The sequence below is a fragment of the Alteromonas sp. ABH4_453 genome, assembly GCF_056160665.1.
The window spans coordinates 115,343-311,090 of sequence record NZ_JBSWXP010000007.1; the positions used below are offsets into that span (position 1 = coordinate 115,343).

A 195,748-nucleotide genomic window follows, 5' to 3' on the forward strand; every position below is an offset into this window, starting at 1 on the left:
CGATTGATTAAACGCATCAGCCATGTCTTTCATGCCTTTTTCTTTCTCGAACTCTTGGGTTTCAGCTTGTTTAGCGACATCACGTACCTCTTGAGAAATTTTCATGCTACAGAATTTTGGTCCGCACATAGAGCAAAAGTGCGCAACTTTGCCAGAGGCCTGCGGCAAGGTTTCATCGTGATAAGCGCGCGCAGTGTGGGGGTCTAATGCAAGGTTAAACTGATCTTCCCATCTAAACTCGAAGCGTGCTTTCGACATAGCATTGTCGCGTATTTGCGCGCCGGGGTGGCCCTTCGCTAAGTCGGCAGCGTGAGCCGCTATTTTGTACGTGATAAGCCCCTGTTTAACGTCTTCTTTGTTAGGTAAACCCAAATGCTCTTTCGGTGTTACGTAGCACAGCATTGCGCAGCCGTACCAACCAATCATGGCGGCACCAATGCCGGATGTGAAGTGGTCGTAGCCCGGTGCGATATCGGTAGTTAAGGGGCCAAGGGTATAGAAAGGCGCTTCATGGCAGTGCTTTAATTGCTCTTCCATGTTCTTTTTAATCATGTGCATGGGTACGTGGCCCGGGCCTTCAATCATTACTTGAACATCGTATTCCCACGCAATTTTGGTTAGTTCACCAAGGGTACGTAATTCAGAGAACTGCGCATCATCGTTAGCGTCAGCCACGCTACCTGGGCGCAAACCGTCACCTAGCGATAGCGCGACATCGTATTTCGCGCAAATTTCGCAAATATCGTGGAAGTGCTCGTACAAAAAACTTTGCTGGTGGTGACTTAAACACCACTTCGCCATGATGGAGCCGCCGCGAGATACAATACCTGTAACTCGCTTTGCGGTAAGGTGAACGTATTCAAGCAGCACGCCGGCGTGAATGGTGAAGTAGTCTACCCCTTGCTCGGCCTGCTCAATCAGCGTGTCTTTAAACATTTCCCAGGTTAAGTCTTCAGCCACACCATTTACTTTTTCTAGTGCTTGGTAAATAGGTACAGTGCCAAGAGGTACCGGGCTATTACGCAGCAGCCACTCGCGGGTTTCGTGAATATTTCTGCCGGTAGATAAGTCCATGATGGTATCGGCGCCCCAGCGCGTTGACCACACCAGCTTTTCTACCTCTTCTTCAATAGATGAGGTGACTGCCGAATTGCCAATGTTGGCGTTAATTTTCACCAAGAAGTTGCGGCCGATAATCATTGGCTCTAATTCGGGGTGATTGATGTTACACGGAATGATGGCGCGGCCTGCGGCTACTTCTTGGCGTACAAATTCAGGCGTGATGGTATCGGGCAAACTCGCGCCGAAGTGCTCACCTTTGTGTTGCTGCGTTAGTTCGGCATCTTTAATGGCTTGGCGGCCCATGTTTTCGCGAATGGCAATGTATTCCATTTCAGGGGTAACAATGCCCTTTCTGGCGTAGTGCAGTTGCGTTACGTTTTTACCCGCTTTCGCTTTTAGTGGTTTGCGGCTGCGAATAAAGCGAAAATCTTCAGTAAAAATGTCGTTTTCACGTTCTTTTGCAAAGCTTGATGATACGCCTTGTAGTTCGAACGTATCGCTGCGCTCTTCAATCCACTTTTGACGAAGTGGGCTTAAGCCTTTGTGAACATCTATGTTCTCTTGTGGGTCGCCGTAGGGACCCGAGGTGTCATACACCGGAATAGGTGGGTTCGGCTCTAAGATAGGGTTTTCTTCGGTGCCACCGACTAGGCTGTCGTGCTGGTGGATAAGGCGCATGGCCACACGGATATCGTTGCGGCTGCCACACTCGTAGTGGCGTGTGGAATTGGGGTAAGCTTCGCCCGCTAGTTCATATATGAATTGCTGAGCTTGTTGGCGTTGTTCGCGTCTGTTCGACATAGCATTTTACCTTGTAAATTTAGGTTCTAAAAATGCTTGTCAGGAGTGAAGGAGAATACAGTGTGTAAGTGTTTGAAGGGGATAAGCCCGTTACTTTAGCGAGATTGTTGGTGAAGGTACTGGTGATTTCAGCACTTTACACCGTTGATATTCACTAGATGATAAACTTGAGCAGTTTACCTTGAGTAACTAGCAACACCGTAATGGGTTTGCCTGTACATCAACAGCAAAACAACTTCGCTTCACAATGTAAAACTACGGCTTAACATTGTGCACATTGTATTTTCTTGTTCCCTTCGCAGGTATTAGCCTGATCAGGTTCTACGGATCCCACTTTCGCGGTCTCAGCTTACTGGGTTACCAGTGAAGCACTCCGACAAGTTGTTTGAGTCAATTCGGGTTGTTGTTGAAACAACCCGAATTGAGAATTCCTTTTTACTATATCTTCAACTTTAGTTGAAATACAAGTACTACCAGAAAGCTAAACGAATATTCATTTAGCTAGCTAGTTGCTGTCCTTCCTTGTAAAGCTGAAGGGCGGTAGCTGTGTCATGCTTGCGTTCACTAATGGCAGATAGCAGCAATAAGTCTTCTTTGCGCGACTGCATTTTTGTGGCTTTAAGCAGCGCTTTTTCCGCCAACACATCATCGCCCGAGTTGAACGCCACTTGGCCTAGCGTGGAATATAGCGACACGTTTTCTTCGTCTTGCTTTATCCAGCTTTCAAGCAAACGTAGTGATGGCGATGCATCAGGAATATTAAGCTGCGTGAACAGTGGAAACAGAGCGCTGTTCGGCCCACGTTTTTGCCATTCAACTAGTAAATTTTGTGCGTCGGCATGCATGCCTTGGTCAAGCAATTGCTGAATATAAGCGGCGCGATAAGCGTCGTCGTGACGTAATTTGCGAGGCAAAGTGTCCCAATACGATTTAAGCTCAACGGCACCTTGCTTACTGGCAATTTCTGCAAACTTACCTTTAGCAATACGCTGGCTCCACGTGGTGTAATCAGCTTTAGGCAAAGCTTTACGCCAGCCTGATAAATTCTCTTGAAGCACTTGCCATTTACCTAGCTTGGCAAGAATTTGTGCTTTTAACTGCACAACTTGCTTGTTTTCGCGCTCTTGCTCGTCAAGTTCGTTAAGTTTTTCTAGTGCTGCATCAAACTTTTCTTCAGCAACATCAATGCGAGCATGCATTACTGTTGCGGCTATTTTGGCATTTGGAAAGTCGGTTGCCTGAACAAGGAAATAGCGGGCTTTGGCTAAATCGCCGTTGGCAAGTGCAATTTGCGCTGAGGCCAAGTAATTAACACCTTCGAAATCACCGTTGGTGGTTTTGCCTAACGCTTTTTGCGCCGAATCAAAATCACCAGCGGCCATAGCGTGTAAACCATCGTAAAAAGCGCGTTTACGCTTGCGCTCACCTAAAGTACCAAACCACTTGTGGGAGCCCGTTATCAGGCTTAACGCCCACACAACAAGTCTCGATAGTACATACCAAGCGATAACGGCACCAGTCACCAATATACAAAAACTGATCACGGTCATTTCAATGGCTGTACTGCCAAGAGAAATAAGCACGTAACCTTTATCGCCAAGTAGCATTGGTCCAACAATGAGTGCAACAACGAATGCGGCTAATACCGCAAGGGCAATAGCTAACCATTTCATAGTGCGCTTGCTCCTTGTCCGAACACTTGCTTAACGCGGTTGTCCAGTAAACGCTCTAGCGGTTTTTGTGACGCTAGCTCTGTTGGAATAGGGCGCGATATATCTGTGGCAATCAGGTTTTGTAATGCGTCGACAAAGCCAGTTACTTGGCTTTTTTCAGTATCGTATTTTTCAATAAGCAGCGTTTGTGCGTACTGAAGCGATTGGCTGTAAAGCCCTGCATCGCCCTGAAGCGCGGCCGTTTGTGCGTGCATAAGCTGCAGGCGAAGCTGCTCTTTCGCTAAGAACTGTGCTTCTAGTGAAAGTACCGGCTCAACAGGACCTTCAATGGATTTAACGGTAAGAAAATCGTTAACCAATGAGCGCCATACTTTTGCTAAGTTGTCCTGCCAATCGTCAGCCGACTCAGACAAGGTGGTGTCTTCTGCGTTAGCATCTTCAGGTTGTTCGAAGGTATCCAATGGCAGTTTATCGATTTGCGCGATCATGCCAGTCAGGGCGAGCGCCACTGAGCTTTGCGACACAGGGTTTAGCTGCTGTAGCGTTTGAATGTCTTCAGCTAGGCTAGCGCGAACGGGTAGTACCGACGGGTCAGCCAATGATTTTAAACGCTTATCTGCATTAACCAATAGCAAAATTGCTGTGCGAACATCGTTTTCCAGCCAAAGCTTTCTGCCCGCCATACGAACTAAATAGTCAGCTTCTGCAATTAGCCAGTCGGCTGGGCGGCGACCTTCCATATTGTTTAGCTGTTGAAGGGTAGACTCGGCCTGTAGGCTAAGCTTTTCATTTTGTGCTTTAAGCTCAGTTACCGTGCCTTGCAGTGCTTCATTCGTTCGCGACACGGCTTCTAAAGACGCTAAAATGTCACTACGCTCGCGCTCAATACTGTTTAATTTCGCGGTATTGCTTTGCTGTGCGTTGGCGGAATCTGCGCTGGCCGATTGCTGCTGCATATAATACCAGTAACCTGCGCCAGCCATACCTAACACGGCCAACAATAAGATGATAACGACGAACCACAACAGACCATTGCCTGACGATTTCTTTTGCTTAGCGCTAGATTCAGTCGATTCGCTCTGCGTGGCAGAAGACTCAATTACTTCTTTTTCAGCTTCCACTTTTACGAGTTCCTCTTTTTGTGGGCTATTTTCATTATTGTTGGCCATTCAATACTCCCAGTTATCCTTTACCCAAGCAATGAGTGCCTGATCGGTGGCTCGCTGACAAACCGCTACTTCCTTAATGCCTTTGCTGTTAAGGGTCAGGGCGATGCGATCACTCACTGTTAACCATTTAAAAGTTAATAGCGCATGACCAAATTGTTCTATCAGTTGCAGTGCCATTGCTTCGCTTGTAGCGATAATGCCGCTAACTTCGCCCATTTTCCACCGTTTTGTGTAAACTGGGCGTGCAAGTTGCTCTCTTTTATAAACGCAAAAGCTATTTACTAAAATACCTTTTTCGTCTAATCCTTTTGCTATGGCTTCTCGCCCACCTTCACCTTTAATAATAACGACATGCTGACAGTTTGCCTCATTAAGCTGATGCATTGCCAGTATACCTTCGGATGTATGGACCTTTGGAGTAACAACATTCGCCGAAGAAAACGTTTCAAGGCCAGCCTGCAGTTTGCGCGCAGTGGCATCACCAACGGCAATAATCAAAGGGAGTGGGGTGGCTGTGTCACGCAGCCCCGAAATAACACTATTCACAGCGTATACGCTGGTAACAATAATTGCGTTTACTGTATTTAAGGCTAAATACTCTGCAGCGGCTTTTTGTTCAGAAGAGATTTTAATAATGTCAGAAGTGGCTACCCCTACCGCATTGATGCCTGCTTGCTCGAAAGCCGAAGCACTCGCTTTCAGTTTTGGCAGTGGACGCGTGAAAAGAAGCATTTTATCTAACTCTCATCCTTTTAAGTTTGTTGCGCATTTCTACGTGCATAGGAATGCGCGCTTCTACTAAATATAACTTAGTTATAAAGTGCTTTAAGGATTTCCCCAGCACCTTGCGCTAAAAGCGCTTCAGCCACTTCAATGCCTATATCCGTCGCTTTTTCGCGCGACGCTGTAGCTGACGCAAACAACAGTTCAGAGCCATCTGGTTTGCCAACCATACCCGTTAAGGTTAGTACGTCGCCGTCTAGGGTAGCAAAGCTACCGATAGGTACTTGGCAGCCTCCTTCCAGTCTTTCGTTCATAGCGCGTTCTGCGGTAACCCGGCTGTTGGTGTCTGCATGATTCAGAGCCTGTAGCAACTTAATTAGCTCTTCGTCGTCGTTACGGCATTCAATACCTACTGCACCTTGGCCTACAGCCGGCAGCGAAATGTCGGCAGGAAGCGGCATACGAATACGAGATTCCATTTCAAGGCGAATAAGACCCGCTGAGGCCAGGATAATGGCGTCATACTCACCGGCGTCGAGCTTGGCTAGGCGGGTGTTTACGTTACCGCGCAGGTCTTTAATGACAAGATCCGGTCGATATTTGCGAATTTGACACTGTCTGCGAAGGCTTGATGTGCCTACTATTGCGCCATGTGGTAACGCATCAAGGCTATCGTGGTCGTTAGATACAAAGGCGTCAAACGGGTTTTCGCGTTCACAAATAGCGTGCAGACCAAAACCTTCAGGAAACTCTACCGGTACGTCTTTCATTGAATGCACTGCAATATCAGCACGGCCTTCTAGCATGGCAATTTCTAATTCTTTAATGAACAGTCCTTTTCCGCCGATTTTAGCTAAGGGTGTGTCTAGAATTTTATCGCCCTGCGTACTCATAGGAACAAGCTCAACGGTCATTGATGGATAGTGCTCTATCAATTTTGCCTTCACATACTCTGCTTGCCAAAGCGCTAAAGCACTTTTTCTAGTAGCAATTCGAACGGTGCGGGTAGTGTTGAGATGACTCATGGCTATTCCAAACTCTGTAAAAAAAGAAACTTAAACGATGTAACACACAACGTCATACGAAGTACCCCGTAGTATACGCATTTTCTGTATTAATGTTTGAAATTAGACGCAGTTTTCTACTTTGCGATTAAGGAGGTATGCGTCTATGCTGTACGTGGACAAAATGTCCACTTAAGCATTCGAGGAGTAAAGTTGTAAGCATGGACAACACGCCGATAGGACAATTATTAAGAAACGCACAGCAAGACGAGGCTGAAGAAAAAAGGCGCAGATTGACGCTGTACTTCATTTCCTACGTCGGGGCTACCATTATGGCGTTCATGGCATGGCTTAATTGGGGTACGGACAACCCATTATTAGTAGGCGCTTTAGCTACCTCTGCTTCGGTGATTTATCTCAATGTTGCACTGTCACATATTTTTCCTAAAAGTGACGCTTTTTACTATGTCGCAGGGATTATCGTTTTATTTACTATTAATGCTCTGGTTTACACTGGAGGGTTGAATAGTACAGGGCTATATTTCATTTTCCCTCTGATATTTATTCAAATAATAGTCGTGCGATTCAAGCCAGCCATGGTCTATGTTGCGGTCACCATGGTGCTTGCCATTTATATGCTCTATAACCAAGACGTTATTGTTGCTAAATACTCTGATGAGCATGTTTCACGGTTCTTGATCGCTACATTTTGTTTTATTTGTGTTGCCTTTATTGGCGAAAATTTCTGGCACAAAAGCCGTAAAGAAATGCTACGTGAAAACTTAGAGCGGATGAGACAGGCAAACACTGACCCTCTCACCAAGTTGCCAAATAGACGATTTTTAGAAACCGTCTTTTTTGAACGGGCCATGAAAGATCCAGGTGCTTACTTCCCGTTAACCGCAGTGGTTGTAGATATAGACCACTTTAAGAAGATTAACGATACCTATGGGCATGATATCGGTGATGAGGTTCTAATCCACTTCACTAACATTATTAAAGGCGCTGTTAGAGCATCTGATATTGTTGCGCGCACCGGCGGAGAAGAGTTTTTAGTTCTCTTTCCTCTAGCGCCCTTGAGCCAAGGCGTAAAACTTGCGGAAAAAATGAGAAAAGTGGTTGAAGAAAGTCCATTTATAGAAGGGGATATCAATCACAAGATTACCGCCAGTTTTGGCGTGGCTACCGCACTTACCGATGACAAACTGCACGCTAGCTTAAAACAAGCCGACGACAAACTGTACAAAGCCAAAAATGGAGGCAGAAACCGCGTTGCTGAATAGCGCTACGTCTAACACCTTCTTCTTTTCGCCTTAATGCCAAGGCATGAGTGAGAAGGGTAAATGCAATCATAGTAGTCAGAAACTGCTTGATGCAGTCTGATAGCAAGCTTTGAAGCTAGCTACCACACTGATTAATGCATCGTAAAACTTAGTTTAAAACTTTCTGAAGCCAAGCGCTGATATCGTTTAGTTCTTGCATGCAGACATTATGCTGCATTGTATATGTCTGCCAAGTAGCGTTAAAACCGCTCTCATTTATCGTTTTAAATGCCGCGTTGCCCATAAATACGGGTACTACTTCATCTTGGTCACCGTGGGCCATCATAATAGGCGTTTCACGGTTGGTGTCTTTTGCTTCGCTTCCAAGTAGCGATGGCTCGCACATATAGGTTGATAGTGCAATGACGCCAGCAAACTTGCGGGTATATCGGGGGGCTAGGTGAAGTGCAATCACCCCGCCTTGAGAGAACCCTGCAAGTACTATGCGTTCACTAGGAATACCACTTTCAATTTGCGCTTCAATAAGTGCTTCTACCTGCGCAGCTGACTCTTTTACACCTTCTAGATCGGCACGACTTTCAAAATCTAATGATTTGATGTCGTACCAGGCGCGCATACGCATTCCACCGTTAATGGTAACGGGGCGCTCAGGTGCATGGGGAAAGAGAAATTTAACCGCCATTGATTCGGGAAGTTTGAGTTCAGGCACGATAGGCGCAAAACCATGGCCAGAATCGCCTAAACCGTGTAGCCAGATAACGCAGGCATCAGGCGTAGTGGAAGGGTTTATCTCTACGCACGGCAGAAGTTGCTGAGTCATTCTTTATTTCCTAGTTTTGTTGTTGCTTTATCACCAATGGTTATCCTTTCTCACAGGCAATCTCTGTCTTTTCCAAAAAAATGGGGTCAGAGTACTTTTTCTACCACCATCATCTTAAGAAAATTATTATTGTTATTTATTTTGCTAACACCGGTCTGCGACTAAAGAGTATGCACCATCAATGGATAAACCAGATAATCGCAGTTACGGCGCAATGGCTTCATATGCTATCATTGCCACTTGAAATCACCACATTTTGATAGAATTTTAATATCCTATGGCTTCACTACTCGGTAATTTATTCATTCTTGCTGCTCCTTCAGGAGCAGGAAAATCAAGCCTTATCAAGGCACTAATGGAAAAGTATGAAGGCAATGCAGCCACGCCTATGCAGGTGTCTGTGTCTCATACCACACGTCAACCGCGTCCGGGTGAAGTAGACGGTGTCCATTACCATTTTGTAAGCCGAGAGCAGTTTGAAGCACTTATCGAACAAGGCGTATTTTTTGAGTACGCAGAAGTGTTTGGCAATTATTATGGCACATCCCGAGTGACTATCGAGCAGACGCTACATCGCGGTATTGATGTATTTTTAGATATTGACTGGCAGGGCGCTCGCCAAGTCAAAAAGCTTATGCCAGACACATGTGGTATTTTCATTCTTCCTCCGTCACTCAATGTATTAGAGCAGCGCTTAAACAACCGCGGCCAAGACAGTGAAGAAGTGATTGCAGGGCGCATGGCACAAGCAGTAGCAGAGATGTCTCACTTTAGTGAGTTCGATAGCGTGATCATTAACGATGATTTTGCGACGGCATTGAGTGACTTAGAAGCCATTGTGACAGCACAGCGTTTACGAACAGTAAAACAGCAGATGCGTCATCAAGTGCTATTGGACGAACTGCTCGGTAGCGCGTAAGCTTAACCCTATTATGGGTGTTTTGTTTTAACATCAGGCGATCGCTGCCCTATCTGCGCGATCTGACTGCTTCAAATTCAAACAAAATGCTAGGATCGCGCTACGTATCTGTGTATACTACGCGGCCGTTTTTTGAATAACTTGCTCAACCTAATTTTCGGAGAAATACATGGCTCGCGTAACTGTAGAAGATGCCGTAGATAAAATTGGTAACCGCTTTGACCTAGTGCTTGTTGCTGCACGCCGTGCACGTCAAATTGCCACTGAAGGCAAAGATCCTATGGTTGACGTTCAAAACGACAAGCCAACTGTTACAGCACTTCGTGAAATTGAAGAAGGTTTTGTAACTGCTGCAACGCTTGAACAAGCAGAACTTCAAGCTCAAGAACAGCAAGAACATGCTGAATTTGCATCAGTAGCAAACATCCTATCTGATCAGTAAGACCTCTTTTTAACGGTTTTATCGGTATTTTGGCGCCAGTGCTTTGAAAAAAGCACTGGCGCTTTGCTTTTGGTGTATTGGCTTATTGCGCATTTAAACGTATTCTTAGGGTTGTAACGTTAGATAAGGGTCACGCTCCACTGTGTATTTGTTTGAAGGTTTAAAGCAGAAAGTTTTAGAGTATTTGCCAGCTGAACGCGTACAGCAGGTTCAGGAATCTTTTGTGCTAGCCCAAGAAGCGCACGATGGACAAATGCGCTCAAGTGGCGACCCGTATATTACTCACCCTGTAGCTGTTGCCGGCATACTGGCCGACATGCACCTTGATCACGAAACGATCATGGCGGCACTTCTTCACGACGTGATTGAAGATACCCATTACAGCAAAGAAGATTTAGCTGAAGCGTTTGGTGATACAGTTGCCGAACTGGTTGAAGGTGTTAGTAAGTTAGATAAACTTGCTTTTAGTACCAAGCAGGAAGCGCAGGCGGAAAACTTCCGCAAAATGATGATGGCCATGGTGCAAGACATCAGGGTTATTCTTATCAAGCTTGCCGACCGCACGCACAATATGCGCACGCTGGGCTCTCTACGTCCAGATAAGCGCCGCCGTATAGCTTTAGAAACACTCGAAATCTATGCGCCAATTGCCCACCGTTTGGGTATTCACGATATTAAAAATGAGCTTGAAGATTTAGGTTTTCAGGCCATGTACCCCATGCGCCATCGCGCATTGAAATCTGCCGTGCGTCAGGCTCGAGGCAACCGTAAAGAAATTATCGAAAACATTCGCGAAGAGCTTAACACGCGCCTTGATGCCTACGAGATTGAATCTGACGTATTAGGCCGCGAGAAGCACCTGTATTCCATTTACCGAAAAATGAAAAACAAAGAACTGATGTTCAACGAGGTAATGGATATTTATGCGTTTCGCATCGTGGTTAAATCAGTAGATAACTGCTATCGCGCTCTTGGCGCTATGCACGGTTTATACAAGCCAATTGAAAACCGTTTTAAAGACTATATCGCTATTCCGCGCACCAACGGCTATCAGTCGTTGCATACGTCATTAATTGGCCCGCACGGCATTCCTGTGGAAATTCAAATTCGTACCCAGGAAATGGATCAAATGGCGGATAAAGGGGTAGCGGCCCACTGGCTTTACAAAGAGCCAGGTGATAATGGCACCACCGCTCAGCTTCGCGCACGCAAGTGGATGCAAAGCCTGCTCGAACTTCAGCAGTCAGCCAGTTCATCGTTTGAATTCATCGAATCGGTAAAAACCGATCTGTTCCCTGATGAAATTTACGTGTTTACACCAGACGGACGAATTATCGAACTGCCAATGGGCGCAACCGCTGTTGACTTTGCCTATGCAGTGCACTCTGATGTAGGCAATACCTGCGTGGGCGTGCGCGTAGAGCGCAGAAACTTCAGCTTAAGTAAGCCTCTTGAAAACGGCCAAACCGTAGAAATTATTACCTCGCCAAAAGCGAAGCCTAATGCGAATTGGCTGAACTTTGTGGTGAGCGCCCGCGCGCGTACCCGTATTCGCCAGTATCTGCGTAAGCAGCATTCTCAAGAAGCAGTGAACATGGGTAACCGTCTACTTCGTCATGCATTAGGTGCAGTAAAGTTAGATGATATTCCTAATGCAGATATTGAGCGTGTGGTGGCAGAAACCAAGCACGCTAATTTTGACGACCTATTGGTAGATATCGGCTTAGGTAACGAACTAAGTGCTATCGTGGCTCGCCGTTTATTAGGCGAGAGCACAACGGATCTGTCTGACAAAAAAGGCAATGTGGCCATTCGTGGTACAGAAGGCCTGCTTGTTCACTATTCTCGATGCTGCCACCCTATACCTGATGATGAGATTGTTGCGGTGTTAAGCCCAGGTCGAGGTATGACCATTCACCAAACTGGCTGTAACAATATTCGCAAGCTTACTCGTGAAGAGCCACAGCGCGTGCTGCCTATGCAATGGGATGACAATCCGCAGGGTGAATTTAAAGCATCACTGCGTATAGAGTTGTTTAACCATCAGGGCACACTGGCAACTTTAACGAACACCATTTCAGGGTGCGATTCCAATATCATTGGTCTGCAAACTGAAGAGAAAGAGAGTAATATCTACTTTATTGATCTTGAACTTACCACGCACAACCGTGTGCACTTGGCTCGCGTAATGAAGAAAATACGCACCATGCCAGAAGTTCAGAAAGTGTCTCGTCATAGTCAATCACGACACTAATTACTACACTATTTAGGAACTACTATGTCTAAGTCTATTATTCAGACCGATAAGGCACCTGCTGCTATTGGTACTTACAGCCAAGCGGTTAAAGCAGGTACTACCGTTTATCTTTCAGGTCAAATTCCTCTTGTTGCTGAAACCATGGAAATGGTTTCTGACGACTTTGAAGCGCAAGCTGTACAAGTTTTTGAGAACATTAAAGCGGTGTGTGACGCTGCGGGCGGCACTACAAATGACTTAGTGAAGGTGAACATCTTCCTTATCGACCTAGGTCACTTTGCAACGGTTAATGAAATTATGAGCCGTTACTTCACCAAGCCTTACCCAGCACGTGCAGCCGTTCAGGTGTCTGCATTGCCTAAAGGTGCACAAATTGAAATTGATGGTGTAATGGAACTGCCGGAGTAAGCCATGTCACCTGAGCGTTACCAGCGCATAAGACAAGTGCTGGAAAGAAGGCAAACTGATCTTACGGTTTGCCTTGAAAATGTACACAAGCCGCATAACGTATCTGCAGTAGTGAGAACCTGTGATGCAGTGGGTATTCATCGCGTTCACACCGTGTGGGAAAAGAAATATCAGTTTCGTCGCGGTACGGCTATGGGCAGCCAGCAGTGGGTGCGTCAAACCAATCACGATAATATCAACGACGCGATGGCTGAATTAAAAGGTCAAGGTATGCAGGTGCTAGTAACCCACTTATCTGATACCGCTGTCGATTTTCGCGATATTGATTACACCAAGCCTACGGCTATTTTGTTTGGTCAGGAGAAATACGGTGCCTCTGATGAGGCGAAAGCCATTGCCGACCACGACATTGTTATTCCTATGATGGGCATGGTGCAGTCGTTGAACGTATCGGTAGCAGCAGCGCTAGTGCTATACGAAGCTCAGCGCCAACGTACCATAGCGGGCATGTATAACACTCAGCAGTTATCAGAAGAAGAGTGCCAAGCATTGGCCTTTCAAAATGGTTACCCGCGTTTGTATAAACTTTGCCAACGTAAAGGTTTGCCTTTACCTGCTATTAACGCCATTGGTGAAGTGGATGCCGACGATAGCTGGTGGAAAGAAATGCAGATCACAAAAGCAGAAGCCAACGCGCTTGAAGCCGACTAGGGCTTAACGTCTTGGTTTCGCTTTTAGTTTTGCTCTCATGTGTATATGCAGGCCAGCGTAAAAAACTGGCCTAAAGCGTACTCGCCAACCCCTCAACAATCCTTTACACTTCTTTTCCTATAACACGTTGAATAACACCAGCTTGTGCCAATTCAAAGGTTAAATAGTTAATGTTCCAAAAGAAGGATATCGCTTGATGCAAGCACTGGCCACTACACCCATTACTGCGCTTAAAGGCGTAGGCGCAAAGGTGGCAGAAAAGCTTAACAAAATAGGTTTGTTTACCCTTCAAGATATTCTGTTTCATCTTCCTCATCGCTACGAAGACCGAACCCGTATTTACAGCGTGGCTGAGTGTCGCCCGTTTACCCACGTAAGCGTGCAGGGCGAGGTAATGAGCGCCGACATTCAGTACGGAAAGAAACGCATGCTGGTGGTTAAGCTTAGCGACGGCACGGGTACTATAACCTTACGTTTTTTCCACTTTGGCGCAGTGCAGCGGTCTATTATGACGCCGGGAAACACGGTGCGCTGTTTCGGTGAAGTGCGTACTGGCAAGTGGGGCATTGAAATGATGCACCCCGAATTTAAATTAGTGGATGAAGACGCGCCACCCACTGAAGAATCACTAACGCCAGTTTACCCCACCACAGACGGTGTTAAGCAGTTAACCCTTCGCAATTTAACTGATCAGGCGTTAAAACTTCTAGATAAAGGCGCGCTGGCCGACCTACTGCCCGACGGCATTTACGATGACCAAATTAGCCTTAATGAGGCGCTTCATTTGGTGCATCGCCCACCACCCGATGTAGATGTACACGAAATGGAAGAAGGGCTGCACCCTGCTCAGTATCGGTTAATTCTGGAAGAGCTTCTGTCACACCACCTAAGTGTGTTGAAAGTACGCAAGCTATCTGATGCGCAGCCTGGTATTCCTATTAAGGTGAATAAGCCGCTTATCGATAAAATGCTCGCTCAACTGCCGTTCTCACCAACGGGTGCGCAGGCTCGGGTAGTGGAAGATATTCAAAAAGATATGCAGCATGCACGGCCTATGATGCGCTTAGTACAGGGGGACGTGGGCTCGGGTAAAACCTTAGTGGCAGCACTGGCAGCATTGTCAGCCATTGGAGCTGGTCACCAGGTAGCGCTGATGGCGCCAACAGAGCTATTGGCTGAACAACACGCGAATAACTTTCGTGGCTGGCTAGAACCTTTAGGTATTGAAGTAGGCTGGCTTGCCGGAAAGCTAAAAGGCAAAGCCCGCAATGAAGTATTAGCGCGCTTAGAAGCAGGTGACATTCAAATGCTGGTGGGTACGCACGCTATTTTTCAGGAAAGCGTGAACTACCAGCAGCTAGCGCTGGTTATTGTAGATGAGCAGCACCGCTTTGGTGTACATCAGCGTTTGGCCCTGCGAGATAAAGGCGAACAGCAAGGTCGCTACCCTCATCAGCTAATTATGACGGCGACGCCTATTCCAAGAACGCTGGCCATGACAGCCTATGCCGATTTAGACACCTCGGTTATTGACGAACTGCCCCCAGGCAGAACACCGGTGCAAACCGTGGTGCTGCCGGATACACGCCGCGCTGATGTAATTGAGCGCGTACGTCAGGCCTGTAAAGAAAACGGCCGCCAAGCCTATTGGGTTTGTACGCTTATTGATGAATCGGAAGTGTTGGAATGTCAGGCAGCAGAAGACGCTGCGGTTACCCTCCGTACCGCGCTGCCAGACTTACACGTTGGTTTGGTACACGGGCGTTTAAAGCCTGCAGAAAAAGCGCAGGTTATGGCTGATTTTAAAGACGGAAAGCTGGATTTATTGGTAGCGACTACCGTTATTGAAGTAGGCGTAGACGTACCTAATGCCAGCATTATGATTATTGAAAACCCTGAACGATTGGGTTTAGCGCAGCTTCACCAGTTACGTGGCCGAGTGGGGCGTGGTGCGGTAGAAAGTCAGTGTGTACTTATGTACCAGAGCCCACTATCGAAAACCGCTACTCAGCGCCTTGGCGTATTGCGCGAATCTAACGACGGTTTTTATATTGCCCAGCGCGATTTGGAAATTCGTGGCCCGGGTGAATTTATGGGTACTAAGCAAACGGGAATGGCCGAGCTTAAAATAGCAGATTTGGTGCGCGACGCCGCTCTTATTCCAAAAGTACAGGAAATAGCCTATACCCTGTGGGACAAATATCCCTCTCACGCTCAAGCCATCATAAATAGATGGATAGGGCATAAGGAGCAGTACGGTCATGCTTAAGAGTGTGCCTTTGGTTGTATGTGATAACGACAACAGCGCTAACGCCAATAGCGATGACGCTGCATTAATTAGTGCAATTAGCGAGAAGTGGGGCTTTCCTGTTGTTAGCAGCAGTGAAAAACCTAGCGAAGGCCTGTATCTGCAGGTACAAAACGGCGTGCTGGGTCTTGCTGACGCTGGCGAGAAAAAAGTAAACCCGGTTGAGGTTGATTTTGCCTCGCCAGCTAGTTTGTATCGTAAGCAACATGGCGGTGGTCGCAAAGAGCCTATAGTTAAAGCTATAGGCCTAAAGGGTAATGAAGCGTGGCACGTGGTAGATGCAACGCCTGGGCTAGGGCGTGATGCTTTTGTGCTGGTTAGCGTGGGCTGCAAGGTTACTATGATTGAACGATCGCCTGTGGTTGCCGCTTTACTTGAAGACGGCATTCGCAGATTAGCACTTAGTTTTCCAGAACTTGCAGCTAAAATGTCGCTTCAACATGGAAATAGCGCTGAGGTAATGCAATACTTCACTGGTGAGAACGTGAACGCTATTTATCTAGACCCCATGTTCCCACATAAAAAGAAGTCAGCCTTGGTGAAAAAGGAAATGCGGCTGTTTCAGCAACTGCTTGGTCATGACCCAGACGCAGATGCGCTGTTACCGCCAGCACTAAAGCTAGCTACGCACCGGGTAGTAGTTAAACGCCCAAACAGTGCAGATGTGCTGGCAGGAATAAAAGCATCAATGGCTATTGAAAGCAAAAAACACAGATTTGATGTGTATTTGTGTCAAAAAAATCTAGGAGAGTAGCATGATACAAGTTGGGGGCACTTTGCCTGAAGTAGATTTTAGCCTTTTAGTAAATGGCGAAATAACTAACCCAGGAACGAACGAACTGTTTTCAGAAAAGCGCGTTGTACTATTCGCTGTACCCGGCGCTTTTACACCTACTTGCTCACAAGCACATTTGCCAGGCTATGTAGCGTTTGCGGATAAGCTTAAGGCAAAAGGTGTTGATAGTATTATTTGCCTAAGTGTGAACGATGCATTCGTTATGGATGCGTGGGGTAAAGCAAACAATGCAGAAGAAATTACCATGCTGGCCGACGGCAATGGTTTCTTTACCAAGCAAATTGGCTTAGACATGAGTACAGGTAACTTCGGTGGCTTGCGTTCGCTACGCTATTCTATGCTTGTAGAAGATGGCGAAGTGAAAAAGCTAAACGTTGAAGACCCTGGTCGTTTCGACGTGAGCGATGCCCAAACCATGTTAGATAGCCTTTAATTTTTTAAAAGGCGTTAAATACTTAAAGCCCGCAACAATTGTTGCGGGCTTTTTTCATTCCACATTTTATGAGTATTCGTTAATGCGTATACTTGGCCGCTATTTTCATTAAAATGTCACTCAACTATGATCTAGCAGTTTGCTAATTGCGTTGAATATCAATGTGTTCAGCGAAGGTTAATGAACTAACCTGCATTATTGTGGGTTAAAAACGTAGAGAAACTAAAGGCTCGCGTAAGCCTCATGCACTGCGTTACGTAGCATGTAGCCTCGTTTAGTTACCTTTACTTGATTAATGATAATAAGTATCATTTGCGAGAAAAGACAAACGGTTTAGGAAAAAATATGACAACAACACTGAAAAAAATAAGTGCCTTAGTTTTGGCTTCGGCTGTTACTTTCTCGATGTTTTCTTCACAAGCGCTTGCTAACGGTGCCATTGGTGATCATGTAAACAACTTACATGCACATATTGGTGAGTACACCGAAGAAGTTCATTGGTTAGAAAGTAAGTTTGGCAGTGTTGTTGATACGTATGAAGCAAAAGATGAATCGCTGAAAACCGATGCGCTAATTGAGTATTGGGAAGAAGTAGACTTTCACTCAGCTATCGAAACTCAATATGTACCTATTTATGCTTCTATCTGGCAAGGAATTTATGGCGTAAAAGTAGCCATTGATGAAGGTAAGCCAGTTTCTGACGTGCGCGTAGAGCAAGAGAAGCTAAATCATGCCTTGTGGCAGGCGTTAGGCGCAGTTAAACTTGCGTCCCAGTATCAGAAGAAAGGTCTGGTAGGCAAAGTTCAAACCACTGAAAAAGAACCGACTACTGGCCCTGAAGTTATCGACGATATCAAAACACGTCTTGATCGCGTTGTTGCTAAATATGCAGAGCAGCTTCACGAGGTTGCAACAACACTAGTGCACGACACCTACCTTCAACGTTTTGAAGGTGTAGAAGGTGACTTGATTGCAAAAGACGCAGCCTTGGTTGAAGACCTAGAAAAAGATTTTAACGTAACGCTTCCACAAGCCATTTCAAAAGATACTGGCGTAGATGCAGTACGCAAAGTAGTAGAGTCTATGCAGGCTAAACTTGATCGCGCTCGTACACTGTTAGTTGAAGTAGAAAAAAGTCGTAAAGACGTATTTTAAGGAAGGGGTATGCAACGTAGAACATTCTTACAAGGCTTAGCTGCAGCCGGTGCATTAACTGGCTTGCCGTTTAGTTTTGCCCACGCTATGACCCAAACTGGCAGTGTGTCAGTTGAGTCTTTGCCTAAACTAGAAGGTGATCTCACCCTTTATTTGGGGCGTGGCGAAGGCGGTTTGTACGAGAATGTTCTAAAAGCCATCGAAAAACGCAACCCCAAGTTGAACCTAAAAGTTAGACGCGGCGGCTCAGCAGCACTGGCAAATACCATTGTTGCTGAAACAAAAGCTGGCGTTAAACGCGCTGACCTGTTTTGGGCTGTAGACACCGGCTCTATTGGGGTTGTTACTGACACTGGCGCTGCAAAAGCATTGCCTGATGATTTGCGTTCGCAGCTTCGCGAAGACTTTCAGTACCCTAGCTGGTCACCGGTAACTGGGCGTGTGCGTACACTGCCTTATAACACTGAGCGCGTTACGCCCGAACAAATTCCAGAAAGCGTAATGGCGTTAGCCGATAGCGATTTGAAAATTGGCTGGGCGCCGGCTTATTCGTCGTTCCAGTCTTTTGTTACCGCTATGCGTATTTTGGAAGGCGAAAAAGCTACTAAATCATGGCTTAAAGGCATTAATAAGCACTCGAAAAAGTACGCTGGCGAACTAGGCGTGGTTATGGGCGTTGAACGCGGTGAAGTAGACATTGGTTTTGCCAATCACTATTACACGCTTCGCCTTAAATCAGGCAAGCCAAACGCCAATGTGGCTCTTGCTTACAGCAAAGGTGATGCAGGTTGCTTGGTTAATGCGTCTGGCATTGTGGCATTAAGCGACGGTGACTTACCGGTTAACTTTATTCGTTATCTGCTGTCGTACGAAGTGCAGTCTTACCTTGCTCGTGAGGCATATGAAATACCCTTGGTTCAAGGAGTTGAACCACCACAAGGCTTAGCGGATTTAAGCACGCTTTCGCCACCTGAAATGGACCTTCGCAAACTGGCCGATTTACGCCCAACACTTAATCTTATGAGGGAAGTTGGCGTACTGTGACAAACTGGCCAAAGTCGTATCCACTGGCACTATTTATTGCGCTGATGGCTTTACTGCCCGTCGGCGTTTTGTTTTCTTTAGCTCAAGATAGTGCGCAGCTTTTCGATACCCATAATCTTCGTGTACTTGGTAACACAATTTCGCTTGTTGTACTGACTATAATTGGTTCGGTGCTTATAGGTGTGCCGCTTGCCTTTTTAACCGCTTACGTGCAAATGCCGTTCAAGCGCTTCTGGCTAATTCTACTTGCTGCGCCATTAGCACTGCCAAGCTATATTGGCGCATTCGCCATGTACTTCTCATTTGGTATTGGCGGAGAGATAGAGAACGTTTTAGGTATTAGCACGCCGCCAATTAGCGGTCTATGGGGCTCGGCGTTGGTAATGAGCCTATACACCTATCCTTTTGTAATGATGACAACCCGTTCAAGCCTGTTGAGTTTAGATGCAAGCTTAGTTAACGCCGCACGTACACTTGGGCTGTCGCTAGGCGCAAGCTTATGGCGTGTGGTGCTACCGCGCGTAGTAAACAGCGTTGCCGCAGGGGCACTCCTCGCTGCGCTTTACGCCTTATCTGATTTTGGTACGCCTGCAATAATGGGCTTCGACACCTTTACTCGCGTTATCTTTGTTGAATATAACGCTTTTGGTTTGAGCCAGGCAGCCATGCTTAGCCTGCAGCTTATGGTGATTGTTGGGCTTATTCTGTTTATAGAAAGCCGAATAGGTGGGGCGCAAGAACGCCCAGGAAAGCACTTATCCTTATTTCCAGCGCCTTGGCAGCGTAACTTAATGTTACTAGCGACTATGCCTGTTGTATTTATGGCTATTGTACTTCCCCTTGCTATCTTTACGCTGTGGTTAATTAGAGAAGGGACAGGCGGTTTTGAATTAAGCTATGCGTGGAATTCAGCCCATGCGTCATTTATCGCCGCGATTGTGGCCGTGCTACTTGCCATTCCCGTTGCTCACGCGGCTATTGCGGGTAAAGCTGGGCGATTTATGGAGCGCATTACCTATTTCGGCTTTGGTGTACCAGGCATTGTTATGGGTACAGCGCTGGTGTACGTGGGCCTCAAGTACTTGCCCGTGCTTTATCAAACCTTAAGTTTATTGGTTATGGCCTATGTACTGCGTTTTATCCCTCTTGCAGTAGGCAGCGTAAGAAGTACCGCCGAGAATATAGATTCGGGCTTAGTCAAAGCTGCCCGCGTACTTGGTGCTAGCCCGAGAGAAGCTTTTATACGCGTTACACTGCCCTTAACCCTTCGTGGTATGATTGCAGGGGCTGCTTTAGTATTTTTAGAGGCCATGCGCGAGTTGCCTGCCACCCTTATGCTAGGGCCTACAGGTTTTGAAACTTTGGCTACCTACATGTGGCGTGTGTACGAGGCGGGTTACTTTGGACGTGCTGCAGTACCTGGGCTTCTGCTTGTTTTATTATCTGGTGTGGGGCTGGTTCTCATGCTGTCGGGCGAAAGAAAAGCCCAGTTTACCGTTACCGAGGATGAACGTTCGTAATGCTTAGTGTAAGTAATTTGTCAGTGAATTATGGGTCTACCCGCGTTGTCGACAAGTTAAATCTTGAGCTGGGGCAAGACGAAATCCTGATGCTGGTAGGGCCAACAGGCTGCGGTAAAACGACTATTTTACAAGCATTGGCAGGGCTTATTCCTATTTCAGAAGGGGCAATGAGCCTTGGTAATTGGGAAAGTACAGCAAGCAAACACGTGCCGCCTGAAAAGCGTAACGTTGGCATGGTGTTCCAAGACTTCGCGCTGTTTCCCCATCTTACCGTTCAGCAAAACGTATGCTTTCGATTAAAAGACACCAAGCTTGCGGATCATTGGCTTAAACTGTTAGGTCTAGATAATTTCCGCGATGCTAAACCTGCACGTCTTTCGGGTGGTCAAAAGCAGCGTGTTGCGCTGGCAAGAACCCTTGCGCACGAACCTTCTTTCGTACTGCTCGATGAGCCCCTGTCAAATTTAGATGCTGCGCTAAAAGACAGCTTGCGATGGGAAATTCGCGATGCGCTCAAAAAGGCAGGCGTGCCAGCAATTTGGGTAACTCATGACCAAGAAGAAGCACTAAGTGTTGGTGATAGAGTAGGCATATTAAATAAAGGTGTGCTAGAGCAATTAGACACCCCTGAAGCCTGTTACTCATCGCCAGCCAGCCGCTTTGTGGCGCGTTTTATGGGTGAGGCAAGCTTCTTAAGTGCGACGTTCGATAGCAGCGCAGCAAATACAGACAAAACAGTGGTTACCGATATTGGTAATGTGCCAGGCACACCGCTTCAAGGTGCAAGCGGCAACGTAGACTTGTTGGTACGCCCTGACGATTTAAGCTTAGATGCCACACTTAGTGAAACGAACTGTACCGTTGAGTGGGTACGCTATGAAGGCGAAAGCCGCCTTTATGCTGTCTTACTAGATAGCGGTGACGAACTAAAAGTGCGAGTCAGTCATGAAAACGCTATTAAGCCAAATACTCGTGCGTTCGTTCAGTTAATTACTACTCATCCCTTAGCCGTATTTCCAAGAGGTTAATAGTGATTGAGCGCGATGTTATAGTAATTGGCGCAGGTGCTGCAGGACTTTTTTGTGCGGCGCAGGCAGGCGCGCGCGGACGCAGCGTAGAAGTGCTCGATCATGCCAAAAAAGTAGGCCGCAAGATTCTCATGTCAGGCGGTGGCCGCTGTAACTTCACCAATATGTATGCAGAACCCGCCAATTTCCTTTCGCAAAACCCGCACTTCTGTAAGTCGGCACTAAGCCGCTATACCCAGTGGGACTTTATTGGTTTAGTTGCCGAGCATGGTATTGCCTATCATGAAAAAACCTTGGGCCAATTGTTTTGTGACGAGAGTGCAAAAGACATCGTCGATTTGTTGCTTAACGAATGCAATAAAGCAGGCGTTACTATTACTACTCGCTGTGAAATCACAAGTGTAGAAAAAACTGAAGGTAGGTACTTACTAACTACCTCGAATGGCGAATATAGCTGTGAGTCTTTAGTTATCGCGACTGGCGGCTTAAGTATGCCAAAGCTGGGGGCGACGCCATTCGGTTATAAAATTGCGCAGCAATTCGGCCTAAACGTATTACCCACACGGGCCGCGCTTGTGCCTTTTACCTTGCACGATAAAGACAAAGAGACACTGGCAGAGCTTAGCGGTATAGCCGTTGACGTGTACGCCAGCTGTAACGACACCACGTTTAAAGAGGCAATGCTCTTTACCCACCGTGGTTTGAGCGGCCCTGCTATGCTCCAAATTTCAAGTTATTGGGAGGCGGGGGACAGCTTAAGCATTAATACGCTGCCCAATGACGATGCCACTGTACTTATACAAACTGCTCGCACCGAAACGCCAGATGCACTACTTGCTACCTGCTTAAATAAAGTATTCCCCAAACGCATGGTGCAAAGCTTTATTGAATATCATAACTGGCGCAATGTTCCGGTAAAACAGCTCACCCACGGCGAATGCGATGCTATTGCTGACACGTTAGAAAATTGGCAAATAAAGCCAAATGGCACTGAAGGCTATCGAACAGCGGAAGTCACCATTGGCGGCGTAGACACCAACGAACTTTCGTCAAAAACCATGATGGCAAAAAACGTCGAAGGCTTGTACTTCATAGGCGAGGTAGTTGACGTTACTGGTTGGCTCGGTGGCTTTAATTTCCAATGGGCGTGGAGTAGCGGCTGGGCAGCGGGGCAGGAGGTTTAAAACGACATTCCAATTGCTAACCCAGCAACAACCGCGCTTTTGTGGTTTCGATGGTAATCGTAATGAAGTTGCGGAGAAATGGTAAAGCCAGACATTTCAAACTCATACAAAAAGCCTAATCGGGCCACCTCCATTTTATGGCTTCCGTGAAACTCAACGCCAGGGCCTATCTGGGCAATAAAGTTGTTAGTAATGTGCAGGTCGGCAACAAGCAAGTAGGTATAAGCGTCTAAGTCTTCAAACGCGTATTCGGCAACAAACCCCACACCGAGAAAGTCATTAAGTCGATACTCGTAATCGATGCCCAAGGTAAATGCATTGCCACACTCTTTTGTGTAGGTAGTGCCCACAAGAGCAGACAAGTGGTGAGGGGACGTTTGCCAATGATGAGCATTTCCATGTGCTGCCTCTTTAGCTTCAGCAGCGGGGGTAAATACCAAGAAAGTGGCCATACCTAAAAGTGTTGGTATTCGCATAAAGGAGCTCGCTTTTTTTACTTGTGACTTCCTAGAAGATTAAACCTCTAGCACTTAGCTAAGCGTAGGAGGTATACCTCATTTTCACCAATGAACTTTAGTTGTAGCAATTGTTAGGGCATAGGAATGAACGCAAGGCCCCTTTTCTTGGCTACTATCTATATTTGTGATTTACCGCTAAGGTATACGAGCAAATAAAAGGGATGCGAAAATGCAAAACGAGAGTGAAAAACAACTATTTTTAGACGCCTGTAAAGTGCAATTGGTAAGCCTTTACAAGGCAAGTAAAGATGGGAAAAAAGTAGAGGCAGAAAAGTATCGAGTGCAAGGGTTCATGCACGCCGGTGAAGTCATAGGCTTAATCAGCAAAGAAGAAGGTAAGGCCCTTATAGCCGATTTGCACATGGAAGTATTTGGAGAAACCGTTAACGAAAGAGCGCAGAGAAAGCGCAAACTCGACGCATTAAAAGAGTCAGACTTAGATGCCTACTTTGCAATCCCCGCCATTGAACGACGTTAAATAAAAGTAAAATATCTTAGCGAACTAAAATTTATAAACTAATATTAATGTGTGTTGGTTTTTATACCTAAATATAACCAAGCATACATATCTTAGTGTAATAGCCGTACAGGGATATTTTTGCTACATGGATTTGGCTGCGGTACCAGTAGGAAGCAAATCTATGACATGGCGTGTGTCACGTAATTTTATTCGCTTATTTATCGGGCTTTTTTTATGTGCAGCAAGTGCCCACTCGCTTGCTAAATGCAACTTCGAAAACGAAATTGATGCACCTACTTCAACAACTTTTCTTCTTAAAGCGGGTGATCAGCGACTTGTGCTAAGCTGTAATGTCGATGCGCAGCATGTTCTGTATTTTCCGCGTAATTATATTAATTACAACCAGCTATACGATAGCAAAATGCGCAAAGTTGAAAGATTACCTAGTGCCTTTGAAGCATACATAATCAACAGTTCAAACAACCGCTTTTATCTAGATATCAACGGACAGGTGGAACGGCGCGTATCGTTTAAAGTGACGCCGCTTGGTGATTTTCATAAATTTGCTTCTATTCACACCCTCACAATGAGCTTATTTATTGGCTTTTGTTTGGCACTTACTTTATACGTAGGCATGCTGGGAACTAGCATGCAAAGCTTAGGTTTTTATTCTTACAGCTTTTACGTTTTCAGTGCTTGCGTATTTTTTTTGCTTCAAGAAGGGTTGCTGAATATTGTATTTCCGCAAGTCGCTTTGCTTGCGAATTTCCAACTGCACTTACTATTTGCTGGAATTACCCTTTTTGCAGGCGTGAAATTCTTAGATCAGCTGCTTGATTTTAAAGCGCTACTGAAAGGTTGGCAGCGCCAGTTTATGCTTGGGATGGCATGTGCAGCACTAGCGTTTGCTGTAGTTCAGCTTATTCTTCCAGTCTCAGGTGCCATGAAAATTAACAGCATGTTAAGTCTAATTACACTTATTACTATGACGTGCACGCTATCAAGTTGTGTTTATGCAGCCTATCGCAATGTGCATTGTGCAAATTTAGTAATGCTTGGGATTGCAGTTATGGTTTTGTCTATGCTTTTCCGTTTGGTTTTTACAGAAGTATCGCCATTTTTATATCGATATTCCCTTGTATTAGGGATAACTATCGAAGCCTTTATTTTCGCCATCGCTACGTCAAGAAAAGTGAAGAAGCTTAATGACGACAGGCTTAGTGCATTTAAACGCGCATCCACAGACTCATTATGTAATGTATTAAACCGCAGCGGTTGGGAAGGTGTGGCGCAGTCGCTGCTGAATAATTTCAACAAAGAGGGTGGCTACTTAACACTGCTTTTCATTGATATTGATAAATTTAAAGAGATTAATGACCAATACGGACACCACGCAGGGGATAAGGTCTTGCAGGTGATTGCGAAAATTTTAATGAGCCGCTGCAGAGAACAAGATGCTGTAGGCCGCCTAGGGGGCGATGAGTTTGTTGTATTAAGTCACTGCTATAGTGAAGGTCAGTCTGAACGATTGGCCGCCCGCATTGAGGAAAGCTTATCCGAGCGTGATATCAGAACAGAAAACGTGGTGATAAACACCACGGCGAGTGTAGGCACTTACATCACAAAAGAACGCTACAAAGACTTGCCGAGCTTGTTAAACAAAGCCGACAAATTGATGTATAGCGTGAAAGAAAAGCGTAAAAACGCCGAGTATGCTACTAGCTCTTGATGTGGCTTTATCTTAATTGTGCCTTCGCGACCTGTTTTACAGCTTTAGTCAAGTCGGCTAGCGCAGCCGACTCGAGTGTTGCGTAGTGCCAAAAAAGAGGAACCGCTAGCGCTTTGTCTGGGAAAAGCGCAATAAGCTCGCCTTCTTTCACTTCTTGTGCCACCTGTAGAGTAGGGAGTAGGGCCCACACCACACCGTCCAGCGCCATTTTTACAAATCCGTGAGATGAGGGATACCAGTGACATGTGGTAAAGGTAGGTGCAATATTTAAACATTCTCTTTGATAGTCGGTAAGTAACGTAACGTCGTACTCATCATACAAAAGGCCAGGCGTATTCATCACGTTGTCAGGCGTTATGCCCTTGTGAAGGTATCGCTCAATAAACCGCGGTGACGCATAAAGTTGATAGCGCATGGTGCCCAGTCTCACTGACTGACCGCCAGTAACCGGTGTACCTGTTTGACTAATACATGCCATAACGCGACCTTGCTGAAGAATGTCTCGTGTTTGGGTTTGATCCGCGTTAACAATGTGAACTGGGTTGGCCCGCTTATCGCTGAATGCTGCCATAACTTGCGAAAACCAAGTAGCGAGCACATCGTTGTTCACCGCTACGCTGATAGGTACCGCCGAGGCTTCTAAACCACTTTTAATATTCAGTGCCTCTTCTAGCACACTCACTTTTTGTATATGGGAAAGCAATTCTTGCCCCAACGGTGTAGCACGAAGGGGTTTAGTGCGCACCATAACAGGCCCGCCAACACTTTGTTCAAGACGTTTTATTTTTTGTGAAACTGCAGATTGCGTAAGGTTTAGCGCCTGAGCACCTTTTTCGAAACCACCATAGCGCAGTACCTCATGAAAGCATCGAAGGGCATCGTAATCGAGCATTTTTAAAGCCTGTGAAAGGAAAGTTAAAGTTATTAATTTTACTTATTAAATACAAGTATCATTAATTTAATTAAGCATCGCAAGCTGTATAAAATAGCGCCACTTAAAATTTTTTGTTTGGCTGGCTGTATATAGCGCTAAGGCATCATACAACCAAGCAGCGAAAGACCAAGCAATAGAACGTAAATTTCATTAATCATTTAAAGAGGCATTTAGCATGTTGGCGGCAGTAACCAGTGGTTTTGTAATGGGCGGTACCCTTATTATCGCAGTAGGCGCACAAAACAGCTTTCTGATTGAGCAGTCGATGAAAAGGCAGTGGACCTCGCTATTTGTTTTGCTCTTTATTTTAAGCGATGCCATTTCGATTAGCTTAGGCGCTATGGGGTTCGGCTTACTGCTGCAAGAGTACCCAATGTTAGTAACGGTGACCAAGTGGGCTGGCGTAGCGTTTTTGTTGTGGATAGCGTTTAACAAAATAAAGTCTTCGCTAGCCAATGATGCCCTTGTATTAGAAATGGCACAAAAGCAGCTGTCGTTTAAAAAAGCGCTGCTTATAGCGCTAGCAGTAACCTGGTTAAATCCACACTTTTATTTAGATACATTACTGCTAATGGGTAATCTGGCGAGCCAGTGGCAGGAAAATAAATGGTGGTTTGTGGGTGGTGCGATAGGTGCATCTATCGTGTGGTTTATTGGTTTAAGTACGCTGACAGCGCGCTTTGCTCACCATATGCAGCGGCCCAACTTTTGGCGCTGGTTTAATCGATTAAATGCGGCGGTACTTGGAATGGTGAGTATCCAACTGGCAAGCCTTTAGTGAGAAAAACGCTGAATAGCAAAATACTAAGGTGCGTTGAGTATTTTGCTTTAGACGAATAAGTATACTTTTACAGATAAGCCAAACATGCTGTTTTTAAGGATACATAAGTGAGCTGGATTTATTTGATTGTTGCGGGCTTACTGGAAATCGGATGGCCCGTGGGACTTAAAATGTCGCAAGAAGCAGAAACCCGTGTTATGGGAATTCTGCTAGCCATTGGCTTTATGGCTGCCAGTGGTTTTTGTCTTTGGATGGCACAAAAGCAAATTCCCATAGGTACAGCGTATGCTGTATGGACGGGTATAGGTGCAGCGGGCACGTTTTTGGTGGGGGTGATGTTTTACGGCGACCCGTCTTCATTAGCGCGTTACTTCGGCGTGGCGCTTATCGTGGCCGGTGTAGTGGTGCTCAAACTCGCGCACTAGTACAACAAAACCGAAATCTGGCTTGGATGGCTGTGTTTAGCCCATTCGATAGATTGATAAAAAGAAGAAGCCCGACAGCAATTCATTGTAGGGCTTTTATATATTTGCTGAGCTTTTCAGGTTGGTTTAGTGATAGCCCAATTGGTTCCTTAGTTCAGCCATGAAAGTCTCAATTCGCTCAGCATTTTTACCCAAGTCACTTTTACCTACTCGCGATTTACTGCGAACATCTACAAGGGTGTCATCGCTTTTGGCTGTTAATCGAATGACTACGTCGTCCTTAAAGCCGAACCAAGCTGTAGTATCGGTTGCTTCTACCGTATTAGGTAGTGCGCCTTCACTTGCTCGTTCCCACCCAAGCGCTACAACGGCTTTTTCTGCAGCCATGTAAACTTGATTTATAGGTTGAGGAAGTAGCTGAGTTTTAATTTCAGGATAAGCCTCAAGCTGCTGTTTGGTTACCTCACCACCTTCGTAGGCAATGGAGTTTGGTGCGCCTTCTCGAAGTGGTGCAATGGCAACAAACTCAGGTGGGCTTGTTACGTCAGTGGTGATGTCGTGAATTGGAGGAACGGCGCTCGCTTTACTCATCATGCTAACGGGCATGCCAACGGCTACTAAAGCAAGAACAGCGCATATAAATGTACTACCCCAGCTAACGCTTTTACGATTAATCAATACTTGCAGAATAATTAGTATTAACGCCGCGCCACCTACATAGACGCCAAAGCGAAGTGAGGTGAATGCAGTACCTAAACTAACACCAGCGTACTGATATAGCGGTCCGGGTAACACCACCATTAAAAAACCAACAATACTGGTAAGGGCAATGAGTGCTTTCAAGGGAACTCCAAGGTTGTTATTTTAGTTTGACCAACCTACTTTAACAGTGAAAGCGGTAATTTGGTTTACTTTCGACAAACAAAATTCATTTATGCCCGCACGCGACATATTTGTACGCTTGGTTTATCTTCTTCTACCGGCGATAGTTAATAGGTACTAGGTTTGAATACACAACCGGACGACAGCAATACACATGCATTGCAAGCTGAACTTCTTGTTGATGTTTTGTCGACGCAAAAAGTGCTGTTTATAAAAGGTATTTCTGAATATGCGCTTATTGAGTTATTAAAAAAACCGCCTTATCAGCTTTTTGATGAAGATGCTTTGCGAGACCCGCTAATGCTTTTTAAAACGCATTTTGTTCTATTTAATGCACTGTATCAGTTGAGGCAGTATTGGATAAAACAAAGCGAAGGTATGTTAGAAATCCACGCACTTGGTATAAAGCTAAACCTGTTTAACGAGAGTCAATTGCCGCAAAGCAATGATGAACTAAGTGCTACGGCTTTAGATAATCCTGACCCACTTGCAACGTATTATCTCGACTGGGGAAATTTTGAAGAAGCTGATCGTGATACTGTCGATACTCTGCTAAACGCGTTTTGGCAAAAAATGTTGAGGGGAGATACTGGCAGCTATACGCAAGGGGATATTGAAAAAGCGCATGCTTTGCTTGGTCTTTCCCTGAACGAGCCTGTCACGCTGCTGCAGTTAAAACGTGTCTACAAACGCTCGCTGCAATCTGCTCACCCAGATAAAGGTGGAACGCAACAAGAGGCACAGTCAGTCATACACGCCTATCAAACCCTTAGCCGTTATTATTCGTTTAAATAGAACGTGTATTGGCGTTTAACTTCGTATTATTTGCATAATGTATAAAGGCTTCGGTAATTGACCGACAACATCGGTAACTTCAGCTTCATTGACTTTTCTTGTATGTGATAAATGCGCACAATATGACCTATAAGAGCGTAGATTCGTATCAATGATCGCTTAACTATGCCACGTCTTTTCCGATTGTCCTCACGCCTAAGTTATAGGATTAGGATGAATCGGCGCATTGGAAGCAAAACTTACGTTTAATTTATCCGTATAGAACGCAAATCGCGTTCTATGTGAAAGTTATTGGGAAATAGAAAATTTATGAGTCGCATTTTTTATGTTACTGCAGCACTAATAACACTATTAGGTGTTACTGGGTGTTCGAATGAAGGCGAGCAAGCACAGCAAGGTGCTCAGCAAGGTATGCCTGCACCATCGGTGTCGGTAGTTACGCTGAAACAGCAACCTGTAGTACATGAAATGGTGTTGCCAGGGCGAGTAAGTCCGTCTCGCCAATCGCAAGTGCGACCTCAGGTGGATGGTGTTATCACTGAGCGCTTGTTTGAAGAAGGCGCTCATGTAGAAAAAGGGCAGCAGCTATATCAAATAGATGAAGCGCGCTACATGGCACAGCTAAACAGTGCCAAAGCTGATCTAAAGAGTGTGCAAGCAAATTTGAAAACGCTGGAAGCTAAGGCGCGACGTTACGATGATCTTGTTGCACAAAATGCGGTGAGCAAACAAGAATATGACGATGTTATTGCGCAAAAAGAGCAAGCGCAAGCAGCGATAAGTGTGGCTGAAGCGGCAGTTGATGTTGCTAAAGTTAATATGGGCTATACCAAGGTTTACGCGCCCATAAGCGGTCGAATTAGCCGTTCATATGTTACCGAAGGTACATTGGTTACCACTAACCAAGCACAGCAGTTAGCCACTATTACTCAGTTAGACCCTGTTTATATTGATATGCAGGAATCTGGCGCATCTATTATTACACTTCGCCAGTCTATGCGTAAACAAGGCTCAATGGATGTTGAGCTGACTGTAGATGAAGTCACTGGCAAGCGTTACGAAAAAACAGGCAGCGTGAAATTTTCAGAAGTGACCGTAGATGAATCTACCGGCTCGGTTACCCTTCGCGCCGAAATGCCAAACCCTGATGGTGTGTTGCTTCCTGGTTTGTTTGTAAAAGGCCACGTTATTACAGGACGTGAGAACGCGCTTCTTGTTCCCCAGCGAGCTACTACGCGTCAGCCAGACGGTTCGCTCTCTGTATATGTAGTGAACCAAAACAATGAGGTAGAGGGTCGAACCTTAGAAATCGGCAAGATATACCGCGACCAGTACGTTGTACTCAATGGCGTGAGCGAAGGCGAACAAGTCATTGTGACTGGCTACCAGAAGGTAAAGCCTGGCGCCAAAGTTAACCCATCAGAATGGCAACCTTCATCACGTGGCTCACGATAGCAAACAAGGGGTTTAAGTAATATGGCTCGTTTTTTCATAGACAGGCCCGTGTTTGCATGGGTGCTGGCAATTATCACAATGATGGCAGGTGTGTTGGCGATTACCTCACTCCCCATTGAACAATACCCGAAGGTAGCGCCACCGTCGGTCACTATCTCGGCAACGTATCCTGGTGCTTCTGCAGAAACCGTTGAAAACTCGGTAACGCAGGTCATTGAGCAAAGCTTAACGGGTATCGATAATCTCCGTTATTTTTCGGCAAGTAGCTCTAACAGCAGCATGTCAATTACGCTGACGTTTGAGCCGGGTGCAGACCCAGATATCGCCCAGGTACAAACGCAAAATAAGGTGCAGGGCGCATTACCCTTACTGCCAACGCAGGTTCAGCAGCAAGGGGTTACCGTTACCAAGGCAAACAGTGCATTTGCGCTAGCCGTAGGCTTTTATTCTGAAGACGATTCGATGACGCAGTATGATCTGAGTGACATGCTAGTTTCAAACTTTCAGGATCCTATTTCTCGAGTAAACGGCGTAGGTAACGTAAGGGTTTTTGGGGCGCAGCGCTCTATGCGTATTTGGCTAGACCCAGACAAGCTATACAGCTTCAACCTAACTCCAACTGATGTACAGGCCGCAGTTCAGGTTCAAAATACTGATGTCTCAGCAGGTCAGTTAGGTGGGTTACCAGCTATCGAAAACCAGCAAATTAACGCTACTATTCAGGCGCAAAGCCGGCTTCAAACTGTAGAAGATTTTGAAAATATCGTGCTACGTGTGAACACAGACGGGTCGCAGGTACGTGTGCGTGACGTGGCCCGAGTAGAGCTGGGTGCACAAAGTTACGATGTTATTGTTCGTTATGATCGCAAGCCCGCATCGGGCATGGCGATAAGCCTAGCGTCTGGTGCCAACGCGCTAGATACTATCAAAGCAGTAAAAGCTCGCGTTGAAGAGCTGCGCTCAAACCTACCCGATACAGTGAAAGTGGTTTACCCTGTAGACAGTTCGCCTTTCATCGAGCTTTCTATAGAGTCGGTAGTACATACACTTATTGAAGCAGTTGTGTTGGTATTTTTAGTGATGCTGCTGTTTCTTCAAAACTGGCGCGCAACGCTTATTCCCACCATCGCCGTACCTGTTGTGCTACTTGGGACTTTCTCGGTGCTTCTGGCCTTTGGTTTTAGTATTAACGTGTTGACCATGTTTGCCATGGTGCTGGCTATCGGTCTACTTGTTGATGACGCTATCGTTGTTGTAGAAAACGTTGAGCGGATTATGGAAGAAGAAGGCTTGCCGCCTGCTGAAGCGACAAAGAAATCGATGACGCAGATCACCGGCGCACTGGTGGGCATTGCCGCGGTACTATCTACGGTCTTTATCCCTATGGCGTTCTTTAGTGGTTCAGCCGGGGCTATTTATCGTCAGTTTTCAGTAACTATTGTTTCAGCGATGGCGTTCTCTGTGTTGGTGGCTATCGTACTCTCGCCTTCTTTATGCGCCACGTTATTGAAACAGCACTCAGAGGATCACGATAAAAATAAAGGTTTCTTTGGGTGGTTTAACCGCACGTTTAACAAAGGGCGTGACCGCTATCAGAAAACGACTAACCACATGGCGAAGCGTTTTAAGCGTTACTTCGTTGTATACGGCTTACTTGTTGGCGGGATGGTGTTTATCTTCAGTCAGCTTCCTGGTGCCTTCCTTCCAGATGAAGACCAAGGTCGAATGATGGTATTGGTAAGCACACCTCCAGGCGCTACCGCGGGTCGTACGCTCGAATCCATTAAGCAAGTGGAAGACTACATTCTTGAAGAAGAGAGCGAAGCCGTTAACGGTATGTTTGCGGTAGTGGGCTTTAGCTTCGCAGGGCAAGCGCAAAATGCCGGTATGGCGTTCTTAAACTTCAATGACTGGAGTGTACGTGACGAGAGTAACTCGGCCTTTGCTGTAATGAACCGAGCTTTCGGCGCATTTAGTCAGATTCAAGATGCATCAGCATTTCCGATTGTGCCGCCACCTATTATGGAATTAGGTAATGCCACGGGCTTTGATATGCAGCTGGTGGACCGAGGTGGTAACGGACATGAAGCTCTCATGAATGCCCGTAATCAGCTGTTAGGTATGGCGGCGCAAAACCCGAAATTGGCGGGTGTCCGTCCTAACGGTTTAAGTGATGTGCCCCAATTCAAAATCAACATTGATAGCGAAAAAGCATCGGCACTTGGCTTGAATTTAAGTGAGCTCAATAACGCGCTGCAAATTGCCTGGGGTTCAAGCTATGTGAACGACTTTATTGATAAAGGGCGAATTAAGCGGGTATACATGCAGGCGGACCTTCCTCATCGTATGACACCAGAAGACCTAGATAAGTGGTTTGTACGCAATAGCGACGGAGAAATGGTAGCTTTCAGTACATTCTCAACAACCGAGTGGGTGTACGGTTCGCCCAAGTTAGAGCGTTTTAATGGCTTATCTTCGGTTAATATTCAGGGTAGCGCGGCAGAAGGCGTATCGTCAGGTGAAGCCATGGCTGAAATGCAAAAGCTGGTGGAACAGCTGCCGGCTGGTTTTGCCATTGAGTGGTCAGGCTTATCTTATGAAGAACAAGAGGCCGGGTCTCAGGCGCCTATGCTGTATGCCATTTCCATATTGGTTGTATTCTTATGCTTAGCAGCTCTTTACGAAAGCTGGTCGGTACCCTTTGCGGTAATGCTTGTGGTTCCACTAGGAATATTGGGCTCGGTCACCGCTGCCTTTATCTTTAATTTACCGAATGATGTGTATTTGCAGGTCGCATTTTTAACTACCGTAGGCTTAGCGTCGAAAAACGCCATTCTTATCGTAGAGTTTGCTAAAGAGCAGTACGAAAACGGTGAAGACCTGATGACTGCTGTGTCTAATGCGGCATCTCAGCGCTTTCGCCCAATATTGATGACGTCTATGGCGTTTATCTTAGGGGTTACGCCTCTAGCACTTGCCAGTGGCGCAGGCGCTGCAAGCCAAAATGCTATTGGTATTGCGGTGATGGGCGGCATGTTTGCTGCGACCTTCTTAGCCATATTTTTCGTTCCCATGTTTTACGTTATGGTAGAAAAACTATTCCATAAGGAAGACAAGTAACGAATAAGTACGCTAAAGTGGGGAAAAAATTTTCATTTTTTACATAGGGATATTGGTAATGACCACGGTTGTTTTTTCTCACGGTAAAGAAAGCGGGCCATGGGGCAGTAAGATAACCACGCTTTCGAATGTAGCGAACGATATGGGCTTTGGTGTTGAGAGTATCGATTATCAAGATCTCGACTGCCCCGAAGCCCGTTTAGAGCGATTAAAAAAAACCATCGCTGAAAAGTGTAATGACGTTGTGTTAGTAGGCTCTAGCATGGGCGGTTATGTATCACTTGCTGCAGCCAGTCAGATTTCTGCTAGAGGCGTATTTTTGATGGCGCCTGCGCTTTACTTACCCAACTACAAGATTCAACGCTTCCCGTACGATGGTTATGTGAGCTTGGTGCACGGTTGGAATGATGACATCGTACCTATTGAAAACAGCCTTAAGTATGCACGTCACCAAAAAGCGCAATTGTTATTGCTTAACGATGGTCATCGCTTAGCTAACAGTAAATCAGTGATTTCCCCCTTTTTCAGAAATTGGCTGGAGAAGTTCCGCTACTAGTGAATAGTGTTACGCACAGGGAACTGACCGTTTGAAACGGTGCTACCCGCGTAATATTTGTTGCGTCAAAAAGATCGCCAGTGTTTAAAGCCTACTTATTAATGAGTAGGCTTTTTTGTTACTACTGGTTTGTTCTGTAAGGTAAGACTAATCGCTTATAGTCAGGTGAGGGTTAATACATAAAATTACCCATATTTATGGCATGATGGGGCATTGCTTAACACGGGGCAGAAGGAAATGGCATTTAACTTACCTCAAGCGCCGCAATGGTCGTCGCTGATAAAGTCGGGTTGTCGTGTCTTTGTCGGGGGAAATGCGGCAGTACCGCACGCACTGGTACAGCATCTGATTGACAATAGCGAAGGGGTCAGCGACATTGAACTGGTGCATATGTTGGCCTTAGGCGACACCCGATGGGTAAAAGACGAGTATAAGAACCTTTTCAAAGCCAACACGTTTTTCATTGGTGGTGAGGCCATGCGAAGAGCCGTTGACGAAGGCCGCGCCGACTACACCCCTGTTTTCCTTTCTGAAATTTCAAGCTTGTTTAGCGATGGTACGCTGGCGCTAGATGCTGCGCTAGTTAATGTAAGTCCTCCTGATGAGTTCGGCTACTGCTCGCTAGGCCCTGCGGTAGATATTGCCATGTCTGCCATCAGGCAAAGCAAAAAAGTCATTGCTCAGATTAACCCTCAGGTGCCAAGAACTTCAGGACATTCCTATATTCATATCAGTGAAATTACGGCGTGCATAGAAGCCGAAGAGCCCTTGGTTGAAGTTACGCCGCCGCCCATTGATTCGGTGGCAGAACGAATTGGTCAGTATGTATCTATGCTGGTGGATGATGGCGCAACGCTTCAGTTTGGTATTGGAAAAATACCCAGCGCCACGCTGAAATATCTGTGTAACCACAAAGATTTAGGTATTCATAGTGAAATGCTCACTGACAGTATTATTGAACTGTTAGAGTCTGGCGCTATTACGAATAAAAAGAAAACGTTCCACCCCGGGAAAATTGTTACCAGCTTTGCCATTGGTACACGCAACCTATACGATTTGATTGATAGTAACCCGCACATTGAGTTTTACCCGAGTAGCTATGTCAACAAGCCGACTAACATTGCTAAAAACGATAATATGGTTGCCATAAATAGTGCCCTTGAAGTTGATTTAACCGGGCAGGTGGTAGCTGACTCACTGGGCTATGACTTTTATAGCGGGATAGGCGGTCAAGTTGACTTCGTAACTGGCTCGTCGATTAGTAAAGGCGGTAAAGCCATTATTGCGCTTCCTTCTACCGCAAAAAACGAAACTATTTCACGTATTACACCGCGTATAAGCGAAGGCGCAGGCGTGGTAACCTCACGCGGTAATGTACAGTATGTAGTTACCGAATACGGTATAGCATCGCTTAAAGGGAAAAGCATTCGAGAGCGTGCGTTAGAGCTTATTCGCGTGGCCCACCCTAAATTCCGTGCCGCATTATTAGAAGAAGTGCGTCAGCATTACTGGGTGCCTCATTATCAAGAAAAGTACCCCACAGATATTCCCGAACTAGGGGCTATTCAGCTTAAAAAGCTCAATATACAAGGCGAGACGTTTTACATGCGCCCACTGAATCCAGCGGATGAAAGGCGGCTGCAAGAATTCTTTTATTCCCATACAAAAGAAACATTAAGGCTGCGCTACAACTACGACCCAAAACAAATGTCCCGTGAAAAGTCGTGTAACTTGGTATCGGTAGATCAAAGCTCTGATGCAGCGCTGTGTATTGTCAGGCAAGAGGGCTCGCGCATTACTATTCACGCAGTAGGGCGTTTTTATTACAACCCAAACGACAATACCTGCGAAGCTGCTTTCGTTACTCGGGAAACCCAGCAAGGAAAAGGCATGGCAAGCCGCTTGTTAAACGAGCTTATCACGGTAGCAAAAATAAGAGGCATTGCGAAAATGATGGCTTATGTGCGTGGCGATAACAGCCCCATGATCGCTATTTTTGAACAAGCCAAATTTAAACGAAGATTTACTGGCGACCCCAGTGATATAGAGTTAGTACTAGACGTGGCATCACTGCATGACAATTAAAATATTTCGTGGCAAGCACGGCACTAAACACGATTTAGGCAAAGACCATCCCGAATCGCCAGACCGTTTATTTGCTATTGACGACCAATTACTTTCTTCAGGACTCGATATGGTGTGCGAGCATGCTGACGCCACACCTATTGCTGAAGCCTACCTGAAGCTAGCGCACGACCCTTATTATGTAAAAAGTGTGTTTGAGCATGCGGCTCAATCTATATTTAACGACCACGAAAAAACCCTCTATTCAGAAAACAAAGACAACGTGGCGTGGTTAGATGAAGACACAGGTTTAATGCGCCACAGCCTAAACGCTGCGCTTGAGTCGGCAGGAGCGGGGTGTAATGCTGTCGATTGGGTAATGGAAGGCAATGACCGGCAAGCCTTTTGTGCCACTAGGCCACCAGGACACCATGCGACATACGATAGCGCTATGGGATTTTGTATTTTTAATAACATTGTTATAGCTGCTCGCTACGCACTTCAAAACTACGAGCTAAAACGGGTAGCCATTGTCGACTTTGATGTGCACCACGGAAATGGTACCGAGCAAATTGTAGCTGGCGACCAGCGCATAATGTTGTGCAGTAGTTTTCAGCACCCCTTCTATCCACACAGTGGCTCGCCGGTATCAGCAAGTAATATCCTTTCAGTGCCGCTAGAGGCAGGCGCAACAGGAGACGTTTTTCGAGAAAAAGTGCAGCACTGGTTTGAAGCCTTACGCAACTTTCAGCCTGAACTGATCTTTATCTCCGCCGGCTTTGATGCTCACGCTGAAGACCCTATGGCTCACCTACGCCTAGTGGAAGATGATTATTTTTGGGTAAGCCAACAACTTCGCGCCGTTGCTGATGCATGTTGCGAAGGTCGTATCATCAGTATGTTAGAAGGCGGTTACGATTTAAGTGCATTGGGTCGCAGTGTGGTGGCGCACCTAAAAGGCATGAGTCGTCCTAATGGTGAGTCAGTGATTTAGCAGAAACAACCTGTAGCATCTGTGTTAATAACGGCACCTGCATAGGGATGCTGCGTGGTGTAGCTTACCACCTGTTCGACGAGGTTTTTGCCAGTAAAGCATCCATAGCCTGTGGCGTAAGGGCCTAGATAGCGAAGTTGCGCTTGTTTATCTATCACGATAAGGGCCGGCACGGCCTCAAGTATAGCCGCTAGTTGAGGCACATCTTCTACGTTTAACCTGACTTGGTGATAGTCATCCCCGATCTTTGCTAGCAACTGAGACTGGTGTGGTTTTGTTAGCGTGTCGCAATAGCAGCGGGACTGAAGTCCCACATGAATGATAGAACCTGGTTGGATATCCTGTTTTTCTAAAATTGCAACGAGGGTGGCGTCAAAGTCTGGCGCAGTAGTGCGGTGCAGCAATTCGCCGTTAGGGTCGAAGTCTGATAGCTGACGCTGGCCATATACTAATAGGGCGCAGAGCAGCCCTGTAGCCCATAATATAAGTAGCAGCCAGCTAGCCTTTTTATGCATGAGATAAAACGCTTTCGACTGCGCTTTAAGATTTGTGTTTACAGCTTAAAGCGTTCAATTGCGCTGCGCATACGCTGAGAAATTTGTGACAACACTTCAACTTCACCTGCAAGCGACTCAGCGGTAGCAAGCTCTTCAGAAGTAAGTTCACTCAATCGCGCGGTGCTTTGCGCAATGGAAGCTGACGCGGTTTCCTGTTCCACAGCAGAGGTGGCAATCTCAGTCATACTTTCGCTGGCTTCGCGGATTTGCTGCATGATTTCTGACATGGCCGAGGTGGCACTATCACTTGAAACAACAGCTTCATCGACCAGTTGTATACAGGTTTGCATTTGATCAACCGAACTGGCGGTTTGTGCTACTAGCTGTTCAGTAATGCTAGTAATTTGGTCTGCACTTTCTTTTGAGCGAATCGCCAGGGTGCGCACTTCGTCGGCTACCACGGCGAAACCGCGGCCGTGTTCGCCAGCGCGAGCTGATTCAATGGCAGCATTCAGTGCAAGCAAATTAGTTTGTTCAGCCACAGCAGTGATAGAGCGCATGGCGTCAGAAATATGTGAACATTGTTCGTTAAGAGCCGAGTTAGTCTGCGCCGCAGCATTTAGCGTGTTGCGCAACGAGTCTATTGTTTTACTGGATTGAGAAATAGAGTCGCGGGTAGACTGGGAGGCACTTTGCGCTGCCGACGCTTTATCACTAGCAAGGGTAGTTTGCTCTGTTGAAAGCTGCATAGTTTGTGCAATTTCTTCTGACGATGCCGACACCATGGCAAGTTCTTGGTCAGTATTTCTGCTAATTTCAAACATGTTATTAGCTGCTAACTCCATATTTGAAGCCCCTTTTACCACTTCATCAGTCAAGTTAGAAGCAAGCTCGATGAGAGATTTCACTTGATCAATAAGTTCAGCGAAAGGCCTGACTATTTTATTGCCGCGATTTAGCTCAACGGACAAATCGAGCTTGCCATCAGTCTGCTGCATGGTTTCAATGGCCAAGCGTAGTTCGGCGGCGCCTGCACCTTCTTGATGGGCTTGCTTAGCCATGTACATCAATACGCCACCTTCTGTTAATGCAAAAGCTGCGTGCATAAGCAAAATACTAAAGGCAACATGACCTTCTTCAAAAATCATTACTGGCGCGCCGCCTGCCTGCAGAAAAAAGAACGAAATATGATGAACTGCTACAACCGCAGTCCCTGTTGCAACCACTTTCCAGTCTCTGAAATAAGAAAGAAAAGCAAGAAGGACAAAAATCTCGAAGTGGACTTCGATTAAACCGAAAGATTGATGAATATGAAGCGCAGTTAGCAATTGAACGCCGATTGCCATAGCATGGCGGCTTATCGCTGAGTAAGGGTTTTGAAGACTGAGTACAAGTGGCAAAGCTGCAATAGGAACACCTAAGATAAACGCAGGTAAAAGTTCACCTATATACACACCAATCGCTACAGCAATGAGTAATTGTATAACAATCACAACGCGAAAAATTTTGTGACCTTCAAGGAGCCAAGGGTACTGCATGCCGATCTCCGATGGTTATTTAGATTAAGTGTAGGTTAAAAATTATAGGTGTGCTAATTTCGGCTAAGTGTAAGCAAATCGTGGTTTCTACGCTATTTTACTTTGGTATAGATACTTCAATTATTACAAAAAATTAATGCGCCAAAACCCGTGTAAGCTAAGGATTCTGTTATGCCAGCTATCGCTTTTTTGTCTACCGATAATCTTGAAGATTTTTTTGTTTACGATGAACTATTAATTCCGTTTTTCGAAAAACGCGGGTGGTCTGTTGAAACGGTCTCATGGCATAGCGACTCGTCGAATTGGGATAAGTTTGACTATGTTATTGTTCGCAGCACGTGGGATTATCAGCAGCACGCTGAAGACTTTTTAGCGTGTTTAGAAGGTATTAATACGTCGAGTGCGGTGTTATTAAACCCGTTGTCCTTGATGAAGTGGAATATTGAAAAGCTCTACCTTAAAGACTTACAGAGCAACGGGGTTCCTATTGTCGAAACAATGTGGGGGAGCGAGTTCAACAACGGTGTTATAGAGGAAGCTTTTGCGCATTTTAGCTGTGACACTGTGGTGATTAAACCCACGCTTAGTGCTAATGCTGACGATACCTTTAAGCTTTCCGCTGCCGACTGGCATGTGAAGGAAAGAGTGCTCTACGATACATTTCTACAGCGAGATTTCATGATCCAGCCTTTCTTAAGTAGCGTTGTTGATGAAGGGGAGTACTCATTATTTTACTTCGGTGGTGAGTTCAGCCATGCCATTAAGAAAGTGCCACAAAAAGGCGATTTTCGCGTGCAAGAAGAGCATGGCGGCAGCTTGCACTCTATAACCGTAGACAGTGAACAATTGGCTGTCGCTGAAAAAGCACTGGCAGCTATGCCCTGTGACGCATTATATGCGCGGGTTGATTTGGTGAAACAGAATAACAACTGGGCGATAATGGAGCTTGAGCTCATTGAACCTTCGCTGTATTTCAACCTTGACCCCCAGTCTCCACTTCGCTTTGTAGAGGCTTTAGTGAGATTTCACGCGTCTGCGCAGTGACCAAATAAAAAAAGCGGCATGCAAACTCTGAATCTGCAAGCCGCTATATAACTAACCATCCTTGCCCTCTTTTTGTAAAGGCTAGTGTTCAACGCAAGTTAAGTTCTCAAAATCAGTGTTTAAAGCTATTTCCTTTTGAAACGCTGCGCTCCACCCGAGATATTTGCCTTTGTGGTCTTTCTCGCTGAGGCTGCTTTACCGACTTATTGTTGGACGCTCGTTCAACACGCCTAGGTTTACTGCTTTCACGAGCAACTGAACGGTGTTGTGGGCTCGTCCGTTCAATCCGTTGGCGATTGACATTTTGCTTGGCAGAACGCTGCACTGCGCCTTTTTTGTTAACATACCTCTGGGACTGTGGCGAAGTCGTTATTCTAGCCGGCTTGTCACGCTTCAATGCTTTAAGTGTGTTGTTACGCGACGGCTTTTCATTTTTAGCCACCGCTTGATTTCGTTTCAGCGCACGCTCTATCGACTGTTTGCGCTTCACAGAATCTTGCTTGTTCTGAAAGCGATTTTCTCTTAACGGTGTTACTTGTTTCGGCTCGATAGTCCGCTTTATCGGTTTAGCATTATTGGTACGTGTTACAGAGCTAACTGAGCGCTTATTGTCGTTATGCGCTGGGCGATTGACCGTTCTAATATGTTTATTGGAAACATGTTGTGCGCGCGTCACACCAGCATGCTCATAGCGTGCAGGCGCACTATGAACCACGCGATTAGAATAACGTGCTCGGCGATGCACTGTATTGTGCTCCCAACGGCGATAGTCACGACTTACCACGCGTTTACGTGGGCTACCGTGGTAATAGCGGCGCACGGGCTCGCGGTGAATGACTACGTGACGGTTGTGCCAGTGCACACTACCAAAAAAGAAAAAAGTAGAAAGGCGTACACTGGGAGACCAATATACATTGCTATGGTGATGGTAGCTTACATGATGTCTCCAGCGAATTGGAGAGATTGGGTGCCACCAGTTGCCGTATACAACATGTGGGTCGTAATATGGGACATATACCACTTCTCGCTGGCGCGGCTCTATATAAATAATTTCTCGACTGCTTTCACGTTCTCTTTCAACTTCAATGTAGTCGTTAGTTACCAAATTACCTGTGTTATGGGCATGCTGCCTAAGCACCTGAACACGAACTAACACTCGACTTTGATCAATAAGTACATTGTCGCCAAGCTGCTGTAACCACTCAAGATCACTGGCCAAGGTATTAAGTAGCTCGGTGAATGGCGCGAGTGCTTTTACGCTCGGGTCCCAACTTACGCCATCTAATACACCCTCTACTTGTTCAGGCGTTAGATGCTTATTGCTTTGACGCCAGCGGTCGGCTGCAACTACGTCTAAAGGGTAGGTAGAAGCAATTAAAATATGGGTAAGCAGTGTATCGGGGTAAAGGGCAATGGGCGCAAGTGCACTATCTAATTCGGCATCAGAATACTGCTGGGCTGAAGACGAAACCTGAGCAAGGTTTGTATTCGACTGAGCAAGTACAGGCAGCGCCTGCGCACTGGACAGCGCTATAACTATCGAAAAGGTTATGTTTTTCATACATTCTCCTTACATTGCTATGTTACAAAGCTGCTGCTTTTTACGCGCAATGTGGTAAGTCTGTATACATTATGCTCGAACGATAATTAACCGAAGCTGAATAGAAAACGCCCACATTGTTGTAGTGGGCGCTTTTTAGAAAATAATGAATGCTAGTTTATATGGGCTTCGCCAATGTCTCTAGCTATTTGAAAACATGCGGGTCGAAGGCGTGACCAAGCTTCTCTGTCTTCGTTTTAAGGTAGTGTTTGTTGTCTTTCGTAATGCCGTGATCTATCGGCTTTCTTGCTACAACATCAATACCCAGTGCTTTTAATGCTGCAAGCTTCTTAGGGTTGTTTGTCATTAGCTCCACGTGTTTAACATTAAGGGTGTCTAACATGAGCTTGCAAATGTCGTAACTTCTAAGGTCCGCGTCGAAACCAAGGTGTTCGTTCGCTTCAACGGTGTCCATGCCGCTATCTTGAAGGTTATAAGCGCGAATTTTGTTTAAAAGACCTATACCGCGGCCTTCTTGGCGCAAGTAAAGCAATACACCGTGACCGTTATCTACGATATTTTGCATGGCTTTTTCTAACTGAAAACCACAGTCGCAGCGGGTACTAAATAAAGAATCACCGGTTAAACATTCTGAATGAATACGAATAGGCACTACGTCATCTTCTTTCCACTCTCCGTAAGAAAGGGCAACGTGCTCCTGACCACTGGCTTCAACAAAGCCGTGTATTTTAAAATCACCCATTCTTGTGGGTAATTTTGCGGTACTGACATATTCGTATTTAGGCTGTTTGCTACTCATGTTACTTCTACACTTTGAACAGTGGGCAATAAGTGGGGACGACTTCTATTTTTGCAAGTCTACCACTTTATTATACGCGAGTTGACGTTTGTGCTATCACTTTTTTCGCAAAGGATGTATCAGAGATAATTATCAGAGGGGCTTAAATTCTCGTAAAGGCGCGGGCTTAGCAACACCGTAGCCCTGGGCGAAATCAACGCCCATCTTGCCTAACTGTGCCATGGTGCCTTCATCTTCTACAAATTCACCAACAGTTTGCATACCCATGGCTTTGGCCACGTCGTTAATAGAGGCAACCATAGCCGTATCTACGCTATCATTTAGCATATCTTTGATGAACATACCGTCAATTTTTACCTGGCTCACGGGTAAGCTTTTAAGATAATTATACGATGAGAAGCCACTGCCAAAGTCGTCGAGGGCAAAAGAACACCCGAGACGGTTAAAGGTACGCATAAAGGCAAGAGTGACTTCCATTTTAATGATGGCTACCGACTCAATAACCTCAAAACATATTTTGTTGTGCGGGATATTAAAGGTTTCGAATGCATTGAGAATAAACAGAGTGAAATCCCTATCTGCTAGCGAGTGGCAGTTAAGGTTAATGCTGCATCGTTTTAATTCCGCAAGATGCTCAGGGTTTTCAGACAACCATTTGAACGTATTCGTGACTACCCATTTATCTACGCTCACGTTCATTTCAAATCGTTCAGCAGTGGGTAAGAAATTGGCAGGCTCCACAAGCTGCCCGTCTTTTTCCCTAAGACGCAGCAGAACTTCGTAGTAGTGCCCGTCGCTGGTTTTACTTAATGGTCTTAGCGATTGATAAAAAAGCTCGAAGCGACCTTCTTCTAACGCGTTGTTTATCGAAGATACCCAATCGAGCTCGCGCTGGTAGCGCTGCATACTTTCATCATTTTTGTTGTATCTATGAACCTGGTTTCTTCCTTGTTCTTTAGCGAAGTAACATGCGGCATCGGCCATACTTAAATACTGACCCGGTTCGACATCCGTATCGTCGCAAACCACCATTCCTATGCTCACGCCTAAGTTGAAAATACGGTTGTCCCACATAAACCGATAAGCTTGGACAGCGTTGAGGATCTTTACGGCATTTAAGTAAACGGCGTCGGTATCGATGTTTGAATAGATAACGCCAAATTCATCGCCGCCAAGGCGACCTAGCTGTGCGTCTGAAAGCAAGGTGTTCTCAATCAAGCGGGCAATATCTTTAATAAGCACATCCCCAGCTTTGTGGCCGCAGGTATCGTTGACCACCTTAAACCTGTCGAGATCTAAAAACAGTAAACACAATGGTGTGTCGCTTGCGTTGACGACTTTATCTTTGAACATAGATTCAAACTGACGTCGGTTGTAAACGCCAGTCAGCGAGTCATGAGTAGCTAAATAATGCAGGCTTAAGTCTGACTGCTTCTTTTCAGTGATATCTATGATAGAGCCGTACAAAAAGCTGCCTTCGTCATTTTCTCGAATTTGACACGATAGAGAAAACCAAAATTCACTACCGTCGCGGCGCTTGCCTCGTATTTCTTTGCCGGTAACGTGACCTTGCTGCGAAATCTCGCCGAGTAAAATTTGCCTATCTTCCACACTGGCGTAGAACACTTTTATGTTCTTTGCTTCGGCAAGCATCTCTTCTTCATTGTCGTAGCCAAAAACTTTACACATAGCGGGATTTACTGAAATGAGCTTTCCATCCCATGTGGATGTATAGTGCCCTTCGGCTGAATGCCGGAATAAATCATAGAAGTGATTCAAGCTTGATATCGTTTCTGCCTGGGTTGAAAGCTGGCGTTGATTTAACACTTCTTCTTTAGTTATGACGGCAAAACCAAAACATAGAAAACCGAGAGTAAGAAAGAAGAGCATACCGATAGCAACATCGACGGTATAAACCAAATTACTGAATAAGTTCTGCGTCACTAGTGCGTAGAATGCGTAAAAGGAAAGCCAGGCGAGAATATAGGTGATGCTGACTGCACGGCTGCCTTTATCCTTAAACACCAAGGCCAGTAAGACGTGATATAGCCCCATTCCAGCGGTTAATATCAGTAGCGTAATGGATGTGGTATAGGCATTTACAGTAAAGCAATAAAGGGTTGCTATGAAAGGTACAAAATAATTTAACGCGCGCAAGACAAAGGGGATGCGGGCAAATAGGTGGTGCGTTACTTTTGCAATGCATAATAACAATATACCAAAACAAACCGCATAAAAATGTTCACTACCGTTGGTCAGGCTAGGCCAAATCGCTACCCCTCCCGCGGTTATAAAAAGCAGAGCGATAAGGACAAGCGACGACATGGTAAGCCAAAAGCGAGTGGCAATGCGCTGATACAGATAGGAAAACAGGAAATAGAGCGCAATCAACGCCATGATGCCCGTTACCGCGCCGAGCAAGGTAAGCATGTTGGTGTCGTGCTGTGCGAGTAAGTCTCTTTCCCACAAGGTGATTGGAAAGTACTTTAATCCTTTATCTTTTACCGCAATCAATAAGCGAGCGTCTTGATACGGCTGAAGGGTAAAAGCCAGTCTTATATTAGGAAGAGGCTGCCTTAAAGAATAGTCACCTTTTCCTGCTTGATAACGATAGGACTTAATAATTCGTTCACTGCTATCAAGTAGAAATATCTGTAAATCGTCAACATTTAAGCGGTCAACATTAAGCACCAGTGGAATAGGGCTGTAGCCCGTATGAACGAGTTCGGTGGAGTACCATATGCGTTCATCGGAAAAAGAGGCGTTGGCTGAAGTATCTTTAGTGTTACCATGTAAAACATCAAAATATGTGGCGCTAGTGGGGGCGACAGACAAACGCGCATGGAGATTAATAATCTGGCGCTCAAAGGATTCGTTAACGGTAAGCTGACTGCTAGCCGAAACGCTGACGCTTAGCAACATCCAACTGATGAGCAATGCTGATACGTACTTAAATAGCCGGGCTATTACCACTCGTTAATTCCTTGTACCACATAGTAAGAGGATGTTTGTAAAGGCGAAGTATGTATTGTTAAGCCCTCTTATCCCTCGGGTGCTTTTCTTAGAATAATACTAGTTGTAACGAAAAGCCAAACCCAACGTACAGTGATAACTCAAGTGTTATGTTTGCAAAAGGTAGTTAAAAATTGCTGATGGCGACTGCTGCACACCCATAGGCTCCAGCCATATTGCTTCGCAAAGCCACTCTATACAAAGCATACATTGCAAATCTGTATCACCTTTGTTTGCCGTGATCACTGCCTGAAACCGGTCGGCTCCCCAATCGGTTTCTGAAAGCTTGAAATTAAAAAAAGCACAAAACTGTTCCACCCACTGTTGAGTTTTAAGTGGGGTAGCGGGTAGCGCAGTGCGAATTTCTAGGCTGCCTTCGTTAACAAGGGCGTGTTGTAGAATGTCTTCTTTTGTAAGTTTTTGCATAGAAGTTAACAATTTATTGGCTTTAGTAAACCCGCTTGGTTTAAAAAGTGTATATAGTACAACACAAAAACAATAGCGTTAAACTAAGCGTATTAAGGACGAGGTATGCTAACACTTCACCATTTAAATAACTCTCGCTCGCAGCGAATTTTGTGGCTTCTTGAAGAGCTAGGCGTAGAGTATAAAATAGAATTCTATCAACGAGACAGTACAACGAACCTAGCGCCGGATTCGCTACGTGCTGTTCATCCGCTAGGACGCTCTCCTGTGCTTACTACGCCACACGGTGCCATTGCGGAGTCTGGTGCTATTGTGGAATACCTTGTTCGCCATCACGCTACTGACGCATTTTCTGTGCCTCAAGATCCAGAAGCGCTCCAACAGTATTGGTTCTGGCTACATTTCGCTGAAGGCTCATTAATGCCGCCACTAGTAGCAAACTTGGTGCTGGAGAAAGCGCGTCAAAAAGGTTCGAAGCCTTTCTTTATTAAGCCAATTACTAACAAACTGATAGACGGTATTCTAAATGCCTACTATGGGCCTAATTTGGCGCAGAGTTTGCGCTATGTAGAATCTTACCTAGCTAAGAACACCTGGTTTGCCGGTGATGCACCGAGTGGGGCTGATGTTCAAATGATTTTTCCGTTAGAGTCATTGGTGGCCAGCGGACGTGCGAAAGAATTTACTGCTATTCAAGGTTACGTTAAGCGGGTTCATGCCAGAGAAGCCTACAAAGCAGCGCTAGAGAAAGGCGGTGAGTACGCTTACGCTTAGTGTGTTTATTTCTACTGGGTGTACATTTACTTTGTGCAAACCCTGCGGCCAGCTGGAAAACAGAATCTAGTTGGCCTGCAAGCCCTCAGTGCTCTCGATTTATGTAATCATCAATAAGCTGGATAAAAGCCTCACCATAGCGCTCGAGTTTGGTTTGGCCTACGCCGCTTACATCAAGCAAGGTGTTGCGCGTAGTAGGAAGTTTGCACGCCATGTCTACTAAGGTGGCATCGCTAAATACCACATACGGCGGCACTTCATTTTCTTCTGCCAGCACTTTGCGTAAGTGCTTAAGACGAGTAAATAAGGTTCTGTCGTAGTTAGCTGGAGCTTGTTTGGCTTTTTTCTTGTCGGGCTTAAATTCAAGTCGCGGAACGGCAAGCTGAACGGCGACTTCACCTTTTAGCACAGGCCGAGCTGCTTCAGTTAAACGCAATGCGGCATGAGCGGTAATATCAACGCGTATAAGGCCTTTATGAACAAGCTGGTTGATGATGTTGTGCCAATAGCTATCCGATTTATCTTTACCTATGCCGTACGTGGAAAGCTGGTGGTGACCTGCTTCCTGAAGGCGCCGAAGCTGCTTGCCTCGCAACACATCAATGACGTACTGACTAGAGGCTTGCTGCGAGAGCCTAAGCACGCACGACAGTACTTTTTGGGCAATGACTAAACCGTCGATCATTTTAGGCGGGTCTAGGCAGATATCGCAGTTTCCACAGGCGCTATCGCTGAACTGCGAGAAGTAGTTCAGCAGTACTTGCCGTCGACAGGTTTGTGCTTCTGAAAAAGCTTCCATAGCCGCAAATTTTTGTAACTCTATTTGATTGCGCTCGGCTATTTCCCCTTGCTCTATCCACTGTTTTACACGGGCTGCGTCTTTTTCATCAAACAATAGTAAAGCTTCAGACTCCAGACCGTCTCGCCCAGCTCGGCCGGTCTCCTGATAATAGCTTTCGACACTGCGCGGAACGTCGTGGTGAACCACGTAACGCACGTTCGATTTGTTAATACCCATGCCAAAGGCAACGGTGGCCACCACAATATCAATTTTGTCGTTAAGGAACTGGCGCTGTACTAGCTCTCGCTCGTCGTTATCCATACCTGCGTGATATGCTGCGCAACGAAAGCCTTGTCTGAATAATTTAGCGTGCAGGTCGTCGACTTTCGCGCGACTGTTACAGTAAATAATGCCGCTACCTTCCTGCTGCTTTACGTAAGCAACAACTTGGTCGAAAGCCTTGTACTTGCTCATTACGCGGTAACGAATGTTGGGCCTGTCGAAACTACCCTTATAAACCAGCGGGTTGTTAAGGTTTAGCTGCGTCAGTATGTCTGCTTGTGTCGCTGAATCTGCCGTAGCCGTTAGGCCGATGACAGGAATAGTGGGAAAACGAGACTTTATTTGACCCAAAGCGCGATAATCCTGCCTAAAATCGTGCCCCCAATGGGAAACGCAGTGGGCTTCATCAATGGCAAATAAGGCTATGTCGGCGTGGGCTAGCGATTGCTGGAAATAGTACCGCATTAAACGCTCAGGTGACACGTACAGCAAGTCGAGCTTCCCAGCTTGCAGTGCGTCATTTATGCGCGCTTGTTCGTCTGCTTCTAGCGTTGAATTGAGATAGGCGGCTTTTACGCCCAGCGCTTTAAGTTGTTCTACTTGGTCCTGCATAAGCGATATAAGCGGTGAAACAACAATAGCAGTGCCGGGGCGTACTAATGCAGGAATTTGGTAGCACAGCGACTTACCACCACCTGTTGGAAGCAAAACGAGTGCGTCTTTACCTTCACATACTTGGTGAATGACTTCGCCTTGACCGTCGCGAAACGCATCGTAACCAAATACATCTTTTAAGACAGTTTCTGGTGTTTTTACACGTTGCGTTTCTGGCGCTGATTCTGTTGGGGCTATTGCAGTTGTCATGGCGCTGGATTTTACGCGTTTTTGGCGACGTCTTCACGGGGCAATTTAAAAAACTAGACTAAAATTCAGCGATAGTCCTGATCCGAGGGGCAGCAGCTCTTATAATTTATTTTGATTCAACATCATTGGTTGGATGAATTTCCGTCAAACTTACGTTCGGTAGTAATGTTGCTTACAAGCACAATACAAATATCAATTCATCAAGGAAAGCGAGTGGATAAGAAAACGACTAATAAAGACGAAGCTAAGGGCAGCGAAACACTTAACCATGAATTAATGATTAAACATGTAATTGCGCTTTTTCGTGATACTATGCCGTTCAACCAGTTGCTGGGCTTGGAATTTGTTACTGAAGGAGAGGGGCTGGATACGCAGATCTCCCTGCACCTTGATTGGCAACCAGCGCTGACCGGCAATCCAATGCAAAAAATCCTACACGGCGGTGTAACAGCGTCTATGCTAGACACCATCGGTGGTTTAGTTTCCATTGTAGAAACCATCAAACAAACCGCACGTGAACACCTTGCGGACCTTCAAGTTAGATTGCCCACCATGGGCACGGTCGATATGCGCGTTGACTACTTAAGGCCTGGAAGAGGCGAGCGCTTTGTTGCGACAGCCACAATTATACGCAAGGGCAGTAAATTAGTGGTTTGTAGAATGGAATTGCACAACGAAAAAGGCGATCACATAGCCTTTGGCACGGGTACGTATATGCTGGGATAGCAATGTCTAAATAGGTTTGCATCATTCCACAATGCCTGTTGTTACGTTGTGTAAAGGAAGTGAGCGGTATTAACGGGAGGTGTAGCATGGCAGAGCCATTACCAGATTTAATTGAAGAGATTGTTACCGAAAGTATGGGTGACGATCCGGCGACCTTGTTGGCGGCTTTAGCCGGACAAGACGAGGTATACATTGCATCTCTTTTAGAATCACTGCCTGTAGAAAAACGTTTGGTGGTATGGGAAGGCATTCCTCGCGACCGCAAGCTCGACGTATTGGTTGAGATGCGTAGTGATCCCCGTGAAATTCTTATCGACAATACACCGCACGACGAATGGGCGTCTATTTTTGCTGATATTGATGCAGAAGACCTGTTAGAGCTACTCGACTCTTTGCCAAAACGCCTCGTCGATATGGCCTATGAATCACTTGATTCTAAAGAACGAAAGTACTTCAGAGAAGCCACACAATTCCCTGATAACCAAATAGGGCACTGGGTTAACCACGAGCAGTTAGTGCTGCCGTCGAACGCGAAAGTACGCGAAGGGCTGCGCTTATTAAGGCGTGATATACCTCAGCACTGTGACAGTATTTTTTTGGTGAATCGCTCAGGTCAATTTTCAGCGTTGGTTAAAATTAGCCACCTTTTCAATGCGCAAGATCACATGTCGCTATTCGATTTGTCGGAAGAAAACGTAACGACGATCCAAGGGGCTGACGACACCATGAATGCGTCGCTACTTGTTCAACGTTCTGGGCTAGCATCGTTGCCGGTAGTTGATGAGAACAACAAATTACTTGGCCGATTAGATGTGACTTCGGCGAGTGAGCTGGTAAACGAGTTTTACGAGCGCCAAGTAATGGCTTCCGCCGGTATGGACGAGGACGAAGATTTATTCTCGCCTGTGGCGAAAAGTGCGAAAAATCGTGCCCTTTGGCTTGGCATTAACTTGCTTACTGCATTTTTAGCCTCGTGGTTTATTGGACTGTTCGAAGGCACGCTTCAACAAGTGGTTGCCCTTGCGGTACTTATGCCAGTGGTGGCGAGCATGGGAGGTATTGCAGGTAGTCAAACACTAACCCTGATTGTACGTGGCTTGGCGTTAGGGCAGGTCACGCCGGCTAACTTACGGGCGCTCATGGTGAAAGAGCTAAAGGTTGGTGGTGTTAATGGCGTAATTTGGGCCTTGGTAATTGGCGTTGTTGCTTATTTCTGGTTTACCGATGCCATGTTAGGGTTGGTTATTTGTTTGGCCATACTGTTCAACATTGTAGCCGCCGCACTTGCAGGCGTGTTTGTGCCTGTAATATTGGACAAGCTGAAAATAGATCCAGCATTGTCGGGGTCGGTCATTTTGACTACCGTCACTGACATCGTAGGCTTTGTGGCATTCTTAGGTTTAGGGACACTCTTTCTTCTCTAAAACAGCTTCTTCTAAAAAAATTACTCCGGCTGCAGACCCCGTCTAGCCTATAAGTGTCGTACGCATTTAGAGCCCCACTGAATTAATGTATTTGGTGGGCTTTTTATTGGTTATGCCGCCTGTTACATGCCCTTTGCCGCATTGGAACGCGTTAAGGGTTGTGTATTCATCTAACCTGATAAACAATACGCGCCTTCTTACCCTGAATCTCGTTGGAGCCAGCCTTGTCTAAGCAAGCCAGTGCCGCGCAAGTCGGCGTTATTTGCGCAATTGCCGCATACAGTATGTGGGGTGTTGCACCTGTTTATTTCAAACAGTTGATGGTATTGCCGGCGGCTGAAATCCTTATGCACAGAGTGATTTGGTCTGTTGTGCTTTTAGTCGGGCTCATTGCCGCACTAAAGCAGTGGCCAAAAGTGGGCGCTGCTTTGCGCAATAAGCGGGTTATGCAGATATTATTCGTTGCTGGTTTGTTACTGGGGGCGAATTGGCTTTTGTTCATTTGGGCTATTAATAACGACCATATTCTTGATGCGAGCCTAGGTTATTACATCAACCCTCTTATCAACGTGTTTTTGGGGCGACTTTTCTTAGGTGAAAGGTTGCGTAACTTACAGCGTGTAGCCGTTGGACTTGCTGTTATTGGCGTGGCTATTCTTATTTTTTCGTACGGCCACGTTCCGTGGATTGCCTTAGTGCTTGCGGGAAGTTTTAGCGTGTACGGCTTGTTGCGTAAGCAGGTGGCGGTAGACTCGCTCCCCGGCCTATTTATTGAAACTTTAATGCTTTCACCGTTAGCTGTTATCTACTGGATATTCTTCGGGTCTGAATACAGCAACTTATTTAATAACGACGCCACGCTTAATACACTTATTTTAGCGGCTGGTATTGTGACTACCGCGCCACTTCTTTGTTTTACCGCTGCAGCAAGGCGCATTATGTATTCTACGCTGGGCTTCTTTCAGTATATTGGCCCTACGCTTATGTTCATACTGGCGGTTTACCTTTACGGCGAGCCACTTGAAGAGTCGCGTTTGGTAACCTTCGGCTTTGTGTGGTTTGCGCTTATCTTGTTCAGTGCCGACTCACTATTTAATTACCGCAGTCAGCGTAAAGCGCAAAAGCTTGCCGTAGAGTAAGGGCTTCTGCGCACAAGCTAGCGTGATGCAAGCCGGGCATCAAGCGGTTACCTAAAACGCTCATTTTAGAAAGCGACGTGGCTTTTGTGGTAGCAATTCATAGCGGGCAAGTTTTGACTTAAGCGTTGGACAGCTTAGGGGCAGTTGATTGAGTGAAAAGCTAAAGCAAGGACCCTTGCTCTTGCTGAGATATATCAGGCGGTTCGCATTTTACCTGGTTGCGCCCGCTATTTTTTGCAGCATAAAGCTGTTTGTCGGCTAGGCTCAAAAGCTTATCCACACGCTGAGTGTGTGCGCCACTTACCCCAATACTGCAAGTCACTTTTATGTCCGTTTGGGGAAGTTGGATAACTTCAGCTTCCACCACTTTTCTAAAATCGTCTAAGCGTTCGCATGCTTCTTTAAGCGGCGTTGCAGGCATATAAATACAAAACTCTTCGCCTCCAAATCGTGAAATGATTTCATCAGGGAAATAAAATTCAATGAGGGCCGCCATGGCTTTTAGCACAATGTCACCGGCGTCATGACCATGGGTATCATTTATTGATTTGAAAAAGTCTAGGTCAATCAGAGCAAGGGCATGGTCTTCAGAAAGGTTTTGGTGTTGCACTGTGACCATGTAGAAAAAGTGACGTCGGTTCGGTAAACCTGTCAGATAGTCGGTATTCGCCACACGGCGTATTTCTTCAACACTTTCAATATATTCCACGTTCTGCATCACACGACACAAGAACTCTTCATGACAGTAAGGGACGCGTAGGAAGTCATTTGCACCACTCTTAATGAAGTGCGCAGACATTAACATTCCTTTACCACCCGCTATCCCCATTATGGCAAGTTGTTCTTTGGAGAAGGCTTTTCTCAGGCTTGCTACAAAATGGGTGCCTGTCATGTCAGGCAATGTGTTATCGGTAATAACAAGGCGTACATTTTTGTGCTCAGATAAACACTGCATAGCATCGGTAGCTGTTAAGCACTCAAATGCGATGAAGTTATGACGTTGGAGTAAAGAAACCGTTTTAGAGCGTAAAACGCGATTCGTACTTACTACAACAACACCTGTAGATTTGTTTTTTTCAAGGCGACTGATAAGGCGGTTTAGGTAATCGTAGTTTTGTGAATTTTCTTTGGGAATGTAATCGACAACATCACGCTCAAGCACTTTGTCGCGAATAGCATTGTCGAGATTTTCCGTTGTCGCTATGGTCGGAATAAAAGATTCGACAGCAAAGTCGATAGCTTCACCTTTCGGCGCATCAGGTAAAGCATAGGCAGCAATGGCGCACAAGAAGGTTTCAGGCATTTCTTGTGAAAAACGGGCCTTACCTTCGGTAAGCGAGGTTGCACCAACGGGCGTAAGTCCCGCACGGCGGACTAATTTCGCTATAAGCTCAAGGTTGCCTTCACCATTTTCGATGATCAGCACATGTTGCTGCATACATTCCAACTTAGGTTTGGGCTACCTTGCCAATTAATGATGTTACGCTTTCTCCAGCTTTGCGTAAGCAAGTACCAGCCATTTACTGCCAAATTCGTCGAAGTTTACTTGAACGCGGCCATGCTCTCCACTCCCTTCGTAGTTAAGCACAATCCCTTCGCCGAATTTACGGTGCACTACGCGCTCACCTAAACTGAAGCCTGTTTCTTCAAAACTGGCGTGCGAGGTTGCTTGACTAAAGCGGTTATGCACGGGTCTTGAGATTGTTGATTTAAGCCTAACTTCTTCCACACAATCTGCTGGCATCTCGCGAATAAAACGCGAAGCCGTATGATACTTATCTTGCCCATATAATCGACGACTTTCTGCATAAGTGATATACAACTTTTGCATAGCGCGTGTCATACCAACATAGCAAAGTCTGCGTTCCTCTTCCATTCGACCTGGTTCGTCGTTGGTCATCTGACTAGGGAACATGCCTTCTTCAACGCCCGCTAAGAACACCAGTGGAAACTCAAGACCTTTGGCGGTGTGTATCGTCATCATTTGTACAGCGTCTTGGTCTTTATCAGCTTGGGTTTCACCTGCTTCAAGCGATGCATGGGCTAGAAATGCAGCTAGAGGCGACATCTCTTCTGCTTCTTCGGGCACGATAAAGGTTTTACATGCACTGACTAATTCTTCTAAGTTTTCTAGTCGCGCTTGGGCCTTTTCTCCGCGTTCTGCTTGGTACATGGCGTAAAGGCCAGATTGACGAATCGCTTTGTCAGCCTGCTGGTCAAGCGGCTCATCTAACGTGGCTTGCTCTAGTTCAGTTATAAGCAGTACAAAGCTTTGCATCGCGTTTAACGCGCGGCCTTTAAAACCCCCTTCGTTTATAAGCAGTTGGCACGCCTGCCACATTGAACAGTTGTGCATTCGCGCGGTGTCGCGCACTTGCGATAGGGTTTTCTCACCAATACCGCGACTTGGCGTATTTACCACACGCTCGAAGGCAGCGTCATCGTGCGGGTGACTTACCATGCGCATGTAACCCAGAGCATCTTTAATTTCTTGGCGTTCGAAGAATCGCAAACCGCCGTAAATGCGATATGCCAGCCCTTCGTGTAGCAAGGCTTCTTCCAGTACTCGAGACTGGGCGTTGTTCCTATAAAGAATGGCAGTGTCGCTAAGGGCGTTGCCTTGGTTTAGCCAGTCTTTGATTTTAGACACGATAAAGCGCGCTTCATCTAGCTCGTTGAAACCCGCATAAACAGAAATCAGCTCACCTTGCGCATCTTCTGTCCACAACTCTTTGCCTAGACGGCCTGTATTGTTGTCGATCACGGTGTTCGCTGCTTTAAGAATATTTCCGGTAGAGCGGTAATTTTGCTCCAGGCGAATAGTGGTAGGCTCATTAAAGTCTTTTAGGAAATGCTGAATATTATCTACGTTCGCGCCGCGCCAGCCGTAAATAGACTGATCGTCATCGCCAACAATCATAATGTTGTTATTTCCGCCACTGCAAAGCATACGAAGCCATGCATATTGGATATTGTTAGTATCTTGGAATTCGTCAACCAATACTGCACGGAAACGACGCTGATAGTGCGCTAGTACTTCTGGGTTTTTGGCCCATAATTCATGGGCGCGTAGCAACAGCTCAGCAAAATCTACCAGGCCTGAACGGTCGCAAGCGTCTTGATATGCCGCATAGACTTCACGCATGGTTTTTTGAATATGATCGCCATGGGTTTCGATATGTTGAGGACGCAAGCCTTCGTCTTTATTGCCGTTTATGTACCACTGAATTTGACGAGGGGCCCAATGCTTTTCATCTAAATTCATGGCTTTTAGAATGCGGCGAATCAAACGATATTGGTCGTCTGAGTCAATAATCTGAAAGTTTTCAGGCAAATTAGCTTCAGCGTGATGCGCGCGCAATAGGCGGTGTGCAAGTCCGTGGAAGGTACCAATCCACATATTGTGTAGGCTGCGACCCATCAACGACTCAATACGGCCGCGCATCTCTTTGGCGGCTTTATTGGTAAACGTCACTGCCAAAATAGAAAAAGGGGCGATGTTTTCGACTTCCATCAACCACGCGATGCGATGCACTAATACGCGGGTTTTACCACTACCAGCGCCAGCTAATACTAGGGCATTTGATAATGGGGCTGCTACTGCTTCACGCTGTTTGTCGTTAAGCTCGTCTAGCAGTCGAGATACATCCATAGTGTGGTACCTGTTAGTTGATAGTGTTATACATTCAGCAGCGGGCTATTATGCCATCTGACTGTTAATTTATACAGTCCAGTTTTTTACCGTTTTCGTTAACTAAAAGCGCGGTTATTTACCTATTTAAGGTGTGCGGTTGTGCGGGCCTCTTAATGATAGAATAGGGCGCTTTAACCGTTTTGGTTTAATAGTGACTGAGCCTAGAGGGGTTAAAGAAAAGCTTAAAAGTGCACATATGAAAGATACAGTTATTAGCTATAACGAATTAATACGATAAATTGATCGAATTATGCGCTTGGTAGGTATCACATCGGTATTGCATCACGCCAAACTCGGGTAAACTTTCTGATTTCTTACTTCGGCTTCCTCTGCGCTTTCAGGCAAGGCGAATGTTAGCAAAAGCGTTAAGCCAATTTAGGCAAGCTGAAAAAAGCACACGGCCCCAACTTTTTAACGACATACATTGGCACAAAAATAGCTCATTAACAGCACACTAACGGGACATGCTCATGACTGCACTTTCTACGCCCATCGATTTCTGGTCGACGCTCAAACAAGAAGCGCAAATTGTTGCTGACAACGAACCATTGCTATCTAGCTATGTGCACGCCAGTGTTCTTGCACATCATAATTTCGAATCGTCGCTAAGTTTTATTCTGTCAAACAAAATGGCAGATGACGTGATGCCTGCGATTGCTATACGTGAGGTGTTCGACGAAGCCTACTTGTTAGAGCCTGGCATTAGCGAGGCAGCAATTGCTGACATAATGGCGATTAATGCGCGCGATGCCGCAGTAAACGACTACCTTACTCCTTTACTGCATTTTAAAGGTTTTCATGCTGTTCAGGTGCATAGAATGGCGCATTATCTCTGGGTGCACGGGCGTCACCAGCTAGCTTTATTCTTGCAAAGTCGCAACTCGGCAAGTTTTGGTGTAGATATACATCCTGCTGCACGAATTGGTAAAGGCGTTATGTTCGATCACGCAACTGGCATTGTCGTGGGCGAAACAGCAGTGGTAGAAGACAACGTGTCTATTCTGCAAAGCGTCACTCTTGGCGGTACGGGTAATGAGTCTGGCGACCGTCACCCCAAAATTCGCCAAGGTGTGTTAATTGGCGCAGGTGCCAAGATCCTAGGAAATATCGAAATAGGTGAAGGCTCAAAAGTCGGCGCTGGTAGCGTTGTACTGAACAGTGTTCCAGCCCACGTCACTGTGGTGGGCGTACCAGCAAAAGTGGTTGGGAGACCGGTTTGTCAAAGCCCCTGCGAGTCCATGCGCCAAAACGTCCTAGAAGATAACTAAAATATGGGGTCAGAGTATTTTAAACTTTTACACTTCGTAAAAGTTTAAAGTACTCTGACCCCGTTATTCACTCTAACCCCACATTTAAGCGATTAAAGTACTCTGACCCCATTATTCATAGGAAGTGGGTTAATTCGTTGAGGTTATCTAGTGCGACGTGAGGCAGTACACTAACGGGCTCGTTGGCGAGTTTCATGGGTCTATTACAGGCAAACCATGCGGCTTGATAGCCAGCGTTAATTGCCCCTTGTACGTCCTTTATGATGTTATCGCCTACGTGAAGAATGTGTTTCGGTTGAACTTGTAAAAGCGTTGCGGCTTCATCAAACATGTCGCGGGCCGGTTTCATAGGGCGTGATGTGCTGGCATGAAGAATAGATTCAAAATAACCTTCAATGCCTATTTTTTCTGCGTTTACATTGCCGTTAGTAATGCCGATAAGCGGTAATTTACTACTAATTGCTTTAAGTGCTGCGTGTACCTCATCAGCCAATTTAAAGTCGCTTCTAGCATCGTAAAAGCAGTTAAAACACGCCTCTACCGCATCACTAAGTTCGCCTGTGGTGCTTAGAACTGTTGTTAATTTTTCAGGTGTGGTGTTAGAGAGTGCTGCGGTAAGCACTACACGGCGAAGCTGCCCCATGTCAGAGGCTAAGCGCAAATCCTTTTTAATAGCTGCTCGCTTTAGTGCTAACCAGTCGTTTACCGATAGCGCGGCAGCTGACTTATGGTGTTTTGCAATATGCGCTTGAAGCGCTTCTTCGGCCCGTCGAATAATAGGTTCGTTATTGTAAAGGGTGTCGTCAAGGTCGAAGGTCATCGCCTCGACGTTGTTAATAGACCTGAAAAACTGCATGGTGAAACCTTAAGTTAGTATTACTTTTTGCGCGCGCGCGGATGAGCCGCATCATACACATTGGCGAGATGCTGGAAGTCGAGGTGAGTATAAACTTGTGTTGTCGATAAGTTAGCGTGACCTAAAAGCTCTTGAACCGCACGTAAATCGCCACTGGATTCTAGTACGTGAGTAGCGAAAGAATGGCGCAGTTTGTGGGGACTTACTTTTTGCGATAGCAATTGATCTTTAGCCATCTTGTCTAAGCGATTGGCGACCTGTCTGTTCGATATTCGGGTTTTGCGCTTACTCACAAAGACCGCACTTTCGTAAGGTGAAGCGTAAGAAGGGCGTACTTTTAACCAGGCGTTTAGCGCTTTTTGTGCGTGCCGCCCTAATGGCAGTATACGTTGCTTACTCCCTTTACCCATGACCTTCACCGTACCGTCTTTTAGACAATCGGCTAAGTTAAGCCCGGTAAGTTCGCTTAAGCGTATGCCGCAGCCATACAGCAGCTCAAACATAGCTACATCCCTTAACTGCATGCCTTCATCATCGTCACTGCTTCGAGGTGAAGCATTAAGTAACTGCTGCATCTCATCTACGCTAAGCTGCTTAGGTAATGGCTTTCCCTGTTTAGGAGCTTGAATGCCCTCTACAGGGTTGCTGAATAGCTGCTGGTGGTCAATAAGGTACTGGCAGAAGGTTCTAAGTGCTGACAGTCTGAGTGCAATACTGCGCGCGCTGTGCCCAGACATCTTGGCGTCGGCCATTACGCGCTTAATATCACTGGGCGTAAGGCCTGACCACTCGTAAAGCCCAAGGAGCTTAGCTACTTCGATTAGCTGGCGCTGATAATTTTTGATGGTGTGAGGAGATAGCCCACGCTCCACCTGAAGATGAAGCAGAAACTTATCTAGCCATTGCTGGCAGGGTTCGCTGATTAAGGCGTCCGTAGACACTTCACCTAATATCCCATCATTTCAGGCAAGATGATATTAAGCACTTGCTGAAGTTGCTGAAGCAAAAGGGTATCCATGTCTGGAGTAAAGTGGCTGGCGTCGCTGCTGCTAATTCCCAAAATACCTAATTCACGGTCGTCACCAAGTAGCATTAACGCGACAGATTCTGCCGGGCTTTCGCCGAAAAGCAGCTGGCGTTCGTGCTGTGACAAACGACCAAAGAAGAAGTTGGTATTCTTAAAGCGCTTCTCTGTGAACAAACGTTGTTGCAGTTCAGGAATAGCGTGGGGGCCTCTAAAGCTTTTGATCACAGCAGAGGACAATTGCAAACGCTCTTGCAGTACATCTTCTAAGGTAAACTGCACTTCGGCAACACTTTCGCAGCGCAGTAACTGCACGTTCAAGTCGGTATAAACGCGATATATTTTTTCGTTCTGCTTAGCGATAGTTACCAGCTGATTAAGCTTGAAATTAAGCTGTCTGACTTTTTGTCTTAGTTGCTCACTTTGAATTTCAACAAGTGAAACACTGCCTTTGTGCTCATGAGGTAGGTTAATTTTTTCGAGAAGGTCGGCATGCTCGGCAAAGAACTCAGGGTTTTGTAATAAGAACGCGCGCACTTCAGCACTCGACAATTCCGCTGTGTCGTTAAATGGCTCAATCAATTGCGTGGCGTTAGATTGCCCTGATACTTCGCTCATAAATTTATATGTCCGTCATATACGTGTTCGGCAGGTCCTGTCATTTTTAACACGTTATCTGGGCCTGGCCAGCGTATACGTAAACTGCCCCCGGGCAAGTCTACCCGTACGTCTTTACCTAATTTACCCTGTATTTGCCCAATTGCAACTGCTGCACATGCGCCGCTGCCGCAGGCCAAAGTTTCACCTGAACCACGTTCAAATACGCGAAGTTTGATATGTGAGTCGTTGATAATTTGCATAAAGCCTACGTTTACGCCTTCGGGAAAGCGTTCGTGCTTTTCAACAAGCGGACCAATTTCGGCAACATCGGCCGTATCAACGTCGTCAACTTCCATTACGCAATGGGGGTTGCCCATTGACGCTGACCCAATAAACAAGGTGCGTTCGCCCACACGCAAAATATAGGTATTCTCTTGCTTGTTGGCTGTAAGTGGAATATTAGCAGGCTCAAACTCTGGTTTGCCCATGTTAACGGTCACTTGGCCGTCTTTCTCTAAATAAAGCACCATCTTACCTGCTTTGGTGCTTACCACTATCTTATTGCGGTTAATCAGGCCTTTTTGCTTAACAAAGCGCGCAAAACAACGGGCGCCATTGCCGCATTGCTCTACTTCTGAGCCGTCAGCATTGAAGATGCGATAGTGGAAGTCTTGTTCAGGGTCGTATGGTGGTTCTACCATCAACAGCTGGTCGAAGCCAATACCGAAGTTTCGGTTAGCTAATTGCTGAATTTTTTCTTTAGAGAAAAAGACGTTTTGAGTAACGTTATCAATAACCATGAAATCGTTACCCAAGCCGTGCATTTTAGAAAATTGAACCTGCATTAAACGCGCATCTATCTTGTTAGTTTGTCTCTAGTTTACGGAAGTTTGTACTCACCTTGCCAGAGATCTTTTTGTTTTTCTCTTTCGCGAACCACAATTGCTTTGTCACCGTCTACCATAATCTCGGCTGGACGGCAGCGGCTATTGTAGTTTGACGCCATAACGAAACCATAGGCACCGGCGCTGCGAACTGCAAGTAAATCGGTAGGTTCAATGGCCAATTCGCGGTCTTTACCTATAAAGTCACCGGTTTCACACACAGGACCCACGACGTCATAGGTGCGAGGCGTTGCCGTGCTTCCTTCTTTTACAGGAATAATCTTTTGCCATGCTGAGTAAAGCGCAGGACGCAATAAATCGTTCATTGCAGCATCGACAATGGCAAAGCTCTTCTCTTCACCTTCTTTTATAAATTCAACTTCAGTGACCAGGATACCTGCGTTAGCTGCAATAGCTCGACCAGGTTCAAGGATTAACTTAAGGTTTTCACGGCCTACCATTTTTTCAGCCATGGCTTGTGCGTAGGCTTTAGGGTGAGGCGGTTGCTCGTCGTTATAAGTTACGCCAAGACCACCACCTACATCTAAGTGCTCAATATTAATGTTGCGCTCAGCCAGTTCATCAATAAGCAGAAGCAGACGCTCTAGCGCATCTACAAACGGACCAATTTCAGTGAGCTGCGAGCCAATATGGCAGTCCATACCAACCACATTTAGGTTAGGCAGGGAAGCGGCTAATTCATAGGTAGCAATCGCGCGTTCTCGGGCAATACCAAATTTATTCGCTTTCAACCCTGTTGAAATATAAGGGTGAGTTTTGGCATCTACATCGGGGTTTATGCGCAGTGAAATAGGGGCTTTCACGCCCATTTCACCAGCCACTTGGTTGATGCGATGAAGCTCTGGCTCTGATTCTACGTTGAAACACATTATGCCTTGTTCTAGTGCATAGCGAATCTCGTCGTGTTTTTTACCTACACCTGAAAATACCACTTTGCTCGGGTCACCACCAGCTTCGATTACACGGGCCAATTCACCCGCTGAAACGATGTCAAAGCCCGAACCTAACTTTGCTAAAACACTCAACACACCAATGTTTGAGTTAGCTTTTACTGCATAACACACAAGGTGAGGGTGTTCACCAATAGCATCGTTAAAGGCATGCCAATGGCGCTCTAACGTAGCGCGAGAATAAATATATACCGGCGTTCCGTGCTGGGCTGCAATATCAGAAACAGACACTTGTTCAGCATGCAGCTGACCTTGGCTGTAGGCGAAAAAATCCACTAGTTCAGCTCTCCAGAAGTAGTTGCGGGGGATGGGGTGTTGGCGCTTGATGGAGCCTCAGCTTCTGCATTATTAGAAGACGCTGGTTCAGCAGATGTGTTTTGTGCAGGCGCGTCAGGAATGTAGAGCGCCCCTTTGTACCCACAGCCACACAATGCTGAGAGTGTTAGCAAGAAAACAACAGACTTTTTAAGCACGAAAAATCCCGCAAAGAATACGACAAATGTCGCTATCATCGCATTGCGGTGTTAAATTGCAAGAGCCAATAATCGTTCTTGTGTTTTATCGCCGTAATGAACGTTTTTCCAAAGTGTGTCGCATAGGCTCTTGGTGTCAGAAAAGTCTTTATTTTTGAGCCAGTCGATGAGTATGTTTGGATTGTCAGGAAAGGCTATCGCTTCGTTTTCGGGCGCCTCAAGCCATTCTTCTACAATATCGGTGTCGAGTTGAAAAAGGGTCTGGCATAAATCCAGTTTATTCAGGGTTAGTACGTTGGACAGCTGCTCGAACTGGCCATGTAAGGGCTTAATGAGCAGTTTTTTTCCTAACTGAAGTGCTTCACTTGATAACTCAAAGCCCCCATTAGCAATTACACCACTAGCGTGCTGAAGCGCTTTTTGAAAATGCTTTTTGGACGTGGGGTGCCAATGAATGTGGCCCACTTCTTTTGCTTCATCAATATTAGGATGGAAACACTCAAATACTTGATCGCTTAGCGGCTCAAGCATCTGTTGAATATCTTCGATATCTTCAAACGGCAGGTAAACCAAAACATGGCCATTACCTGAAGATGTTATTGGCTTTTCAGCAACGAAAGGCGGGATGATAGGCTGATTGAAATGATACCAATGTACGCCTAGCTGTAAATCGGTAGGCGCAAACATTTTCATGAGCACGGTATCAAATATGGTATTCCCGCTTTTCGGCACATTATAAGCAAACGCCGCTTGGTGGCTGATCGAAATAGACGGTAAGCCTTGCTTTTTTGCTGCCCACGCCGTTACCGGTTCAAAGTCGTTAACCAGCAAATCGTAATCGCGAGTATCGAATGCTTTTATATCTTTATTTAGCTGACGAATGTTGGCTTCTTTCACCGTAGACCATTTGTCTACTCGTCCGCTTTTCGTAATGAAACTAAGTCCTTTATATGTTCGGTATTCTCCGAACACTTCCATATCAAAATATTTTTCAGGGGCGCGGCCGGTAAAAACAAAGTCAACGCTAATGTCATCCCGCTGCGCTAGTGCGGCGGCCATAATTCGTGCTCGGGCAATATGCCCATTTCCGGTGCCTTGCACACCATACAATAATTTCATACTACCCCAGAATTGAAATACTTAGTGTCGCGATTGTTACGCCTAGCAGTGATCCTGCGACAACATCAGAAGGATAATGTACACCTAACAACACTCGTGATAGCCCGATAAGCGCCGCCCAACTGTAAGCAAGTAAGGCAAATGGCGGGTAATAGTGCGCCACGATACAAGCCATTAATGTTGCGGCCGCAGTGTGGCCTGAGGGAAGGGAAAACTTATCCGACGGCGTGACATGTGCTGTTAAATTCATTAGAAAATCGCAAGGGCGCGGGCGCTTGAACATTTTCTTAAGCAGCACATAAATGGGTAATTCCAGCGCATATGCCATCAGCGCCGTATAGAGGAAAAGCTCACCGTGTTCAGGCTCAAACGCCCAAAGCAACATGCCAATGACGAAGTATAAATAGCCGTCACCTGTTTTTGATAGCCACACAATGCTTCGGCAGTCTCTTTTTTGCGTCAGTTTGTAGAGGCGATAAAATAAGTCAGTGTCGTACTTGGTCAAGGATTTCATTAACATTGCCTTGTCCCCTATCGATTAATTACTGCACAGGCTAAAGTGCGTCTGTGAACAGTGGGTGACGGAAAAAAGAAACTTTTTTGACAACTCACGTGGTTTCTTTTTAGCCATGCACCCTTTGCTCAAACGGGGAAAATGATTATTAAACAATTTTTTTGCAAAAGTATTTCAGCTGAATGTATGAAGCAAAATACGTGCTCATGTTGGCTATGGTTAGAGGAAAGTCTTGCATTTTACACAAATGCGAAAAATTTAACGAAACGCGGTAAATCAACCGTTTGCATCATAAGAATTAATGCTATGCTAAGTTTTACTAGCTTAGAGCTTCAACGCTTCTCAATTTTAGTAAGGCAAAAAGAATGGAATACAACACATCTGAATTATGCGACTTGTTTGCTGATAGCGTAGACGTAGTAGATCCAATTTTCGCAAGCTTTGGTGGCCGTTATTCTTTCGGTGGTGAAATTACCACTATTAAATGCTTTGAAGATAGAGGTCTTATTGACCGTGTACTTGCTCAGCCTGGCGCGGGTAAAGTGCTGCTGATAGATGGCGGTGGTTCAAGCCGCCGTGCGTTATTTGATGCATCATCTGCTCAAATTGCTATTGATAACGATTGGGAAGCTGTTGTGATTTACGGGAGTGTGCGGGAAGTCGATAGCCTTGCTGAACTGGACATTGGCGTGTTGGCTGTTGCAGCAATCCCTGTGAATGCTGAGTGCGAAAGCATAGGTGAGGTAGATGTCCCCGTTAACTTTGGTGGCGTTACGTTTCTACCTGAAGACCACCTATATGCTGATAGCACGGGTGTTATTCTTTCCCCCGAGCCGCTAGACTTAGATTAAAGTTAAATAGTAAGCAGAAGCTAGCTGCTTTAAGAATTAAAAAACGGAGGCGTATGCCTCCGTTTTTGTTTTAGGTACTTACGACATTCCCGAAACCTAGGTGAGGCGAATTAATCAGCCTTGGAGTAACTCGGGGTTGAGAAAAACTATTTATTGGCCTCGTCAAACACCTTGTTTAAATACATTGCGATACGAATTCCCGCCATCTGCAAACGCTTTTTGGCAGTAGGTAGGTGATTGTATAAATAATCGTAGCTCATGTTGTTGGCGTCATCTGGATAAATAGTGTCGCGAATAGCGGTACTTTCCTCAATCCATACCATTGGGTCGGTGGTTGCCCAGCTGCGAATATCTTTTGAGTTAATGGTCTTTGTAAGCCATTCAGTCCATTCAGAATATGACAAGTCGCGCTGGTCTAACATTTGCGAATCCCACACGCGGTGCAAGTTAGAATCTTGCCAGAAGAAGCGTACTTTTACATCGTTACCGCCACGATCGGTGCCGTTTCCAGCGTGAAGTGGTTGATGCAAGTCGCCGATAATATGCACGATAAATTGAAGGGCTAAACGTTTTTCTTCAATGCTAGCCGTATCGCTTTTTAAGGTTTCAGTAAATTGCTTTAAAGCGGTAACTGCATCACCTTGTTTTGGTGCGCCAACGTCTCTATAGGTCTTGCCCTCAGGTACAGAGACATAATGCCAAGGACTGGCCGTTTTCTGCCAAAATTCGCTGGGGTTAGAACGCATTTCATCGGCATGGGTTGAGGCTTCAGCCAAGGAGCTATGTGGCAGCAAATCCATAATTGCCGCCTGAGAAAGAGGGCTAAGATATTGCTCGGCAATAGCGCCCGTTACTCGGTGTCCGGTCTGACCCCAGCCGAAAGCAGGTGATGAAATGCACAATGTAAATAGCGTGCTCAGCGCAACTGCGCAAATCCTGTTTGCAAACGCGAACATGGTTAATCCTCAGAATGTTTGGAAGACTGATAGCCCCATCTTGCGACAAGAGACTGCTCAATACCTAAATGATCTAGTATGCGCGCCACAACAAAATCTACTAAGTCATCGATAGTCTTGGGGTTGTGATAAAAACCTGGCGCTGCAGGCATAATAGTAGCACCCATTTGCGAAAGCTTGAGCATATTTTCTAAATGAATAGAAGAAAGCGGCATCTCTCGCGGAACCAAAATAAGTTGGCCTCTTTCTTTTAACACCACATCTGCCGCACGCTCTATAAGGTTGTCACTCGCACCGATACTGATGGCAGACAAGGTGCCAGTAGAGCAGGGGCATACCACCATTTTGGCAGGCGCAGCTGAACCAGACGCAACTGGGGAAAACCATTCTTCTTTACCAAATACTTTTATTTGGTCGGGTTTGGCGTCGCAATGTTCGGTAAAAAATGCGGCAGCGTCCTCAGGACGCCCGGGTATTTTTACATTTTCTTCAGTGGCAAAGACTACCTTTGCTGCGGAAGAGATAAGTACATACACTTGATAATCTGCATTAACCAGCGATTTCAAAAGTGTTAGCGCGTAAGGTGCACCTGATGCACCTGTGATAGCAAGCGTGACTTGCTTGTCGTGTTTCATGGTTTAGCCTCTGTAGATAACAAGCATAGCAAAGCTTGTTTATCGGGTATTACTTCGTTTTATGCTGTCTTTTTTATAGTTTGGACTTCATTTTCAGTGCATCGAGTATACGGCCATGAATACCTTCAAAGCCGCCGTTACTCATTACAAGAATATGATCGCCTGGTTGTGCTACGTTACAAACGCCTTGAACGATCTTCTCTACATCTTTGAAGCAGTGGGTAGGTGCGTTACTGTGCGCTACCGAATCAACTAACGACCAGTCCATGCCTTCAGGTTCATAAAGGTAAACTTCATCGGCTTTCTGCCAAGAGTTTGCCAGCGTATTTTTATGTACGCCCATTTTCATGGTGTTTGAGCGCGGCTCTAGCACAGCTAGAATACGTGCATTACCCACTTTTTTACGCAGACCATCAAGTGTAGTCGCTATAGCGGTTGGGTGATGTGCAAAGTCGTCATAAAGGGTGATGTTGTTTACTTCACCTTTTACTTCCATACGCCGCTTAACATTTTTAAAAAAGGATAACGCTTCTATGGCATCAGGTAAGGTAACACCTGCATGGTGGGCTGCGGCTATTGCCATTAAAGCATTGTCCACATTGTGTTGACCAACCAGAGCCCAGGTTACCGTTCCAGCTATAACGCCGTTATGTAATACATTGAATTCACTGCCGTCTTTCTTTAACAGTTCTGCATGCCACTCTTTGCCCAACGATTGGCGAGAAGACCAGCAACCTTTCTTGAGCATATCCTCAATTGCGGGCGTATTGTTAGGTGTAAGAATAAGCCCGTTTTCTGGCACCATGCGAACCAAATGGTGGAACTGAGTTTGGATAGCAGCAAGGTCAGCAAAAATATCTGCATGGTCAAACTCAAGGTTGTTAATAACCAAGGTTTTCGGGCGATAGTGCACGAATTTAGAACGTTTATCGAAAAATGCGCTGTCGTACTCGTCAGCCTCTATCACGAAAAAAGGGCTTTCACCCACGCGCGCTGACACGCCAAAGTTTTCCGGTACGCCACCAATCAAATAACCGGGACTAAGACCCGCATGCTCTAAAATCCACGCGACCATGCTGCTGGTGGTGGTTTTACCGTGGGTACCTGAAAGCCCAATTACCCAACGGTCTTTTAGTAAGTTATCAAGCAGCCATTGTGGGCCGCTGGTGTAGGGCAAATTGCGGTTTAACACGTATTCAACGGCAGGGTTACCGCGTGACATGGCGTTACCAATTACCACCACATCTGGAGCTGGATCAAACTGGCTTTCGCAATAGCCTTGGGTCAGCTCGATGCCTAGTGCTTCAAGCTGGGTGCTCATTGGTGGATAAACGTTTTTATCTGAGCCTGTAACTTTGTGGCCGAGTGTTTTGGCAATGGCGGCGATGCCACCCATAAAACTTCCACAAATGCCTAAAATATGTACATGCATAGCGCATTCTCAATGAATTTTCATGTTATCGGGGTACTTTATCAGAACCCTGCAACCTATAGATAATTCAATTTTTGTATTTCAACCTATGCTTCATGCCTTTAAATTACGCTCATCTTAGGATGTCTGCGGGATGCAAACTGGTATGGTGTGTGTATGTCATTGAACTGGTATGTTCCACTTCTCAGTGAACACGGTTACAATCTAACCACAGGTATAAAAACCTGTGCGTGCTAGCTTATAAAAAAGCCGGTAAGGAAAGCTGAGCGATGGCTAGCACGACACCCTACACACGAAAAAAAGGCTTACATTCAATGAAACGTTTAAATTCCCAATTGCAACAAGACGGTGCACCACTTGAGTTAATTCTGCTCATTCGTACACTGCTAGCGGGCTGTAAAGAAATTTCTTTCCGCGTGAGTCAAGGCGCACTTGCTGGCGTGCTCGGTTCAACCCTTTCAGAAAACGTTCAGGGCGAAACACAGAAAAAGCTCGACGTTATCTCTAACCATATTCTAAAGGACACGCTAAGGGAATCTGGCTATGTTAAAGCTATCTCGTCTGAAGAAGAAGACGATGTAGTACCGTGTAATCCAGACGGTAATTACTTAGTAAGCTTCGATCCGCTAGACGGCTCGTCAAACACTGAAATTAACAGCCTAATTGGTACTATTTTCTCTATCACACATGCACCGCAGTGGATGAAGCCAGATGACCCATCTGCTTTTCTGCAGCCAGGCACACAAATGGTTGCTGCAGGCTATGTACTGTACGGCCCTTCTACTATGTTGGCGCTAACTACAGGTCGCGGTACGCACATCTATACCCTTGATAAAACTCACGGCGGCTTCCTACTTACTCACCCGAATATTAAGGTGCCTGAAGAAACCTCTGAGTTCTCTATTAACGCGTCGAACCAGCGTCATTGGGAACCAGCGATGCAAGCATATATTGCCGATTTGTTAGCGGGTAAAGAAGGCCCTCGCGGTAAAAACTTTAATATGCGTTGGGTTGCGGCAATGGTGGGAGATATTCACCGTTTACTATGTCGCGGCGGTATCTTTATGTACCCATTTGATAATCGAGACCCGTCTAAGCCAGGTAAATTGCGTTTGCTTTACGAAGCAAACCCAATGGCATTTTTGATGGAGCAGGCCGGTGGTAAAGCGGAAACGGGTAATGGCCGTATTCTAGAAGTTATGCCTGAAGAAATTCACCAGCGCGTACCTTGCATTATCGGCTCGAAAGATGAAGTTGAAATGTGCTTGAGCTACAACGACAAAGCGTAGTAGCGAAAAATGACCCGTCGGGGGTCATTTTTTTTTAAAAAGCAGCAAAATTTAACGAAAAATAAAGAGATTAGTACGACATGGGTCGTAAAGCGTTTTTATTTTGCTGTTGTCACCGTATACTTACGGCCAAAATTTTTAATACATTACTGAAAGGACCTAAGAATGAGCTTGAGTGCTATTTCTGCTGGTAAAAATGTACCAGATGAAGTGAACGTAATCATTGAGATTCCAGCACACGCTGACCCAGTGAAGTACGAAGTAGATAAAGATACAGGTGCGCTTTTTGTTGACCGTTTCATGGCAACTTGCATGCACTACCCAACTAACTACGGTTACGTGAACAACACGTTGTCTGAAGATGGCGACCCAGTTGACGTTCTAGTAATGACTCCGTTCCCACTACTTGCAGGTTCTGTCATTAAGTGTCGTCCAGTAGGCGTACTAAACATGACTGACGAGTCTGGTAAAGATGCAAAAGTACTAGCGGTACCAGTAGACAAGCTTTCTACTATTTACCGTGACGTAAAAGAGATTGCAGACGTACCTCCGCTTCTTCTTAAGCAAATCGAGCACTTCTTCGAGCACTATAAAGATCTTGAAGAAGGCAAATGGGTGAAAATTGACGGTTGGGCAGACGCTGCAGCTGCAAAAGAAGAAATTACCGCAAGCATCGCGCGTTTCGAAGCAGAATAATTCACGCTGCTTTAAATTGATGATACAAAGGGCTGGTGTAATACCAGCCCTTTTTGTATGTGGCCTAAAAGTGAAGATTGAAAACGAAAAGCAAAAGCCTATACAAAAAAAGCTAACAAAATACTCAACGATAGAGAGCAGTATGATCCACCATAAATTATCCATGACCTCATTATTCGCTGTAGTAATGATGGTTGTAACCTTCAACGCTCTGGCAGATGATGCTCCGGTAGAGGTATATTGGGAAGACCTAGTGCCTGAAGGCTTTAATGAGCTCGCGCCACCATCAGTTCAACACAATGGTGAAATGAGTCAGCTTCAGCCTGATGCACCAGTAATCGATACCTTTGACGGTAAACGAGTCAAAATCCCTGGTTTTGTTGTGCCGCTAGAAGGTACCGCTGAGCTTACCACCGAGTTTTTACTTGTTCCGTATTTTGGCGCCTGTATTCACGTACCACCGCCGCCGTCTAATCAAATTGTGTACGTAAAGTTTGAAGAAGGTGTGCGCATAGATAATATTTACGATGCGATTTGGGTAACCGGTGAACTGTCGACAGACGGTTGGAAAGGCGATATTGCGTCTGTAGGTTACCGTTTGAAAGGCGAAGCCGTAGAAGGGTTTTAAGCATTAAACATTTAAAAAGGACATCAGGTGTTTACAGGATTATCAGCGTTTCCCATTACCCCCTTTAAACAAGAAGCTATTGATTACAAAGCGTTTAAAGGGCTTGTTGATAATTTGGCTTCGGCGAATGTAGATTCAATTTGCGCGATAGGCTCTACTGGGCTGTATCCTTATCTAACGCGAGAGCAAAAGTACGACGTAGCCAAGCTCGCCGTCGACCACGCAAATGGCATTCCTGTTATGGCAGGCGTTGGGGCGCTGAGAACCTATGACGTGCTAAAAAACGTTGAAGCTGTGCAGCAAGCAGGTGTTAATGCTGTGCTGTTAGCACCCGTTTCCTATCAAGTGCTTAACGAAGAAGAAGTGTTTGGCCTATATGAGGCAGTGAGTCACGAGGTATCTGTGCCTATCTGCGTTTACGAAAATCCTCGCGTGACTAATTTTACCTTCAGCGATGATTTATACCGCCGCATAGGAAAATTACCGAATATCGGAGCGATTAAAATACCCGGAACTCCATTTGCCAAAAGCGCTAGCAAGGATATCTCACCCTCTGGAGCAAGCAATAGCGAAGGCGCTCGCCGATTATCATCATTGCGAGAGATAGTGCCTGCACACATTGCTATAGGCGTGAGTGGTGATAGTTTTGGCGCAGCAGGAATGAGTGAAGGTTGTGACCTTTGGCTTTCTGTTATAGGGGGAATATTCCCGCGAACTGTAATGCGTATTATCGACGCCGCTCAGTCTGGTAATGCTGTCGATGCACAAGCCCAGTCACAAGCGTTAAGCGGGATATGGAGCATGTTTGCGCGCAATGGCGGCGGCTTGCGTGTGGTTGCAGCCGCGGCAGAAATTTTGGGCTATTGTGAAACGCCTAGCTTACCTGCCCCCTTCTTACCTATCGACAGAAATGAGTACAGCGAGCTAGAGCACACCATCACGAAGTTATCGTTAAGCTAGCCCTGCGTATAAATCTGTTCAGCGCGGTTAAACAGAAGCCAAGACGTTAAAATGTACTTGTCGTTACTTTTTGGAATTTGGCCGCGATGCGTGTGAGTAAAATAGGCAGGCGCAATAACCATTCTGCCTGCTTTAGGCTTAACTGCACGATTTTGATAATAAAATTCCGTCTCGCCCCCTTCTTCCACATCGTTTAAGTAGTACATAAACAGCAACACGCGGTGCAGTGCATCGTTATGTTGAAGCTGTGGATACACTTCTGAGTGCCAGTAAGGGTAGCCGCCGTTGCCTGCGGTATAGCGCTGTGCATTAACATCGCCTACGCGGAATAGATAGTTAACTAGGTTGGCTAGATTTGGCTTACCCACTTCTTCAAAGTTTTCCCCAGTTACCTTCACCGGTTCGCCAGTTTTGGGGTGACGTACGGTTAAGCCAATAGGCCCAACAAGCGCAAAATAGTATTTCTCAATATAGGCAACCAGTTGCTTTCCGGTATGCTGCATCACTTGCTGAAACAAGTCTTTAAATTCCGGGCTGCGACTTATCGATACATCCATGCTTCGTTTTTTATCTAAGTCGACGCCACCACTGGTGCGGCCTTGAGACAAATTAGGGCTGCTTTCAAAGCGTTCCATGAGTTGTTTGCACAGCTCTGGTGGTAACACATCATCAATAACTTCAATTAAATCGCTCATGGATACCTCTTGCTGCGCTTTATTACTTAGTGGGTAGTTCTTTAAAATGTGACTGCAGTTCTGACTTCACTTTATCCGGGATAGGCGCAGAGCGCTGTGTTTTATAGTCAAAATGCACCATAGTGGTCACGCCGGTTGAGCACAACTTATCGTCCTGCCATAACTCTTGAAACACGTCGAATGCACTGTTACCAAGACGGCTAATATAGGTTTTCACCGTCACCGGTTTGCCGTAAAAAATTTGCGCTAAAAAATCGACCTTATAGCTGGCTAAAATAAGCGGCCAGTTTTGTAAGTCTAGCTCAGGGGTAAACATTCTGAAAATGGGCTCTCGGGCCGCTTCAAACCACGCAACCAGTGCCGTATTACTAACATGCTGTAAGGCATCGGTTTCGCAAAAACGCACGTCAAAAGAAGTGATAAGTGGTGCTGTATTACTCATAATTTTTTGTAGGCATTGTTATAAGTTTAATTCTTACTCTAGCATTATGGGCAAGGGTTTTCAGTAAGCCATTGTGTAAGCGATTGTGTTTAAGGTAAATCGTTGTGTTTTGATTAGCTTACAGGGGGTGTGCCGTTAAGTGCTTTTGCATTACAATCCGCTTCTAACTTTTTGAGCGAACATACTATGACTGCGATTGGGATTGACTACGGTACATCAAATTCTGAGGTTGTGTATTTTGATGGAACGGCCCATCAGCACATCAAACTTGACCCGCTAGATAAAAAGGGCAATAAGATTCGCTCTTCGGTATTTATCTATTTCGAAGATGAACTACCACCGCCGCCAGACGCTATGGTTGAAGCGAAAGTTGCGCAGTTGCAGCGAGTGATCAGCGAACAAATAGACAAAGCCAAAGACGGCTATTATTCGGCAAAAGACCCAAAAGAGCAGGCAATGTATAGCAGCCGAATCGACTCGCTTCGTGGTGACCTTCATAACAAGCCAGCCCTTCAACGCAAAGCGATTCAGCAGTTAATGCACGCTATGTCGCTAGACGAGATTCCTTTGCTGCGTTTAGTAGAACACGGCAAGTTTGCATTTGGTGAAGAAGGGTTTAGGCGCTTTCTTAAAATGCCGGACAAAGGCCGACTTATTTATTCACCAAAGAACTTTTTAGGCGCATCGCTAGATGGCGACCAAAAACAGGCGTTCATCGGTATTATTGCCAAGCAGCTAGCTTACTTTAAACAATGTGCCGAGCAGCAGCTAGGCAAGGTGGTAAACAATGCCGTTATCGGCAGACCCGTGAAATTTCACGGCACCCGTGGTGAAGAAGGGAACGCTCAGGCCATTCAAATTATGACCGAAGCGGCGACTAAAGCAGGGTTTTCTGGGGTTAATTTCCTAGATGAGCCTATAGCGGCGGCGTATAAAATTGAGCAAACATTACCAAAAGATACCACCACGCTGATTGTAGATATTGGTGGGGGAACAACGGATATTTGCTGTATTAAGCTTTCGCCGGAACGTTCCAACCAGCTTGACCGTAAAGATGATGTGCTAGCGGTAACGGGCAGGCGTCTGGGCGGTATGGACTGTGATAAAAGCTTGGTTCTTAAAGGCATAGCCCCTGAAATGGGTATGGGCCTTAAGATGATGAACGGGCTTCCTGTTCCGCCTACCTATTTTTCTGATATGTGCGCGGTTGATAATATTCCAGCACTTACACGCTTTTTCTCTGATGACTATGGGTTAGACATTTCACAAACCATGTCAGTGATTAAAGAGCCGGCCCAGTTAGAACGTTTGCTTATTGTGCAAGAGAACAAATTGTCTGCCCGAGTAGTAAACTCAGCTCGATTAGCCAAAGAACTACTTTCGAGCAAGCAAAACATTACGCTGCCGCTGCACTATATCGAAGATGATTTTGACGTGGAGATTTCACAAGACTCGCTCAAAAAAGCATTAAAGCCTTGGCTTGATAAAGTGAAAGCGCTAGTGGTGGAATGCTTGGAAAATAGTAGTGAAAAACCAGAAGTGGTAATGATAACGGGTGGTATGAGTTTATCGCCTATTGTCGTTGATGCACTCTATGAAAAACTGCTTACGGGGCTGCCTCGATTAGAAAACGATGCATTCAACTCGGTGTGCGAAGGATTAGCTATTCAAGCGGCTAAGCACGCGTAACATCGTTTACAAATAAACACTAAGCCTTAGCGTAGTAACGCCTACTACGCTAAGGCTTTTTTGATCAGTGCTTAAGAATATTGTGTTCTTTCAAATAAACTGCGATGGCTTCTGGCGACTCGAAAGCATTTAACAGCATTTCTTGTGCGCGCGCTTTAACATCGTTATCTTCAGATGATGAAAGTAAATGGTACCAAGTCTTAACTAAGGCTAGTGGTGGCGTTTGAGTCATTGGGTTTCGCTCCAGCAATTCTTACTGCAAAATTCACATAAATCATCGTAACGTATGATTTGCCAAAACAAACTCTGACCAGCATGAAAAAAGTGTAAATAAACGTCAATGCGCACTTTTTACAAGCTGCCGTGTAAATTACACAGCAGCTTACAAAGAAAAAGTCGTACGCTTAACGCCTACGAATTTACATCTAAACCGGCTCAAGCTTGTGTGAGCATGGGTTTCAGGAATCGTCCTGTATGTGAAACTTCTTGTTGTGCCACATGCTCAGGTGTTCCTTCTGCAATAATCTGGCCACCTCCGGATCCACCTTCGGGTCCGAGGTCAACAATCCAGTCTGCGGTTTTAATCACATCTAGGTTGTGCTCAATAACCACAACGGTATTACCGTGATCGCGCAGTCGGTGGAGTACGGCTAACAACTGTTTAATATCGTGGAAGTGCAACCCGGTGGTTGGCTCATCCAAGATATAGAGTGTCTGCCCAGTGTCTCTTTTTGACAACTCTTTCGCCAATTTCACACGCTGTGCTTCACCACCTGATAACGTAGTGGCTGCTTGGCCTAGTCGAATATACGACAAGCCTACATCCATAAGAGTCTGCAATTTACGTGAAATAGCAGGAATGGCATCAAAGAACTGACGGGCATCTTCCACCGTCATTTCTAATACTTCGTGGATGTTCTTATCTTTGTATTTTATCTCTAGGGTTTCACGGTTATAGCGTTTGCCCTGACATACATCACAAGGCACGTACACGTCTGGCAAAAAGTGCATTTCTACTTTAATTACGCCGTCACCCTGACATGCCTCACAGCGCCCGCCTTTCACGTTAAAGCTGAAGCGGCCAGGTTTGTAACCTCGTGAACGCGACTCTTGTGTGCCGGCGAACATTTCACGAATTGGAGTAAAAATGCCTGCGTAAGTCGCCGGGTTAGAGCGTGGCGTTCTACCGATAGGGCTTTGGTCAATATCGACCACTTTGTCTAGCTGCTCTAACCCTGTCATCGACTTATGCGGCGCAGGTTCAGACGTGGTCGCCTTGTTCAGCTCGCGCTGCGCAATTTTGTAGAAGGTGTCATTAATCAGCGTCGATTTACCTGAGCCAGACACACCGGTTACGCAGGTCATTACACCGGTAGGTATACGTAAATCAACAGACTTTAAGTTGTTGCCGGTAGCGCCTAAAAGTTCTAGCCACTTATCGTCTTTCACCGGTGTGCGTGTTGCAGGGATATCGATCTTTTCTCTGCCAGATAAGTATTTTCCGGTAAGTGAGTCTTCACTGTTTTTGATGTCTTCAAGCGAACCTTCGGCAATAATCTCACCGCCATGTACACCAGCACCCGGGCCAATATCTACAATGTAATCGGCTTCACGAATGGCATCTTCGTCATGTTCTACAACTAGAACAGTGTTACCTAGGTCACGCAATCGCGTAAGCGTGCCAAGTAAGCGCTCGTTATCTCGTTGATGAAGTCCGATGGACGGTTCATCGAGTACGTACATTACGCCAACAAGGCCTGCGCCAATTTGACTTGCCAATCGAATACGCTGAGCTTCTCCGCCTGATAGGGTATCGGCGCTGCGCGACATAGAAAGATAGTTAAGGCCCACATTCACCAAAAAGCTTAAGCGGTCCATAATTTCTTTTAAAATTTTCTCAGCTATCTGAGCACGTTGGCCTTCAAGGTTGAGTGTCTCGAAGAAGCCATAAGCATCGGCAATCGACATCTCGGCAATAGCCGGGAGATTGGTGTCTTGTATAAATACATTACGCGCTTCAACACGCAGACGCGTGCCGTTACAGCTATTACAATGCTGCTGGCTTAAATATTTTGCTAGTTCTTCGCGCACCGAATTCGACTCGGTCTCGCGATAGCGACGTTCCATATTAGGAATAATGCCTTCAAATGGATGCTTACGCTCCATCACGTCGCCACGCTCATTTATGTATTTAAACGACAGTGACTTGCCTTTAGACCCGTAAAGCACAATGTCTTGGTGCTTTTTATCGAGTTCTTCAAATGGCGCGGTCAGGCTAAATTTATAATGGTCTGCTACTGCCTGAAGCATTTGAAAATAGTAATAGCTACGCTTGTCCCATCCGCGAATAGCGCCGCCAGAGAGGCTCAATTCGGTATTGCCGACTACGCGTGCGGGGTCAAAGAACTGTCTTGTGCCTAAGCCGTCACAGGTAGGACAAGCGCCCGCTGGATTGTTAAATGAAAACAGGCGCGGCTCTAGTTCGCTAATGCTGTAACCACAGTGAGGGCAGGCGAAATTAGCAGAAAACACAATTTCTTCTGCGTCTTTATCGTCCATATCAGCCACAACCGCGTTACCGCCAGCAAGACTGAGCGCCGTCTCGAATGATTCAGCCAAACGCAACGCCATATCGTCGCGCACTTTAAAGCGGTCAACCACAACTTCAATGGTGTGCTTCTTGTGCAAATCGAGAGGCGGCGGATCAGATAGGTCACACACTTCACCGTCGATACGCGCGCGAATAAAGCCTTGAGCAGACAAGTTTTGCAGCGTCTTAACGTGTTCGCCTTTACGCTCTTTAACAATAGGCGCTAACAACATTAACTTACTGCCCTCGGGCATGGCTAACACTTTGTCGACCATTTGGCTGACCGTTTGTGCATCTAGCGGCACATCGTGGTCTGGACAGCGTGGCGTGCCCACTCGCGCAAACATTAAACGCAGGTAGTCGTAAATTTCGGTGATGGTACCCACGGTTGAGCGGGGGTTGTGCGATGTTGATTTCTGCTCAATGGATATTGCTGGTGACAAACCCTCAATATGATCAACATCTGGTTTTTCCATCATAGATAGAAACTGACGAGCGTAGGCAGACAAAGATTCAACGTAACGACGCTGACCTTCTGCATATAGCGTGTCGAAAGCAAGAGACGATTTACCCGAGCCAGAAAGGCCGGTTATCACCACCAGTTTGTCTCGTGGCAGTGTTAAATCGATGTTTTTCAAGTTGTGGGTGCGAGCACCGCGAATTTCGATTTTATCCATTGAAGCCTAAATGAGAGAAAAAGAATCAGTATGCCATAGGTGTCAAGTAAAGTGATATGACATTCAAGTTATACTGTAAGCGGAGTAAGCAGATCACCTTTCGCGCGCATACTTACGATTAGAGCTAACAAAACGACATTGTAAAATGGAGATATTATCCCCACTTTTAAACCCCGCTAGAGGTAAAGGGATTAAATCAACCTCAAAGGTGAGGAAAAGGCCAAGTGCATTAACCGAATTTAAGTCTCGCTGAGTGGGTAATTATTTATGCGTACTGGTATTATGCTACACTTCGCGCCCTTATTCTTAACGCAGCAGAAACTGGTGTTCTCTGCGCGCTTTTATGTTTTTTTGATTTTATTTATTGAGGGAAACAGACGCTTTGAACGCTTTGGAATTACGCGCCGCGCTTGCACTCGCCTCCGTTTACGTATTACGCATGATGGGGCTGTTCATGGTTATGCCCGTGTTGGCTGTAGCCGCAATGGACTACCCAGATTACTCGCCGCTGTTGGTAGGGCTTGCCGTGGGTGGATATGGCCTAACCCAAGCTGCGCTGCAAATTCCTATGGGTATGATGTCTGACAAATGGGGGCGTAAACCCGTTATTTTGCTAGGGCTTGCTGTATTTGCATTAGGAAGCTTTGTAGCAGCAAACGCCGACAGTATGGCCATGATGATTGTTGGGCGTATTCTTCAAGGCGCTGGGGCTATTGCAGGTGCGATAATGGCGCTAGCTACCGATGTAAGCCGGGAAAGTCAGCGAGCCAAAGTGTTAGCTATTATAGGCATAGCCATTGGCTTTTCATTCTATTTAGCCGTTATTTTAGGACCGCTCATTGCTAACAGCTACGGGCTTGCAGGTGTGTTTGGTATTACTGGTATTCTGGCCATTCTTTGCATGCCACTGGTTAAGTGGGTAGTGCCAAACGGTGTGCAGCTGAGCAGTGGCGATACACTCCCACAAAAAGACCAGCTAAAGCGCTTAGTCTTCTCTTCTCAGTTATGGCGTTTAAATATCAGCGTGATGATTCTGCACATGATGATAACGCTGTTGTTTGTTCAACTGCCCGTAACGCTACTGAACTTTGATATGGCGCTAGACAGTCACTGGACGGTTTACTTACCCGTTTTAGGCGCGTCAATTGTAGGTCTAATTATAATGATGGGAGCAGCAAGAGGCCGTACGCCTAAATCGCTCCTTGTAACCGGCGTTGTATTAATGGGCGGCGCGTTTTTGGCGCTGAGTTTAGAGGACCATAGCTGGTGGTGGGTTACCGCTGCCGTGGTGCTTTTCTTTACTGGCTTTAATTATTTGGAAGCGAATTTCCCTGCATTGGTGTCGAGCATTGCGCCTGCAGGGCAAAAAGGAACGGCCATGGGCCTCTACGCCAGTTTTCAATTTTTCGGTGCGTTTTTGGGCGGTGTGATTTCAGGTTTCGTCACTGATATTTGGTCGCAAGAGTTAGCTTATGGCATTGGTGCTGCTAGCACTCTGCTTTGGCTTTTTATTATTCTTGGTGTTAAAGAAGTGAGCCGGGTTAAGCGTGTGATGATGAATGGAGATTTTGATAGTTCAAATGTTTCCAGCATTGAAGCCGAGCTGCTGTTAGTGCCTGGTGTGTTGGAAGTGACATTAAACAGTCAAAATAACGCGGTATACCTGAAAGTTGATCGTGATTTTGATGCGGTAAAAGCGCGAGACGTGTTGTCTGCATAGTTGCTCATCGCATTGCAACCATGAAGGGCTAGCATTACACCATTTTGAAAAGGAAGCGAACACCATGATTGACCTAAGCCGCTACAAAGCTATTATTTTTGATATGGATGGCACCTTGGTCGATTCAATGGGCGCGCATATTGATGCGTGGCAGCTTACGTGCGATGCGTTTGGTTATCCCTTCGACCGAGACTACCAATACAGTTTAGGTGGTGTTCCTACCTTTGAAACCGTACATCTTATGAATGCAAAGTATGGCAAAAGCCATGATCCAGCAGAGGTTGCCCTATATAAAAAACAGGCGTTCGAAGGGCTAGACCATGTGCCAAGGCTTATCCAAGATACCCTGGACGTGTTTAACCATTATAAGGGAAGTATGCCCATTGCAGTGGGGACAGGCTCAGATAGGCAGCACGCGCAAATGGTGTTAAATGAACACGGCCTGCTAGCCCAACTATCTGCGCTGGTTACAGCCGATGACGTCACTCAAGGTAAACCTCACCCTGAAACCTTTGTGCGTGCGGCAGAATTAATGGGTGTAGCACCACAGCATTGTGTGGTGTTTGAAGATACCGACATGGGACGAAAAGCGGCGGTTGACGGTGGCATGGTGTGCTTTATGGTCGACAATACGCGGCTTATCTACTGAATCTTACCCTGATTGAAAGTTCGAGCTTAGGGAGATTGTTCACTCAGTCGCGTCCACTATAAAACTTCTCAGGCTTATACTGCCTCTAGTTCGCTTAGCGCATTTCCGCAATTGTGTAACAGTGAAGACTTTATACGCTTAGTAGCATCTTCGATGGCGGTTTTCATAGCATCAATGGCAATTTGATTGCTCTCTTCTTCATTGACGTTCACGTTCATGCTTCTACCCTTGAATACAGTGATGGGGGAATACTCCTCAACATAAGCTGGCTTATATCTCACGTTAAGTACAACCGTAGCGACCATATTACTCCCTAAGCTTTTCACAAACGCGCGGTTAAGAGAAACTTTCACGCTGTTTTTTGCATCAATATCAGGGGTTACATTCATCTCTTCTAAGCTTCGTTGCAGCAGGGCATAGAGTGTGTCTTGTGTTACGTTGCTATTTCCTACTAACAAATCTTTGCTCGACCGAGTATCAACAAGTTCTGCTAAATTCACAGGGCACGCTTTCGCTTTAGACAGTGTCAGTTGGTAATCTTCCTTTTGCGATTCTGGTATTAAAGAAGTATCGAGATCAGGAGTCGTCGATTCGCAAGCGATAAGCAGTGGAAGGGTGCCGCACGCAAAAATGATTCGTGCAGAACGCTTTATACGGGGAAAGAAAAACATTTTATTTTTCATTATTTTAATTTTTTCTTATAGATAGCTTTTGTAAGTAATATAGACTCGAGTATAAGAAAGTTCTTAGCGCGAAGAAACATAACAACTGTTGCAAACTGTTACAGCTTGTTTAGCATAGCAGAGTGTAAAATTTGGTCAGTGGCACAGCTATGAAGCCTTCCTTGCTGATAACTCAATTTCACGATTACCATTCAACATGGACAGTTCTTAAATTATGACTTTTAAAAACGCAGTAATCAGTTTACTTACAAGTGTTTCATTAATGGGGTGTGCGATTAACGTTTCTCCTTCGGCTTTCTTTTATCAAGACACTCAGCAAAAGCCCCTGGATACTACAAAGCTACACGCGGCTATTCAAAAAGATAAAACGTCAGCGGGCATCACCCGTGTTGAAGTTAAAAATGAAGCGGGGTTAACCCTAAGAGGTGTTGCCGTTTCATATCCCGACCCAATTGTTAACATTGTTTTCTTTGCAGACAACCGTATGCCGGTAAGTGAAAATAATAGTGTAATTCATAGGCTGGGAAAGCTGCCTGCTAATATATTGTGGCTTGATTATCAGGGAGTAGGGGCTAGCGATAAAGCGGAGGACCTAAGTATTAACGCTATTAAGCAAGACGCGTTAACTCAATTTGATTATGTAGAAAGTGCGTTTGATGCCTCAATTCCCACTATTGTTCACGGCCGAGGTATAGGCAGCTATTTCGCAAGTTATGTTGCTGCAAATAGAAAGATAGACGCTTTAGTATTAGACGGGGCTTTCAATAACATCTCTGACCTAATTGCCAACATGGTGCCAGGATTCTCTAATTCATTCACAAACATGAAGCTTCACGATGAAGTTCACAGCATGCAAATTGCGCCTATTCTCCGTCATTATGAAGGCCCGTTGTGGTTGGTCGTTGGTGAGGAAGACAAAATAACGCCTTATCCTATTAGTCAGCAGTTACTAAAAGATGCATCAAGTAGCGAGAAATACATTTCAGTTATTCCTGGTGCTACCCATAACGCTACGCTAAAAAGCGACTATGCTATTGAGCAGTACAAGCAGTTTTTAGCCAGATTTACGCAATAAGCCAATCACACCACCTGTGGATAAGTAGTGGAAAACCTTGTTGGTAAGTCTGTTAATAGCCATATAGAACAACAGATCACGATCTTAAAGGTGCTTTCTGGTCGGATCACGAAATGTCAGTTAAATCAAGCGATGTAGAGCAATTGTCGCTGATCTTAATATTTTTTGATCGTAACCTTGTGCAGGATCAGGCAATTTTCTGTATTGGGGATAAAAATCTTAAGCAAAATGATCAAGCATGTATTTTTGTCAATAGTTTCGTGTCATGAAATTTTTAGAACACGGTCGCTCAAGAATACATCGAATTACGATTAATCACTCACCAAACCGGTCTAGTACTGACTAAATAAAATACCCGCCAATGGCGGGTGTTCATTTTGCGCCCTATGAAAGTTATCCAAATAAAGCGAAGGTTATATCCTTACTACAGAATCTCGTTTAACCACCGTAGGTGTATATTTAAAGGTTAACCCTTCTTCTGGTTTACTTCCAGACGCATACTTTAACGCCAGCTCGGCCGCTTTCGCCGCCATCATTTCAACGGGATAACGCAGTGTGGTTAATTTGGGGCGACAGTATTTTGCCAGCAGTACATCATCGTAGCCCATTACTGAAACTTGTTCGGGAACTGAAATACCGTGGTCCTGCAACATGGTCATAGCCCCTGACGCCATCGCATCGTTATAAGCCAGCACTGCGGTAAATTTCGCGCCGGTGGCAAGCAAGTTTTGCATGGCTAGTTCACCCCCCTCTTGATCAGGGGTGGCGTATTCAATCATGCTTTCAGGTAAGCTTAGCTTTGCGCTATTAATGGCGTTTCTAATTCCTTCAAGACGGTGATTCGGATCGTCAATACGATATTGGCTACTTATTACCGCGACATGTTCGTGCCCTTGATTAATGGCGTATTCCGCCATAAGACGACCACCGGTTACGTTATCAAGCCATACGCAGCGGTTTGCTATTTCTGGAATAAATCGGTTAATTAAAACGAAGCCTGGTACTTGGCTAGCAAAGCCAATCAAAGTCTTGTCATCAAGGGCTTTGCTGTGCACTACCATGGCTTCAACACGGTGTTCTAATAAGGTTTCAATGGCACGCAACTCTGTCTCTTTCTCTATAGAGCCGGCACTAAGTAGAATTTGAACATTATTTTTTCGTGTTATCGACTCGACGCCATGAGCTAACATTGCGAAAAAGGGGTCATGCAACTCGGCAATAACCACGCCCAACGAGGCGCTGCGTTTTGTAACAAGTGCCCGCGCATTTGCGTTGGGGCGATACCCCATCTCTTCCATGATTTTTTTAACGCGCTGTCGGGTATCGTTGCCTACTTTCGGCCCATTATTGATAACCCTTGATACAGTCGCTAAAGAAACTCCGGCGGCTTGGGCTATATCTTTTATTGTTGCCATTTTCTCTTAAACTTTGTTTTGTAATGCATTGAAGGCCATAAGACCTGATTGCCATAGCGTACATTATATTTACAAAAAAAGGTAAAATTCTCACGCTTTGTTGTCTTGCAATAAGCCTAATAAACCAGACAAGACCATGAAGTGGTTTTACCAACTCTAGTTCTTTGCTAAACCCCTGTCAAAAAGCGCGGAAAACGTATACCCTTTTACGCGTTATAAATGCTCTACCTATACCCAAACTTACGAAAGTGCACGATAGATAGCCCGAACTTTATTTATCTAGCATCTGAGAAGGTAAAAAAATTGTTATGAAATTAAACGTGTCTACATTTGGTGAAATAGCCGGTAAAACGGTACATGCTTTTACCTTGACTAATAACAACGCGATGTCGGTTACCCTGCTTAACTACGGTGGAATTATTAAGGAAATTCATTTTCCAAATGCGAAAGGCGAGTTAATAAGCTGCGTGCAAACTTTTGATACGTTACAAGGTTATATTGAAGACCCTAGTTATCGCGGCGCCATCGTGGGGCGCTTTGCAAACAGGATAGGGCACGGCACATTTACTTTAAATGGCAAGCAGTACGCGTTAGATAAAAACGGTGGTGATCATAATCTACACGGTGGGCTTACGGGCTTTCACAAGAAAGTATGGGAAGCGAAAACACATGAATCGTCCGATAGTGTCAGCGTTACTTTCACATTAACTAGCCATGACGGAGAAGGTGGCTTTCCAGGCAATATCATTGTTGAGGCTTGCTACACGTTGAGTCAGGACAATGAACTATCTTTAAATATTTCTGCAACAACAGATAAAGAAACGCCGCTTAGTTTCACGCAGCATGCTTACTTCACTTTGAGCAATGAAGAGCAGGTTGGTAATACACTGGTTCAGATTGACGCAGAAAAGGTTACTGATGCAGATAGCAGTTTACTCCCAACAGGTGATTTGGTCGATGTCGGCAATACACCCTTTGATTTCACTTCGCTTACTGCAATTAAACAAAGGGTAGAGCAATCTAGTTCCCATCCGCTGTTTGATAATGTGGGAGGCTTTGACCACAATTATGTACTTCAAATTACGTCTGTTGATAATCCTCAAGCAGTAGTGAAAGCAATCGATACAGGCGTAACCATGGAGTTGTTTACTAGCCTTCCCGGATTGCAGTTTTATACCGGTAGCCTGAAAGAGCGTGATCAGTTAGGTGCATTGTGCCTAGAACCGCAGCATTTTCCTGATGCGCCTAATAAGCCTTTATTTCCAAACTGTTTTGTAAAACCAAATGAAAAGTATCAAGAGATTATTAGATATAGGTTCAGTGCCTTTTGATATGAGCAGAAAGGCAAAAGAAAATTAATTGTTATTAATTTAACAATTAATTTTCTTTGGGACTTAATTGATAATCGGAGTTTCTTCATATATTATTATCAGGGTAAACGTTTAACCCTATTTTATGTTGCGCATTCCAGCGCATTTGGCTAATGCAGAGAGAGTGATTATGGGAACCCCTTTTGACCCAACTAATGATCCACATCGCCGTTACAACCCGTTGTTGGGAGAGTGGGTGCTTGTATCACCACACCGCGCTAAGCGTCCTTGGCAGGGGGCTTCCGAAGAGCCGAACAATGAACAAAAACCCTCTTATGACCCCACCTGTTATTTGTGCCCAACGAATACCCGGGTGAACGGTGAGGTTAATCCAGATTATAAAAGCACGTTTGTTTTTCAAAACGATTTTGCTGCACTTAAGCAAGATACAGCGCAAGCCAGTGAGAAAAAAGGTCTGTTCCAATTTGAAACAGAGCAAGGCTGCAGTCGCGTTATCTGTTTTTCACCAGATCACAGTAAAACGTTGCCGGAGTTAACCGACGAAGAACGTGTTGATGTTGTTAACACTTGGAAAGCTCAAACGGCTGAACTGGGTGAAAGCTATCGTTGGGTTCAAGTTTTTGAGAACAAAGGCTCGATGATGGGGTGTTCAAATCCACACCCGCATGGTCAGGTATGGGCACAGCAGCACATTCCCACAGATCCAGCGAAAAAAGTTGTTCAGCTTAAGCAGTACTTTGGTGAATACAAAACGCCTATGTTGCTAGACTACGCTGAGCAAGAAGTTAAGAAGCAAGAGCGCGTAGTGTGCCAAAACGATGATTGGGTAGTTGTGGTTCCATATTGGGCTGCATGGCCGTTTGAAACCCTTTTATTGCCGCGTTTTGATGTTCAATCAATGCATAAGCTATCTGAGGCGCAATCGCTTTCACTTGCTAAAATCATTGGTGAGATAACAGCGAAATACGACAATTTATTTGAGACGTCTTTCCCATATTCAATGGGGTGGCACAGTGCACCATTTGATAATGAAGACCACCTTGAGTGGACGCTCCATGCTCATTTCTTCCCGCCGCTATTGCGCTCAGCGAGTGTTCGTAAGTTTATGGTTGGGTACGAAATGATGGCCGAAGCACAACGAGATTTGACCCCTGAACAGGCGGCAGACAGATTAAAAGCACTGCCTACGGTGCACTACAAGAAACGTGAGAATACTAATGGATAACCAAGTACTTTCTTCTACATTTGAAGCGCATTATGGCAATGAGCCAACGCTAATAGCACATGCCCCTGGCCGAGTGAACATCATTGGTGAGCATACCGATTATAACGAAGGGTTCGTATTTCCAGCTGCTATTAACTTTGGTACTTGGGTTGCGGCAACGAAGCGCGACGATAATGACATTTTGGTTACTGCGATGGACTATGAAAACCAGCAGAATCAGTTCTCGTTGTCAGACATTAAGTACGACGAGGAACAAGGTTGGGCAAACTATGTTCGCGGCGTAGTAAAAGTACTAAAAGAGGCGATACCAGATTTTTGTGGAGCAAATTTGCTGGTAACGGGTAACGTGCCACAAGGCGCCGGTTTAAGCTCTTCAGCGTCTTTTGAAGTGGCAATCCTAAAAGCCTTAAGTGCATTGTATGAATTGCCTCTCGATGGTGTGCAAGCTGCGCTATTAGGCCAAAAAGCTGAGAATACTTTCGTTGGCTGTTCGTGCGGCATTATGGACCAGTTGATCTCAGCCATGGGCAACGAAGGTATGGCAATGCTTCTTGATTGCCAGTCATTAGCCATCGAGCACTCACCGCTTCCAGATTCACACCAAATCGTGATCATCAACTCCAATGTAAAACGTGGTCTAGTGGATAGTGAATACAACTTGCGTCGCCAGCAATGTGAACAAGGTGCATCGCTACTGGGCGTTTCATCATTGCGCGAAGCAACCATGGAGATGCTACAAGACGCGAAAGCACACATGCCTGAAGTGGTTTATCGCCGTGCAAAGCATATTATCACTGAAAACGCGCGCACGTTGGCCGCAAGCCAAGCGTTAAAGTCTGGTGATATTGAAACGGTTAGTGACGCTATGGCGCAGTCTCATGTTTCCATGCGTGACGATTTTGAAATTACCGTACGCCCCATTGATTATTTGGTTGAAATCATCGGTGACGTGTTAGGTAAATCTGGTGGTGTTCGTATGACGGGCGGTGGTTTTGGTGGCTGCGTTGTAGCGCTTGCCCCTACAGACAAAGTTGATGCTGTGAAGCAAGTAGTAGCAGACAAGTACTTTGACGAAACTGGCTACCATGCAGACATCTACGTGTGTACTGCTACGCAAGGCGCATTTGCTTAAGTTTGCATGAATGAAAACAAGGATTAGAAACGCTATTCCCTCCCTTTTCTAAACAATCCTAATCGTTAGAATTGTTTGTGTCCCTTAAGCCGCATCCATTGGTTGCGGCTTTTTTTTTACAAAAGTGCGTATTTCTTGTTAAAAAAAATCAACAAAGTGTGATACTAATACTACCCGCAATATCACGATGCGTTTGTCGGTGGATTTTTAACCGATTGATAATTCTTCGTAAGTTGCGAAACGCGTTTTTAAAACGTGACACTGGTGTGGCAATAACCAACAAAATAATAAAAACAATTTTTCACCTGTGTACCCTGCATAACGATCGCCGCACCCAAAATAAAAACTTTGGGAAAAACTATGAAATTAGCATCAATAGATATCACGTTATTCGTGATATACGTCGTCGCGCTTGTCACAATTGCGTGGTGGGTTTCGCGCGAAAAGCAGGGTCATCAAAAAGACACAAATGATTATTTTCTAGCGGGCTCAAGCTTGCCTTGGTGGGCGATTGGCGCATCGTTAATTGCCGCCAATATTTCTGCTGAGCAAATTATTGGTATGTCCGGCTCAGGCTATCAGTTGGGGCTTGCCATAGCGTCGTATGAATGGATGGCGGCTATCACTCTGCTCATCGTTGGTAAGTTTTTCTTACCTATCTTTCTAAAGCATAAAATCTACACCATGCCTCAATTTCTAGAGCAGCGATATGACCATCGGGTGCGTAAGGTTATGGCAATATTTTGGTTAGGCGTTTATGTATTTGTAAACCTTACTGCAGTGCTGTGGTTGGGTGCTTTGGCCATCAATACGATTGCCGGTGTAGATATGGTTTACGGCATGATGTTTTTAGGTCTTTTCTCGCTAGCCTACTCACTTTATGGCGGCCTAAAAGCGGTAGCGTTAACCGACATTATTCAAGTGGTGCTGTTAGTCATTGGCGGACTGTTCCTATCGTATACTGCGTTAAACCTAATCAGTGATGGAAACGGTGTTATTCAGGGGTTTGTCGATTTAACCAATAAACTACCTGAAAAATTCGACATGATTTTGTCAAAAGATAACCCGCACTATATGGACTTGCCGGGCATTTCTGTACTGGTTGGTGGTATGTGGATCATGAACCTGTCGTATTGGGGCTTTAACCAGTACATTATACAGCGCACGTTGGCGGCAAAAAGTGTTCAAGAAGCGCAAAAAGGCATCGCGTTTGCGGCATTCCTTAAACTGCTAATGCCGTTAATAGTGGTATTGCCGGGAATTGCAGCAGTACTTATTGTGCCTGACTTAGCTAAGCCAGACCAAGCGTATCCCAGCCTAATGACACTGATGCCAGTTGGCCTTAAAGGTATTATCTTCGCCGCACTTGTGGCGGCAATTGTGTCGTCACTTGCGTCGATGACCAACAGCGTTTCTACCATTTTTACAATGGACCTTTATAAAGATAAGCGTCCTAACGAGTCACAGCAACATTATGTGAAAGTAGGGCGAATAGTAAGCTTGGTCGCGCTAATCATTGCTATGGTGGTAGCTAAACCGTTATTAGGTAATTTCGACCAAGCATTCCAGTATATCCAAGAATTTACGGGCTTCTTTACACCGGGCATTTGCGCGTTATTCGTGCTAGGTATGTTCTGGAAGAAGACCACGGCGAACGGTGGTCTGCTTGCAGCGTTAGGTTCATTTGTTTTAAGCATTGTGTTTAGACAGTTCTGGCCTGAGCTGCCATTTATTGACCGCGTTGGGCTTGTATTCCTGCTTTGCGTTGCCTTGGCTGTAGTTGTTTCACTTCTAGAGAAAAAGGGCATTAGCGAAAACGCAGTCGACCTTAATGAAGTGCAGTTTAAAACCACAAGTGGATTCAACGTAGCATCAATCGCTGTAGTTATCCTTACTGCGGCGTTTTACATCACGTGGTGGTAGCAGACAAGGAAGGGCGTTTTTAAACTTAACGTCCTTGCTAAAATTAGCTAAAAACAACGCGAAAGTTCAGAAGACGTTGACAGTAAATTTTGTTAAGTTCTAGAACGTGTTGCAGTTAGTAACGTATACGTGAGGCGAAAAATTTCAATTTTCCCTCATAAAATACGATATACTAGCGGGCTAATATTCGATGAACTTTCGCGCTTGCTGATGTCTTACTAAGAAGAGTTATACAGCAAGCCACTAAAAACGTTACAGGAGACATCAATGGCAACGAAAGGCGTTAATAAGGTTATTCTTGTTGGAAACCTTGGCAATGATCCTGAAGTTAGATACATGCCTAACGGAAACGCCGTTGCGAACTTAAGCCTAGCAACTAGCGAAAGCTGGAAAGACCAACAGGGTCAGGTTCAAGAGCGCACTGAGTGGCACCGCCTTACAATGTACCGTCGCTTAGCAGAAATTGCCGGAGAGTACCTGAAAAAGGGCTCGCAAATTTACGTTGAAGGTAAACTGCAAACGCGCAAGTGGCAAGATCAGCAAGGTCAGGACAAGTACACAACTGAAATTATCGTAGACCAGATGCAAATGCTAGGCGGCCGCGGCGGTGAAGGTGGTGGTGGTAACGGTGGTTACCAGCGTCCTCAAAACAACCAAGGTGGTTACAACCAAGCACCAGCGCAGGGCGGCTATAACCAAGCGCCACAGCAAGGCGGTGGTCAACAAGGTGGTTATAATCAAAATCAAGGTGGCGGTTATAATCAAGCGCCTCAAGGTGGCAACCAAGGTCAGCCGAAGAACCCACCAATGGCTGAGCCAGACTTTGACTTTGACGACGACATCCCGTTCTAACCAAAGATACAAGTCGAAAAAATATTCCAAGAGCCGCTTTATAATAGCGGCTTTTTTTGAGCTATACTTGCCAGCGCCTTCTGAGTGAGCACTTATCTATGCGGATTGGTATAACTTAGTAGCTGACTATTGTAAAATCACATGTCGTCTATATCCATCATGCCAGACAGAGGCGGGTGATGGAGGAATTTCAATAATCCTTAGCTCCAAGGTTAATCTTTCACAGTGTCGGTATTTGCAAGGTTACTCGTTTTTGTATTTCTCACTATTAAACTCAGCGCTTCATTAGCTAAAAATAATGTTGAGTGCGACCTTGAAGGTTGTGATGAGAAGAAACCTACCATTATTTGGATACGCCCACCTGAACTTGGTGTTGAAGGGCCAGGTATAACTATTACGTCAGGCCCGGTTTATGATCTTATGGCTCATCTGTCTAGCTATCTTGGCCGCTATAGCCATCAATTTGAAGCCTACCCAGTTAAACGTGCATGGTCGCTAATTCGACATGAGAAGTCGTCTCAAAAGGTCTACTGTTTCTACGGCGCGTCACATAAAAAAGAGAGAACAGAATGGGGGTATTTTTCTAAACCTACCTCTATCAACTTGCCTCTACTTATTGTGTCAAGAAAGGCGCTCCTACCTTTAATCGATGATGAAGAAAATGACGGCTTGTCACAAAAGGTGAAAGGCTTGTTTGAGTCGGTTTCTTTGCAAACATTACTCAATCGAAACTTTAAAACCGTACTCTACAGCGACGTAAGTAACGCCTATGCGCGTACTGTCGAGCAATGGGCAACGCAGTACAATGTGTTAAGAGTGCATAGTCTAGGTACAGACCTAGGCATGCATACCATCGAATTACTGAAAAGTGGACGAATTGACTTCGGTTATGTAGGTCAGCGTGAAATAGCTGCATTATCAAGAGAAGAGCTCGACACCTTGCATGTGTATCAAGTTAGCGAACTTTCGGAAGAATTGAGAGGAACAAAGCGCTTGCTATGTTCAAAGACAGCGCTAGGACAAGAGGTAACAACGAGTTTGGATCAGGCGCTAGAGCATATTTTTGCGAATCCTGAAAAAAGTGAGATTTTGAGAGATACTAATTTCAGAGCGGATAGTTATTCTCAACGCCTTAAGCCTTTATTCGACCAACGATGGAATACTTTTCTGTCGAAAAAGTAAATGTTGGGTAGCACGTTTAACCTATTTCTCAGTCTCTTTATTATATGAATATGTGGAGCTTTTTAGTTAGTTCATAATCTATTCCCTATACCCTTCAAAGTAACCTAAATAGCTTTCGACGTTGCTGCTGACCCCTTACATCCTCGTTTTATTACTGTTTCTTATTTCGTTTAATCAGCAATAATAATGGAGGTTTACTTGTATGGAGTTCGTTAGGCGGTATTATAAAATTGTCTTTCAATAACAAGAAAATCAGCCTAATTATGAAAACGTTATCCCTGCTCTGTGGCGCTGCTGCACTGGCGTTTAGTACTGCTATGTTACCTACACCGGTTTCTGCAGCTCAGAACCTCTATAAGCCTTTTCCAGCGGATGTTATGCCATCGCTAAGCGAGAAAGGCGCTCACGTAGTTGGCGTAAAAACCATTGAAGCGACTTACCCAGAAAAAGTGAAAGATATTGCTGGGAATGATGTTGAACGTAAATTGACGCTAGAGGTTTGGTATCCAGCTTCAAGTGCTGCCGAAACGGCAACGTATGTGAATGAAACGCGAAGTGGTCAGGTATTTGAAATTGAGGGCGATGCAAGCCGCGATGCGCCGATTGCTAAAGCAGATTCTGATTACCCGGTGGTAGTTATATCTCACGGTTATACCGGCTATCGTACGCTTATGTATTATTTAGGTGAACACCTTGCGTCTCACGGCTATATAGTTGCGGCTATCGATCATACAGACTCCACAAACAAAGACGTTAATTTTGCTGAAAATCCGTATTCAGGCTTTCCAAGCACGCTACTAAATCGCTCTCGAGACCAGGTTCTAACCTTGAACAGCATTAGCGAACACGAATTTTTTAAAAACAGTGTTGATGCAAGTAAGGCAGGCGTTATAGGCTATTCCATGGGAGGCTATGGTGCGGTAAGTACAGTAGGCGGCTGTTATGCGTTTAACGACCAAAAGGCAGCGACCTTCACTGGCACACAAGACCCTAAAGTAACAGCGCTTATCAAAGACGCGCTAAATACTTGCGCAGGTGGCAACGACAGTAGCAAGCATGTACTACCAGCTTGGAAAGCAGCGTTAGCGCTTGCTCCATGGGGAGGGCAACACCAGCTATTTGATGTTGAATCACTGAACAATATCAAGGTACCCGTTCTTTATGTGGCGGGTGATAACGACGATATTTCAGGTTACGATGGTATTAAATGGTTATTCGAAAATACCGGCAGTGAAGGTTCTAAGCTACTTACGGTTAAAAACGCTCGTCATAATGTCGCACCTCACCCCGCCCCTAAAGAAGCCTATGGCAGCGAGTTTGATTTGGGCAGCTACATTGAGCCTGCGTGGGAAGTGCAAAAGCTAAATGCTATCAACGAGCACTTCGCGTTGGCGCTTATGAACTGTCATGTGAAAGGCTTAAAAGATGATTGTGAATACCTGAACATAAGTGGCAGCAGTGCCCAAGTTCCCGTAGACGGTAAAAAGCCAGAACCTTGGAAGGGCTTCGACGACCGATGGGCATTAGGCCTAGAGATGGAAGGCAAGTAAGCTAAACCAAAACAAAAAAAGCGAGCGGCGGTGTAATACCGCGTAGCTCGCTTACTCGTATTTTCTTTCGGCTGCGCTTAAAAGGCCACAGCGCTTAGAAAGCCATAGCGCTTAAAAAGCTAAACCGCTTTAACAGTATAAATTAGCGCTGTTTGTGGGAAGAGTACCGGCAGCTGCATACCGTATTTCATCAAGACTTCGCCAGAGAACACTTGCCCTTCAGTTTGCTGCAAAACTGAAGGAGTGTATTCTTTCAGCTTTTCAGGCCATACACGCTCAATGGTGTATTGCTTGTTAGCATCAAGCCCTGCAAAGTAGAAACGGTTCGGCGTAGTGCGTACGGTTTCTGTAACACTGTTATATGCAAAAATACCCTCCTGCTTGTCTTTCGACATATAACCAAATTTCACATTCATGCCGTCATCATCCATGCGGAATAGGTCGCCGCCGTGGGTAATATGACGATATTTCTTATAAAGCGAAATGGCGTCCGCTAGCACTTTTTGCTCATGGTCTGTCAGTTCACGCGGGTCCATTTCTATACCCATATGGCCAAATAAGGCTACTGCAGAACGAATCTCAATAGGTAGGTTACGACCTGTAATATGGCAGTCACGCGGGCCTACGTGGGCGCCCATGACTTCAGAAGGGAAGAAGTAAGAGCAGCCGCGCTGAATGTATAAGCGGTCTAACGCGTCGTTAGAGTCTGACGTCCAGAAGCGATCTGTGTGTGGCAATATGCCTAAATCTACACGTCCGCCACCTGAACAACAGCTTTCTATTTCAATGCCTGGCTTAGCTGCTTTTACGCGGTCAATTAAACCGTAAAGCGCTGCCATTTGGCCGTGCATTGCTGGTTTGCCTTGAAGGTTACCTGGATGGTTTACGTCGCGGTTCATGTCCCACTTGATGTAGCTAATTTTTGGATAGGCTTTTAGTACATCAGTAATCACTTTATACAGGTACTCAACCACTTCAGGGTTGGTCAGGTCTAGAACGTATTGGTTTCTAAATGGCACATGAGGGTTGTTTTCAGTTTGAAGTGCCCATTCAGGATGCGCGCGATACAAGTCGCTATCTGGGTTAACCATTTCTGGTTCGAACCAAATGCCGAACTCCATGCCAAGACCAGTAACATGGTCAATTAGCCCGTCTAGTCCTTCTGGGTAAATAGCTTCATCCACAAACCAGTCACCAAGCCCAGCTTTGTCGTTTCTGCGGCCTTTGAACCAACCATCGTCTAAAACGAAGCGCTCAATGCCTAACGGTGCTACTTTATCAGCCAAGGCTTTAAGTTCGTCTTCGTTGTGATCGAAGTAAATTCCTTCCCAGGTGTTGTAGTGCACTGGGCGAGGTTTAGATTCAGCATTGTGGTTTAGCACATTACTGCGAATGAAATTGTGGAACTGTTGCGACAGGGATGAAAAACCTTCGCAGCCATAGCCTGTGTAAAGCACCGGAGATGTGTAGCTGTCCCCAGCATCAAGTACCACTTCACCAGGAAACAGTAATTCACCGAACTGAACATAACTTCTGCCATCAGCCATGAGTTCGGCGCGAAGCTTATGGTTTGCTGAAGCGCCAAGGTGGTAACCAAAGCACTCACCGTTAAGTTCACCCGTACCTTGAGGGAATGCAATCAGGCCTGGGAAGGTGTCGTGAGAGGTTTTGCCACGACGGTTTTCACGTACATAACTTCCAAAGAATAAGTCGTGATCCTTGGTTTGAAACTCTGCAGACCAACGACCTTCGAATGTTTTAATTTTACTAACCGTTGTAGGAAGAGGGAGGCTAGCAGCATTCAGGTAATTGAGGTTCAGTGCATTGCTGCCGGTGTTTTCTACACGAGAAACATATTTAACCACACTGGTCGCGGTATCAAGCTCTACACTTGTGATAAGGCGCATACCGCGATGTCTATCTTCAGCAATGAAGGCAACCGATTGAGCGTCTTGATTTATCTCTACTAAGTTAAAGCCTGCTGACCACTGGTTCGCATCACCGGAAACTTCAAGGCCTGGCTGTCCAGTCCAACCTTCACCATGGGTAGGCACTAGTGTAATCGGTGGCTCGATAACCGGCGCACATTTAGCTTCTTGACGTGTATTAAGAACGCTTAGCATCTCTGGTGTGGTGCTGTCACTTAATGGCGCACCATAGTAAATGACCTTGGGCATACGACCTTGGCAGTCGAATATTAAAGTAGCCTTTTCGTTCGACAGGCGCACGAATTGAGAAAGTGACGACATAAAAACCTCAGCGTTAATAAAACGTAAATTAGGTGGTGATACAACTCTTTTACAACGCAAGCAGCGTCTTCTTACGTCATAATTTTGCATATTAAATCACGTTCACTAGACCTATTCTACAATTTTAGGGTAAACGTTTTACTTTCAATGGTAGTCTGCATTGTAAACGAAATGAAGTCTGACCAATAGTTGCAAAATATAGATGATATTAATTGTTAAAAACAAAAAAGGATGTCAAAAGACATCCTTTTTCGACATGTTACTAATTTGTTAGGCTTCTTTTTTATAAAGCTCTAGGGAAAACTCTGCCTTCTGGTTAAACACTACGCGGTTCACAATAAGAGCAAAGGCGACACAGCCAATAAGCGTTGCGAACATTAGGTGTATGTAATGAAGTCCAAATGGTGCATACAGAGGTGAAGCTTCAAAGCTCATTAATGCGTAAATTGAAACGCCGAATAACACTGCACCAATGGCTGCGAATGCATGCACGTTTCTAAACAGTAAGCCAACGATGAATACTGAAAGAATAGGCATACTTAATAGCCCGTATAGCTTCTGGACTAGGTTGATAATACTGTCAGCTTGTTGGTATACAGGGATTAGTGCAAGCGATACTAAGCACAATAAAATAGTCACGTAGCCGCTTAACTTAGGTACGTTAGGTGTTTTGTTGACATAGCTTTCGTGGATATCACAAACATACAGCGCAGTAGCAGAGTTCAAGTTACTGTTAAACGTAGTTAACACCGCGGCTGCCATGGCCGCTGCGAATACGCCTGATAGCCAATCGGGCAATACCGTTGCTACAATTTTTCCGTAAGCACTATCACCAATATCACCAAATAGTTTGTATGAAACGATGCCTGGAATAACGATAATGGCAGGTACAATTAGCAAGCGGATGCCGGCCGCAGCGAATACGCCTTTCTGCGCTTCTTTCAACGAAGGTGCCGCCATTGCGCGCTGAGTAATTACTTGGTTGGTTCCCCAGTAAAACATTTGAATGAAGATCATGCCGGTAAGCAAGGTATGCCAAGGAATTGGAGACTCATCATCGCCAATTAGGGTAAGTCGCTCTTGCGGAATGCCGTCAAAGTTATAGTCGATGGCTTGAAGCGCCAGAATAACCACCAGTACGGCCATAGTTAAAAGCAGCACGCCAGAGTAAGTATCAGACACTGCTACCGCGCGAAGGCCGCCGAAGATAGCGTAAAGAGCGCCAACGATAACGAAGATAACTGCAATGTACATTAGCGGCAGTTCAACGTTAAACATAGACTGCATGAACAATGAGCCCGAATAGATTACTGCCGGGCAAAATATCAAGGCACTGCCTGCGAAGAAGAGCGCACTAATAACCGCGCGAATGTGCTTATCGTTGTAGCGCTGCTCGAGAAGTTCCGTGGTCGTTGTACACTTGAACTTGTAATACACAGGTAAAAATACTTTTGCCAGTACGAATAGGCCTACTACCGCTGCGAGCTCCCATAGGGCTAACAAGGCCATTTGGTTACCATTCATACCTACAAGCTGATCGGTACTTAAGTTGGTAAGGGTGATACTTCCTGCAACGAAGTACCAAGCTAGACCGCCGCCTGCAAGAAAGTATTCGCGGTTTTGGTTTTGGGCACTTCTATTTTGTCCGCGGCAACTTAAATAGGTAAGAAAACCAATTAAAGCAGTCACAAAGACAAAAACAGACACCTGAATAGTGCTGGAAAACATGTTTTACTCCTAGAGAATAGTTATGACTTGCTGGTTTCGAACTTAATGTTATTTACAGCGCGTTCAGGAAATTTAGTGTTATGAAGACGGATAACGCGGTTTACTTGCAAAATAGAGCCAAGAATATTGAAAAGCACGTTGAGCAGGCCCTTTTGATTCAAACTAGCCAGCTCTTCACCTGTAAGGTTTTGCAAGCGTTGTTCATTCACCGTAGCTAATCCGCCCACCCGCTGACTAGTGTTGTCTTTGTACTCTATGATCAAATCGACAGTATGAATTAGCCCCATCTCGCTAATTTGATTCATCATTACAGCGGTTTGCTGCATGGCGTTAACGCGCTCATCTAGCAATTTCTTCTTATTATCAAGGTATGCAGTAGGGCGCTTTGAAGGCAAAAAGAGTGCTTCACCGTCTTGGGAAGAAACAGCTGGCGAGTCCACATCAACTAAAACTTCTTGTTGCTGAGCATCATTTCCCAACCGTACGATAAAAGGTAAGGTGCGAAGACTGAGCGGTGTATAGTGACCAAGCCACATGCCTTGCGTTTCAAATACGTTTTCTTGGGGAGCAAGGCCGCACAGCGCTGAAATAGTCCAATACTGTGCCTCAGAAGATTTACTAAAAAACAGTGGAAAGTCGCTAGATGCTTGAACGGCTTCTTTTATCTCAATATTGAGAAGGTGAAATTTCGAATAAGTACTAGCAAGCTTGCTCTCGTCAATAGTAAGAGCGCTGTGGGTATCAGCCGATAAGGTTTCAAATGTTGGCATATTATAGTTCTCGTTAGCTTGCCAACCACTGCTCAATGTAGTCGCGGTGATTAGGTAAGCTGCTTAGTTTTTGCTGGGTGATTAGCTGATTTTGTTGAATCACTTTATCAGCTAGGTCACGTTCGTTGTAGAAATGAGACTGCAAAGAAAAGTCTGGAGAAAATCCCATTCCATATAGTACGTACTGATAGCTGGCGGCAGGGAATAACTCTATTGCCGCTGAAAAATCAGCAATTTGAGGGCCACGATACTTCCAAATTTCCAAATCTTCTTTTAAAGAGGCGGGGATAGAAGACGCATCGCGATTAGCAACCCAGTAAGGTTCACTGCGTTGATTGAAAATATAATGCAGTTTCAAGAAGTCGATAATGCGCTGCCAGCGATAGTTCATTTGCTTATTAAAGCGCTGGCTAACGATAGGCATCGCTGATTCTGGCAGTGGCATTTGCTCTGCAATATAACGTGCAGAAATCTCAATAAGCATAAGGGCTGTTGCCTCTAATGGCTCTACAAATCCTGCGGAAAGACCTACTGCAATACAGTTGCCTTTCCAAATACGCTTCTTATAACCAGAGTTAAAGCGAATGGTGCGCGCTTTCAAATCACCGTGTTTGTCACCAACGTACTGACGCAATACTTCTTCGGCGCGTTCATCGGTAGTAAATTCGGTGGAGTAAACATGGCCTACGCCTCTTCGAGAAGATAAACCAATATCCCAAATCCAGCCTGCTTCTTGTGCTGTGGCTTGGGTGTAGGGCTTTATTTCAAAGTCTTCTTCGTGGGGTACATGAAGGGCAAGGGCAGAGTTATTAAATAGCACGTCATCTGTGGAAACAACGCTTTCGCCAAGGGTTTCGCCAAGCAATAGTGAGCGAAAGCCAGAACAGTCGACGAATAAATCGGCGTCTAAAACCATGCCGTTGTTAAGCGTAACGCTTTCGATATGTTCGTTTGAGGTTGCGGCTACGCTTTCTACCGTGGCGACAATGTGTTTAACGCCTAGCTCCGTTTTGCTGAAGTCTCGTAACATGTCAGCAAATGCGCCAGCATCTAAATGATACGCATAGTTCGATTGCGCGCTGCTGTATTCATGTTCGCTGAGTGTGCGAGGCGCCATATTACGCTCACACACGTGCTGCTGAAAGTTAGTGGCGTTGGCAAAATTTGCAATATCGCCTACGTAGGGGGCCATCTCAACGCGGCCATAACCTAGCGGAACGGTAAACGGGTGGTAATAAAAGTCGCCGTCGCCATTTACCCAATTTACGAACTTACCGCCTTGCTTAAATGCAGCGCTGCAGCGTCTAAATACTTCTTTTTCTGACAGCCCAATGTCTTTAAGTGTATTTCGCATTGTTGGCCAGGTGCCTTCACCCACGCCAACAGTGGGAATATCACTAGATTCAACCAATGTAATGTCTAAACCACATTCACCCATTGCTACCTTGTGTTTAGCCGCGACTATGGCGGCAGTAAGCCAGCCAGCGGTGCCGCCACCTACGATAACAATACGCTGTTTTTGGGATGTATTAGGTGAATGGTTCATGAAACAACACTACTTAAATGGAATTATGACTGCTTTCTACATTTATCCATAAACGTACTCGATTTGCCAATAGGCTTATGGATAAATGGCAGGGTTTTACCCCTGCCAAAACACACACAAATTTTAGAATGAGCCTCGGATACCTACAGAGTAGCGAGCACCATTGTCTTCAATTGAGTAAATTTGGTCTGGGAAGCGACCTACTTGCGTAAGCTCTTCTTCAGTCACGTTGATACCTTCAACAAATACCGTAAGGTGTTCGTTGATGTCGTAACTTGCACTTACATCCCACTGACCATAGGTTTCAGTCGTAATTGGCTCGCCAGTCGCGCCGCCAACTTCAGTGTTATCTAGTGCAAATAGGAACGACTCACGGTTGTTAAACGCTACACGTGCTTGGAAAGCATCGCGCTCGTAGAACACGATAAGGTTTTGTGAATCACCCAGACCTGCTAGCGCAAACGTCTGCGTTGTATCGCCAGATACTTCTGCATCACTGTTAACTACAGTTGCGTTAGCGGTTACACCAAAGCCGTTATCCCAAACATGAGTAATAGCCACTTCGTAGCCATTCACCGTAGCTGTTTCGCCGTTTTGTGGGCGAGGAACGGTATAATCTTCGGTAGCTCCATTGAGTTCATCAGTTGTTGCTACTACGTCACGCTCAGGGTTTTGAGGATCGAGTGACAATCCTGGTTCACACAACGGGTCGCTTGTACAGCGGAAGTCGGGACCTGAACGATTAAACAACGTGTAAGTTTCAGTTCCACCAAGTGTAACAATAAAGTCTTCCACTTCTTTATTAAATACTGCAAACGAGAATACTGAATCATCGCTGTAATACCACTCAAACGATAAATCCCAGTTTTCAGCGCTAAATGGCTTAAGGTCAGGGTTACCACCGCTTGCCTGAAGGTTTTGTCGACGAGGCTCACCATACGTTGTCGCCGGAGACATCTGAGACATAGTCGGGCGTGTCAAAGAATCGTAGCGAGAGAAACGCACAATCATGTCTTCTTGTACCTCTAGCTTAACATTCAAGCTAGGTAAAAGGTTTGAATATGAAGATGTACCAGTAATATCTTCTGCAGGCCCAAAAACGTTTCTAAATAGCGTGAGATCTGAGGTAGGTACAACATCAGCAATAAACGCTTGTACCGCAGAAACCGCTACGCTTGTCTCTTCATAACGGGCACCGAAGTTCATGGTTAACGGCATATCACCGATGTCATAACCAAACTCGAAGTTAGCGTAAAGTGCGGTCACGTCTTCTTCAATAGTGTAATAGTTATTTTGCAACGTTGGCGTTACTGGTGCGCCTTGAGAGGCAAGGTAATCTAGGTATGCATCACCGTCGTACGTGTACCATGTGTCAATCAAACCGCTGAAGAAGTTGTTCGCGGTAAACGGGCGAATATTCAGTTCATCGATTGGCGCTGCTGTGCCATAACCACAGAATGCACATTGTGACGCAAACTCTTGGAAAACGAATTTCTCACGCTCTGAGCGCAAAATACCGAAATCAACTTTACGGAAAACGTCAGAATCAGCTAAATAAGTGAAATCAGCTTTGTATTCTGTTACTTCGTCTTCAGACGCAACAACGTTACCTAAGTCATTATAGTGAAGGCGGTTTAGCGAAATATCGGGTAGTTGACCATTGCCAAAGCCATCGTGAATTACAGTAGGTGTACCACCTGTGCTGTCAAACTCGTAGTTGTTAATAATACCTACAACGTTAAAGCGACCTTCGCCAGCAACGTCGTTTTCCGCTTCAGATGTTGATACATCAAACGTTGCTGAAAGGGCGTCAGTTACTTGCCAATCAACATTTAAACCAAAACCTTTGTTGGTAACATCACGTACACCACGGGTAGACGATACGAAGTCAGATGCTGGGTTACCGCTACCTTGGTGTAGGTCAATTTCCTGCGTAAATTGTACAGCCGTACCAAACTCGGAAATAGTGGCTGAACCCACGCGATCTGGCTCAAACCATGATGCAAGGTCAGTAACTTGTGAATCCACTTCAAACTTAGATACAAAACCGTCTAATGTGATAGTAACATCGTCAGATGGCGCAAACTGCGCAACAAGTGATGCATTAGTACGTGTTCTATCTTGCTGGTCGACTACTTGGTCCCAGTTACGAGGTAGATAAACATTAGATTCTAAAACACCGTCATTTCTATTCGAAAGTGTTAGACCCGGACGCCAACCTGCTGTTTGAATACGGTTAATTTGAACTTGACGCTCTTGGTGCGATACCGCTAGTAGTAAACCAAATTTGTCGTCTGCAAACGTGTTACTTACCAAGAAAGAGGCTTGAGGTGAGGTCTCTTCTGAAAGAGTTTCATAAACACCCTTCACGCTTCCTACCGCTCGGAAACCGTCGTAGTCGAACGGGCGAGCAGTAGAAACGTTGATAGTAGAGCCGATGCCACCTGATTGAAGGTTTGCAACGCCACTTTTGTAGATACTTGCGCCAGTAATTTGGTCGGCAGCGAGTACGTCGAAATTAAAAGCTCGGCCAGCATCGTCGGTAGCTAGCTGACGGCCGTTTACAAGTACAGTGTTAAACTGCGGGCCAAAACCACGTACCGTAACTTTTTGGCCTTCACCGCCGTTACGGTCGATAGAAACACCAGTGATACGCTGAAGTGATTCAGCAACGTTTAGGTCTGGGAATTTACCTAAATCTTCCGCTGCAATACCGTCTGAAACAGCTAAGTTTTCTTTCTTATCAGACATTGCTCTTTTCAAGCTGCTTACAATGCCGCGAACTTCAATAACTTCAACAGGTGCATCGTTTACATTCTGCGCGTCAGCGTCTTGCGAAAATGCTACCGGTGCGTGTAGGGCAGAGGCGATAGCAACACCTAAAAGTGAGCGCTTCGCAATTGGGCCTAACTGTGATGTGTTAATTTTATGTGTCACTGTGTTTTCTCCGTGAGTAGGCTACGTTTTAACGTACTTTGCACTTAAATTACGTTTTTAGTATGTGCGGATCAAGCTTATTAACATTACTTTTACACATTTAACGTTATATTTTCTCGATTATTATTTGTAACTTTATGAAAAATATAAGTTTTCTTTTTTAAGGTAAAAGGTGAAACGTTTACCTTGGGTTCAATACTAGCACAAAATTACAATGTAATGACAATGTTATAAAAAATTTTTTTGTATAAAAAAAGTGCGGAATATAACCGCACTTTATTAACAATAGGAAAAATAAAGAGAAATTAACTGCAGCGGATACGGTCTACAGCGGCCTTCCAGCCGTCGTAAGCCTGATCGCGTTCTTGTTTTGATAAGCGCGGTGTGAAAACGCTATCACTTTTCCAGCACTGAGTTAAATCATCAATATTGCTAAACACACCTGCTTGTAACCCAGCAAGAAAAGCGGCGCCTAGCGCAGTAGTTTCGGTAATTTCAGGGCGCTCTACTTCAGCACCCAAAATATCTGACAAAAAGCCCATAACCCAGTCGTTACGCGACATGCCGCCGTCTACACGTATATTCGTAGGGCGAGCTCCGTCACTTTCCATCGCTTTTTGAAGGTCCTTGGTTTGATAGCAAACCGATTGCAGGCCCGCCGCAACAATTTCGCTGATCCCGGTATCTCGGGTTAGGCCTAAAATAGCTCCGCGGGCATCTGGGTCCCAATATGGCGCGCCTAGCCCGGTAAACGCGGGAACTAAAAACACACCGTTATCTCGTCTTGCGCGTTGTGCTAATGCTTCTGACTCAGCAGCATCATCAATTAATTTAAGCCCATCGCGAAGCCACTGAACGGTGGCGCCAGCCATGAAAATACTGCCTTCAAGTGCGTAGGTCGTTTTCCCGTCAAGGCGGTAACCTACTGTTGTCAGTAATCGGTTTTTCGACTGAAGAGGGGCGTCGCCTGTATTAAGGATCATAAAGCAACCCGTACCGTACGTACTTTTTGCCATGCCTTTTTCAAAACACGCTTGACCCACAAGTGCCGCTTGCTGATCACCTGCAACACCCTGAATAGGAATAGCTTTTCCGATAATGTCTTCTTTAATTACCCCGAAATCTGCTGCACAGTCCATAACTTCCGGCAGCATTGAAGCTGGGATATTAAATTTTTTGAGTAGCTTTTCATCCCAACATTGTTTATGAATATCAAACAACATGGTTCTAGACGCATTTGTGGCATCAGTTTTATGTGATTCGCCGCCCGTTAAGCGCCAAATTAAATACGTATCCACAGTACCAAACAGAAGCTCGCCATTTTCTGCTTTCTCACGGGCGCCTTCAACGTTATCAAGTATCCATGCGACTTTGGTTGCTGAGAAGTAAGGGTCAAGTAAAAGCCCTGTCGACTCTGTTATATACGATACAAATTCTTCGTCTTCGCTAAAATCTCGGCAGTATTGCGCTGTACGTCTGTCTTGCCAAACAATTGCAGGGTAGACAGGCTTTCCTGATTGTTTATTCCAAACTAGCGTGGTTTCGCGCTGATTAGTGATACCAATAGCGCCGACGTCCGACGGTGCCAAATTACATTTATTAAAAACTTCCTTCAAAGTTGAGACAACGCTTTCCCAAATTTCTTCCGGGTCGTGTTCAACCCAGCCATCTTTAGGATACTTTTGAGAAAACTCCTGTTGAGCGATGGCTTCTATACTGCCTTTCGGAGAAAAAATAATGCTGCGAGAGCTTGTTGTGCCTTGGTCAATGGCAAGAATATGTTGTCCCATAAGGTCACTCCTGAAGATAATTTTCATAGAGTTTGCATCATTTACAGATGTTTAACAACGGCATATTTTCGAAAACGAACATTTGCTTTTCGTTTTATCGTGGGAACTTCCTCTTTAAGCACGTATAATCAATATCGATTTTTACTTTGAGGATGTGTGATGAACCAAACGCAACGACACGAAAAAATTGTTGGGCTAATAAAGCAACAGGGCTTTATGTCTATTGATGATTTAGTGAATGCTTGTGACGTTACACCTCAGACAATTCGAAGAGATTTAAATCAACTGGCTGATGCTGGTGTAGTCAGTCGTTATCACGGCGGTGCGGGTTTAAATCGAAGTTGGGAAAACACGCCCTATCAAGAACGTAAAACGCAAAACAGCGAAGTTAAAGAAAAAATTGCTGAGGCGGTTGCTGCCATGATACCTGATGGTGCGTCTTTGTTTATCAATATTGGTACTACAACAGAGCTTATTGCCACTAAGCTGCTAAATCATAATAACCTACATGTAGTAACAAACAACATTCATGTAGCGACAATCCTATCTGCTAAAGAAGACTTCTCGGTGATTATCGCCGCAGGTGAAGTACGGTATCGCGACGGCGGTATTATTGGTGAAGCAACCTGTGACTTTATCAGTCAGTTCCGTATGGACTACGGCATTATTGGTATAAGTGGCATAAGTTCAGACGGTGCTTTATTAGATTTTGACTTTAGAGAGGTGAAAGTTTCCCAAGCTATTTTAGAACATACTCAACACGTTATTCTTGCGGCCGACTACAGCAAGTTCGAACGTCGCGCTATGGTTGAACAAGGCCATATTTCACAAGTAGATTGCTTAGTTTGTGATAAAACGCCGCCAGCTAGCATAAGCAAAATTATCAAAGAAAATAACATCACTTTTGTAAAAGCGTGATTGTTAACCTTCGCGTGTATTAAATGACGTGGTCATAACGACACCGTAACCTCGCCTATTCTTATTTTGGGCCGACTGTTTAAACCTACCTATATCCACGCAAGTTATCTGACTAACTCTCGCATTACTCATCTGCATAACCTTTTTATCAAACCGTAAGTTTTCAAACACGAACCATGTCGATCATTACTTGCCTTGGTGTTCACTTGCCTAAACAAAAAAGCGAACGGTGTATGTATTTAACTTTCTTTAATGTTCGATAATGTTCGTTTTGTGTTGACATGTTTTCTTTTTGGTTGTCAAATAGACAGCAGCAAAGTGCAAGCAAATGTAAAGGGCAGCAGAGGCAAACTATGAGTCACAACAATGAATCTGAAAAAACAGTCGACGTTTTGGTTGTCGGCGGCGGCGTCAATGGCGTTGGTGTAGCGCTTGACGCAGCGGGTCGCGGCCTTTCAGTAGCGTTGTGTGAAAAAGGCGATTTGGGCGGCGCAACGTCTTCTTCAAGTAGTAAGCTTATTCATGGTGGCCTTAGATATCTGGAACATTACGAATTCCGCCTAGTAAAAGAGGCATTAGCAGAAAGGGAAGTGTTGCTTAAAAAGGCACCCCATATCATGTGGCCGCTGCGCTTTCGCCTGCCACATCAAAAGCACCTACGCCCAGCTTGGATGATTAGAATCGGATTATTTCTATATGACTCCTTAGCGAAACGTAACATGCTGCCACGTTCGCGTAAGCTTTCTACAACGAGCGAAAGCCCACTAGTTAGCGACATTACAACCTGTTTTGAATATTCTGATGGGTGGGTAGACGATGCACGCTTAGTGGTGTTGAACGCACTGGCCGCACAAGACCAAGGCGCACAAATTTACACCCGCACTGAATGTGTGAAAGCTGAAAAGCAAGACAACCTGTGGAGTGTTGAACTTAAAACGGCAAAAGGGAAAACGTTTACAGTAAAAGCGAAATCTATTGTCAATGCTGCAGGCCCTTGGGCGGTATCGTTCTTAGATCGTTTAGTAAATGTTAACAACCCAAATGCTATGCGTATGGTGAAAGGAAGCCATTTTATTGTACCTAAACTTTACGATTCCGAAGAAGCATACATACTGCAAAACAAAGACGGGCGCATCGTATTTGTTATTCCTTATGAAGGAGACTTTTCGTTAGTGGGAACTACCGATGAGGACTTTAAGGGCAATCCATCAGACGCTGCAATTTCAGAAGAAGAAACTGAGTATCTAATTGAGGTGGTAAACACATACTTTAAGTCAAAAGTTACCCGAAGAGATATCGTTCATTCTTACAGTGGTGTTAGACCACTATTAGAAGAAAAGAATGCTTCCGCTCAAGAGCTAACCCGTGATTACAAAGTTGAGCTCAAAGGTGAAACCGGTAAGCCAGTGCTACTCAATATTTTTGGTGGGAAAATAACCACCTACAGAAAATTAGCTGAGCATGCGGTAGACAAACTGGTTACTTGTTTTCCTAAAGCTAAAAAAGCATGGACCAAGGAAGTCCCTTTACCAGGTGGCGCATTCGAAAGCCAAGGAGAGCTTGTAGATAAGTTAATTGGTGAGTTCCCGTGGTTGAACAAAGATATTACTCAACGTTATGCGCGTCAATTTGGCCTTTTAAGCTACAAATTTTTAAAAGGAAAATCGTCAATTGTTGAGATGGGAGAAGACTTTGGCGCAGGCATGTATCGCGCAGAAGTAGACTATTTAATTGAGAGTGAGTGGGCATGTACCCTGGAAGATGTTATTTGGCGCAGAACTAAGCATGGATTACGTTTAAACAAAGCGCAACAAGAGGCGCTATCGCAATACATTGAGCAAAAAGCACATTCCCTTGATAGCGAACAACAAGCTATTGACCCAGTATTAGCGAGTGCGTAACTTTGTTCATTCGCTTCAGTATGTACAAAGGGCGTTGCGTTTAAGCTCACGCCCTTCGTTCCGTATGCTCCCGCTGTATAAAGAAAATAACGATTCATAGAACCCTTTACGCTAGCGAAATCGTTAGCTTTTATTAACTGGACCCACTATGAACACGGATGTCATAAAAGAAAGCACAGTGAGAGAAGTTATTTTCATTCGCCATGGAAAGCCACTTTCAGCCCACAATGAGAAAGTCAATGCCGCGGATTATGCAAGCTGGGTGCGTAACTACAATAAATCTCCCCTTGACCCAGCCAGCCAACCTAAACGAAAAATAGATATATCTGGTAGCTATATCGCCGTCAGTCCGCTTTTAAGAGCAAAGTTAACAGCAGCCCAATATGGGGCAACTTCAGTTGACGAAGAGCTACCGGAACTGAGAGAAATGGATATACCTTATTACAAGCTGCCTTTCACTTTACGCAGTTGGCACTGGGTTTTGCTGAGTCGGGCCCTTTGGTTTATGGGAACTAAAGGCCGCTTTGAGAGTTTTAAATATGCTAAAAAGCGGGTTGAAAAACTTTCATTGCATATTAATAAACTTAGCGAAAAACACCCTAGAGTGGTTCTGTTTGGGCATGGTATGACGAACTACTATACGCGGAAAACGCTAGTGAAAAACGGATGGAAGCTGAAGCAAAAAGACAGTGACTTTTGGGGGATCACTATTCTGCAAAAAGCCCTTTAACTAAGAGTGCTCCTATCACGGACAAACATTTGTAGACGAGATAGACTCAAGGTTTCCTTCAAGTTACTTCATATTTTATTCAAAATGCCGATAAACTATCGACATAGCTAGGTCGTTTTTCACTTGTTATAGCCGTTTCACGCTTTGCATATAGTGACAAAAAACGCGGCTAAACAAGGTTTACTATTTCAGTTTTAAGCTCAGAATCCACAAATGAAAAAAAATAAAAAAGACTCCGACACCACTAAAAACGTTATTAAAGCGTCCATTGCCGTTATTTTCGCTATAGCATTGGGGGTCGCAATTAACTATTTTCATGTTGATGAAGCAGATACGACGACAGAAGCCTTTGCAGAGCGTTTAGATACGTTTAAACGCCACGTTGTTTCTTCTCATTGGCAATGGCGAGTACGTCAACCTACCACCATGATCATGCTCATACACTATAACGACTCTGGCAGCGAAATTAACCGAACACCAGTGCGCATGAACCACAATGGATGGCCAACAGCCGATTTGTCTGATGCGGGGTGTGAAAAAATCTGGCAATCGGTAGTAGCGTCTCCACTTCGCGTGGATGGCTTTAAAATTAACGCACAGTATTACGCAGAGTTAGATGTAAATGAAGAAAACTACTGGTGTCGCTTCAGCTTAAGTAGAGGAACCTACTTCGACTACTATCCCGCAAACGGTTCAGTTATGGACTTAAAAGGCTAGTAAGGTCTTAATACCAATACATATTAATATAAACAGTCCCCTATGTAGGTATTTGGTTTATTTAGATAATTAGTCTACTTTTTAGTTAGCGCCATGTCACAAACTGACGCCTTGAGGTATTGTTGATAATAAGATAATACTCGACACTAATGAATTAAGTAGGCATATGCTTTCTAGCTTATTCTCTTCGAAAAAGAACAATACAACGCTCACAGTAGGTGTTTCTGTGAGTGCTACTGAACTACATATTGCCGCTGTTAATTTTGGAAACAGTGGTCATGTACTCAGCTCTGTTGCGTCTGTTCCTTTCGATAATCTACAACCTCTTGAAACGCAATTAAGTGACGTATTGCGTGATTTCGAGAAGGAAACGTGTCGATTATCTGTTGTGCTTTCACAAGAAATGTACCACATGGTACAGGTCGATAAACCTGAAGTGCCTGAAGAAGACATTACAACCGCGCTCCCTTGGACCCTTGGCGAGTTGGTTCCGTTTGATTCTAGCAATATTGTTTTGGACTACATCGACTACCCAGTTCAAACTCGCGCCGGCAATAAAAAAATTGATGTGTTTGCTGCAGATAAGTCCTCGCTTTCCGCGCTGGTTCAAAGTTTATCGAAAAAGAAAGAGGTAAAGCTCACTCATATTCACGCCAAAGAAGTGTTGGCTACAGAAATGGTACCTGATGATGACTATGCGCGATTACTCATTATTCAAGAGCCCAATAGCGAACCTTTTTTGATGATAGTGCGTTCGCGTGCTATTTGGCTATCGCGACGATTGAGAGGCTTTGTCAAGAAAAACGCCGCCGAAGAAGATTTAGTCCAGTTAGGCGACATGCTTGGATTAGAAATACAGCGCTCTATGGATTTTTATGAGTCACAGCTAAAACAGCCACCGCTAAAAGAAATTTTGTTCAGAACACAGTTTGATTGCGAGCCTGTAATAGAGCGCTTAAAGCCGTTTCAGCCTGCGGCTATGAAAAAGTTCGTGCCGGAGCTCGAGTTAGCCGATGTTGTTGACCCCACTTGCCACTTTGCTTTGGCCAGTGCGCTTGTTGCAGCGAGGGAGGCACAGTGAAACGCACAATAAACCTTTACCATCCATCGCTTAAGCCTAAAAAAGAGCGCTTGCCCCTATCAAAGGTGCTTTGGGTAAATGGCGTGGCATTTGCCATAATGCTCATTGCTGTTGTGGCTTTTAACGTGTTGCTAAACGCTAAACAAGAAAAAATACAAGAGATGTCGGCATCGACACGCCAAATCAATGATGAGATTAAATCACTCAATGATGCCCTAGAGAAAAAGCGAAATACCAAAACGCTTGAGCAGCAGCTTGAGCAAGTGAATACCAAGATAGAAAACAGAAAGCAATTGCTTGCCTATTTAGAAAGCGGAGAGCTGTCTTTTGATGCAACCAAGTATGGCGAAGTGATGGACGATTTAGCTAACTATCACAACCAGAACCTTTGGCTTACCAGCATAAACATAGATACCCAGAAAATTCGTTTGTCAGGGCGAACGGTAGCACCGTCGTCTATTCCTGTTTGGTTAAAGAAGTTACAGCAGTCACCTTTCTTTCAGGGCAAATCATTTTCGTCCGTGAAGTTTGATGAAGTAGACGGGGCTGACAACGTGAAGCAATTTTTAATATCAACCGATTTTGAAGGAGACGCTGATGAGTCAGTATCAACAGCTCTCTGATAAGTTTTCTGCGCTCGAGAACAGAGAAAAGCAACTTATTTTGTGGGTTAGCTTTGGCCTTATTGTTTATCTGTTTTTTTGGTTCGGCATATCGCCTGCGCTAGATGGCATGTCTGGTGCAGATAAAACCCTTACTCGAAAAGAAAGCGAGTACAAGGCGCTGGTTATTCAGAGGGATGCCATTCAGCAAGCACTGTCTGTTGATTACACCCAGCGTATGCAACAGGAACTGGATAACGCGAGAAAAGAATTGCTGGAAGTGGACAACGCACTACTTTCATTGAACGAAGGTTTTGTGGCTGCCGATAGAATGCCGGAATTGCTAATGACATTGTTAAATGAAGAAAACAATGTGAGTTTGGTTAATTTTAACGTAGAACCTACGCAAACCATTCGGTTTGGCGAAGATGAGTCTCAAAGTACATCATTTTATCGTCACAATATGCGCTTAGTTATTGAGGGTAGTTACTTCGATTTACGCAGTTATCTAGCGCGTCTTCAAGCGGCACCAGAAAAAGTCATTGTTACTGATTTCGCCTATAACGTCGATGACTATCCCAGTGCATCACTGACGTTGGGGTTAGCGACAGTAAGCAATAACGCTACCTTCATTTCGCTTTAGGGAGTCTAGGTGAGGAAAATGATATACTTCATATTTATTTTGTTGGTGGTAGGTAGCGTTCTTAAGCCTGCAGTAGCCGCCGTTGACCCAACCAAGCCCGCCCTTTTCAAGGGAGCAAGTGCAAGCGAAGGCAACCTTTTAGATGGCGAATTGGCACTGCAGTCAATTTTTAAACGCAGTTCTGGTTACAGCGCGATCATCTCTGGCAAGTCTTATCGAGAGGGCGACACGCTCAATGAGTTTACTGTGTCTAAAATAAACCCTAAACACGTGATTATAACTGACGGTCGTCAGCAGAAAATACTAAGAATGTATGCATATGAAATTAAAAAATAGACTTATTTCTAACGCACTGGTGCTAGCTGCGGCGTTTGTTATCGCGGGTTGTCAAACCTATGGTGTTGGCGAGGAAGTGAAACCGCATATTCGCGATGAACTCAATCGTTCTCAGAATGCGCCTGTTAGCAAACCCAAGCCACCGCCACAGTTAAACCAAGAATTGCTGTCAGAAGTGGCCCGCTATCAGTCGCTACCAGCTCCTACGTCTCAGAAGATGTTTACGGTTTCTGCCAATAATGTGGATGTTCGTCCGTTCTTCGATGCGCTGGTAGAAGATACGCCATATAGCGTGGCTGTGCATCCAGCGGTGTCTGGACAAATAAGCTTAACGCTTAAAGACGTGGCGCTTAATGATGTGCTTACGATTATTTCTAGAATGTATCCGCTGGATGTATTTTTAGAAGGTAAGGTTATTCAGGTAATGCCGTCGCAGTTAAAGACAGAGTCTATCCCGGTCAACTTTCTTATGATAAAGCGTTTCGGTGTGTCGAACGTAAGCGTGATAGCCGGTGGAGTTAGTGAGCAAGATCAAAATAATGGCGGTAACAACGGCGGTATTAACGGCAACAACAATATCAGCGGTAATGCACTGGGCGGCCAGGGAGGCCAGGGCGGTTTTGGCGGTCAGGGGGGGCTTGGCGGCAACAATATACAGCAGCTCAATGGCTCAAACATTCAAACCACCAGTGAAAACGATTTTTGGAGTGACTTAAAAGAAGCGTTAAAAGTACTGGTATCACCCACCGAAGGTCGTCAGGTAGTGGTTTCACCGCAGGCGGGTTTAGTGACGGTGCGTGCACTGCCAAGCGAAATTGCTGTGGTAAAAGACTTTTTAAATCAAAGCCAAGAAAGCTTGCAGCGTCAGGTGGTACTAGAGGCACGTATCATTGAAGTGACACTTAACGATGGCTACCAACAGGGCGTACGGTGGGACCGAATAGCAAGCGGCTTAACGGGTAGCCTCAATTTTGGATTTAGCGGCGGGGCGCTTGCTTCGAATTTTGCAGCAAACACCGCTTCGGGCATTGACCCTGCAATTAACGCCGTAAATGCTATCGGCAACTCGATTTCTAGCGATATCGGTGGAGTATCAACGCTACGTATTTCCCGCGGTGACTTTGATGGCGTAATCAATATGCTTCAAACCCAGGGCGACGTGCAAATGCTCAGTAATCCGCGCGTAACGGTGACTAACAATCAAAAGGCCGTTATTAAAGTAGGTCAAGATGAATATTTTGTTACCGATGTATCGACCAGTGAAGATCAAAGCACAACAAGTACAGAGAACGAGAATGACATCGAACTTACCCCTTTCTTTTCTGGTATCGCGCTGGATGTAACTCCGCAAATAGACAAGAGCGGCTCTGTGATATTGCACGTTCACCCTTCAGTTACAGAAACAGCGGAGCAGACCAAGGTTATCCAAGTGGGTGACCAACAAATTTTGTTACCGCTAGCACAAAGCAATATCCGTGAATCAGACACAGTGATCCGCGCTCGCGACGGTGAAATTGTGGTGATCGGCGGGTTAATGGAAACGGTTACTAGCGAGCAAGAATCCAAAACGCCGCTGTTAGGTGACATCCCTATTATAGGTAACGCGTTTAAAAACAAAGCGAAAACCCAGAGCAAGCGCGAATTGGTTATTCTTATTCGCCCTTCTGTGGTACAGCCAGATACGTGGGAAAAGCAGCGCCTTCGCACTCAGTCTTTGCTTGACCAGTGGTATAGAAACTAATTATGTATCAGGGCTTTTATCACTTCACAGAAATGCCGTTTTCGCTCACGCCGAACACGGATTTCTTTTGTGCACTGGCGCCGCACAATGAAGCGTTAAAAGTCATTTTGTCTGCGTTAAGTATGTCTGAAGGTTTTATCAAAGTGACCGGTGAAGTAGGTACAGGTAAAACCTTGTTGTGCCGCAAGCTGATAAATCACCTTTCGGATAAATTTGTAGCCTGCTACTTACCGAATCCATACCTTAGCCCTGACGAGTTGCGTATAGCATTTGCCAATGAATTAGGTATTGATGTAAGTAAAAACGAAGCCTCTCAGGGGTTACACAGTGCCATAGAGTCAAGGCTGTTAGCACTTAAACAGGAAGGGCGGCAAGCAGTACTGATTATCGATGAAGCGCAATCGTTAAGCTGGGATGCACTTGAGATGCTGCGCTTATTTAGCAACTTAGAAACTGAGAAAAGTAAGCTACTTCAAATTGTTTTATTCGGTCAGCCAGAACTTGACGCTAACCTGTCAAACCCCAAGGTTAGGCAAATCCGTCAGCGCATCAGCTTTTCGTACACGCTGCGCACAATGACGTCGGCGGAAGTGGATTATTACATAGGGCATAGGCTAACAACGGCGGGCGGAAGCGAGCAATTAATTTCTAAGGGTTTACGGGCTTTTATCGCATTAGTCACCCGAGGAACGCCACGGTTGGTTAACATCGTTTGCCACAAAATTCTTCTTCGTGCTTACGGTCAAGGGAAAAGTTCGGCGAGTTGGCAACATACGATAAGTGCAGTAATTGATACTGATGACTGTAAACGGCGGCTAGTACCTAGACAAAGTATTGTGGTTTTATCGATAGCCGTGGTTGCTGTAGCAAGTGCGCTTCATCTTTACGGAGCGCAGAACTTTTGAGTATTTTGAATGACACCCTAAAGTCCCTTGATGAGCGAAACCAGAACGAAGATTTTGGCTTGCCGCCTACGGTTCACGTCGAAAATCGTTCGCTGTGGCCTAAAGCGCTGATTGCGCTCACTGTACTAGGTCTAGCTATTTGGCTGGTGTTGAGCAGCATGACTGAGTCTGGGAATAGTAACAGTGTTGGTAATACAGGTAGCGCTGACATTGTTGCAAAAGGCGATGTACAGAATACAGCAGCAAGCTCACTGGAAAATAAGCCCATCCAAGCGGACAGAGAAAGTACTTCCAAGCAAGGTGTCGATAGTGCCGAACAACAGTTAGAGGGCATGAAATCTACGCCGTTATCCGAGCAAGATTTGGCATACCAAAATACGCCGTCAGATGTGGCCGAGATTGTATTTAATAGTATTGATGAGACGGTAGTCGACGACGAGGCTGAATATAGGCAGCGTGCGCAAGCTGCTAATACTTCAAACGCAAGCTCGAATGTTAAGTCAAAAGTAGGGGCAACCGTAATTGCAGCCGAGACCACAACAGCTGAGGCAGAAGAAACTGGGGCGGCAGGAGTGAAAGCCTCAGGCTTAACCCAAGAAAAAGCAAATATACAAACGGCCAACAAGACAAGTGTTGGAACAAACGTTAAAACAAGCGGTGAATTGAGCTCGCCTAAGTCAGACAACATTATTTCGCGTGAGCCAGCAATTGACATTACGCCTAAATCTCCAGAGCAACAAAGCGCTGTTCATTTAGAGGCAGGGCTTAAAGCTTACAATTTTGGAATTTTCGACGACGCCCAAAAAAGCTTTACTCTTGCACTGTCTACCTATCCACAAAACACCGAGGCTCGCAAACAATTAGCCGCGCTTTATTTTGGGCAGAATAACAACCTACAAGCTCTCCAGGTGCTTTCAGAAGGCGTTGTGATGTCGCCAGAGTCGTTAGTGTGGCGCGAGCTTATGGCCAAGATTTTGGTTCAAGAAAGTCGTTTTGAAGAAGCATTGAACCTGATGCCTGACAGCTTAGATGTAAAAGCACTGGCTGAAAAACGTATCGATTACTTGATACTAAAGGGCACCTCTGCACAAACCATCAACAAACCAAAACAAGCTGTCTCGGCGTTTAGTGCCATGACTTCGCTACAACCAAATAACGCTAAATGGTGGCTGGCACTGGGGGTTAATTATGATGCACTGGAAGACAAGCGTTTGGCTATTTCTTCATATTCCAGAGCCCTAGCAATCGGTGGCCTCTCTTCTACGTCATCGCAATATGCCAGTGCCCGCCTAACTGATTTACAGGAGCAACCTTAATGCGTCCTCGATTAAAGATGCGCCTCGGCGATTTATTAGTTCACGAAAATATTATTACCAGCGAACAGCTTGATAATGCACTATCTGCACAGCGTTCATCTGGGCGCAAACTGGGTGATACGCTTATTGACTTAGGGTTTATCAGCGAGCCTCAACTTCTGCGCTTTCTTGCGCAGCAGCTCAATATTCCGTTTTTAGATATAACACAGCGCCGAATTGATCCAGAGCAGGCGCAACTTATACCAGAAACTTATGCAAGACGCTATCGCGCGCTAGTACTAGAAGCTGACGACGATGAAGTGCTGCTTGGTATGAGCGACCCCACCGATTTAGGCGGTCTTGACCAGCTTGGGCCGCTAGTAGCTCCTCGCAATATTGAACTAGCTATCGTGCAAGAGCATCAAATGCTTGAAGCATTCGATACCGTGTATCGTCGCACTCAAGATATTGCTTCATTTGCAGAAAAGTTGGGCGAAGAATATGCCGATGAAGCCGATTTTGAACTCTCTGCCTTAGACGATACCACTTCAGATGCCACAGTAGTAAAACTACTCCACTCTATTTTTGAAGATGCAGTACAGGTGCGTGCATCTGATATTCATATTGAGCCAGATGAAAATATTCTGCGCATAAGGCAGCGTGTTGACGGCGTGCTGCAGGAAAACACGCTAAACCAGGTTAAAATTGCCTCGGCATTGGTACTTAGGCTAAAGCTAATGTCTGGACTCGACATATCAGAAAAGCGCATTCCTCAAGATGGGCGTTTCAATATTAAAGTGAAGGGTCATACCCTTGATGTGCGTGTTTCCACCATGCCTGTCGCTAACGGTGAAGCGGTGGTGATGCGTTTGCTAGATCAATCCGCGGGTCTTTTGACGTTAGATCAGACGGGGATGCCGGATGCGATGGCCGAGAAATTTCGCGCAGCAATAAACCGACCTCACGGCATGATATTGGTCACTGGGCCTACAGGTTCAGGTAAAACCACGACCTTGTATGGCGCATTGAGCGAACTCAACAAGCCAGACTTGAAAATCATTACCGCTGAAGACCCCATTGAATATCGTTTGCCTCGTGTTAATCAGGTGCAAGTTAACTCAAAAATTGGTCTCGACTTCGCGTCAATTTTACGTACCACCCTTCGACAAGACCCTGACATTATCATGGTAGGGGAGATGCGCGATCAAGAAACAGTTGAAATAGGACTGAGAGGAGCACTAACTGGCCACTTGGTTTTAAGTACGCTTCACACCAATGACTCTGTAACTAGCGCCATCCGTCTTATCGATATGGGCGCGGCGCCCTATCTAGTAGCAACATCACTGCGTGGCGTTTTGGCGCAGCGTTTGGTACGTCGTGTATGTGACAACTGTAAAGAAGAGCGGCCGCCAAGCGCGCAAGAGCAAGCATGGGTAGGTTTCCTAAAGCCAGAACTAGCAAATGCGACTTTTTACAAAGGTAGGGGCTGCAATAGCTGTAACCACACAGGTTACAAAGGTCGTATTGGTGTTTTCGAGTTTTTGGAAATGAACGAAGATATGATGGAAGCGCTGCGAGATGACGATACGCAGGGGTTTGTTGACGCGACAAAGGCCAACAAGGACTTTGTTCCACTTTCTCATATGGCTCTTGATTATGCAGCTGAAGGCAAAACCTCATTAGATGAGGTCTTCAAAGTCGCTGAGTTTGTTCCTGAGGTGGTGAACCACTAATGCCTCAGTTTAGCTATGCGGGTAAATCGACTCAAGGTGGTCCTGAAAAAGGGGTTATTGAAGCTGCCTCAGCACAAGCCGCAGCGCAGGCTTTACTGTCTAAAAACATAGTTCCTATTTCGATAGAAGAAACTAAAAAGGCAGCAGAAGCGGGCAGTGGCTTAGACATTGGCCACTTATTCGAAGCTAAAGTGGGACTGGATGAGATGATCATCTTTTCTCGCCAAATGTACTCGCTTCTTAAAGCGGGTATTCCGATTATTCGGGCAATTAAAGGGCTAAGTGAAAACGCCTCACATAAGCGTTTCCAAGAAATTTTAAAGGACATTGCCGATCAGCTTGAACAAGGCAGAAGCTTATCTTCGGCCATGACAAAGTATGAAAAAGTCTTCACGCGGTTGACCATTTCTGTTGTCGTAGTAGGGGAAAATACCGGTAAGCTGGACGATGTTTTTCTGCAGTTAGCCCTCTATTTTGAACGAGAACAGGAAACACGAAAACGCATTAAATCGGCGTTGCGGTACCCCACATTTGTATTGATAGCACTCGCTATTGCTATGTTTATATTGAACCTTTTCGTTGTACCCGTTTTTACACAAATGTTTGAGCGGTTCGACACCGAGCTACCTATAATGACTCGCGTGCTGATAGGCACTTCAAACTTCTTTGTAAACTACTGGTGGTTAATCTTAATTGTTCTAATTGGAACAATTTTTTCGGCTAAACAATACGTTAATTCGACTAATGGACGACTTAAATGGGACAAATTTAAACTAAAGTTGCCTGTTGTAGGCAGCATTATTGAGCGATCATTGTTAGCAAGATATAGCCGTAGTTTTTCTATGATTTTGCGAGCTGGTGTGCCGTTAACCGCAGGCCTGTCACTAACAGCGGATGCTGTAGATAACGCCCATATGCAGATGCGCATTAAAGAAATGCGCCAGGGCATAGAAAAAGGCGAAAGTTTGCTGAGGGTTTCGAAAAATAGCGAACTGTTTTCTACACTTGTACTACAAATGATAGCTGTGGGTGAGGAAACGGGTCGATTAGAGCCGCTTTTGGAAGAGAGCGCAGACTATTACGAACGTGAAGTTGATTTCGACCTTAAGAGCTTAACGGCCAAAATTGAACCTATCTTGATAGGTTTTGTAGCGGTAATGGTATTAATACTGGCGCTTGGCATATTTACACCAATGTGGAACATGATGTCGGCGGTAAAGGGCGGGTAAGAGTTTCGCGCCATTTTAGTGGGGTAAAGCGTGGCTAGCACTAAGTCAGGGTTATTTAACTTTATCGTGATTGGTTTGGTGCTTGCTGTTGTGGCTGCTACGTATGTTTATCACGCAACGCCAGTAATAAAAGAAGCTGAAAAAGTTAACAAAGAAAACGCAGTGGCTCAGTTTCAGCGGGTTGTTATGTTGGCAAGGGCCCAGTGGATAAAGACCAAGCAATCAAAGGTTTTGATTTACGAAATTGACTTTGATGCCAGCGGCGGCATAAAGCAGAAGCGCCAACAAGAAGTCGCTGCAGAGTTATTTGTAAATATAAAAGGCTGGCCTGAAGGGCTTGAGGCTGGGTTAGGGAATGCCTGTGAATATATGTTCACGTTGGCGACACTAAGAGAATTCGATATGTCGTCTGAAGTATCGGTAAACGATGAATACGTGAACGGCTATTTGCGATGTGCATACTTTTTTCAAGACAAGGTTTGGTTCGAGTACCACGCCGATAGCGGCTTGGTAAGAGAAAAAAGAAGTTAACTAAGCGTCGGAGTTATGCGCTTATTTGTAATCTAGGAGATGCTATGAACACGAGACAGCAAGGCTTTACACTAATAGAGCTTATCATTGTTGTAATTATTTTAGGCTTGCTTGCGGCTACAGCGCTACCGCGTTTTATCGATGTTACTGATGAAGCGCGAGAGGCCAGTGTAGAAGGAGTAGCAGGTGGCTTTGCGGCTGCTGTTGGTCTTGTGCGCGCCCAGTGGGAAGTGGAAGGCCGCCCAAGCGGCAACAACAGTGGCGCTAACAGCACAGTAGTCACCTATGACCAAACGCCAGTGGGCGTAGATGGCACCATTGGCTATCCCACAGGCAGCCCAACGGGCAATACGCTTATTTCTTCGGTGAACAATGCCGAATGTAAAAACACATTTGACCTAATTCTACAGTCAGCGCCTACTAACACAACATCAACCAATGATACGGTTGTTGCTGACTTCAGATATGCGGTACGTTCAGATGACTCTGGCACAAACACGCTTTGTGTTTACTACTTAGTTGAGTCTATGGGTTTACCTAACAATGTAGCGCCAGCAGACGGCACGCCTGACGGTACGACGTTTGACGGTTTCACTTACAACCCAGCCACTGGCCAGGTTACTGTTTTTTAATTAATACTCAGGAAGTTTGATTATGCAAAAAGTATCAACACAACAGGGTTTCACCCTAATCGAGTTAATCATTGTAATTGTATTGCTGGGTATCCTAGCGGTAACCGCAGCACCTAAGTTTCTGAACCTTCAAGACGACGCACGTGATTCTGTATTGGAAGGTATTGCTGGTTCTCTGGAGTCTGCTTCATCTGTTGTTTACGGTAAAGCACTTATCAATGATGTGGCCGCCTCTAGTGATGGTTCAGATTCGGTCAACATCGGAAATAGTACTACTGTGTCTGTAGTGTTCGGATATCCAGATGCTGCAACTGCGGCGAATTTTACAAGTATTCTTGACGCTGACATTAATAACACTAATGGCGAATATGCAACAGAGTCTGTAGACGATGATACTATTCTTATTTATTACACTGGTGCTTATGACGGGGCGCCAGATCCTGCAGCGGCCAATAGTGCCTGTTCTGTTGCATACACAAATTCAACAGCTGAAGGCGAGCGCCCTACAATTACTGTAAACACGTGTGTAGAGTAATGTGAAGAAAAGCGGTTTTACACTAGTAGAACTTATTATAACCATTTTGGTTATTGGGGTGCTGGCGGTTACCGCCGCACCTCGCTTTCTTGGTAGCGATACTGAAGAAGCCATTGCACTTCGCGATCGCACACTTCAAGTTGTTCGTAACATGCAGTTTCGTGCTATGCAAAATGTGCAAGACACTAGCTGTGTGAAAATAACCGCCACAATCATTGCCCCTCCCGCTGGACACGACTGCGCAAACGCTCTTTCCACTGCTTTTGATGACGACCAAGTTGTTAATGCATCCAACACCGACTTTACCTTCCAAACTGCAGATGAAAACGGCGATAGCTTTTCTCAAATTCAGTTTGACGGATTTGGCCGACCAAGCAATATTGCCTGCTCAACTAACTGCAAAATTCAAATAAGTACCTTTTCTATGTGTTTGCAAAGTGAAGGGGCCATTTATGCGTGCTAGCGCAATGTTCCCTACGCGTAGAAAACGCAGTGAAGGCTTTACTTTATTAGAGCTAGTAATTGGTATTGTTGTATTCACTATCAGCTTAACAATAGTGCTATCGCTAATTGTGCCGCAAGCTGAACAAACCGCTGAGCCATTTCGCCAAGTAAAAGCAGCTAAGTTAGGCCAGTCGTTAATGAACGATATTCTAAGCCGCTCTTATGATGAAAACAGCGACCGAAGCCCGCCATTTGAAACCTGTAACACCAAAGGAAATTGCTCAACAACACTTGGTCCTGAAGAGGCGAGTGAAGACGACTATGACGATGTGGACGATTACAACGGCTATATAGTGAGTAACGTCGGCGGTAACTACAACAATTTTGCTTTTACGGTAACGGTAGATTACGACAGTGACTTAGATGACAGTACACCCACTGACGGTCAAACGTTCAAACGCATTGATATCGCAGTGACTGCACCAGACGGCCAAATCTACAACTTTAGCGCTTATCGAGGGAGCTATTAATGTTTCCACGACAAGCACAGCGTCAGCGCGGTTTTACGCTTATAGAGCTTATTCTAGTGATCACTATTTTAGGCGTCATTAGCGTATCTGTCGCCCAAGTGATTTCTTTAAGTGCGCAAATTTATGTAACCGGTGCAGAACGTACTCGCCTTGTTTCAGACGCGCGCTTTATTATTTTGCGACTTGAAAAAGAACTACGCAATGTGGTGCCAAATTCAGTGTCATTTGATGCAAGTTTAGGGTGCCTGTCATATTACCCGATTAAAGAAAGTGGCACCTACGTGGGTGATGCGTTTAACAACCCTATGCACGTAGTCGTGTTCAATAGTCAGTTAAGTGTAAATGACACCCTTGTTATATACCCCACAAACCCGCAGAGCGTGAATGATAACGGAAGAACAATAGATACTATTGGTAATGCGGCTTCTGAGCCGACCAGCGATAATCAATATGACCTCACGCTTAGCGCCGCGAACACACAATCCTCACCAGGCAAACGCTTCTTTGTTCCTGAAGCGCAAGTGACAGTGTGCAGAACATCTACCGCTCAGGGAGAGCGTTTAATCAGAACGCAAGGTGGTATTTCCGGCGTTATTGGTACTAATGTGTCGTCGTGGAGTGCGAACGTAGTAACCGCGGGGCTACGACAAAATGGTCTTATAGAGCTGCAAATGACCTTAGAAAGCAGTGATGATGAGCAGATATCAGTTGTACACGAGGTTCATTTCCCTAATGTGCCCTAGTAAAGAAATGCCCCAGTTAATAAACCACCGAAGAGGCCAAGGTATTCTTGGTTTTTCTGGTTCTCCAGTTCGTCAAAAAGGCTCTACAACAATAGTTGCGATTATAATAAGTATTGTTCTTTTAGGGCTTGGAATAGCGTTGTCCAATCAAATCTCATCCAATATCCGGCAGCAATCTATTGAATACTATGGTGCTCGGGCTTATTTGGCCGCGCAAAGCGGAATGGAAGTTGCGATTTCGAGGCTAATTAACGGTAATAACCCTGCTTGTACTGCCATTACTCAGCCAGTAATTATTAATGCAGCTAACGTGCAGAATTGTGTTATTACGCTATCTTGTGAGGTAGAGACCGAGGTCGAAGAGCCAGAAGTATCTGCTGGTGAAATTAGGGTTTATGCGTTAGGTGCGGAAGCACAGTGCAGTGCAGGCCAGCTTGAAACCTCAAAACGCGTTCTTGTTGAAGTGAGGCAGGAAGAATAATGACATACCGTATATCTCGTTTTCGAGCTTTTTCTATTGGGATGCTATCTGTATTAGCATTGCCCGTGTTAGCCGTCCCTCAAATTGAAGGCAGGTTTATCGAACTTCAAAATACCTATAACAAAGCAGAGTGGACGACTATTAGTTTTTCGCAGGTGTACGATGAGCCGCCCGCAGTATTTATGCTTTCAACCAATCAGGGGGCTAACCCTGCTATCGTCAAAATTCGCAACGTCACCAGAACGGGTTTTGAAGCATTGCCCCTTGAACCCTCTGGTGAAGATGGCCCTCATATAACTATGGGAGGTCATTACCTAGCGATTGCCTACGGCGTTCACGAATTTCCTGACGGCGATATTGTTGAGGTAGGAAAAATGGAGCTGGATGCTACTACTATCCAAGCTGCTACCAATTCGCCTTGGTATATTCCAACAGGACCATTAGTGCCTGGTACTGAAAATGCGCGATATGCAGAAGTACCGTTACAAACAGATTTTGGAGAACAGCCCGTTTTCTTCCACTCTATTCAAACCGTGAATAACCAAGTTGACGTAAATGGCAAGAAACCTCCCAATGAGCATCTACTGCCATTCCTGACCATTGCAGCTAAATATGAAGCGCCTTCATACTACATAGCCTTGGAAGCATCAGAAACAGATTACGAGCCCGTGACACGCACTGAAACGGTTGCTTACATGGCCACCACAGAAGGGTTTGACCGCAGGTTCTTTGACGACAGCGGTGTAGAGGTGGTCTGGGAAGCAGACTTTGCAGACGTGCGTATTCAAGGGTGGGACGATGGCTGCTTCCGGAATGACTTTAAAAATAGCTATGCGCAAACGCCATTAGTTGCTGCTAGTAAAATTAGTCGCAATGGCGCAGATGGTGGTTGGCTGCGCAGTTGCCAGGTTAACAAAAATAGATTGGGGCTTCGCGTTGATGAAGACCGAAGTTTAGATTCAGAGCGCAATCACACCGAGGAAGATGCCAGTATTCTGGCTATGACATCAGAGTTTGTGTTCAGTGGTGAAGTACCAAGTTGTGACGTGGCATTTCCTGGGGCGGTAGCTGCATTTGGCGGGTCTGCCATTAACCTTCCCGCGAATAGCCGTATTATTGATGAAAACGGCGGGGTATTGAGTGCAACACAACTAATAGCTGGTGGAACCGCTGGCACAGTGAACTATCCTAAATGTGGAGAGCCGGGTGTCGACTGTACCGTAAATAACACAGACTCACTGACCGAGTCACAAGCCAGAGCAATACCTAGTATTACAGTTGATGACAGCGGCCCCGAAATAACCGCCGGTAATTTAGCGGGGAATTATTACTTCAATAGGCAGAATGTACTGATGGCAGCGGGCAACTATAACGTCGTAGCCCCTACACGCATCTATATTTCCGATCCAGGTACAAATCCAAGTGGCGAGCCAACCCGCTTCGTTATGGCTAATGCTAATATAACGGTTGCCGATGGTGCCTATTTAGCTATTTATGTAGATGGCGACGTCCTCATTGATGGCTCCAACCCCAAAGCATTAGTCATTGCCAAAGGGACAGTGACGTTTGCTAACGTAGGTGATGAAACCATAGTTGGGCGGTTTAACGCAGGCGGAGGAATCGAATCTATTTCTTCACCTACGGTAAATATTCCTGCACCTCTTAAAGTAACTGCGAACGAAGTACCCAATAATATTCCCGGCATATGTGGTCGTGAGGTTATCGAAGTACTTAATCACTATCGCTATGAATTAGCGGACAACAAAGGCAGTAGCTGTGCGGCTAAACAGATAACGCTTAAGGCTTGTGCGGATGTGAATTGCGATCTCATCTACTCTCAGCCTTCAACGGTTAATCTGTCTCCGCAAAACAATGCTAATTTTCAGTGGAGCGGAAATGATGTCGTCTCTTTTACTGGACAGATTTCGTTAGCGCTAGACAGCCTGAAAGGAAACGATACAAAACTTGCAACACTAGGCGAAACGCCATCTTCACAGCTTCGCTGTTTTATTGGGGGAAAGGATGTAGGTATTGAAGGGTGTAAAATTGACTTCAAAGACGATGGTCTAGTGTTTAAAAACCTTACAGACAACACCGCCACTATTGTAACCCAACTATCTGGCAAACCATCAGATCAAGGCTTTAATAGTAAGACCTATGCTGTCGAGGCTTGTGGAAATTCAGAACTCTTAAAAAATAAAATAGTGGATGTGGACCTTAACTACAATTGCGCAAGTTCTAGCAATTGCTCGAATAAGGTGGCCCTGTCAAATAACAATAACACGTATGAACTTGGGTTATCTGCGGATACCTTCGCACTGCAATTTGACGCAAACTCTCGCGCTGAGTTTACGGTGCAGTATCCTGATGCGGGTGAATTATCGCTCACAGGAACAATTACTGACAGGACAGCAATATCCGGGTCTTCAAATATCTTTGCGGTTCGACCGTTTGGTTTTGCTATAGACATCCTAAATGACAGTGCTACCAGTACGAACCCTAACGGTTATGCAAGTAACGCGAATGGCTCACTGCTGAAGCGCACGGGAGAAGACTTTGTACTCGGTCTTCGTACAGTGCAGTGGGTTGATGGGGAAGATAATAATAATGATGGTGTGCCAGATAATTTTGCAGACTTAGCTAATAACAACACAGCCGAACACTATTCAGGTAGTGTCACTCTAACGCCTCAACAAACCTTGCCAGCAGGTGGAGCAACAGGCTCATTAAGCACAACCAGCGTTAACTTTGATAACGAAGGTAAAGTTAACTTGGCCGTAAATTATGATGAGGTAGGCACTATATCTATCGCAGCGCAAAGTACGTATTTAACAAATGCTAACGTATTAGGGCAGGTCGATAACGTGGGAAGGTTTGCGCCCTCTAACTTTTCACTAACCGGGGGTGTTGTAGCGGCATGTACTGCCAGTGATGGGTTCAACTATTTTGACCAACCTATTGATGAGGTCAGTTTTACGCTTACTGCCCTTAATCAAAATGGCAGCCGCACTGTGAACTACTATGATGGCTTCGACAAACTAACAAACCTTGGTTTGCAGGTAGAGCACGACGGAAGTTTGTTAGACCGTTTAGAAAATACAAACACGATTTCATGGCCTCAAAGCGGGGCTACAGGTCAAATTTCTTTTTCTGACAATGATATAGCATTTAGCCGCTTGGGTGGCGCAGCACTCGACGGAGCATACATGGACGCATCTATTGCGCTGGTGGCTGATAGTGGGCAAATAGAGAGCGCAAACTTTAATGGACTTTCTTGCACGGGTTTCTGTGTTGACGATTTTGGTGATGCGATCAGCTTCGCCTACGGCCGAGCTACGTTAATTAACAACTATGGCGGTGCAGATGAAGCCTTACTGCTTCCCCTTCGCACTCAATACTGGGACGGTCAAACGTGGCGCATAAACACGTACGATAGCTGCACAGACTTTGCTCACGGTAATATAAATGATGCCTCAGGCGAGCTAGTTTCTTCTGAAGCCGGAACCCTAGGTGAAGGTGCGTACGTCATCGGCGAAGGTATGCGCTTATCATCGCCAAATGGGGCGGGTAATTATCCGTTAACTTATACCCCCGAAGCTTGGTTGCTCTGGGATTGGGATAAAGATGGTGAAGCTGACAACCCGCCTAGCGCCACGCTGACCTATGGTGTTTACAGAGGAAACGACAACATCATTTACAAGCGGGAACAAATCAATGACTAATAAGGCAGTTTAATGGTTTTATTCACGACATTACAGATAGAGCGAGCATTAGCGGTGTCATTGTAAAAAGGTGTGAATATTTAGCTAATTGTTTTTGAACCTTCTAATGTTTACGGGGTCATTAATGGTTCTAATGTAGGAATCAAATGATTAGCGCGTATGCATTATGCCTTTATGGGGCTGACGCCGGATTTGCTTATCAATAAAGTAGTTATTTTGGCCCTAAGTGACACCATTACTTGCCCAAAATTGCCCCCATTGTTAAAGTGTGCGAATAAATATCGACTTCACGTTAAAGCGTCGCCGTCTCACCTTTGCAAATACGCGTTAACACAGGAACAGGAATACACACTTCATGTTTAAAAAGCTTCGAGGCATGTTCTCTAACGATCTGTCCATCGACCTCGGAACAGCTAACACGCTGATTTATGTAAAAGACCAAGGTATTGTTCTAAACGAGCCCTCAGTAGTAGCTATTCGTCAAGAGCGCGCAGCAGGACCTAAAAGTGTAGCTGCAGTAGGTGCAGAAGCTAAGCGAATGCTTGGTCGTACGCCGGGTAACATTCGTGCCATTCGCCCAATGAAAGATGGTGTTATCGCCGACTTTTACGTTACTGAAAAAATGCTTCAGCACTTTATAAAGCAAGTGCACGACAATAACTTCTTGCGTCCTAGCCCTCGTGTATTGGTATGTGTGCCATGTGGTTCAACACAAGTAGAGCGCCGTGCAATCAAAGAGTCTGCGCTTGGTGCAGGTGCGCGAGAAGTATTTCTTATCGATGAACCTATGGCTGCGGCCATCGGTGCGGGCTTGCCTGTGTCAGAAGCGCAAGGTTCAATGGTGGTAGATATCGGTGGCGGTACTACTGAGGTTGCTATCATTTCATTAAACGGCGTGGTTTATTCATCTTCTGTGCGTATTGGTGGTGATAAATTCGATGAAGCTATCATTAACTATATTCGCCGTAATTTTGGCTCACTTATTGGTGAAGCAACCGCCGAGCGCATTAAGCATGAAATTGGCGCAGCCTATCCGGGCGAAGAAGTACGCGAAATTGAAGTACGCGGCCGTAACCTAGCTGAAGGTGTACCTCGCGGGTTTACGCTAAATTCAAATGAAATTCTTGAAGCACTGCAAGAGCCGCTAACGGGTATTGTGTCTGCTGTCATGGTGGCACTAGAGCAGTCTCCACCAGAGCTTGCTTCTGATATTTCTGAGCGCGGTATGGTACTTACCGGTGGTGGCGCGTTACTTAAAGACTTAGATAGATTGCTAATGGAAGAAACGGGCATTCCAGTTGTTATTGCTGATGATCCGTTAACCTGTGTAGCACGCGGCGGTGGTAAGGCTTTCGACATGATTGACCTTCACGGTGGCGACCTGTTTAGCTACGAATAAACAGGAAAGGCAACCGTAAGGTTGCCTTATTTGTATCATGGATACTATTTTTACTCGCGGTCCTTCTTTAAATATCAGGCTTACGTTGGCGCTTTTGCTATCGGTAACCCTGATATTTGTTGATCACAAAATGGACGGCTTTAAATCAACGCGAGTATACCTTAACTCTCTAATGAGCCCGCTACAGTATATTGCTAACCTTCCAGGGTTAATGCTTAGCGAGAGCGCTCAGCGCCTTACTTCTCAAGAACAATTACTGGCGGAAAATCAAAAGCTCAATAACCAACTGTTGCTTATGAGCGAAAAGCTTCAGCAGTTCGAGGTTATCGCAAAAGAAAATGCGCAGCTTCGTGAGCTGCTGCAGGCCCCTGTTCGCCTAGCGTCAAAAAAAATGGTTGCTGAGCTAATGGCGGTAGATAAAAACCCATATAGCAAGCAGGTGGTTATCAATAAAGGGGCGATTGATGGGGTTTATCTATCTCAGCCAGTTATTGATGACAAAGGCGTTGTGGGCCAAGTTATGGAAGTAGGCTCAACTAATAGTCGCGTGCTTCTGATTGCTGATGTTACGCACGCCATTCCGGTTCGTTCGTTACGTAATGATATCCGCTTTATTGCCACCGGAAGCGGCGCATTAAATGAATTATACCTTGAGCATGTACCGCACAGCGTAGACATTCAAGAAGGCGATACGCTTATTTCATCGGGCCTGGGTAAGATTTTTCCAGAGGGCTATCCCGTCGCCACCGTTAAGCAGGTAGTGAGAGATGAAAGTCGTCCTTTTGCACGTGTAATTGCTACGCCGTTGGCTAATTTAGACAGGCTTCGACACTTGTTGCTCTTATGGGACGCTGAAGGTGCATTAGCTGATCCTGAGTCAGACACCGATGAAAAGGCAAGCAAGCCAGCAGACAACGAGGAAGAGTCTTCAGATGCGTAAACGTAACCTCGTTATTTGGGTAAGCCTGTTAGTCGCCCTTGTATTGCAAATTGTTCCACTGCCAATTCAGGTAGATGTCTACCGCCCTGATTGGGTGCTAGTTGTGCTTGCCTACTGGAGTATGGCACTGCCCCACAGAGTGAATGTAGGTGTGGCGTTTTTAACTGGCGTTGCAATGGATGTGCTTGTGGGCACAACGTTGGGCATTCATAGTTTCGGCTTAAGTATTTGTGTTTATATATTAGCGGCCAATTACCAAAGACTAAGAAATTACTCTGTATGGCAGCAAGCTATTATTATCGGCCTTCTATCGGCGCTATATCATCTGCTCACATTCTGGGTACAGCACCTACTCACTGATATTTATTTCCAGGTCGATTACTTGTGGCCCGTTGTAACGTCTATGGTGCTCTGGCCATGGGTATTTTGGTTACTCAGGCGCACACGTCGACAGTTTTCAATTGCGTAACTTAAACACATTCTCGATTAAACCAAAGGTAAGCCAATGACAAAATCGGTAGTGTTAGCGTCATCCTCACCACGACGTACTGCTTTGCTCAAGCAAATGAACATCGCCCATACAATACAACCTGCCGATATTGACGAGTCGCCACGTGACAATGAGCCACCAATGGAGCTTGTCACAAGGCTTGCCAGTGAAAAAGCTCAAGCGGTTAAAGCGCGCCTTGAGGAACAGCAGGCAATGACCGACAACAAGGTTATTCTGGCCAGCGACACCCTGATATCGTTTAACGGACAAAGTGTTGGCAAGCCAGAAGATAAAGCGGATTCTAAGCGCATTCTCACTATGCTTTCTGGTAAAACTCATGACGTACTTACGGCTATTTGCGTACTTGATAACGCTCAGCAACAGACTCAAGTAATTACCACATCCGTGACTTTTGCAGCATTGACGGATGAGCAAATTGACGCATACTGGGAAACAGGAGAACCTGCCGACAAAGCAGGGAGTTACGCTATTCAAGGTATTGGTGGTGAGTTTGTCGTTTCCATTAACGGCAGTGCAAGTGCCGTAATAGGCCTGCCACTGTACGAAACCCGCCAATTACTTAATGCATTTGGACTGAATGAATTTGGAGTAGTATCGTGAGTGCTGAACTGCTTATTAACGTTACCCCGTCAGAGTCACGGGTGGCGCTTATTGAAAACGGAATACTGCAAGAAATTCACGTAGAGCGTCACACCAAACGGGGTTTGGTGGGCAATATCTATCGCGGTAAGGTTAGTCGTGTATTACCGGGAATGCAGGCAGCATTTGTGGATATCGGTTTGGAAAAGGCCGCCTTCTTACACGCATCTGACATTGTTATTCACAATGAAATTGCTGAAGAAGTCTCGGCCAGCCATATTCAAAAGCAAGATATTCGCGAGTTGGTGCGAGACGGTCAGGATATTGTGGTTCAGGTAGTGAAAGATCCTATCGGTACCAAAGGTGCGCGCCTTACCACAGACATTACTATTCCCAGTCGTTATCTAGTATTTATGCCATCGGTAACCCACGTGGGTGTATCTCAACGCATTGAAGAAGAGGCAGAAAGAGATCGCTTAAAGTCGCTGGTGCAAGAGTTTTGCGATGAAAACGGTGGCTTTATTCTGCGCACGGCGGCTGAAGGCGTGGGCAAAAACGAACTGCAGTCCGACGCTGCATTTTTGCGAAGGCTGTGGGATAAAATTCAGTCGCGTATGAAAAAGCGCAAGTCTAACGTGCTCTATGAAGACTTACCGCTAGCGCGACGAGTGCTGCGCGACTTTGTAGGCACAGAGCTCGATAGAATTCGTATCGACTCGAAACTATCATTCAATGAACTTCACCAGTTCACCAAAGAGTACGTGCCTGAAATGAACGGCAAGCTCGAATACTACCCGGGTGATAGACCTATTTTTGATTTATACGATGTGGAAAACGAGGCGCAGCGAGCCTTAGAGCGTCGTGTCGATTTAAAATCTGGTGGCTACTTGATCATCGATCAGACTGAAGCCATGACCACAATTGATATTAATACGGGCGCTTTTGTTGGCCATCGGAACTTAGAAGAAACAATTTTTAACACCAATATTGAGGCGACGCAGGCCATTGCCCGTCAGCTAAGACTACGCAACTTAGGTGGTATGATCCTTATCGACTTCATCGATATGATTGAACCAGACCACAAACGACGTGTCTTACACTCATTAGAGGTGGCGACGAACAAGGACAGAGCCAAAATAAATATTCACGGTTTTACCGCGCTGGGGCTTATTGAAATGACCCGAAAGCGTACCCGTGAGAGCATAGAGCATATACTGTGCGGCGAATGCCCGGTGTGTAAAGGCCGAGGCACAGTCAAAACCATTGAAACCATTTGCTTTGAAATTATGCGTGAAATTGTACGGGTGAATCGCGCCTACGACGCAGACAAGTTTGTGGTTTACGCTTCACCCAAAGTGGCGGAAGCTTTAATGGGTGAAGAGTCTCATATGCTGGCAGAACTGGAAGTATTTGTGTCTAAACAAATCAAGGTTCAAACAGAAACACTGTACAATCAGGATAAGTACGACGTCGTCATGATGTAATGCATTAACGTATACAAAGGCAAAATGTGACAAATTTTTCGTCGGTAGCCGCTTATCTGCTTAAGAAGTTTTGGCTGCTACTCGCCGTATTGCTTGTACTTTTCGCGCTTGTTTTAAGCGCTGCACGCTATGCTCTGCCGCATATTGAGCACAACAAACACCTGTTGGAAAATTATATTAATGAGCAGTATGGCGTAAACCTATCCATTCAAAGTGTGCATGCGGTTTGGCAGCGCAATGGTCCGAGTATTGTGCTCAATTCGGTATCGTTGGCCAAAAACGATGCTTCCCCTGTAGCGTTGGATATCAGGCAAATCTACGTCGAGTTAGATTTTTGGGAATCGCTACGCCACCAGCTTATCTCATCCACGCGTTTCGAGCTGCGTGGTCTTAAACTTGATATTGACGCCGATCGCCTTTCTGGAGGCGCCAAGAATAACTTTCCTGTAGTAAATGCGCTAGAGCGTCTGTTTTTAGAACAGCTTCAAAGCTTCTCGTTAGAAGACGGAGTAGTATCTGTCACTCATCTTAATGAAACCAATTCATTTGATATTGAAAGTTTATCGTGGAACAACCATGAAGAGCGACACCAAGGTTTAGGTCAGCTTAAGGTTGCAGATTTAGCGGCTAACTCGGCGTCGTTTATCATTGATATCACGGGCACGCGGGAAGACTTTGACGGCGTGTTCTACGCCAAAGCCGAAGAGCTTGATATTTCTTCTTGGGTGAGCGATCTCATCAAAACCAAGCGTCCACTAGCGCAAAGCCGCGCAAACTTTGAAGTATGGACTAACTTTTCTCAAAGTGAAGTCACTAGCGTACAAGCCGAGCTTAGTGAAAGCCTTTTAGAGTGGGGCAGTGGCCGCGCGAAAACGGTAACAGGTATCAGCGGAGGTAGTCTTCAGGCGTTGCCTAACGATGAGAACAGACAGGGAGGCTGGAATGTCCGAGTGGATCAATTGGTGCTTAATTCGAGCAACGAGACCCTTACAACAGACCTAATTGGCAGTATAAGTGCAAATGGTGATGCGCTGATAAACACCGTAAAGCCGGTGCAAATTAACCCCTTTCTGCTGCTGTTACCGCTTTTCATGGATGATACCAGTGAAGAAGAAATACGCGGGCTTAATCCAAAAGGCGAGTTGGCCACATTGCAGATTCAATGGCACAACGGCCAGCCTTCTTTAGCGGCTAAAGTGCTAGATTTGCAGTGGGACAAAACAGATAAGTTACCAGGTCTTTCGTCGCTAGACGCAGACGTTTTCTGGTATAAAAATAATGGCGCTATCTACTTAGAGAGTGCGGATAGCTTACTAAGTGCCAACGGCGTAATTAAGAAAGACATCAATATAAACCTGTTTAAATCTCAGTTTTATATTTACCCAGAGCAGATAGATAGCGAAGACAAGCAGTGGGTAGTAAAAGGCAGCGATATGCTGCTTGATAGTGATGCCGTTACTCTTCACCCGCAGTTTAAACTGAATACGTCGACAGGGTTTATGTCGCTTTATGTGGATGTAAGCCCATTGGCGCTAAATGAGGTGAGCAGTTTATTTCCCCCTTCTTTAATGGGGGCTAATACCGATAAATACCTTACTCGTGCGTTTACAGGAGAAGGTGAAATCGCAAATGCGCGCGTGCTGTGGCACGGTCGCACCAGTGACTTCCCGTTTGAAGATAACACAGGCATTTTTCAGGCGTATGTCGATATTGAGCGGGGGGATTTTCTTTTTGCGCCAGACTGGCCGGCACTGAGTAACTTAGATCTATCTCTGTATTTTGTGAATAATGCATTAGTGATGGAGAGCCCTAGCGCGACGCTTGCTGGTATGAAAATCAGCGATATGTCGGCTGCCATCCCAAGCTTCAAGCCGGGTGCTCGACTAGCTATTTATGCTACTGGTGAAGGTACCGGAGATGCCCTGACTGATTTAATGATGAACTCGTCATTACAAAAATCTTTAGGCAAAATTCTTAAGAATGATGTGCAGGTCAGTGGGCCTCTATCTGCCGACATAAAGCTTGATATTCCGTTTAAAGGCAAAGATGTAGTGGCATCGGGTACCGCACATCTATCCAACAACCCTGTTTATATTTCTACAACTAACATGCTGTTTGATAAAGCGTCGGGAAAGGTGTCATTTGTTAATGGCGATATAGACGCAAGTGGGCTTCAGGCACAGTTTCTTAAACAGCCGGTGAACTTGTCGCTATCCGGTAGACAGGGTGACGCGTACGACCTAAATGTAGAGTTAGGTGGACGGTGGCATGTACACCCGCTCGCTAACTATGTGAACACGGATCTCACCGAATACATCGACGGCGAAAGTGATTGGAACACTAAAGTCGACCTGATGCTATCAAATAGTGGCTTTAACTATTCCGCTACTTTAACCGCAGACTTAACGGCCACACAAAGTGTATTGCCTGCTCCCTTCGATACGCCAGCGGGCAGCAGTTTACCGCTGCTTATTACCAGTAAAGGCGATAGCAAAGCATCAAATGTTGAGGCATTACTAGGTGATAATATTCGTTTTGACGGTGTGCTTCCGCACAAAGAAATGCAGTTTTCACGTGCGCACTTGGCACTTGGCGAAAGCGATATAGCCAACATTGGTACAGGTTTTAGTATCAGTGCTAATCTAGCTCAAGCTGATGTGCAAGAATGGTTTACCACTATTAATATGTTACTTTCTGGCAAAGGGAAAGACACCAATACTGCCATTGTAAAAACAAATGCCCAATCGAGTATCCAATCAAACGAAAGCAAAAAAGTGAATTTGTTTGGTACTCCCTCGCGGATATTCGCCAAAGCCGACAAGTTAAATTTTGCTGGCCACAGTATTAAAGATGCGCAGCTCAGTGCAACAGAACGCAATAAAGATTGGATCCTTGACTTAGCGTCGCCTCAGGCAAGAGCCACTATTCGTATTAATAGTGATTTAGACGAGCAGGGCATTGAGGTAAATGCCGACTACTTATCACTAGAGAAGCCTGTTGAAGCCGGGGGGACGACAAAAACCGGTTCACAGAGCGGCGTTGAGTTAGCTACTAATAGTGCTATGCCAAATGAGGAAGGCGAGTCGCCCTACAATATTGACCCTAATACGCTACCGCCCATTTATTTTTATTGTCAGTCCTGTGGCGTGCACGGCGTTGATTTAGGTGAAATTACCTTAGACATAGCCAAGGAAGACAACGGCTTAGCCATTCGACAACTTTTGGTGAAATCTGATGAAACTAACGTTACCGCAACGGGTTATTGGAAGCACATGGGAGGCGAGATACAAAGCGCGTTAAACGGAACACTAACGTCTCCCGACGTTGGGCAGATGCTAAAAGAGTACGGTGTTGAATCAGGTATAAAAGATTCTAGCGCAAACGTCGCGTTTGATATCAACTGGCCAAATGCGCCGATGAATTTCGGGTTTGAACAGCTAAACGGTAATGTTGAGTGGTCGCTGTCAGATGGGTATCTAACTGAGTTGAGTGATAAGGGGTCACGAATCTTTACCCTGTTTAGCTTGAACTCGTTAGTGCGGAAGCTCAGCCTCGACTTTCGAGACGTTTTTGCTAAGGGTTTTTTCTACGACGATATGGGCGGTACGTTAAGTATTGTTGATGGCAAAGCGTATACCGACGATACTGAAATTGACGGCGGCGCTGGTGAAATAGAGATCACGGGTTTCACCGACCTCAATACCGGTGGATTAAATTACAACGTATCGTTCGCACCGAACGTAACCGGGAACTTACCGTTTTTAGTGTATTTCTTGGCTACGCCGCCCACTGCACTCGCTGCTCTTGCCATAGACCAGGTGCTAACCTCTGCGAAAGTTATTTCGAATGTGAACTATCGCGTTACAGGCACCATAAAAGATCCTAAGTTCGACGAAGTTGAGCGCAACAGCAAAGACATCAGCTTACCTGCGCAAAATGCGCCTGTACCGACCAACCCGCAAGACAGGCCATTAACGGACGATGACGTACGCAGGCTTAAAATGGAGGTGATCGATGGTTAATTTAGTTGCATTACAAATGACATCTGCGCCAAGCGTGGAAGAAAATCTCGACACCGTTGCAAACGAAATGGCATTGGCAAAGATTGAGAAAGACAGTTTAGTTGTGCTTCCAGAGTGTTTTGCTTATTTCGGCGGTAAAGACAAAGGCCAACTTGCTGTGGCAGAAACAAAGGGCGAAGGTGAGATTCAGCGCCGTTTGTCAGCGCTTGCTGCACAATACCAGTGCTATCTGGTCTCGGGTACGTTTCCAGTGAAAACCAATAGCCCCGAGAAGTTTTCCGCAGCCTGCATGCTGTTTGGCCCCAATGGCGATGTGCTAGCAGACTACCGCAAAATTCACATGTTCGATGTATCGGTTAACGACAACACGGGCAGTTATCGTGAATCGGCGACAACCGAAGCGGGCAGCAAGGTGCTTACAGTTGAAACGCCAATAGGCAACATTGGTCTTGCGGTGTGCTATGATGTACGCTTTCCAGGGTTATTTACTGCAATGGGCGATATCGATATTTTGGTGTTGCCAGCGGCCTTTACCCAACGCACCGGAGAAGCGCATTGGCATGCGTTGTTGCAAGCCAGAGCCATTGAAAAGCAGTGCTTTGTGGTTGCTGCAAATCAAAGTGGTGTGCATGCAAATGGCCGTGAAACATACGGTCACAGTCTTGTACTGTCGCCTTGGGGGGAAACCCTTGCCGAACGCAAAACCGACGTAGGGTTAGTTTCGGCAAAAGTAGATATTGCAGAAAGAGAAACCATTAAACAGAATATGCCGGTTGCCGAACATAACCGATTCAGGAGTCACTTTGTCTAAATCTGTTGAGCGTCATTTATTATCTGACTCAGGGCTAGATATCACTAAGCTAGAGCGTGCTTTAGCGACTATTCATCGTCACGATACCGACTATGCCGATTTATATTTTCAGTCAAGCCAGCACGAAAGTTGGGTGTTGGAAGACGGTATTATCAAAGAAGGCAGCTATAACATTGAGCGCGGCGTAGGCGTACGTGCAATTAGCGGTGAAAAAACGGGATTTGCTTATTCTGATGAAATAAGTGAAGAAGCGTTAACTAAAGCGTGCAAAGCAGCCCGCGGTATTGCGCCAAGTGGCGGAACCCAGCAAGTTGCTGGTTTGGGGCACAAGAGCGTTGAAGCACGCTATGCCGAAAATAATCCTATTCTTGCGATGCAAGATGCCGAGAAAATCTCACTGCTTAAAGCGGTAGATGCTTATATCCGTAAGCAAGAGCCGTCTGCCAATCAGGTGGTAGTAAGTTTAAGCGGCGTATATGAAGAAATTTTAGTTGCTGGCAGTGACGGTACTTTAGCTACTGATATTCGCCCGCTAGTACGCTTGAACTGCTCGGTATTGCTAGAACAAGGCGATAGACGTGAACGTGGTTCAGCGGGGGCAGGTGGTCGCTATGCCTACTCGTTCTTTAAGCAAGACGAAAACGGTAAACCGTATTACGAAACGTTGGCAGAAGATGCCCTTCACATGGCACGCGTTAACATGCAGGCTGTGGCGTCACCGGCAGGCGCTATGCCTGTAGTATTAGGCAACGGTTGGCCAGGAGTGCTACTTCACGAAGCGGTAGGGCACGGTCTTGAAGGCGACTTTAACCGTAAGGGGGCATCAACCTTCAGCGGTCGCATTGGCGAGCGCGTGGCAGCCCAAGGTGTAACGGTTGTCGATGATGGAACATTAAGCGACCGTCGCGGTTCGTTGTCAGTGGATGACGAAGGCACGCCAACCGCACATAACGTCCTTATTGAAGATGGTATCTTGAAAGGCTATATGCAGGATAAACACAACGCTAAGCTTATGGGCGTTGCGCCTACCGGAAATGGCCGTCGTGAGTCTTACGCACACTTGCCTATGCCTCGTATGACCAACACTTACATGCTGGAAGGTCAACACGATCCGCAGGAAATTATCGCCTCTATCGACAAAGGTATTTACGCACCGAACTTCGCTGGCGGGCAGGTAGACATTACGTCAGGAAAATTCGTATTTTCTAGCGCGGAAGCCTACTTAATTGAAAACGGTAAAATTACTGCACCGGTGAAAGGGGCTACCTTAATTGGTAACGGCCCAGAGGTTATGCAAAAAATCTCAATGATTGGTAACGACACTGCCCTAGATAAAGGCGTAGGTGTATGCGGTAAAGACGGTCAAAGCGTACCAGTAGGTGTAGGACAGCCTACGCTTAAAATTGACGAGCTAACAGTGGGCGGAACCGCCTGATAATTGTACACTGCCACTGGCTTGCGCCAATGCAAGTCAGTACTTTGCTTCGTGCTTTTTCTAGATAAAAGGAATTATCAATGATTGTTAGTGTATTGAAATGGATGGCTATCGTAGTACTGGTTTTAGTGGCCTCAGCTGCAGGATACGCTCTTTTTGTTCAGCTTTCTTTTGACAGCACGCAGCCCATCGAAAACTATGGCAATGTAGACACTGCCCTTTTCACGGACAAGTCACAAACGCGCCCCCTGCTTGTTTATTTTGGCGGCAGCGAAGGTGGCAACAGCATGACAAAGCCATCTAATGTATCTGAACGAAACCTGTATTTAGACGCGGGCTACGCTGTTCTCGCGGTAGGGTATTTCAAGATGCCAGGTTTACCTGAAGAACTTGATCGTATATCGCTAGATGCAATTTACGAGAAAGTAATAGAGGCCCAGCAATTGCCGTTTATTGACTCTCAGTGTGTTGCCGTTATGGGAGGCTCTAAGGGGGCTGAGTTGGCTTTGCTGCTTGCATCATTATATCCCGACATCGACGGTGCTGTTGCGTTCGCTGGGAGCCATGTTTCTTTTGCAAGCCCCTCTTTTAGGACAGGAGCGTCTACCGCTTCGTTTCAGCACAATGGTCGTGACATCCCCTTTGTTCAGATACCAAATGGCGCTATTCCTAAAATGCTTACCGGAAATTTTCGCGAGGCACATAACATTGCTCTTGAACAAGGCACGCAGGAAGCAGCAAATGCAGCGATTCGCGTTGAGAATATAAAGGGGGCAGTGTTGCTAGTATCTGGTGAAAACGATCATGTTTGGCCGTCTGCAGAAATGTCGGACAGAGTCATAAAGCGGCTTGAGGAAAACAAATTTGCTTACCCGTACGAACATATTGTGGCACCGGGCGGTAATCATTTTACGCCTCAAAGCGACTACCACGATCGTGCAATAGCCTTCTTAAATAGACATTTTAAGACTACTTGCCAAAGTGAAACCAACGAGAAAAAAGCGTAGAAGCATCTTAACGTTGCTTTGAATTAGGTTTTGTCTAGACTTTCTGCTTGTACTTCGCAAGATAAGCCACAACAGCTGGCCTCCACCTCTTGGAAGCCATGTGTATTCATTGCAGAGAACGCGCCTTTTTAATCATCTAGCATGGCGTCTTTCAAATACTGAGACAGCTCTCTGAATGCTTTAGACAGCGCATTCTTTTCACGCTCTTTCTTAATTTAGCGGTGAAATTGGCGCAGCTTTTGGCGGTCAAGTTCAGGGTGCGCTTCAATCAGCTTTTGAATAGTGGGGTCGCCCTGTTCGATCACGGCTTCACGGGCTTTTTCTAGTTTTGTATGCGCACAGTTATAAGTCGCGGCTAACTTTCAAACCCTTTTTCATTTAACCACTCAATAGCATCTTCCTCGTTGGTAAAAATACCTAATTCAAGGCCTGCATTGTCGTAAATTCTCTGAAATTGCGCTCTTACAATGGGTTGTACCGTAGTGTCACCAATAACTAGCGCACCAAGCGCCATTCCGTGTTGCGCACGCCACTCAACCGAACGTTGAAGTTCTTTTTCGCCGGCTTTAGTAAGAAGGGCTGAACCATGCAAAAAACCTAAAAATGCCCAGTGATCCCCACCAAAGCTGTTAATCACATCCATCATATCCCGCGCATAGCGCTCTATGGCTGAGTCATCGGCAATACCTTCAGCCGACACGCCAACAATGTTACCAAGTACAGCAATTTGATACTGACCGTACTTGCTTTTCAGTGTTGCGTTAGGGTTAGAAAATATTTTCACACTATCTCCCCTTGGCTGGTGAAGGATACTCTGATGTAGATATTAGTGTAATTATAGACCATTAATCTTCGTGAATAACGTCTTTTAAATACTGAAACAGCTCTCTGAACGCTTTGGGTGGTGCATTCTTTTCACGCTCTTTCTTAATTTGGCGGTGGAATTGACGCAGCTTCTGGCGATCGAGCTCAGGGTGCGCTTCAATCAACTTCTGAATAGCTGGGTCGCCCTGTTCAATTACCGCTTCTCTGGCTTTCTCTAGCGCATGGAAAGCCGCGTTTGCAGCTTGGTGCTGGTGCGTAAGTTTCGCAAGTGCTTCTTCTATGTCGGCAGTATCGCGATTACGCAGTGCTTTACCAATAAACTGAAGCTGGCGTCGATAACCATCTTTTTTCTTGTTAACTTTACGGGCAATAGCAACCGCATCGGCCAGCTCTTCATCCATAGGAATAGTGGCAATGTTTGCATCGGTTAGGTTAACTAAGGTTTCGCCTAGCTTGTGAAGCTCTTTTGCTTGACGCTTCAGCTCAGTTTTACTGACAAACTCTTCCTCTTCGAACTCATCTGCTTGCGCATCTTCGAAGTAAGGATCTTCAGGAGAATTGTATTTCTGATCACTCATTTCAAACTCATTAGTGTTACACTTTAGCTAAATTGTAACTATCACAGTCGAATTAAGACAGCGAAACTTACTATGCAAATTGAGCAGCAGTTAGCCGACATTCAAAATGTCGTAGATGATGTACTAAAATTAGCCGTTTCAAAAGGCGCTACGCAAGCTGAAGCCAGCATGTCGAAAGTGCAGGGTATCGCCGTATCTTCACGTATGCAAGAAGTTGAAAACGTTGAATTTACCAACGACGGTGGCTTAGGTATAAGCGTATACGTAGGCAAGCGAAAAGGCAGTGCTTCTACTGCTGATTTGAGCAAAGCAGCGTTAACTTTAGCGGTAGAAAAAGCCGTCGATATTGCACGCTATACGAGTGAAGATCCTTGTACAGGTTTGGCCGATGCTGACCTTATTGCTACTGAATTCCCAGATTTAGACCTGTATCACCCCGAAGAGCTAGATACTGAAAAAGCCATTAAAACCACCATTGAAGCTGAAAAAGCAGCAATGGATTACGACTCGCGCATTACCAATTCAGATGGCGCGTCGTATAACGCAAATTTAGGTATGCGTGTTTATGGCAATACCCATGGTATAAACGCAGGCTACCCTAGTAGCCGCTATTCTTTAAGCTGTATGGTTATTGGCGCACAAGATGACGATATGCAGCGCGATTATGCCTACACGGTAAGCCGGAAGGCCGATTTGTTGCAATCAGCAAGTGCTGTAGGCATTGACGCTGCAAAAGCAACTGTAGACCGCTTAGGCGCCCGTAAGATTAATACGGCGAACGTACCTGTACTTTTACACCGCGACATCGCATCTAGCCTGTTCGGTCATTATGTCGGTGCTATCAGCGGTGGCAGCCTTTATCGTCGTTCAAGCTTCTTACTTGATAGCCTTGGCAAACAAGTTTTCCCAGAATGGCTTAACGTTGAAGAACGCCCGTTTATTAAAGGCGGCTTAGCAAGCTCTAGCTTCGACAACGAAGGTGTAGCCTGTGCAGATATGACAATAGTTGATGGCGGTAAATTAGCCACATACCTTTATACGACGTACTCTTCGCGTAAGCTAAATACTCGGTCTAACGGTCATGCTGGTGGTATTCACAATTGGCTAGTAGGCGATACAGGTCATAGCGACGCTGAGCTTCTAAAAGAAATGGGCTCAGGACTATTTGTGACCGAACTTATGGGGCAGGGCGTTAATGGTGTAAGCGGTGATTACTCGCGCGGTGCTGCGGGCTACTGGGTTGAGAATGGCATTATTCAATACCCAGTCCATGAAGTAACCATTGCCGGTAACCTAAAAGATATGTTCAAAGGCATTGTGGCTATTGGTGCTGAAAAAGATGTGCGCGGCAGTGTACAGACTGGCTCTGTGCTTATCGACCAAATGAAGATAGCGGGCAGCTAGCTCGCGTTTTCTCGAAACGCTGAAGGGGAAAGACCTGTCGATTTCTTAAAGCGTTTTGAGAAAGTAAATACATTTGTGTAGCCCACATAGCTTGCAATGTAGGAAACGGGCCACTGCGTGCTTAACAATAAGCTTTTGGCCCGAGCCATCCGCAAATGAATAACGTGCTGTTTTGGGCTTCGCCCAAACACTTGTAAGCACAACCTATGAAGGTGAGGGGCAGAGTAATGGACTTGCTCACTTAGGCTTTCCATATCCCAATCAAACTGAAGCTGTTTTTCAACCGCAGAAAAGAGGCTGTGAAGTCTGTTTACTTGGCGTCGCTCTTTCTCATCTTGACAAGACTCTTTATTCAGAGGTGCATCAATAATACGATACAGATATCTAGTCACGAGCTGCATTGCCGTCTCTCGATTGTCCACATCGCGCTCTAAATAAAGCAGCTCCATAGCGTGATGTAGGCCCCCTAGCTTGGTGTTATCCAAAACCACAGCACCACTTTTACTGAATGATTTCCAGCGCTCTGAATCTGCTAGGTTTACCCAAATAATATCCCATTGCTCACTAACTATTGTGACTTCGAAACTTTGTCCTGCGGGTAAAATAATTAGCTGTCCTTCATCTAACTGCATTTCGCCTGATGGGACGCGGAACTTCCCTTGTCCATGAATGCTGTAAAACAAGGTGTGATTAGGAGGCGAAACGCGACCTACAGTATAGTTACCTGATAAGTTAGAGCATCCTGCTAGTTCAATCTCCAGCTCGCTGATTTCAGGCGCGTTACTACTATCAATAAAGCGTTCAAAGCACTTAGGGCCTATGTCTACAATGTCTCTGAAACTAAGTTGCATAAATGTAAAATGATAGTTTTGGATAAATAAATGTAAGTTTAGAGCATAAAGGATTTAATGAAAGTTAGCTATATTTCGTTTAACGAAAAAGTAAAGGATATGACATGCTTAATGTTGCGCAGATAGTGGCCCAAAACGATTGGCAAAACCCAGTTGTGTTTCAGAGAAATCGCACCAATGCTCACAGTCCACATCACGGATATAAAACGCTAGAAGACGCATTGCACAATACCAATGCACAAAAGCGTAGTTTAAACGGCGAGTGGGATTTCCGATTATTTGATGCACCAGAAAATGTACCTGAAAGCCTCCTTTCTAAAACATTAAGTGATGACGAGTATGCTAATTGGCAGCACATTACCGTACCTTCTAACTGGCAGCTTCAAGGTTACGACAAACCGATTTACTGTAACGTGAAATATCCCTTCGCGGTGAACCCTCCTGTAGTGCCTAGCGAGAATCCAACGGGTTGCTACCGCACAACGTTCAACATTACCAAAGATGAGTTAAAACAGCGCAATCATATCGTTTTTGAAGGGGTGAATAGCGCGTTTCACTTGTGGTGCAACGGCGAGTACGTGGGTTATTCCCAAGACAGTCGTCTACCGGCTGAATTCGATTTGTCTGGCTACTTGGTTGAAGGCGAAAACCGCCTAGCTGCGATGGTGATCAGATGGTCAGACGGCAGCTACTTAGAAGATCAGGATATGTGGTGGCTTAGCGGTATCTTTCGCGATGTGAATTTAGTCACTAAACCTCAGCAGCACATTCAAGACGTGTTCGTTACGCCAAGCCTCGATGCCTGCTATCGCGACGCAACGGTTTTAGTTCGTACTGCCATCAATGCGCCGTCTTCGTTTAAAGTAGGCATCCAGCTTTTTGATGGCGATAACGCTGTTACCGAGCAAGTCATTACCGGCACTAACAATAAACGTATTGATGAAAAGGGCGGTTGGGATGATGTAGTTTTTCAAACGCTTCATGTGAATGAACCTAAACACTGGACTGCTGAAACACCTAATCTGTATCGCATCGTAGTCTCACTTATTGATGAAAGCGGCGAGACGGTGGAGCGTGAAGCCTACAACGTTGGCTTTAGGAACGTTGAAATGAGAAACGGCCAGCTGTTGGTTAATGGTAAAGCCGTGCTAATTCGTGGGGTTAACCGTCACGAACACCATCAGACGAAAGGGCATGCCATTAATGAAGATGACATGCTAGAAGACATTAAGTTGTTAAAGCAAAACAACTTTAACGCTGTGCGTACCGCCCACTACCCAAATCATCCGCGCTGGTATGAGCTTTGCGATGAATACGGGCTCTATGTGGTAGATGAAGCGAATATCGAAACGCATGGTATGTTCCCAATGGGAAGGCTTTCTCGCGACCCGCTATGGGCCGGTGCTTACATGGCGCGCTTCACGCAAATGGTTGAGCGGGACAAAAACCACCCTTGTATTATTATCTGGTCGCTAGGTAACGAATGTGGTCATGGACCCACCCATGATGCCATGTATGGCTGGGCAAAGTCATTTGACTCATCACGACCTGTGCAATACGAAGGTGGCGGCTCTGATACTACGGCTACCGACATTATCGCGCCTATGTACGCCAGGGTAGATACCGATGTTAAGGACGATGCTGTACCTAAATGGGCAATTAAAAAGTGGTTGTCGATGCCGGGCGAAAACCGTCCCGTTATTCTGTGCGAGTACGCCCACGCAATGGGCAACAGCTTGGGCAGCTTTGATGAATACTGGAAAGCATTTAAAGAATACCCGCGTCTTCAAGGCGGCTTTATCTGGGACTGGGTTGACCAAGGGTTAGTAAAACACACAAATAGCGGCGAAGGTTATTGGGCTTACGGTGGCGACTTCGGTGATACCGATAACGACCGTCAGTTCTGTATTAATGGATTACTATTCCCAGACAGAGCGCCACACCCTCACTTATTTGAAGCGAAGTACTGCCAGCAGCACTTAAGCTTTTCGCTGGCTGAAAAAGACAGTGCGTTTGAACTAACAGTAAACAGCGATTACCTATTTAGACATACAGATAATGAGTTGTTGTGTTGGCAAGTACTAGAAGACGGAAAACCAATTGCAAATGCAAAGGGCGAGTGCGAAATCAATATAGGTCCGCAGCAAGCACAGACCCTAACGCTATCTCCTGAAATCACGTTTAAAGCAGGCGCCGAGTATCATTTAAATATTGATGTTGTAACCGCGAATGATTGCCCATGGGCTAGTGCAGGTCATGTTATGGACACCGCGCAGTTAGCGCTAGTCAACAAGCGTGGAATTGTGTCTTTTTCTCTTAATGATAACGACATAACTAACGGCACTAGTGAGCTATCGGTTGAAGCTCAGGATGGGATATTGCTGGTAAATGCGCAAAATAACGTATTTAGCTTTAATAGTGAAAGCGGGCTATTAACCTCTTGGCTTCAAGGCACGGAGGAAACACTTAGTGCGCCGCTAGAAGATAACTTCTTCAGAGCGCCGCTAGATAACGACATTGGGGTAAGCGAAGTTGATAATCCAGACCTCAATGCGTGGGAGTCTCGCTGGCGTCGTGCTGGAATTGGCAAGTGGACACGCACTTGCACGGGCGTAAACGTTGAGCAGGGCGCACAAGACGTGCGTATAATATCGTTATTTGATTATCACCATTCAGAAAAGCTGGTAGCGGCAACCAAGTGGGTTTACACCATAAATGCACAGGCCAAGCTATCGGTAGACGTTGAAGTGCTTTTGGATGACGGTTTACCGCCTATGCCACGTGTTGGTATGCAAACGGCGGTACCTGTAGCCGATAAGCCAACGTCGATTACCTGGCAAGGCTTAGGACCGTTTGAGAACTATCCTGACAGAAAAGCGGCAGCGCGTTATGGTCACTACACCTTATCTATAGAAGAACTGCAAACGCGCTACATATTCCCCACGGATAACGGTTTGCGCTGTGGCTGTAAACAACTTGAAGTTAGCGGCCTAAAAGCAAAAGGACAGTTTTTCTTTAACGTGAGCGAATATGGGCAAGCACAGTTAGACGAGGCAAAACACACTAGTGATTTGACACCTCAAGATTGTGTGTTTGTGTACATTGATCATGCTCACATGGGCGTAGGTGGCGATGATTCATGGAGCCCAAGTACACATAAAGCATTCTTGTTGGAAGAGAAGCAATACCGCTACTCAGTTTGCTTTAGTGCTGCTGACAGTTAATCCTCAGTGTGAGCAAGGTCATTAAGCGCTCGATATCTCAAGTGACAATTCGCGGCATAGCTTAGTTATGCCGTCATTGGGATAAAGTGTTTATATATAAAAAAAGCCGCTACATGGTAGCGGCTTTTTACTAATTCAAAACTCGTTTAGGTAACGTCTTAGCCGTCAACCTGACCGCAGAAACGGTAACCTTCACCGTGAATGGTTACAATCAATTCTTCATCTGAAGGATCTGATTCGAAGTGCTTACGAATACGACGAATCGTTACGTCAACCGTACGGTCATTCGGACGAAGTTCACGCCCCGTCATTTCCATAATTAGCTGCTCACGGGTAAGGATCTTACCTGGATTGCTTAGGAAAAGGTGAAGAGCGCGGAACTCACTGCGTGGTAGGCGGAACTCTTTCCCGCTTGGCGAAATCAATGAACGGCTATCACCGTCAAGCGTCCAACCGTTGAAGCTTACACGGCTTGGTAAATCGTCGTCTTCTGAAGAGTTTGTAGTACGAGACAGTAAGTTGCGCGCGCGAATGGTTAATTCACGCGGGTTGAATGGCTTAGTCAGATAATCGTCTGCGCCAATTTCAAGACCTAGAATACGGTCAACGTCGTTATCACGACCCGTTAGGAAGATAAGTCCAACGTTTTTACGGTCACGTACTTCACGTGCCAAGATAAGGCCGTTTTTACCCGGTAGGTTAATGTCCATGATAACCAAATTGATAGCGTGATTCTCGAAGAAATCATGCATTTGATCACCGTTTTCGGCCTCAAACACATTATACCCTTCCGCTTCAAATAAACTCTTAAGCGTGGTACGGGTTACCACCTCATCTTCAACAATTAACACATTTGGCGTCTGCATGGTGTTTTACACTCTTTCTAAAATACGATTTAAGCAACTAACTGGTTAAATTTTAATATTCATGTACTTGATTGCAAGCAACTTGTGAATATTCTTACTGTTAAGGTATTGGGGTTAGCCAATAAAAATCAATAAAAGTTCATACTTTATACAACTATTCTGACGTTTTAGCATTAACAACGGGGAAGATAATTATAAATTCTACGCCGTTGCCTTCCTCACTGGTGATCGATATTGAACCATTAAGGGCTTGCGTTACTAAGTTGTATACCAAGTGCATTCCCAATCCAGAACCACCTTGCCCACGCTTCGTGGTGACAAAGGGGTCAAATATCCGTTTGCGAATTTCTGGGGAAATGCCTTTTCCGTTATCGGTATAAACAAGCTTGAGCTTATTGCTACTCACCATTTCGGCACGAATATCAATTGTGCCTTCATCCATGGTTTCAAACCCATGAATAACCGAATTCATGATTAAATTAATCAAGATTTGATTTATTGGGCCAGCCTTCGTTTCAACGCTAAGGGTAGGGTCGCAATCTACGTTGATGTTGTGTTTTAATTTTTTAAGTCGAGGCTGCAATGACAATAGTATCTCATTAACTAGCTGTACAACGCAAAAACTTCGACTAGATTCTGAGGTTTGATCTACAGCAACCTGCTTAAAACTGCTAATAAGTTCGGCAGCTCTGTTCAAATTGCGGTAAATAATGTTGAGGTTTTCGTTACTTTCATCCAAAAAGCGTTTCATTGCACTGGCTTTCAGCGTTTTATTTTCAAAGTCTTTTTGAATAACCGCTAACCTGTCTAACATCATTGTCGACGCAGTAACGCCTAAACCTATCGGCGTATTTACCTCGTGCGCAACGCCCGCGACCATATCACCAAGCGAGGCCATTTTTTCATTCTGTACAATTTGACGCTGGAACTGATGTAGCTTTTCTAACGTTTGAATAAGTTCCTGGTTTGCATCCTTAAGGGCGGTGGTTCGGTGACTTACCATATCTTCTAGGCTGGCATTGAGCTTTCTATGTTGCTCCTCCGCCTGTCGTTGCTTTTGCATATACTCTTGCATGCGAAACAGCATCACATTCACGGCGTCAGCTAAGATATCGAGCTCTCTAATGGTGGACCCGCTGGCACGGGCTGAATAATCACGTTGTCGCGATGTGCGTTGCAAAAAGTTAGCGATACCTTCAACGGGACCAGTTACAAAACGCTGCATTCTTAGTGCGGAATAAAAACTGATAAGCAATAACGCCAAGGCTACGGCTAAATTAAGCCAAATTGACTTTCCAACCAATTGATTAAAGTTTTCCGATGAAACCCTTAGATACACCCAGCCCAACTGAATGTTAGTTTCTGTATCGAACACTTTTGCACTGAGTTCAAGGTAGCGACCATTATCTGCTAGTACCGGGTTCATAACCATGGAAGCTAACTGACTTTCTTTGCCACCTAACAAAAGCTGCCCTTCTTTATTGTATGAAGCAAAAATCTCAGGCTCTTCCGTTCCGCTTTTTGCTTTGTAAACATGAGCATTAAGCACATGCTCAGCGGCAGTGAGGTTATTTAATGCAAATTCAATGCGTTCAGGTGTTTCATCGTAGAGGTAAGTGGCAGAACTTCTGGCAACGAGTTTGGCGAGTATCAGTGCGTTCGACTCAATCTCGTGGCGATAAGTTTTTATCTGTGTATAAACTGTAAGCGTTGTTAAAACAGCAAGTGAGAAGGTAGCAATAGACATCACCCCCCAGAGAAAGAGGCTCTTTATAGAAAGCTTAACTGCCTTATCCGTCATACCCGCCTTGTGTACCGTCCATCTACATCGTTCAGTTTTTAATAGTGGCGCAAAAATTGACAAAAGGAAAGGTGCTTACAAACAATAATTTATGTAGAACACACTAATCACAAATATTCACGTCTAGGAGGATATGTCGCTGTAAAACAGCGCAAAAAATAAAGCCTAATTAACGGCTGCTAAATACAACTGCTGATAACTTTTTGCTGCTGCTTCCCATGTGAATCGCGTTCGCATTCCACGTTGCTGCATCGCTCTGAACTTTCCGGCATCTTCGTAGAACGCCAGCAGAGCTCGACGAATACAAGATAGCAGTGCGTGTGGCGTAGGATCATCAAACACAAAACCCGTACCTTCACTATCGTTGCTGTAATCGATAACCGTGTCTTTGAGCCCGCCGACCGAACGTACGATAGGGATTGTCCCATAAGCTAAACTGTACATTTGGTTCAACCCGCACGGTTCAAACTGAGAAGGCATTAGGAAGAAATCAGCGCCGGCTTCTACCAGATGGGCATGTTCGGAACTAAAACCGTTTATAAACGCGAATTGGTCAGAGTGTTGTTGAGCGAATTCGCCAAGGTCCATACACACTTTAGGGTCGCCCGTGCCCACAATTACTATTTGAACATTGTGCTTAATTAAATCGTCTAAGATTGGCAATATGTAGCCGAAGCCTTTTTGTTCTGTCAGCCGGCACACCATTCCAATAAGCGGTACGTTGCCATTCTCAGGTAATCCTGACTTCTCTTGTAACGCTCGTTTACATGTAGTCTTCGGATGAAGATTCTCTACACTGTAGTTCTCAGGGAGAAATGTATCTGACTCCGGGTTCCACTGAGTGTAGTCGCATCCATTTAGAATACCGCTTAAGTCGGCTTGGCGATTTACAAGCCGCTCGTGCAGGCCGTGACTGCCCAAGTCTGTGAGTAACTCGCTTGCATAGTTAGGGCTTACGGTTGTCACTTTCGTGGCAAACTCAATCCCACTCTGAAGCATATTGATGTAACCGCCGTGCACTTGCGCCAGAATGTTTGGGTGATGGCGAAGAAAGGGAATGCTCTCAAGCTTATGAACGCCTTGAAAAGCAGCATTATGAATAGTGAATATGGTTTTAGTACCTTCAAAATACCCTGATTTGTCGTGGGTAAGCAAAAACGGCAGCATAGCAGCGTGCCAGTCGTGACAGTGAACAACATCTGGCTTCTTATCAATGGCTTTTAGCGTCTGAAGGACGGCACCACTGAAAAAGCTAAAGCGCTCACCATTGTCTTCATAGGCTTCAAAAGCATTGGCATATAGCCCTTCGCGCATAAAGTACTCAGGCGAGTCTACAAAATAAATAGGAACACCGTGCCATTGCATGTAGCGAATATCGAAATGATACACCTGACCTTCAGTAAACAGGGTTTGTTGCTCAGTTATCGTGGGCAGCTCTAATTGCTCTGCCAGTACTTGGTAATAAGGCATAACAATTGTAACGTTTTCCCCCAAACCATCTAGCGCGAGAGGCAGGGCTTTTCCAACGTCTGCAAGACCGCCGGTTTTTACCAACTCTTCAACTTCTGAAATAGCAAATACAATATTCACAGGTGATCTCCCAGAGCGCACATATAGTGTACTCGTTATGCTTAGAAACAATGTAAGGAAAAAGCGCCGTGTGCCATTGTGACGCTTTCACAATGGCATGAACAACAGGTAGAAAAACTAAGTTAGCACAAGCTATTGGCTTTTTTAATTACAAAGCCGCCTGATAAACAGAAAATTGCGACGTTTGTGCTGTGGTATACACCGTTTGGAAATGTTCAGCGAGCAACCCGGGGTAGGGTAAGAATCGGTTCGCCACCATCTGCATAGTACCGCCACGACTTAAGCTTGCTTTAGCATCAGAAATAAAGCGCTTAGTGATGGTGTAGTCGGTTTTAATGCCTGTATGAAACGGTGGGTTGGTAACAATATGCTGTACCTTTTGAGTAAAACCGTGCAAACCATCGGCAGCGTAAAGTGTTGCTGATAATCCATTTTCTGCAAGGGTAATTGCGCTACAGTAAACGGCAAGTGCACTCACATCGGTAAGATGTAGCTTCAAATGTGGATATTTCAGCATGATGTAACTAGCAACCACACCCGCGCCGCAAGCGAAATCCAAAATTTCACCGCTCAGTGATGTTGAAAGTTTTTCCAGTAAAAGCTCGGTGCCAGCGTCTAGCTCTTTGTAGCTGAATACACCAGGTATAGAGGCCACTTGCCAAGCTGTGCCTTCAACATGATACGTGTTCATATCGAGCCAAGCTTCGGGTTCGAAGGCAAGGTGCGGCTCTTCAACTATAACGGTGATAAGGCTGCAATGGCGGGCAGAATCAACCTTTTGCGTTGGGCCATATTGCTGCATTAACTTAGCGGCACTTTTAATACCGCCTTTGTTTTCGCCAACCACATGAATACGACCATTTTGGCCAACCACACTTGCGGCCATTCGCAATAACATTTGAAAATGGTTTTTTGCTTTAGGTAAGAAAATCATCACGTCAGTGTGAGATTTCTCTTGTGCCACAAAAGGTGTAAATATATGAGTATGGTTTCCGACTTTTTGCGTCACCTCAAAACCTGTGCGCGTAATATCTCGACTGTCGAACGATACCGAAGGCACGACTCTTACGCACTCTGAAAAAATATCGAAATACTGGTGAATTACCAAAACTTCTTGCGATTTAAGGCTGTCCAGAAAATACGCATCAGAAGGGTTAATAAATGCCCACTGACCTTCGTCGAAAAGCGCGATATTTCGTTCTAACAGTTGGCTTTGAGGAGATAAAATCATTACTTAGTACGCTCGAAAATTAAATCCCAAACGCCATGACCTAGTTTTTGGCCACGGGTTTCAAATTTAGTAATTGGGCGGTAGTCCGGACGAGGTACATAGTCACCGTCAGTGGCTGTGTTGGTGTAACCGTCTGCACGGGTCATAACGTCTAACATGTGCTCAGCATATTGCTCCCAGTCCGTCGCCATATGAAAACAACCGCCAATAGCTAATTTGGTGCGAACCAGTTCAACAAATTCAGGTTGAACAATACGGCGTTTGTGGTGACGCTTCTTGTGCCAAGGGTCTGGGAAAAATAGCTGTAGGCGAGACAGTGAACCGTCTGGGATCATATTTTTAAGTACTTCTACTGCATCATGGTCCATTACACGTAGGTTCTCTACATCTTGTTCGCTTGCTTCAGCTAAGCATGCACCAACGCCTGGACGGTGAACTTCAATACCGATAAAGTCCTTTTCAGGTGCATTCGCGGCCATTTCAACCAATGACTTGCCCATACCAAAGCCAATTTCTACAACAACAGGCGCACTTCGGCCAAAAATTTCTGACAGCGATAAGGGTGCTTCAGCGTAGTCAATGCCCTTGGTTGGCCAGTAATCTTCCAGCGCTTTTTCTTGTGCTTTAGTAAGTCTACCTTCGCGCTTCACAAAGCTTTTTACCTTGCTTACGTATACTCCAGCGGCTTCTGCTTCCGCCTGACTTTTGAATTGCCTCATTTGCAATGCCTTTCTAACCCAATTTTCTGGTGGCGCATTATCCACTTACCCACGGCTTATGCAACGCTATCGTGGTAAAAATGCTGTAATTTTATACGCCAATTTGTTTAGTAATAATAGATGCTACCGCTTCAGTTTGCTCAAGTACTAGCATATGTCCTGCATCATCAATAGTGTGAAACGTAGCGTTAGGCAGTGTGCTTCGAAGTTGTAGTATTGCTTCTGCAGGTGCAATGGCGTCTTGCTGTGCGGTGATAAACGTCAATGGTGCATTGATCTTTGCGAGTGCTTTAACGGTACTTTCCCGTGGCGTGGTGGCTAGCGTGTGATTAAGTAATGTTGTTTTACCTAAATCTTGTGCCATCGATTTAACAACGCCAGCCACGTTTTCATCGTCCAAACGTGAAGGGTGAATAAACCGTGAGAGGTAGGCATCGTTGTCGGGTTTAAAGTTTCCTTGTTTAAGCATGGTAGTCAGCTGCTTACGCTTGGCAATTTCTTCTTTTGACAAACCTTCTGGGTTGTAGCCTATAAGTGTGACAGAGGCTACATTGGCAGGATTGCGCTGTGCGATTAGTGCCGCAATAAACCCGCCCATGGAGTAACCTACAAGGTGCACTTTTTCGTCATCGAGGATACGGTCTTCACTTAATGCCAGCATTTCTTCTTGTGATGCTGCCCATTGAAGCGGCACATACCTGCGTTGTGAAATATTCAACATGCGCCATAGTGGCAGGAATACGCGCTCGTCGCAGAGTGTACCGGGAAAAAACAAAACGGGGTGCTGCACAGACACGTGTGCTCCTTAACATTAACCTAGCTAGTTACATGCTACCATAGCGCGCTAGTTAATGAATGGTCGCTAGACAGAAAGCATTAAGCTTTACTAGTAAAAGAATAAGCAGTAGCAATACCTATATAGATAATTATGACAGAACAAAAATATACAGGAAGCTTTGCAGAGCGAGTGCTTGCATGGTTTGGTAAGCATGGACGAAAGCATTTGCCTTGGCAGCAAGAGGTAACGCCTTATAAGGTGTGGGTGTCGGAAATAATGCTGCAGCAAACTCAAGTCACCACGGTAATTCCCTACTTTAAACGCTTTATGGCGTCTTTTCCCACAGTGCACGACCTGGCTAAGGCTTCTCAAGACGACGTGCTTCATCATTGGACTGGGCTTGGCTACTACGCAAGAGCAAGAAATCTTCACAAAGCTGCGAATACGCTGGTAGAAAAATATAACGGCGAGTTTCCCTATAGTCTAGAAGAAGTTATGGATTTGCCCGGCGTAGGGCGCTCTACTGCTGGGGCGATACTTTCGCTATCTCGCAATATGCGCTTTCCTATATTAGATGGCAATGTGAAGCGTGTGCTGGCCCGATACTATGCAATCGGCGGTTGGCCGGGACAGAAAAAGGTAGAGAATCAGCTTTGGGAAGTGGCCGAGAAAAACACGCCCACTAATTCAGAAGGCGGACGTTGTGCCAACTATACGCAGGTGATGATGGACTTGGGCGCGATGATCTGTACGCGAAGCAAGCCAAAGTGTGATGAATGCCCGCTTCAAGCCGACTGTATTGCCTACGCCCAAGGCGCGCAAGCCGACTACCCGGGTAAGAAGCCGAAAAAGGCACTACCGGAGAAATCCACCTATATGATGGTGGCACAGTTTAACAGCCAAGTGTATTTAGAGCAGCGTCCCTCAACAGGGCTGTGGGGTGGCCTATATGGTTTTATTGAGGTGTCTTCAATAGAAGAGGGGATTGAGCAGTTGGCCAAGCGAGGTATCAGTGTTGAAGAGACCCGAACGCTTGAAGGTTTCCGCCATACCTTTAGTCATTTTCATTTAGATATCACCCCGGTAGTGGCCGTGGTAAACTCTGCTCCAACAAAGCGCGTAGCCGAAACGGCATTTCGTTGGTTTTCGTTGAACGAGCCTATTGAAGTTGGTTTAGCGGCACCTACAACCAAGATTATTCAGCAGTTAGTGCGTTAGGCCTTCTAAGCCCAACGTAATATTTATTGCTAAGCAGATAGCAAACGAAAGGAAATAACATGGCAAGAACGGTATTTTGTCGCAAGCTTCAAAAAGAAGCTGACGGCTTAGATTTCCAACTTTACCCGGGCGAACTGGGAAAGCGTATTTTCGACAACATTTCTAAAGAAGCATGGGCCGAATGGCAAAAAAAGCAAACCATGCTAATTAACGAACACAAGTTGAATATGATGGAGCCGAATGCCCGTTCATTTTTGGAAGAAAAAATGTCGGCGTACTTGTTTGACGACGTTGAGCCTACGATTGAAGGCTATGTTCCGCCTGAAAAATAAGCAAAAAAGCGTTTTTTGAGCAAACAATGCGCAAACAGTAATAAAAGCGCAAAAAAAGCGAGAAAAACGGTTGACTTGTGAAGGCGAAAACCGTTTAATACGCACCCACAGCAGGACAGGCAGCAAACGCCTAGAACGCTAACAAGTTTCAGCCTCGATAGCTCAGTTGGTAGAGCAGCGGATTGAAAATCCGCGTGTCCCTGGTTCGATCCCGGGTCGAGGCACCATTATTCAGAAAGCCCTGCATGAAAATGCGGGGCTTTTTTGATCCCGGCGGTTGGAAAGCCAGGCACACGCTAACGTGCCCCTGCGGCTGCGCCACGCGTTGCGGTCCCGCGACAATGAATCCTCACTACGCTTGAGCTCGAAGTATATATTATTCTGTCTACTTCATTTTCTTTGGATAACGGTGACATTGTATATAACCAACCTATTTATCGAAATTTATTATTGCTTATTAAAATAGCGACGCTATCCACACATTTTTATAAAAAACCTTCCCACTCGTTTCGTCACAAAAGTTTCATCAAAAACTCTGTCTACTTTTTTCAGCTACTGACTCATTACATGTGTTAACCGTGCGCACCGGAACATCTATCTCTTACTTTGCACAACTAGGATCACACATGAAAAATCAATTTACCAAAACCACACTCTCGTTGAGTGTATTGGCTGGGTTAACGGGTGTTACGCCTGTGATAGCACAGCAGTCATCAGTAGCCGAAGAAAACGTTGAAGTAATTGAAGTCACTTCTTTTCGTAGCTCACTAATTAGAGCGAAAGACTTGAAAAAAGATGCCATTATTTCCCGCGATACAATCTTGGCAGAAGATATCGCAGACTTTCCGGACCTTAATTTAGCCGACTCACTGCAGCGAGTACCAGGGATCACTATTACCCGAGAGGGTGGCGAAGGCCGCCAAATTTCATTGCGTGGCTTAGGCCCCGATTTTACGCGTGTTCAAGTAAACGGTATGGAAGCCATGGGTACGTCTTCATCCCCCATGGATGCTCGTGGTGGTGTAAGTCGCACTCGTGGTTTTGACTTTAATGTTTTCGCATCTGAGTTGTTTAATCGAATCGACATCAGCAAAACTTATTCAGCCGATCAGGAAGAAGGCGGCATTGGCGGAACGGTCGGGCTATTTACCGCAAAGCCATTCGATTATGACGGGTTCAAAAGTGCATTGTCGGTACGAGGTGGCTACAACACCAATAGCGAAGCAAGCAACCCTCGCATGGCTGGGCTTATTTCTAATGTCTGGAACAAATTTGGCGCTCTGGTTTCAGTAGCATACAGTGAACGTGAAACTGCCGAGTTTGGCACGAATACTACGCGCTGGCGCCGGGAAGGCGGAAAAACTGCTGCGGATCCAGCAAACACCGACCTACAAGCTGAGTTAGACTCAGGTGAACTTTGGTTTCCTCGTGGTCATCGCTTTTCTCGCTGGAATAATACTCAAGATCGCTTAGGTGTTACTGCCGCATTCCAATACAAACCGTCTGATTCTTTTTCATTAACGTTAGACATCATGCATGCAGAATTAGAAAACAATACCGATGAACATCACTCTGCAGTGAAAGACAACAAGGTTGTATCTGACCTTATATGGGCAGAAAACGACGGACAAAAAGAAGTGGTTTACGCGCTGTATGAGAATGCAACGTGGCGAAATGAGAATTCTCGTCGTTACAATGAGTCAGATTTTAACCAATATACGCTTAGTATGGGCTGGACAATAAACCCGGAGTTCTATGCCAGTGCCGTTATTGGAACAAGTTCATCTGACTTTGATCAGCCTGAAGTTATAAAATCGAATATTCATGCCAAGGGCATCGTGGATATTGCTACTGACTTCAGACAAGATCGTTTCTACGGTATTAGCACTTCACCTGATTTTGATACTACGCAACTCGATGGCTACGAGATGAAAGATATCTACATGCAGCAAAACTATATAACTAATGATTTTGATACTGCAAAAGTCGATTTCACCTACCTCGTCGGTGAAACTGGAGAATTCCAATTTGGCGTGAACTATAAAAAATTTGAGAATTCTGCTTACCAATTAACCCAGAGCAATGCGCAGAATATTGCACCTGAAAATACCGGTATCACAACATTAAATGATGCTTTGGTTGAGGTGTACAGTGAACATCCCAACACAAGCTGGCTTCAAGGTGATTTAGACGCATTGCTAAACTTTTATGGGCTGAATGGCTATAACATTGATAGCAGTGAGCTTACGCGTAATGACAAATCGCCAGTAACAGAAGAAACGTTGGCAATGTACGTGCAATATGTCTGGGAGACAGAGTTTGCAGGTAACCCACTGTTAGTAAGTGCGGGGTTACGATATTTTGAAACAGATATTACGGCGGCCGGCAAATCATCGGGTGTTGCCATAGAAACCACCCGTTCATATTCTGATATTTTACCTACTATCAACCTCGTTTACGAGTTGCAAGAAAACATGTTATGGCGTGCATCGGCAAGCAAAAACATAACCCGTCCATCATTGGGGTCGCTAAGCTATAACGCGTCAGTTTCGCAGACATCGGGGGATGCGATTACCAGCGTGACGATGGGAAATCCCATGTTGGAACCCTTTGAATCGATTAATTTAGATACCGCGTTTGAGTGGTATTTCGATGACGTTGGTTATGCCGCAGCTGCGATTTTCTATAAAGATATCGATAATTTCATTGTCGATACTACCAGCGAAGTAGTGTATTCGTCATTAGGCCTACCGACAGAATTACTACCTGTAGATAAAACCGTAGACAGTATTTTTTATTTACAGCGTCAAGAGAATATGGACGCCTCGAAAATTAAAGGGGTAGAGTTAACTTTTTCTCGCGATTTAGATTTTCTTCCTGCTCCATTTAATCATTTAGGTGTTATTGCAAACTATACCTATGCAGATGGTGATGCTTTGTATCGCAATATCTATGGCGAAGCGGGAAATGATGAGGAAAAACCGTTCACGGGACTATCAAAAAATAGTTATAACTTTACGCTGTACTACGAGCAGGAAGGCTGGGGAGCTAGAGTGTCAGCGGCGTACCGTAGTGCATATCTTACTGGCGCGTCTTCCAGTGGCGATCAGGATGAATCAGGTTATCATGGTACAACATTTATCGATTTCTCTTCATTCTACCAGCTAACCGACACTATTAAACTGAGCTTTGAAGGCATTAACCTCACCGATGAGCGTCAGGAGTTATATAGCGATTCTCACGATCGTGCATACAATACCACCACCAGTGGACGTACTTATATGCTTGGTGCAACCATGCAATTTTAAACTAAGTAGCATACCAGGCTTGCCTGGTATGCTTTTTCCAATGGACGTTTAAACAGCAATGATAAAAGTTTTAATGATAACGTTTACGAGCGGATTACTCGTCTTGTCAGCGTGTGTATCAGTAAACCAGCAACACAATGAAAGCCGTGCTTTTGTGCCCGAAGATGGAAAAAACTGGCTAGCCGGTGATCACCATATTCACGGCAAATATAGCGCAAGATGGAACTGGAAGACTCAACCCCCTTCGCCACTCTTATTTGGTGACGCCCACTATTTCACTGCATTGAACGCCAAAATGGCAGCATTTCATCAATTAGATTGGATGGTAACAACCGACCATGGTGGTCCAAATCACAGCGCAGTAAACCGAAATTCAGCGTACCCTGAACTCGTCGCCTCCAGAGCCGCCATCCCAGAAATTATGCAGTTCTATGGTATGGAGTTCGACACCCCAGGTGCGCGACACAGCACCCTGATTATTCCAAAAAGTGAGAAAGAAGCTGATCAACTTTTTGAGTTGGAAAGTCAGTACAACCGCAGAGAAATTTACCCAGATGAATCTCCACGAGATACGCAGGCGTTTATGCTTAGCGCGTTAGAAGCTATGCAGAATATGTCACCACGACCGGTGTTGGTAGTGAATCACCCTGCCCGAAAGGCTACTGATTTGAATGTGTACCAAAAGGTTACACCGCAAAAAATGCGGGAGTGGCAGGATACCGCGCCAGATGTGGTTACCGGTATGACTGCCATTCCTGGTCATCAGGCTGCATCAATCAACCCAGACGGTTCGAATAATCCGAGAGCGCCTCGCGCAGAGTATTTTGGCTATCCGACCCTTGGCGGCACTGACCAAATGTCGGCAATTGTTGGAGGGGTTTGGGATAAGTTACTGGCTGAAGGCAGAAAGTGGACGGTTACCGCTGTTTCTGATAGCCATGCACATTATACCGAAGGCCGTACAGATTTTTGGCCAGGAGAATACGCAAAAACGTATGTACGAGCGGCACGAGACTACGACAGCGTACTAGATGGTCTGCGCGAAGGAAATGTCTTTATCGTTACCGGTGATTTGATTGACGAGCTGTATGTGAGTGTTCAACATGGAGCTGAGCGCGTTAACATTGGTGATACGTTAGATTTAGACGTTAACAATAAAGCGCCTATAACCGTTACTGTGGCGTTTCACGATCCGCAAGGTACTAACTTTAATCGTCAGTATCCGACGGTAGAGCGATTAGATATAATCTATGGAGGTGTGGTTGGCAAATACCCCCAAACAGAAAAAGCACCTGTGAAGGTGATTCACCGTTTTTATCAGCAAGATTGGGAAAGACAGGGAGCCTATAATGTTGTGCAATTTTCTTTGCCCGCACCTGACAACGATGCCTACATACGAGTACGCGGGACCAACTTAAAAGAAGAATTGGAGCCAGAGGTTGATCCTAGAGGGGAAAATCCGTGGGATGATCTCTGGTTTTACAGCAATCCCGTATATTTACATCACCCCAATCCTCACACTTCTCGACACTGCAATGAATCTGTCACAGGCGAGTGCGATGATAAGTGACCATCATATTAATACAGCAGTATCGTCGTTAGACATGCCAGAAGAAACCTCCAGCTCTTCACTTCAAACGCTGATAAATTCGAAAGTCCTCAAGCAATACTTGCGCAGGCACTCCGTTAACAGTGAAGAGGCGGCAGACCTTTATCAAGAGTCAATCGTTCGCGTTTTAGAACAATCTAAAGCAACCACTATTGATAATCCTCTCGCATACGCGTTTCGCGTAGCGAGAAATCTGCTTTCGAAACGCCAGCTTCCAGACACTAACAATGCTGATGAACAACAATGCTACCGACAAAATCCAGAGCTGCACCTTGAAACACAACAACGAATCGAGCTCATCGCGCAAGTGATTAATGCCATGCCAGTTCAACGTCGGCGTGTTTTCGAAATGCGTCGTATCGAAGGTCAAAGCCGTCAAGCCATAGCGTCTAGCTTGAATATTTCGGCAGAAGCAGTAACAAAGCATATTTCGCGCGCGATGGCAGATATTCAACTGCATCTGGATAAAGCAGGTAGATAATGACAAGCCAACAAGAAAAGACATACCTAGAGGCAGGTGAGTGGATTGACCGGCTCGCAGACGGAGATTTAGATGCGTTAAATAAACGCCGTTTTATCCGTTGGTTAGATGAAAGTGAGCGGCATCAAGACGCGTTAGAAAAGATGATAGCAACTTGGGGAGACCCAGCAGTTCATGCTGCTTATTTAAACGCCCAAAAGTCGTCAAAAATCGCAAACCGAAGGCATTCACTTGTGACATGGGGAAGCGCCATTGCTGCGTCATTACTTGTGATTGCGCTAGTATTTTCACGCTATCACATCATAACACCCTCAACCTCATCCCAATTAATTACTTCCGCGCACGAGGCACTAAGTGATGGTAGTGAGGTGCAACTACAACCCAAAAGTGAGCTAATCGTTCTATTTTCTGACGATACCCGCGCTTTGAACTTGAAAAAGGGACAGGTGTATTTTGATGTGGCGAAAGACCGGGCTCGCCCGTTTGTGGTTAAGGCCGGACTGACTTCAGTGACGGCGGTTGGCACGGCGTTCAACATCGATAGGCAAGGGCAGCGTGTTGATGTGATAGTACACGAGGGCATTGTAGAAGTTCGAGGTAAGGTCGATAGCGCGCCTATATTGCTCAAGGCAGGTGAGAAAATAATAATTAATAGGGGAGTTGCAGAGCCGGTGCAGCGTGTTAATTTGTCACAAGTGGTAGACTGGCGCACAGGCTGGATAGAAGTAGATAATGAATCTCTCACTTATTTGTTGGAACGATTGAACCGTTATTCAGATAAGCCCATTTTGGTGATAGATAGCACTATTGGGAAACACCGTGTGGCTGGTCGCTTTAAACTAGAAGATACTGCCCAAACGTTAGCGGTACTTAGTTCCCTCTATCAACTGGAGGTAGCTGATACTCGTTCAGGTTTCGAAATACGTCGACAAGTAAACTAAATTGGCATGATAAACCGAAGAAGCAAAAAGTCAGTGGTCATTGTGGGTCACGTTTTTTGGTTAATATCGGTCGGTTTATCACCTGCTTGTTTTGCTGCTCAAGAAGGGGTAGCAGACAAAGCCATCAATACTATTCCCTTATCACAGCTTGTCACTGAGTTTAGCCGTGACGCCGGGAAGACCATTGCATTTGACCCCACCTTGCTTAAGGGGTTAACCATAACGCCTACACAATGGCGCACGACTAACGCCAGTGATTTATCTTCACTACTGGAACCGTTTTCACTTTGTTTAGCGCCTGTCCAAAATGGCTGGGTTATTCACCGGTGCGACACACAACAAAACGAAAACACTAGCAAAACAACCCAAACAGAAAGCAATGCTATTACGCGTACTCACCCTACTGTTGAAATAGAAGTCACAGGATTTCGGCAATCTCTTATTCGTGCCAGAGAGATAAAGCGCCTTGCCATGGTCACACAAGAATCGATTTTGTCAGAAGACATTACTGATTTCCCCGATTTGAATTTGGCTGATTCATTACAACGTATACCGGGCATTACTATCACCCGTGAAGGAGGCGAAGGGCGACAGATTTCACTTCGGGGACTAGGTCCTGACTTTACCCGTGTAAAGGTAAATGGTATGGAAGCGATGGCGATGACATCCTCGGCGATGGACGCCAGAGGAAGTGTGAGTCGTACCCGAGCCTTTGACTTCACTCTATTTGCATCAGAAATTTTTAATCGTATTGATGTAAGTAAGTCGTATTCGGTGGAACAAGATGAAGGCGGTATTGGTGGCACAGTTATGTTGTATACGCCAAAACCCTTCGATTTTACGGATGACATAAATAGCTTTACCGTGAAACAAAGTTACAACGAAAACAGTAAACAGCTCGACCCAAGTATTATTGGGTTGTTCAGCCGACGAAATGATAAATTCGGAGGTCTTGTTTCCGCCGTATACAGTCAGCGACACACTACTGAGTTTGGTACTAATACTACGCGGTGGCGACAGGAGAAAAAGCATTACAGCGGAGACGAAGATAGTGTGTTGCAGCATGAATTAGCACAAGGCGTATTCTGGTTTCCCAGAGGCCATCGATATTCTCTTTGGAATAATAATCAACGTCGATTAGGGGTAACAGCCTCACTGCAATACGCGCCAAACGATAAGTGGCAAATTGCGTTTAATGGTATTGCCAGCCGTTTACAAAATAGCCTTGATGAGCATCATATTGCAGTGAAAGACAATGACAATGTTACGCTACTCGCATGGGAACAAAATAAAAATGACAAGGAAATATTGTTTGCGAAATATACCGATGCAACATGGCGTATCGAAACTCGGGAAGATGAAAATACGTCAACGTTTTATCAAATTAGTATGGAAAGTCAGTGGCAGCCCACTTCTGCACTAAGCTTTAACGTTAGCCTCGGCAGCAGTGCCAGTGATTACTCGCAGCCTAAAGTAAATAAAGTCAACATTCGTAAAACTGGGGTGGATATCGTTACGGACTTTCGTGAAGACCGTTTTTACGGCCAGAGCTATTCAACTAATATGGATACGGCATCCCTAACTGGACTAACCGTAAAAGATCTCTATTTTCAAGAAAACGAAATACGTAATTCGTATAACAATGTAAAGGGATCACTTCGCTATTTATTTAGTAACGGTGATGCCCTGTCGGCGGGGGCACATTATAAATCCTTTGAGAACACAGGGATGGATCGCGCTAGAAGTGTGTACCCGGCTCTTGATGATAATACGCTGACTAAAGCGCACTTATCTCTGTTCAGTCAGCACCCAGATAAAACATGGATGCAGGGTAACCTTAATGCTATTCAAACACATTTTGACTTGGGTAACGTACAACTTACCGCCGAGGATACAGTAGATAGTTCCAACTTTAAGGTAAAAGAAAACACTCTCGCGCTCTACGCGATATACGATAGCGTAGGACATTGGCTGGGTAAGCCACTTTATACGCAAGGGGGAATTCGGTATTTCAATACGCGGTTTACATCTTCAGGTATTCAAAAGGGATTGCCGTCCGCCGTCACCAAAACTTATGACGATGTGCTTTTTAGCGTAAATACCGTACTTGAACTCAACGACAATTGGTTGTGGCGTGCCAGCGTTGATGAGAATATCACGCGCCCGTCTATTCAAGATTTGGCTATTACCGCCGAGGTGTCGCAAGCATCCCGGAATGAAGGCGACATTGGGCAAGTATTTTTAGGAAATCCTTATTTAAAGCCTCTAAAGTCATTGAATGTAGAAACCGGTGTTGAGTGGTATTTCGAAGATGGCGGCATTATGGCTCTCTCTAGCTTCTTCAAGCAGATAGATAATTTCGTAGTGGAAGATGTTGAAGCTATACCGTATAGCGAATTGGGACTCCCCGCTAGCTTGCTTCAAGATGGGGATAGTGTCGATGATGTTTTTTATGTTAGTACACCCAAGAATACCGATACAACCACATTTAAAGGTTTTGAAATGACTTATTCTCGTGATTTAGCATTTCTTCCTTCTCCTTTTGATCTTCTTGGGATTAGTACCAACTTCACTTATGCCGAGGGTCAAACCCTTTACCGAGACGTACAAGGTACGGGAGAAAATCAGGTTAAGACGTTCGCGGGGCTGTCTAGACGTAGTTATAATTTTACATTGTATTATGAACAGTCGCATTGGTCGGCTCGTGTATCTGCTGTCTACCGTAGCCCTTATATATTGTCTGTCCAGCCAGGAAATACTGACCAAGACGAATCGGGCTATCATGCAACTACTTACATTGATGCATCGGCTAGCATGCAACTTAGTCAATCATTAAGAATGACTATAGAAGGTCTAAATTTAACTGATGTTAGAGAGGAACTGTACAGCGATTCAAACGACCGAGCTTATAATACTACATTGAGCGGGCGTACATTTTTGATAGGTTTCTCATTAGAGATTTAATCACGAAACAAAGCACATAAAACCGTAAGTACTGATTAAAGTGCACTGCTATTTCTTTTGATTATTCAACATAACAACGCTCACTACTTAGAGGCATACAGGTGGTTGTGTAGACATTAGTCGTTCAACTAGAGTGGCCATGCTAATAGTTGTCATGAAACCCCAGCTTATGCAAAGAATTTGCAAGTAAAATGAAAGTTTAATAAAAACAATTAATTAAAGCGTAGGGTTGCATTGAAAATCCGCGTGCCCCTGCGGCTGCACCGCGCGTTACAATCCCGGGTCGAGGCACCATTTTTCAGAGAGCCCTGCATGAAAATGCGGGGCTTTTTTGTTTCCAAACCACTTTCCTCTATTTTGAAATTTGTGCTCGCGAAAACTCATATGGCGGCTTTTGCGATGAGCATCGTATAATACGAACAATATGCGGTACTGGTTAAGAGAACAGAGCATGAATCGTCGTAAGAAAATTTTCACTAAACTTAAGAAAAAAGATAAGAAAGCTAAGGCTAAACTTCATAAAAGTAATAAGCCAGCTTACATCTCTAAAGCGGAACGGGCAAAGCTTACAGAACAAGAGCACGATGAATTGTCTGTGACAGAAAAAAGTACTAAACCAGTCGACAGATAAAATAGTGGGCAAACTGGGTGATGAAGTTACCTAGCTAAAACAAAGGGATTTTTTATGCCCAGCTGAGGTGAACAATCTCGAATACGTATGTCATAGCGAAACGCCATCATCATCACCACCGTTCCAGCAAAGTTTGCTGCATGTGCATATCTCTTGGTGCTTTCTCATCAACACTATCTTTAACACTTCTTAGCAAGTTAGACACAAATAGCGACTAAAACGCTTTTTTTATAAAAAACTTATGTATGTTCTTGCCTACTTTTCAAATTGGGTACTACGCTTATCTCATGTGTGCAAAGCCAGTTAAGTATAACGTTGTTACCCACCTTGGCTAACAACGTTATGTTGCCTTTGCGCTAGGCTTTATGTCTATTGGCGCTCATAGAATGTGTCCAGCGCTTTGTAATTCGTGAACCAAGTAACGTGCTTAATTATGAAAGAGTACTGTTGAAGTTAAGTCGCAGTGTTTTTTCAAGGAGAGTTTTTTTGTCATTTAATAACTTACCTTCAATGCAGCAAGGAGCTTTAAAGAGCATATATGTACTCTGTGTAGTAGGCATAGCTGCTTCTTGGGCTTTGTTCTTTTTTGTGTCTGCGCTCACAGCGCTTGTGGTACTAACAGGCGTAGTTGTCTTTAGTACTTTCATTTATAGCAAAAGTGCGGATGAAGTTGACGAGGTCTATCCAAATAACGACTCCCAAGCGCAAAGCGAACAAGCGGGTAGTACTGATATCAAAAAAGCGAGCGACGAGCTTGCTGTGTCTTTAAGCACATGTGATAGCAATTTATCGTCCATCAAGTCTACCCAAGATGACGCCGTTGAAACCTTATCCAATGCTTTCAGCAGCTTAAAAGCGCTCGTTGCTCAGCAAATTCAGTGTATTGATGCGTTATTGAGCGTCGATAGTACGCAAACACAATCATATTCAGAACGCATGCGTACGTTTGCACAAGAAACCGATGGAACCCTGACCCAATTTATCGATTCAACCGAGCAAATGTCCTCGTCAACAAAGCACCTAATGGAACAGGTGCAAACCATTCAACAGGCGATGCCTACGGTGATAGATGCACTTAGCGGCATTGATGATATCGCTGCGCAAACCAACTTGTTGGCTCTAAATGCAGCGATAGAAGCGGCAAGGGCAGGCGAAGCGGGCCGTGGTTTTGCCGTTGTTGCTGACGAGGTGCGAGCGCTATCAACTCGTTCAACGCAATTTAGCGACGTAATTAAAACCCAAGTAGAGAATATCCGAAGTTTAGTAGACAAACTCACCGACACTGCAGAATTTGTAGCCTCGCAAGATATATCTCAGGTTGTAAATGCTAAATCACATATAAGCGATCAATTAGCAGAAATCATCAGAAAAGCAGAAGCAGACCTAGTTACTACTAAACAAATTGAAGATATAGGCTCACAGCTTGATGAGTCTATAAACGCGGCCATTCGAGGTATGCAGTTTGGCGATATCAATGGCCAGCATATCCAATATACCCAAGACATGATTACGTTCATCTTAGAACAGCTGGCAACGTTAGATGCCAACAATATTGAGCGTTTCGTCAGCGAATTAAGCGAGTACCAAAAAGGACTCGCAGAAAAAGGTAAAAATGATCACAACCCGGTGTCTGCAACGTCTATGGACGCTGGAGAAGTTGAATTGTTCTAAGCTAAGAAAGGAACAGGATGCACTGTCAGTAATGACATACTTTGGAGAAGTGAGCATATGAGCAAACACATTTTAGTTGTCGACGATTCGGTGTCGATTCGTCAAATGGTTGAGATGACGCTAAAAGGCGCAGGGTATACCGTTACCACAGCCCAAGACGGGCAAGAAGCGCTAGATAAATGTAAGAGTCAGCAATTTAACTTTGTACTCACTGATCAAAATATGCCTCGCATGGATGGCCTTACCCTTATTAAAAACTTGCGTAGTTTGGGCGCGTATAGCAGAACACCAGTTGTCATGCTTACCACAGAAGCGGGCGACGATATGAAAGCAAAGGGTAAGGCCGCTGGTGCAACTGGCTGGATGGTAAAGCCCTTTGATCCAAATAAACTTCTTGATGTAACCAAGCGCGTTTTGGGTTAAGCCAATCTACTAAAACCTTAAGTCTGGAAGGATTCAGAATGAGCATCGATATTGAACAGTTCCACGGCGTATTTTTCGACGAGAGCGACGAGCATCTCGACGATATGGAACAGCTATTGATGAGCCTGGATGTCGAGTCACCTGATCCTGAAGAGCTAAATAGCATTTTTCGCGCTGCCCACTCTATTAAAGGTGGTAGCGGCATTTTCGGCTTTGATGCGTTAATGAATTTAACGCACGTGATGGAAAATTTACTCGATAAAGCCCGCAATAATGAAATTAGTGTAACCGCTGATATTGTCAACGTGCTTTTAGAAACGCTCGATGTTTTAAAAGACACGCTAAATGCTTATCGCGACGAAACCCCAGTTCCAGAAGAAAGTATTGCTGAGCGCATCAGGATACTAAACGGTGTAATGAGTAGGCAAAGTGCTGAACTTACGCCGGGTGGAACACCCGAAGAGGAAAGCTCAAGTACGCAGGCCGAAAGTGTAGAGGATGACAGCTTTGGCTTCTTTGATGACGAGCCTTCTGAGGCTAGTTCAGGCACTGACGACGGTTTTGGCTTTTTCGATGATGAGCCTGTTCACAATCAATCTATTGAAAACAACAAAGACGACGATGATGGCTTTGGGTTCTTCGAAGATGAAAGTACACAAAGCAAAGTTGCTGAATCTCAAGAGGTAAAGCCAGATGAAGCAAATGTTGAAAGTGGTAAAAAAGAGGAAAGTCAGGGCTTTGGCTTTTTCGAAGACGCACCCTCAGCTAGTCACATAAATACTGCAATAGACACAGCCAACAATTCCCACGAGCAACGCGCCAATACACCACAGGAACCAGTAAATGATGCTAAAGCGCCAATGACGGGTGTTGCGGCCTCGAAGGCACCGCTTAAAAACAAACCTAAATCTTCTGCGAAAAAAAGCACTGCTCGAGAGTCGGCTTCAATTCGAGTAGATACCACGAAAATCGACGCCATGGTTAACTTGGTGGGCGAACTGGTTATCACCCAATCAATGCTATCTATGATAGGGCAAGATGTTGAAGGGCAAGTTGGCGAGCGCCTTCAGCTTGCTATTGATGAGCTGCAGCGCAACACCCGAGAAATTCAAGAATCGGTTATGTCTATGCGCATGCTTCCGCTAACTGCAACCTTTAATCGATTCCCTCGTTTAGTAAGAGACTTAGCAGGAAAGTTGGGTAAGCAGGTAGAGTTGGTGCTTCAAGGCGGCAGTACCGAAATTGATAAAAGTTTAATTGAAAAGATTGTCGACCCGCTTACGCACTTAGTGCGCAACAGTATCGATCACGGTATCGAAATGCCCGAAAAGCGTGGGGCTGCCGGCAAGCCAGAGAAAGGCACGGTCATCTTAAGTGCCGAGCAAAAAGGCGGCAGCATTATTATCAGCATTATCGATGATGGTGGTGGTCTTCATCGGGACAAAATTCTTGATAAAGCACGTAGCAACGGGCTTGCGGTATCTGATGATATGCCAGACTCAGAAGTATGGCAGTTGATATTCCAGCCTGGGTTTTCAACCGCAGAAGCCATCACTGATGTATCGGGAAGAGGTGTTGGTATGGACGTGGTGCGCCGCAATATTGAGTCAATTGGCGGACGCATTGATATTGAATCGAGCGCTGGGGAAGGCTCGGCTTTTTTCATTCACCTGCCGCTTACGCTCGCCATTGTTGATGGTATGTGTGTGTCAGTGGGCAAGCAAATTTTTGTTGTTCCCCTTTTAAATATTATTGAATCTTTCCAACCTACAAAGCAGCAGCTGAAAACCTTGGGTAACGACACCGTACTTTACATTCGAGACCAATATTGGCCTTTAGTGCCGCTTTACGACTTTATGGAAGTAGAAGGTGCCGCGCTTTCTCCAACAGAAGGTATCGTGGTGTTACTTGAAAGCAGTAAGAAACGTTTTGGTATTTTAGTTGATGCGCTAGTGGGCCAGCAGCAGGTGGTAATCAAAAGTTTAGAGGAGCACTATCGTAAAGTGGCTGGAATCGCGGGAGCAACCATTATGGGTGACGGTAAAGTCGCACTTATCATTGATGCAGACTCCATCGCAACAACCTACACCTCCAGCCAAATAGAGGAGTTACTTTCATGAGTGAAACTGCCTTGCATCAAGCGGTTACCGGCGGACAAGACAAAGAATACTTAAGTTTTGTGCTAGGTGATGAACACTATGCCTTGGACATTACCACAGTAAAGGAAATCAGAGGGTACGAACAAGTTACCAAAATTGCGAATGCGCCAGCGTTTATCAAGGGCGTGATTAATTTGCGAGGTGACATTGTTCCTATCGTGGATTTGCGCATTAAGTTTAATGTGGGCGAGGCCACTTACAATGATTTCACAATAGTAATAATGCTACACATTCAAGAACGTATTGTTGGCATCGTGGTAGATGGTGTATCCGATGTTATTCGCTTGTCTGAAGAGCAAGTACTTCCGCCACCAGAGTTTGGCGTAGCTTTTGATAGTAGGTATCTACACGGCTTAGCCGATGTAGATGAAAACATGGTCATTTTGGTGAACATAGAGAGCTTAATAACCAGCGAAGAGCTGGGTTTAGTTGCACCTGAAAGCGTTAATGACGACGCGTAGTTACAAGGTCCTTCACTAAACGGAAACACCTGACATTGGGATATATTAGTTATGGGCGTATTTAATTTTCTTAACGGCGAAGAGTTGAAGGTAGCGAAACACGACGCGCTATTGAAATCGAACATTTTAAAAGCGAGTGCCTCAAATCTGTTGGTCATCGACAAGTCCGGGGTTATTCACTACTGCACACCGGCATTCCTTCACATGGCAAAAGCCTACCCTAAAGACTTTTCTGTAGGTGGCGGCGAGACAACATTATCAGGCAAGCACATTGACGATATTACAGTTGGGGCAAGCCCTGCGGAAAATCCGTCTTACTTACTCACCCATGCTCGAGGTGATAACAAACTGCTTGTCTCACTCGCGGAACACAGTTTTTGCGTAAGTACATCTGCAATATTAGCGGAAGAAAACGATACTCAGCTTTTTGTCACAGAATGGCAGGACAACACCGAGAACAAACGCAATAAAGGTATGGTCGATGCCATTATGCGAAGCCAAGCGGTGATTTCGTTCACCACAGACGGCGAAATCTTGTTGGCCAACGATAACTTTTTAGCCGCAATGGGATATAGCGAAAGCGAGGTGGTGGGAAAACACCATCGCATTTTTGTCGACAGTGATTATGCCCAAAGCGAGGAATATCAGCAGTTTTGGAAAAAACTAAAAAGCGGTGACGTGCACAGCGGCGAGTTTTGCAGAATAAACAAGCAAGGCGAAGAGGTGTGGATCCAAGCGACCTACAATCCGGTGTTTGACGATGACGGGAAGGTGGATTACGTCATTAAATTCGCCTCTGACATTACCGCGCAAAAGCAAAAAAATGCAGATTACCAAGGACAAATCACAGCCATTAATAAATCGCAGGCTGTTATTGAGTTCGATCTTGAGGGAAATATTTTAAACGCTAATGAAAATTTTCTCGCCGCAATGGGCTACAGCCTGTCTGAAATTAAAGGGCAACATCATAGTATGTTTGTCGACCCAAGCTACAAGCTAAGTGCGGAATACGCGGCGTTTTGGCAAAGCTTAAAAGCGGGAGAGCACAGCGAGGGGGAATATAAACGGATAGCAAAAGGCGGCAAAGAAATATGGATCCGCGCGTCTTACAACCCCATTTTTGACAGTACAGGCAAGCCATTTAAAGTGGTCAAATTTGCCACCGACGTGACGCAAGATAAGTTAAGAAACGCATATTTCGAAGGGCAAATTAATGCTATTGGTAAATCACAGGCGGTCATTGAATTCGATGTAGATGGGAACATTATTACTGCTAATGAAAACTTCTTAAATACAATGGGCTACCGCCTAGACGAAATCAAAGGTAAGCATCACCAACTATTTGTGGATGAAGAAACCAGACAGTCTGAGTCGTATCAACGTTTTTGGTCAGAACTCAAATCCGGCAAATTCTTCTCTGGCGAGTTTAAGCGAGAAAGTAAATCAGGTAAAAACGTATGGATCCAAGCTTCTTACAACCCCATAGAAGACATGAATGGCAACCCGTTTAGGGTAGTCAAATACGCCACCAATATTACCGAAGATAAAATGAAAAACGCTTACTTTGAGGGCCAGTTGAACGCGATAAGTAAGTCTCAGGCAGTCATTGAGTTTGACCTAGAAGGTTTAATTTTAAACGCGAATAGCAATTTCTTAGCCGCTATGGGCTATACCCTTGATGAAGTAAAAGGAAAACACCACAGTATTTTTGTAGACCCTGCCTTTAAAAATAGCCCTGAATACGCAGCATTCTGGGAGCAGTTGCGCCAAGGCGTCTATGCAAGCGGAGAATATAAGCGCTTTAATAAATCGGGAAAGCCGGTTTATATTCAGGCCTCTTACAACCCTATTTTAGACCAGAACGGCAAGCCGTTTAGAGTAGTAAAATACGCCTCAGACGTAACGGGAAGAACATTAGCAGTAGAAAGTATTAAGTCTATTATGGCTAGCCTATCGGATGGCGATTTACTGAAAACAATAGAAGAGCCATTAGAAGGAGACTTCAAGGTACTTGGTGAGTCTATCAATCACTTTATTTATGAACTGTGCGATACCATAGTGAAAATTCATACTGCCGTCGAAACCATTGATACTGCATCAAATGAAATAGCTACGGGCAACGCTGACCTGTCTAGTCGTACCGAACAGCAAGCGTCTAGCCTTGAAGAAACTGCCTCTGCAATGGAAGAGTTAACGGGCACAGTAAAGTTAAATGCAGAGAACGCCGACCAAGCCAAAGGACTGGCCAGCCAAGCATCGGAAGTGGCATCTGAGGGCGGCAAAATTATTGAGCAAGTGGTTCACACCATGGGTGAGATTAATGACTCTGCCCAGCGCATTTCAGACATTATCGGTGTTATTGACGGCATCGCGTTTCAAACCAACATACTTGCTCTTAACGCAGCTGTTGAAGCTGCACGAGCCGGCGAACAAGGCCGCGGGTTTGCGGTTGTTGCTTCTGAAGTAAGAACGTTGGCACAGCGCTCAGCAGAGGCGGCAAAAGATATTAAGGCACTCATTTCGGCGTCGGTTGATAAGATTGGCGATGGCAATGTATTGGTGAATAAGTCTGGCGAAACCATGGCTAATATCGTCACTGCGATTAAACGCGTTAACGACATTATGTCTGAAATTGCTGCGGCATCATCTGAGCAAGCCACAGGAATACAGGAAGTGAGTAATGCGGTGGTTCAAATGGACGAGATGACCCAACAAAATGCCGCGTTAGTTGAGCAGGCAGCGGCAGCGGCTGACAGTATGAGACAGCAGTCAGGCGAACTAGCGCAACGGGTGTCGGTATTTAAAGTGGGAGGAAGCGGGCGAGAGACCAACCATAAGTCAGACAGCAAGCCTTTAAATAGCAGTCACGAATTACCTAAAGAGCGTGAAGTGCCAAAGCCGGGGATAAAAGCGCTCAATCCTGCCGCGCCTGATGCGACGGACTGGGAGGCTTTTTAGTGTATGTCAGCCATACAAAGCACGGATGCGCAGAGGGAATTTTCATATAGCCGAAGGGACTTTGAACGGGTTAAAAGCCTGCTTTTTAAGCAAGCAGGTATTAATCTGGCCGATTCCAAAGACGCTATGGTCTATAGCCGCCTAGCGAGGCGGCTTCGCACGCTCGAAATAAACAGTTTCAAAGAATATTTAGTTTATGTTGGAAGCTGTGACGATGAAATGGAGCACTTCATTAATGCGCTTACCACTAACCTCACCGCATTTTTCAGAGAGCCGCACCACTTTGAGGCGCTAGCAAATTACCTTCGAAAGCGACCCCAAACTAAACGTATTTGGTGCGCAGCCAGCAGCACGGGTGAAGAGCCTTACAGTATTGCGATGACCGTGGCGTCGGTATTTGGCACCTTTACGCCCAATGTGCAAATACTCGCCACAGACATCGATAGCAAAGTACTTCAGAAGGCCCGCCAGGGCGTTTATGCCCAAAACAGTATTAACCAGCTTTCGCACGATTATAAAACGCAATTTTACTACAAAGGTAAAGGTGCACAAACCGGTAGAGTAAGGGTTGTGGATGAACTGAGAAAAATGGTGCAGTTCGAGACACTAAATTTAATGTCACCAAACTGGTGTTTAGAGGCGCCGATAGACGTAATTTTTTGCCGAAACGTCATGATTTACTTCGACCGACCTACTCAGCGCAAGATTTTAGCTCGCATGGTGAAGTTGATGCATGGGGACGGCATGTATGTGGCAGGGCACTCTGAAAATTTCACCATGTATCCTGAACTTGTCGCTCCCATGGGGAAAACCATTTACCGACCCGTTGTTTAAAAAGGAAGTTGTAGTATGAGTCAGGATGAAAACCCCATACGTTATTTTGATAATCGCCTGCAAAAAGAAGCGGTGAAAATTTTGCCTGGACAGTATTACGCGACGGCTTCAGACAAAGCATTGGTGACTATCCTTGGCTCTTGTGTAGCAGCTTGTATTTTCGATAAAGACAAGAAAATTGGCGGCATGAATCACTTCATGCTGCCCGACCTCAATTTCACAACCAATTTAGACGCCTGCTTAGCCACAAAATATGGCGTACACGCTATGAATATGCTGATAGATCAGCTTGTTCACTTAGGTGCACGTCGCGAAAAACTGGTCGCTAAGGCGTTCGGAGGGGGAAAAGTGTTACCGGGATTTGTGCAGCAAGACATTGGGCGAGTAAACGCCGAATTTGTTCTAGAATATCTAGATAAAGCCAGTATTCCCCTTATAAGCAGCGATTTAATGTCTAACTATGCACGCAAAATTTATTATTTTCCGGCCGACGGAAATGTTTATATGAAGCGAATTCGAGAATTCAATAATGCTACGCTCTACGAGCGTGAGTCTGCGCATCGTGTTTTACTCTCTGAGCAAGCTAAAACTGGTGTTATTTCATTTTCGGAACAGTCAGATGCCCATAAAAGTCCTCGTCGTTGATGACTCTGCGTTAATTCGCCAAATTCTTTCAGAGATAGTGGTGCAAGCCCCAGAGTTAACATTGGTAGGGGCGGCGCCCGATGCCTATGTAGCAAAGCGAATGGTTCAAGAGTTTAGGCCCGATGTTATAACCCTAGACATTGAAATGCCAAAGGTAGACGGGCTTCGTTTTTTAGAAGTGATGATGAAGGCAATGCCAACCCCGGTGGTGATGATTTCTACGCTTACCGAGCGAGGTGCCGATGCAACACTGCGGGCATTAGAATTAGGAGCGGTTGATTTTATCGCAAAGCCCAAACTAGGTGTGGCGCAAGGTATGACCGAATATGCCGCAGTTATCGTTGAAAAGATAAAAGCAGCAGCCCACTCAAAGTTAGGCCATCCTACTGAAACTCGCTGTACTAAGCATGCTTCCATGCGGTACACGGGCACAGAAAAGCTGATTGGTATAGGTGCCTCAACCGGGGGAACCGAAGCGATTAAAGATGTCATCATGCATTTTCCTCGCAATGCTCCGGCAACTATCATCTCCCAGCATATGCCACCGGGCTTTACTACCACCTATGCCAGACGACTTGATAGCCTTTGCGAAATAACCGTAAGAGAAGCACGGGGAGGAGAGCGCTTGTTACCAGGCTTTGCTTATTTAGCGCCTGGTAACAAACACTTAAAAGTAGAGCGAAGTGGGGCTGACTACCGCTTAACTCTTGATGATGGCCCTAAGGTGTCAGGGCACAAGCCCTCTGTTGATGTGATGTTTGATTCACTCGCTGAGTATGCAGGTGCAAACGCAGTAGGTGTATTACTTACTGGCATGGGACGTGATGGAGCAAAAGGTTTGAAGAATATGCACACTAAAGGCTCTGTCACTTTCTGCCAAGATGAAAAAACCTGTGTTGTGTACGGTATGCCGAAAACCGCCGTAGAAATGAAAGCTGCAAGTTTCATAAAGCCTTTAGAAGAAATTTCAGACGCTATACTCGATACACTCGAAGCATTAGGAGCGAGTAGTCGGCTTTAAGATGCCCTTATCCCTCTGCTTCCCTGGCGCTCTAATAATTTCCTTACCAATTGCCCTATTCAAATCTCATGTTTTCCTGTTTTAATTAATCTGTCGCAAATGTCACTAAAGCAATAGTTTGATAAAAGTATTCAAAAGTATAATTGTTGAATGTAAGAAATAAATCATACTTTGATTGTGTTTTGTACAGCCGTTAACGCGGCAGTAACAATTGAGGTGGGTTGTGGTCGCTATAGCAGCAAATTATTTGGATAACTTTTTCTCTAATAAAAGCAACGCTTTCATAGTGGCTTTTTTAATGATGTTAGGAAGCTGGAGTTTATCCTTTACATCGGCAGCGCATTTGGGCCTTGCACTTAGCTCTGCCTGTGTGATTTTTCTTTTGTTTGTATTACTGAAGGTGACAAATGTAAGCCAGACATCAGAAATTTCTGGCACTAACCATTTTGCAGTACAACATTCCACATCCCCCGCCACTTTGTCAGACACAGATGCTATGTCTATTGTAGTATCCGAGGCTAGCGACATATTGTCGGTCTCCTCATCTAACCTTAGTGATATTTTTTCTACGCAAAGCGATGCGGTGGGAACGTTAAGCGAATCGTTCATTTCACTTCAAACATTACTGGGGCAACAGGAAACAAGTATCAATAACCTGCTTACCGATGATGAAAATAGTGATTGTGCCTACGCCGACAAAATGCGCACATTTGCCTCTGATACAGATGCTACGCTAACCCAATTTATTGCTTCGACCAGCGAGATGACAGATTCTACAAGAGCGTTAGAAACTCAAGTCCAAACAATTCAGCAGGCAATGCCTACTGTTATCGAAGCCTTAAGTGGGATCGATGATATTTCCTCTCAGACAAACTTGTTGGCACTGAATGCGGCTATTGAAGCGGCGCGTGCAGGTGAGGCCGGCCGCGGGTTTGCCGTTGTTGCTGATGAGGTTCGTGCGCTTTCTACCCGCTCTACACAATTCAGCGACGTAATAAAAACCCAAATAGAAAACATTCGGTCACTTATCGACAAACTTACCGAAACTGCAGAAGTTGTTGCTTCTCAGGACATTTCTCACGTCGTTAACGCAAAAGATGCGATTAGCGAGCAGCTCAAAGGCATCATAAAAAAAGCAGAAGCAGACATACAAGGTGCTAGTGAACTTGAGGCTATTCGGCAACAGTTGGCTGATGCAACAGCAGCGGCAATAAGAGGTTTACAGTTTGGCGATATTAATGGGCAAAACCTTACGTATACCCGCGAGATCATTGAATTCATCGTTGAGCAACTTTCAGAGCTCAGCCCTGAAAGTGCAACTCGCGTGCGAGAGAACCTGGAAAACTATCAACACTCTCTAACTGAGAAAGGGCAAGCAGACCACAACCCGGTCTCTGCTACTTCTATGGATGCGGGTGATGTGGAGCTTTTTTAGCGGCAACAAAAAAGCTCTTCGAAGCAACGTAAGAGCAATTTTGACAATTCAAAAGGTGATTGAATTATGAGCAAAAGCATATTGATTGTTGACGACTCAGTATCTATTCGTCAGATGGTTGAAATGACCCTTAAGTCAGCGAACTACAACGTAACTACAGCACAAGACGGTCAGGATGCGTTAGACAAATGTCAGGGGGCTCGATTTGATTTCGTACTTACCGATCAAAACATGCCTCGCATGGATGGGTTGACGCTAATCAAGTCGCTAAGAGGGCTAGCTAATTTTCGCTCGACGCCAATTGTCATGCTAACTACGGAAGCTGGTGACGATATGAAGGCCAAAGGTAAGGCGGCGGGGGCTACGGGGTGGATGGTGAAGCCCTTTGATCCAAACAAGCTGTTAGATGTGATGAAGCGAGTGTTGGGCTAATCGAGCGTCGGTTTCAATAGGGCAAGCGGGAGTCAATCATGACCATTGATGTAAACCAGTTTCACGGTGTGTTTTTTGATGAGAGTGACGAGCACCTTCAAGACATGGAGCAGTTGCTCATGACTTTGGATGTGGACTCTCCCGACCCCGAAGAATTAAACAGTATCTTTAGAGCGGCGCACTCCATAAAAGGTGGCAGCGGTATCTTCGGCTTCGACGCTTTAATGAATCTTACCCATGTTATGGAGAATCTGCTCGACAAAGCGCGTAACCAAGAGATTCAAGTTACGGCAGATATCGTCGATATTTTCCTGCAAACCCTCGACGTACTTAAAGACACAATATCGGCATACAAAGAGCAAACAGAACTTCCCCAAGAACAAATTGATGCAAGCATTAAGGTACTTGAAGATACGCTTGCTAGTGCATCTGGTGTAGTCACGCATGAGCCTAATGAGCAAACCGAAGATATTGAAGATGCTTCGGACAACGAGATTGAAGGTTTTGGACTCTTTGAAGATGATGAAGTGACAGCAGAGAAACAAGCTGAAGCGTCGCCTGAGGCCAGTAAAAACGACGAAGGCTTTGGCTTCTTCGAGCCTGAAAACCTCCCTGTAAAAACAGAGGTAACCCAAACAGTTGCACCTAAACAACCTATCGTTAAGCCGGTCAAAACCAAGCCCAAAGAGGCGGCAAAAGAAGCCGCGTCAATTCGTGTAGACACTACAAAAATTGATGCCATGGTTAACCTGGTCGGCGAACTCGTGATTACTCAATCGATGCTTTCTAACGTAGGCCAGGAAGTTGAAGGACAGGTGGGCGAACGCTTACAGCTCGCGATAGACGAGCTACAGCGCAATACCCGTGAGATACAAGAATCGGTGATGTCTATGCGTATGTTACCGGTGAACATGACATTTAATCGCTTCCCCCGTGTGGTACGTGATTTGTCTTCGAAGCTAGGCAAAAAAGTCGACTTGGTTATTCAAGGGGGCAACACTGAAATTGATAAGAGCCTTATCGAAAAGCTGGTCGACCCGCTTACTCATTTAGTTAGAAACAGTATTGACCACGGTATAGAAAGCCCTGAAGAGCGCCTTGAAGCAGGTAAATCTGAAAACGGAACCGTTATTTTAAGTGCAGAGCAAAAAGGCAGTAGCATCATCATCGGTATTATTGATGACGGTGCGGGTTTAAACAAAGCGCGTATCTTAGAAAAAGCCACGCAAAACGGGCTAGCCGTTACACCAGACATGCCAGACAGTGAAATTTGGCAGCTTATATTCCAAGCGGGTTTTTCAACCGCAGCGGAGGTTACTGATGTGTCGGGCCGTGGCGTGGGTATGGACGTAGTGCGCCGAAATATCGAATCTATTGGCGGACGCATTGAAATCGAATCGTCGCAAGGCGAGGGCTCGGCCTTTTATATCCACTTACCCCTTACGCTCGCCATTGTGGACGGTATGTGCGTGTCAGTTGGCGATCAGATTTTTGTCATCCCGCTGCTTAACGTAATCGAGTCTTTCCAGCCCACCGCTTCCCAAGTAAAAACACTCGGCAATGACAAGGTACTGTGGATAAGAGACCAGTACTGGCCACTGGTGTCGCTTACCCAGCTAATGCAAGTCGATGACGGCATTATCGAACCAACCAAAGGCATAGTGGTATTGCTAGAAAGCAGTAAAAAACGTTACGGCGTACTGGTGGACTCTTTGGTAGGTCAGCAACAAGTCGTCATCAAGAGCTTAGAGCAACATTACAAAAAAGTCGCAGGGATAGCAGGGGCTACCATCATGGGCGATGGCAAGGTCGCGATGATTTTGGATGCCGATTCGGTAGCAGCAAATTGTACCAATATCCCAAATGAAGAGGTTTCACTATGAGCGAAGCAGCATTACAGCAAGCCGTTAGTGCGTCAAAAGAGAATGAATTCTTAAGTTTTGTATTAGGCGAAGAACACTACGCTTTAGACATCACGACGGTAAAAGAAATTCGCGGCTATGAGCAGGTCACCAAAATTGCCAATGCGCCAAGTTTTATTAAAGGTGTAATAAATCTGCGTGGCGACATTGTGCCTATCGTGGATCTGCGCATTAAGTTCAATGTAGGCGAGGCAACCTATAACGACTTTACTATCGTTATTATGCTCAATGTGCACGAGCGGATTGTTGGTATCGTAGTCGACGGCGTCTCTGACGTGATCCGCCTTTCTGAGGAAGACATGCTTCCTCCGCCAGAGTTCGGGGTGGCGTTCGATAGTAAATATCTTCATGGGCTGGCGGATGTGGACGAACACATGGTTATTTTAGTGAATATTGAGAGCTTAATTACCAGTAACGAATTGGGCTTAGTTGAAACAAAAACACAAACGGTTGAGGGCTGAGACAATGGGAATCATGACGTGGTTAGAAGACTTCACGAAGGCAACGGATGTAAACCAAGCTTTGAGAAACAAGCAGGCGCTTGATGCTACCACTTGCTGCATCATGATGGCCGACGCCGATAGAAATATTATTTATGCTAATCAGTCGGTAAAAACTCTGCTTAAAGAGAACGAAAAGAAACTACAGGCTGTTCTTCCCAGTTTTTCGGCTGATAATTTGGAAGGTCAGAACATCGACCAATTTCATCGTAATCCGTCTCACCAGCGCAATATTCTAGCTGAACTGAAGTCAACGATGACGTCTACAATAAGCATAGGCGACTTAAACTTTAAGCTTACGTTAACGCCTTTTTTCGACCAAGAGAATAAAAACATAGGCACTATGGTTGAATGGGTTGACCAATCTGAGCTACTTATCAAAAGTACCATGCTTAATGTATTAAACGACGCTCAAGCGGTGATCGAGTTTAATGCAGACGGTGTAATCCAAAACGCAAACGAAAACTTCCTAAATGCGCTTGGCTATAGCCTTAACGAAATTGTAGGCAATCATCATAAAATGTTCTGTGATAACCAGTACATTCGCACGGAGGAATACTCACAATTTTGGCGCGATCTCAAAGCGGGTAAGCCGCAAAGTGGAGAATTTTGCCGTTTTGACAAAATCGGTAAAGAGATTTGGATACAAGCCACTTATAACCCGGTATTTGACGGTGATGGTAAGGTTATTCGGGTCGTTAAATTCGCTACCGATATCACGGCTAATAAATTGCGCAACGCCTATTTCGAAGGGCAAATTGAAGCAATAAATAAAGCTCAGGCGGTTATTGAATTTGACCTTGACGGAAAAATTCTGAACGCCAACGAAAACTTTATCAATACGGTTGGTTACAGCCTAGATGAAATTGTTGGCAAACATCACAGCATGTTTGTAGACGATGAGTATAAGCGTAGCGTTGAATATAGCCAGTTTTGGGAGCAGCTACGTCAAGGCGTACAGTTTACCGACGAGTTCAAGCGCGTAGGCAAAGGCGGCAAGGAAATTTGGATCCAGGCATCATACAACCCCATTTTAGATCAAAACGGCAGACCCCATCGCGTAGTGAAATACGCCATTGATATCACGGGCAGAAAGCAAGCCATTAGCGATATTAAAACGGCCATGAACGAATTGGTTCAGGGGAACTTAGACTGCCGAATTGAGCATGAATTCGATGGCGAGTTTAAAGAACTCGGCACGTCAATCAACCGCTTTATTGACGATATGCGCCGCATTATCGGTTCAATCAGCGATGTAATGACTCGCTTATCCGGTGGCGACTTAACGGCAGAACTGGACGAACAGTTTGAAGGTGAGTTTCAGGTATTGGGCGATGCCATAAACCAGTTTGTCGGAGAAATGTCTGGCACTATAGGGTCCATTTACGAAGCGGTAGAAACCATCAATACTGCGTCTTCAGAAATCGCTACGGGTAACTCAGACCTTTCAAGCCGGACTGAACAACAAGCATCTAGCCTTGAAGAAACCGCTTCAAGCATGGAAGAACTGACTGGTACAGTAAAACTCAACGCTGAAAATGCTGAACAAGCCAACAGTTTAGCGTCCCAAAGTTGCGAAATCGCAACTCGCGGCGGTGAGCTAATCCGTCAGGTTGTAGATACCATGTCGTCGATCAACGAGTCAGCGCAAGAGATTTCAGACATTATCGGTGTAATTGACGGCATTGCATTTCAAACCAACATTCTTGCATTAAATGCAGCCGTAGAGGCAGCGCGAGCGGGCGAGCAGGGCCGTGGCTTTGCGGTAGTGGCGTCAGAAGTACGAAGCTTAGCACAGCGCTCTGCTGAAGCGGCAAAAGAAATTAAGGAGCTTATTTCAGATTCAGTGAACAAAATTGATGGGGGGAATAAACTCGTCAATCAGTCTGGCGATACCATGGAAGAGGTGGTGACCTCTATTAAGCGAGTCAACGACATTATGTCTGAAATTGCGGCGGCGAGCTCTGAGCAGGCTTCGGGTATTGAAGAGGTCAGTAAAGCGGTAGTACAGATGGATGAAATGACGCAACAAAATGCGGCCCTTGTAGAAGAAGCGGCGGCAGCCGCCGAAAGCTTACAACAGCAAGCGGGTAATTTATCTGAGCGTGTATCTACATTTAACATTGGCGATAAAGCTGCTATTGAAGAAGCTAAAGCGCAAAGAAAGCCTCATGTATTAACAGATAAAAAAGTGGCTTCAGTGGCCATGCTAAAAACAAATAAGAAGTTAGCTCCAAAAGTGCCAAATAACGATGAATGGGAGTCTTTTTAGTTAGCGAAAGGCGAATTCTTTAATAAGGAATTCGCCTTTTTTATTACTTGACGTTTTATTCAGCGCTTCAAACACGTAGCGCTACAAAAGATAGGTGATGCTATGGGTGTTTTTAATATATTTCACAATGAAGAATTGGTGGCTGCGCAAAGTCTTTCACGGTTTCAAGAGCAGGCGCTGAGCGAGAGTACGGCGTGTTTGATGCTGGTGGACGCGTCGGGAACAATAACCTTCGCTAACAAAGCGTTTAGACAACTTGCAGCAGAGCACAGGGCACAATTTTCTCGCTCACTTCCTAATATTAATCTTGAGGAATTGACCGGCACCTCGATTGTAGGTTTTTTTTCTAGTAGCAGAGAATTAAGCCAGCGATATAGCACCTGTAATAGTAGCGACACCTTTTTACTGCCGATAGACAACCTGTTGTTTACACTAAGGCTCACCACAATTAAAAGCGTTGAGGGCGAGAAACTTGGCACTATGGTGGAATGGATAAACGACCAAGAACTGCAGCATAAAACCGGCCTACTGGAGGGCCTCGACCGTTGCCAAGCCATAATCTCGTTTACCCCAGATGGCATTGTTGAAGATGCTAACGATAACTTTCTCAAGGTAACAGGTTATTCAAAAGAGGACATTGTCGGTAAGCATCACCGATTATTTGTGCTGCCTGATTATGGCGTGTCTGAAGAATACAGTCGCTTTTGGGAAGACCTAAGAAATGGTGAACGCAGCAGTGGAGAGTACTGCCGTGTAGCAAAAAACGGTGACAAAATTTGGATCCAAGCCTCTTACAACCCTATTTACGACAAACTGGGTAATATTATTCGCGTAGTTAAGTTCGCAACTGACATTACGGCGGAAAAACGTAAAAACGTGGATTATGAAGGGCAAATAAACGCAATCGATAAATCTCTAGCTGTTATCGAGTTTGACCTAGAAGGGGTAATCCAACACGCCAACGAAAACTTCTGTAATACAACGGGTTATGACTTAAGTGAGATAAAGGGGCAACATCATAGTATGTTTGTTGAGCCCAATTACAAAATGAGCCCCGAATATGCCGCATTTTGGCGTGACTTGAAAAAGGGGGAATTTAAGTCTGGCGAGTTTAAGCGGGTAAAAAAAGACGGTAGCGAGCTTTGGATCCAGGCGTCTTACAACCCTATTTTTGACGAGTTCGGCCAGCCCCAGAAAGTGGTGAAGTACGCATCCGATGTCACTGAACAAAAACTACAAAATGCATTTAACACAGGTCAGATAGATGCGATAAGTAAATCGCAAGCCGTCATCGAGTTCGACCCTAACGGCAATATTGTGACCGCAAACGATAATTTTTTGGCTACGGTTGGGTATGCACTAGATGAGATTCAGGGAAAACACCACCGCATTTTCGTCACCAAACAAGAGCGTGAATCTGAAGAATATCGCAGCTTTTGGAAGAAGTTAGCTGAAGGCCAGTTTTATTCAGGTGAGTTTCATCGTGTTGCCAAAGATGGTTCTGATGTATGGATTCAGGCAACCTATAACCCCATTTTAGATATGAGTGGTAATGTAGTAAAAGTGGTGAAATACGCGAGCAACATTACCGAACAAAAAGTAAAAAACGCCTATTTTGAAGGGCAGCTAGCGGCCATAGGAAAGTCTCAAGCGGTTATTGAATTTAACATGGACGGCATTATCCAAGATGCCAATGAAAACTTTCTAAATACGGTGGGCTATACCTTAGAAGAGATCAAAGGGAAGCACCATAGTATGTTTGTCGATTCGTCATATCGTGCTAGCCCTGAGTATGCGGCATTTTGGGATGCGTTGCGCAGTGGCACCTACTCTTCTGGTGAGTACCGCAGAGTTGGCAAAAACGGCAAAGAGATCTTTATTCAAGCTACCTATAACCCCATTTTAGACCACAATGGTAAACCCTTCCGCGTAGTTAAATTTGCTACTGACATTACAGGCCGAACTCAGGCAGTTGATGAAATTAAGCACGTAATGACTAAGCTTACCGAGGGCGATCTCACCGTCAACATCGACCATGCATTAGATGGCGATTTTGCTGTCTTAGGTGAAGCAATAAATCAATTTATCAATGAAATGCGCGGCACCATCACCAATATTAACGAAGCCGTAGAGACTATTAATGTAGCTTCAGGCGAGATAGCAACGGGTAATGCCGACTTATCAAGCCGCACAGAGCAACAAGCGTCAAGCCTTGAAGAAACAGCGTCGAGCATGGAAGAGCTAACCGGAACCGTAAAGCTTAACGCCGAGAATGCTGAGCAAGCCAACGGCCTTGCAGCGCAGGCAAGTCAAATTGCCTCTCAGGGGGGAGAGGTTATCAGTGAAGTTGTGGATACCATGACGCAGATAAACGATTCTGCTCAGGAAATCTCAGACATCATAGGTGTGATTGACGGCATTGCGTTCCAAACTAACATACTGGCGTTAAACGCCGCAGTAGAGGCTGCGCGAGCAGGGGAGCAGGGTCGAGGGTTTGCGGTTGTAGCCTCTGAAGTGCGCAACCTAGCGCAGCGCTCTGCCGAAGCTGCGAAAGACATTAAAGAGTTAATTTCTGACTCGGTCAGTAAAATTGCAAGCGGTAATCAGTTGGTAGTGAAATCCGGTGAGACTATGGCTGAAGTTGTGACCTCGATTAAACGAGTGAACGACATTATGTCTGAAATTGCAGCGGCGTCTGCAGAGCAAGCTGCGGGGATAGAGGAAGTCAGTAAAGCCGTAGTTCAGATGGATGAAATGACCCAGCAGAACGCTGCGCTAGTGGAAGAAGCTGCTGCTGCGGCCGATAGTCTTAAACAGCAATCACTGCAATTGAATGAACGGGTCTCAGTATTTGAAGTAGGAAAAGGGCTAAGCAGTGACCAACAGCATGTCGCGGCCCTCACCCACGGAGATTTTCGACAGCCGCAGCGCTTATCTGCAGCACCAGCTCAGCGAGCGTCTCAAGCGAAGGCGCTAACACCGGCTATGCCTGACGAAGCAGAGTGGGAGTCATTCTAATGACAGTGGCTGTTTCAAAGAAAGATAGCACCAGGGAGTTCGCCTTTGAAAAGGCGGACTTCAAAAACGTGCAGAAAATGTTGTTCAAAAAAGCAGGGATCAACTTATCTGACGCGAAAGAAGCGATGGTGTATAGCAGACTTGCACGTAGGATAAGGGCAAGAAATCTGCGTAGCTTTAATGACTACCTTGCTTTAGTCAACAAGTCGGAATCGGAGTTAGAGCAGTTCATCAATGCCTTAACCACGAATCTAACGTCTTTTTTTCGAGAGCCGCATCACTTTACTGCGCTGGCTGATTATCTTAGCCAGCATAACGTTACTAACATTTGGTGCGCTGCCAGCTCAACCGGCGAAGAGCCTTATTCAATCGCGATGGTAGTGGCTGAAGCGTACGGCAGTTTTAAAACGCCAGTAAAGATCATCGCGTCCGACATAGACAGTAAAGTTCTGGCTAAAGCTAAGGCTGGCGTTTACCCCTTAGCCTCTATTGCAAAAATACCCCAACATCGTCAAAAGCAGTTTTTCCACAAAGGGAAAGGGGCTAACGAAGGCAAAGTAAAAGTGGTGGATGAGCTTCGTAACATGGTGCAGTTCAAAAAACTTAATCTGACCGATGCTAGATGGGACGTTAAGGGGCCGCTTGACGTTATATTTTGCCGAAATGTGATGATTTATTTTGATAAGCCTACGCAGCTAAAAGTACTGCAAAAAATGGTCGGCATGCTGAAGCCATCGGGATTATATATGGCCGGACATTCTGAAAATTTCAATATGTATACTAATCTTGTGAGACCGGTGGGGAAAACCATTTATCGCCCCGTCGATTAGGAGAGACAGTGGCGTCGACCAATTTTGAACTGCCTATAAGCTACTACGACAAGCGTTTTTCTATAGAAGCGGTAAAGTTGTTACCTGGACAATTCTTTGTAACCTCACAGGACAAAATGTTGGTCACGGTACTCGGTTCTTGCGTTGCAGCGTGTTTGTTCGACCCTACGACGGGAATAGGCGGTATGAATCATTTTATGCTGCCAACTGTGAATAAGTTGGCTGACGAATTTGAGCAAGCGCAGGGAATGGCAGCAAAGTATGGTGTGCACGCAATGGAAATTCTCATTAACGAGCTGGTTAAAGTAGGCGCAAAAAAGGAACGACTTAAAGCCAAAGTTTTTGGGGGAGGAAAGGTTGTGCCCTCTTTCGTTCAAAATGATGTGGGTAAATTTAATGCTGAATTCGTAACTCAGTTCTTAGAAACCGAGGGCATACCAATTTTAGCGAGCGACCTATGTGATGTGTACGCTCGTAAAGTGTACTTTTTTCCAAGTAACGGCAATGTGTTGATGAAGCGTATTCACGAGCTAAACAACGCAACCATTATTGAGCGAGAAAGCCGGCACCGCTGGGAGTTATCAAAACAGGCGCCAAGCGGCAGTGTAGATTTATTCGAGGATTAGTCATGACAATAAAAGTGTTGGTGGTAGATGATTCAGCGCTTATTCGCCAAATACTCAGTGAAATCATAAAGAGTGAGCCAGACATGGCACTTGTCGGTGCCGCACCTGATGCGTTTGTAGCGAAAAAGCTGGTGCTCGAGAAATCCCCCGATGTCATAACATTAGATATAGAAATGCCAAAAGTGGATGGTCTACGTTTTCTCGAAGTGCTTATGAATGCCAGGCCAACACCTGTGGTTATGATTTCTACGCTGACAGAAAAGGGGGCGGAAGCCACGTTACGCTCACTGGAACTCGGGGCAATAGACTTTGTTGCCAAACCTAAAATCGGTGTGGCTCAAGGTATGGCAGAATACCACGAGTTAATTGTTGACAAAATTAGAACGGCCGCACGTTCAAAAGTAAAAAAAGCCTCGCCAGCTAAGGTATCTTCCGTCAATAAGGTGAGTTACTCGGGAACAGAAAAGCTTATTGCGATAGGCGCCTCGACTGGCGGTACCGAAGCTATAAAAGAGGTGCTGCGAACCTTCCCAGCAAATGCCCCTGCAACGGTGATAACCCAGCACATGCCGGCAGGCTTCACCTCTACCTATGCACGGCGGCTAGACTCTGTGTGTCAAATGCAGGTTAAAGAAGCGAAGGGCGGCGAGCGTTTACTTCCTGGTCAGGCATATCTAGCACCTGGCGACAAGCACATGGAAATAGAAAGAAGCGGAGCCGATTATCGTATCAGGCTTACCGACGGGCCGAGAGTATCGGGTCATAAGCCCTCTGTCGATGTTCTATTTAATTCGTTATGTAAGAGTGCAGGTAGCAACGCGATAGGTGTGTTGTTAACAGGAATGGGGAGCGATGGGGCCAATGGACTTCTCGAATTATTTAACGCTGGTTGTGAGACGTTTTGTCAAGATGAAGCAAGCTGTATTGTATTTGGTATGCCTAAGGTTGCTATTGATAAAGGGGCTGCTAGGCAAGTTTTGAGTTTAGATGGTATGGGCAAAGCGGTTATGCAAACCGTAGAGAAACTCTCAGCAGGCAGCCGCTTGTAAGTGTAGTAAGTAAATACTTACAAAATGCAATATCTGTCCTAAAAACTGTAAAAGTATTGTTATAACTTCACTTGTTACAAAAAAGTTTAGGTGTTCTAATACGATGTCTTAACAAGTAGGTAACGCTGCTTCAGAATGCTGTTGCTGAAGCCGATACTATGGATAGGCTTACTTTTAAGTGCGTAAAAATATAAAAATCAATACGTAAGTGGAATGGTAAGGTGAAGCGTTGTCGCCATAATAATATAAAAGACAACGGTTTATGTGTGATAGTGGTGGCAAAGCAATCAAAGTTTTATTACTACGTATATTTTGCTGTACCTAATAACAAAAAAAGGCCTGCTATATTTCTTACAGATTTTAGAGCAAATATATGCTCATTCTTACGGTATGACACTAACCCGGGATTATAACGAGTAGTTGGGGACTCTTATGAAACAGCAAACGCTAATAGCGCTATCGGCTTTAATTTTTTCTTCGTCAGTTTTAGCAAATGGCGGTTTTGAACCGAACAAGAAAGCGTGCGTTAACGTCGGAAAAGAAATCACTCGCGTAAGCACCGAAATGGGCGTCGCAAAGTCAGGCATTCAGAAGTCATGGCTTAAGCGTCAGTTAAGTGCATTAGAAACTAAACGCAACTCATGTAGTACAAAAGGCTTCAAAGCTAACCAGCCAGAGTTAGCAAAGCTTTAATCGCTAGGTGTTTTGTAACCAAAAAGTCTTACCATGGTAAGACTTTTTTTGTTTGTAAAGTAGGTATAGTTAGTCGGTCACTATGCGTATTAATTCATTAAGCGAAACTATACTGTGATCAGGTGCAAGCCCTAACGGGTACATGATTTTGCCCGAACGCTCTACAAACGTAGTTTGCATACCTGTCGCCTTAGCGCCACTCACATCCCAGCCATGGGCAGCTACCATCATGGCATCTTCGTTCTTTACGTTAGCTTGCTGGCAGGCCCAGTGATAAACCGCAGCATGTGGTTTGTAGGTACGTACACTTTCCACACTTAATACATGGGAAAAATAGGGCTTAATATTGGCAAACTCAAGCTGTGCGTCTAGTCCGGCTTGAGAGGAATTTGAAAGCGCGACCAAGGTTACACCAGCACTTTGAAGCGCCTTTAATGTAGGAACAACATCGTCGTGCGCTGGCAATCGGGTAATATGCTGTTTGATGGTATCTATTGCGGTAGCCTCATCAACAGATATATCCTTACTGTGAGCTACCATGGTAAGTGCTGCGGCTCCAATATCAATGAAATCGTGAAACTGTCCAGACGCAACATCTACTAAGCTGTGATGCAAAAGGTTAGCAAACCATAAGTCTACCAGTGTCTCATCGCCGTTTAGCACCGACGCTAAGCCTGTTTTTATGGCCTGCATGTCTAGTAGTGTTTCATTAATATCGAAGAAAATAACCTTTGGCGTCACGATTCACCTTCCTATAGTTGATGATAGTAAACGGTACGTTTCGTTTTTAGCTTGTTCGTTGCTTATACCACTGTAAAACAGAATTGGTTTTGATAAAGCACATTACGACCAATGTCGATGAATTGGCGTTGGAGGAGGTCATGAGGATATTGGGAACGCGCAACACTGAAAATACAGTTCGCGCGTTTTTTATTTAAGCTAATTACTGTTGGAACGGTTACCCATATCAATCGACATGGCTATATCATCGAGTATGTCGTTTAGCCCCGTAATCTTCTCGTTAGCAATGAATACGCTCATCTGCGACTCAACCACAATATGGTCGGAAGTAGCATCATTTTCAAAGGTATTGTCTAACGCGTTCTGTACGCGGTCGAAAAACTCTCGCGCACTTCGTTCTTCAATATTGTGCAGACACAAAATAAATTGCTCGGTACCAAATCGCCCTAAAATATCGTTACCGCGGGTAACATTTTGAAGAGTTTGTGCAATTTGTCGTAATACTAAATCACCTTTTGTTGACCCCATTTTCCGCGTTATTTCACGCAGGTTGCTAATGTCGAATATAGCAATGGCAATGGCCCGGCCTCTTTTCGGCGCATCAAGCTTGTTAATGCGAGCTATCGCCGAATTCGCATTAAGCAGCAGGGTAACGGGATCGATGGCTTTGCGCGCAAGGTGTTTTCTACGAAGTACGTAGCCAGTAATACCGCTTACCAGAAGAAAAATAATAATAGCGGTGTACAGCGTGTTCTTTCGTTGTTTTTCCGCTTGTTCAATCGCAGATTCCAAATCATAAATGCGGGTATACAAGTTAGCAGCACCAATAATTAAGGCCGAGTCTTGCGTAACTTCACGGCGCTTAGTCACTTCTTTAGAGTAGAACTCGTGCGCTTCTTTCGCCTTAGCTAAGTCCTGCAGTGCGATATACATGGATACGTTGAAACTAAGGTAATCCAAATTTGAACGAAAGACCGGCGGTATAGCATCATCATTTAACGCTTCAATACCTGATATGTACTGCTTAATACAGGTGAGATCGTTGTCATGTAAGCAAATCTCAGCTTTGTGCCAGTTAACAAGAAGCTCGCCAAACGAACTCGAGATGTTCGAAGACGCTTTTTCTAAATCGGGAAGGGTGTAAGTAAGTCGGTTGTAGTTTTGTGTTTTTCTATAGTAAATAGACAGTGCATACTGATACAAGAAGTTGGTTAGCGGTGTGTCTATTTCGCTATTGAGTACACCTAGTTCTAAAATGCTCTGATAAGCTTTGTCGGTTTGGCCGCTACTTAACAGCGATACAATAGCACTAATAAGAATACTTACCTTGTTGCTGCCCTCGTATACAAGCAAGCCCATTTCATGCGCTTTTAAATATTGCTCTGCTGCTAAGGCATGTTGCTCTAAACCGCCATATAGTAAACCAATTGCGTTGTGAATATGCGCTAATTCACCGGGGCTGCCGTTGTTTGAATAACGCTTAAGCACACCAAACATCTTACCTAATCTTATTTCAGGTGAAGTGGTTTCTGAACAGTAGTTAATTAGTCCTAAAGAAGAGCTGGTAAAGATATCGCTGTGGCGCTCGGGCGATGATAGTTCTTGGGCTTGTTGGTAGTACTTACAGCGTGCTGGGTTTTCTCTGGCGTCATAAGAAAAGCCAATTTGATAAATAGCCGATGCAAACGCATAAGAACTTTGATCAATATTGCTTTGCATAATGGCTTTAAGCAGCATAGTTTCAGCTTCTTCATACTTACCACGGCAAATTAGAAACTGCCCTTTGGCTACGGTTAAGGCAAAACGTTGTTGTGATGTCAGGCGTTCTAAAGCGAGCGTTTGTTCTAGCTCTGGCAGCAACGATTGACTTGGGCAATCGTAAGATGGCGCTCGAACTTTATCGATTACCATATCAATATCACTATTCGCCAGCGCACAAGAGGCAAATAGCAAACTGAAAAAAAATAGGGTTGTTAAATAAAGCCTTCGAACCATAGGGGAGAACGTTTACGTTTTTTCTTTATAATATCCATTTGAGTTGCGAACTACTACATGAAGCCCTTAAAACTTACGGCTTTTTTGTGTCTTTCTGCGTATTTTGTGTCTGAATTTTCATATCTCTTGAAGGTAAAAAGTAAATAGCCCTTAATGCACAGACGATCCAAAGCTTACCAAAATTGCCATGCCAACTAAGGCGACGGCAGACCATGAAATAGTGGCTTTCGTTGCTTTTTCACCAAGCCCCCATGCAACCCCTAACGACATTAATGCGCTTGTAGCTATAAGGGTTTGAACCACTGCCGCTTTCGCATAAGCAAACGCAAACATTTGTAGGTAAATAGCAGCAGTAGTGCCAAGCAAAGTAGCTACTATAAAGGCAGGCCATACCCGTTTTCCGCCGTCGCGTTGGTAGTTAATAACAGGCATATAGCGGGTTTTGGTTATGGCTATAAATGGCACAACAAAGACCATACCACCAACTAAGCGAAGGAATGCAGCGCTGGCCGCGTCAATTTCACCGGCACTTAAAATGTCGCGGCTAACTACTGCACCAACTGCCTGACATAACGCCGCGCCCACACCATACAAATAGCCACTGGTTGCAAACACGTGTGTAGTGCTGCGTTTGCGTACCTTTATAACCATATCTACCGAAAACAGTACTACTGCAACGCCAACCCACTGCTGCCAGGTAATCCATTCGCCAATAAACGCCATAGCAAAAAGGGCTGTGAATAAAGGCGCAAGGGTTTCGGCGACCAGCACTGCTTGGCTATCGCCAATGCTTTGCAAGGCTTTAAAAAAGCAGGTGTCGCCAATGCCTATACCAATAAGCCCGCTAAGCAAGAGCCATAACACTGCGTTGGTGGTAAGCCCGGTTGGCTGAACGAAAAGTAGCACTACGGCCAAAATGGCAATTGAAATTAAGCCTTTCCAAAAGTTCATAGTTAGCGGCGAAAATGCGTTACCCGTTCCGCGGAATAAACGCGCAGCAATTGCCCAACAAAGCGCTGTACCTAGCGCAGCAAAAACACCCATAAATTACCTGTTAAAATTTGCCCAAAAACGCTGGGGCAATTAAGTAGCTCGCCAAAAAGAGCGGCTATGCTAATGCAAGGTCTGGGCGGGGTAAACTTAAATCATTCAGTTGGTTTTTAGTCAGAACATCATAGCCTTAAGCAAACGTAACAGAAGGCTAAAGGCATTCGTGGCATTATGTTGGTGGTAAAATTCGTGAGTAAGTTAAGCGCAGTCCACAATTAAGTGGGCGTTAACCGAACTTTAAGAATAACAGTGAAGTAAAAGGACGAGAAAACCGTGAGTATTGAGCAAATGAACTTAAGCGGCATAAAAGGTGTGATATTTGATTTAGATGGCACCTTGGTACAGTCTAGCCTTAACTTCACGCAAATGCGCGCCGACATAGGCTGCCCACAAAACGAAGACATTCTTACCTTTGTTGAAGCCCTTAGCTGCGCAGAAACCAAAGCCAAAGCCCACCGCACTATTTTGCAACACGAACTAGACGATGCGCAAAACGCCAAGTGGTTACCCATTGGTAAAGCCATGGTAGAAAAGGTGCAGGCCCATAATTTGCCCATGGCAATAGTTACCCGAAACTGCCGCCAAGCCACCGCAATTAAAGTAGCCAACAACAACATTCCCATCGATTATGTACTTACTCGTGAAGATGCCCCAGCCAAGCCCGACCCAACTGCATTACTGATGGTGGCGAACACATGGCAGCTTCAACCTGAAGACTGCCTATATGTGGGCGACTTTATCTACGATCAGCAAGCCGCCGAAAATGCTGGGATGAAGTGGTTGTTGGTTTAGATCTTAATTATTTACATCAGGTTTTTTGGGTTTTATCGGGCCGATTGGCAAGATGAGATAATGATCTTCGTTCAATAATGGTGTGGTAATCCCTGCATATACTTTAGTATAGTCATCCTCTGTAAGTTCTTGCATGTTTGTTTTTTGTTCGATACTCATATCTATTCCTCTTTATTTTTTTAATTTTCTTGCTCATGTGAGCAACTAAAAGGTAATGGTTTTACAGGGATGTAAGGTATGACTAACGAGACAGTTCATCGATATAAGCTGAAAACTAATTCTTATGTCCTAATTTTCCTTATTTGTTCGATGTTTATTCCAAAAACGGGCCAAGCCATTGGCGTAAATTTAGAGGGGAGAACCACCTTCGACGGAATTCCCTCAGGTGTTATTCGCGATGTAGAGGTTTCAGGCAAGGTTGTCTATGTGGCCGCTGAAAACGGAGTGTTCGAAGTAATAGGGAAGGAGTCTAAGCGTTTAAATTTCAATATATCTAGCCATGCTACGGGAATCATTTCTGATATTCACTTGAGCGATGCTAGCCTATGGGTTGTTGAATATGGCGTGGGCGTATTCGAAATAAGCTTGAGGACCAAAGAAGCTAAGCAACTATTTACTGATAAAGAGTGGTCAAGGTCTGTTTGGGCGATGGCAATGACCCCTACAAACTTTTATTTCTCAGTCATCGATGATGTTTTACAAGTAAATAGAGAATCTAGTCATTCAACCAAGTTGAGCTCCCAACTCTCAACTTTGAAGTTAAATGGTGTTTACTCACTTTTCGCTGAAAAAGACAAGGTGTTTGTAGCATCAGATAAAGGTTACTTCTCAATATTAGAAACGTCAGGTGTTACTAAGGAGAGCTTGCTAGGCGACAAACTTCCACTTTTATCGAGTGTGACCTTCATTAAGGTTATTGACAAAGAGTTATACGTTGGAGGACCTGAAGGCCTGTACATATTAGGCAGTGAAGAGCGTTATGTTTCTACTGAAGGGATTAGCGGTACTTATATAAACGATGTAATTAAAACTGCGGATAATAAAATTTGGGTTACCGACGGCAGGTTATTGATGCTGGAAGACCAGAAACTAATAGCGCCTCCCTTTATGAACCCAGTCTTGACATCTGAAGCGATTCGCTCGATTACAAAAATAGCAGTAGGCCCTTATGATTCACTGCTTATTGCCTCCTCACAATTAGGTCTAATTTCTTTACCCAAAACGATGTTGTCGACAAACCTCGTATCGCTTAACGGCAACGCAATAAGAGAAAATATTCAAAAATCCGCTATCGACAAAACCGAAACTTTAGTTCGAACTGAAAATGGTCTATTTAATCTAAACGAAAACAATGGCGAACTAATCAGTAAAGCTCAAGAAAAGGGTAATGTCTCACATTGTGTGTCGCGGCAAGAAGGTGTCTTTGCTTCATTAATAGAGTTAAGCCCATCAGAACTATGTAGCAGAAAATTTATTCATTCTGTTGAGATCGATAATAACGCATTTTATTTCTACTTCGATAATGGGAATAGTGCTAACTATTACTATATTGTGAATGGCACAATAAAAGACACCATCAACGCTCCCAGAAAAATCGTTTATAGCACTTTATTGAGCGGAGGGGAGATCGCTGCATTCGATGTATTTGATAATTTACATTTTCAGTTGTCGAAGTTTAGTTGGAGAACTATCAATTATCAGGAGGGTAGTTGGTTCGGGCTTCAGTGTTTAGTCGAGTATGAAGACGTTTATTTACTATGTACATCCGGGGCAGGTCTAAAAGAAATTGATAAGAAGAGTGGTTCGGTCAACGCTTCAACTATTCAAGCTCTAAACGACCTGAGGTTTATACGAGGAGCTATGGTTTCTGAGAGTGGTAACCTCTGGGTGGCCTCAAATATGGGGCTCTTCATAAAACCTCGGTCAAGCGAATCTGCTTTTAAAGTAGGCATGCAGTTTGGTCTTTTTGACACAGACTTCGAGTACAGAAGTTTTGAGGAACTCCGCACAAAAGTGCTAGTTAAGGGTGATAAATACAGTTACTTACTAGATGAAGTGGGATTAATCCAAAGCCTCAAAAATCTAATTCCGGACTTGGAAACTACTGTTCTAACTTACGTTAAATGGAATGATGGAAGCGGACTGGATGAGCTTCACTTTCCTGAAAAACTCGAGTTTAACTTTGACAGTGGGTTTAAAGAAGTAACGTTCAACTTTGTCGAAAGTAATGTGTACAGCGAGAGCAAGGGAATTGAGTTCAAATTAGACGATAATGCTTGGTTCTCACACAATAAAACATCAATGAGTCTAACTTTAGGTGACTTGGACTTTGGTGCTCATACACTTAATGTAGTTAGCAATAACAATGTAGATACTTCGAATGGGCTGACTATACAGTTTGACATAGCGCCGCCTTTCTGGGCTTCCTACTTGGCTATGATTTTATATTTGGCGATTTTACTTTTGTCCTTTTACTTGTGGAAAATGGGCATCGCTAGCAAGGTTTATGAGAAATTCAAAACCACCTCGCTATACTCTCATCTCACGCGGTATGAAATAACAGATGGGCACTCAAAGTTCGAAAAAATGCTGCGTAGTAAAGAGCGTTTCATCAACGAAATAACCTCTGAGCTTCGAACACCTCTTCAAGTTATAAACGGTTCTTTGGAAAAAATTCCTGATGCAGATAAGGATACGCGCAAAGAGTTAGTTAGTATCCAAGACAATGTGAAAAGGGTCGAGCAATTAATTAACCAGATGAGTCAGGATGTCCCTACAGCTTTCAACCTTGAGGATTATTACAAGTCCTATTCACCCGAAAATATCCGGTTTATTGTTTTATCACTTGAGCCTTTAGCTAAACAAAAAAGACAAAATTTAGAAGTTCGGATAAAGGTCAAAAAAGAGGTGTCGCTCATCAGCGGTAGTCTAGAAAAAATCTTGGCTAACCTAGTCCAGAACGCTATCAAGTTTACACCTGAACGTGGCACGATAAAGGTGAGTGCTATACAGGATAGCAAGGCACTAAAGATTACTGTAACTGATGACGGTGAGGGAATTGACGAAAACTTACAGAACAATGTATTTGAAAGATTTGCTAGAGGTAACACTAAACTAGATGGGAATGGTGTAGGGCTAGCTACGGTTAAAACTCTAGTAGAGTTAAACCAAGGAGAGGTTGCACTTCAAAGTCAAAAAGGTGTGGGAACTAAAGTAACGGTAACGCTTCCAGTTGATGATATTGCTTTTGTAAACTCGCAAGCTGAAAACCTTTCGACAGCAAATGCCAAAACAAATAAGAAATCGCTATTAATTGTTGATGACAGCAGAGAATTCCGTTCTTACCTTTTCGACCTGTTCTCAGACAAATATCGCTGTCTTGTTGCGCGAAATGGTGTTCAAGCTTTAGATGTTATGCAGCATTATTTGGTCGACTTGGTAATAACAGATCAAATCATGCACGAAATGGACGGGCTTAGTTTAACTAAAGCTATTCGCAGCAATGCAAGTTATGTAAATATTCCGATATTAATGCTCACTGCTGAAACAGGAAGTGAACTGGAGAAAGCAGCGTTAGAGGAAAAGGTAGATTACTTCTTAGCGAAGCCAGCTTCAAATGAAGAGATAATACTGCGTGTTGAACACTTATTGTCTGTCAGAGAAGCAAAAGAAAAAGAAGAAGATGAAAGCGCGCTTCCCGTTTTCAAATTTGGGTGCTTAACAATTCCTGAGTTTGATAACGAGAAGGATATGGCATTCTATCTAAATTTCATCGCTGTTCTTGAAAAGAACTATCAAGACGAAGCATTCAATAGAGACCAAGCTGCCTCACAATTATTGATAAGTCCAAGAAGCTTAAATCGAAGGATGTCTGAATTGTTCGAGTACAACTTTAGCGAGTTTCTGTCGCGCTTCAGAATTGAAAAGTCCATTCCACTGCTGCTAGAAGGAAATAGCGTTTTAGATACATGTCTCGACGTAGGTTTTGGCACAGCCGCTTACTTTTCTACCTCTTTCAAAAAAATCATGCAACTACCACCTAAAAAGTACATAGAGCAACATAGCAAAACTGTTGCATAGTCTTTTAGGGCGCGGTGATAAGGCTTATCAAACATACCTACGCCTTTCCGCCAAAAAGCCAATCAACAGAAACGATGCTACATAGCCTGCGCCTTGGTACTGCCAGGGTAAGTAGGCTAGGGTGTGTTTCAAGAAGGGTGCGCCGTACAAAGTTAGTGCACCATAGCCAAAGGCACACAGCACTACAAACAAACTAACGCGAATGGTGAAATGGTAAGGTGCCAGTATGCGTTTTACATGGCCGTTAATCAGGTCGCCGTTTACCACTAAAATAGTAGCCATAAGCATAATGCTCATTTCGGTGTAATAGGGGCTTAATGCGCGAGAAAGGGCACTGAAAAGTTCACTCATAAAATGACTACTATTATGACGATGTTACTATGTGCCCATTATAACCACGGCAAGTATAAAAGCGTTAACTAAGGCTGAATTGAAATATGTGGGTAAGACCACTTTAAAAAGCAAGCCGATAGATATCTTCAATCTCATCAATACTCAATTGCTTGGGGTTGTTGCGAAGAAGGCGAGTTACTTTACTCGCCTCTTCTGCTAATTCACCTACACAAGAAGGCGGAATATTAAAGTGGGTGAGTGAAGCGGGAATGCCTACATCGCGACACAGTTTTTCTATAGCAATTAATAATAGTTTAATTGCTTCCTCTTTTGAGTGGTGGCGCTCACATACCTTTAAAAGCTTAGCCACACAATAAAGTTTGTCTTGGCAGAACGGCGCATTTACTTTCAACACATGAGGTAGCATTACCGCGTTACTCATGCCATGTGACAGATGAAACCGTCCCCCTAGTGGATAAGCTAAGGCATGTACTGCCCCCACGCCCGCGTTTCCAAACGCAAGACCGGCCATTAAACTGCCGGTGGCCATATCTTCACGTGCTGCTAAGTTCTCACCATTGTTATAAGCGTGAAGTAATGAATTGAAGATAAGCTTGAGTGCTTTCTCTGCCAGAGCGTCGGTTATCGGACTAGCATTTACACTTATATAGGCTTCAAGCGCGTGAACGAATGCGTCTATACCGCTTGCTGCTGTAATGGACTGTGGGCATGTTTTTGTCATCTCCGGTGCAACAATCGCAACATCGGGTAGCAGGCAGGGACTAACAATCCCTTTTTTCATCTGTGCTATCGGATCTGACAAGATAGCAATGTTGGTAACTTCTGAACCTGTACCGGCGGTAGTGGGGATAACAATAAGAGGCAAACGACGTTTCGAAAGCGTATTTTCTCCAAAGAGTTCACTGAGGGGGCCAGTATGATCGTATGTAGCTGCAAGTACTTTTGCACTATCAATAGCGCTACCTCCACCAAGAGCAATAATTCCGTCTACTTGCTTCTCACGAAGTATCGCTAACTTATCTTCTATGATATTCACTTCAGGCTCTGGTGGAATGTCATCAATAATAAGTAAGGGTGAAGAGGGTAATAGTGTGAGTAGTTGATCAAGAAGACCAGATGAAGAGACGCCTTTGTCAGTAACGATGGCACAGTCCTTTATGGATAATCTCGCCATTTCTACAGTGAGGGCTTTGATAGCGCCAAGACCCGTTATGAGTTTTCCTGCGGTTTTAAATTCAGAAACCTTCATGCAAACCCCTCAATAATCCACGTACACGTTCAAATACTGTTCTATTAATTTATAGTACACAGCGTGACTTACCAATTAACTAACCTTATAGATCGTGAAAAGCACGGTGAATTAGTGGTTTTTATGAACGTATTGAGCATTGTTTATGCAAACGATCGAAAAATAAGGATTTTTTTAAAATACTTGTTGACGTGAGCGCTCATTTCCCTAGAATGCGCATCCGCTTCGGGGGAAAAGCAAAACAGCAAGCCTCCTGAAGTAAGTCTCTACTACCTTTATAGGCCAGTAAAGACGGGAGTTTAGAAGAAACGCTTCAGAAAATAAATTTTCAAAAAGTGTTGACAACGAAAACTTCCAGCGTATAATGCGCACCTCACTCGAACAGGGTGAGCCACTAAGAAGCAAAGCTTCTAGTGAATTGCGGCGAAGTCGCAACGTTCTTTAAAAATTTAGACAAGACAATCTGTGTGGGCACTCGTTAAGAGTGTCACAACGACGATTCATATTTCGATATATTTAATTGAAGA

162 protein-coding genes, 1 tRNA gene, 1 pseudogene and 1 riboswitch (1 of these 165 only partly in view) are annotated in these 195,748 nt (G+C 45.1%); of the genes and pseudogenes, 107 read left to right on the plus strand and 57 right to left on the minus strand.

Annotated features, from left to right (window positions below; genetic code table 11):
• From thiC to hemC, 5 genes are all read right to left on the minus strand, one after another.
• Window positions 1–1,863: the 5' portion of a phosphomethylpyrimidine synthase ThiC gene (gene thiC, locus ACXAGV_RS14945; protein WP_474873926.1), read on the minus strand. 48 nt of this gene lie to the left of the window's left edge; the window shows 1,863 of its 1,911 coding nt (coding positions 1–1,863); its start codon is at window positions 1,861–1,863; the stop codon falls past the left edge of the window.
• 274 nt (window positions 1,864–2,137) lie between these two features.
• Window positions 2,138–2,249, minus strand: a riboswitch (TPP riboswitch).
• Window positions 2,250–2,360: 111 nt separating this feature from the next.
• Entirely contained in the window at window positions 2,361–3,536 is a 1,176-nt protein-coding gene (locus ACXAGV_RS14950; protein ID WP_474873927.1) for a heme biosynthesis HemY N-terminal domain-containing protein, read from the minus strand.
• Window positions 3,533–4,705: a uroporphyrinogen-III C-methyltransferase gene (locus ACXAGV_RS14955; protein WP_474873928.1), complete on the minus strand. Its 1,173-nt coding sequence runs from the start codon at window positions 4,703–4,705 to the stop codon at window positions 3,533–3,535. The genes ACXAGV_RS14950 and ACXAGV_RS14955 overlap by 4 nt, the downstream gene beginning before the upstream one ends.
• On the minus strand, window positions 4,706–5,437 hold the full coding sequence (locus ACXAGV_RS14960; protein ID WP_474873929.1) for a uroporphyrinogen-III synthase: 732 nt from the start codon (window positions 5,435–5,437) through the stop codon (window positions 4,706–4,708).
• Window positions 5,438–5,514: 77 nt separating this feature from the next.
• Window positions 5,515–6,453: a hydroxymethylbilane synthase gene (gene hemC, locus ACXAGV_RS14965; protein WP_474873930.1), complete on the minus strand. Its 939-nt coding sequence runs from the start codon at window positions 6,451–6,453 to the stop codon at window positions 5,515–5,517.
• A 200-nt stretch (window positions 6,454–6,653) separates the two neighbouring features.
• On the opposite strand from hemC, the gene ACXAGV_RS14970 reads away from it, so the two are divergent.
• On the plus strand, window positions 6,654–7,715 hold the full coding sequence (locus ACXAGV_RS14970; RefSeq protein ID WP_474873931.1) for a GGDEF domain-containing protein: 1,062 nt from the start codon (window positions 6,654–6,656) through the stop codon (window positions 7,713–7,715).
• A 148-nt stretch (window positions 7,716–7,863) separates the two neighbouring features.
• Here the strand turns inward: ACXAGV_RS14970 and ACXAGV_RS14975 are convergent, their stop codons facing one another.
• Window positions 7,864–8,535 (minus strand): alpha/beta hydrolase, encoded by a 672-nt coding sequence (locus tag ACXAGV_RS14975; protein WP_474873932.1) that lies wholly within the window; start codon window positions 8,533–8,535, stop codon window positions 7,864–7,866.
• Between the two features lie 277 nt (window positions 8,536–8,812).
• On the opposite strand from ACXAGV_RS14975, the gene gmk reads away from it, so the two are divergent.
• The 13 genes from gmk to ACXAGV_RS15040 all read left to right on the plus strand — a co-directional run bounded on the left by gmk (window position 8,813) and on the right by ACXAGV_RS15040 (window position 22,743).
• Window positions 8,813–9,454: a guanylate kinase gene (gene gmk, locus ACXAGV_RS14980; protein ID WP_474873933.1), complete on the plus strand. Its 642-nt coding sequence runs from the start codon at window positions 8,813–8,815 to the stop codon at window positions 9,452–9,454.
• A 169-nt stretch (window positions 9,455–9,623) separates the two neighbouring features.
• On the plus strand, window positions 9,624–9,896 hold the full coding sequence (gene rpoZ, locus ACXAGV_RS14985) for a DNA-directed RNA polymerase subunit omega (RefSeq protein WP_015065914.1): 273 nt from the start codon (window positions 9,624–9,626) through the stop codon (window positions 9,894–9,896).
• A 142-nt stretch (window positions 9,897–10,038) separates the two neighbouring features.
• Window positions 10,039–12,150, plus strand: coding sequence for a bifunctional GTP diphosphokinase/guanosine-3',5'-bis pyrophosphate 3'-pyrophosphohydrolase (gene spoT / locus ACXAGV_RS14990; protein ID WP_474873934.1), 2,112 nt, complete (start codon window positions 10,039–10,041; stop codon window positions 12,148–12,150).
• Window positions 12,151–12,174: 24 nt separating this feature from the next.
• Window positions 12,175–12,561 carry a RidA family protein gene (locus tag ACXAGV_RS14995; RefSeq protein WP_014975316.1) on the plus strand — a complete coding sequence of 129 codons (387 nt, stop codon included), beginning with the start codon at window positions 12,175–12,177 and terminating at the stop codon, window positions 12,559–12,561.
• A gap of 3 nt (window positions 12,562–12,564) precedes the next feature.
• A complete protein-coding gene (gene trmH / locus ACXAGV_RS15000; RefSeq protein WP_474873935.1) occupies window positions 12,565–13,272 on the plus strand; it encodes a tRNA (guanosine(18)-2'-O)-methyltransferase TrmH in 708 nt (235 codons plus the stop codon).
• A gap of 196 nt (window positions 13,273–13,468) precedes the next feature.
• Window positions 13,469–15,541 (plus strand): ATP-dependent DNA helicase RecG, encoded by a 2,073-nt coding sequence (recG, locus tag ACXAGV_RS15005; protein WP_474874059.1) that lies wholly within the window; start codon window positions 13,469–13,471, stop codon window positions 15,539–15,541.
• The gene (locus ACXAGV_RS15010; RefSeq protein WP_474873936.1) at window positions 15,534–16,334 is read left to right on the plus strand and encodes a class I SAM-dependent methyltransferase; all 801 of its coding nucleotides are present in this window, start codon (window positions 15,534–15,536) and stop codon (window positions 16,332–16,334) included. Before recG ends, ACXAGV_RS15010 begins: the two co-directional genes overlap by 8 nt.
• A gap of 1 nt (window position 16,335) precedes the next feature.
• Window positions 16,336–16,809, plus strand: a complete 474-nt coding sequence (locus tag ACXAGV_RS15015; RefSeq protein ID WP_474873937.1) for a redoxin family protein — start codon at window positions 16,336–16,338, stop codon at window positions 16,807–16,809.
• Window positions 16,810–17,154: 345 nt separating this feature from the next.
• Window positions 17,155–17,964, plus strand: coding sequence for a hypothetical protein (locus ACXAGV_RS15020; RefSeq protein WP_474873938.1), 810 nt, complete (start codon window positions 17,155–17,157; stop codon window positions 17,962–17,964).
• Between the two features lie 9 nt (window positions 17,965–17,973).
• On the plus strand, window positions 17,974–19,008 hold the full coding sequence (locus ACXAGV_RS15025) for an ABC transporter substrate-binding protein (protein WP_474873939.1): 1,035 nt from the start codon (window positions 17,974–17,976) through the stop codon (window positions 19,006–19,008).
• Entirely contained in the window at window positions 19,005–20,528 is a 1,524-nt protein-coding gene (locus ACXAGV_RS15030; protein ID WP_474873940.1) for an ABC transporter permease, read from the plus strand. The genes ACXAGV_RS15025 and ACXAGV_RS15030 overlap by 4 nt, the downstream gene beginning before the upstream one ends.
• Window positions 20,528–21,559: an ABC transporter ATP-binding protein gene (locus ACXAGV_RS15035; RefSeq protein ID WP_474873941.1), complete on the plus strand. Its 1,032-nt coding sequence runs from the start codon at window positions 20,528–20,530 to the stop codon at window positions 21,557–21,559. Before ACXAGV_RS15030 ends, ACXAGV_RS15035 begins: the two co-directional genes overlap by 1 nt.
• A 2-nt stretch (window positions 21,560–21,561) precedes the next feature.
• Window positions 21,562–22,743 carry a BaiN/RdsA family NAD(P)/FAD-dependent oxidoreductase gene (locus tag ACXAGV_RS15040; RefSeq protein WP_474873942.1) on the plus strand — a complete coding sequence of 394 codons (1,182 nt, stop codon included), beginning with the start codon at window positions 21,562–21,564 and terminating at the stop codon, window positions 22,741–22,743.
• Here ACXAGV_RS15040 and ACXAGV_RS15045 read toward each other — a convergent pair.
• Window positions 22,740–23,219 carry a hypothetical protein gene (locus ACXAGV_RS15045; protein WP_474873943.1) on the minus strand — a complete coding sequence of 160 codons (480 nt, stop codon included), beginning with the start codon at window positions 23,217–23,219 and terminating at the stop codon, window positions 22,740–22,742. The genes ACXAGV_RS15040 and ACXAGV_RS15045 overlap by 4 nt on opposite strands.
• Window positions 23,220–23,430: 211 nt before the next feature.
• On the opposite strand from ACXAGV_RS15045, the gene ACXAGV_RS15050 reads away from it, so the two are divergent.
• Together ACXAGV_RS15050 and ACXAGV_RS15055 are read left to right on the plus strand one after the other, a co-directional pair.
• Entirely contained in the window at window positions 23,431–23,739 is a 309-nt protein-coding gene (locus ACXAGV_RS15050; RefSeq protein ID WP_474873944.1) for a hypothetical protein, read from the plus strand.
• A 127-nt stretch (window positions 23,740–23,866) separates the two neighbouring features.
• A complete protein-coding gene (locus ACXAGV_RS15055; RefSeq protein ID WP_474873945.1) occupies window positions 23,867–25,450 on the plus strand; it encodes a GGDEF domain-containing protein in 1,584 nt (527 codons plus the stop codon).
• Window positions 25,451–25,457: 7 nt separating this feature from the next.
• On the opposite strand, the gene ACXAGV_RS15060 is transcribed toward ACXAGV_RS15055, so the two are convergent.
• A complete protein-coding gene (locus ACXAGV_RS15060; RefSeq protein WP_474873946.1) occupies window positions 25,458–26,342 on the minus strand; it encodes an ArgP/LysG family DNA-binding transcriptional regulator in 885 nt (294 codons plus the stop codon).
• Window positions 26,343–26,559: 217 nt separating this feature from the next.
• Here ACXAGV_RS15060 and ACXAGV_RS15065 point away from each other — a divergent pair, with 217 nt between their 5' ends.
• A complete protein-coding gene (locus tag ACXAGV_RS15065) occupies window positions 26,560–27,162 on the plus strand; it encodes a LysE/ArgO family amino acid transporter (protein WP_474873947.1) in 603 nt (200 codons plus the stop codon).
• A 110-nt stretch (window positions 27,163–27,272) separates the two neighbouring features.
• Window positions 27,273–27,590, plus strand: coding sequence for a DMT family transporter (locus ACXAGV_RS15070; RefSeq protein WP_334058715.1), 318 nt, complete (start codon window positions 27,273–27,275; stop codon window positions 27,588–27,590).
• A gap of 126 nt (window positions 27,591–27,716) precedes the next feature.
• Here the strand turns inward: ACXAGV_RS15070 and ACXAGV_RS15075 are convergent, their stop codons facing one another.
• The gene (locus ACXAGV_RS15075) at window positions 27,717–28,433 is read right to left on the minus strand and encodes a DUF1499 domain-containing protein (RefSeq protein WP_474873948.1); all 717 of its coding nucleotides are present in this window, start codon (window positions 28,431–28,433) and stop codon (window positions 27,717–27,719) included.
• 162 nt (window positions 28,434–28,595) lie between these two features.
• Between ACXAGV_RS15075 and ACXAGV_RS15080 the strand changes: the two genes are divergently transcribed.
• The 6 genes from ACXAGV_RS15080 to ACXAGV_RS15105 all read left to right on the plus strand — a co-directional run bounded on the left by ACXAGV_RS15080 (window position 28,596) and on the right by ACXAGV_RS15105 (window position 37,456).
• On the plus strand, window positions 28,596–29,267 hold the full coding sequence (locus ACXAGV_RS15080) for a DNA-J related domain-containing protein (protein ID WP_474873949.1): 672 nt from the start codon (window positions 28,596–28,598) through the stop codon (window positions 29,265–29,267).
• 309 nt (window positions 29,268–29,576) lie between these two features.
• Window positions 29,577–30,722: an efflux RND transporter periplasmic adaptor subunit gene (locus tag ACXAGV_RS15085; protein ID WP_474873950.1), complete on the plus strand. Its 1,146-nt coding sequence runs from the start codon at window positions 29,577–29,579 to the stop codon at window positions 30,720–30,722.
• Window positions 30,723–30,743: 21 nt separating this feature from the next.
• On the plus strand, window positions 30,744–33,842 hold the full coding sequence (locus ACXAGV_RS15090) for an efflux RND transporter permease subunit (RefSeq protein ID WP_474873951.1): 3,099 nt from the start codon (window positions 30,744–30,746) through the stop codon (window positions 33,840–33,842).
• 58 nt (window positions 33,843–33,900) lie between these two features.
• Window positions 33,901–34,398: a YqiA/YcfP family alpha/beta fold hydrolase gene (locus ACXAGV_RS15095; RefSeq protein WP_474873952.1), complete on the plus strand. Its 498-nt coding sequence runs from the start codon at window positions 33,901–33,903 to the stop codon at window positions 34,396–34,398.
• A gap of 237 nt (window positions 34,399–34,635) precedes the next feature.
• Window positions 34,636–36,483: a GNAT family N-acetyltransferase gene (locus tag ACXAGV_RS15100; RefSeq protein WP_474873953.1), complete on the plus strand. Its 1,848-nt coding sequence runs from the start codon at window positions 34,636–34,638 to the stop codon at window positions 36,481–36,483.
• Window positions 36,473–37,456, plus strand: coding sequence for a histone deacetylase family protein (locus tag ACXAGV_RS15105; RefSeq protein ID WP_474873954.1), 984 nt, complete (start codon window positions 36,473–36,475; stop codon window positions 37,454–37,456). The genes ACXAGV_RS15100 and ACXAGV_RS15105 overlap by 11 nt, the downstream gene beginning before the upstream one ends.
• On the opposite strand, the gene ACXAGV_RS15110 is transcribed toward ACXAGV_RS15105, so the two are convergent.
• Window positions 37,453–37,971 carry a DUF6436 domain-containing protein gene (locus ACXAGV_RS15110; RefSeq protein WP_474873955.1) on the minus strand — a complete coding sequence of 173 codons (519 nt, stop codon included), beginning with the start codon at window positions 37,969–37,971 and terminating at the stop codon, window positions 37,453–37,455. The genes ACXAGV_RS15105 and ACXAGV_RS15110 overlap by 4 nt on opposite strands.
• Before the next feature lie 38 nt (window positions 37,972–38,009).
• Window positions 38,010–39,491 (minus strand): methyl-accepting chemotaxis protein, encoded by a 1,482-nt coding sequence (locus tag ACXAGV_RS15115; protein WP_474873956.1) that lies wholly within the window; start codon window positions 39,489–39,491, stop codon window positions 38,010–38,012.
• Window positions 39,492–39,662: 171 nt separating this feature from the next.
• On the opposite strand from ACXAGV_RS15115, the gene ACXAGV_RS15120 reads away from it, so the two are divergent.
• On the plus strand, window positions 39,663–40,535 hold the full coding sequence (locus ACXAGV_RS15120; RefSeq protein ID WP_474873957.1) for an ATP-grasp domain-containing protein: 873 nt from the start codon (window positions 39,663–39,665) through the stop codon (window positions 40,533–40,535).
• Window positions 40,536–40,647: 112 nt separating this feature from the next.
• On the opposite strand, the gene ACXAGV_RS15125 is transcribed toward ACXAGV_RS15120, so the two are convergent.
• From ACXAGV_RS15125 to ACXAGV_RS15140, 4 genes are all read right to left on the minus strand, one after another.
• On the minus strand, window positions 40,648–42,096 hold the full coding sequence (locus tag ACXAGV_RS15125; RefSeq protein WP_474873958.1) for a DUF3300 domain-containing protein: 1,449 nt from the start codon (window positions 42,094–42,096) through the stop codon (window positions 40,648–40,650).
• Window positions 42,097–42,280: 184 nt separating this feature from the next.
• Window positions 42,281–42,895, minus strand: a complete 615-nt coding sequence (gene ribA / locus ACXAGV_RS15130; protein ID WP_014947836.1) for a GTP cyclohydrolase II — start codon at window positions 42,893–42,895, stop codon at window positions 42,281–42,283.
• Between the two features lie 132 nt (window positions 42,896–43,027).
• Window positions 43,028–45,868, minus strand: coding sequence for an EAL domain-containing protein (locus tag ACXAGV_RS15135; protein WP_474873959.1), 2,841 nt, complete (start codon window positions 45,866–45,868; stop codon window positions 43,028–43,030).
• 147 nt (window positions 45,869–46,015) lie between these two features.
• Window positions 46,016–46,333 (minus strand): hypothetical protein, encoded by a 318-nt coding sequence (locus ACXAGV_RS15140; protein ID WP_474873960.1) that lies wholly within the window; start codon window positions 46,331–46,333, stop codon window positions 46,016–46,018.
• Between the two features lie 105 nt (window positions 46,334–46,438).
• Here ACXAGV_RS15140 and ACXAGV_RS15145 point away from each other — a divergent pair, with 105 nt between their 5' ends.
• Complete coding sequence (locus ACXAGV_RS15145; protein WP_474873961.1) at window positions 46,439–47,107, plus strand: glutathione S-transferase; 669 nt, start codon at window positions 46,439–46,441, stop codon at window positions 47,105–47,107.
• A gap of 85 nt (window positions 47,108–47,192) precedes the next feature.
• On the opposite strand, the gene recQ is transcribed toward ACXAGV_RS15145, so the two are convergent.
• Window positions 47,193–49,034, minus strand: a complete 1,842-nt coding sequence (gene recQ, locus ACXAGV_RS15150) for a DNA helicase RecQ (RefSeq protein WP_474873962.1) — start codon at window positions 49,032–49,034, stop codon at window positions 47,193–47,195.
• Between the two features lie 213 nt (window positions 49,035–49,247).
• Here recQ and ACXAGV_RS15155 point away from each other — a divergent pair, with 213 nt between their 5' ends.
• The 3 genes from ACXAGV_RS15155 to rarD all read left to right on the plus strand — a co-directional run bounded on the left by ACXAGV_RS15155 (window position 49,248) and on the right by rarD (window position 52,323).
• Window positions 49,248–49,760: a thioesterase family protein gene (locus tag ACXAGV_RS15155; RefSeq protein ID WP_474873963.1), complete on the plus strand. Its 513-nt coding sequence runs from the start codon at window positions 49,248–49,250 to the stop codon at window positions 49,758–49,760.
• An 86-nt stretch (window positions 49,761–49,846) separates the two neighbouring features.
• The gene (locus tag ACXAGV_RS15160) at window positions 49,847–51,184 is read left to right on the plus strand and encodes a magnesium transporter (RefSeq protein ID WP_474873964.1); all 1,338 of its coding nucleotides are present in this window, start codon (window positions 49,847–49,849) and stop codon (window positions 51,182–51,184) included.
• 224 nt (window positions 51,185–51,408) lie between these two features.
• Window positions 51,409–52,323, plus strand: a complete 915-nt coding sequence (gene rarD, locus ACXAGV_RS15165; RefSeq protein ID WP_474873965.1) for an EamA family transporter RarD — start codon at window positions 51,409–51,411, stop codon at window positions 52,321–52,323.
• 160 nt (window positions 52,324–52,483) lie between these two features.
• Here the strand turns inward: rarD and ACXAGV_RS15170 are convergent, their stop codons facing one another.
• Together ACXAGV_RS15170 and uvrD are read right to left on the minus strand one after the other, a co-directional pair.
• Window positions 52,484–53,761: a GGDEF domain-containing response regulator gene (locus ACXAGV_RS15170; protein WP_474873966.1), complete on the minus strand. Its 1,278-nt coding sequence runs from the start codon at window positions 53,759–53,761 to the stop codon at window positions 52,484–52,486.
• A gap of 42 nt (window positions 53,762–53,803) precedes the next feature.
• Window positions 53,804–55,975: a DNA helicase II gene (gene uvrD / locus ACXAGV_RS15175; RefSeq protein WP_474873967.1), complete on the minus strand. Its 2,172-nt coding sequence runs from the start codon at window positions 55,973–55,975 to the stop codon at window positions 53,804–53,806.
• A gap of 512 nt (window positions 55,976–56,487) precedes the next feature.
• Here uvrD and cysE point away from each other — a divergent pair.
• Window positions 56,488–57,285, plus strand: a complete 798-nt coding sequence (cysE, locus tag ACXAGV_RS15180) for a serine O-acetyltransferase (RefSeq protein WP_474828541.1) — start codon at window positions 56,488–56,490, stop codon at window positions 57,283–57,285.
• A gap of 115 nt (window positions 57,286–57,400) precedes the next feature.
• Here cysE and ACXAGV_RS15185 read toward each other — a convergent pair whose 3' ends face one another.
• Genes ACXAGV_RS15185 through ACXAGV_RS15220 form a run of 8 tightly spaced genes read right to left on the minus strand, consistent with a single transcriptional unit; the run spans window position 57,401 to window position 63,726 of the window.
• Entirely contained in the window at window positions 57,401–58,141 is a 741-nt protein-coding gene (locus ACXAGV_RS15185) for an HAD-IA family hydrolase (protein ID WP_474873968.1), read from the minus strand.
• Between the two features lie 20 nt (window positions 58,142–58,161).
• Window positions 58,162–59,082, minus strand: a complete 921-nt coding sequence (gene xerC / locus ACXAGV_RS15190; protein WP_474873969.1) for a tyrosine recombinase XerC — start codon at window positions 59,080–59,082, stop codon at window positions 58,162–58,164.
• 5 nt (window positions 59,083–59,087) lie between these two features.
• Window positions 59,088–59,783 carry a DUF484 family protein gene (locus ACXAGV_RS15195; RefSeq protein ID WP_474873970.1) on the minus strand — a complete coding sequence of 232 codons (696 nt, stop codon included), beginning with the start codon at window positions 59,781–59,783 and terminating at the stop codon, window positions 59,088–59,090.
• Window positions 59,780–60,610, minus strand: coding sequence for a diaminopimelate epimerase (gene dapF, locus ACXAGV_RS15200; RefSeq protein WP_474873971.1), 831 nt, complete (start codon window positions 60,608–60,610; stop codon window positions 59,780–59,782). Before dapF ends, ACXAGV_RS15195 begins: the two co-directional genes overlap by 4 nt.
• Window positions 60,611–60,645: 35 nt before the next feature.
• Entirely contained in the window at window positions 60,646–61,896 is a 1,251-nt protein-coding gene (gene lysA / locus ACXAGV_RS15205; RefSeq protein WP_474873972.1) for a diaminopimelate decarboxylase, read from the minus strand.
• Window positions 61,896–62,093, minus strand: coding sequence for an LPS translocon maturation chaperone LptM (gene lptM, locus ACXAGV_RS15210; protein ID WP_474873973.1), 198 nt, complete (start codon window positions 62,091–62,093; stop codon window positions 61,896–61,898). The genes lysA and lptM overlap by 1 nt, the downstream gene beginning before the upstream one ends.
• 51 nt (window positions 62,094–62,144) lie before the next feature.
• The gene (locus ACXAGV_RS15215) at window positions 62,145–63,212 is read right to left on the minus strand and encodes an MJ1255/VC2487 family glycosyltransferase (protein WP_474873974.1); all 1,068 of its coding nucleotides are present in this window, start codon (window positions 63,210–63,212) and stop codon (window positions 62,145–62,147) included.
• 1 nt (window position 63,213) lies between these two features.
• Entirely contained in the window at window positions 63,214–63,726 is a 513-nt protein-coding gene (locus ACXAGV_RS15220; protein ID WP_167483156.1) for a phosphatase PAP2 family protein, read from the minus strand.
• Window positions 63,727–64,091: 365 nt separating this feature from the next.
• On the opposite strand from ACXAGV_RS15220, the gene rraA reads away from it, so the two are divergent.
• Entirely contained in the window at window positions 64,092–64,577 is a 486-nt protein-coding gene (gene rraA, locus ACXAGV_RS15225) for a ribonuclease E activity regulator RraA (protein WP_474828524.1), read from the plus strand.
• Window positions 64,578–64,723: 146 nt separating this feature from the next.
• On the opposite strand, the gene ACXAGV_RS15230 is transcribed toward rraA, so the two are convergent.
• The 3 genes from ACXAGV_RS15230 to mpl all read right to left on the minus strand — a co-directional run bounded on the left by ACXAGV_RS15230 (window position 64,724) and on the right by mpl (window position 67,600).
• Window positions 64,724–65,533 (minus strand): S1/P1 nuclease, encoded by an 810-nt coding sequence (locus tag ACXAGV_RS15230; protein WP_474873975.1) that lies wholly within the window; start codon window positions 65,531–65,533, stop codon window positions 64,724–64,726.
• A gap of 2 nt (window positions 65,534–65,535) precedes the next feature.
• Window positions 65,536–66,168, minus strand: coding sequence for a flavin prenyltransferase UbiX (locus ACXAGV_RS15235; RefSeq protein ID WP_283629947.1), 633 nt, complete (start codon window positions 66,166–66,168; stop codon window positions 65,536–65,538).
• Window positions 66,169–66,241: 73 nt separating this feature from the next.
• On the minus strand, window positions 66,242–67,600 hold the full coding sequence (mpl, locus tag ACXAGV_RS15240) for a UDP-N-acetylmuramate:L-alanyl-gamma-D-glutamyl-meso-diaminopimelate ligase (protein ID WP_474873976.1): 1,359 nt from the start codon (window positions 67,598–67,600) through the stop codon (window positions 66,242–66,244).
• A 314-nt stretch (window positions 67,601–67,914) separates the two neighbouring features.
• Between mpl and ACXAGV_RS15245 the strand changes: the two genes are divergently transcribed.
• From ACXAGV_RS15245 to ACXAGV_RS15260, 4 genes are all read left to right on the plus strand, one after another.
• Window positions 67,915–68,889, plus strand: a complete 975-nt coding sequence (locus ACXAGV_RS15245) for a class 1 fructose-bisphosphatase (protein WP_474805671.1) — start codon at window positions 67,915–67,917, stop codon at window positions 68,887–68,889.
• A 165-nt stretch (window positions 68,890–69,054) separates the two neighbouring features.
• The gene (gene ppa / locus ACXAGV_RS15250) at window positions 69,055–69,585 is read left to right on the plus strand and encodes an inorganic diphosphatase (protein WP_014947861.1); all 531 of its coding nucleotides are present in this window, start codon (window positions 69,055–69,057) and stop codon (window positions 69,583–69,585) included.
• 142 nt (window positions 69,586–69,727) lie between these two features.
• On the plus strand, window positions 69,728–70,213 hold the full coding sequence (locus tag ACXAGV_RS15255; protein ID WP_474873977.1) for a DUF3299 domain-containing protein: 486 nt from the start codon (window positions 69,728–69,730) through the stop codon (window positions 70,211–70,213).
• Window positions 70,214–70,240: 27 nt separating this feature from the next.
• Window positions 70,241–71,173 carry a dihydrodipicolinate synthase family protein gene (locus ACXAGV_RS15260; protein WP_474873978.1) on the plus strand — a complete coding sequence of 311 codons (933 nt, stop codon included), beginning with the start codon at window positions 70,241–70,243 and terminating at the stop codon, window positions 71,171–71,173.
• Here ACXAGV_RS15260 and ACXAGV_RS15265 read toward each other — a convergent pair.
• Window positions 71,170–71,868, minus strand: a complete 699-nt coding sequence (locus ACXAGV_RS15265) for a 2OG-Fe(II) oxygenase (protein ID WP_474873979.1) — start codon at window positions 71,866–71,868, stop codon at window positions 71,170–71,172. The two genes, ACXAGV_RS15260 and ACXAGV_RS15265, sit on opposite strands and share 4 nt — an antisense overlap.
• Window positions 71,869–71,890: 22 nt before the next feature.
• Window positions 71,891–72,310: an acyl-CoA thioesterase gene (locus ACXAGV_RS15270; protein ID WP_474873980.1), complete on the minus strand. Its 420-nt coding sequence runs from the start codon at window positions 72,308–72,310 to the stop codon at window positions 71,891–71,893.
• Between the two features lie 186 nt (window positions 72,311–72,496).
• On the opposite strand from ACXAGV_RS15270, the gene ACXAGV_RS15275 reads away from it, so the two are divergent.
• Complete coding sequence (locus ACXAGV_RS15275; RefSeq protein ID WP_474828498.1) at window positions 72,497–73,999, plus strand: Hsp70 family protein; 1,503 nt, start codon at window positions 72,497–72,499, stop codon at window positions 73,997–73,999.
• 64 nt (window positions 74,000–74,063) lie between these two features.
• On the opposite strand, the gene ACXAGV_RS15280 is transcribed toward ACXAGV_RS15275, so the two are convergent.
• Together ACXAGV_RS15280 and uvrA are read right to left on the minus strand one after the other, a co-directional pair.
• On the minus strand, window positions 74,064–74,231 hold the full coding sequence (locus ACXAGV_RS15280) for a hypothetical protein (protein ID WP_025256952.1): 168 nt from the start codon (window positions 74,229–74,231) through the stop codon (window positions 74,064–74,066).
• A gap of 203 nt (window positions 74,232–74,434) precedes the next feature.
• Window positions 74,435–77,266, minus strand: coding sequence for an excinuclease ABC subunit UvrA (gene uvrA / locus ACXAGV_RS15285; protein ID WP_474873981.1), 2,832 nt, complete (start codon window positions 77,264–77,266; stop codon window positions 74,435–74,437).
• A 382-nt stretch (window positions 77,267–77,648) separates the two neighbouring features.
• On the opposite strand from uvrA, the gene ACXAGV_RS15290 reads away from it, so the two are divergent.
• The gene (locus tag ACXAGV_RS15290) at window positions 77,649–78,986 is read left to right on the plus strand and encodes an MFS transporter (RefSeq protein WP_474873982.1); all 1,338 of its coding nucleotides are present in this window, start codon (window positions 77,649–77,651) and stop codon (window positions 78,984–78,986) included.
• A 64-nt stretch (window positions 78,987–79,050) separates the two neighbouring features.
• Window positions 79,051–79,635 (plus strand): HAD family hydrolase, encoded by a 585-nt coding sequence (locus ACXAGV_RS15295; protein WP_474873983.1) that lies wholly within the window; start codon window positions 79,051–79,053, stop codon window positions 79,633–79,635.
• Between the two features lie 74 nt (window positions 79,636–79,709).
• On the opposite strand, the gene ACXAGV_RS15300 is transcribed toward ACXAGV_RS15295, so the two are convergent.
• Window positions 79,710–80,318 (minus strand): hypothetical protein, encoded by a 609-nt coding sequence (locus tag ACXAGV_RS15300; protein ID WP_474873984.1) that lies wholly within the window; start codon window positions 80,316–80,318, stop codon window positions 79,710–79,712.
• A 214-nt stretch (window positions 80,319–80,532) separates the two neighbouring features.
• Here ACXAGV_RS15300 and ACXAGV_RS15305 point away from each other — a divergent pair, with 214 nt between their 5' ends.
• Entirely contained in the window at window positions 80,533–81,393 is an 861-nt protein-coding gene (locus tag ACXAGV_RS15305; RefSeq protein ID WP_474873985.1) for an alpha/beta hydrolase family protein, read from the plus strand.
• Window positions 81,394–81,806: 413 nt separating this feature from the next.
• Here the strand turns inward: ACXAGV_RS15305 and ACXAGV_RS15310 are convergent, their stop codons facing one another.
• Window positions 81,807–82,808, minus strand: a complete 1,002-nt coding sequence (locus tag ACXAGV_RS15310; protein WP_474873986.1) for a LacI family DNA-binding transcriptional regulator — start codon at window positions 82,806–82,808, stop codon at window positions 81,807–81,809.
• A gap of 308 nt (window positions 82,809–83,116) precedes the next feature.
• Here ACXAGV_RS15310 and ACXAGV_RS15315 point away from each other — a divergent pair, with 308 nt between their 5' ends.
• From ACXAGV_RS15315 to ACXAGV_RS15345, 7 genes are all read left to right on the plus strand, one after another.
• Window positions 83,117–84,139: an aldose epimerase family protein gene (locus ACXAGV_RS15315; protein ID WP_474873987.1), complete on the plus strand. Its 1,023-nt coding sequence runs from the start codon at window positions 83,117–83,119 to the stop codon at window positions 84,137–84,139.
• Between the two features lie 169 nt (window positions 84,140–84,308).
• Window positions 84,309–85,364, plus strand: a complete 1,056-nt coding sequence (locus ACXAGV_RS15320; protein WP_474873988.1) for a UDP-glucose--hexose-1-phosphate uridylyltransferase — start codon at window positions 84,309–84,311, stop codon at window positions 85,362–85,364.
• On the plus strand, window positions 85,357–86,496 hold the full coding sequence (galK, locus tag ACXAGV_RS15325) for a galactokinase (RefSeq protein ID WP_474873989.1): 1,140 nt from the start codon (window positions 85,357–85,359) through the stop codon (window positions 86,494–86,496). Before ACXAGV_RS15320 ends, galK begins: the two co-directional genes overlap by 8 nt.
• A gap of 360 nt (window positions 86,497–86,856) precedes the next feature.
• Window positions 86,857–88,419 (plus strand): sodium/sugar symporter, encoded by a 1,563-nt coding sequence (locus ACXAGV_RS15330; RefSeq protein WP_474873990.1) that lies wholly within the window; start codon window positions 86,857–86,859, stop codon window positions 88,417–88,419.
• 267 nt (window positions 88,420–88,686) lie between these two features.
• The gene (locus ACXAGV_RS15335) at window positions 88,687–89,271 is read left to right on the plus strand and encodes a single-stranded DNA-binding protein (RefSeq protein ID WP_334058631.1); all 585 of its coding nucleotides are present in this window, start codon (window positions 88,687–88,689) and stop codon (window positions 89,269–89,271) included.
• Between the two features lie 225 nt (window positions 89,272–89,496).
• The gene (locus tag ACXAGV_RS15340; RefSeq protein ID WP_474873991.1) at window positions 89,497–90,453 is read left to right on the plus strand and encodes a hypothetical protein; all 957 of its coding nucleotides are present in this window, start codon (window positions 89,497–89,499) and stop codon (window positions 90,451–90,453) included.
• A 263-nt stretch (window positions 90,454–90,716) separates the two neighbouring features.
• Window positions 90,717–92,003, plus strand: coding sequence for an alpha/beta hydrolase family protein (locus ACXAGV_RS15345; protein ID WP_474873992.1), 1,287 nt, complete (start codon window positions 90,717–90,719; stop codon window positions 92,001–92,003).
• Window positions 92,004–92,122: 119 nt separating this feature from the next.
• On the opposite strand, the gene ACXAGV_RS15350 is transcribed toward ACXAGV_RS15345, so the two are convergent.
• The 6 genes from ACXAGV_RS15350 to glpK all read right to left on the minus strand — a co-directional run bounded on the left by ACXAGV_RS15350 (window position 92,123) and on the right by glpK (window position 103,023).
• Window positions 92,123–94,252 carry an alpha-galactosidase gene (locus ACXAGV_RS15350; protein WP_474873993.1) on the minus strand — a complete coding sequence of 710 codons (2,130 nt, stop codon included), beginning with the start codon at window positions 94,250–94,252 and terminating at the stop codon, window positions 92,123–92,125.
• A 270-nt stretch (window positions 94,253–94,522) separates the two neighbouring features.
• Window positions 94,523–95,980, minus strand: a complete 1,458-nt coding sequence (locus ACXAGV_RS15355; RefSeq protein ID WP_474873994.1) for an SLC5 family protein — start codon at window positions 95,978–95,980, stop codon at window positions 94,523–94,525.
• A gap of 20 nt (window positions 95,981–96,000) precedes the next feature.
• Window positions 96,001–96,750: a SapC family protein gene (locus ACXAGV_RS15360; RefSeq protein WP_474873995.1), complete on the minus strand. Its 750-nt coding sequence runs from the start codon at window positions 96,748–96,750 to the stop codon at window positions 96,001–96,003.
• 13 nt (window positions 96,751–96,763) lie between these two features.
• Entirely contained in the window at window positions 96,764–98,296 is a 1,533-nt protein-coding gene (locus ACXAGV_RS15365) for a tryptophan halogenase family protein (RefSeq protein WP_474873996.1), read from the minus strand.
• Window positions 98,297–98,419: 123 nt separating this feature from the next.
• Window positions 98,420–101,233, minus strand: a complete 2,814-nt coding sequence (locus ACXAGV_RS15370; protein ID WP_474873997.1) for a TonB-dependent receptor — start codon at window positions 101,231–101,233, stop codon at window positions 98,420–98,422.
• Between the two features lie 305 nt (window positions 101,234–101,538).
• Window positions 101,539–103,023: a glycerol kinase GlpK gene (glpK, locus tag ACXAGV_RS15375; RefSeq protein ID WP_474873998.1), complete on the minus strand. Its 1,485-nt coding sequence runs from the start codon at window positions 103,021–103,023 to the stop codon at window positions 101,539–101,541.
• Window positions 103,024–103,182: 159 nt separating this feature from the next.
• Between glpK and ACXAGV_RS15380 the strand changes: the two genes are divergently transcribed.
• The 30 genes from ACXAGV_RS15380 (at window position 103,183) to ACXAGV_RS15525 (ending at window position 136,660) form a co-directional block, all read left to right on the plus strand.
• Window positions 103,183–103,941, plus strand: coding sequence for a DeoR/GlpR family transcriptional regulator (locus tag ACXAGV_RS15380; RefSeq protein ID WP_474873999.1), 759 nt, complete (start codon window positions 103,183–103,185; stop codon window positions 103,939–103,941).
• A gap of 353 nt (window positions 103,942–104,294) precedes the next feature.
• Entirely contained in the window at window positions 104,295–105,842 is a 1,548-nt protein-coding gene (gene glpD, locus ACXAGV_RS15385) for a glycerol-3-phosphate dehydrogenase (RefSeq protein ID WP_474874000.1), read from the plus strand.
• Between the two features lie 148 nt (window positions 105,843–105,990).
• Window positions 105,991–106,572, plus strand: a complete 582-nt coding sequence (locus tag ACXAGV_RS15390) for a phosphoglycerate mutase family protein (RefSeq protein WP_474874001.1) — start codon at window positions 105,991–105,993, stop codon at window positions 106,570–106,572.
• A gap of 213 nt (window positions 106,573–106,785) precedes the next feature.
• Window positions 106,786–107,289 carry a hypothetical protein gene (locus tag ACXAGV_RS15395; protein WP_474874002.1) on the plus strand — a complete coding sequence of 168 codons (504 nt, stop codon included), beginning with the start codon at window positions 106,786–106,788 and terminating at the stop codon, window positions 107,287–107,289.
• Window positions 107,290–107,515: 226 nt separating this feature from the next.
• Window positions 107,516–108,370, plus strand: a complete 855-nt coding sequence (locus ACXAGV_RS15400; protein ID WP_474874003.1) for an agglutinin biogenesis protein MshI — start codon at window positions 107,516–107,518, stop codon at window positions 108,368–108,370.
• Window positions 108,367–108,993, plus strand: coding sequence for a PilN domain-containing protein (locus ACXAGV_RS15405; RefSeq protein WP_474874004.1), 627 nt, complete (start codon window positions 108,367–108,369; stop codon window positions 108,991–108,993). Before ACXAGV_RS15400 ends, ACXAGV_RS15405 begins: the two co-directional genes overlap by 4 nt.
• Window positions 108,968–109,615: an agglutinin biogenesis protein MshJ gene (locus tag ACXAGV_RS15410; RefSeq protein WP_474874005.1), complete on the plus strand. Its 648-nt coding sequence runs from the start codon at window positions 108,968–108,970 to the stop codon at window positions 109,613–109,615. The genes ACXAGV_RS15405 and ACXAGV_RS15410 overlap by 26 nt, the downstream gene beginning before the upstream one ends.
• An 18-nt stretch (window positions 109,616–109,633) precedes the next feature.
• Window positions 109,634–109,951, plus strand: a complete 318-nt coding sequence (locus ACXAGV_RS15415) for an agglutinin biogenesis protein MshK (RefSeq protein WP_474874006.1) — start codon at window positions 109,634–109,636, stop codon at window positions 109,949–109,951.
• Complete coding sequence (gene mshL / locus ACXAGV_RS15420; RefSeq protein WP_474874007.1) at window positions 109,935–111,692, plus strand: pilus (MSHA type) biogenesis protein MshL; 1,758 nt, start codon at window positions 109,935–109,937, stop codon at window positions 111,690–111,692. Before ACXAGV_RS15415 ends, mshL begins: the two co-directional genes overlap by 17 nt.
• A gap of 2 nt (window positions 111,693–111,694) precedes the next feature.
• A complete protein-coding gene (locus ACXAGV_RS15425; RefSeq protein ID WP_474834091.1) occupies window positions 111,695–112,597 on the plus strand; it encodes an ExeA family protein in 903 nt (300 codons plus the stop codon).
• Window positions 112,594–113,913, plus strand: coding sequence for a tetratricopeptide repeat protein (locus tag ACXAGV_RS15430; protein ID WP_474834089.1), 1,320 nt, complete (start codon window positions 112,594–112,596; stop codon window positions 113,911–113,913). The genes ACXAGV_RS15425 and ACXAGV_RS15430 overlap by 4 nt, the downstream gene beginning before the upstream one ends.
• Window positions 113,913–115,625: a GspE/PulE family protein gene (locus tag ACXAGV_RS15435; RefSeq protein WP_474828434.1), complete on the plus strand. Its 1,713-nt coding sequence runs from the start codon at window positions 113,913–113,915 to the stop codon at window positions 115,623–115,625. The genes ACXAGV_RS15430 and ACXAGV_RS15435 overlap by 1 nt, the downstream gene beginning before the upstream one ends.
• Window positions 115,625–116,854, plus strand: a complete 1,230-nt coding sequence (locus ACXAGV_RS15440) for a type II secretion system F family protein (protein ID WP_474828432.1) — start codon at window positions 115,625–115,627, stop codon at window positions 116,852–116,854. Before ACXAGV_RS15435 ends, ACXAGV_RS15440 begins: the two co-directional genes overlap by 1 nt.
• A gap of 30 nt (window positions 116,855–116,884) precedes the next feature.
• A complete protein-coding gene (locus ACXAGV_RS15445) occupies window positions 116,885–117,385 on the plus strand; it encodes a hypothetical protein (protein ID WP_474874008.1) in 501 nt (166 codons plus the stop codon).
• Window positions 117,386–117,429: 44 nt separating this feature from the next.
• Window positions 117,430–118,017, plus strand: coding sequence for a prepilin-type N-terminal cleavage/methylation domain-containing protein (locus ACXAGV_RS15450; protein WP_474834087.1), 588 nt, complete (start codon window positions 117,430–117,432; stop codon window positions 118,015–118,017).
• A gap of 22 nt (window positions 118,018–118,039) precedes the next feature.
• Window positions 118,040–118,552, plus strand: a complete 513-nt coding sequence (locus tag ACXAGV_RS15455) for a type II secretion system protein (protein WP_474874009.1) — start codon at window positions 118,040–118,042, stop codon at window positions 118,550–118,552.
• Between the two features lies 1 nt (window position 118,553).
• Window positions 118,554–119,015, plus strand: a complete 462-nt coding sequence (locus ACXAGV_RS15460) for a type II secretion system protein (RefSeq protein ID WP_474874010.1) — start codon at window positions 118,554–118,556, stop codon at window positions 119,013–119,015.
• Window positions 119,005–119,526 (plus strand): prepilin-type N-terminal cleavage/methylation domain-containing protein, encoded by a 522-nt coding sequence (locus ACXAGV_RS15465; protein WP_474874011.1) that lies wholly within the window; start codon window positions 119,005–119,007, stop codon window positions 119,524–119,526. Before ACXAGV_RS15460 ends, ACXAGV_RS15465 begins: the two co-directional genes overlap by 11 nt.
• The gene (locus ACXAGV_RS15470) at window positions 119,526–120,269 is read left to right on the plus strand and encodes a PulJ/GspJ family protein (protein WP_474874012.1); all 744 of its coding nucleotides are present in this window, start codon (window positions 119,526–119,528) and stop codon (window positions 120,267–120,269) included. Before ACXAGV_RS15465 ends, ACXAGV_RS15470 begins: the two co-directional genes overlap by 1 nt.
• Window positions 120,270–120,276: 7 nt before the next feature.
• Window positions 120,277–120,750, plus strand: coding sequence for an agglutinin biogenesis protein MshP (locus tag ACXAGV_RS15475; RefSeq protein WP_474874013.1), 474 nt, complete (start codon window positions 120,277–120,279; stop codon window positions 120,748–120,750).
• On the plus strand, window positions 120,750–124,472 hold the full coding sequence (locus ACXAGV_RS15480; RefSeq protein WP_474874014.1) for a DUF6701 domain-containing protein: 3,723 nt from the start codon (window positions 120,750–120,752) through the stop codon (window positions 124,470–124,472). The genes ACXAGV_RS15475 and ACXAGV_RS15480 overlap by 1 nt, the downstream gene beginning before the upstream one ends.
• A gap of 355 nt (window positions 124,473–124,827) precedes the next feature.
• Window positions 124,828–125,871: a rod shape-determining protein gene (locus tag ACXAGV_RS15485; RefSeq protein WP_012516782.1), complete on the plus strand. Its 1,044-nt coding sequence runs from the start codon at window positions 124,828–124,830 to the stop codon at window positions 125,869–125,871.
• Between the two features lie 37 nt (window positions 125,872–125,908).
• Entirely contained in the window at window positions 125,909–126,811 is a 903-nt protein-coding gene (gene mreC, locus ACXAGV_RS15490; RefSeq protein ID WP_474874015.1) for a rod shape-determining protein MreC, read from the plus strand.
• Window positions 126,804–127,280, plus strand: a complete 477-nt coding sequence (mreD, locus tag ACXAGV_RS15495) for a rod shape-determining protein MreD (RefSeq protein WP_474874016.1) — start codon at window positions 126,804–126,806, stop codon at window positions 127,278–127,280. Before mreC ends, mreD begins: the two co-directional genes overlap by 8 nt.
• A gap of 36 nt (window positions 127,281–127,316) precedes the next feature.
• Window positions 127,317–127,922 carry a Maf family protein gene (locus tag ACXAGV_RS15500; protein WP_474874017.1) on the plus strand — a complete coding sequence of 202 codons (606 nt, stop codon included), beginning with the start codon at window positions 127,317–127,319 and terminating at the stop codon, window positions 127,920–127,922.
• Window positions 127,919–129,385 (plus strand): ribonuclease G, encoded by a 1,467-nt coding sequence (rng, locus tag ACXAGV_RS15505; protein WP_474802711.1) that lies wholly within the window; start codon window positions 127,919–127,921, stop codon window positions 129,383–129,385. Before ACXAGV_RS15500 ends, rng begins: the two co-directional genes overlap by 4 nt.
• A 26-nt stretch (window positions 129,386–129,411) precedes the next feature.
• On the plus strand, window positions 129,412–133,407 hold the full coding sequence (locus ACXAGV_RS15510; protein ID WP_474874018.1) for a YhdP family protein: 3,996 nt from the start codon (window positions 129,412–129,414) through the stop codon (window positions 133,405–133,407).
• Window positions 133,400–134,218, plus strand: a complete 819-nt coding sequence (locus ACXAGV_RS15515; RefSeq protein WP_474874019.1) for a carbon-nitrogen hydrolase family protein — start codon at window positions 133,400–133,402, stop codon at window positions 134,216–134,218. The genes ACXAGV_RS15510 and ACXAGV_RS15515 overlap by 8 nt, the downstream gene beginning before the upstream one ends.
• Window positions 134,211–135,653, plus strand: coding sequence for a metalloprotease TldD (tldD, locus tag ACXAGV_RS15520; protein WP_474874020.1), 1,443 nt, complete (start codon window positions 134,211–134,213; stop codon window positions 135,651–135,653). Before ACXAGV_RS15515 ends, tldD begins: the two co-directional genes overlap by 8 nt.
• An 80-nt stretch (window positions 135,654–135,733) precedes the next feature.
• Window positions 135,734–136,660 (plus strand): acyl-CoA thioester hydrolase/BAAT C-terminal domain-containing protein, encoded by a 927-nt coding sequence (locus tag ACXAGV_RS15525; RefSeq protein WP_474874021.1) that lies wholly within the window; start codon window positions 135,734–135,736, stop codon window positions 136,658–136,660.
• 215 nt (window positions 136,661–136,875) lie between these two features.
• On the opposite strand, the pseudogene ACXAGV_RS15530 reads toward ACXAGV_RS15525, so the two are convergent.
• The 3 genes and pseudogenes from ACXAGV_RS15530 to yjgA all read right to left on the minus strand — a co-directional run.
• Window positions 136,876–136,992 (minus strand): annotated as a pseudogene (locus tag ACXAGV_RS15530) (dual-action ribosomal maturation protein DarP); the annotation flags it as partial.
• 23 nt (window positions 136,993–137,015) lie between these two features.
• The gene (locus ACXAGV_RS15535) at window positions 137,016–137,444 is read right to left on the minus strand and encodes a hypothetical protein (protein WP_474874022.1); all 429 of its coding nucleotides are present in this window, start codon (window positions 137,442–137,444) and stop codon (window positions 137,016–137,018) included.
• Window positions 137,445–137,505: 61 nt separating this feature from the next.
• A complete protein-coding gene (yjgA, locus tag ACXAGV_RS15540; RefSeq protein WP_334058562.1) occupies window positions 137,506–138,063 on the minus strand; it encodes a ribosome biogenesis factor YjgA in 558 nt (185 codons plus the stop codon).
• A gap of 72 nt (window positions 138,064–138,135) precedes the next feature.
• Here yjgA and pmbA point away from each other — a divergent pair, with 72 nt between their 5' ends.
• Entirely contained in the window at window positions 138,136–139,467 is a 1,332-nt protein-coding gene (gene pmbA, locus ACXAGV_RS15545; protein ID WP_474874023.1) for a metalloprotease PmbA, read from the plus strand.
• Here the strand turns inward: pmbA and ACXAGV_RS15550 are convergent.
• On the minus strand, window positions 139,464–140,318 hold the full coding sequence (locus ACXAGV_RS15550) for an AraC family transcriptional regulator (RefSeq protein ID WP_474874024.1): 855 nt from the start codon (window positions 140,316–140,318) through the stop codon (window positions 139,464–139,466). The genes pmbA and ACXAGV_RS15550 overlap by 4 nt on opposite strands.
• 104 nt (window positions 140,319–140,422) lie before the next feature.
• On the opposite strand from ACXAGV_RS15550, the gene ACXAGV_RS15555 reads away from it, so the two are divergent.
• The gene (locus tag ACXAGV_RS15555; RefSeq protein ID WP_474874025.1) at window positions 140,423–143,542 is read left to right on the plus strand and encodes a beta-galactosidase; all 3,120 of its coding nucleotides are present in this window, start codon (window positions 140,423–140,425) and stop codon (window positions 143,540–143,542) included.
• 158 nt (window positions 143,543–143,700) lie between these two features.
• On the opposite strand, the gene arcA is transcribed toward ACXAGV_RS15555, so the two are convergent.
• The 6 genes from arcA to ACXAGV_RS15585 all read right to left on the minus strand — a co-directional run bounded on the left by arcA (window position 143,701) and on the right by ACXAGV_RS15585 (window position 150,545).
• Window positions 143,701–144,408 (minus strand): two-component system response regulator ArcA, encoded by a 708-nt coding sequence (gene arcA / locus ACXAGV_RS15560; RefSeq protein WP_014947922.1) that lies wholly within the window; start codon window positions 144,406–144,408, stop codon window positions 143,701–143,703.
• A 154-nt stretch (window positions 144,409–144,562) separates the two neighbouring features.
• Entirely contained in the window at window positions 144,563–146,209 is a 1,647-nt protein-coding gene (locus tag ACXAGV_RS15565) for a sensor histidine kinase (protein ID WP_474874026.1), read from the minus strand.
• Window positions 146,210–146,374: 165 nt separating this feature from the next.
• The gene (glgA, locus tag ACXAGV_RS15570) at window positions 146,375–147,799 is read right to left on the minus strand and encodes a glycogen synthase GlgA (protein WP_474874027.1); all 1,425 of its coding nucleotides are present in this window, start codon (window positions 147,797–147,799) and stop codon (window positions 146,375–146,377) included.
• 148 nt (window positions 147,800–147,947) lie between these two features.
• Window positions 147,948–149,030, minus strand: a complete 1,083-nt coding sequence (locus ACXAGV_RS15575) for a methyltransferase (protein ID WP_474874028.1) — start codon at window positions 149,028–149,030, stop codon at window positions 147,948–147,950.
• A complete protein-coding gene (trmB, locus tag ACXAGV_RS15580) occupies window positions 149,030–149,749 on the minus strand; it encodes a tRNA (guanosine(46)-N7)-methyltransferase TrmB (RefSeq protein WP_474874029.1) in 720 nt (239 codons plus the stop codon). Before trmB ends, ACXAGV_RS15575 begins: the two co-directional genes overlap by 1 nt.
• A gap of 91 nt (window positions 149,750–149,840) precedes the next feature.
• The gene (locus tag ACXAGV_RS15585; RefSeq protein ID WP_474874030.1) at window positions 149,841–150,545 is read right to left on the minus strand and encodes an alpha/beta fold hydrolase; all 705 of its coding nucleotides are present in this window, start codon (window positions 150,543–150,545) and stop codon (window positions 149,841–149,843) included.
• Between the two features lie 132 nt (window positions 150,546–150,677).
• On the opposite strand from ACXAGV_RS15585, the gene mutY reads away from it, so the two are divergent.
• The 27 genes from mutY (at window position 150,678) to ACXAGV_RS15720 (ending at window position 184,960) form a co-directional block, all read left to right on the plus strand.
• Window positions 150,678–151,745 carry an A/G-specific adenine glycosylase gene (mutY, locus tag ACXAGV_RS15590; RefSeq protein ID WP_474874031.1) on the plus strand — a complete coding sequence of 356 codons (1,068 nt, stop codon included), beginning with the start codon at window positions 150,678–150,680 and terminating at the stop codon, window positions 151,743–151,745.
• Between the two features lie 59 nt (window positions 151,746–151,804).
• Window positions 151,805–152,077 carry an oxidative damage protection protein gene (locus ACXAGV_RS15595; RefSeq protein WP_025256893.1) on the plus strand — a complete coding sequence of 91 codons (273 nt, stop codon included), beginning with the start codon at window positions 151,805–151,807 and terminating at the stop codon, window positions 152,075–152,077.
• Window positions 152,078–152,228: 151 nt separating this feature from the next.
• Window positions 152,229–152,304 (plus strand) — tRNA-Phe (locus tag ACXAGV_RS15600).
• Window positions 152,305–152,703: 399 nt separating this feature from the next.
• Window positions 152,704–155,385, plus strand: coding sequence for a TonB-dependent receptor (locus ACXAGV_RS15605; RefSeq protein ID WP_474874032.1), 2,682 nt, complete (start codon window positions 152,704–152,706; stop codon window positions 155,383–155,385).
• Window positions 155,386–155,458: 73 nt separating this feature from the next.
• The gene (locus ACXAGV_RS15610) at window positions 155,459–156,955 is read left to right on the plus strand and encodes a CehA/McbA family metallohydrolase domain-containing protein (RefSeq protein WP_474874033.1); all 1,497 of its coding nucleotides are present in this window, start codon (window positions 155,459–155,461) and stop codon (window positions 156,953–156,955) included.
• On the plus strand, window positions 156,945–157,475 hold the full coding sequence (locus ACXAGV_RS15615; protein WP_474874034.1) for a sigma-70 family RNA polymerase sigma factor: 531 nt from the start codon (window positions 156,945–156,947) through the stop codon (window positions 157,473–157,475). The genes ACXAGV_RS15610 and ACXAGV_RS15615 overlap by 11 nt, the downstream gene beginning before the upstream one ends.
• Window positions 157,475–158,416, plus strand: coding sequence for a FecR family protein (locus tag ACXAGV_RS15620; protein WP_474874035.1), 942 nt, complete (start codon window positions 157,475–157,477; stop codon window positions 158,414–158,416). The genes ACXAGV_RS15615 and ACXAGV_RS15620 overlap by 1 nt, the downstream gene beginning before the upstream one ends.
• Window positions 158,417–158,422: 6 nt before the next feature.
• The gene (locus ACXAGV_RS15625) at window positions 158,423–161,380 is read left to right on the plus strand and encodes a TonB-dependent receptor (protein WP_474874036.1); all 2,958 of its coding nucleotides are present in this window, start codon (window positions 158,423–158,425) and stop codon (window positions 161,378–161,380) included.
• 451 nt (window positions 161,381–161,831) lie between these two features.
• Complete coding sequence (locus ACXAGV_RS15630; RefSeq protein ID WP_474857357.1) at window positions 161,832–162,011, plus strand: DUF2986 domain-containing protein; 180 nt, start codon at window positions 161,832–161,834, stop codon at window positions 162,009–162,011.
• A 999-nt stretch (window positions 162,012–163,010) separates the two neighbouring features.
• Window positions 163,011–163,682, plus strand: a complete 672-nt coding sequence (locus ACXAGV_RS15635; protein WP_474874060.1) for a methyl-accepting chemotaxis protein — start codon at window positions 163,011–163,013, stop codon at window positions 163,680–163,682.
• Between the two features lie 57 nt (window positions 163,683–163,739).
• Entirely contained in the window at window positions 163,740–164,105 is a 366-nt protein-coding gene (locus ACXAGV_RS15640; protein ID WP_071816745.1) for a response regulator, read from the plus strand.
• Between the two features lie 38 nt (window positions 164,106–164,143).
• On the plus strand, window positions 164,144–166,225 hold the full coding sequence (locus tag ACXAGV_RS15645) for a chemotaxis protein CheW (protein WP_474874037.1): 2,082 nt from the start codon (window positions 164,144–164,146) through the stop codon (window positions 166,223–166,225).
• A complete protein-coding gene (locus tag ACXAGV_RS15650; protein ID WP_474874038.1) occupies window positions 166,222–166,725 on the plus strand; it encodes a chemotaxis protein CheW in 504 nt (167 codons plus the stop codon). Before ACXAGV_RS15645 ends, ACXAGV_RS15650 begins: the two co-directional genes overlap by 4 nt.
• Window positions 166,726–167,199: 474 nt before the next feature.
• The gene (locus ACXAGV_RS15655) at window positions 167,200–169,683 is read left to right on the plus strand and encodes a methyl-accepting chemotaxis protein (RefSeq protein ID WP_474874061.1); all 2,484 of its coding nucleotides are present in this window, start codon (window positions 167,200–167,202) and stop codon (window positions 169,681–169,683) included.
• A 3-nt stretch (window positions 169,684–169,686) separates the two neighbouring features.
• Complete coding sequence (locus ACXAGV_RS15660; RefSeq protein WP_474874039.1) at window positions 169,687–170,517, plus strand: CheR family methyltransferase; 831 nt, start codon at window positions 169,687–169,689, stop codon at window positions 170,515–170,517.
• 15 nt (window positions 170,518–170,532) lie between these two features.
• A complete protein-coding gene (gene cheD, locus ACXAGV_RS15665; protein ID WP_474874040.1) occupies window positions 170,533–171,162 on the plus strand; it encodes a chemoreceptor glutamine deamidase CheD in 630 nt (209 codons plus the stop codon).
• Window positions 171,137–172,183: a protein-glutamate methylesterase/protein-glutamine glutaminase gene (locus tag ACXAGV_RS15670; RefSeq protein WP_474874041.1), complete on the plus strand. Its 1,047-nt coding sequence runs from the start codon at window positions 171,137–171,139 to the stop codon at window positions 172,181–172,183. The genes cheD (ACXAGV_RS15665) and ACXAGV_RS15670 overlap by 26 nt, the downstream gene beginning before the upstream one ends.
• A gap of 223 nt (window positions 172,184–172,406) precedes the next feature.
• A complete protein-coding gene (locus ACXAGV_RS15675; RefSeq protein ID WP_474874042.1) occupies window positions 172,407–173,618 on the plus strand; it encodes a methyl-accepting chemotaxis protein in 1,212 nt (403 codons plus the stop codon).
• A gap of 66 nt (window positions 173,619–173,684) precedes the next feature.
• Window positions 173,685–174,050, plus strand: coding sequence for a response regulator (locus ACXAGV_RS15680; RefSeq protein ID WP_039217225.1), 366 nt, complete (start codon window positions 173,685–173,687; stop codon window positions 174,048–174,050).
• A gap of 38 nt (window positions 174,051–174,088) precedes the next feature.
• The gene (locus ACXAGV_RS15685) at window positions 174,089–175,933 is read left to right on the plus strand and encodes a chemotaxis protein CheA (RefSeq protein ID WP_474874043.1); all 1,845 of its coding nucleotides are present in this window, start codon (window positions 174,089–174,091) and stop codon (window positions 175,931–175,933) included.
• Window positions 175,930–176,433 carry a chemotaxis protein CheW gene (locus tag ACXAGV_RS15690; protein ID WP_179982088.1) on the plus strand — a complete coding sequence of 168 codons (504 nt, stop codon included), beginning with the start codon at window positions 175,930–175,932 and terminating at the stop codon, window positions 176,431–176,433. The genes ACXAGV_RS15685 and ACXAGV_RS15690 overlap by 4 nt, the downstream gene beginning before the upstream one ends.
• 4 nt (window positions 176,434–176,437) lie before the next feature.
• Window positions 176,438–178,744 carry a methyl-accepting chemotaxis protein gene (locus ACXAGV_RS15695; protein ID WP_474874044.1) on the plus strand — a complete coding sequence of 769 codons (2,307 nt, stop codon included), beginning with the start codon at window positions 176,438–176,440 and terminating at the stop codon, window positions 178,742–178,744.
• A gap of 102 nt (window positions 178,745–178,846) precedes the next feature.
• Complete coding sequence (locus tag ACXAGV_RS15700) at window positions 178,847–181,762, plus strand: methyl-accepting chemotaxis protein (protein ID WP_474874045.1); 2,916 nt, start codon at window positions 178,847–178,849, stop codon at window positions 181,760–181,762.
• Window positions 181,762–182,592, plus strand: coding sequence for a CheR family methyltransferase (locus ACXAGV_RS15705; protein ID WP_474874046.1), 831 nt, complete (start codon window positions 181,762–181,764; stop codon window positions 182,590–182,592). The genes ACXAGV_RS15700 and ACXAGV_RS15705 overlap by 1 nt, the downstream gene beginning before the upstream one ends.
• A gap of 8 nt (window positions 182,593–182,600) precedes the next feature.
• Window positions 182,601–183,218 (plus strand): chemoreceptor glutamine deamidase CheD, encoded by a 618-nt coding sequence (cheD, locus tag ACXAGV_RS15710; RefSeq protein WP_474874047.1) that lies wholly within the window; start codon window positions 182,601–182,603, stop codon window positions 183,216–183,218.
• A gap of 2 nt (window positions 183,219–183,220) precedes the next feature.
• Complete coding sequence (locus ACXAGV_RS15715; RefSeq protein WP_474874048.1) at window positions 183,221–184,267, plus strand: protein-glutamate methylesterase/protein-glutamine glutaminase; 1,047 nt, start codon at window positions 183,221–183,223, stop codon at window positions 184,265–184,267.
• Window positions 184,268–184,699: 432 nt separating this feature from the next.
• On the plus strand, window positions 184,700–184,960 hold the full coding sequence (locus ACXAGV_RS15720) for a hypothetical protein (RefSeq protein WP_474874049.1): 261 nt from the start codon (window positions 184,700–184,702) through the stop codon (window positions 184,958–184,960).
• A 69-nt stretch (window positions 184,961–185,029) separates the two neighbouring features.
• Here the strand turns inward: ACXAGV_RS15720 and ACXAGV_RS15725 are convergent, their stop codons facing one another.
• The 3 genes from ACXAGV_RS15725 to ACXAGV_RS15735 form a co-directional block, all read right to left on the minus strand.
• On the minus strand, window positions 185,030–185,701 hold the full coding sequence (locus tag ACXAGV_RS15725; RefSeq protein ID WP_474874050.1) for a haloacid dehalogenase type II: 672 nt from the start codon (window positions 185,699–185,701) through the stop codon (window positions 185,030–185,032).
• Window positions 185,702–185,899: 198 nt separating this feature from the next.
• Window positions 185,900–187,612 (minus strand): GGDEF domain-containing protein, encoded by a 1,713-nt coding sequence (locus tag ACXAGV_RS15730; protein ID WP_474874051.1) that lies wholly within the window; start codon window positions 187,610–187,612, stop codon window positions 185,900–185,902.
• Window positions 187,613–187,846: 234 nt separating this feature from the next.
• The gene (locus ACXAGV_RS15735) at window positions 187,847–188,740 is read right to left on the minus strand and encodes a DMT family transporter (RefSeq protein WP_474874052.1); all 894 of its coding nucleotides are present in this window, start codon (window positions 188,738–188,740) and stop codon (window positions 187,847–187,849) included.
• Window positions 188,741–189,019: 279 nt separating this feature from the next.
• On the opposite strand from ACXAGV_RS15735, the gene ACXAGV_RS15740 reads away from it, so the two are divergent.
• Window positions 189,020–189,538 carry an HAD family hydrolase gene (locus ACXAGV_RS15740; RefSeq protein WP_474874053.1) on the plus strand — a complete coding sequence of 173 codons (519 nt, stop codon included), beginning with the start codon at window positions 189,020–189,022 and terminating at the stop codon, window positions 189,536–189,538.
• A 3-nt stretch (window positions 189,539–189,541) separates the two neighbouring features.
• Here ACXAGV_RS15740 and ACXAGV_RS15745 read toward each other — a convergent pair whose 3' ends face one another.
• Window positions 189,542–189,697 (minus strand): hypothetical protein, encoded by a 156-nt coding sequence (locus ACXAGV_RS15745; RefSeq protein WP_474874054.1) that lies wholly within the window; start codon window positions 189,695–189,697, stop codon window positions 189,542–189,544.
• Between the two features lie 78 nt (window positions 189,698–189,775).
• Here ACXAGV_RS15745 and ACXAGV_RS15750 point away from each other — a divergent pair, with 78 nt between their 5' ends.
• Window positions 189,776–193,618 (plus strand): hybrid sensor histidine kinase/response regulator transcription factor, encoded by a 3,843-nt coding sequence (locus ACXAGV_RS15750; RefSeq protein ID WP_474874055.1) that lies wholly within the window; start codon window positions 189,776–189,778, stop codon window positions 193,616–193,618.
• 27 nt (window positions 193,619–193,645) lie between these two features.
• Here the strand turns inward: ACXAGV_RS15750 and ACXAGV_RS15755 are convergent, their stop codons facing one another.
• On the minus strand, window positions 193,646–193,969 hold the full coding sequence (locus ACXAGV_RS15755) for a DUF3392 family protein (RefSeq protein ID WP_474874056.1): 324 nt from the start codon (window positions 193,967–193,969) through the stop codon (window positions 193,646–193,648).
• 103 nt (window positions 193,970–194,072) lie between these two features.
• Entirely contained in the window at window positions 194,073–195,221 is a 1,149-nt protein-coding gene (locus ACXAGV_RS15760) for an iron-containing alcohol dehydrogenase (RefSeq protein ID WP_474874057.1), read from the minus strand.
• Between the last annotated feature and the right edge of the window lie 527 nt (window positions 195,222–195,748).

Bases quoted from the DNA above. Each gene is read 5' to 3' on its own strand.
- ACXAGV_RS14950 (WP_474873927.1), bottom strand. From the start codon at position 3,536: ATGAAATGGTTAGCTATTGCCCTTGCGGTATTAGCCGCATTCGTTGTT.
- ACXAGV_RS14955 (WP_474873928.1), bottom strand. From the start codon at position 4,705: ATGGCCAACAATAATGAAAATAGCCCACAAAAAGAGGAACTCGTAAAA.
- ACXAGV_RS14960 (WP_474873929.1), bottom strand. From the start codon at position 5,437: ATGCTTCTTTTCACGCGTCCACTGCCAAAACTGAAAGCGAGTGCTTCG.
- hemC (WP_474873930.1), bottom strand. From the start codon at position 6,453: ATGAGTCATCTCAACACTACCCGCACCGTTCGAATTGCTACTAGAAAA.
- ACXAGV_RS14970 (WP_474873931.1), top strand. From the start codon at position 6,654: ATGGACAACACGCCGATAGGACAATTATTAAGAAACGCACAGCAAGAC.
- ACXAGV_RS14975 (WP_474873932.1), bottom strand. From the start codon at position 8,535: ATGACTCAGCAACTTCTGCCGTGCGTAGAGATAAACCCTTCCACTACG.
- gmk (WP_474873933.1), top strand. From the start codon at position 8,813: ATGGCTTCACTACTCGGTAATTTATTCATTCTTGCTGCTCCTTCAGGA.
- rpoZ (WP_015065914.1), top strand. From the start codon at position 9,624: ATGGCTCGCGTAACTGTAGAAGATGCCGTAGATAAAATTGGTAACCGC.
- ACXAGV_RS14995 (WP_014975316.1), top strand. From the start codon at position 12,175: ATGTCTAAGTCTATTATTCAGACCGATAAGGCACCTGCTGCTATTGGT.
- trmH (WP_474873935.1), top strand. From the start codon at position 12,565: ATGTCACCTGAGCGTTACCAGCGCATAAGACAAGTGCTGGAAAGAAGG.
- recG (WP_474874059.1), top strand. From the start codon at position 13,469: ATGCAAGCACTGGCCACTACACCCATTACTGCGCTTAAAGGCGTAGGC.
- ACXAGV_RS15010 (WP_474873936.1), top strand. From the start codon at position 15,534: ATGCTTAAGAGTGTGCCTTTGGTTGTATGTGATAACGACAACAGCGCT.
- ACXAGV_RS15015 (WP_474873937.1), top strand. From the start codon at position 16,336: ATGATACAAGTTGGGGGCACTTTGCCTGAAGTAGATTTTAGCCTTTTA.
- ACXAGV_RS15020 (WP_474873938.1), top strand. From the start codon at position 17,155: ATGACAACAACACTGAAAAAAATAAGTGCCTTAGTTTTGGCTTCGGCT.
- ACXAGV_RS15025 (WP_474873939.1), top strand. From the start codon at position 17,974: ATGCAACGTAGAACATTCTTACAAGGCTTAGCTGCAGCCGGTGCATTA.
- ACXAGV_RS15035 (WP_474873941.1), top strand. From the start codon at position 20,528: ATGCTTAGTGTAAGTAATTTGTCAGTGAATTATGGGTCTACCCGCGTT.
- ACXAGV_RS15045 (WP_474873943.1), bottom strand. From the start codon at position 23,219: ATGCGAATACCAACACTTTTAGGTATGGCCACTTTCTTGGTATTTACC.
- ACXAGV_RS15050 (WP_474873944.1), top strand. From the start codon at position 23,431: ATGCAAAACGAGAGTGAAAAACAACTATTTTTAGACGCCTGTAAAGTG.
- ACXAGV_RS15055 (WP_474873945.1), top strand. From the start codon at position 23,867: ATGGATTTGGCTGCGGTACCAGTAGGAAGCAAATCTATGACATGGCGT.
- ACXAGV_RS15060 (WP_474873946.1), bottom strand. From the start codon at position 26,342: ATGCTCGATTACGATGCCCTTCGATGCTTTCATGAGGTACTGCGCTAT.
- ACXAGV_RS15065 (WP_474873947.1), top strand. From the start codon at position 26,560: ATGTTGGCGGCAGTAACCAGTGGTTTTGTAATGGGCGGTACCCTTATT.
- ACXAGV_RS15085 (WP_474873950.1), top strand. From the start codon at position 29,577: ATGAGTCGCATTTTTTATGTTACTGCAGCACTAATAACACTATTAGGT.
- ACXAGV_RS15090 (WP_474873951.1), top strand. From the start codon at position 30,744: ATGGCTCGTTTTTTCATAGACAGGCCCGTGTTTGCATGGGTGCTGGCA.
- ACXAGV_RS15095 (WP_474873952.1), top strand. From the start codon at position 33,901: ATGACCACGGTTGTTTTTTCTCACGGTAAAGAAAGCGGGCCATGGGGC.
- ACXAGV_RS15100 (WP_474873953.1), top strand. From the start codon at position 34,636: ATGGCATTTAACTTACCTCAAGCGCCGCAATGGTCGTCGCTGATAAAG.
- ACXAGV_RS15105 (WP_474873954.1), top strand. From the start codon at position 36,473: ATGACAATTAAAATATTTCGTGGCAAGCACGGCACTAAACACGATTTA.
- ACXAGV_RS15110 (WP_474873955.1), bottom strand. From the start codon at position 37,971: ATGCATAAAAAGGCTAGCTGGCTGCTACTTATATTATGGGCTACAGGG.
- ACXAGV_RS15115 (WP_474873956.1), bottom strand. From the start codon at position 39,491: ATGCAGTACCCTTGGCTCCTTGAAGGTCACAAAATTTTTCGCGTTGTG.
- ACXAGV_RS15120 (WP_474873957.1), top strand. From the start codon at position 39,663: ATGCCAGCTATCGCTTTTTTGTCTACCGATAATCTTGAAGATTTTTTT.
- ACXAGV_RS15125 (WP_474873958.1), bottom strand. From the start codon at position 42,096: ATGAAAAACATAACCTTTTCGATAGTTATAGCGCTGTCCAGTGCGCAG.
- ribA (WP_014947836.1), bottom strand. From the start codon at position 42,895: ATGAGTAGCAAACAGCCTAAATACGAATATGTCAGTACCGCAAAATTA.
- ACXAGV_RS15140 (WP_474873960.1), bottom strand. From the start codon at position 46,333: ATGCAAAAACTTACAAAAGAAGACATTCTACAACACGCCCTTGTTAAC.
- ACXAGV_RS15145 (WP_474873961.1), top strand. From the start codon at position 46,439: ATGCTAACACTTCACCATTTAAATAACTCTCGCTCGCAGCGAATTTTG.
- recQ (WP_474873962.1), bottom strand. From the start codon at position 49,034: ATGACAACTGCAATAGCCCCAACAGAATCAGCGCCAGAAACGCAACGT.
- ACXAGV_RS15160 (WP_474873964.1), top strand. From the start codon at position 49,847: ATGGCAGAGCCATTACCAGATTTAATTGAAGAGATTGTTACCGAAAGT.
- ACXAGV_RS15170 (WP_474873966.1), bottom strand. From the start codon at position 53,761: ATGCAGCAACATGTGCTGATCATCGAAAATGGTGAAGGCAACCTTGAG.
- uvrD (WP_474873967.1), bottom strand. From the start codon at position 55,975: ATGGATGTATCTCGACTGCTAGACGAGCTTAACGACAAACAGCGTGAA.
- cysE (WP_474828541.1), top strand. From the start codon at position 56,488: ATGACTGCACTTTCTACGCCCATCGATTTCTGGTCGACGCTCAAACAA.
- ACXAGV_RS15185 (WP_474873968.1), bottom strand. From the start codon at position 58,141: ATGCAGTTTTTCAGGTCTATTAACAACGTCGAGGCGATGACCTTCGAC.
- ACXAGV_RS15195 (WP_474873970.1), bottom strand. From the start codon at position 59,783: ATGAGCGAAGTATCAGGGCAATCTAACGCCACGCAATTGATTGAGCCA.
- dapF (WP_474873971.1), bottom strand. From the start codon at position 60,610: ATGCAGGTTCAATTTTCTAAAATGCACGGCTTGGGTAACGATTTCATG.
- ACXAGV_RS15215 (WP_474873974.1), bottom strand. From the start codon at position 63,212: ATGAAATTATTGTATGGTGTGCAAGGCACCGGAAATGGGCATATTGCC.
- ACXAGV_RS15220 (WP_167483156.1), bottom strand. From the start codon at position 63,726: ATGAAATCCTTGACCAAGTACGACACTGACTTATTTTATCGCCTCTAC.
- rraA (WP_474828524.1), top strand. From the start codon at position 64,092: ATGGAATACAACACATCTGAATTATGCGACTTGTTTGCTGATAGCGTA.
- ACXAGV_RS15230 (WP_474873975.1), bottom strand. From the start codon at position 65,533: ATGTTCGCGTTTGCAAACAGGATTTGCGCAGTTGCGCTGAGCACGCTA.
- ACXAGV_RS15235 (WP_283629947.1), bottom strand. From the start codon at position 66,168: ATGAAACACGACAAGCAAGTCACGCTTGCTATCACAGGTGCATCAGGT.
- mpl (WP_474873976.1), bottom strand. From the start codon at position 67,600: ATGCATGTACATATTTTAGGCATTTGTGGAAGTTTTATGGGTGGCATC.
- ACXAGV_RS15245 (WP_474805671.1), top strand. From the start codon at position 67,915: ATGAAACGTTTAAATTCCCAATTGCAACAAGACGGTGCACCACTTGAG.
- ppa (WP_014947861.1), top strand. From the start codon at position 69,055: ATGAGCTTGAGTGCTATTTCTGCTGGTAAAAATGTACCAGATGAAGTG.
- ACXAGV_RS15255 (WP_474873977.1), top strand. From the start codon at position 69,728: ATGATCCACCATAAATTATCCATGACCTCATTATTCGCTGTAGTAATG.
- ACXAGV_RS15265 (WP_474873979.1), bottom strand. From the start codon at position 71,868: ATGAGCGATTTAATTGAAGTTATTGATGATGTGTTACCACCAGAGCTG.
- ACXAGV_RS15270 (WP_474873980.1), bottom strand. From the start codon at position 72,310: ATGAGTAATACAGCACCACTTATCACTTCTTTTGACGTGCGTTTTTGC.
- ACXAGV_RS15275 (WP_474828498.1), top strand. From the start codon at position 72,497: ATGACTGCGATTGGGATTGACTACGGTACATCAAATTCTGAGGTTGTG.
- ACXAGV_RS15280 (WP_025256952.1), bottom strand. From the start codon at position 74,231: ATGACTCAAACGCCACCACTAGCCTTAGTTAAGACTTGGTACCATTTA.
- uvrA (WP_474873981.1), bottom strand. From the start codon at position 77,266: ATGGATAAAATCGAAATTCGCGGTGCTCGCACCCACAACTTGAAAAAC.
- ACXAGV_RS15295 (WP_474873983.1), top strand. From the start codon at position 79,051: ATGATTGACCTAAGCCGCTACAAAGCTATTATTTTTGATATGGATGGC.
- ACXAGV_RS15300 (WP_474873984.1), bottom strand. From the start codon at position 80,318: ATGAAAAATAAAATGTTTTTCTTTCCCCGTATAAAGCGTTCTGCACGA.
- ACXAGV_RS15305 (WP_474873985.1), top strand. From the start codon at position 80,533: ATGACTTTTAAAAACGCAGTAATCAGTTTACTTACAAGTGTTTCATTA.
- ACXAGV_RS15310 (WP_474873986.1), bottom strand. From the start codon at position 82,808: ATGGCAACAATAAAAGATATAGCCCAAGCCGCCGGAGTTTCTTTAGCG.
- ACXAGV_RS15315 (WP_474873987.1), top strand. From the start codon at position 83,117: ATGAAATTAAACGTGTCTACATTTGGTGAAATAGCCGGTAAAACGGTA.
- ACXAGV_RS15320 (WP_474873988.1), top strand. From the start codon at position 84,309: ATGGGAACCCCTTTTGACCCAACTAATGATCCACATCGCCGTTACAAC.
- galK (WP_474873989.1), top strand. From the start codon at position 85,357: ATGGATAACCAAGTACTTTCTTCTACATTTGAAGCGCATTATGGCAAT.
- ACXAGV_RS15330 (WP_474873990.1), top strand. From the start codon at position 86,857: ATGAAATTAGCATCAATAGATATCACGTTATTCGTGATATACGTCGTC.
- ACXAGV_RS15335 (WP_334058631.1), top strand. From the start codon at position 88,687: ATGGCAACGAAAGGCGTTAATAAGGTTATTCTTGTTGGAAACCTTGGC.
- ACXAGV_RS15345 (WP_474873992.1), top strand. From the start codon at position 90,717: ATGAAAACGTTATCCCTGCTCTGTGGCGCTGCTGCACTGGCGTTTAGT.
- ACXAGV_RS15350 (WP_474873993.1), bottom strand. From the start codon at position 94,252: ATGTCGTCACTTTCTCAATTCGTGCGCCTGTCGAACGAAAAGGCTACT.
- ACXAGV_RS15355 (WP_474873994.1), bottom strand. From the start codon at position 95,980: ATGTTTTCCAGCACTATTCAGGTGTCTGTTTTTGTCTTTGTGACTGCT.
- ACXAGV_RS15360 (WP_474873995.1), bottom strand. From the start codon at position 96,750: ATGCCAACATTTGAAACCTTATCGGCTGATACCCACAGCGCTCTTACT.
- ACXAGV_RS15365 (WP_474873996.1), bottom strand. From the start codon at position 98,296: ATGAACCATTCACCTAATACATCCCAAAAACAGCGTATTGTTATCGTA.
- glpK (WP_474873998.1), bottom strand. From the start codon at position 103,023: ATGGGACAACATATTCTTGCCATTGACCAAGGCACAACAAGCTCTCGC.
- ACXAGV_RS15380 (WP_474873999.1), top strand. From the start codon at position 103,183: ATGAACCAAACGCAACGACACGAAAAAATTGTTGGGCTAATAAAGCAA.
- glpD (WP_474874000.1), top strand. From the start codon at position 104,295: ATGAGTCACAACAATGAATCTGAAAAAACAGTCGACGTTTTGGTTGTC.
- ACXAGV_RS15390 (WP_474874001.1), top strand. From the start codon at position 105,991: ATGAACACGGATGTCATAAAAGAAAGCACAGTGAGAGAAGTTATTTTC.
- ACXAGV_RS15395 (WP_474874002.1), top strand. From the start codon at position 106,786: ATGAAAAAAAATAAAAAAGACTCCGACACCACTAAAAACGTTATTAAA.
- ACXAGV_RS15410 (WP_474874005.1), top strand. From the start codon at position 108,968: ATGAGTCAGTATCAACAGCTCTCTGATAAGTTTTCTGCGCTCGAGAAC.
- ACXAGV_RS15415 (WP_474874006.1), top strand. From the start codon at position 109,634: ATGATATACTTCATATTTATTTTGTTGGTGGTAGGTAGCGTTCTTAAG.
- mshL (WP_474874007.1), top strand. From the start codon at position 109,935: ATGAAATTAAAAAATAGACTTATTTCTAACGCACTGGTGCTAGCTGCG.
- ACXAGV_RS15425 (WP_474834091.1), top strand. From the start codon at position 111,695: ATGTATCAGGGCTTTTATCACTTCACAGAAATGCCGTTTTCGCTCACG.
- ACXAGV_RS15435 (WP_474828434.1), top strand. From the start codon at position 113,913: ATGCGTCCTCGATTAAAGATGCGCCTCGGCGATTTATTAGTTCACGAA.
- ACXAGV_RS15440 (WP_474828432.1), top strand. From the start codon at position 115,625: ATGCCTCAGTTTAGCTATGCGGGTAAATCGACTCAAGGTGGTCCTGAA.
- ACXAGV_RS15450 (WP_474834087.1), top strand. From the start codon at position 117,430: ATGAACACGAGACAGCAAGGCTTTACACTAATAGAGCTTATCATTGTT.
- ACXAGV_RS15455 (WP_474874009.1), top strand. From the start codon at position 118,040: ATGCAAAAAGTATCAACACAACAGGGTTTCACCCTAATCGAGTTAATC.
- ACXAGV_RS15465 (WP_474874011.1), top strand. From the start codon at position 119,005: ATGCGTGCTAGCGCAATGTTCCCTACGCGTAGAAAACGCAGTGAAGGC.
- ACXAGV_RS15470 (WP_474874012.1), top strand. From the start codon at position 119,526: ATGTTTCCACGACAAGCACAGCGTCAGCGCGGTTTTACGCTTATAGAG.
- ACXAGV_RS15475 (WP_474874013.1), top strand. From the start codon at position 120,277: ATGCCCCAGTTAATAAACCACCGAAGAGGCCAAGGTATTCTTGGTTTT.
- ACXAGV_RS15480 (WP_474874014.1), top strand. From the start codon at position 120,750: ATGACATACCGTATATCTCGTTTTCGAGCTTTTTCTATTGGGATGCTA.
- ACXAGV_RS15485 (WP_012516782.1), top strand. From the start codon at position 124,828: ATGTTTAAAAAGCTTCGAGGCATGTTCTCTAACGATCTGTCCATCGAC.
- mreC (WP_474874015.1), top strand. From the start codon at position 125,909: ATGGATACTATTTTTACTCGCGGTCCTTCTTTAAATATCAGGCTTACG.
- mreD (WP_474874016.1), top strand. From the start codon at position 126,804: ATGCGTAAACGTAACCTCGTTATTTGGGTAAGCCTGTTAGTCGCCCTT.
- ACXAGV_RS15500 (WP_474874017.1), top strand. From the start codon at position 127,317: ATGACAAAATCGGTAGTGTTAGCGTCATCCTCACCACGACGTACTGCT.
- ACXAGV_RS15515 (WP_474874019.1), top strand. From the start codon at position 133,400: ATGGTTAATTTAGTTGCATTACAAATGACATCTGCGCCAAGCGTGGAA.
- ACXAGV_RS15525 (WP_474874021.1), top strand. From the start codon at position 135,734: ATGATTGTTAGTGTATTGAAATGGATGGCTATCGTAGTACTGGTTTTA.
- yjgA (WP_334058562.1), bottom strand. From the start codon at position 138,063: ATGAGTGATCAGAAATACAATTCTCCTGAAGATCCTTACTTCGAAGAT.
- pmbA (WP_474874023.1), top strand. From the start codon at position 138,136: ATGCAAATTGAGCAGCAGTTAGCCGACATTCAAAATGTCGTAGATGAT.
- ACXAGV_RS15550 (WP_474874024.1), bottom strand. From the start codon at position 140,318: ATGCAACTTAGTTTCAGAGACATTGTAGACATAGGCCCTAAGTGCTTT.
- ACXAGV_RS15555 (WP_474874025.1), top strand. From the start codon at position 140,423: ATGCTTAATGTTGCGCAGATAGTGGCCCAAAACGATTGGCAAAACCCA.
- arcA (WP_014947922.1), bottom strand. From the start codon at position 144,408: ATGCAGACGCCAAATGTGTTAATTGTTGAAGATGAGGTGGTAACCCGT.
- ACXAGV_RS15565 (WP_474874026.1), bottom strand. From the start codon at position 146,209: ATGACGGATAAGGCAGTTAAGCTTTCTATAAAGAGCCTCTTTCTCTGG.
- ACXAGV_RS15575 (WP_474874028.1), bottom strand. From the start codon at position 149,030: ATGATTTTATCTCCTCAAAGCCAACTGTTAGAACGAAATATCGCGCTT.
- trmB (WP_474874029.1), bottom strand. From the start codon at position 149,749: ATGAGGCAATTCAAAAGTCAGGCGGAAGCAGAAGCCGCTGGAGTATAC.
- mutY (WP_474874031.1), top strand. From the start codon at position 150,678: ATGACAGAACAAAAATATACAGGAAGCTTTGCAGAGCGAGTGCTTGCA.
- ACXAGV_RS15595 (WP_025256893.1), top strand. From the start codon at position 151,805: ATGGCAAGAACGGTATTTTGTCGCAAGCTTCAAAAAGAAGCTGACGGC.
- ACXAGV_RS15605 (WP_474874032.1), top strand. From the start codon at position 152,704: ATGAAAAATCAATTTACCAAAACCACACTCTCGTTGAGTGTATTGGCT.
- ACXAGV_RS15610 (WP_474874033.1), top strand. From the start codon at position 155,459: ATGATAACGTTTACGAGCGGATTACTCGTCTTGTCAGCGTGTGTATCA.
- ACXAGV_RS15615 (WP_474874034.1), top strand. From the start codon at position 156,945: ATGATAAGTGACCATCATATTAATACAGCAGTATCGTCGTTAGACATG.
- ACXAGV_RS15620 (WP_474874035.1), top strand. From the start codon at position 157,475: ATGACAAGCCAACAAGAAAAGACATACCTAGAGGCAGGTGAGTGGATT.
- ACXAGV_RS15625 (WP_474874036.1), top strand. From the start codon at position 158,423: ATGATAAACCGAAGAAGCAAAAAGTCAGTGGTCATTGTGGGTCACGTT.
- ACXAGV_RS15630 (WP_474857357.1), top strand. From the start codon at position 161,832: ATGAATCGTCGTAAGAAAATTTTCACTAAACTTAAGAAAAAAGATAAG.
- ACXAGV_RS15635 (WP_474874060.1), top strand. From the start codon at position 163,011: ATGTCCTCGTCAACAAAGCACCTAATGGAACAGGTGCAAACCATTCAA.
- ACXAGV_RS15640 (WP_071816745.1), top strand. From the start codon at position 163,740: ATGAGCAAACACATTTTAGTTGTCGACGATTCGGTGTCGATTCGTCAA.
- ACXAGV_RS15645 (WP_474874037.1), top strand. From the start codon at position 164,144: ATGAGCATCGATATTGAACAGTTCCACGGCGTATTTTTCGACGAGAGC.
- ACXAGV_RS15650 (WP_474874038.1), top strand. From the start codon at position 166,222: ATGAGTGAAACTGCCTTGCATCAAGCGGTTACCGGCGGACAAGACAAA.
- ACXAGV_RS15655 (WP_474874061.1), top strand. From the start codon at position 167,200: ATGGTCGATGCCATTATGCGAAGCCAAGCGGTGATTTCGTTCACCACA.
- ACXAGV_RS15660 (WP_474874039.1), top strand. From the start codon at position 169,687: ATGTCAGCCATACAAAGCACGGATGCGCAGAGGGAATTTTCATATAGC.
- cheD (WP_474874040.1), top strand. From the start codon at position 170,533: ATGAGTCAGGATGAAAACCCCATACGTTATTTTGATAATCGCCTGCAA.
- ACXAGV_RS15670 (WP_474874041.1), top strand. From the start codon at position 171,137: ATGCCCATAAAAGTCCTCGTCGTTGATGACTCTGCGTTAATTCGCCAA.
- ACXAGV_RS15680 (WP_039217225.1), top strand. From the start codon at position 173,685: ATGAGCAAAAGCATATTGATTGTTGACGACTCAGTATCTATTCGTCAG.
- ACXAGV_RS15685 (WP_474874043.1), top strand. From the start codon at position 174,089: ATGACCATTGATGTAAACCAGTTTCACGGTGTGTTTTTTGATGAGAGT.
- ACXAGV_RS15690 (WP_179982088.1), top strand. From the start codon at position 175,930: ATGAGCGAAGCAGCATTACAGCAAGCCGTTAGTGCGTCAAAAGAGAAT.
- ACXAGV_RS15695 (WP_474874044.1), top strand. From the start codon at position 176,438: ATGGGAATCATGACGTGGTTAGAAGACTTCACGAAGGCAACGGATGTA.
- ACXAGV_RS15700 (WP_474874045.1), top strand. From the start codon at position 178,847: ATGGGTGTTTTTAATATATTTCACAATGAAGAATTGGTGGCTGCGCAA.
- ACXAGV_RS15705 (WP_474874046.1), top strand. From the start codon at position 181,762: ATGACAGTGGCTGTTTCAAAGAAAGATAGCACCAGGGAGTTCGCCTTT.
- ACXAGV_RS15715 (WP_474874048.1), top strand. From the start codon at position 183,221: ATGACAATAAAAGTGTTGGTGGTAGATGATTCAGCGCTTATTCGCCAA.
- ACXAGV_RS15720 (WP_474874049.1), top strand. From the start codon at position 184,700: ATGAAACAGCAAACGCTAATAGCGCTATCGGCTTTAATTTTTTCTTCG.
- ACXAGV_RS15730 (WP_474874051.1), bottom strand. From the start codon at position 187,612: ATGGTAATCGATAAAGTTCGAGCGCCATCTTACGATTGCCCAAGTCAA.
- ACXAGV_RS15735 (WP_474874052.1), bottom strand. From the start codon at position 188,740: ATGGGTGTTTTTGCTGCGCTAGGTACAGCGCTTTGTTGGGCAATTGCT.
- ACXAGV_RS15745 (WP_474874054.1), bottom strand. From the start codon at position 189,697: ATGAGTATCGAACAAAAAACAAACATGCAAGAACTTACAGAGGATGAC.
- ACXAGV_RS15750 (WP_474874055.1), top strand. From the start codon at position 189,776: ATGACTAACGAGACAGTTCATCGATATAAGCTGAAAACTAATTCTTAT.
- ACXAGV_RS15755 (WP_474874056.1), bottom strand. From the start codon at position 193,969: ATGAGTGAACTTTTCAGTGCCCTTTCTCGCGCATTAAGCCCCTATTAC.
- ACXAGV_RS15760 (WP_474874057.1), bottom strand. From the start codon at position 195,221: ATGAAGGTTTCTGAATTTAAAACCGCAGGAAAACTCATAACGGGTCTT.